Origin of the sequence: Microbacterium sp. SSM24 (assembly GCF_025989145.1) — a bacterium.
Classification (GTDB): Bacteria; Actinomycetota; Actinomycetes; order Actinomycetales; family Microbacteriaceae; genus Microbacterium.
On the sequence record NZ_JAPDNQ010000001.1, the window covers coordinates 504,615 to 735,300 of the forward strand.

Consider the following 230,686-nt stretch of genomic DNA (forward strand, 5'->3'; position numbering starts at 1 on the left):
CCGAGGTGGCGCTCGCGTCGCTCCCCCGCGTGTGGGACGGATTCCTGCTCAACCTGCGGGTGCTCGCCATGGCGTCGGTGCTCGTGCTGGTGTTCGGGCTCCTTCTGGCGACGCTGCGCACCCTGCGCGGACCGGTCTGGCTGCCGCTGCGTGCGCTGGCCGCCGGCTACACCGATCTGTTCCGCGGCATCCCGCTCATCATCGTGCTCTACCTCGTCGGCTTCGGGATCCCGGGGCTCGACTTCATCCCCGTGCGACTGCCGACGGAGTTCTGGGGGACTGTCGCCATCACGCTGACCTATTCGGCGTACGTGTCGGAGGTGTTCCGCGCGGGCATCGAGGCGGTGCACCCGTCGCAGCGCCACGCCGCTCGGTCGCTCGGCCTGAGCCACGGGCAGACGATGCGGTTCGTCGTCGTGCCGCAGGCCGTGCGCAAGGTCACTCCCGCGCTCATGAACGACTTCGTCGCGATGCAGAAGGATGTCGGGCTCATCTCGATCATCGGCGCCGTCGATGCCGTCCGCGCCGCGCAGATCGAAACCGCCGCGTACTTCAACTTCACGCCCTACGTCGTCGCCGCGGTGCTGTTCGTGCTCCTCGCGATTCCGACCATCCGCCTCACGGACTGGTACACCGCGCGGGTGCGTTCGCGGGAGCAGATCGGGGGCATCGTATGACCGCCGTGCTGCAGGTCGAGGACGTCTGGAAGTCCTTCGGCGACCACGACGTGCTCCAGGGAATCGACCTCGAGGTGGAACCCGGCGAGGTCGTCGCCCTCATCGGCGCGAGCGGGTCGGGCAAGTCCACGCTGCTGCGCACGATCAATCTGCTCGAGCCGATCGACGACGGACGCATCCGCCTCGCAGGGACCGACATCAGCGATCCGCGGGTGGACGTCGACGCGGTGCGTGCCCGGATCGGCGTCGTCTTCCAGCAGTACAACCTGTTCCCGCACCTCACGGTGAGGGACAACATCACCCTCGCGCTGCGCCACGTGCACCGGTATCCGAAGGCGAAGGCGGATGCCGCGGCATCCGCTCTGCTGGAGCGCGTGGGACTCGCCGAGAAGGCGGGCGACCACCCCGACCGCCTGTCCGGGGGCCAGCAGCAGCGGGTCGCGATCGCGCGCGCCCTCGCGACCACGCCCGACCTGCTGCTCCTCGACGAGATCACCTCGGCTCTCGATCCGGAGCTCGTCGCCGATGTGCTCGACCTGGTGCGTTCGCTCGCCGACGACGGCATGACGATCGTCATGGCCACCCACGAGATGGCGTTCGCGCGCGACGTCGCGGACCGCGTCGTGTTCCTCGATGCGGGGCGCATCCTCGAGTCGGGGACGCCGGCCGAGGTGTTCGGCGCGCCGCAGGAGGATCGCACGCGCGAGTTCCTCGCCCGATTCACCGCGTAGGGCCCGGCGGCGAATCTGCGCATCTGTGCGGGAACGCGCCTCGACCCCGCCGTAAGCGCGAGAATGGCGTCATGAAGCAGACCGCCGTGTACCAGCCGGGTGTGTGCAACATCGGGCCCGCCGAGATCCGCCGACGCCGCGCGTCGGGCTGGCTGGGGCTCGCGATCGCCGTCATGTACCTCGCTCTCGCGTTCGTGCTCGGCTGGGCCGCCCCGTGGCGGCTGCTCGTCGCCGTGCCGGTGTTCCTCTCGGCGCAGGGGTTCCTTCAGGCGGCGTTCCACTTCTGCGTCGGGTTCGCCTCGCGCGGTCTCTACAACTTCGGCGCGCTCGGCTCGGAGGAGTCGGTGCAGGATGCCGAGTTCCGCCGGAAGGACCTGCGCACGGCGCTGCTGATCACGGTGCTCGCCTTCGCGATCGCGGCCGTTGTGGCGGTGGGTGCTCTCCTCGTGCCGATCGGCTGACCGCCCTCAGGCCGTGACCTCGCCCGCGGCGTCGAACTCGCGCCGCAGGTACTGCGGCGCCTGCGTGCGCCAGGCCTCAGTCACGAGCTCGGCGAGATGGTCGGCGTCGACCCCGGCCATGCGGAACGCGACCTTCGGCTCGCTCCAGGCAGTGGTCGCCGGCAGGAAGACGTCGGGCTGCATCTCGCGGAGCGCGAGCGCGTCGACCTTGTCGGCGATCCTCACCGCGACGACGAGTTCGCGAGCCACGATCGCGCGCACGTCTTCGGGGATGCTCGGCCACGGGTGGCACTCCCACGCGTAGAGCTTGTTGCGGACGAACCATGCGGCGCCCCCGGTGGTCGCGCGCTCCTCGCTGCCGGGCAGACCACCGGCGATGCGCCGGACGTCGTCGAGGGTGGCCACCCCGCGAGCGTATGCCTCACCCCCGACATCCCACCGGATCAGACGCGTTCGCGCGCGTCGGCTGCGACTCAGCAGTGCCCGGTGTACATGTACACCTTCGCTCCCCAGTTGTCGACCTTGTGCCAGCGCCCGGTCGTCTGGCCAACCCGGTCGGTCTTCGTCTTGATGTCCCAGAAGATGCCCCCGTACGTGATGACGCACCGGCCCGACGGCACCCAGACGGCATCCCAGTCCCAGCCGACGGGCGTTCTGCCGCCCGGCGACACGCTCGCCTTCTTCGCGCCGGCCTGGACGGTCGTCGTGTTGACGTAGTCGGTCGACGCGGTGAACGTCCAGCTCCCGTAGTTGCGCATGTAGCCGCAGCTGGGGGGATTGCCGTTGCACGGTTCGGCGGCGGCGTTGGCCGGCACGGCCGCCCCCAGGACCGAGACGGCCGCGAGCGCGAGGCCCGCAGCCACCATTGCGACCCGGCGCCTGCGTGATGGTCGTGCCGTGGCCGCGGCAGGGCCCGTCGTCAGTGGTTCGCGGTCGATCGAGGCGACATCGTTCATGTGCACGAGGCTAGGGGGCACCCGCGCCCCTGTGGTTACGATTCCGTTAACCTGCACTCGCGGTCTGCGCTCCGGCCGACGCATCCCGACCGGGTCAGACGCGTTCGCGCACCACCTTGGCCGTCGCGGCGGGGTCGGGTCGGTGCATGACCGACTCGGGAACGATCACGAGCTCGGCGTTCGGCATGGCCTCGGCCAGTCGGTCGGCGGCCGTCACCAGGATCGGGAAGGTCTGCTCGCCGCGCAGGATCGTGACCGGCGTCACGGCGCGCATCTCGGGCGTCGGCGTCGACACCTTCGCCGTCAGCGTCGCGTCGTACACCGTCGACTGCGCGAGCGGCACGAGGGAGGCGAACAGCTCGCTCTGCCGAATCTGCTCGACCATCGCGGGCGGCAGCTCGACCGCCTCGAGCTGGAAGGTCACGACCGCCTCGTCGCGTCGGTCGTCGTCGACCAGCTGCTGCAGGCGCTCGGCCAGCCGCGGGTCGGGCTCGTCGACGCCGAAGCGGAACGGCGGCTCGGAGAGGAAGAGCGCGCGCAGCGGGACTCCCCGCGACGCGGCGTACAGCGCGAGGATCGCGCCCGACGAGTGGCCGAGCGCCATCGCCTCGCCGCCGACCGCGTCGACCACAGCCGCGAGATCGTTCGCCTCATCGTCGGGGGTCGAGCCGCGCCGGTCGCCGCTCGCACCGCGCGCACGCCGGTCGAGCGTGACGGCCGTGAACCCGGCGCCCGCCAGCGCTTCGGCGAGCGCGCGCGCGTCGGCGGCCACCGAGAACGCGCCGCCGACGATCACGATCGTCGGCCCGTCGCCGAGGCGCTCGAATGCGATCGTCGTTCCGTCGGCCGAGGTCGTCGTGTCCATACCGAGAGTGAACCACTTCCGTCCGACATCCCGCCGCCCCTGACCTCTTCCCTCGAGTCGCCAAGACACGCCGGCACGTGGTCCGCCGCGCCGGAGTGTCTTGGCGACTCGGGTGAGTAAACAGGTTGACTTCGAGAGAGTCAACTGGTTTACTCAGGACATGTCCGACCGGCTGACCTTCACGCTCCACGAACTCCTCGCGGAGATCGACGCGTTCGCCGACACCGCCCTGCAGCAGGGCTACGGGGTGACCTACAACCACTTCCAGTTCCTCGCCGTCCTCTACGACGCCGAACCGGCCGACATGACGACACTCGCCCACTGCCTCGGCGTCACGAAAGCCGCCGTCAGCAAGCGCGTGCCCGCACTCGTGGCCGACGGCTGGATCACGGCGACCTCGCAGCCGGGCGCAGGACGCAGCATCCTGCTCTCACTCACCCCCAAGAGCACCGCGCTCGTACACGATGCCGGCGCCGTGCTCGACGAAGCCTTCGCCGAGATGCTCACACACCCCGCACTCGCCGACGATCCGATCGACGCGCCCCGCCTCAACGCGCAGCTCGTCGCCCTCACCGCATTCATCCGGGGGCAGCCCCGCCCCACCCATCAGGAGAACCGCGCATGAACGCTCCCCGCATCCTCGTCATCATCGGCACCCCGCTGCCCGGCAGCCTCAACCACGCACTCGCCGATGCGTACGCCGACGCCGCACGAACCGGCGGCGCCGACGTGCGCGTCGTCGACCTCGCGACCGACGCCGTGCCGCAGCATCCGTCCGTTCGCGATCAGCTGCGACTGCCGCGCACCGACGACGACCTCGCCCTCGACCCCGCAGTCGCCGAATACGTCGCCGACGTCGACTGGGCCGACCACATCGCGATCTTCTTCCCGCAGTGGTGGGGCTCCTCACCTGCGGCGCTCAAGACCTGGATCGACCGGGTCTTCGTGTCCGGCTTCGCCTACCGCTACCGCCCGACGGGTCGGCTGTGGGACAAGCTGCTCACCGGCCGCACCGCGCGCATCGTCATGACGATGGACTCCCCCACGAGCTGGAACGCGTGGGCGTATCGCGACGCTGCGATCCGATCGCTGCGCAACGCGACCCTGGAGTTCTGCGGCGTCCGTGTGAACGGCGTGACCCGGCTCTCGGCGGTGCGGCACCGCGCGGACGCCGACCGCGAGCGCTGGATCGGCGGCATGGCATCGTTCGGCGCGACGGACGCCGGTTCAGTCTCGGTGCGCCCGCGGGAGGCGGCCGTCCCCGCCTGACCGGCCGATGTCCTCGAGTCGCCGAGACACGCCGGCGCGACGCTCCTCGGCCCGGCGTGTCTTGGCGACTCGTCGGAGACTCGTCGGGAACCCGTCGGCGACTCTCGCCGCTACCCGCGCTCCGCAGCCTCGACGACGTTGGTCATCAGCAGCGCGACGGTCATCGGGCCGACTCCGCCGGGGTTGGGCGAGACCCAGCCGGCGACCTCGGCGACGTCCGGAGCGACATCCCCGTGCACCTTCGACTTGCCGGTCTCGGGGTCGACCTCGCGGGTGACGCCGACGTCGAGCACCGCCGCACCCGGCTTCACGTCCTCGGCGCGCACGACGTGCTTCACGCCTGCCGCCGCGACGATGACGTCGGCCTGACGCAGGTGGTGCGCGAGGTCGGCGGTGCCGGTGTGGGTGAGCGTCACGGTCGCGTTGTACTCCCGGCGGGTCAGCAGCAGGCCGATCGAGCGCCCGATCGTCACGCCGCGACCGACCACGACCACGTCCTTGCCGTTCAGGTCGTAGCCGTTGCGCGTCAGCAGCTCGATCACGCCGCGGGGCGTGCACGGCAGCGGCGACGTGATCGGCGTGTTCACGTTGAGCACGAGGCGTCCGAGGTTCGTCGGATGCAGGCCGTCGGCGTCCTTGGCGGGATCGATGCGTTCGAGGATCGCGTCGGTGTCGATGTGCTTCGGCAGCGGCAGCTGCACGATGTAGCCGTGGCAGGCGGGGTCGGCGTTGAGCTCGTCGATCAGCGCCTCGACGTCGGCCTGCGTGGCGTCGGCCGGCAGCTCGCGCTGGATCGAGTTCATGCCGATCGACTCGGACTCGCGGTGCTTCATCCCGACGTACAGCTGCGATGCCGGGTCAGCGCCCACGAGGACGGTCGCGATGCCGGGCGTGATGCCGCGCTCCTTGAGCGCGGCGACCCGCACGGCGAGCTCCGCCTTGATGTCGGCCGCTGCGGCCTTGCCGTCCAGTCGGACCGCGACCATTACTGCTGCAGGCCCGGGTAGAGCGGGAAGGCGGCGGTCAGTGCGGCGACCCTCGTGCGCAGTGCCTCGACGTCGGCTCCGGGGAGCAGGGCGAGCGCGATGACGTCGGCGACCTCGGTGAACTCGGCGTCGCCGAAACCGCGGGTGGCCAGTGCCGGGGTGCCGATGCGCAGCCCCGAGGTCACCATCGGCGGCCGCGGGTCGTTGGGAACCGCGTTGCGGTTGACCGTGATGTGGATCTCGTGGAGGAGGTCCTCGGCCTGCTTGCCGTCGATCTCGGCGTTGCGCAGGTCGACGAGCACGAGGTGCACGTCGGTGCCTCCGGAGCGGACCGTGATGCCGGCATCCGCCACGTCCTGCTGCTGAAGGCGCTCGGCGATGATGTGGGCGCCGCTGAGGACGCGCTCCTGGCGCTCCTTGAACTCGGGGGTTCCGGCGAGCTTGAACGCGGTCGCCTTCGCGGCGATCACGTGCATGAGCGGTCCGCCCTGCTGGCCGGGGAACACGGCGGAGTTGATTTTCTTGGCGATGTCGGCGTCGTTGGTGAGGATGAAGCCCGACCGCGGGCCGCCGATGGTCTTGTGCACGGTCGACGACACGACGTGCGCGTGGGGCACAGGGTTCGGGTGCAGGCCAGCCGCCACGAGTCCGGCGAAGTGCGCCATGTCGACCCAGAGGAGCGCTCCGACCTCGTCCGCGATCGCGCGGAACGCGGCGAAGTCGAGCTGACGCGGGTAGGCCGACCAGCCGGCGATGATGACCTTGGGCTGGTGCTCGATCGCGAGACGGCGCACCTCGTCCATGTCGATCGTCGAGGTCTCGGGGTCGACGCCGTACGCGACGATGTTGTAGAGACGGCCCGAGAAGTTGATCTTCATCCCGTGCGTGAGGTGGCCGCCCTGGTCGAGCGACAGGCCCAGCAGCGTGTCGCCGGGGCGTGCGATCGCGTGCAGCACGGCGGCGTTCGCGGTGGCTCCGGAGTGGGGCTGCACGTTGGCGAACTCGGCGCCGAACAGTTCCTTGGCACGGGCGATCGCGAGTTCCTCGGCGACGTCGACCTCTTCGCAGCCGCCGTAGTAGCGGCGACCCGGGTAGCCCTCGGCGTACTTGTTGGTGAGCACAGAGCCCTGCGACTGCAGCACCGAGACCGGCACGAAGTTCTCGGAGGCGATCATCTCGAGATAGCCGCGCTGGCGGTCGAGCTCGCGCTCGAGCACCTGGGCGATCTCGGGGTCGACCTCGGCGAGCGGGGCGTTGAAGTACTGATCGGTCATGACGATCTCCTTGACGACGGCTTTCGGGGTACGCGGCACGGGGTGCCGGGAAACACATCGGCCCAGGCGTGCGGTCGAATGCCGTTGTCGGTCGCTCCCCGGTGGTGTCCCACCTCAACGCCAGTCGCGACACCCCGAGCATATCGGATGCCGCGCCCTCGACCGAGTCGCCAAGACACGCCGTGACACTGCACCGGGGAACGGCGTGTCTTGGCGACTCGATGAAATCTGGCATCGCTGGTGCGCGGGCGGTAAAGTGGGGCAACGCCTATTTGTTAGGACTCTTTACATGAATCGTCGCCGAGGACGGATCGTCGTCGCGTCGGTCCTCGCGGCCGTCGTGCTGGTGGGCTGCGCCCCCGCCGCCCAGAATGGAGCCACTGTGACTCTCGCCGTCGTCCCCGCCCCCGCCTCCCTCGTCCCGGCCGAGGCCGCGCCCTTCCGCCTGTCCGCGACGACGCGCGTGACGGGAGAAGCGGATGCCGCAGCCGCTCTCTCGGCGCTGGTCGAGGCACGTGCGGGCATCGCGCTCGCCGCCGACGGCGACGGTCCGGCGATCGAGCTGCGCATCGAGCGGGGCGGAGCGGCCGAGTCGTACCGGATCGCGGCGGACGAGGCATCCGTCGTCATCACCGGCGCCGACCCGGCGGGCCTGTTCTACGGCGTGCAGACCCTGAGCCAGCTGGTGCAGCCCTCCGGCGACGACTGGATCGTTCCTGCGGTCGCTATCGACGACGCTCCGCGCTTCGCCTACCGGGGCGTCATGCTCGATGTCGCGCGGCACTTCCACTCGGTCGAGACGGTCAAGGGCTACATCGACCGTGCCGCCGGACTCAAGCTGAACGCGCTCCACCTCCATCTCAGCGACGACCAGGGCTGGCGCATCCAGCTCGCGTCGCGGCCGGAGCTCACCGAGCTCGCCTCGTCCACCGCCGTCGGCGGCGACGAGGGCGGCTTCTACACGAAGGACGACTACCGCGAGATCGTCGAGCACGCGGCATCCCGTCACATGATCGTCGTGCCCGAGATCGACATGCCCGGCCACACCCACGCCGTCTCGCTCGCCTACCCCGAGCTCGTCGAAGAGCCCGTGCTCAGCGAGCACATCCTCGAGGTCGCGCGAGACTACGGCGGCGAGCTGCCCGTGAACGGCACGCCGTACGACGGCATGGCGGTCGGGTTCTCATCGCTGAAGATCCACGACGAGGCGACCTACGACTTCGTCGCCGACGTCTTCGGCGAGCTGGCAGGCATGACCCCGGGGCCGTACCTGCACCTCGGCGGAGACGAAGCGCTCGGAACTCCCGACGAGGACTTCGACCTCTTCGTCTCGCGCGCGAGCAGCATCATCGCCGATCTCGGCAAGACGCCGATCGCGTGGCACGAGGCGGGCGGCGCCGCCGATCTGGACGACGCGACCATCGGTCAGTACTGGGGCTATGTCCAGCCGACCGACGGCATGGACGAGAAGGCGCGCGGCTTCGTGCGCAACGGCGCGCAGCTCATCCTGTCACCGGCCGACGCGATCTACCTCGACATGAAGTACCCGACCGGTCCCGAACTCGGGCTCACCTGGGCGAACGGCCCGACGAGCGTGCAGCGGGCCTACGACTGGGAGCCCTCGGCGATCATCGACGGCGTCGACGACTCCGACATCCTCGGCGTCGAGGCGCCGATGTGGGCGGAGACCATCCGCACCGCGGCCGACATCGACACGATGGCCTTCCCGCGCATCGCCGCGGCCGCCGAGGCGGCGTGGTCGCCGGCGACGGGCGAGAGCGACCTGCGCACGTGGGAGTCGTTCCGCGTCCGCGTGGGAGCGCTCGGCCCGCTCTGGACGAGCCTCGGCATCGGCTTCCACCCGTCGGGCGAGATCCCCTGGGTCACCGAGTGAGCACACTCGTCCACTCCGTCCGCCTGATCGACGACGGCCGCGTCACCGAAGACGCCTGGATCCTCTTCGACCGGGGACGCGTGGCTGCCCGCGGCTCAGGATCCTCGCGACCCGGCGCCGACGAACTCGTCGACGGCGCGGGGGGATGCCTCGTCCCCGGCTTCGTCGACATCCACGGCCACGGCGGAGCCGGCGCCTCGTACGACGACGGACCCGAGGCGATCCGGTCGGCCCGCGCCCTCCATCGCGCGCACGGCACGACGCGGGCCGTCGTCTCCCTCGTGACCGCGTCGCTGGACGACCTCGCCGCCCGCGCGGCGATGGTCGCAGAGCTCGCCGAGCAGGACGACACGATCCTCGGCTCGCATCTCGAGGGGCCGTTCCTCGATCCCGGCCACAAGGGCGCCCACACCGAAGCACTGCTGCGTGCGCCGGATGCGGCATCCGTCTCCCGCCTGATCGAGGCGGGACGGGGCACGATCCGCCAGATCACGCTGGCACCCGAGCTGCCGGGCGCGCTCGAGGCGATCGCGCGCCTCACCGGCGACGGCGTCGTCGTCGCGATCGGCCACACCGACGCCGATGCGGACACCGCACGGCGCGCGTTCGACGCGGGGGCGAGCGTGCTCACGCACGCGTTCAACGCCATGCGCGGCATCCACCATCGCGCACCCGGTCCGGTCGTGGCCGCACTGCGCGATCCTCGCGTGACCCTCGAGCTGATCGCCGACGGCGTGCACGTCGACCTCGACCTGATCGCGACGGCGTTCGCCGCTGCGGGCGACCGCATCGCGCTGGTGACCGACGCGATGGCCGCCGCCGGGTCGGCCGACGGTCGCTACGAGCTGGGCGGCCTCGCGGTCGCGGTCACGGACGGCGTCGCCCGCCTCGTCGACGGCGGATCGATCGCCGGCTCCACCCTCACGCAGGATGAGGCGCTACGTCGCGTCGTCGCGGCGGGCGTCGCCCTCCCGACCGCGGTGGCGGCGCTGACGACCGTGCCCGCGCGCGCGGTGGGACGCCCCGATCTCGGACGACTCGATGCCGGGGCGATCGCCGACGCCGTGCTCCTCGACGACGCACTGAACGTCGCGCGCGTCTGGATCGCGGGCTCGAGCATCTGACGCCCCTGCGCCGCGCTCCGTCCGCAGTCACCTTCGGCGCGCGTCCGCTCCCGCCACCGGCGTGTCGTGACTGCGGACCGTCGGGCGGGGGCGAGGCGGAGCGGGGCGGGGGGGTGGGGGGCGCATAAACTGGGGGCATGTCTGATACCGACAGTCCTGCGGCGCCGGCCGGCACCGCGCCCGGCACCCGCGCTCCGCTGTCGGCCATCGACATCATGGCCTTTCTGTGCGAGCTGTTCGCGATCGCCTCGCTCGCCATCTGGGGCTTCGCCTCGTGGCCGTTCCCGTGGAACATCGTCGCCGGGATCGGCGCCCCGCTGCTCGCCATCCTCGTGTGGGCGCTCTTCGTCTCGCCCCGCGCCGTCTTCACGGTGCACCCGTTCGTGCGCGGGATCGTCGAGCTGCTCGTGTACGCGGCGGCCACCATCGCGTGGTGGAGTCTCGGTCAGGCCTGGACGGGTCTCGTTTTCGGCGTGGTGGCCGTCACGACCGGCGTGATCGCCGGACGGCGCCGCCTGGCGTGAGCGAGGCAGCAGGAGTCGTCCAGCGCCTGAGCGACGCGCTCGGCGAGCGCGTCGATCTCTCTCCCGAGTCGCTGCACGCCGCCCGAGCCGACAAGTCGGGGCACGCGGCATCCGGTACCCCACTCGCCGTCGTCCGCGCCCGGTCGGTCGAAGACGTGCAGGCCACGCTGCGGATCGCGAGCGAGACCGGCACGCCTGTCGTCACACGCGGCGCCGGCACCGGGCTCGCGGGCGGCGCGAACGCGGGCGACGGCGAGATCGCGCTGTCGGTGCGGGCGATGGACCGCATCATCGAGGTGCGACCCGACGACCTCCTCGCCGTCGTCGAACCGGGCATCCTCAATGCCGACCTGAACGCGGCGCTCGCGGAGTACGGCCTGTGGTGGGCACCCGATCCCGCGAGCCGGGCGATCTCGACCGTCGGCGGCAACATCGCCACGGGCGCGGGCGGTCTCCTCTGCGCGAAGTACGGCGTCGTGCGCGACGCGGTGCTCGGCGTCGATCTGGTGCTGGCCGACGGGCGTCTGCTGCGACTCGGCCATCGCACCGTGAAGGGTGTCACGGGCCTCGACCTCACGTCCCTGGTCATCGGCTCCGAAGGCACGCTCGGGGTGATCGTGGGCGCGACCCTGAAGCTGCGGCGACTCGTCCCGGGCGAGGTGTGCACGATCGCGGCGACCTTCCCCGACGTGCGGTCTGCCGCGGAGGCATCCGCTGCCGTCACCGCTTCCGGTGCGCAGCCCGCGATCATGGAGCTGATGGATGCCGCGTCCCTCGCGACCGTCCACGCGCTGCTGTCGCTCGAGGCGCCGACGCCGGGCGCGGCGCAGCTGACGATCCAGACCGATGGGCCGGCGGCTGCCGCAGAGGCCGACGCCGTCGCCGCCATCCTGCGCGCGGCGGGCGGGGTCGTGGCGATCTCGCACGACCGCGAGGAGGGCGAGCGGCTGCTCGCGATCCGCCGGTCGATGCATCCCGCGATGGAGACCCTCGGGACCACGCTCATCGAGGACGTGTCGGTGCCGCGCAGCGCGCTGCCCGCGATGTTCGACGAGATCGCACGCGTCGAGCGCGAGCACGGCGTGGTGATCCCGACGGTCGCGCACGCCGGCGACGGCAACCTGCACCCGAACTTCATCTTCGACGCGGAGCCCGACGAGTTCGGCGTCGTCGAGGCGCCCGCGCACATCTGGGCGGCCGCCGACGATCTGTTCCGTGCCGCGCTGCGCCTGGGCGGCACGCTCACGGGCGAGCACGGCGTCGGCGTGCTGAAGCGACGCTGGCTGGTCGACGAGCTGGGCGAGGACCAGTGGGAGCTGCAGCGGCAGATCACGCGGGCCTTCGATCCGCAGGGCATCCTCAACCCGGGCAAGGTCTTCGGCGCCTGACCCCGGCTCTCGTCCGTTTGTGCGGGCGAATGTACGCCTGACTGGGGCGTGTTGCGCGCATTCGCCCGCACAAACGGAACGGATCGTGACGCGGTCAGGTCAGAGACCCTGCCAGGCGGGCTTGTTCGCGAAGGCGTAGCGGTAGTAGGCGGCGTGGGCGAGGGCGGATGCCGCGGCCTCGTCGACGATCACCGTGGCGTGCGGATGGAGCTGGATGGCCGAGCCCGGGAGCGATGCCGTCACCGGCCCCTCGACCGCACCCGCGACCGCCTGGGCCTTGCCCTCGCCGAACGCGAGAAGAACGAGGTGTCGCGCGCGCATGATCGTGCCGAGCCCCTGCGTGATGCAGTGGCGCGGCACGTCCTCGATCGAGTCGAAGAACCGGGCATTGTCTTCGCGGGTCTGCTCCGTCAGCGTCTTCACGCGGGTGAGGGACGCGAACGACGAGCCGGGCTCGTTGAAGCCGATATGCCCGTCCGTGCCGATGCCGAGGATCTGGAGGTCGACGCCGCCGGACCCCTGGATCGCTCGTTCGTATGCGTCGCCCGCGTGCTCGATCCCGTCGAGGGAGCCGTCGGGCACACGGATGAGCGCGGGGTCCAGGCCCAGGGGCTCGACGACCTCTCGCGCGATCACCGAGCGGTAGCTCTCGGGGTGCGCGGGGTCGAGCCCCACGTACTCATCGAGCGCGAAGCCGCGCACGCGGCCGACATCCACCCCGTCCAGGCGCGACCGCAGCGCCTCGTACACGGGCAGCGGGGTCGAGCCGGTCGCAAGTCCGAGCACGGTCGCGGGGTTCGAGCGGACGAGCCGCACGATCTCGTCGGCGACGATCGCGCCGCCGGTCGCGGCATCCGCGACGATCACGATCTCAGCCATGTGCGAATGCCCCTTCCGTGTCGCGCGCTGCTCCGACGAGCGCCGCTCCGAGCGCGGCGGCAGGCGATCCCGCGGGAAGCAGCTCGACGCGCTGCTCGAGGTGGAGCGAGCGCATGAACGGGGATGCCTCGGCACTGGCCGCCAGCTCGGCTCGGACATCCGCCATGATCCGATCGCCGAGCGCGGTGATCCCGCCGCCGAACACGACCGCATCGACGTCGGCGGTCAGCACCAGCACGCGCACCGCGGCGGCGACGCCGCGGGCCAGACCGGCCCTCAGCTCCCGCGCCTCGGCGTCACCGGCGTCGGCCGCGTCGAACACGTCCCGGATGGGAAGCGCGCCCGCGCGGCCCCAGCGCTCGGCGATCGCACCGCCGCCCGCGAAGGCCTCGATGCAGCCGTGCTGACCGCACCGGCACAGCGGGCCGGTGGGATCGACGGAGATGTGTCCCACTTCGCCGGCCGTGCCGCGGGCGCCGCGCCAGAGGCTGCCCTCGCTCACGATGCCGGCCGCGATGCCGGTGCCGAGGTTGAGGTACGCCATCGAGCCCGAGCCGCCGTGCAGCGCGAAGGCGCCGAGTGCTGCGGCCTTGACGTCGTTCTCGACACCGACCGGCACGCCGAGCGCTGGCTGGGTGGCGGCCACGAGGTCGAGCTCGTCGACGCCGAGGTTCACGGCGTGCACGACGCGGCCCGTGCCGGGCTCGATCTGACCGGGGATGCCGACGCCGACCGAGCGGATCGCCGAGGCGTCGACGCCCGGCTGTGAACCCAGCTCACGCACCGCATCGATCACCGTCGCGGTGACGGCATCCGCTCCCCAGCCGGTCGCGAGGCGCACGCGACCGACGATCGTTCCGGCGGCGTCCACCGCGACCGCATCGGTCTTGGTCCCGCCGACGTCGAGCCCGACCTTCATCGCCCCGTCTCCCCGCGGGAGAGGGTGTGCGGTGACGTGCGCATCAGCCCTTGACCGCCCCAGACACGAGCCCGCCGGTCATCTTGCCCTGCACGATGAGGAAGAAGATGACGACCGGGATCGCGATCATCGTCGAGCCGGCCATGACGGCACCCCAGTTGACCGCGCCGCCGACCGAGGAGGACTGGAAGGCGTTCAGCCACGGCATGAGGGTGAGGTTGTAGCCGCGCAGGAAGAGCAGGGCCATCGTGAACTCGTTCCATGCCTGGATGAAGGCGAAGATGCCGGTGGCGACGAGGCCGGGGGCGAGGAGCGGGAAGGTGACCTTCCAGAACGCCTGCGACTTGGTGCACCCGTCGATCATGGCGGCTTCCTCCAGGTCGGCGGGGACGCCGGCCACGAATCCTCGCAGCGTCCAGATCGTGAACGGCACGACCATCGCGACGTAGACGATCCCGAGCCCGAGGAGCGTGTTCATGAGACGCCAGTCGTCGATCATGCCGTAGATCGTGAACATCATCGCCTCGCCGGGGATCATCTGCACGATGAGCACCGCGACGATGAAGGACCAGCGACCCTTGAACTTGAAGCGGGCCACCGCGATCGACGCGAGGAAGGCGAACAGCAGAGTCACGATGAGCACGCCCGCGGTGAGGGTCAGCGTCGACCCGAGCGCGTGGACGAAGTCCGTCTGCCCGGGAGCCGCTTCGCGGTTCCAGGCGGAGTTGTAGTTGCTGAACGTGAAGTCGAACGGGAAGAGGCTCGGGTTGCGGCTGATGATCTTCGAGTTCGGCGTGAACGACAGGTTGACCATGTAGTACACGGGGAACACCGACGCCACGAAGACGATGAGGGCGGCGATGTTGAGGAACGTCCGCGCCACGACCCGCCTCGGCGAGGGACGGCGCGCGTCGATGGAACCGCGCTTGGGCTTCTTCGCGTTCCCGACCTCGCCGAGGACCTCGTCGACCCCGACGATGCCGAGCTGGGTGCCGGTGCTGACCTGAGTGCTCACAGTTCCTCCTCCTTGAGGGTGGTGCGCACGTATCCCCACGAGAGGACGAGCAGCAGGATGACCATGACGACACCGATGGCGGCCGTGAAGGCGACCTCACCGGGTCCCTGGCGGAACAGGAAGGTGCCGATCACGTTGGTCTCTCGCGCGATGCCACCGCGACTCTGCAACGCGTAGACCTGAGTGAAGATGCGCAGGTTCCAGATGATCTGGAGCACCAGGACCACGGTGAGGACGCTGCGGATGTAGGGGAACACGATGCCCCAGAAGCGCTTCCAGCCGGTCGCTCCGTCGAGCGACGAGGCCTCGAGCACCTCGGCGGGCACCTGGCCGAGGGCGGCGTACGAGGTGAACGCCACGAACGGCACACCCTGCCACACGACGATGATCGTGAGCACGAAGAAGAACGAGAACGGGTTGAGCAGCCACGAGTGGTTGGTCCAGTTCTCGGTGCCCGTGATCGTGTTGAGCGCCCAGTTGACCAGCCCGTACTGGGTGTCGAAGATCCAGCCCCACACGACGGTCGCCGTCAGCGGGGGCATCGCCCACGCCAGGAGCAGCCCGATCGACACGACGATGCGCCACGCCCGGCCGAGCCGGGTCATCAGGATGGCGATCATGATGCCGAGGAACATGATGAGTGCGGTCATCACGACCATGAGCGCGAGGCTGCGGATGAGCACGACCGGGAAGTCGGACTGGGTGAACAGATCGAGGTAGTTCTCGAAGCCGACGAAGTCCGGCATCGTGCCCTGCACCTTGTTCTTCACGGTGTAGTCGGTGAACGACTGGATGACCATGAGCACGGCGGGGTAGGCGACCATGACGCCGAGGATGATGAGGGAGGGCGCGAGCAGCACCCACGCGCTGCGCGCGTCGCGGCGGGCGCGAGCCTTCTCCCGTGAGACGGGTGGGCGGATGTCGCGCCGGGGCTTCTCGGCGGGGCGAGTCGCGGTGGCGGTGTCGCTCATGTCGTCTCCTCTCTGGTTTGCGGCCGGGCACGACGGTGCGTCCGGCGATCTGGGATGTGTGCGGGGAGGACCGCTCTCCGGGTCAGGCGCAGGCGTGTGTCCTGAGTCTGGCCGAGGGCTCGGTCCGGATGAAGGGGTCCCGGTCCCGGTCGGAACCGGGACCCCTCACCTCCGGGGGGACTTACTTGTTGAGGATGTCCTCGATCTGCTGGTCGAGCTCGTCGGCCACGGTCTGGACGTCCTCACCCTGAGCGATGCGCACGAGCGCGTCGGGGATGATCTGAGCCGCCTCGACCTCGCCCCAGTTCGGGCTGGCCGGGGTGAACTTCGAGTTCGCCAGCGCCTCGGCCTGAGCCTTGGCCGAGTCGGTGTCGGGCAGAGCCGACGCGGCCGACTTGATGCCGGGGACCAGACCCTGAGCGGCCAGGAGCTCCTGGTAGCCCGACGAGAGCATGATCTCGAGCGCGGCCTTGGCCTTGCCCGGTGCGTCGCTCTTGTAGGCGACGGCGACGTTCGAGCCACCGGCGAAGATCGGGGCGGTCTCGCCCTCTTCGAGGCCGGGGAGGGCGAACGCGCCGAGGTCCTTGGCGTAGGTGTCGGGGCATCCGTTGGAGACCTCTTCACCGGCGGCCTCGTCACCCCACGGCCATGCGCCGGTCAGGTTGCCCTCGGCCCACGCCGGAGTCGACAGGAAGCCGACCTCGCCCGCGCAGAACGCGATGTTTCCGAGGCGCTCGTTGCCGTCGACAGGGGCGACGGTGGCGTTCTCGTAGACGTCCTGCAGCATCTCGAGACCCTTGACGCTCTCGGCGCTGCCGAACTGCGCGTCCCACGTGTCGCCGTCCTGCACGGCGATCTCGCCGCCGTTGGCCCACACGTAGGGAAGGGCGTTGTACCAGTCGCGGCCCGGTGCGTAGATGCCCGAGACGGTCGCGGTGGTCAGGTCCGTGCCCAGCGCGACGTAGTCCTCGAGGGTCGTCGGGAGCGTGTCGCCCACGATCTGCGGCGTGTAGAACACGACGCGGCCACCGGCGTAGTACGGCGCGGCCCACAGCGAGCCGTCGTACGTGCCGGCCTCGACGAGACCGGGAAGCAGGTCATCGCCGCCGAGCTGCTCCTGGATGTCGGAGATGTCGAGGAACAGGCCCTTGTCGGCGAAGCCGATGGCCTGCGTGTTGCCCACCTCGACGACGTCCGGTGCGTCGTTCGACGACAGCGCTGCCTCGTAGGTGTCGGAGACATCCGCCCAGGTCTTCTCCTCGATGGTGAGGGTCCAGCCGTCGTTCTCCTCCTCGAAGGTCTCCTTGAGGTAGTCGCGGGCCGTCTGCGGCGTGTCGGCGCCGACCAGCCACACGGTCAGGTCGCCGGTCGCGGGCTCGCTGGGGGCTGCTTCGCCGCCGCCTGCACATCCGGCCAGAACGACAGCCGAAGCGCCGACGAGCGCGAGGGCTCCGAGCTTCTTGTTCATGGTGTCTTCCTTTGGTTTCTCTTGGTGGTTTGGGTGGGCCGGGTGACCCATCCGGGGGGAATGGGGTGCGTTGTCACGACACCCCGAGTTGTCCCGACAGGACCATGACGGCGGCGCCGCGCAGGACGATGTCCTGGCCTTGCTCCGTCATCCGCACGCGCACGCTGTCGTGGAACTGCGCCAGCGTCCGAGCGCGGAGGGTCTCGACGGTCGCTTCCGCGAGAGGTCCGTCGAGAAGTTCGGTGGGGCCGGAGAGCACGATCTCCGACAGGTCGAGGGCTCCCACGACGGGGGCCAGGGCGATTCCCAGCCGCTCCCCCGCATCGCGCAGGATGCCGTCACGGTCGGACGGGGCGGATGCTTCGCTCAGCCGCTGCGACAGCGACGGCACGGAGAGCCAGGCCTCGAGGCATCCGACCTTTCCGCAGACGCAGACCGGGCCGCCGTCGGTGCCGACGGTGACGTGTCCGATCTCGCCCGCGGCGAAGCGGCTGCCGCGCATCGGCTGCCCGGCGGCGAGGAGGCCGGAGCCGACACCGCGACCGACCTTCACGAGGAGGACGTCATCGCCCGCGCCGCCGAAGGTGTACTCGGCGAGCACGGCGGCGTTGGCGTCGTTGGCGACGAGCACGGGAAGGCCGAGTGCGCTCTGCAGCGCTCCCTCGAGGTCGAACCCGGCCCAGCCGAAGTTGGGGGCGGTGAGGATGACACCGCGGTCGTCGACGACGCCGGGCGTGCCGACGCCGATTCCGAGGACGGGGGCGTGGGAGTCCGCGACGAGCACGCGGGCGAGCTCGACGACCGTGGCCACGACGTCGTCGGCCGCAGGGAGCTCCACTTCGCGGCGTGCGACGATGTCGCCGTCGAGGGTGAGCACCGCACCGATGAAGGATTCGCTGCCGGACAGATCGATGCCGACGATGCGGTGGCCGGCGCGATCGAGGTCGACGAGCATCGCGGGCTTGCCCGGGCCGGATGCCTCGCGCACGCCGATCTCGGCGACGAAGCCGTCGGCGATGAGCTCGGCGACGAGGTCGCTGATCGTGACGCGGGTGAGTCCGGTCTCGCGGGAGAGATCGGCGCGGCTCATCGCGCCCTGGTGGAACAGCGTCTGCAGCACGAGCGAGCGGTTGTGACCGCGCGCATGCTCGGGCAGCACCTTGGCGCCCTGGCGCAGCGTGCGCCCGGGACCGAAGCCACGGCCGGGGCCGGTTCCTGAAGGGTGCGGCGACTCGAGGGTGGAAGAGCCGCGCTGCACTTCCGATGCAGACATGTTTGTTAGTAGACCTTACGAACAAACACGACGCAACCTTTCCGAGGTATTTGAACGGCGTATTTACAAAACCGTTACATTCCGTGACGTCGTAGTGATCCAGGCCCTCCCCGCCGCGGTTCAGGATGCGTTCGCCTACAGTGGGACGATGCGCACGACTGACCTCTCCCGCCGTTTCGCAGCCATCGTCATCGCCGTCGGAGCCCTCGCGGGCCTGACCGCCTGCACCGGCGCGCCCGCCCCGTCGAACTCGTCGGCGTCCACCGACGGCGGTTCCGGCGACGGCGGTTCCGGCGACGGTCAGACGACCGAAGAGGCCTGTCAGCTCGTCAGCGACACGATCACTTCCGCCACCGACGAGTTCGAGCAGGCGACCGATGAGGACGCGACCGTGGCAGCGGAGGCGTTCCACGCCGCCGCCCAGAGCATCGCCGATGCGAGCAGCCAGGTGACCAACGAAGAGGTGGCGGCGCTCCTCCCCTCCCTGCAGGAGCTCTTCGAGAACGTCGCCGACCTCCTGCCCGCCATCATCGAGGGCGACACGTCGAAGTCGGAGGAGTTCGCCCAGGTGGGCACCGACCTCCAGACGACCATGCAGGAGTTCCAGGAGCTCTGCGCCCCCGCCGAGTGACAGCGCTCCCTGTGAGTCGACCGGCGGAATGAGGCCGCTGCCGAGCTTCGCCGCGGCGTCCTTTACCATTGGTGAAGAGTTGCTCACAACCGGGGGGTGAAACAGTGACCGATCTCGTGACCGACGAGCGCGTCGACGACGCGCAGCCGAACGCGGGCGGCCCCGACTCCCCCACCTACGCGTGGGCCGCTGCCGAGCCCCGCCCCCGCAAGAGCCGCAAGGCACTGTGGATCGGTCTCGGTGCCGGTGCGGCAGTGGTCGCGCTGGCAGCATCCTCCCTCATCCTCATCGCCCCGGGCACCGCGGTCGCCGGCGTGGGGGTGGGCCTCCTCACGCCGGGCGCCGCGATCGACGCCGTGCAGCAGCGCCTCGCGAGCACGACGATCGTTCTCACCGGCGACGGCGGCGACACCGTCGTCACGGGCGCAGACCTCGGCGCCTCCGTCGACGCCGAGGGCATGATCGAGGCCGCGTACGCCGACCACCCGCTGTGGAACGTGACCTCATGGTTCCCGGAGTCCGCAGTCGCCGAGGTCTCGATCGACGAAGAGGCAGCCACCTCCGCGCTTCGAGCGGGCGCCCCGCAGCTCTACACCGACCCCGTCGACGCGACCCTCGTCTTCGACGAGGAGTCCGGCGCATATGTCGCCGAGGCCGCCGAAGAGGGTGCGGGCATCGACGTCGAGGCCGTGCGTGCAGCCCTGCAGGAAGCGTTCGAGTCGGGGCGGACACGGGTCGAGCTGACGCCTTCGATCGCGCCCGTGCAGGCGACGACCCCGACCTACGTCGCCGAGTCCACCGCCGACCAGCTCAACACCATCCTGAAGACCGCGGGCTTCTACGTCGGCGACGAGCGCGTCGTGCCCGTCTCTGCTGCCGTCGCCCGGTCATGGCTCACGGTGAGCCCCGCCGGCGACGGGACGTTCGAGATCAGCGCCGACGAAGCGGCCATCGAGAAGCTCCTTCCCGGCCTCGCCGCGAAGGTCGACCGCGCACCGGTCAACGCCCGCGTCGTGACCGACTCGGACGGCGAGGTGCTCCAGGAGCTCGCCCCCGGCGTGACCGGCCGTGTGCTCGGCGACACCAGCGACGTCGCGAGCGAGTACGCAGCCCAGCTCGCGACGGGCAGCGCGCGCTACGAGCTTCCGGTCGAGGTCACCGAGTTCGACACGGCGGCGCTGGCTCGCCGCGTCGAGGTCGATCTCGGCACGCAGACGCTCTACATGTTCGAGAACGAGAAGGTCGTGCGCTCGTTCCCGATCTCGTCGGGCCTGTCCACGACACCGACGACGCAGGGGCACTTCCGGGTGTTCGCCTTCGTGCGGATCCAGGACATGGGCTGCTTCCCCGGCGCGGAGTACTGCACGGCCGACATCCCGTGGGTGGCCTACTTCAACGGCGACCAGGCGTTCCACGGGGCGTACTGGCACAACAACTTCGGCAACCCGATGAGCCACGGCTGCGTGAACATGCCGATCAGCACCGCGAAGGCCCTGTACGACTGGCTCGCCGTCGGCACCGAAGTGTGGATCCACGCCTGACCTGATCGGCCCGACCGTCACTCGGCCGGCGTGTCTTGGCGACTCTGCGGCGGGGGTCGGATGCCGCTTCCCGCGCGCACGGCGAAGCCCCCGGCCAGGGCGGCCGAGGGCTTCGTTCCGGTCGGGTCTCAGCCGATCGAGTCGATGATCCCGTTGAGGGTCGCCGACGGACGCATCACGGCCTCGACGAGCTGCGCGTCGGGACGGTAATAGCCGCCGATCTCGGCGGGCGAACCCTGGACGGCGTTGAGCTCGGCGACGATCTTGTCCTCGTCGGCGACCAGCGCCGCGGCGATCGGCGCGAACGCGGCGGCCAGTTCGGGGTCGGCCTGCTGCTCGGCGAGCTCCTGCGCCCAGTAGAGGGCGAGGTAGAAGTGGCTGCCGCGGTTGTCGATCGTGCCGAGCGCCCGGCCGGGCGACTTGTCGTTCTCGAGGAACGTGCCGGTCGCGGCATCCAGCGTGTCGGCGAGCACCTGCGCGCGGACGTTGCCGGTCGTGGTGGCGAGGTGCTCGAGCGAGGCCGCGAGGGCGAAGAACTCGCCGAGCGAGTCCCACCGCAGGTAGTTCTCCTCGAGGAGCTGCTGCACGTGCTTGGGCGCCGAGCCTCCCGCGCCGGTCTCGAACAGACCGCCGCCCGCGAGCAGGGGAACGATCGAGAGCATCTTGGCGCTCGTGCCCACCTCGAGGATCGGGAACAGGTCGGTGAGGTAGTCCCGCAGCACGTTGCCCGTGACCGAGATCGTGTCCTCGCCCTTGCGCAGCCGATCGAGCGAGTACTGCGTGGCAGCGGCGGGCGCGAGGATCTCGATCGTGAGCCCGTCGGTGTCGAGCTCGCCCAGATAGGTCTTCACCTTCGCGATGAGCGCGGCGTCGTGCGAACGGCTCTCGTCGAGCCAGAACACCGCCGGGGATCCGGTCGCGCGGGCTCGGCCCACGGCGAGCTTCACCCAGTCGCGGACCGCGATGTCCTTCGTCTGCGTCGCGCGCCAGATGTCGCCCGGCTGCACCGCGTGCTCGAGGAGCACGTCGCCCGCCTGGTCGAGCACCTGGACGGTGCCGGCGGCGGCGATCTCGAAGGTCTTGTCGTGGCTGCCGTACTCCTCGGCTGCCTGCGCCATCAGCCCGACGTTCGGCACCGTGCCGATGGTCGCGGGGTCGAGCGGGCCGTGCGCGATGACGTCGTCGATCACGGTCTGGTAGACGCTCGCGTACGACGAGTCCGGGATCACCGCGAGCGTGTCGTCCTCGCCGCCGTCGACGCCCCACAGCTTGCCGCCGTTGCGGATCAGCGCGGGCATCGATGCGTCGACGATCACGTCGGACGGCACGTGCAGGTTGGTGATGCCCTTGTCGGAGTTGACGTAGGACAGGCGCGGTCCGCGCTCGAGGTCGGCCGTGATCGCCGCGGCGATCTCGTCGCCGCCCTCGACCGACGGCAGGCCGGCGAGGATCGCGCCGAGACCGTCGTTCGGGGTGAGACCCGCCTCGGAGATCTTGTCGCCGTAGCGGTCGAAGACGTCGGCGAAGTAGGCCTTCACGACGTGGCCGAAGATGATCGGGTCGCTGACCTTCATCATCGTCGCCTTGAGGTGCACCGAGTAGAGCAGGTCGCCGGCCGCGGCATCCTTCAGCGTCTGCGCGAGGAAGGCGTCCAGCGCCGCCGCCGACAGGAAGGTCGCGTCGACGATCTCGCCGGGCAGCACCTTGACGCCCGACTTCAGCGGGGTGACGGTGCCGTCGGCGGCGACGTGCTGGATGGTGAGCACGTCGTCACTGCCGATGACGGTGGTCTTCTCGTTCGACTTGAAGTCGTCGTGGCCCAGCGTGGCGACACGCGTCGTGGATCCCTCGGCGAACGGCTTGTTGCGGTGCGGGTGCTTGCGCGCGTAGTTCTTGACCGAGAGCGGAGCACGGCGGTCGCTGTTGCCCTCGCGGAGCACCGGGTTCACTGCGGACCCCTTGATGCGGTCGTAGCGCGCCCGCACGTCCTTCTCTTCGAGCGACTGCGGCTCATCGGGGTAGTCGGGGATGTCGTAGCCAGCGGCCTGCAGCTCGGCGATCGCGGCCTTGAGCTGCGGGATCGAGGCCGAGATGTTCGGCAGCTTGATGATGTTCGCCTCGGGGAGCGTCGCGAGTCCGCCGAGCTCGGCGAGCGCGTCGCCCACCTGCTGCTCCGGCGTGAGCTGCTGCGGGAACGCGGCCAGGACGCGCCCCGCGAGCGAGATGTCACGCGTCTCGATGTCGACGCCGGCGAGGCCGGTGACGGCCTTCACGATCGGCAGGAACGACGCCGTAGCGAGCGCCGGTGCCTCGTCGGTGTAGGTGTAGATGATGGTCGAGTCGGTCACCGGTTTCGTCCTTCTTTCGGGGATGTCTCCAGCGTATCGCAAGGGCAAAACTATCTTGACATCGAGATATCTCGCCGAGTGAATTCCACGTAACGGAGGACACGCGAGAGTGCCGGATGCCGACATCCGGGCTAGCCTGTGGTTATGGGTGAACTGCGCCTCGTCGAACTCTCCGCCGCGACCATCGTGGCGGTCAACAACCTTTCGCTGAAGCCGGGTCAGGAACAGTTCCTGGCACCTGTCAGCTATGGCATCGCGGCGACCGTGGTGAACCCGCAGACCACCTGGCAGCGCGTCGTGCTCGACGGGGACGAGGTCGTCGCCTTCGTCAGCGCCAACTTCGACGACGAGGCACCGGTCGAGCACTTCCAGTCGGTGCTGTGGCGCATCAACGTCGATGCCGGCGACCAGGGCCGCGGTGTCGGCCGGTTCGCGGTGGAGCAGCTGATCGAAGAGGCCCGAAACCGCGGGTTCGACCGCGTGGACGTCATCTACGAAGCAGGCGAGGGCGGTCCCGAGGCGTTCTTCCAGCGGGTGGGCTTCACCCCCGTCGGAGAGACCGAGTACGGTGAAATCATCGCGGAGATCAGACTCTGACGGAACCATCGCGCTCGATCGAACGCGAACGCGAGGGGCCCGACCATGCTCCTGAGACCGGCGGCGGGGTCTCGAGCAACCCCTCCCCCTTCGAGACCCCGTCGCCTTCGGTCGTCGTCACCGTCGGACGTCGCGGCGTCGCGGCGCCACTAGGGTGAACGGCGTGGCCGGCATCCCCTCTTCGCGCGTGATCGCCATCGATGCGGGGCAGACCGGCATCAAGGTGCGCGTGACCGGCGGTGACCGCACGCGCGACGAGGTCCTGCCCGGCATCCTCACCCACGAACCGCTGCTCCCTCAGCTCGCGGCGCTCGTGCGCGCCGTGCTCGACCGCACCGACGCCCCCGAGCTCACGGTGACCGCGGGGGTTTCCGGACTGACGGGAAACGAGGCGGATGCCGCGTCCCTCCTGGCCCGCATCGGTGATGCTCGCGTGCGCGACGTCCGTCTCGCGCACGACTCCACGACCTCGTTCCTCGGCGCGCTCGGGCTCGGCGCCGGCGCGGTCGTCGCGTCCGGCACCGGCGTCGTCACGCTCGCCGTCGGGACGTCGCAGGTCGCGCGGGTGGACGGATGGGGCCACATCATGGGAGACGCGGGGAGCGGTTACTGGATCGGCCGCGAAGCACTCGATGCTGCGATGCGCGCCTACGACGGACGCGGACCCCGCACCGCACTGCGCGAGGTCGCCGAGGCGCGGTGGCCGGACCTGAGCAGCGCGTACATCGATCTCCAGGCCTCGGCAGATCGGGTGTCGACGGTGGCGTCCTTCGCCGCGGACGTGGCGCGTCTGGCGGATGCCGGCGACCCCGTCTCGCTGGCCATCAGCAGTCGCGCGGGTGTCGAACTGGCGCTCAGCGTCGAGACGGCTCTGCGCCGCGTCGGAGCGACCGCGGCGGACGTGTGCGCGATCGGCGGCGTGCTTCGCTCTGCGGCCGTGCGCGAGTCGTTCACCCACCGCGTGTCCGCACGACTCCCCCACGCACGGATCGTCGAGCCGCGCGGTGCCGGCATCGACGGCGCCGTCGCCCTCGCGGAGCTCCCGCCGCAGCATCCGCTCGCCGCCGACGTCTCGATCGCGCAGGCGTAGCGCGAACACGCCGGGAACGACGGATGCCCCGTCCCGCGCGCGTGTGCGCGGGACGGGGCATCCGGAGCTCAGACGAGCGACTCGCGCCAGGCCGCGTGCAGCTTTGCGAAGCGCCCGTCGCCGCCGATGAGCACGTCGGGGGCGTCGTCCTCGATGATGCGGCCGTGCTCCATGACGAGCACCCGGTCGGCGATCGCGACCGTCGACAGGCGGTGCGCGATGATGATCGCCGTGCGGTCGGCCAGCAGCGTCTGCAGGGCGTCCTGGATCTGGCGCTCCGACGGGATGTCGAGCGAGGCCGTCGCCTCGTCGAGGATCAGCACCGCCGGGTCGGCGAGGAAGGCGCGCGCGAACGAGATCAGCTGGCGCTGACCCGCCGAGACGCGACCGCCGCGCTTGTTGACGTCGGTGGCGTAGCCGTCGGGGAGGCGCTCGATGAAGGCATCCGCCCCCACCGCCCGTGCCGCCGCGCGGATCTCGTCCATCGTCGCGTCGGGCTTGCCGAGTGCGATGTTGTCGGCGACCGTTCCGCTGAACAGGTAGGCCTCCTGCGTGACCATGACGATCGCGCGACGGAGGTCCTTCGGGTGCAGCGAGCGCAGATCCACGCCGTCGAGCGTGACGCGACCGGCGGTCGGGTCGTAGAACCGCGACACCAGCTTCGCGAGCGTCGACTTGCCGGCGCCCGTCGTGCCGACGAGCGCGACCGTCTGTCCGGCAGGGATGTCGAGCGAGAAGTCCGGCAGGATGACGCGGTCCTTCGAGTAGCCGAAGAGCACGTCGTCGAACGTCACGTGACCGCGCGCGTTCCACAGGTCGACGGGCTTCACCGGATCGGGAACCGTGGGCTCCTCCTCCAGCACGCCCGACACCTTCTCGAGCGCCGCCGTCGCGGACTGGTACGAGTTCAGGAAGAACGCGACCTCCTGCAGCGGCGAGAAGAAGTTGCGCACATAGAGCACCGCGGCGATGAGGGTACCGATAAGGATCGAGCCGTCGATGACACGGATGCCGCCCCACAGCAGCACGAGCGCCACGGTGATCGACGCCACGACCATGAGCCCCGGCTCGAACGTGCCGAACAGCTGGATCGAGCGCATGTTCACGTCGCGGTAGTCGCTGGCGAGCTCGCCGAACTCGTCGTCGTTGCGCTTCTCCTTGCGGAACGCCTTCACCGCCCGGATGCCGGTCATGGTCTCGACGAACTTGACGATGACCTTCGCGCTGACGACGCGCGACTCGCGGTACACGACCTGCGAGCGCGTATAGAACCAGCGCATCAGGAGGAACAGCGGGATGCCCATCACGGCGAGGATCACGCCGGACTGCCAGTCGATCAGCAGCAGCGCGATGAGCGTGAACCCGCCGTAGAGGATGCCGGACACGAGCTCGTTGAGACCGCCGTCGAGCAGCTCGCGGATCGAGTCGAGGTCACTGGTCTGACGCGAGATGATCCGGCCCGACGTGTACGACTCGTGGAACTCCAGGCTCAGGCGCTGCGTGTGCAGGAAGATGCGCTTGCGCAGATCGAGCATGATCGCCTGCGTCAGGCGCGCGGCGACGACGACGTACCACCCGATGAGGGCGGCGCCGGCGAACCCCGTGACGAGGTACACCACGACGACGCCGATCGTCGGCAGCCAGTTCATCTCGTCGACGGCAGCCGGCAGCGCGTTGTCGATGCCGAATGCGATCAGCGCCGGGCCGAGCACCCGGAACGCCGTCGAGACGACCAGCACGATCCCGGCGAGCCACAGCTGGGCGCGCACGGGCGTGACGAGCGAGCCGAGGAGGCGCAGTGAGCGCTTGCGGATCGCCTTGCTCTCGTCGCGCGTGTAGTCGGAGCGGTCTTCGCCGCTCGTGCCGGTGACGGTCGTGGTGCTCACAGGTTCACCTCCCAGTCCTGGTCCTTCTGTCTGGCGCGCAGTCGCGCCTCTTCGACCTCGAGACTCGAGATCACGTGCCGGTAGTGCTCGCTCTCGCGCAGCAGGTCGGAGTGCGTGCCGACCGCCGTGATGCGGCCCGCCTCGAGGAGCGCGACGCGGTCGGCGAGCGTCACCGTCGATGGGCGGTGGGCGACGACGAGCGCCGTCGTCTCGTGCAGCACCTCGCGCAGCGCGTCCTCGACGAGCGCCTCGGTGTCGACGTCGAGCGCCGACAGCGGGTCGTCGAGCACCAGCACCGCCGGGCGCGCTGCGACGGCGCGCGCGAGCGCGAGCCGCTGCCGCTGGCCACCCGAGAGCGACAGGCCCTCTTCGCCGATGATCGTGTCGACGCCATCGGGGAGGTCGTCGACGAACCCCGCCTGTGCGACCTGCAGCGCCTCGCGCATGATCGCCTCCGCCTCAGGGCTTCCGGGCGCGAGGTCCTCGCGACCGAGCAGGACGTTGTCGCGCACGGACTGCGAGAAGAGCGTCGCGTCCTCGAACGCCATGCCGACGTGACGGCGCAGCTCGTCGAGGGTGAGCTCGCGCACATCGACGCCGTCGACCGTCACGCGTCCGTCCGTCACGTCGTAGAGGCGGGCCGGGAGCGTGGTGAGCGTGGTCTTGCCCGAGCCGGTGAGACCGACGAGCGCCATCGTCTCGCCCGGGCGCAGCGTCAGGTCGATGCCGTCGAGCAGGTCGCGCTCGTGGGCTGCGGCATCCTGGTACCGGAAGTGAACGCCCTCGAAGACGAGCGCGCCGCGCGGGCGATCGATCGTGCGGGGGCTCTCGGGGTCGACGATGGTGTTCTCTTCGTCGAACACCTCGAAGATGCGGTCGGTCGCCGTGCGGGCGTCGAGCATGAACGAGAACAGGAAGCCGATCGACTCCATCGGCCAGCGCAGGACGGTCGCCATCGCGAAGAACGCGACGAGCTCGGCGGTCTGCAGCTGCCCGATCGACGTCAGGTAGATGCCGGCGCCGAGGCACAGCGCGAACGCGATGTCGGGCAGCAGGACGAGCCAGAACCAGATCCAGCCGATCGCGCGGGCCTTGCTGAGCTCGGTCTCGCGCAGCGTCTCGGCCTGCCGGGTGAACTTCTGCAGCGCGTGCTTGCCGCGACCGAAGGCCTTGAGCACGCGGATGCCGTGCACGCTCTCCTCGACCGAGGTGGCGAGGTCGCCGGCCTGGTCCTGGCTCTGACGCGCGAGCGATCCGTAGGTCTTCTCGAAGCGGTAGCCGGCGTACCACAGCGGCGCGGAGGTCACGAGGAAGATCGTGCCGAGCAGCCAGTGCCAGCGGAACAGCAGGGCCGTGCCGACGATGATCGTGATCACGTTCACGACCAGCAGCACGACGCCGAACGCCATCCAGCGGCGCAGCATGCTGATGTCCTGCATCATGCGGCTGAGCAGCTGACCCGACTGCCACTTGTCGTGGAACGAGACGGGCAGGCGCTGCAGACGCGAATAGAACGACTGGCGGATGTCGTACTCGACCTTGGTGGCGGGTCCGAGCACGAACCAGCGGCGCAGCCAGACCATGAAGGCTTCGGCGAGACCGAGCGCGAGGATCGCCACCGATCCCCACACGATCTGGGTGATGTCCTGCGAGGCGATCGGGCCCGCGACGATCGCCTCGAGGACGAGCGGGATCGACAGCGCGAGCAGGCTCGCCCCGAGCGCGCTGGCGGCGCCCAGGGTCAGGCGCGGCAGGACGGGCTTGGCGAAGGGCAGCAGGCGTGCGAGCGCCTTCGCGGTGGAGACCTCCGGGCGCGGCGGAGGCGAGGACTGCGGTGGAGCGGCGGTGATGGTCATGATCCTTGTGGGGATGGTGGAGCGGACGACCCGGATCGGGTCAGAGGATGGCGCGAGGCGCGACGGAGCCCCCGGTGAGGGGAACGCTCCGCGAGGCGGCGGTATGCCGATTCCGGCCGAAGCCGGGACGTGACGAGGGAGCGACTACCCCTGAATGCGAAGACGCTCCGGCCCGGCGATGCGGAGGACGAAGACGGTCTTCGCGGCGATGGCGGCCTGGTACATGGCATCCTCCTGGGTGAGAGCGAATGGGACCGTCGACGCCGGAACGACGCGACAGCCCTCCAGCCTATACCTGAGTGTTCGCTGACAGCAACGAGATCTTTCCGTTCCCGCGGAAGTTCCCCGCAGTCCCGTCAGACCAGGGCCGGGACCCCCGCCTCGCGCTCGAGCAGCGCCCGCTTCACCTCGAGTCCCCACGCGAAGCCGCCGAGGCCGCCTCCGGTGCGCAGCACGCGGTGGCACGGCACGAACAGCGCCGGGGCGTTGCGCGCGCAGATCGAGGCCGCTGCGCGCACCGCCGAGGGCGAGCCCAGCTCGACGGCGAACTCGGCGTACGTCAGCGGATGCCCCGCCTCGATGCGGCGCAGGGCCTCCCACCCGGTGCGCTGCATGTCCGTGCCCTGCTGGGAGACAGCGACGGCGTCGATGGCCGAGAGGTCGCCGCCGTAGTAGGCGAGAGCCGCGGCCGCGGCATCCGTTCGACCCTCGCGAACCGCGGACGGGCGGTCCGCGGGGCGCAGCCGGCCGAGGATGCGATCGGCATCGGGCGTCCACCCCGAAGCGAGCACGCGCTGGGCGTCGTCCACGAGGATCGTGAAGGGGCCGTCGGGGGTGTCGATGGTCTGAATGGTCGCGGTGGTCATGCGATCGCCTCTTTCTCGGGGACGGATGCCGCAGCCCGCCGCGCGCGCGGAGGCTTCGGCGGAACGGCCCGCCACAGGTGGGCGGTGAAGTAGCTGCGCCACGGGGCCGTCCGCGCCGCCCAGTCGGTGAGGGCACGGGGCTCGGACGGGATGCCCGACGCCGCGGCGCCGGAGCGCACGGCGACGTCGCCGGGCAGGAACACGTCGGGGTCGCCGAGGACCCGCATGCGCACGTAGTCGGCCGTCCACGGTCCGATGCCCGGCATCGCCAGCAGCGCCTCGCGCTGTTCGCCGCCGTCGTCACCGGGAGTGAGTGTGAGCGACCCGTCGGCGAGCGCCGCGGCAGCCCCGACGATCGAGCGGATGCGGGCCGCCGGACCGCGCAGCACCTCGGCGCCGCGATCGGCGATCGCCGCCATCGACGGGAAGAGACGCGTCGTGCCTTCGAAGCCGTCGACCTGCTCCCCGAGCTCGGCGGTGAGTGCCGACAGTGCCGTGCGCGCCGCCACCACGGTGATCTGCTGGCCGACCATCGCGCGCACGAGCATCTCGTGCGGGTCTGCCGCCCCGGGCACTCGCATGCCGGGCACCGCGGCGACGAGTGGTGCGAGCTCGGGCTGCCGCGAGAGCGCGTCGTCGATCGCGAGAGGGTCGGCGTCGAGGTCGAACAGGCGACGAGCCCGCGTCACCAGCGTGGAGAGGTCGCGCAGGTGCGCCAACCGCGCCCGCAGTCGCACCCGGCCGGAATCGTCGAGCCGGAGTTCGAACCAGGCCGGGCCACCCTCCAGCCGCAGCGTCCGCGCGAAAGAGGTCGGCGTGGCGACCTCCGCGCCGTCGACCGCTCGTGCAGCCATCCAGGCGAACAGACCGCCCGCATCGAGGGGGCCGCGGTGCGGAAGCACCAGGTCGATCGCCCCGAGGGCGTGGATGTCGGGGCTGGGGAACGAGGCCCCGCCGCCGACGCGTCGGCGTGACCGAAGCTCGAGAGGAGTCATGCCGAAGACCTCGCGCACGGTGTCGTTGAACTGGCGCACGCTCGCGAATCCGGCCGAGAACGCGACGTCGGCCGCCGGCAGGTCGGTGCCGACGAGGAGCATGCGGGCGGTCTGGGCGCGGTGGGCGCGGCTGAGGGCGAGCGGCCCGGCGCCGAGCTCGGCACTCAGGAGCCGCGTCAGGTGCCGCGGCGAGTACCCCAGGCGCCGCGCGAGGCCCGGAACGCCCTCGCGCTCCACCACGCCGTCGGCGATGAGCCGCATGGCGCGGCCCGCCGTGTCGCCTCGCAGGTTCCACTGCGGCGAGCCGGGCGCTGCCTCGGGCAGGCAGCGCTTGCACGCGCGGTACCCCGCCTCGTGTGCCGCGGCGCTGGTCGGGTAGAACGTGACGTTCGACGGCTTCGGCGTGCGAGCAGGACAGCTCGGGCGGCAGTAGATGCCCGTCGAGCTCACCGCCGTGACGAACTGGCCGTCGAAACGCGTGTCGCGCGAATCGATCGCGCGATACCGCTCCTCGAAGGTCATCGTCAGGCTCATGCCCCTAGCCTGACACGCTCCCCCGACATCCACTCGCGGAAATCGGACACGGCGGTTGCGGCATCCGCCATCTCGCGCCGAGTCGCCAAGACACGCCGGAAGTCACATCGTGGCGCCGGCGTGTTTTGGCGACTGGATCGCTGTCGAGGCGACGAGGTCAGTGGAAGAAGTGGCGCTCGCCCGTGAAGAACATGGTCACGTTCGCGGCCTGCGCGGCGGCGATGACCTCGTCGTCGCGCACCGATCCGCCGGGCTGGATGATCGCGCGGATTCCCGCATCGATCAGCACCTGCGCACCGTCGGCGAACGGGAAGAACGCATCGGATGCCGCCACCGACCCGGCGGCGCGGTCCCCGGCCCGCTCCACGGCCAGGCGGCACGAGTCGACGCGGTTGACCTGACCCATGCCGATGCCGACGGTCGCCGAGCCCTTCGCGAGGACGATCGCGTTCGACTTGACCGCGCGGCACGCCTTCCACGCGAAGATCAGGTTGGTCATGTCGTCGTCGGCCGGGCGCTCGCCCGACACGAGCTGCCAGTCCTTCGCGACCGAATCGATGTCGTCGGGGAACCGGTCGGCGTCCTGCAGCAGCAGCCCGCCCGACACGAGACGGACGTCCATGCGCTCCTGGCGCCAGTCGGCGGGAAGCTGGAGCAGGCGCAGGTTCTTCTTCGCCTTGAAGACCTCGAGGGCCTCCGGCTCGAACGAGGGCGCGACGATGACCTCGGTGAAGATGTCCTTGAGATTCTCGGCCATCTTGAGGGTCACGGTACCGTTCGTGGCGATCACTCCGCCGTACGCCGAGACCGGGTCGCACTCGTGCGCGCGCAGGTGCGCGCTCGCGATCGGGTCGAGCGCGTTGGGCGCTGTCACCGCGATGCCGCAAGGATTCGCGTGCTTGATGATCGCCACGGCGGGCTTGACCATGTCGAACGCGGCGCGCAGCGCGGCGTCGGCGTCGACGTAGTTGTTGTACGACATCTCCTTGCCCTGCAGCTGAGTCGCCTGCGCGATGCCGTGGCCGCCGACGCGGGAGTAGATCGCCGCGCGCTGATGCGCGTTCTCGCCGTAGCGCAGGGTGGTGAGGCGCTCGGCCTTGATGGTGAGGTGCTGCGGAAGGTCGGCGCCGCCGAGGGTCTCCTCGGCGAACCACGTCGCGACCGCGCGATCGTACTCGCACGTGTGCGCGAATGCCCGGGCGGCGAGGTCGCGGCGCTGCTGCAGCGTGGTGCCGCCGGTGCCGATCGCGTCGATGATGGCCGGGTACGACTCGGGCGACACGACGATCGCGACGTTCGCGAAGTTCTTGGCCGACGCCCGCACCATCGCCGGACCGCCGATGTCGATCTGCTCGACGACCTCGTCGCCCTGCGCGCCGGAGCGCACGGTCTCGACGAACGGATACAGGTTCACGACGACGAGCTCGAACGGCTCGATGCCGAGCTCGGTCAACTGCTGAAGGTGGTCCTCGAGGCGCAGATCCGCGAGGAGGCCGGCGTGCACTCCGGGGTGCAGCGTCTTGACGCGGCCGCCCAGCGACTCGGGGAAGCCCGTCACCGACGCCACGTCGGTCACGTCGTGTCCGGCATCGCGGATCGTCGCCGCCGTGGAGCCGGTCGAGACGATCTCCACGCCGGCGCCCGAGAGCGCCTCGGCGAGCTTCAGCAGATCGGTCTTGTCGCTCACGGAGACCAGCGCACGCCGTACGGGAACGACGTCTCGGTGGGTGTAGAGGGCGGGGTCGTGGGTCGGGCCGGCCATGGAGGCTCTCCTCGGGGGTGGGGTCAGGAAGCTGTGGCGGCCGCCGAGACCGCAGCCAGGTCGAGGTCTCCGGTCGCGATGCGGCGGACGACGTCGATGAGCAGGCGGCGCTCGACGGGCTTGATGCGGTCGTGGAGGGCGTGCTCGTCGTCGCCGGGGAGCACGGGCACGCGCTCCTGGGCGAGGATCGGCCCCGAGTCGACCCCGTTGTCGACGATGATGACGCTGGCCCCGGTCCGGGGGACTCCCGCCGCGAGTGCATCGCGCACCCCGTGGGCTCCCGGGAACTCCGGCAGGTAGGCGGGGTGGGTGTTGATGATGCGCGGCGACCACTCGTCGACGAGCGGCGCGGGCAGCAGGCGCATGAGACCGCTCAGCACGACGAGGTCGGGCTGCCACACCGCGAGCTGTGCAGCGAGCTCGTCGCCCCACTCCTCGCGCGAGTCGAACTGCGCCCACGGCACCATGAAGGACGGGATGCCGTACTCCTCCGCGTGCGAGAAGCCCTCGGCCTCGCGATCGGCGCCGACGACGACGATCTCGGCGGGATACGCGGGATCGGCGGCCGCGTCGAGCAGAGCGCGCAGATTGGACCCCGTGCCCGAGATGAGGACGGCGACCGTGAGCACGCGGCTATTCTACCGGCGCGCCGGGTCCGGATTTCCGCGGTCCCAGGTCGAGCGTCTCAGCGGCGTCGGAGGCGGGGTGATCGAAGAACGGCGAGACCGGCGAAACGGCGGGTGCTGCGTCGCCCTGCTCATCGGATGCCGCGCCCGCCGCATCCGTCGTCTTTCGGCCCCCTCGCGGTGCGAGGAGCAGGATCGCCGCCCCGACGAGCACCTCGAGGCCCACCGCCAGCGCGACCGGGCCGGGCTGGGGCCCCAGGTGGGAGAGCCGCCCCGGACCGAGCGATCCGGACGCGACCGCCGACAGGAGCGCGGCCGCCGCGCCCGAGAGCACTGCGATACCGGCGGCGATGACGAGGCGCGGACCGAACGCGTCGTGCGACACCGACGCTGCGGGGGGCGGCGAGGGCGCGACCGATGCGAGCAGGCCGGTGAGCGCCGCTGTGCGCTCGTCGTCGACGACGACCTCCGGTGCGCGCGCGTCGGACGCCGCCTCACCCGCGAGCCGCGAACGGGCGATCCATCCGGCGAACGCCCCCAGACCGACCGGCACCAGCGCGAGCAGCAGCAGCCACGGCGACGTGGTCTCGGGAAGGACACCGAAGATCGGGATGCCGGGCACGACCCCCACCTGCGTGCCCGACGGCGACACGATCCCGCCGTCGCCCACGGCGAAGCCCGGGCCGGCCGTGAAGGCCAGGCCCCACACCACGAGTGTCGGGAGGTACAGCAGCTGGGCGAGCGTGATCACGGTCGCGCCGAGAGCGTCGACGTTGCCCGCCTGGAAGAGCGCGATGATCTCACCGCCGCGCAGCACGATCGCCACCGCCGCGACGAGCGCGCCCGCGCCGACGAGCCCGACGACCACGACCGCGGTGCCGAGACCGACCAGACCGGGAGCCGCACCCCAGTGCGGGTCCGCCTCGACGCGGTCCCGCAGATCGGCGATGCGGCCGGACCCGGCCTCGCGCCACTCGGTCACGACCGCCCCCGCGAGGCAGGGCAGCGCGAAGACGAGCGTCGGCACGAGGATCGCCTGCCAGAGTTCGGCGTCGGCCACGAGATTCTGCGCCGTGAAGCCGACGAGCGTCGCCAGCGCGCCGAACACCACCGTGCCCGCGAGGACGCCGGTCGCCCAGGCATCCGCCTTCGAGGCGCGCACGCCCGAGCGCGCCGCGAAGATCGCCGTGAACGAGGCGAACGCGAGGGGGGCGAGCGAGAGCGTGAAGGATGCCGCCGCCGAGTCGATCCCCGTCGCGGCGAGGTAGTCGGCGGGGAGCGTGATCAGCAGCGGCACGAGGTTGCCGAACTGCCAGATCGTGGCCGAGGTCGGCCACAGGGCCCCCCAGTCCGCGGTCCCGCCCAGTCCGAACACCCAGACGAGGGTGAGCGGGGCGAGGGTCGCCGCTATGCCGACGGCCACCGCTATGGCGGCGTCGACGGCTGCGAGGAGGGCGACGATGAGGCGATGCATCCGCTCACGACCCTACCTACGGCCGCGGCACCGGCCCGCCCGCGACCCGGCCGGTCGCGGCATCCGGATTCCTGGCGTGGCGCGTGCCCCGCGGGCGCTAACCTCGGTCGCGGAGGTCATTCATGAGCACAGCCCCGTCGCCCGCAGCCGACACCGCCGAGACGCCCGAACCGCGCAACGGCTTCGACAGATTCTTCGACATCACCAGGCGAGGCTCGACCGTCGGCACGGAGGTCCGCGGCGGCGTGGTCACCTTCGTGACGATGGCCTACATCGTCATCCTGAACCCGATCATCCTCTCCAGCGGCGTCGACGTCGACGGGAACAGTCTCGGCTTCACGCAGGTCGCCGCCGTGACGGCGCTCACCGCGGGCGTCATGACCGTGCTGTTCGGCCTGGTGACGCGCCTGCCGTTCGCGTTCGCCGCCGGCCTCGGGATCAACTCGTTCCTCGCCGTCGCCGTCGTCGGTCAGGTGACGTGGCCCGAGGCGATGGGCCTCGTGGTGATCAACGGTCTCATCATCGTGCTGCTCGCCGCGACCGGCCTGCGGCGCATGATCTTCGACGCGGTGCCGATCCAGCTGAAGCTGGCGATCACGGTGGGCATCGGCCTCTTCATCGCCTTCATCGGCTTCGTGGACGCCGGGTTCGTCACCGCGACCGGCGCGTCGTCGCCTCCCGTCGGCCTGGGCGTCGACGGATCGGTCGCCACCGTGCCGACGCTCATCTTCGTCTTCACCCTGCTGCTGACCGGCATCCTCGTCGCGCGCAAGGTCAAGGGCGGCATCCTCATCGGACTCGTGACGGGCACCGTCGTCGCCGTCGTCGTCGAGGCGATCTGGAACATCGGGCCCAAGTTCGACGGCGACCAGGTCAACCCGGGCGGGTGGGGTCTGTCGGTCCCCGAGCTTCCGGCGTCGCTCGTCAGCGTTCCCGACCTGTCGCTCATCGGGCAGGTGTCGTTCGGATCCTTCGAGCGCATCGGGGTGCTCGCGGCGCTCATGCTGGTCTTCACGCTCGTCTTCACGAACTTCTTCGACGCGATGGGCACCATGACGGGCCTCTCCAAAGAAGCGGGACTGGCGAACGAGAAGGGCGACTTCCCCCGAATCAAGTCGGCGCTGATCGTCGAGGGCGTCGGCGCGGTCGCCGGCGGATATGCGTCCGCGTCGTCCAACACCGTGTTCATCGAGTCCGGCGCCGGCATCGGCGAAGGAGCGCGCACCGGCTTCGCGAACGTCGTGACCGGCGTGCTGTTCCTCGTGGCCATGTTCTTCACGCCGCTGGTGTCGATCGTGCCCAGTGAGGTGGCGGCATCCGCTCTGGTCATCGTCGGCGCGCTCATGATGGCGCAGATCCGGTTCATCGACTTCAGCGAGTTCTCGGTGCTGCTGCCGGTGTTCCTCGCGATCACCGTCATGCCCCTCACCTACTCGATCGCCAACGGCATCGGCGCGGGCTTCATCTCCTGGGTGGTCGTGCGGTCGCTGTCGGGCAAGGCCAAGCAGATCAGTCCGCTGCTGTGGATCGTCGCCGCCGGCTTCGTGCTCTACTTCGCCCGCGGACCTCTCGAGAGCCTGCTCGCCGGCTGACGCTCCTGAAAGAAGCGGATGCCTCGGCCGAGGCATCCGCTTCTTTCTCAGTCCTCGATCGGCTCGAGGAGGAAGATCGCGATCTCGCGGTCTGTCTTCAGCTGGTAGTTATCGTAGTCCGGCCACACCTCGACAGCACGCGCCCACCATCGGGTGCGCTCTTCGCCCTCGAGCTGACGTGCGACGTAGTCACGCTTGTCGGAGCCGTCCTGCAATTCGACGTGCGCGTTCTTGCGGAGGTTCCAGTACCAGTTCGGCGGATCGGGGTGGCCGCCCTTCGACGCGACCGCGAGGTAGCGGCCGTCATGCTCGACGCGCATGAGGGCGGTCTTGCGCAGGCCGCCGCTCTTCGCGCCGACCGAGGTCAGAACGATGATCGGCACCCCGCGGAGGGTGTTGGCTTTCTGGCCGTCCGAGGCCTCGAACGTCTCGGCCTGCTTGCGGGCCCAGTCGGACGTGGACGGCTTGTACTCTCCGGTCAGCGGCATTCCCACAGGCTAACCCGGCGGGAGCGGCGGCCGGGCGGTCTTCGAAACTCCGCGGAACCGAGCGGCGGCCGCACGCAGAAGGCCCCGCCGAAGCGGGGCCCTCCGAATGCGATGCGGCTTACAGTCCGGCGATGATGCCGCGCATGAGCTCGGCGGTCTCGCTGGGGGTCTTGCCGACCTTGACGCCTGCGGCCTCGAGGGCTTCCTTCTTGGCCTGGGCGGTGCCGGCGGAGCCGGACACGATCGCACCGGCGTGGCCCATGGTCTTGCCCTCGGGCGCGGTGAAGCCGGCGACGTAGCCGACGACCGGCTTCGTGACGTTGGCCTTGATGAAGTCGGCAGCACGCTCCTCGGCGTCGCCGCCGATCTCGCCGATCATCACGATCGCCTTGGTCTCGGGGTCGGCCTCGAACGCGGCGAGGGCGTCGATGTGGGTGGTGCCGATGACCGGGTCGCCGCCGATGCCGATCGCGGTGGAGAAGCCGATCTCACGGAGCTCGTACATCATCTGGTAGGTCAGGGTGCCCGACTTCGACACGAGGCCGATCGGGCCCTTGCCGGTGATGTTGGCGGGCGTGATGCCGACGAGCGATTCGCCGGGCGTGATGATGCCGGGGCAGTTCGGTCCGATGATGCGAGTGGTGTTGCCCTTGGACTGCGCATACGCCCACGCCTCGGCGGTGTCGCCGACGGGCACGCCCTCGGTGATCACGACGAGCAGCGGGATCTCGGCGTCGATGGCCTCGACCATCGCGCTCTTGGTGAACGCCGGCGGCACGAACGCGATCGACACGTCGGCGCCGGTTGCGGCGATGGCCTCGTCGACGGTCGCGAAGACGGGCAGCTCGACGGGGTTGCCGTCCTTGTCGGTGTGCAGCACGGTGGTGCCGGCCTTGCGGGCGTTGACGCCGCCGACGACCTGGGTGCCGGCCTTGAGCATGAGTGCGGTGTGCTTGGTGCCTTCGCCGCCGGTGATGCCCTGGACGATGACCTTGGAGTCCTTGTTCAGAAAGATCGACATATCCGTGTTCCTTATGCGTTCGCGAGCTCGGCGGCCTTGTCGGCGCCCTCGTCCATGGTCTCGGCGAGCGTCACCAGCGGGTGGTTGGCGTCGCGGAGGATCGCGCGTCCCTCGTCGACCTTGTTGCCGTCGAGGCGCACGACGAGCGGCTTCGACGCGCTCGAGCCCAGCTCGGCGAGTGCGCCGACGATGCCCTTGGCCACCGCGTCGCACGCGGTGATGCCGCCGAACACGTTGACGAACACGCTCTTGACCTGCGGGTCTCCGAGGATGACGTCCAGCCCGGCGGCCATGACCTCGGCCGAGGCGCCGCCGCCGATGTCGAGGAAGTTCGCCGGCTTCACGCCGCCGTGGTTCTCACCGGCGTACGCGACGACGTCGAGCGTCGACATCACCAGGCCCGCGCCGTTGCCGATGACACCGACCTCGCCGTCGAGCTTGACGTAGTTGAGGTCGTTCTCCTTGGCCTTCGCCTCCAGCGGGTCGGCGGCGTCCTTGTCTTCGAGGAGCGCGTGACCGGCGTGGCGGAAGTCGGCGTTCTCGTCGAGCGAGACCTTGCCGTCCAGCGCGATGATCTCGCCGTCCTCGGTGAGCACGAGCGGGTTCACCTCGACGAGCGTGGCGTCCTCGCTCTTGTAGACGTTGTAGAGCTTGACGAAGACGTCGCTGACCTTGTCGACGAGCTCGGGCGCGAAGCCGGCGGCCTCGGCGATCTCGACGGCCTTCTGCTTGTCGATGCCCGCCAGCGGGTCGACGGCGACGCGGGCGAGCGCCTCGGGGCGCTCGACGGCGAGCTCCTCGATCTCCATGCCGCCCTCGACGGAGCACAGCGACAGGTAGGCGCGGTTCGCGCGGTCGAGCAGCACCGAGAAGTAGTACTCCTTGTCGATGCGCGCGCCCTGCGCGACCATGACGCGCTTGACGACGTGGCCCTTGATGTCGAGACCGAAGATGGCCTTCGACAGCTCATACGCCTCGTCGGGGGTCTTGGCGACCTTCACGCCGCCGGCCTTGCCGCGACCGCCGGCCTTGACCTGCGCCTTGACGACGACCACTCCGCCGATCTTCTCGGCCGCGGCCCGCACCTCCTCCGGCGTGTCCGCGACGATGCCGGCGAGAACCGGCACCTCGTACTTCTCGAAAAGGTCACGTGCCTGGTACTCGTACAGATCCACAGTGCATTCCTTCGCAGGTGGCGAATGGGGGTGGGATGACGCGAAAGCGTCTCGACGTCGAGATATCGACCAGTCCCCCAGCCTACTACCGCTCGCGAGGCGCTCCGACCGCTGCGTCGCGCCCTCCCTCACGACGGGAACGCCGCATGACGCGCCGCTCCCGTGCGCGGCGCAGCGCGGACTAGGCTCTCCCCCGAGATGTCCGAGACCGCCGCCGTTCCCAGCCCCGCCCCGCAGGCCGCGGTGGTCGCCGCCGCGCTCGAGCTGTTCGCCCGCCAGGGATTCGACCAGACCTCGGTCGAGCAGATCGCGCAGGCCGCCGGCGTCTCGCGTTCCACGTTCTTCCGCCAGTTCGGCGGCAAGGACGACGTCGTCTTCGCCGATCACGAGCTGCTGCTCGACCGCATCCGCGCGTTCCTCGCCGGAGGCCACGCCGACCCGTGGCACGCCGTGTGCGAGGCATCCGTTCTCGTGTACTCGCACTTCGCCGCCGATCCCGATCTCGCGCGACGGCGCTACACCGTCGTGCGCCAGGTCCCCGCGCTGCGCGAGCGGGAGATCGTGACGGTGTTCCGCTACGAGCGGCTGTTCGACGAGTACCTGCGCGCGTCGCTGCCCGGACTCGACCCGATCGACGCCGTCGGGTTCTCTGCGCTCGTGACGGCGATCCACAACCATGTGCTGCGCCAGCTGCTGCGCGGACCGAAGCGCGTGCCCGTCTCGGTCCTGCGTCGAGCGCTCGACGACGCGCTGCGGCGGTTCGGCGTGCAGCCTTCCGACGAGGCACGGGATGCCGCCGCCGACGACGTCGTGGTGGCGGTGTTCCCGCGCTCGATGCCGACCGCCGAGGTCGCCCGCCGGCTGCGCGAGCGCCTCGACGAGTAGCCGCTTCCGCGCCGGAGAATCACCCCCCGCGTGGTCGGGCGCCAGAGTAGTGTCTGGCTCATGACCACCGTGGACACGTCGCCGACCGCGCCCTCGAAAGACCCCCTCTGGTACACGCTGGACGCCGACGATGTCGTCGCCGAGCTCGGAACCGACCGCGAGCGCGGGCTCACACAGGCCGAAGCCGCGAAGCGGCTCGCCGACCACGGCCCGAATGCGATCGCGGCCGAGAAGCCGCCGTCGCTCTGGCAGGTCTCGCTCAGCCAGCTCGCGGACCCCATGAACGTCATGCTCGTGATCGTCGCGATCATCAGCCTCCTGATCGGCCAGGTCAGCGTCGGCATCGTCGTCGGCGCGCTCGTCGTCCTGAACGTGTTCCTCGGCGCCAGCCAGGAGATGAAGGCCAAGGCGTCGGTCGATGCCCTGTCGAAGATGCAGATCCCCCAGGCGCGGGTCTTCCGCGACGGGAGCCTCGTGCAGATCGCCGCGACGGATGTCGTTCCCGGCGACATCGTGGCTCTCGAGGCCGGAGACATCGTCCCCGCCGACGGGCGGATCCTGCGATCGGCCACGCTCGAGACTCAGGAGGCCGCGCTCACCGGCGAGAGCGCACCGATCGCGAAAGACCCTGCGACCATCGCCGACCCCGACACGACACTCGGCGACCGGGCGAACATGGCGTTCCAGAACACGCAGGTGACGAGAGGCACCGCGACCGTCGTCGTCACCGGCACCGGGATGACCACCCAGATGGGTCAGATCGCCTCGATGCTCTCGTCCGTGAAGCAGGCGAAGTCGCCGCTGCAGAAGGAGCTCGACTCCCTCACCGGCGTGCTCGGCTGGATCGCCTGGGGCGCGGTCGCCGTCATCGTCATCTTCGGCCTGGTGCGCGAACAGCCGCTCGCCTCGGTCGTCCTGCTCGGCATCTCGATGGCGATCTCCGCCATCCCGACCGGCATGCCGTCGTTCGTGCAGGCGATGCTGTCCTTCGGCTCGCGGCAGCTCGCCGAGCACAAGGCCGTCGTGAAGAACCTCACCGACGTCGAGACGCTGGGTGCGACGAGCGCCATCAACTCCGACAAGACCGGCACGCTCACGATGAACGAGATGACGGTCGAGTCGCTCTACTTCGGCGGCGACTGGTTCAGCGTCGGCGGCAGCGGCTACGAGAAGAGCGGCGACATCCTCCAGGTCGCCGGGCAGCCCGTTCCCGACTTCACGCAGCTCGCCCTCGGACTGACCCTCTGCAGCGACGCCACCGTGTCAGACGACGGTGTCGTGATCGGCGACCCGACGGAGGCCGCGCTCGTGGTGCTCGCCGCCAAGATGGGCGCCGACGCCGAGCTCACCCGAGCGAAGTTCCCTCGGGCGGCCGAAGTGCCGTTCGACTCGGCGTACAAGTTCATGGCGACCTTCCACGAGGTGCCGCAGGACGGCGCGACGCGCCTCGTCGCCCTCGTCAAAGGCGGGCCGGATGTCGTCCTCGACCGTTGCGCCACGGTTCTGACCGCTGACGGCCCGGCGCCGATCGCCGGGCAGCTGCAGACCGTGCTCGATGCGAACCGCACGCTCTCCGAGCAGGGTCTGCGTGTGCTGGCGTTCGCCGTCCGCCGCTTCGAGCCCGGCACGCCCGTGCCCGCAGACCCGATGGCCGAGGTGAAGGATCTCACGTTCGTCGGGCTCGTCGGCATCATCGACCCGCTCCGTCCGTCCTCGAAAGAGGCCGTGCGCATCGCCCACGAGGCGGGCATCGAGGTGCGCATGATCACCGGCGACCACGCGATCACGGCCGCCGCGATCGGCGCGAAGCTCGGCCTGGGCCCGGGCGCGGCGAGCGGCGCCGACATCCAGGCGATGACCGACGACGAGCTGAAGGCCGCTCTGCCGAACCTGCACGTGTTCGGCCGGGTGACGCCCGAGGACAAGCTGCGGCTCGCGCGACTGATGCAGGAGACCGGAGACGTCGTCGCCATGACCGGCGACGCCGTCAACGACGCCGCCGCCCTCAAGCAGGCCGACATCGGCGTCGCAATGGGTTCGGGCAGCGAGGTGACGAAGCAGGCCGGCAAGATGATCCTCGTCGACGACAACTTCGGCACCCTGGTCACCGCCGTCCGACTCGGCCGAGGGATCTACGAGAAGATCGTCAGCTACGTCCGGTACCAGATGTCGCAGCTGTTCTCGCTCGTGCTGCTCTTCCTGGTGGCGAGCATCTTCGACATCAACAGCGGCGTGCCGCTCACGCCGATCATGATCCTGTTCCTCAACTTCTTCATCTCGGTCTTCCCGGTCATCGTGATCCTCCTCGATCCGGTGCCCGACGGCATCATGCTCAAGCCGCCGCGCGACCCGAAGAAGACGATCGCCAACGGCGGGGCGATCACTCTGTGGTTCGTGTACGGCGGCGTGCTCTTCCTCATGACGCTCATCCCGCTGCTGATGTTCACCGACCAGGCGAGCCCGTCCAAGCCGAACGTGCCGGTCACGATGACCTTCGTCGTCGCTGCTTTCGGCGCCGTTCTGGGGGGCCTCGCCATGCGCCGCGACCCCGAGTCCGGTCTGACCGCCCCGATCCTCACCGCCGTCAAGTGGCTGGCGATCCCCGTGGCGATCACCGTCGCCGCGGTCGAGATCGGGTTCCTCCAGCGACTCGTCGGCACGGTGTCCCTGAGCGGAAGCGAATGGCTGATCTGCATCGGACTCGCCCTCGTCGTGCCGCTGTTCGTCGAGGTCGAGAAGTGGATCCGTCGCCGCCGCATCGCGCGTCGCGCGGCCGGCGTGAAGGCTTGAGACGCCGATGACGCAGGGGCGGATGCGCGGCATGGCCGCCGCGGCGGGGCTCGCGCTCGCGGCAGTGCTCCTCAGCGGCTGCGACGGGTCGTTCCCGCTGCCGACGGCGCTTCCGACGCCCACCGTGGAGCTTCCGACCGCGCTCCCGACCTCGACGCCGACGGTGACGCTTCCCACCCGGCCGACGCGCACCCCGCGGCCTACGCCGACGGTGGAGCCCACGGTCGAGCCGACGCCGGAGCCCACCGTCGAGCCGACGCCGGAGCCGACCGTGGAGCCGACGCCCGAGCCGACCGTCGAGCCGACGCCGACCACACCGGCCACGCCGACTCCGACGACCGAGCCGACACCGACGCCCACGCCGACGCCGAGCGCGACCGAGAGCCCCACGCCCACACCGACCGAGACCCCGGAGGCCGTGCCCGACCAGGACGCGGCCGCGTCGACGGCGGCGTGGGTGATCCCCCTCGCGCTCCTCGCGATAGGCATCGGCATCGGCGTGTACTTCCTCGTTCGTCGGCGCCGGCCCAGCGCGAAGCCACCGACGGAGCCCCCCGCCGGCTGACCGAGATCAGGAGATCTCCCCAGGACAGGAAGATCTCACCGGATTCGTCCTGCCTGCAGGATTTCTCCTGCTCTCCGCCCACCACGACCGCACAGTGAGGTTCGACGAAGTGACCGCTCCGCCCCCCGGCTGGTACCGCGACCCCGCTCAGCCTGCGACACTGCGGTACTGGGACGGCGGCGCCTGGACGGCGCATCGGCAGACCGCCGTGTCTCTCGCAGGCGGGCCGGCGGGTGCGCCGCCCGAGACCTCATGGAACACCGTGTGGATCTGGCTGGTCGTCCTGATGATCGCGCTTCCCCTTCTCTCGCTCGTCACCCCTGCGGTCTCGGGCTGGGACGACCTCTTCGGCGCGAGGCCTGCGCAAGCGCAGTTCGTCACGGACCTGGGTGAACTCGCCGCTCGGGTGCTCGGGTACGTCATGTACGGGCTGGCCGTGTTCTTCGCCTACCGGGACCACCGTGCGCTTCGCGAGCGCGGGGTGCCCGACCCGTTCCCCTGGGTGTGGGCGTTCCTCACACCGGTGTATCCGATCGGCCGGTCGGTGGTGGTGGTGCGCCGCATCGGGCGCGGCTGGGCACCTCTGTGGGCGACGGTCGCCGCGCTCTCGCTCCTGCTCGTCTACGCGGGGATGATCGCGGTCGTGCTGCTCACTGCGATGGCAGACCTGCGTCTCGGGTCGTGAGCGACCTCGCCTCGGTCGGGCTGATCCGTGCGGGGTTGACACTGAGTCCTGCAGACAGCGGGATTGAGTTCCACTAGACTTCAGGCGTCTCACCCCATGAAGTCAGGAGTCCGCCGTGAGCGATTTCACCCCGCGGCCCGGCCACGCCGTCGACGGCTACGACGTCACCACCCGTCTCGGCACCGACTACTACCAGGTGTTCGCCGACATCTCCGACGAGGACCTCGCCGTCTGGGAGCGCGCGCAAGCGTACGTCGACGAGGTCGGCACGCGTATGCAGGACGCGTGGGATGCCGCGGCCTATCCCCTCGACATCGCGATGCGCCTGGGCGAGCTCGATCTCTTCAACGACGGCATCGTCCATCCCGACCTCACCCGGTTCTCCCCCCTCGCGGCCGGTCTGGTGAACATGGAGGTCTCGCGTGGTGACGGATCCCTCGGCACCGTCATCGCCGTCCAGGGCGGACTCGCCCTGCGCACGCTCGCGCTGTTCGGCAGCCCCGAGCAGCAGGCGCGCTGGCTGAAGCCCGTCGCCCGCGGCGAGGTCCCGGCGTCGTTCGCCCTCACGGAGCCCGACCACGGCAGCGACTCCGTCTCGCTCGAGACGACCGCCCGCCGAGACGGCGAGGAGTGGGTGCTCGACGGGGCCAAGAAGTGGATCGGCAACGGCGCGTCCGGCGGCATCACGTTCGTGTGGGCGCGGGTCGTGAGTCCCGGCGACGAGACCGACGGAGCGGTGCGGTGCTTCCTCGTCGAGCAGGACACCGCCGGGTACACCGGCACCGTGATCGCCGGAAAGGCGTCGCTGCGCGGCATCCACCAGGCCCACATCGCCCTCGACGCGGTCCGGGTGCCGCTGGACGCCGTGCTGCCGGGCGCCAAGAGCTTCAAGGATGCCTCGACCGTGCTCTATTCGACGCGCTCGGGGGTCGCGTGGTCGGCGCTCGGTCACGCCACCGCCTGCTACGAGGCGGCCCTCGCCTATTCGCAGCAGCGCGTGCAGTTCGGCAAGCCGCTCGCGAAGTTCCAGATGGTCCAGGAGCGCCTCGCGCAGATGCTCGAGGAGCTCACCGCGATGCAGCTGTACTGCCGGCACCTGGCCGACCTCGAGGCATCCGGCGGACTGCGCCCGACGCAGGCGTCCCTCGCGAAGTACCACAACACTCGGGCAGCACGGCGGATCGCGGCGATCGCACGCGACCTGCTCGGGGGCAACGGCATCCTGCTCGAGAACGGCGTGATGCAGCACATGGCCGACATCGAGGCGATCCACACCTACGAAGGCACCGAGAGCGTCCAGGCGCTGCTCATCGGACGGGACATCACCGGCATGAGCGCGTTCGCGTAGCATCCCGGCGGAGGCCCGGCAAGCGGCCGGTTCCCACGCGGGGGCGCGGTTAGCCTCGAGAGCATGGGCCTGTTCCGCAGCACTCCCCCGCCGGTCCGTGTCGACTCCGCCGACGTCGAGCTGAAAGCGACGAGACCGCCGTGGAGCCTGTGGGCCGACGGCTTCGGCATGCTCGCGATCCGAGGGCTGCAGATCATCGTGGTCGTGGCGGTCGCCGCCGGCGTGATCATCGCGATCCAGTCGCTCACTCTCGTCACGATCCCGCTCGTGATCGCGCTCATCCTCGCGTGCGCCTTCGCCCCCGTCATGCGATGGCTGCGACGGCGAGGCGTTCCGTCGGTGGTCGCGACGCTCGCGACCATGCTGGCGATCGTCGTGATCCTGGGTCTGCTCGGCTGGTTGGTCGTGTGGGCGGTGCGCGGTGAGTGGGATGAGCTCGCCGCCCAGGCGCAAGACGGGTTCCAGCACTTCCTGGCGTGGCTCGAGACGCTGCCCTTCGAGTTCCTGTCGCCCGCACAGCTCGAGGAATGGGTCGCGACGCTCACCGACTTCGTCACCAGCGCGCAGTTCGGCTCGGGAGCCCTCGCCGGCGTGGGCGCCGTCGCGAACTTCGTCACCGGACTCGTGCTGATGGTCACGATCCTGTTCTTCTTCCTCAAGGACGGCCCGCAGATGTGGGAGTTCCTCCTGCGGCCGTTCCGCGGCACGCACTACCTTCGCGCCCGCCGCATCGGCGACAAGACGGTGGGCGTGCTCGGCTCGTACGTGCGCGGAACCGCGACTGTGGCCCTCGTCGACGCGATCGGCATCCTCATCGGCCTGCTGATCCTGCAGGTGCCGCTGGCCCTCCCGCTCTCGGTGCTGGTGTTCCTGCTCGCGTTCATCCCGATCGTCGGCGCGACGCTCGCCGGGATCCTGGCGGCGCTCGTCGCCCTCGTCTCCAATGGGCTCGTGAACGCCCTGTTCGTCGTCGGCGTGGTCGTGCTCGTGAATCAGCTCGAGGGCAACTTCCTCCAGCCGGTGCTGATGGGCCGCTCGATGAAGCTGCACGCCTTCGTGATCCTCATCGCCCTGACCGTCGGCACGGTGCTCGGCGGCATCGTGGGTGCCGTGCTCGCGGTGCCGATCGCCGCCGCCGCGTGGGGCGTCATCCAGGTCTGGGACGGACCGGACCTCCCCGCGCGATGGGCCCGGCCGAAGCATCCGATCGAGTCCTGACCGCGCGAGTGCTCGAGTGGTCTGCACGGAGGCGGGACACGCGTCGGGGGTGGCGGGCAGGATAGGGGGATGCCGTACGAGATCCCCGCGCCGATGCTGGCCAAGTCCGTTCCCGCCGTGCCGGATCCGGCGAAGACGCCCGGCGGGCTGAGCTTCGAGCCGAAGTGGGACGGCTTCCGCGCCCTCATCTCGTGGGACGGCGAGAACGTCGAGATCGGCAGTCGCGGGGCGAAGCCGCTGACCCGGTACTTCCCCGAACTGGTCGAGGCGTTCGCCCGTCTCCTCCCGGAGCCGTGCCTCATCGACGGCGAGATCGTCGTACCGAAGGGCGAGCCCGGCGCGCAGCGGCTCGACTGGGAGTCGCTCACGCAGCGCATCCACCCCGCAGCATCCCGCGTGAACATGCTCGCCGAGACGACGCCGGCCATGCTCATCGCCTTCGACCTTCTCGCTCGAGGCGAGCGCGACCTGCAGTCCGAGCCGTTCGAGGTGCGTCGCGCCGAGCTCGTCGACCTGCTCGGCGACGTCCCGCATCCGGTGCACGTGACGCGCACGACCGACGATCCCGCGCTGGCCGAGCGGTGGCTCGCCGAGTTCGAGGGCGCCGGACTCGACGGCGTCATCGCGAAGCCGCTCGCCCAGCCGTACGCGCCGAACAAGCGCACCATGTTCAAGATCAAGCACGCCCGCACGGCCGACGTGGTCGCGATGGGCTATCGCATCCACAAGTCCGGCGCAGGCGTGGGTTCACTGCTCGTGGGTCTGTACTCCGACGACGGTGTGCTCTATCCCGTGGGAGGGGTCGCCGCGTGGAGCAACGCGCGCCGCCTCGAGCTGATCGACGAACTCGCGCCGCTCGTCGAGCGCGACGACTCCGGCGCCGCGGTGAAGAGCGAGGGCGAGAAGTCGCGCTTCTCCGCCCCCGACCGCGACTCGTCGTTCGTGCACCTGCGGCCCGAGCGCGTGCTCGAGGTGCGGTACGACCAGCTCGAGGGCTGGCGGTTCCGGCACACCGTGCAGTTCGAGCGGTGGCGGCCGGATCGGGATGCCGCATCCTGCACGTACGACCAGCTCGAGACCATCTCGGCTTATGACCTGGGCGACGTGCTCGACTGAATCGCGGGGATCAACCCCCGCTCAGTCCGGCTTCGGCCAGTTCTCGGGGTTGATACGGCTCGGCTGCACGCGGGGCGGCTCGCCGGGCATCTTCGGGAAGTCCGGCGGGAACGGCAGCTCGCCGAGCCCTGCATCGAGATCGCGCTGCCACCACTCCAGCAGGGTGTCGATGCGGCCGGGCTTCGCCTGGAGGTCGGCCCACGGATCGCCGACGTCGGCGAGCCGCTGCGGCACCGAGCGCACGGTGAAGGCGGCGGGATCGGCACCGGCGAGCTCGTCCCAGGACAGCGGCGTCGACACCGTCGCGCCCGGCAGCGCCCGCGGACTGTAGGCGCCCGCCATCGTGCGGTCGCGGTTGGCCTGGTTGAAGTCGATGAAGATGCGTTCGCCGCGCTCCTCTTTCCACCAGTTCATCGTGACCTTGTCGGGCAGGCGCCGCTCGAACTCGCGACCCGCGGCGATGACCGCATGGCGGACGTCGAGGAACTCCCACTCCGGCTCGATCGGGCAGAACACGTGGATGCCGCGGTTGCCGCTCGTCTTGACGAACGCCGTGAGCCCCGCCTCGGCAAGCACGTCGCGCAGCGCGGGAGCCACGGCCGCGGCATCCGCGAAATCCGTTCCCGGCTGCGGGTCGAGGTCGATGCGGAGCTCGACCGGGTTGTCGGTGTTCGCCGCAAGCGACGCCCACGGGTGGAACACGATGGTGTTCATCTGGACCGCCCACACCGCGGTCGCGATCTCGGTCACGATGAGCTGCGGATGCCGTCGCCCGCTGTTGTACGTGACGGTCTGCGCCTCGACGAACGACGGAGCGCCCTTCGGCGGATTCTTCGAGTAGAACCGCTCGCCGTCGACCCCCTCGGGGAATCGCTCGAGCGACACGGGCCGATCGCCGTTCGCGCCCAGGAAGGGCGACCCGACGGTGATGACGTACTCGGCCAGCTCGTGCTTCGTGATGCCGAGCTCGGGCCACAGCACACGGTTCGGGCTGGACAGCCCTACTTCGCGGTCACCATCGGGGCCGGGGACGGTCAGGGTGATGCGCTCGGACGCCATGCCTCGACCCTAGGCGGCTGGCCCGACATCCCGCATCCCCTCCCCAGGTGCACCCTCGGCGCGCTTCGCCTGTACGAAATCGACGTTCGCCGCCGTCGGGAAGGTCGATTTCGTACAGACGAACGGCGGGTCGCGACGTCAGGAAGCAGCCGCGGACGCGGAGAGCGGTCAGGCTGACGCGAAGACCGGTGCCAGCTCGTCGCGCGAGAGGCGGATCCACGGGCCGGCGGGATCGACGATCACGCCCGACAGTTCGGGGTCGCCGTCGAGTGCGCGCGCGAGCTGCGGGCCGGTGAGCGGCGCCGCCTGGTCGCCACGGCCCATCACCGCGACCTCTACCGGATGCGAGTACACCTCGAGGTAGCGCGAGCCGTCCTCGGCGCGGCCCTCGGCGAGGCCGGGGCGTCCGTCGGCGACCTTGCCGACCGCGACCCACAGCGGCACGCGGGTCAGCGCCTCGGCGACCGCCGCGCCCGTCTCGGGTGTGCGCTCGGCGGCGAGGAGGGTCTTGACGGTGAGCTCCTCGTCGACCTTCTCCATGATCTTCTCGAGGAGGGGCCGCGGGAGCACCGCCCGCGCCGGAGCGGACGACTGGTCGATGATGAGACCCTCGTACGGCCCTGCGAGAACGTGCCGCAGCACGGCGAGAACCGGCTGTCCCATCGCCGACGTGTCGACGTCGCCGTCGGCGCGCACGCTCGCCTGCAGCGCGGATCCGCTGGAATACGCGAGTGCGAACTGGCGATCCTCGACCTTGATCACCGCGAGCGGGAGCTCCCGGCCCTCAGCGAGCAGGGAGCGGGCATCGCCCTTGACCCGGAGGAACAGGTGACCCTGCAGCAGCTGCCTCGCCACGTCCAGAAGGGCCTGCGGAGCGGTGCCGTCGCCGAGGCGGGCCAGCGCCTCGCGCACGAGCACGTTGTCGCGAAGCCCCGCGACCGTCTCGGAGTTCGTCGGCGCTTCCTTGGTCGCCGCCCGCCCTGTGCGGCGCGGCTGCAGCTTCGGCGTGGATGAGGCGGTGGGGGCCGACGATCCGAGACCGCCGTAGGCCGAGACCGAGATGGAGACGCTCGGTGCCCCCGCTTCAGAACCCGCCGGCTCGTCGGCCGGTTCAGCGGCGTCGGCGCTCTCCTCGGTCACGGCGTCGGGCGCAGCATCCGCAGCATCCGAGTCGGGAGCGTCCTTGGGCCGGCGCGAGAAGAGAGCCATGCGACGAGCCTAACCCGGTGACGCGGGCACCGAAGCAGGCCCGAACAGCACCCTGCCGGGCCCTGCGCGGAGCGTCACCAGTCGAGCGCCGCCATGACCTCGTTCTCGAGGTAGGGGGTCAGAGTGCGCACCCAGGTCGCCGTCACGTGGCGCGGGTCGCGATAGACGAGGACGTTCCCGATCACGGGTGAGCAGGTGTCGGCGGTGCAGTAGAAGTCCGTGAGGTCGATCTCGTGCGCGTTGGGCACGCGGGCGGCCGCGTCGGCCTGGCCGTCGAAGTGCGCGAGCGCCTCGGAACGCGCAATGGCGCACGCGTCGGCCGCCTCCAACCGGTGCTGCGCGACGCAGTTCATCGTGTCCTTCGTCATCGCGGGGTTGTCCCGGATCGCGATGATCGGCACATCGGGAAGCTGCGACCATGCATCGACGAGCCCGTCGACGGTCGCTGATTCGAGCGTCTCACCCGATCCAGGGACGACCACGTTGTCACCGGACGAGTGCGTGACGATGATCGCGTCCGGAGGGTCGGCCTGGATGGACGCCATGACCGCGGCCCGCCACTTCAGACAGCCTGCCCGGTGGGAGTCGGAGTTCGCCACCTGCTCGGCGCTGGTCAGGTAGCAGCCCGGTATGCCGGCGACATCCATGCGCCAGCCCTGGGACTCCGCCATCGCGCGATACGCCCCGATGAGGGTGTTGCTGTGCGAGTCACCCACAGCGATCACGCGCTTCGTCCACCCCTTCGGGGCGGCGACGGTGCAGATCTTCGCGCCGTCCGCGTCGAGTCCCCAGCACTCGGGCAGGTTGTCGTCATCATCCTTCGCCGAGGCAGGATCGGGTACGAGCAAGTCCCCCAGCTCCCGGTCGCCGCAGACGTCGAGGGCGGGGTCCATCGCCTGCGCGCCGAGGCAGTCGGGCGGATCCGACTTCACCGATTCGATGGTCTGCGCGCGCGCGTCGGCTCGCGCATCGAACACCGCGATCCCCACCGCCGAGAAAGCCACGACGACAGCCATCCCCGCCGCGCACCACGCCGCGACCGTTCGCGGTCGGCGGGACCCTCCGAGCAGGCGCGGCGAGAAGCGGACCGGCTCCTCGATGAATCGGGTCGACAGCCACGCGAGCACGAGAGTCAGCGCGAGGATGACGGCCTTGTCGAGCGTCGACAGCGGCCGGCCGGTGACGTACGGCGTCAGCGCCACGAGCGGCCAGTGCCACAGGTACACGGCGTAGGAGAGGTAGCCGAGCATGGCGACCGGCCACCATCGGCCGATCCTGCTCACCGCGGAACGCTCCCCCGCCCACAGCACGAGAATCGTCCCGATGACGGGAACAGCGGCCGCGGAGCCGGGGAAAGGAGTCTCGGCGCTGAACGCGAAGCAGGCGAATGCAATGAGTGCGAGCCCGGCGAACGAGAACACGTTGGACAGGCCGCGGGGAGGGCGCAGTGTCACGAAGGCGAGCAGCGCGCCGGCACCGAACTCCCACGCACGCGTGAGCGTCGAGAAGTACGACACGGACGGCGTCGTGAGGGTGAGCCAGACCGAGTACGCGAAGGAGGCCAGCACGGCCGCGCCGAGAACGGCGGCGAGGACCGGAACCGCTCTCGGGGTGCGTCGGCCGGCGAGCAGCACGACAGTCATCAGGAGCAGCGGCAGGGCGATGTAGAACTGCTCTTCGACCGAAAGCGTCCAGAAGTGCTGGGTCGGCGACGCCGCGTTCTCGAGCGCGAGGTAGTCGACGGAGTTCGAGGCCAGGAGCCAGTTCTCCACGTAGAGGGTCGAAGCGATGACCTCGCTCAGGAACTGCTTCCACCACGCTTCCGGCACGATGAGCACGACCGCGATCGCTGTCGCGAAGAGGACCGTGAGGGATGCCGGCAGCAGGCGCTTCGCGCGCCGCGCCCAGAACCGGGCGACGCGGATCGTTCCGGTGCGCGTGAACTCTCGCAGCAGGTGGGAGGTGATCAGGAACCCGCTGATGACGAAGAAGACATCGACGCCCACGTAGCCACCGGTGAACCGGTTGGGCCACAGATGGTAGAGCAGCACCGATCCGACCGCGATCGCCCGCAGCGCCTGGATGTCGGGCCTGAGGTCCGATCCGGGCTGAGGGCGGGCCGAAGCCGAGGGCACAGCGGCTGCGGCGGCGGCGAGAGTCGCAGTCACTGAGTCATTGTACGGCGAGGGCGGGCCCGTTCCCTGGAAGGCCGCCCGACGCGGAGGGCGACCCCGGTCGGGTCGAGATGCGGGCCGACGCCCGCAGCCGGCCCGACCCCTACTGCAGCGACTTGCGGTATCCCCATGCGACCGCCGCCGCCTCGGAGGCGAAGCACTCCTCGGGATCCGTTATGGCGTAGTACCGACCGCCCGGGACGTGGTAGATCCAATCGGTCGTGTGCCGTGTCGTCTGATTGCCCTTGATGGGGTAACCGGACGGGCAGTTGTCTCTCGTCGCCGGCGCGGCCTTCCCCGACCTCACCGCTGCAGTGGCAGCGCTGTCTCGGGAGATCCGCTGATAGCCGCTGTTCGAACCGACGACCTTCACCGTGATCCTCTTGCCCGCATACGCCCGCGACGGGGTGAACGTCGACCTGGTGGCGCCGGCGATGGCCGAGCCGTTCGCCGACCACTGGTAGGTGAACGTCGTGGCCGGCGTCCAGGTCCCGGTGCGTGCGGTGAGCGTCGAGCCCACCATCACCGTCCCTCCGACCGACGGAGCGGGAGCCACCGCGACCTTGAGGGAGGACGCCGACGTGCGGAATCCAGAGCCGTAGCCCGGCTTGCTGCCCGTGACCTTGACCGAGATCTGCCTGTCGCGCTGGGCGGACCCGAGCACGAGCGTCGCCTTCGTGGCACCCGAGATGGCGAGCCCGTCGGCGTACCACTGGTAGCGGAAGATCGCGCCGGGGGTCCATCCGTTCGGCTTGGCGGTCACCGTGCCGCCCACCATGAGCGTTCCCACGATCGTCGGCGTCGCGGGCGCGATGACCCGCACCGAGGAGGCGGATGCCACGGCGACGGACGTGAAGCCGCTCTGCCTCCCCGTGACCTTGACCATCATCTGCTTGTCGCGCTGTGCGGAGCCGAGGGCGAAGGTGGGCGACGTCGCGCCGGGGATCGCCGTGCCGTTCGCGTACCACTGGTAGGTGAACGTGGTTCCCGCGCTCCAGGTGTTCGGCTTCGCGGTGAGCACCGAGCCGACCGACAGCGCGCCGCCGATCGACGGGGTGCTGAATCGGGTGACCTTGAGCGTCGATGCCGAGAGATTCGTCACGGTCGCGTAGCCCGATTTCGCGCCGGTGACACGAACGGTGATCGCCCGTGAGTCATGCGCCGTCGTCAGCAGGAGGGTCGACTTCGTCGCGCCGGGAAGGGCCGTGCCGTCGGCGTACCACTGGTAGCGGAACGTGGTCGACACGGTCCACGTACCCGGCACCGCCGTCAGCGTCGAGCCCACCTGCGCGCTGCCCGAGATCTTGGGCGACGCGGCCGTGGCCACCTTCCCCGTGAGGGCCGAGGTCTTCGTCGCGGAGGTGTAGCCCGCGAGCGCGCCCGTCACGCGGACCGAGATCTGCTTGTCCTTCTGCGCGGTCGTGAGCGTCAGCGTCGGCGAGGTCGCTCCCCTCACGACGGCTCCGCCCGCGAGCCACTGGTACCCGAACCCGGTTCCGTCCGTCCAGACGCCGGTCACGGCGGTCAGCACCGATCCGACCGCGACAGAGCCCGAGATCGTCGGGGTCGCGGTCGTCAGGGCCCCGGCGGCGACTGGCGCGGTTGCCGTCGATTCGCGCTCCGCGGCGACGTGCCCGCTCTTCGTGCCCAGGACCACGACCGTCAGCGCTGCACCGAGCTGCGCGGCCGTGGGCGTGAAGGTCTCCGCGGTGGCATCCGGAATGACCTCTCCGTCGGCCTTCCACTGATACGCCAGGTCCGCCCCGTCGGTCCAGCTTCCCGGCTGCGCCGTGAGGGTGGAACCGACCTTCGCCGTGCCGGCGATCTTCGGCGTCGACCCGACGACCTCGGGCAGCGGCGTGGAGCGCAGGACGGCGGAGATGCCGTCGTGCGCCTCGCCGCGCGCGAGGTCGATGACGGTGGCGCTCTCGAGGTCGGGGGCGTCCTCCCAGAACCGCGTGATCGACTCGCCGCCGACGATGCCGGTGAACGACACGACGTAGCGGCCGGCAGCCATCCCCGCCATCTCCCATGCACCCTCGGCGTTCGTCATGGCGAAGTCTCCCGACATGCCGTCGGACGCCCTGACGTCGACCCGAACCCCACCGAGCGGCTGTCCGGCGCCGTCTGTGACGACCCCGGAGAGGCTCGCCGTGAACGTCTCCAGGTGCGAGCCGTCGGACTCGTCCAGCACGATGTCGATGCCGTCGGTCGATGTGCCGGCCGCGACCTCGACGGGCGTCGCCGACTCGCGGCCGGAGGCGTTGTTCCACCACTCGGTCAGTCGGCCCGAATCCGTGTCGGCACTGAAGGAGAGCGTGTAGGTCCCAGGCGTCAGATTGCCGAACCCGAAGATGCCGTTCGAGAGCGTGCTGGTCGTCTGCACGACGCCGCCCTCGGCGTCGTACAGGACGACGTTGGCGTCGGCGATCGCCGTCTCGGCGCCGTCGAAGACCGAGCCGGTGATGACCCCGCCCGAGGCCAACTGCGCGTCGATGCCGGACGACTCGGCTTCGGCGACGACGGTGACGATGCTCGCCGTCTCGCGCGACGCGGCATCGTCCCACCACTCGCCGATGAGGTCGGGCGCCTGGCCGGGCCAGAACTGCACGGTGTAGTCGCCGGGCGGCAGGGAGGTGATCGCGAACGTGCCGTCGCTGCCCGACGTCGTTCCGAACGAGGTCCACGCCTCGAGGCCCGGGACGTCCTCCACGTGCGCCGAAACACTCGCATTCGCGACCGGCTGCCCGATGTCGTCCAACACCACTCCGGTGATGCGGCCGGCGCGCTGCACCTGCTCATCGACGCCGGCGACGACCTCTCCCCGCTCGAGCTCGAGCGGGGTCGCCGCCTCCAGCGAGGGCGCGTCCACCCAGTACTCGGGGACGATCTCGACGCCCTCGCCCGAGCCGAAGGCGACCGCGAACGTGCCGTAGGGCAGCGATCCGACGGTGTACGAGCCGTCAGCGGCGGTCGTGGCCGACGCCTGCCAGTTCCAGGATCCGGCTGCGACGTCGAATCGGTACACCTGCACGTCTCCGCCTTCGACCGCGGCGCCCGTCTCGTCCGTCACCGTTCCGCTGATCGAGCCGGCGGCGTCGAGAGCCGCGTGCACCTGCTTCGTCTCGCCCTCGACGACGGAGACGACGGATGCTCCGGTGGCACTGGGCTGGTCGTCCCACCACTCACCGACGAGACCCTCCTGGTTCGACTCGAAGCGCACGGTGTAGTCGCTCGCGCGGAGCTCGGCGATCTCGAAGGCTCCCGCCTCATCCGTCCACGTTCCGGTCGAATCGCCCGCGCCGTCGACGGGGCTCAGCGAGACCCACGCATCCACCAGCGGCTGCCCATGATCGTCGACGACGGTGCCCGCGATCGAGCCCCCCGTCGTGTCGGCCGCGGCTGAAGGGCCGACGGCGAGGGCGCCGCCGAGCACGAGCGCGCCCGTGGTGAGGGCGGCGAGAAGGCGCGCGGGGGCGCGGTTCCAGACAGGGGACATCCAGACTCCACAGTGTGTCGGCGGGTGGTCGGCTCAGATCGCCGCCGACGCTCCTCAGAGCGTGGCAGAACGGAGAGGCGTGTCCGGTGTGCTGGGCAAAGCTTTGGCGATAACTCAGCCGCGCTAGAGCTTCTCGATCGGCGCGATCTTGATGAGCAGCTTCTTGGGCCCGGCCGTGTCGAACCGCACGTGCGCGACGCGCTTCGCGCCCTCCCCGGTGACCGCGTCGACGCGCCCCTCACCGAAGTCGTCGTGGCGGATGCGGTCACCCGGCGCGAGCTCCATATCGCCGTTGTCGCGCACCTTGGCGGGGATCTTGTTCGCGAACCGCTCGAGGTTGGCCGAGGGCTCCCGTCGCGGGAGCGGGACGAGGTCGTCGCCGTAGCGGTTGCCGGATGAGCCGTAACCCGACCCGCTCTGACGGCGGGCGTTGAGCGCCCGCGACTGGGTGCCGCCGCGGGAGTTGACGTCTCCGGGCGACTGGCGCCACGTGAGCAGCTCCGCCGGGATCTCCTGCAGGAAGCGACTCGGCATCGCGACCGTCACCTCGCCGAACTGGGCGCGCGTCATGGCGAGCGACAGGTAGAGGCGCTTGCGGGCTCGGGTGATGCCGACGTAGAACAGACGGCGCTCCTCCTGCGGACCGCCGGGCTCGTTCGCCGAGATGCGGTGCGGGATGAGGTCCTCCTCGACGCCCGTGACGAACACGGCGTCGTACTCGAGACCCTTCGCGGTGTGCATGGTCATGAGCGACACCGAGCCCGACGCATCCTCGAGGTCATCGGCATCCGACACGAGCGACACCTCGGTGAGGAAGTCGAGCAGCGTGCCCTCGGGGTTGTTGCGGGCGAACTCGCGCGCCACGGCGACGAGCTCGTCGAGGTTCTCGATGCGCGCTTCGTCCTGCGCGTCCTTGCTCGCGCGCAGCGCGTCGTAATACCCGCTCTTGTTCAGCAGCAGCTGGACGCCCTCGGCGACCGCCGTCGGCGGGGCGAGCTCACCCGAGGCCGGAAGCATGAGAGCGGATGCCTCGGCCAGCACTGCGTCGAGGTGCGCGATCGCCGACTGGATCTTGGGTCCGACGCCGAGGGCGGACGAGTTCGCGAGGGCGTCGCGGAACGTGATGCCCTCCTCCTGCGCATAGCGGGAGATCGTCTCGATGGTCACGTCGCCGATTCCGCGCCTCGGGCGGTTGATGATGCGGCGCATCGCCATCTCGTCGGCGGGATTGGCGACAGCGACCAGGTAGGCCAGGGCGTCCTTGATCTCGGCGCGCTCGTAGAACTTCGTGCCGCCCATGATCTTGTACGGAAGCGCCGAGCGGATGAAGATCTCCTCCAGCGCCCGCGACTGCGAGTTGGTGCGGTAGAAGACGGCCACTTCGGAGTAGTTCGCGCCGGCCCGGTGCAGCGCCTCGATCTCGTCCGCGACGAACTGCGCCTCGTCGTGCTGCGAGTAGCCGGTGAATCCGACGATCTGCTCGCCCGCTCCGACATCCGTCCACAGCTTCTTGTCTTTGCGGTCGAAGTTGTTGCTGATGACCGCGTTGGCCGCCGACAGGATGTTCTGCGTCGACCGGTAGTTCTGCTCGAGCAGGACGACCTTGGCGCCGGGATAGTCGCGCTCGAACTCGCTGATGTTGCGGATGTCGGCGCCGCGGAAGGCGTAGATCGACTGGTCGGAGTCGCCGACGACGGTGAGCGAGGCCCCCGCCTTGTCGGGATCGTCGGCCGGGTCGGGATCGAAGATCATCATGCCGCCCGCGGAATACGGCTCGGCATCGGACCCGATCGGCCGCGTCAGCTCGTGGATCAGCGCGTACTGGGCGTGGTTGGTGTCCTGGTACTCGTCGACCAGGATGTGCCGGAACCGGCGGCGGTAGACGTCGGCCACTTTCGGGAACGCGCGGAACAGGAACACCGTCTGCCCGATGAGGTCGTCGAAGTCGAACGCGTTCGCCCGCTGCAGTTCGCGCTGGTACGCGGCGAACAGCTCGACGAAGACGCGCTCAGCCGGATCGGACATGTTCGCCGAGCGGGCGTAGGACTCGGCATCCGACAGCTCGTTCTTCAGCTTGGAGATGCGGCTCTGCGTGGCCGCCGGGGTGAGCCCGTAGGCGTCGGCCTCGTGCTCCTTCACCAGCCGCTTGATGAGCGCGCGCGAATCGCCGGAGTCGTAGATCGTGAACGACTTGGTGAAGCCGAACTGCTCGGCCTCGCGCCGCAGGATGCGCACGCAGGCGGAGTGGAACGTCGAGATCCACATGCCGCGCGCCGAGTCGCCGATCAGATTCTCGACGCGCTCGCGCATCTCGCCCGCGGCCTTGTTGGTGAACGTGATCGCGAGGATCTGGCTGGGCCACGCCTCGCGGCCTCGCAGCAGCGACGCGATGCGGCGGGTGAGAACGCTCGTCTTGCCCGAACCGGCGCCGGCGACGATCAGCAGGGCCTGCCCCCGGAACGTCACGGCCTCGCGCTGCTGCGGGTTGAGCCCCGCGAGGAGGTCTTCGTCGGGGCGCGCGCCGGGCTGCTGAGGGCCGTGGTTCGCGCCGACGATGACAGGGACGGATGCCGCGCGCTGCGCGGCCGCGGAGGCGTCGGTCATAGCCCTCTGATTCTAGGCGCGCGGCCCGACACGGGAGCCCAGACCCCGAGTCGCGCTTCAGGGGCCGACCGGATCCCAGTCGCGCCCGAACCAGCGCTTCACACGGGAGGAGCCGAACTCCTTCTTGTCGGCGGCGAGGGTGGGCGAGGGCCCCTGAAGCGTGCCGTTCGGGCGCCCGCCGAAGAACTCGACCTCGACCACACCGACCTCGTCACCGCCGAACTCGATGTAGCAGATCCCCTTGCCGTCGTACCGGTCGTCTCCCCGCCCGCCCCGCAGACGCGCGGCGATGCGTCGCGCAGCGGTCGCCCCCTGCCGCTCGGCGAAGACCCCGGCGCGGGGTGTGCCCACGGCGGCGCAGTCGCCGATGGCGTAGACGTCGGGCCAGGGCGTCTCGAGCGTGAGCGGATCGACGGGAACCCAGCCGTCGACCGTGAGACCCGATGCCTCCACGACGGCCGGCACGCGATGCACGGGCACGCCGAGGTAGAGGTCGAACGGCAGGTCCGTCCCGTCGCTCAGCTTCGCCACCTTCCGATCGGCGTCGAGCGAGCGCACCGATGTCTCGGGATACCACGCGATCCCCCGCTCGGCGAAGGCATCGAGCAGCGCCGCGGACGCATCGGGCGAGGGCGGAATCGGGCGGGGGAACGGCATGACGAGCGCGATCGTCGAAGAATCCCGGATGCCGCGATCCCGCAGCATCTCGTCGAGCAGCAGTGCGGTCTCGCTCGGTGCGGGCGGGCATTTGAACGGACCGGCGGTGATCCCGATCACGACGTCACCGCCGGGGAAGGCGGCGAGCACGTCGCGCGCGGCGAAGGCCCCGGCCTCGCTGTAGAATTCGTGGCCGACCTCGGCCAGGCCGTGCGTGCGCGACACCTCGTAGTCCGCGCCGAGGGCGATCACCAGAACGTCGGCCTCGAACGGTCCCGCAGTGGTCTCGACGCGCTTCGCAGTGGCGTCGACCGCGGTGACGTCGGCGTGAACGAACCTCACTCCGGGCGCCGCGAGATCGACGTACGAGTGACGCACGTGGGCGGCATCCGTTCGCCCGAACATCACGTCGAGCTTCGAGAAGCCGAACACGAACCCCTCGGTGCGATCGATGAGCGTGATGTCGAGCCCGCCGCGGAACTCCGCGGCGAGAGTCGCCGTGAGTTCGAGGCCGCCGAAGCCGGCCCCGAGCACGAGGACGCGAGCAGTCATACGGCACTCCCCTGTGTCGCCTTTCCCCAGTGCGGGTCACTCTACTCGGTGCCCCCACTCGCCAGAACACGCCGCTGCCGCGCGCGATCGTCAGCGTGTTTTGGCGACTCGATCACCGCCCGCACAGCGGGTTCGCGGCATCCGCACGGCATGATCGATTCATGCGCACCATCCTCAACATCATCTGGCTCGTGCTGTCGGGCTTCTGGATGTTCCTCGGCTACCTGCTGGCGGGCGTGATCCTGTGCATCCTGATCCTCACGATCCCGTGGGGCATCGCCTCGTTCCGCATCGGCGTCTTCGCGCTGTGGCCGTTCGGGCGCACCATCGTCGAGAAGCCGCGTTCGGGCGTCGGCTCGTTCCTCGGCAACGTGGTGTGGGTGATCCTCGCGGGCTGGTGGCTCGCGATCGGCCACATCCTCACCGGCGTCGCGATGTGCATCACGATCATCGGCATCCCGCTCGGCATCGCGAGCTTCAAGCTCGTCCCGGTCTCGCTCATGCCGCTCGGCAAGGACATCGTCCGCACCGACGAGGCCCACGCGCTCGTCCGGCACTGACCCGCCCGCCGCGGCATCCGCCGACCCGCACCCTGCGGCGCATAACTCCTGCAGGTTCAGCGCGGCGCGCGGGTTACGCGGCGCAATCACGCGGGCGACGCGTCCGGCCCGACGAAGAATGCAGGAGTTATGCGCCGCGGTCCCGGCTCAGGCGCCCGGCTCAGGCGCCCGGCGCAGGCGCGCGCTCGGCCTACGCGCGCGTCCTGGCTCAGGCGGGAACGGATGCCGCGGCCCGGCGCCGCCACGGGAGCGCGAGCAGCAGACCCGCGACGAAGAGGACGACTCCGACGGCGGCCGCGATCCACGGCGTCTCGGGCGGGATCTCGAGGTAGGTCGTGATGCCGAGGATGCGGGCGAGGCCCCACGGCAGCAGACCCATCTGGTCGTTCCACAGGCTGAGCGCGGTCTCGAGGCCGATCGCACCGATGACCGCGGCCGGGATGGCGAGCGCGGCGCCGATGGCCGCGAGCACGTAGCCGGTGGCCCGGCGTGCGCCGACCTGCGCCGACAGCGCCCAGCCGCCGGCGACGAACACCCACACGAAGAGAGCGAAGGCGACGGCGATGTAGAGCGTGCGGAACACCGGCTCGGTCCAGAAGGCGAACCAGTACCCGCCGGGACCCGAGAACGAGAGGGCGACGAGCGTCACGATGCAGCGGAGCACGACGACCCCGCCGACGGCCGCGATCACCGGCCAGGGCGAACGCCGACGGACGAAGAGCCGCACCACGAGCGCGAAGATCGCCCAGCCCGCGAACACGACGGCGAGGTGCGCCCACGACAGGAACGAGGTCTGCACCGCGCGCGTGGCCACCAGCAGCGCCGCCGGAACGATCAGCAGCAGCCACCGGTCGAGATCGAGCATGCCGAGCGTCGACTCCCGCGCCCGCCACGGGCGGACCGACGCGATCCACGACGCCCGCGCGGCGGCCGCACCGGGGCGACGAACCAATCGGGTGCGGGCGGCGAGCATGCCGATCACGACCCACGCGGCGGCGAGCAGCAGCAGCACCCGCGCGATCCAGGCCATCGCCAGGTCGCGCTCCGCGCGCTCCACGCCCAGCTGCGCCGCCGTGAGGTTGAACGCCGGGTAGTCGATGTTCCCCTCGTAGGTCTCCAGGTGAGCGGCGGCGAGTGCCTCGTACTCGACGCGATCGGCATCCCACCGGGCGTGCGCCTCGGGCGAGAGGGTGTCGTGCCACTGCCCCTGGTGGAGGATCATCGCGCGGTACGCGCCGAGCAGCCGCAGCACGTCGAGTTCGTAGTCGAGCGTTCCCACGAACGCGTCGCGCATCGCGGGGTCGCGCCAGGTGGCGGCATCCGTCCCCGCCACCGCGTCGCGCATGGCTTCCACCGTCTCGACGGCCTCGCGACCGCCGGCGATGACGGACTCGATGTCGCCGTCGGTCGCGTCGCGCGAGATGGCGTAGAGCACGTCGAGGACGGCGGAGTCCCCGGTGAGGATGTCCCACTCGAAGATCCACATCATGGGCGGCGGCTCGAGTCCGATCGCGAAGACGCGCTGATCGGCGAACGCCTCGATGTACATGCCCTGCTCGATCGCGTCGCGCGACAGGTCCATGGCCTGGACGATCGCCGACACCGTCTCGGGGTCGTCCGAGAACCACTGGCGCGCCCATCCGGCCGTGACGTCGGCGACGTCGGTCTCGGGATCGCGGGCGAGCGCCGCGGCGACGACCGTGTCGAGCTCGTACAGCTGCCAGAACCCGGCCTTGAGGTACAGCGTCATCGGACCGGCGCGCCACGGCCCGCCGTCCTGCGTCCACACCCACACGCCCTCGATGTTCGGGTTCGCGGCGAGCAGCGTCTGCAGCGCGTACTGGTATTCGCGGCCGAGGTCGTTGGGGAACGATCCGAAGTTCTCGAACTCGCGACGGCTCTGGAACTCGACGATGCGGCGCTGCTGCCCCTGCTCGAGCGTGTCGTTGAGGGGCAGCCAGCTGTAGAAGTCGCCGAGCGTGTACTTCGTCGAGACGATCAGGGCGGGCGAGTCGATGCCGCCGAGCACCTCCTCGTAGGACTCCGGGTTGGTGTGCATGTCGCCGACGGCGCCCACGCCCACGCTCCACGTGCGGAAGATGACCTCGCGATCGGTCGCCTCGGCCTGCGCACTCAGGGTGGTGAGCATCGCGCGCACGGCGGCGGGGGTGCGCACCGCGAGCTGCGAGTAGTAGTCCCAGCCCTCCACGTCGTACACCTGTCCGGCTTCGCCGATGCGGATCAGGATGCCGTCCAGCGCGGGTTCTGCGGCGTACAGCTCGTCGAGCCCGGCGGCGTACACCTCCCACAGCTCGGGGTTCTCGGTGTCGAGAGATCCGAACGTGTCGACGAGGTAGTCCTCGAGCGGCGTGGTGAGGGTGAGCATGTCGGTGCGCAGGAAGACGTCCATGCCGAGATCGTCGGCGTGCTGCCAGAACGGTCCGAAGGCATCGCGCAGCGCGAGAGCCTGCGCGCGGTGCTCGTCCTCGGACGCGTACACCTCGCCTTCGACGACGTCCTCGAAGGCGACGAACTCGACGAAGCCGGGGAACGCCACCGCGTTGTAGCCGTTGGCGAGGGAATGCCGTACGAACTCGTCGAAGTCGGAGAAGGCCTCGGCGAGCGCCGCCTCGTCGATGTAGGGAGCCTCGGGGAGGAGCACCTGCGCGAACGCCTCGGAGGCGTGCGAGTAGTTGGTGCCCGGCTCCCACGCCGCAGGGTCGGGCTCGACGCCGACGGCGCCCATGTCGACCATGCGGAAGGGCAGGCGGGAGGTGATCTCCTCGCCGAGGTTCTCCGCCACCGGCTGCGCCGTGCGCACCTGGTTCGCGAGGTCGTAGATGCCGCGCACGGCGCCGCTCTCGCTCGCGGCCTCGATGCGCAGTCCGGTCGGCGTGCCGGTGAGCAGGTAGGTGTCGTCGGCGTCGTCCCCCTCGCCCGCGACGACTGTGAGCGACGTCTCGCCCTCGCGCTCCGCCGCGTCGGCGGTGGCCTCGAGCAGACTGTCGATCGCGGCGTCGTAGCGCACGCCCTCCGGGGCATCGACCGTGGTCCAGCGCGGTGCCGGAGCGGGTGCGCCGAGGTCGGGTGCTGTCGGAGCGGCGGGCTCCATCTGCGTCGCGGGCTCGGTGCGGATGCCGAGCGCATCGCCCACCACGACGCCGAGTCCGAGGCCGAGAGCGACCAGCACGACCGAAGTGACGACAGCGAGAACGCCTCGCCGTGTCGCCATCGTCATTGCACTAAGTTACCGCCCCGCGACCAGTGCTTCTGACCGATCTCCGCCTGGCGGATCGATGGTTCCGGGATGCCTCGATCAGCCTCCGCCGAGCGTGCCGCGGACGAGCCCGGCACTCGCGAGTGCGTCGGCCGCGAGCCTGCGCTTCAGCTCGATCGACTGTCCGATCTCCTGGGCGAGCAGCGGGCGCGAGCGGACCAGTTCGTCGACGGTTGCGAGGGGAACGACGAGCACCGTGAGCACGTCGGCCGCGATCGCCGTCGTGAGGGTCCTCTCCCGGGTGAGCGCGGTCTGCCCGACGTAGTCGCCCGGCTCCGCGGTGGCGAACTCGATCCGGCCGCCGTCGACCTCGACCGCGAGTCGCACGCGGCCCTCGACGATGAAGCGGATGTCGTGCGGCATCACGCCCTCCGGCTGGACGATCTCGCCCAGACCGTACCGCTCGAGGCGCGACGTCGAGATGACGAGCTCGCGCTCCGTGTCGCCCAGGTGGAGCGTGGGGCCGACGACCTCGATCGCCTGATCGAGCCTCCCCGGCTCGGCGATGGGATCGGACGCGTCGCCGTCGAGGGCGAGGCCACGGCGCCGCGCCGCGTACCAGAGCCAGGCGAGGTAGAGGCTGAGCGCCTGCGGCGCGTGCTCGGGCCCGCTGATCGGAAGGCTCACCGCGTACTTGCCCGATCCCGCGTACTCGGCGCTCGCACGTTCGTCCCGCACCCGCATCGGGAGCGAGTCCGCCACCTCGACCAGCAGGGCGATCACCTCGTGCGGCGGGTCGTCGGTCGTGAACGCCACCGACGTGGTCACGTGATGCGGTCCGGCAGGCTGGCTCAGATTCGTGAAGGACGCCCCCGACAGGGTCGAGTTCGGGATGATCTGGATGCCCGACCCGGTGTCGATGTGCACGGCTCGCCAGTTCACCTCGATCACGCGGCCCTGCACGCCCGCGGCATCCAGCCAGTCGCCGATCTTGAAGGGCTGCTCGAACAGGAGGAGGAGCCCCGAGATCACGCCGCCGACGGCGTTCTGCAGGGCGAGGCCGATCACGATCGACGTCACCCCGAGCGCAGCGATCAGTCCCGCGACATCCGCCTCCCACACCCATTGGAACAGCAGCGCGAGTCCGACGACCACGAGGATGAGCCGCGCGAGCTCGACGAAGATCGAGGGGATGCGCTCCTGCCAGCTGCCCGCCTTCGCGTTGGCGAAGAGTGCGACGTTGAAGGCGGACAGCACGAGGAGGATCAGGAGGAACCCCAGCACGGTCGCGACCACCCGCGCCCATACCTGGTCGGCATCCGACTGGAAGGCGAAGACCAGGAGGGCGAACAGCGCGGCCACGGGAACGATCCAGTTGCGCAGCAGCCGCACCGGACCGGCGGCGGGATTGCCGCGCCGAGTGAGCGCGCCGAGGATCTCGGTGAGGATCACCAGCGCGACCGGAACGGCGATCGCGATCGCGATCGCCCAGCCGAGCCAGCCGTCCTGGAACGGATCCATGACTACTCGATCCTCCACACGTCCTGCGGGGTGCCACGCAACTCGACGGTTCCCGCCGCCGTGAACGTCACGCTGTCCTGCAGTCGGTCGCGCACCGCCTGGCTCACGTAGATGCCGGGCTGCCCGGTCACGCTGCGCACGCGGTAGGCCAGGCTGACGGCATCGCCCCACAGGTCGTAGGCGAGGCTCGTCCGCGCGACCAGGCCGCTCGTGACCGTGCCGGTGTCGACGCCGGCGCGGATGTCGAGCTCGGTGCCGTTCTGCGAGTTGAACCGCTCCACGACCACGCGCATCTCGCGCGCGAAGTCGACCGCGCGGCGCACGTTGTCCACGCGCGGAACGATCAGGCCCGAGCTCGCGAGGTAGCCGCCGCGCAGCGTCCTCACCTTCTCGACACCGGCCTTCTGTGCGGCCTCGTCGAAGCCTCGCATGAGCGCGTTGAGCTGCGACGTCTCGCTCTCGCCGGAGAGCTCCTCGGAGTACTCCTCGAAGCCGACGAGCTCGGCGAAGACCACCGAGACGTTGTCGTGCTCCTCCGAGATCGTCTCCTCGCCCTCCCGGTAGCGCTTGGCCACCGTTTCGGGCATGAGCGTGAGCATGAGCTTCTGGTTCTCTACCTGCTGCGCGTCGATGAGGTCCTGCTTGATCCGCAGGCTCGACGCCATGTCGTTGAAGGCCGCCCCGAGGTCGCCGATCTCGTCGCGCGAGCCGATCGGCACCTGCACGGCGAGGTCTCCCCCCGCGACGCGTCGCACCGCGTCGACGAGCTTGCGGATCGGGCGCGTGAACACCTGCGCGAGCAGAAGCGAGAGCACGCTGACCGCGAGCACGATCCCCAGGAGCGACAGGACGAGCGTGCGGGTGAAGTCCGCGACGGGAGCGAAGGCCTCGGCGGTGGTGATCCGCGCGACCGCGACCCAGTTGAGGCCCTCGACCTCGACCGGAGTGTAGGCGGCGATGCTCTCGTCCCCGAGGTACGAGGTCGAGATGCCCGATCCGGTGCGACCCTTCAGCGCCTCGATCACGGGTGTCGTATTGATGGGCTGGAGGAGCACCGTGCCGCCCACGGCCACCACTCGCTCGGCGACGGCCGGCGGGGTGCCCGCCGAGACGGCCTTCTCGGCGTACTGGTCCGGGTGCTCGACGAGCTCGCGCGAGATGCTGCGCATCAGCTGGTCTTGACCGACGACGTAGACCTCGCCGGTATCGCCGAGGCCCTGCTCCTTCCACTGCTGGTCGCCGGTCATCGCATCGTTGATCGTGTCGAGCGGGATCTGTGCCGCGAGCACACCGGTGATGGTCGAGTCGTTGCCGATCGGCGACACCACCCACATCGTGGGGACGTTCAGCGACGGGATCCAGCGTTCGAAGTCGGTGGTCTCCACGACGTTGACACTGTTCGTCGCGACGACCGTACGGTAGGCGTCGGCCAGCAGCGAATCCTTGTACGGCCCGTCGAGCACATTGCTGCCGAGGTCCACGCCCTTGTAGGCCGAATAGACCACGTCGCCGTCGAGGTTGAGCATCAGCAGGTCTTCGTAGCCGACCTGCGAGACCAGCCGAGTGAGGTAGTCCCCGTATTGCGCCGCGGCGGCGGAGTACGGAGTGCCGTCGCCCCCGTCGTTCGTCGCGAGAGCCTCCTCGAAGTCCGCGAACTGCGCCGTGTAGTGATACTGCGCCCACTTGCCGGCGTTCGACTCGGGGATGAATGCGGTGGAGCTGTACGCATCCCCCGTTCTCGCCTCGAGCTCGGGGTTGAAGGTGTCGGCGTAGTACGCCTCGAGCTCGGCCTCCTGGGCAGGCGTGAGCTCCCGGTTCTGGAGGTCGTCCCACCCCGCGTTGAGCAGCCTGGAGGCCGTCTGCGCACTGAGGTTCCGCGAATCGAGGGCGACGCCCTTCTGCACGCCTTCGAGCGTGTGCTCCAGCTCGTGCACCCGCAGCTCGCGGATCGTGGTCAACTGGTCGATCGCGGACGCCTGCAGCGACTCGCGCCCGTTGATGTACCCGATGACGCCCACGATCACCGATGAGATGAGGCTCACCGAGAGCAGCATGATGAGAAGCTTCGACTGGATGCTCAGGCCCGCGCGCCGACGTCTGCGGTCGGCTTTCGGAGCGGACTTCGCGGCTTCCCGCTCGATCTCGTGCTCTCGCAGGCGCTCGGCCTCGGTGATGGGCGTGTGCTGTGGCGCACTGTCCGTCGTCGCGCTCACGCGTTAAGACCCCCCGGTCGACTTGCTCGTCACTCTAGCCACTCCCGAAACACTCGGGCAAGGAACGATCCGAGCACGCGCTTCGCCTCAGTCCGCCCCGCTCCTGTCCGACGGTCAGCTGCTCTTGCGCATCGCCCGGATGCCGGCCCACAGGCCGAGCGCCGCGAGCACGAGGGCGGCGATCCAGCCCCACAGCACCTCGATCGCGCCGAGGTCGCCCGCGAACAGGGCACGCTCGGCCTGCACGACCCAGTTGACCGGGTTCACGGCCGCGACCGCGCGCATCCAGGCGGGTCCGTCGTCGAGCGGCAGGAGCATCCCCGACAGGATCAGGAGCGGGAAGATCAGCGTCTGCTGCACGCCCCAGAACAGCCACTCGCGGTCCTTGGTCTTGAGCGCCAGCGTGTAGGACAGCGAGCCCAGCCCGACGCCGAACACGGCCAGCAGCGCGAGTCCGATCACGAGACCCGGCACGTTGATCGTGAAGCCGAAGGGCCACGCGATCAGCACGATGAGGAGGGCCTGCACGACGATCGGCGCGATCTCCTTCAGCGCGCGGCCGACCAGGAGCGACGATCGCGCGAGCGGCGCGACGAGCGTGCGCTCGTGGGAGCCCGTCATCATCTCGTACTGCAGGTTCGAGCCGGTCGCGCCGGTGCCGAACAGCACGATCATCACGAGCACGCCGGGCACGAACCACTGCAGCGTCTCCCCCACCGGCGCGCCGGACGAGCCGATCAGCAGCGGTGCGAACAGCCCGAGGAAGACGAGCGGCTGCACGAGGCTGAAGATCAGCGTGAACGGGTCGCGGACGACCGGCTTGAGCTCGCGCGTGAGCACGTTCCAGGTGTCGCGTGCCGGGTTGGCGCGCACGACCGTATCAGGCCGCGCATCGGTCTGTTCGATGGTCATCGCTGTGCTCCCGTCTTCGCCGCCTCGGCGGTGGGTGAATCGGATGCCGCGGGCGCGGCCGCCGGATCGAGTGGGCGCGCAGCGCCCTTATCGAGATCATCCGTCTCGTTCGTCGACTCTTCGTCCGACCCCTCGCCCGCCTCGCGGAGGGTGCGGCCGGTGAGCGCGAGGAAGACGTCGTCGAGGGTCGGCGGGACGCCGGTCGCACGGGTTACCTGGATCCCGGCCGCGTCGAGCGCCCGCACCGCGGCCGGCAGCAGGGCGTCGCCGTCGGGGGCCGTGAGACTGACGTCGACGTCGCCCTCGCGCCGCACCTCGCGATCGGTGAGGCCCTGCACGACGGAGACGGCGGCCGCGGCATCCGCCGGCGAAGCGAAACCGAGCGTGAGCAGGTCTCCGGCGAGATCGGCCTTGAGCCGAGAGGCCGTGTCGTCGGCGATGACCCGCCCCTTGTCCATGACCATGACGCGCTCCGCGTAGCGGTCGGCTTCTTCGAGGTAGTGCGTCGTGAGGAACACCGTCGTGCCGTAGGTGGCGCGCAGATCGAGGATGTGCTGCCACAGGTTCGCGCGGCTCTGCGGATCGAGTCCGGTCGAGGGTTCGTCGAGGAAGATGAGCGGCGGCGCGTGCATGAGCCCGAGCGCGACGTCGAGCCGCCGCTTCTGGCCGCCCGACAGCTGCTGCACCGAACGGGTCGCGAAGCCCGACAGGTCGAGCGACTCGATGAGCTCGTCGGCCCGCGAGCGCGATGCCGCCTTGGACATGCCGTAGAACGCGCCCTGGCTCAGCAGCTCGTCGCGGGCGCGCTGCGAGAAGCTGCCGCTCGTGAGCTGACCGACGTAGCCGATGCGCGCGCGCACGTCTGAGGGCTGCCGCAGGATGTCGAAGCCGACCACGCGGGCCGTGCCCGAGGTCGGCGGGATGAGGGTGGTGAGCATGCGCAGGCTGGTCGATTTGCCTGCGCCGTTGGGTCCCAGGAACGCGACGAGCTCGCCGCGCTGCACCTGGAACGTGAGGTCGGTGACCGCCTCGACGGTCTTCTTCTTGACGGAGAAACGCTTGGTCAGTCCCTGCGCCTCGATGATCGGTTCATTCGCCATGCAGCAAGGCTAGAAACGATTGCGGACAGATTCGGTCCGCGATCTGTGGGAATCTTCTCGCATGTCCGATACGACCACGCGAGCGCTGTCGCTGCTCAATCTGCTGCAGACCCACCGCCACTGGCCGGGGTCCGAGCTCGCCGACCGCCTCGGCGTGACCGAGCGCACGGTACGGCGCGACGTGGAGCGGCTGCGCGAGCTCGGCTACCGCATCGAGTCCATCTCGGGTTCGGCGGGCGGCTACCGCCTCGAAGCCGGCAGCGCCGTGCCTCCCCTGCTGCTCACCGACGAGGAGGCGGTGGCGATGGCGATCGGGCTGCGGGTCGCGGCATCCCAGCGTCTCGTCTCCGGCCCCGAGACCACCATCACGGCCCTCGCGAAGCTCGAGCAGGTGCTGCCGGCGCCCCTGCGGCGGCGCGTCAACGCGCTCGCCGAGACCGTGCAGCCGGCGGGTCTCAACGCGGGGGCGGCAGTGTCGAGCGACGTGCTCGGCGAGCTCGCCCTGGCCTGTCGCGACCACGAGCGCGTCCGGTTCACGTACACCGCGGCATCCGGCGATGTCACCGTGCGGCGCGTCGAGCCGCACTCCCTCGCCCCCGCCGATCGCCACTGGTACCTGCTGTGCTGGGACGTCGAGAAAGAGGATTGGCGCACCTTCCGGGTCGACCGGCTCACCGGCGTCGAGCACACGCGCGTGCTGTTCGAGCCGCGACCGCTGACCGCCGAGGAGGTCGAGGAGTTCATCTTCGTCGCACGATCGTGGGTGCGGCAGGCGGTCGAAGCGGATGCCGTGATGGACCTCCCTCTCGATGCGATGCGCGAGCTCTTCGGGCAGTGGGGGCAGGGCGCGTCGGACGAGGGCGACGGACGCACCCGGTGGCCGGTCGGCGGCGCGGACTTCCGCGAGACCATGTACGGGCTGACGTGGATCCCGGCCGGAGTCGAATACACCACCGACCTCGCGGCGCCCGCGCGCGACGAACTGCGCGAAGTGCTGGAGCGGATGCTGCGAGCGCTCGACGCTCCCCCGCCCGAGGTTCCGCCCGAGCGTGCCGCCGAGAGGGCGCGCGTCCCGCGGTAGGTCGCGCGCGGCATCCGTCCTCGCCGACGCGCGGCACTCGTCCTCGCCGACGCGCGGCATCCGTCTCGCCGACGCGCGGCACTTTCCTGCATGCGCTGCACATCGCGTTGCAGCGTTCGCCGGAAACTGCAGCGCTCGCGTCGATCGCACGGACGGTCTCTCGACCTCTGACACCGCGCGGCGATACCGTCGTCCCATGAGCGAAGACGCCCGCGACACCCTGGCCCGCGTCGAGCGCGAGGAGGCCGAGCTGGTGCTCCCGCGCTTCGATGTGACGGATGCCTGGACCCTCGGATCCCGGATGCGCGACGCCGCGGCATCCGCTCGCCTGCCGATCGTGATCGGCATCACCCTCGGTGAGGCGCGCGTCTTCCACGCCGCGCTGCCGGGATCGAGCGCCGACAACGACGCCTGGCTCGACCGCAAGACCCGCGTGGCGCGCCGGTACGGGCGGTCGTCGTACGGTGTCGGCCTGTCGTTCCGCGCCGTCGGCAAGGACTTCGATACCGATGCGCGACTCGATCCGATGCACTACGCCGCGCACGGCGGGGTGTTCCCCCTCACTGTTGCCGGGGTCGGCGTCGTCGGCACGGTCGGGGTCTCGGGGCTGCCGCAGGCCGATGACCACGCTTTCGTCGTCGAGCGTCTGCGGGCGTACCTCGACGGGCTCGATTGAGCGCCCTCCGTCACGTCGAGACTCACAGCGAAACCTCGGTTAACCGTCGTTTGCATCGGCGCGGATCGGGGCTAGTTTTGCCTCATCGCGGCGATCCGGGCGGTCCCGGGCACCGGCTCATACCGGAAGCGTTGCGGGTTCGACTCCCGCCGTCGCGTCCACTTCAGACAGCGCGCCGATCGACCGGCGCCCGACCAGCACCGAGAACGCTAGAGATCCCGAATCCTCCGAGCCGCCGCCTCGTGGATCCTCTCGGAGCGTTCGCGCGCCTCACGCGCGGCGCGCTCACGGGTCGCCCGCTGCGAGCTCATGGCCGCCCAGGCGAGCCCTGCGAGCGAGGCGAGACCGACGATCGCGACGATCTCCATCACCGACGCTCCCGTTCGCTCGTCTGGAGCAGTTCGTAGGCCGCCACCATGGAGGCGAGCTGGCTGAGCAGCCGGGCGGGCGGCGTCGCCGCCCGCCCGTGCTCGATCGACCACTCCTGCAGCACCGCGAGGACGCGCGAGAGAAGGTCCGCGAGTTCGGCAGCGTCCACGTGCGCGGACTGGCCGGCGGCCGTCGGCCGGGCGACAGCCACAGTGCGGTGGTCGCGTGCTGACGACATCCCGCTCGTCCCCTCGTCGTGCATACGCACGCTAGGCCAGCTCTCGTGCGAGCCGGGCCAGGTTCTCTTCGAGCAGCCTGTTCGCCTGGGCGGCGATGCGGAGCGCCGACTCGTGCTTGCCCGGCTGGCCCGCGTACTGATCTGCCCTGTCATAGAGGTCGAAGACGTGGTTCATGTTCGCAAGCGCCTGCGTCATGAGATGGCCGCTGACTTCATACCGTCGTGCCGCGGCGACCTCGTCGCGCAGCCGCTGCCGTGCCGCAGCGGAGGCGATGCCATGCATGCGGATGGCATTGATCACCACGGAAGTGGCGCGGCCCACTGCCGAGACGGCCTCGGCTGCGGAAGAGATGGTCACGAGTTCGTTGGGCATCATTCACCTCCCGGTTTGACGCCGAGACCATTGGCGATCCCGGCTGCGTTGAGACGGATCGAGCCGCGTTCTGGTTCTCATCGGCTCTTGGTTGAACGCTAGGACCCGAGGAGTATAGGAATAAGAACGGATTCAGATTCTCTGGGGCGAAAAATGGTGAAAAAACAATACTCCCGGGATGCTGCGTGGGAATCCTTCGCGAAGCGTCTCGACGAGGCCATGACTGCGACCGCCGTCGGCAGCACGGAACTCGCCGTCCGGGTATTCGGCGACGCCAGCGAGATGCCGGTCGTCTCACGCTGGCGGCATGGCCGGCAGCGTCCGCACCTGAGCCAGCTGCCCAAGATCGCCGATGCCCTCGGCCTCAGCCCCCTCGACCTCCCCGCGGCGATGGGAATCGTCGATCTTCCGGTGGACGATCCCACGTCTCTTGCCCGTCGCGTGGTCGACCTGGAGTCCCGACTCATCCGCGACGTGGCAACATCGTTCGTCGCCACGTCCGATGCGCTCACTGCGAAGCTGTGGCGCGCGGTCGTCGCTTCGGCACAGTGGACGATGTCGGTCTACCCCGCTTACGAGGGCCACACCGGGTACGAGGTGCTCGCCGCGACCCGACTGTCGTTCACGCGCATCGACGGCGCGGAAGCGTCGATCAGGGACGTCGAGCGCGACCTCGGCGAGGAACTCCGAGCGGTTGGTGCGGCGCCCAGCAGCGCGCCGGTGCACCCGGATGTCGAAGGCGCAGTGCGCTACTCGATCAGGGAGCACACGAGACCGCGCTCCCCTCACCCCGCGGCCGTCTCACATCATGCATCGTCGATCTTCGTCCTCGCCACGACGGTGCGATCCTGGGTGTCCGACCTCGCTGCACATCTGGCGCTGCCGCTCGGCTACGGGCTCACCTCACCGCTGGACCTCGCCGCCGCCGCGGCGGGGAAGTCGATCTCGCGCACTCGACCGGAGGAGCGGGATCAGCACGCGAGTGCGCTCCTCCTCGAGCTTCCATCGTTGTACGTCGCGTACCACTACGAGGCCATTCCTACAGACAGCACGCGAACCCTCGCGGCGGTGCGCCGCGCGCTGACACGCGGCCAGCGGATCGTCTGGCTCGACGAGTCTGACGCCATGCTCCGATTCGCGGCGAGACATCGAACGGGGCCGCACGTCATGCCGTTCCAGGAGGACCTCCGCCGCATCACGGAGTTCCGCGATGCGATGCGGACGATCCTCGGGGACCACGGGGGCGACTCCGCGGTGAGCGTGCCCGTGGATCTTCCGTCCGGGTTCACCCCGACCTCCTCGCGTGACGCGATCCGCGCCGCAGCCGCCCGCCAGGTCGTCGACTTCGCCGCGAACGTACTCGCGGAGATGTTGCGCCGCGGATGGGTCAGCGATCAGCAGTTCGTGGAGCAGGGGGCACCGGCGTTGCGGCGCCTCCGGGCACGCGAGGAGGACCCGTCGGCCGAGCGCTCGCTCCGCTGAAGCATCCCGTCGACATGTTTGTCGCTGGTGACCGGCCGCACAGGCACGCCCGCCCGCCGGGGCAGCTGAGGGAGAACAAGCCTGGCCCACACGAGTCGCTCATGATTCCGGCTATTGCACACGCTTTCTGAACATGTTCAGAAATGTACTACTCTCAACGCATGGACGATTCGAGACGACCCATCGCGGTCCTCGCGGGCGCAAGCGGATTCATCGGCACTGCCCTCGTCGATGCCCTCATTGCGGACGGCTACGAGATCCGCCGAATCGGGCGCGGCGAACGCGTGGACTGGACGGACCCGGATGCTCTTCGCGACGCCGTCGAGGGGTCCGATCTCGTCGTCAACCTCGCGGGCAGATCCGTGAACTGCCGCTACACCGACCGGAACCGTGACGAGATCCTCGGCTCGCGCGTCCGCACGACCGCCGCGCTTCGTGAAGCGATCATGCAAGCGGAGCACCCGCCCCGTGTCTGGCTCAACGCTTCCACCGCGACGATCTACCGCCACTCGATGGACGGTCCGAACACCGAGACCGACGGCGAGATCGGATCGGGATTCTCGGCAGATGTCGCGACTTCGTGGGAACGAGAGCTGTTCACCGGCGACCTTCCCGGGACGCGACGTGTCGCCCTGCGGATGGCGATCGTGATCGGCGATGGACCGGCGACCCGTATGCTGCTGAACCTCGCGCGTGCCGGTCTCGCCGGCACTCAGTTCGACGGATGGTGCCCGCCGCACCGTCGCTACCGGGGCATCGGCGACCATCCGACGGGCCCCGACCGCGCACCGTGGCATCGCACGCACGGCCGCCAGCGCTTCAGCTGGGTGCACATCGATGACGTCGTGAAGGCCGTCCGCTTCATCCGCGACGACGACCGGCTGCACGGTCCGATCAACATCGCGTCGCAGCATCCGTCCGACAATCGCACCCTCATGCGCACGCTGCGCGGCGTCGTCAACGCGCGCGTCGGACTGCCGACGCTGAGGTGGATGCTGGAGCTCGGCATGTGGGCGATCCGCTCGGAGTCCGAGCTCATCCTGAAGAGCCGGTGGGTAGTGCCAGAGGCGCTCACCGACGCCGGCTTTGTCTTCGAGCACGAGGACCTCGCAGCCGCCCTCGCCGACGCACAGGATCGTCGACGGAAGACGACGCTGCCCGCGAGGAGCGTGACGAGTGTCGCCTGAGCATGTCGAGACGAAGGGTGAGCGCACCCGGGAGCGCATCCGCACCGCGGCGCTCCGCTCATTCCGCGAGAACGGATACGACGCCACGACGATCCGGAAGATCGCCGGCGAACTCGGAATGTCGGTGGGCGCGACCAACTATCACTTCCCTTCGAAGAACCAGCTGATCCAGGAGCTGTACCTCGACGTGCAGGAGGCGCACCGCGTTGCGGCGGAACCGCTCCTGGACGATCAGTCGCGGCTGATCGACCGGCTTCGGATCGTGTACTCCACCGGTCTTGACCAGCTCACCCCGTACCACTCGCACGCCGGCGAGTTCCTCGCGGCGGCCGTGTCGCCGCGCTCGCCCATCAACCCCCTGTCGACCGACTCCGCCGAGGCACTTGCGATCGTCGAGGGACTGTTCACCCGGGCGGTGGACGATGCGGCGGCGAGTGGGTTGCCCGACGACATCCGCTCACTGCTCCCCCGCGCGCTGGTGCTCACCCACCTCCTCCTCGCGCTGTTCTGGGTCTACGACTCCTCCGAAGGACAGCAGCGCACGCGCCGGTTGCTCGATCGAGGGCTGAAGCTGCTCGCAACCGTGCTCCCGATGGCTCGACTGCCCATTCTCCGTGGCGCGCTCAAGGACACTCTCGCGCTCGTCAACGAGGTACGCGCATGACCTCCACCGGCACCTCGGCCGCGCACGATCTCCTCTATGACCAGGAGGGCGTCCGAGGCCTCTTCGATCGGATGTCCGGGTCGTACGACCGGATGAATCTCGTCATGTCCCTGGGCTTCTCCGCCCTCTGGCGGCGACAGCTGGTTTCGCTCGTCGCGGGAGCGCCTGTCCCCCGCACAGTCCTGGACATGATGAGCGGCAGAGGCGAGACGTGGACCGAGGTGTTCCGTCGCTTCCCCGACGCACACCTCACCGCGATCGACTTCGCCGAGCGAATGGTCGCGCAGTCCGCCCTCCGCAACTCTCAGTCCTTCGACGAGCGCGTCCTCATCCTCGGCGAGGACGCCCTCTCGAGCTCCGTTCCGGATGGATCGATCGACGTGATCGTCAGCGCCTTCGGCTTGAAGACCTTCGACGTCCGGCAATCGGAGCGTCTTGCGGAAGAGGTGGCACGGATCCTGCGGCCGGGTGGAGCGTTCGCGTTCATCGACGTCACGGAGCCGCCGCACCTGCTGCTCCGCTTCGTCTACGCGACATATCTGCGATGCATCGTGCCGATCGCGGGGATGCTGCTTCTCTCCGACCCCACCGAGTACCGGATGCTCCATCGCTATCTCGCCGCGTACGGAGACGGTTCGTCGTCAGTGAACGCCTTCGCCCGTCAGCCTCAACTGCAGATCGACGTCCGCCGCCACTTCTTCGGCTGCGCCACGAGCATCTCCGGACGCAGACGGTGAATGCCGACCTACGTCGCGCGGGTTCTCACCTCGCCACGGCAGTGTGTAACACTGTGTGTGAGGTGGTACACATGGCTACGAATCTGGCGATCGATCCCGAACTGCTCGACCACGCCTTCGAGGTGAGCGGCGAGAAGACGAAGAAGGCTGCCGTGACTCTGGCCCTGGAGGAGTTCATCGCACGGCGCGAGCAGGCGAAGATCCTCGAGCTCGTCGGAGAGCTCGAATGGGACGACTCGTTCGACTACAAGGCGGAGCGCTCGCGCGGATGAGCCTCCTCGTCGACACGAGCGTGTGGTCGCTCGCTCTCCGACGTGATCGGCCGCAGGGCTCCCCCGTCGTCGACGAGCTGCGTCGTGCGCTCGGCGGCAAGGACATCGTGGTCACGACGGGACTCATCCTGCAGGAGCTGCTGCAAGGCTTCGTTCCTGATCGGGCCGGCGCGCAGATCGTCGAACGATTCGCAAGCATGCCGCTCGTAGAACCCGACCGGCACGACTACATCGCTGCGGCCGACCTCAGGAATGCCTGCCGCAAAGGCGGCGTCCAACTCGGCACAGTCGACGCCCTGATCGCCCAGCTCGCCATCCGTCACGACCACACACTGCTCACCGCCGACCGCGACTTCGAGCACGCCGCGCCGCACACGGGCCTCCGCATCTGGCGGCCGTGACGCGGCGCTGGACTCAGTCCCCCGCGCGATACCGCGTACGTCCCGCGACGATCGTCTCGACGACCTTCGCCTCCAGCAGCGAGGAGCTGCCGTCGCGGAACGGGTCGCGGTCCAGGACGATGACGTCCGCGGCGTAGCCGGGAGCGATCCGCCCGCGCCAGTCGCCGTCGCCCACCGAGGCGGCGGCGTCACGGGTCGCGTGGCCGATCGCGCGCTCGAGCGGCAGCGCGTACTGCGGGTGGACCGCCGGCACAGCCGGATCCAGGGCGGACGCCCTCGTCGAGGCGACATACATGTTCGCCAGCGCCTCGTAGGGCGCGGTCGGCGCGTCCGTCGAGAACGCCAGCAGGGTGCCGGCATCCTCGTACTCCGGCCACGGGAAGGCCCGCTCGACGCGCTCGTCGCCGAGCATCTCGGCCCAGTTCGCGAAGATCGCGGGGTCGGAGTGCACCGGCTGCATCGAGGCGGTCACGCCCAGACGCGCCATGCGCTCGGCGGTCCCGGGCGCCGCGTACTCGAGGTGCTCGATGCGGTGCCGCCGCGGCCGGTCGCCGTTCGCGGCAATCGCGGCCTCGATCGCGTCGAGCGCGAGATCGACGGCGAAGTCGCCGATCGCGTGCAGCGCGACCTGGAGCCCGGCCGCGTCGGCGGCCGTCACGACGGGAATCAGCTGCTCGAGCGACCAGATCGGGTCGGCGTTGGTGCCGTTCGCATACGGATGCCGCATCGCGGCCGTGCAGGCGTCGATGACGCCGTCGAGCACGAGCTTGATCCCCACGACACGCAGCCACGGGGACGACGGGCCATCGGCCAGCTCGGCCGCTCGCCCCACCTGAGCGACGTTGGCCGCCTCGTCCCCCTCGTTCCCCACGAACCAGTGCGCCGCGATCCGGAGCGGGAGCTCACCGCCGTTGCGCTCGTGCTCACGGCGGAGGGCGTCGAGGCCGACCTCGTCGAGCATCATGTCGACGACGCCGGTGACGCCCGCCGCCAGGTAGTCGTCGATGGCGCGCTGCGCATCGCGATCGCGGTCCTCGTCCGTGGCGATCGTCTCGCGGTGCGTCCACACGTGCTTCGTCGCCGCGGTCTCGAGCAGGAGACCGCTCGGACTCCCGTCGGCGTCGCGCACGATCTCCCCGCCGTGCGGGTCGGGGGTGTCACGGGTCACGCCGATCTGCGCGAGGGCCGCCGAGTTGAGCCAGCTGGAGTGGTAGTCGTTCGCGTCGAGGTAGACGGGGATGTCGGACACCGCCTCGTCGATCATCGATGCGGTGGGCCGGCCACCCGGAATGGCGTCGAAGAGCCACCCGCGTCCGATCAGCACGGTGGCGTCGGGCGCCGCCGCCCGGGCCGAGCGGAGCGCGTCCTGGATCTCCTCGAGGGTGCGCGCATGGGTGAGCGGAACCTGCCCCAGCGCCGCGCCCATCATCAGGAGATGCGTGTGCGCGTCCACGAATCCGGGGAGAACCAGCCGGCCTTCGAGATCGATGGTGTCGTCGGCCGCGGGGGCGTCGGCGTCCGATCCGACCCAGCTGATCGACTCCCCGTCGATCACGAACGCCTCTGCCCACGCATCCCGGGGCTCGGAGTCCGCGGTGAAGATGCGCCCGTTCCTGTAGAGCACGCTCATCGGTGCGATTCCTTTCCGAGACGGGTGCTGCGCAGGCCGACGTAGATCGCCGCGCTGACGGCCATGCCGGCGGGCACCGAGAGATCGATGTATCCCGTCGCCTGCGCGATCGGTCCCGCCCAGACCTCCGTGGCCAAGCACATCGCGGCGACCAGGCCTCCGGCGAGGAGGGCCGTCAACCCCGGGATCGACCACCCGCCGGTGTACCAGTACGGTCCCCCGCGGCGATCGTCGAACAGGGCGGGACCGTCGTAGGCGAATCTGCGCCGCAGGACATCGACGACGAAGACGGCCATCGCCGGACCCGACACGACGACGAGGAACTGCATCATCAGGTTCACGGCATCCAGGAACGTCGACGACATGACGAGGTAGATGGTGAGCGCGGTGCCCACGAGGCCGACGATCACGGTGGCGGGGATCCGCTTCAGCCGGAATCCGATGGCCTGGAGCGACATGCTCGACGTGTACGCGGTCATCGCATTGAGCGCGATGGTGTTGAGCACGACGCCGATGACGAGGATCGGACCGAGCCAGGTCGGGAGCATGTCGAAGATGACGGCGTCGATGCCGGCAGCGAACCCGTCGGCGCCGACTCCCGTCGCCAGCAGGGCTCCGATCACGGTGAAGACGAAGTACGGGATCGAACCGCCGAGCGATGTCGCCGCGACGATGTGCGAGGGCTTGGTGGACCGCGGGAGGTACCGCGCGATGTCAGGGCTGTTGATGTACGACAGCGGCCCGGAGGCGAGGATCGTGAAGCCGATGGAGATCGCCGACCACAGCGCGATCCCGCTCAGCGGCGCCGGCGACGCGTACTGCCAGTTCACGGACGGCAGGATGAACGCCGACACGAGCACGAAGATCACCGCGAGGGCGAGCGCGAGGATCGGGTAGACCTTAAGGATCAGTCCGTGGCCGAAGACCGCGACGTAGATGGTGATCGCCGACACCACGACCGTGACCGCGATCGGGACCCAGACGGGGTCATCGAGCCCCATGCGACCGAGCAGGTCGGCGCCCATGAACGACGAGGCGAGCCAGGTCAGCGACAGGAAGACCGCGCCGATGAACCATCCGACGAACGCGACGAACACCTTGTTGCCGAGCACCCCGTACATCGCACGCGTGACGACCGAGCCCGACGTGCCCGATGCCGGACCACTGACGGCGATGAGGCCCGGGAAGATCCACAGCGCGCATGCGGCGACGATGACGAGGAGGGCCTGCCACAGTTCCAGACCCAGCAGGATGAGGGTGGCGCCCATGGTGAAGTTCAGGATGCTGAAGTTCGGCGCCGCCCAGATGAAGAACAGGTCGCGGGCGCGACCGTGGCGCTCCGAGTCGGCGACGAGCTCGATTCCTCGCGTCTCGGGGTGCGATGCGCTGTCCGACAGGTCTTCTCTTCGCTGCGTGAGGGACATGGGTTCTCCTTCGAACCGGAGGTCTGGGTTATTGGTCACTTGCCCAATGGACTATTGGTCAGCAATTCAATAGCATCGATCGCATGCCGTCAACCCCGCCAGCGAAACGTTCGAGGAAACGCCCCGAGGAGCGGCGCGAAGAGATCGTCGATGCCGCCGCGGCCATCGCCCTCGAGCTCGGCATGGAACGGATCACGCTCCGCGCGGTCGCGGACCGCCTCGGTGTGCGCCCGGGCCTGATCACCCATTACTTCCCCGCCGCCGAGGATCTTGTCGTCGAGGCGTTCTGCCGCGCGGCGCTGACAGAGCGCGAGCGGTTCTTCCCCGAAGACGAGGGAACCCCGTTGCGCAGGATGAGCCACTTCGTCGCTCACGTGCAGCAGGGCCTGTCCTCCTCGCTCGCGAGGCTGTGGCTCAACGCCCTGCACCTCGCTCGCTTCAGCCCGGCCCTCGACGATGCCGTCGAGGAGCAGGATGCTCTCGACCGCGCTCGCCTCGCGTCGATCATCGCCGAGGGCGTCGCCGCCGGCGACTTCGCGGACGTCGACCCCGATGCGGCCAGCATCCGCATCTTCGCGGCCGTGGACGGGCGAGGGTCGTACGTGAACCGCTCGACCGACCTGTCCCACCCCGCCTACCGGGACTTCGTCGCGGATGTCGTGGAGTGGACGCTCGGGCTTCCCGCCGGCGCCCTGGAAGGCGCCGCGTGACGGCATCCGGACCGGCCCCCCATGGACTCGTTCTAGGATCGAACCTCACGCGAGCCGCCGCGGTCGCAGGAGAGAGAGCTGGTCGATGAGCACGACCCTGACCGTCACGTCGACCTCCTGGATCACCCCCATCGTGCGGCGGATCGCACTGCGCACCGATGACCTCTCGGCCTTCGCCGACAGCGTGTTCACCGACCGCTACGTGAAGCTCGCGTTCCCCAAGCCCGGCGTGGAGTACCCGCAGCCCCTCGACGTGAAGGCGCTGCGCGGCAGCATCCCGCCCGAGGACCTGCCCGACGTCCGCACCTACACGGCGCTGTTCCCGGATGTCGCCGCGGGAACCCTCGCGATCGACTTCGTGGTGCACGGCGACGAGGGCATCGCCGGCCCCTGGGCGGCGCGCGCCGAGATCGGTGACACGCTCGTGCTGGACGGTCCCGGCGGCGCCTATCGGCCCGATCCGACCGCGGACTGGCACCTCATCGCCGGGGACGAGTCCGCTCTGCCCGCGATCATCGCCGCGCTGGAGGCGCTCGATCCCGACGCCACGGCGCGCGTGGTGCTGCAGGTGCAGAAGCCCGGGTACGAGCCCTCGCTGACGCTGCCGCGCGACGCGCGCGTCAGCTACGTATACCGCGAGGGCGGCGATCGGGACGGTGCGCTTCTCCCGGCCATCCGCGACCTCGACTGGCCCGCCGGACGCGTGCACGCGTTCGTGCACGGCGAGGCCCACGCGGTCATGCACGAGGTGCGCCCCTACCTCCTCGAGGAGCGCGGTCTGCCCCGCGCCGACGTGTCGATCTCGGGGTACTGGCGCGAGGGGCGTGACGAGTCGGGATTCCGCGAATGGAAGTCCCAGCTCTCCCGCGCCGAGGCCGCCGCGTCCTGACGCGCCGGGAAGAGCCGGCTTTCCCCGGGCCGCGACGAGAGCATCGCCGCGACCCGAGGAACCAACGGCCTGCCTAGGGCTCGACGATCTCCCGGCGACGCGCGCGGCGCACGAGGAGGAGTCCGAGGAGGAGCAGGAGCACCGCGGAAGCCGGCAGCAGGCCGAGCGCCGTTCCGGTCGCCGCGAGGAGTGACCGGTCGACGGTGCCCGTCGCCGTGGACGAGGGGCTCTCCGGGTCGGCCTCGGACGAGACCGTCGCGGTGTTCTGGAGCGATCCCGAGGCATCCGCCGCCACGTTCACCGTGAGGACGAGCACCGTGCTCTCCCCCACCTCGAGCGGACCCACCGTGCAGGTCACCTCGCGACCGGCCACGTCGCACGTGGTCGCGACTCCGTCGACCGTCGCGCTGCGGTAGGTGAGGCCGGCGGGCAGGTCGTCGGTGACCGTGATCGGACCGGGATCGGCTGTCGGACCCTCGTTCGTGACCGTGATCGTGTAGGCCCCGGTGAAGCCGGCGTACAGCGTCGAGGTCAGATCCTTCGTGATCGACAGGCTGCTCAGCGCGGGGACCGTGGACGTGACCGTCGACGTGTTGTCGGCGAGCGTCTCCGGGTCCTCGGGCGTGGCCGCCGTGACGGTCGCCGTGTTCGACACCGCGGGGTAGGCCGCCGGGAGCACGGTGACGGTGATCGTGATCACCGGTGCGGTGCCGCCCGACACGAGCTGCGGCAGAAGGCACGTGACATCCGTCGGCGCGCCCTCGGCCGGGATCGAGGCGCACGTCCAGTCGCCCGCATCGATCGCGTCGACGGTGAGCTGCGCGGGCACGGCGTCCTCGATGACGATGCCACGAGCATCCGACGGCCCGCCGTTCGTCACGGTCAGCGTGTAGCTGAACTGCTCGCCCACATGCGGTTCGCCGACCGCCTGCTTCACGATCGCGAGATCGGCGAGCTCGCTCACCGTGCCCGACACCGACGACGAGTTGTTCTCGAGGTCGGGATCGGGGGTGTCCGCGCTCACGACGGCGGTGTTCTCGAGGTCGCCCTCCAGCTGCGACTCCGCGTCGACCGTCACATCGAGCACGACGGTCTGTCCCGCCGGAATCGGCTCGGCGAGTTCGCACACGACGGTGGTCGGCTCGATCTCGTCGGGCTCGCAGCTCCAGGTGAAGCCATCCGTCGAGGCGGCGATCCCGGCGTAGCTCAGGCCTGCGGGCAGCGTGTCGGTGAGGACGACGCCGCGCGCGTCGGACGGCCCGAGGTTGACGATGCTGAGGCGGTACTCGCCTGTGCCGCCCGCGGTGATGGTGCGGGCGATCGTCTTCGTCAGCGCGAGGTCGGCGCTCTCGCCGACCTCGTCGGTCACCGAGGCCTCCGACGGACCGTCGCCGTCGTTCTGCGTGAGACCCGGAGTGACCGCCGCGGTGTTCGTGATCGAGCCCTGTACCGACGACGAGACCACGCCCGTCACGGTGATCACGGGCGCGGCGCCGACCAGCAGCGTCGTGTCGCGCGTGCACTCGACCTGCTCGCGGCCGTCGTCCGTGAGGTCGATCGGCGCGCAGTCCCATCCCTCGCCGGAGGCGGAGGCCCCCGTGACGCCGGCCGGGAGCGTGTCGACGACCGTGATCGGCGCTTCGGGCGACGCGTCGGAGTCGGACGGCCCGAGGTTCCGCACCGTCAGCGTCCAGACGATCGCGCCACCGGCCACCACCGGAGCAGTGACGGTCTCCTTCTCGATCGACAGGTCCGCGACCTCGATCACCGTGATCGTGTCGGTGTCGGTGTCGGGCCACGTGTTGTCGTCGGTCTGCGGGGTGAGCCCCGGGAAGACCGTCGCCGTGTTGGTGAGCGCGCCGGACGCGCTCTCGTCGATGTCGACGGAGAGCGTCAGCTCGAGCGTCTCCCCCGCCGGCAGCGTCGTCGTGCGCGCGCACTCGACCACCTGCGGGTCGGCGTCGGGGTCGACGATCGCACAGACGGTGTCGGCACCGCCGGACACCGGCGCGTCTGCGAGGGTCACGCCCTCGGGCAGGGTGTCGCGCACGACGATCGGATCGTCGCTCGTGGCGACGGAGTCCGACGGGCCGTGGTTCGTCACCGCGATCGTCCACTCGAAGGGAAGACCGGCGGTGGCGCTCGCACTCGGGTCGTGCGACTTGACCAGCTCCAGGTCGGCGTGCGTGACGACGGTGACGGATGCCTCGTCCTCGGCGCCGTCCGGTGAGGACGGCGACGACGCCACCGCGGTGTTGGTGAGCGTGCCGGCGCTCTCGCCCGCGCCGATCGTCGCCGACACCGCGAGCGGCGGAGCTGTCGCTCCCGCCGCCAGCGTCACGACATCGCCGTCGTCGGTGAGCTCGCACGTGAGCACCTGGCCGTCGATGTCACAGTCCCACGTGCCCGGTCCACCAGACGTGCTCGCGCCCAGGTAGGTCATGCCCGCGGGCAGCGTGTCGACGATCGTGACCGGGTCCGCGGCATCCGACGGCCCGTCGTTGACGAGGCTCAGCGTGAACGACGCCACGTCTCCGGCGTCGACCACGTCTTCGACGGCCTCCTTCACGAGGGTCAGCGCCGTGACGGCGCTCACCTCGACGGAGTCCTCGCCCTCGGCGGTCGCGGGCTCATCCGTCGCGGCATCGATGGTCGTCGAGTGCGCGACAGCGGTGTTCGGGATGATGGTTCCGTCGGGCACCGACGAGGCCACGGTGGTGACGACTTCGATGACGACCGAGTCACCGGCGGCCAGGATGCCGATCGTGCAGACCACCTGGGTCGTACCGGAGCAGTCGACGCCGTCGGCCTCCGAGGCGGCGCTCACGAGCGTGAGGCGGTCGTCGATGTCGTCGGTCAGCGTGACCGCCTGCGCGTCGGACGGCCCGTTGTTGGTGACCGTGACCGTCCAGGTGGCGTTCTCCCCGGCGACGACCGTCGGCGCGGCGTCCTTCGTGACGGCGAGCGCCGCGTGCTGCACCACCGGCAGGACAGCGGTGTCGGTGTTGTTCGTCAGGTCGGGGTCGGGCGTCGGCGAGGTGACGGTCGCGCTGTTCGTGAGCGCCGCGTCGGTGACGTCGGCGTCGACGAGGACGGGCAGCTCGATGGTCCACGGGTCCTCCGCGACATCCAGTCCGTCTGCCTTGTCGCACTGCACCCGCACGCGTCCCGACACCTCGGTCACCTCGCACCCTGCCGGGGGCGTGCCGACCAGGGTCATCCCGGTCGGAAGCAGGTCGGTCACGGTGATCGACCCGACGGCGTCGGACGGTCCGAGGTTGGCCACCGACAGCGTGTAGGTCGCCGCGGTGTCGCCGCCCGCGACGATCGAGGCCGCATCGACGGACTTGGTGATGGCGAGGTCGGACGAGGCGGTGGATCCCGTCGTGACCGACGCGGTGTCCTGGTTCGCCCGCCAGGTGGATGACACCGCGGCGGTGTTGGTGAGCTCGCCGATCACGCCCGCGCCGACCGTCGCGACGAAGTCGAACTGCGACGACGCGCCGGCGGCGAGGTTGCCCGACAGCGTGAACAGGATGTCGCCGCCCTGCGCCGTCGCGGTCCAGCTGGATCCGCCGGCGACGATGGACGAGAACGTGAGGCCCGCCGGAAGGTCGTCGAGCACGGTCACGCCGCGCGCGTCCGACGGTCCGGCGTTGGTCACGGCGATGCGGTACGTGAGGGTCTGGCCGGGCACCACCACGGGCGGCTGCGGCGCGATGATGCTCTTCGACACCGACAGCGCCTCCACGATGTCGACCGTGGTCGACGCGGTCGACGAGTTGTTGCCGGCGACCGGATCGGTGGTGACCGGGGTGACCCGTGCCGTGTTGGCGATCGTGGAGCCGGGTGCGGCGGACGAGACGATCGTGCCGTCCAGGCTGACCGAGATGCCGTCGCCGACCGCGAGGTCGAACGGCACCTCGCAGGTGAGGACCCCGGCCGCGATCTCGCAGTCGACGTCGTCCGTGACGGTGCCCACCTCGACGCCGGTGACGCCGGCGGGAAGGGTGTCCGTGAGGACGATCGGCGATCCGGCCGATCCGCGCGATACCGACGGTCCGCGATTGACGAGCGAGATCGTCCAGCCGAGCGCCGTTCCGGCGGTGGCGGTCGTGCGCGTCGGCGTCTTCGTGACGGCGAGATCGGCCCGCGCCCTCACCGTCGCCGTCGCCGAGGCGCTGTTGTTGTCGGGGTTGCGGTCCTCGGTGCGCGCCGAGACCGTCGCCGTGTTCGGGATCTGCGTGCCGTCGAGGACGGATGCCGCGACCGCAGCGGTCACCGTGAGCGTCCAGGAGGCACCCGACGCGAGCGTGTCGGCGGCGTTGGTGCGCGTGCACGAGATCGAGCCGTCGGACGGCGCCGAGCACGACCAGCCCGCTCCCGCGGCGCCGATGACGGTGACGCCCGCCGGAGCGGTCACGGCGTCGACGACGGTGACGCCGGCGGCGGCATCCGGTCCGGCGTTCGTGACCGTGAGCGTGTACGTGCCGGAGCCGCCCGCGATGAAGTCGTTGTTCGCCGTCTTGGTGATGCGCAGGTCCGCCGACGCGATCCGCGCGGTCGCCGAGCCCGAGGCGCCGATGTAGCTGCCGGAGCCGCCGTTGTAGGACGTTCCACCGGTGGCGTCGGTGACGTCTGCGGCGACGGCGGTGTTGGTGTGCGGCACACTCAATCCGACCTGGACGGAAGGACCGGCGACGGCGCGGTAGGTCACGACGATGCGCTCGTTCGTGAGCAGGTCGACGGTGGTGCCGCCGACATCGCTCCAGCGGAGCGTCTGGCCGGTGATCGTCGGGTCGACGGCGACAGCGCTCCCGGTGCGCACCGTGACGGCGGCCGAGTCAGCCACGTACGTCCAGCCCGCGGGGAGAGTGTCGACGGCGTCGAGCGACGCGGCCGTGCCCCCTCCGGAGTTCGTGAGCTCGAGACGGAACGACACCTCCTGCCCGATGTACACCGGGTTGGCGGGGGTGACCTGGGTCTTCGCGGTGGCGATGAGCGGGAACTGCGGCGTGACGGCGGCCGTGGCGGCGGTGCCCGGCCCGTACGTCTTGCCGTCGGAAGCCAGCGACGTCCACGACTGCGGGCGCACCGAGTTGGTGAGCGCCGTGCCGGTGAGGCTCGACGAGGGCGCGAGGCGCGCGGGATACGTGCGGGTCACGGTGTTCGCCGCACCGGGCGCGAGGGTGGCGACCGTCCAGGTGAGCGTGCGCGCGGTGGAGCTCCACACGCCGCCGCTCGCGGTGCTGTCGCCGTCTGCGACCGGGTCGCCGGCGGCGTCGAGCGGGACCACGCCCGCGGGCACGGTGTCGACGATCGCGACGTTGAAGGCCGGGACGTTCCGGACGTCGGCGGTCGCGGCCGCGGTCACGGTGTAGGTGAACACCTCGCCCTGTGCGGGCTGCGCGTTGCTCACGGCCTTCGTGACGGTGACCTGCGGTTCACGGACCTGGGTCGACGCGCTGCCGCTGACGTTGGTGCTCCACGTCGCGTTGGTCGCGGTCGGCGGGGTCTGCTCGGCGTAGTTCCAGCGGAACTGCGCCGTATTGTTCAGGTTCGCACCCTGCACCGACGTGGTGTTCGCCGGGAGGCGCGTCGTGAGCGCGAGGGTGACGGTGCGCGAGGCGGTCGCCGGCGCGATGCTGCCGAGGTACACGCCGAAGTTGCTCGCCGGGCTCGCGGTCAGAAGCGTGCCCGTCAGGCAGTCGTCACGCCATGTCGCGTCGCCGCCACCGCAGGAGAGGGACCACGACGTCACCGCCGCCGCGTTGCCGAATGCGGCGGGGATCACATCCACGAAGGCCGCGTTGAACAGCTGCACGTTCGCGGGCACGGTCGCGGTGACCGTCCAGGTGATGCTCTGCCCTGGGACGACGGTCGCGCTGGAGGCCGTCTTCACGAGCGAAGCGCGGTTGACCGTGATCGTCCGCGACGCCGCGGTCGAGTACGAGCGCTCACCGGTGACCGCGCCCGGCATCGAGGACCCGGTGAGAGTGGCGTTGTTCGTGTACTGCTGGCCCGAGGCGGCACCCGAGGGGACCGTCACCGGGTACTGGATGGACTGCGGCGTGCCCGCCAGCAGCGGCGCCGAGAGCGTCCACGTCAGTCGCTGAGTGCCGACCGCGCAGCCGTTCGATCCGTTGCCGGCGACGGGGCCGGCGATGGCGCCCGGGAGCGTGCCGACCGCGAGCGCGGCGGGCACGCAGTCGACGACGACGCCGTCGAACAGCGGCGACCGCCCGGCCGCGTTGGTCGCCGTGAGCGTGTAGTTGACGGCCGAGCCGCCCGCGACGTTGGTCGCCGACGACGTCTTGGCCAGCGTCACGGACGGCTCGACGACGGAGACGGATGCCGAGGCGGTGCCCCGCTGGACGAGGCTGCCGTTCACCGTCGGGGCGCTGCGGAAGGTGGCCGTGTTGGGGATCGGCGCGGCGTTCACGTTGCCGGCGACGTCGGCGACGCGCGTGGGCAGCGTCACGGTGAAGACCGCGGCGGTCGCGGACGCGTTCGTCCAGGTGGTCGGGAAGCGGAGGGTGCCGTCGTCGCAGAGACGGAACTCCGCGGCATCCGCTGTGCATCCAGCACCGACGGTGATGCCGCCGGGCGCGGTGGTCAGGGTCGGGTCGCCGGTCTGCACGAGGCGCCCGCCGGTGGGCAGCCCGTCGTCGAGGATGCCCGAGAACACGCTGGTGCGGGCGGGGATGGTGACCGTGTAGGTGTAGTCGACCGACTCGCCGATCGTCGCCTGCGTCAGTGCGCTGTTGCCGGGGCCGTTGACACCGGTGGCCGCGACCTGCTTGGCCACTGTCGCGTCGGCGAGGGTGACCGTCGCGGTGTCGCTGGCCTCGGGAGCGTTGGGCGTGATGCCGGGGTTCGCGCCGAGGTCGTTCTCGGGGTAGAACGTGACGTCGCCCGCGGAGTCCGGCGTGCCGTCGGTGGTCGGAGCCGTGTAGAGCGTGACGGCGGCCTCGTTCGTGTGCGACGAGGAGATCGACAGCGGGGTCGGAACGGTCAGGCTGTACGTGACGGTGACCGTCTCGCCGGCGGTCAGCAGGCCATCGGCGCCGAGCGCCGCTCCGCTGAGGTTCCACACGACGACGTCGCGTCCGCTCGCCGGCCCCGTCGTCGAGGTAGCACAGGACGTGGATGCCGGGGTGCTGGTGGTGATGTCGGCGCACTCGAAGCCCACGGGCAGCGCATCCCAGACGGTCGCGCTGCTGAGCGGGTAGTCGTTGCCGTCGGCCGCGGAGCCCTGGTGGGTGACGCCGACGGTGAAGGTGAGGGACTGCCCCTCCTGCACGGCCGCGCTGCCGGCGCCGTTCACGCGCTTGGCGAGCGCCAGCGGCACGGTGGGCGCGAGCGTGAGGTCCACCTCGTCGCGAGCGGCGAGCACCTGGTTGTTGCTGCTCATGTAGCGGAGCTTGGCGAGGTTGCCGGTCACGTCGATGTCGGCGCCCGCATCCGGAACCGCGGTGACCCGGGCCAGGATGTCGATCACGGCGACTCCGCCGCCGGGCACGTAGCGCGAGCCGTCGGGATTGGGCGTGCCCAGCAGCCAGCGCGCACCGCCGGTGACGCGTTCGGCATCGGCGGTGTTCCCCGGACCCTCCGCCCACGCGACGAACTCGGTTCCCGGCGGGAGGAAGTCGGTCAGGATCGGGTTGCGGGTGGACGCACCGTCGGTGAAGTCGATGCGGATACGGAAGCACGCGAGGTCGCCGAGCTGCAGACGCGGGCCGTCGCTCGCGACGTACTCGCCCGCAGGAGCCGTGGCGCACGTCACGCCGGCCCCGCTCGCACCGGCGATCGCCTCGCGGTCGGGGTTGGTCCACACCGTCTTCGACAGCGAGAGGTCCGAGGTGACGAGCGAGGCCGACGAATCGTTCGTCGACTCGACGGCGCCGGTGTCGACCGTGTTGCCGGCGGCGGGGCTCGTGGTGCCCTCCACGTCCACCTGGTTGGTGACGGCGTCGCCGGTCGAGGTGCGGGAGCCGTCCTGGTAGGCCTCGCGCATGTAGGCGCTGTAGACGATCGCGGTGGCGGCATCCTCGGCCAGTGTGTCGCCGGGCACGGCGAAGGTCACGACGAACGTGCCGTCCGCGTTGGCGACGACATCGGTCATCGTCCCTCCGACGACGGTGTCGGCAGTGCTTCCGGGCGCCGGGCACTCCGCGGGCCACGCCCCCGTCGTAGGGACCCCGGCAGGGACGACCGGGCACAGGCCGTCGGCGAGCGTGTCGGTGATGACGACGTCGGAGGTGGTGACGTACTGGCTGGTGCGCAGCGCGAGGGTGAACCGCGTCGTGGCGCCCGCGGTGAACTGGCCGGTGGCGATCGTCTTCACGACGCCGACGTCGAGCAGCCGGACCGTCGCTTCGGCCGTCGCCGAGATCTGCGTCGATCCCCCCTCGACGACCGATCCGCCGTAGGTGCCGGACACTTCGGCCGTGTTCTCGATGCTCGTGCCGGCCGGACCGGGACGGGTGGGCCCGCCGTCGGCGGTGCCGTCGGGCGCGGTGATCTCCTGCAGTCCGACGAAGGCCTGGTACATGAGCTCGACGGTCGTGTCGGCGGGGATGTCGCCGAGATCCCACGTGAGGCGGGTGAACGTCTCGCCGTCGATCTCGACGATCTCCGTCGTGCACGCGACGTCGCCCAGACCGCAGTCGGTCACCTGGAACTGCGCCGGCACCAGGTCGGTGACGATCGCCCCCGCCGTGCCCGCCTCGTCGGCGGTGGTGACGGTGAGCCGGTAGCGCGTCGCGTTCGCGGGTCCGCGGTACACCTCGGCCTCGGCGTCGAGGTTGCGCTTGGTCAGCCGGATGGCGCTGATCGAGAGGGTCTGCGTGTCGTCGCCGCCGTGGGTGGCGCGCGTGACCACGGGCGGCGTTCCGTCGGTCGGGATCGTCACGACGGGCACGATGCGCTCGTTCGTGTTCGCGTAGACGCCCACGTCGACGGTGAAGCTCGCCCCGACCGGATAGAGATCGTTGTCGGCGACCACGTCGAAGGAGAGGTCGAGGTCGGCGCCCGCGGGCAGATCGGCGACGTTCGCCCACTGCAGCAGCTGGGCGGTGACCGTGGGCTCCGCCGGATCCGGGACGTAGGTGCGGATGAGCGGCTCACCGACGGCGTTCGGCGGCCCCGGACGGGCGGAGCCGGGCACGTATGTGACGCCGACGGGCAGGATCGCGACCGCGGTCGCGTTGTAGAGATCCACGCCGGCGACGTTGGATGCGGTGATGCCGATCTCGCCGACGCCCGAGGCGAGCACACTGGATGCCTCGGCCGACACGTCGACGCCGGTGAAGCCTCCCCCGTCGGACGCGACGGGGGGCGCGGCGGCTGCCGACAAGGGCAGCGCGACGGCCATCCCGACGGCGAGCACGGCCACCGTGGCGGCGGCGGTCAGCCGGCGGAACCGGCCGACACGGGTGTTGCGGGCTTCGGGGGCGTGCTGCGTCATCTGCGTCCTGTTTCCGTGCCGAGCTTGCGGGGGCCGCTGAGGACGACCGGCGCAGCTCGCGCACGCGCGAACAGCGTCGGTCTTCCGTCAGCAGGCGCGGGCGAGCGCAGCCAAAGGTGTCCACTGCCGTGCGGCTGAGGCGCGCACGACATCCGTCACTCGGAGAGCACCGATCGGGCCTAACTTCGGGTTGCCCGATCCGCATCCCCCCGAACGCGGAGCACTTCCAGGAAGTGCACAGTGATCCCCACGCTAGTGAATCGTCGGGCGCGCCGACAAATGAAACGCTGTGCAGTCCCTCAGTTTTTGCACAGGTCCGCGCCGGAGACAGCGTCGCACCTCGGTGGTACCGTCGCGACGTGCCCCTCGAGCCCGCCCCACCCGCCGACGACACCCGCCTCGGGATCACGCTCAGCGGCGGTGGCGCATTCGGCGCGGCGCACGTCGGAGTCCTGCAGGTGCTCGAGGAACACAGCATCCGTCCTCACATCGTCACGGGCACGAGCTCGGGCGCCCTCGTGGGCGCCGCCTACGCGGCCGGCCTCGACGGCGGCGCGCTCGAGGAGATCGCGCTTCGGTTCCGGTGGAGCCGCATCGCGGCCTGGAGCTTCCAGCCCCGGTGGGGACTCCTCGATACGCGCGTCGTCACCGACGCCATCCACCGGCTGCTCGGCGACGACCCCCGCATCGAGGACCTGCCCCGGCGATTCGGCGCGGTCGCGACCGATCTGCGCACGCGCCAGGCCGTCACGATCGACCACGGTCCCCTGAGTGCCGCCCTGCGGGCCTCGATCGCCGTGCCGGGCCTGCTGCCGCCGGTCCGCCTCGGCGGGCGACTGCTCGCCGACGGCGGGATGGTCGACAACGTTCCGCACTCGGCCGCGCGCACGCTCGGCGCCGACAGGGTGATCGTCGTGCACCTGCACGCGAAGTGGGAGAACGTGCGCATGATGCGCACGACCACCAAGATCTCCCAGCTGATCGCCGACCCGTCGACGCTGCTGGTGCAGCCCGAGATGGAGCGGATGGCGCAGTGGAGCATGCGGGATGTCCCGCGTCTGATCGCCGAGGGCCGTCGCGCGGCCACCGCCGCGCTGGCCACGGCCGACGTCCTCAAAGCCTCCACGAAAGGTGACCGATGAAACTCCTCCTCACGTCCGGCGGCATCACCAACGACTCGATCCGCGAGGAACTCGTCGGCCTCCTCGGCAAGCCCATCGAGGAGTCCGATGCGCTCTTCATCCCCACAGCGCAGTGGGGGCAGCCCGCGTGCTCGCCGCAGTCGGTGTGGCGGTCGACGGCCGCGCGCTGGCCCGGCGAGCAGGCTTTCGTCGGTCTCGACTGGAAGTCCGTCGGCGTGCTCGAGCTGACCGCGCTGGCGAGTATCGGCGAGGAGCGCTGGGTGCCCTGGGTGAAGGATGCCGACGTGCTCCTGGTCGACGGGGGCGAGGCCGTCTACCTCGCGCACTGGATGCGCGAGTCCGGTCTCGCGGCCCTGCTCCCCGAGCTCGCCGAGACCGTGTGGGTCGGCGTGAGCGCGGGGAGCATGGTGATGACGCCGCGCATCGGTCCGGAGTTCGTCGACCGCGATCCCGACGGCACCGACGAGACGCTCGGCGTGGTCGACTTCTCGATCTTCCCCCACCTCGACTACCCCGGCTGGACGTCGAACACGACTGAGGCCGCGCACCGCTGGGCGGCGAAGATCGGGCACCCGGCCTACGCGATCGACGAGCAGACGGCGATCTCCGTCGTCGACGGCGAGGTCCGCGTGATCTCCGAGGGCGCGTGGGAGCACTTCCCCGACCTGGGCGGGGCATCCGACGGTGCTTGAGCGCACGGCCATGCGCTTCACCTCCGAACGACTCCTCGACGACGACCTCGTCGAGCGCCGCTTCGAGCTCGGCGACATCCCGGGCATCCTGTGGACGCCGGTGGCGGCATCCGCTCTCCCGCTCGTGCTGATGGGCCACCCCGGCGGGCTCGACGGAATGTACCCGCGGCTCCTCGCGCGTGCCCGCGCCTCGGCGGATCACGGCTTCGCCTCCGTCACGATCGAACTTCCCGGGGGCGGTGGGAGAGAGCGGATGCCGCAGATCGACGAGGCCCGCGCGGATCTCCGTCGCGCGCTCGCGGCGGGCGGGGCGCCGACGCCCGACGTCATCGACCGCCTCGTGCTGCCTCTGGTCGAGCGGGCCGTGCCCGAATGGCAGGCGACCCTCGATGCGGTGCTCGCGCTCCCCGAGGTCGACGGACCGGTCGGCTACTCAGGAGGCCCGATCGCCGTCGGCATCCGGCTCGCCGCTGTCGAGCCGCGCATCGCCGCCGCAGGACTCTTCGCCGGCAGCTTCGTGCCCGCCTCGATGTTCGCCGAGGCGCGGGCCGTCACGATCCCCGTGCACGTCCTGCTGCAGTGGGACGACGAGGGCAACGACCGGGCGATGGCTCTGGACCTCTTCGATGCGCTCGGGTCGGAGGAGAAGACGCTGCAGGCGAACATGGGCGGTCACCGCGGCGTTCCCGCTCACGCGGGCGAGGACGCGAGCCGCTTCTTCGGCAGGCACCTGACGCGAGAGGCGTGACGCCGGCGGCGGGGCGCCGCCCGCCCGCCTGCGCGGCCGGAAAAGGGTGAAGCGGTCCGGGAATCAGGGGGTGGTCCGGACCGCTTCCCCTACCAGATCCGTCGCGCTGAAGAGTCGGGCGAGCGGGGGGCCGGCAGGTGTGAGGCCCTGGGGAAGCCTCGAGCAACACCGTATATGCGACAGAATGCACAACCCGTGCACGACACGAGCAGCGTTTTTCGGCGTGGCGGGAACCCGCCACGCCGATCCCGCCGCGGAAATCCGTGGGCCGAGGGTCAGCCGGGGACGACCGCATCACCCGCGCGCACCACGGCATCCGCGGGCGCGCCGTCGAGGTCGGGCACGAGCCACACCCCGAACCAGGTCTTGCCGTCCCACCGTCGGTGCTTCGCGAGCGTGCGGATCGGCTCCTTGCCACGCGCGAGCGTGTCGGGATCGATCGTCGTCATGACGCAGCGGTCGCACACGCCGCTCACCCGGAACCGCACCGCGCCGAGCGTCACGAACGGCCAGGAGTCCTCGGCGAACGGTGCGTCGGAGTCGCCGTCGATGATGAGGTTCGGGCGGAAGCGCAGGATGTCGAGCTCCGGCGCCGCGTCGTCGGTCCAGCGGTTCAGCTGGGCCATCGACGACTCGCTCACCAGCAGCAGCGGCCCGACGTCGGCGAGCGACACGCGATCCCCCGGCAGCCCGCCGTGGTCGGGGTTGACGCTGCGGACCCGGGGGTCGGGCTGCCACACCAGGCGCGCCGGTCGGCCGATGCGCGCGCTCACCCAGTCGTCGGCGTCGCGTCCGGCAGGCAGGGCCGAGCCCTGGCGGGAGAACCCGACCGCGACGGGCGCGGCATCCGTGGGCTCGGGCACGCGCAGCGCACCGCCGTCGCGGTCGCTCAGCATCAGCGCCCGGTCCTCGCCCATGACCGCGGTGAGACCCAGCAGGCCGTTCGCCTCCCGAGCCGTGATCGGCTCGCCGCCGGGATCGACGACAGCCCACCGGCGGTCACCGTCCAGTCCCCACGGCAGCACCCTGGCGGAGGGCACGTCGGTCCCCGCGAACGACTTCACCGGATGGATGCGAACCCTGGTCACCTGCACCCGAGAACGCTATCGCCCCGCCGCGCTCAGGCGATCCGCGTTCCCGGTGGCAGTCGGCGCGCCGGGGTGCTCGTGCGGGACCAGGCCCACCAGAGCAGGCCCGCCGCAAGCAGGATCTGCAGACCCAGACCGACGAACCAGCTCGGGGTGGACTGCGCGATGATCTCCTCGGGAGTGGGCTGCTGGTCCTCCATCGACTGGGGACTGCACTCGTCCCACGTCACTTCGTCGGCGGGCGGCTCCTGGGCTGCCCGGATGCCGAGCTTGATCTGCCCGAAGAGGTCGACGGGGTACCCGTTCGCGTCGAAGGTCGTGGGCGTCGCATCGGCGAGGATCACGAACGGGTTCGCGGCGAGGATCCACCACACGCGATCGAACCGCGGCACCTCGTTCGTGTAGGTGGACCACTCACCGCACTCCGGCGACGGATCCTGCACGCACGGGTAGTCGTCGCTCGGACTCTCGCCGGGCATGCACGGGAACTCGCCGTCCTCCTCGTAGGACTCCCAGTCGATCGATCGGTTGTTGTACGTCTGCTCGGTGCGCATCGTGGCGCCGACGAGCGCGAAGGCGATGGGGGTGCCGATGACGAGGGCCGCGACCACGAGGTACGTCGTCGCGACCGAGAACAGCGGCCGCGCGATGACGCCGCTGAGGGCGACGCCGATCGCGGCGATGATGCCGACCTCGACGATGAGCACGAGCAGCGAGACCGTGATGGTCGCGGCATCCGCTCCCCCGGACAGGGTCGCGATCACCAGGAACGGGATCGACACCGCCACGAACGCGAGGCCGGTGATCCACGCCGCGAGGAACTTGCCCACGATGATGTCGGCCGTCGTCGCGAGTGTGACCTGCACCGGCGCGAGGGTCGCGGCGTCTCTGTCGCCGTTGATCGAGTTGCCGCTGAGGGTCGGCGAGACCAGCACGACGAGCAGCAGCGTGATGTAGACGATCGTCGAGTAGATCGCGGAGCCCTGCTCCCGATCCGACCAGCTGAAGGCCATGAACGACAGCGCGGTCACGATGACGAGCAGCAGCGCGAAGACGCCGAGCAGGATGTACCAGGCGACGCTGCGGGTGCGCTGCGTCAGTTCGAGGCGGACGATCGTTCCCAGGCGCTGTGCGTTCACGACGTGGCCTCCTCGTCGGCATCGGGGTGGGCTGCAGACGCCTCCGGGAGCGTCGTGGGAGGCAGCGCACCGGGTGGCGCCCCCTCGGGCGTCGCCGGCGGCATGCCCTTGCCGAGGTCGAGGAACGTGTGCTCGAGGCTGCCCTGGGCCGCCGCGAACTCCGCGACCGCGAGACCTGCGCCGATCAGCGAGCGCAGCGCGTCGGCGGCCGCCTCGTCGGACTCGAAGTCGACGATGACGTCGCGGCGATCGACGCGTGCGGCCGCACCGAGCGCCTGCCCGACGCGGGTGGCGGAATCGGATGCCTCCGCCCCGGCGATCCGCACGCGCCAGGGCCGCGCGCGCCGCGCCGCCGCCTCCACGCGGCGGGTGTCGACCGTCTCGCCCTCGAGAAGGAACACCGCGTCGTCCACGACTTCTTCGAGCTCGCTGAGGATGTGGCTGGAGACGAGCACCGTGCGTCCTTCGGCCGCGAAGCGGCGCAGGAGCACGCGGAGATCAATGCGGGCCTGCGGGTCCAGGCCGGAGGCGGGCTCGTCGAGCAGCAGTATGCGGGGCTCGTGGACGAGCGCGCGCGCGAGGCCGAGTCGCTGCTTCTGCCCACGGGAGAGGACCTTCGCCGCCGCATCGGCCAGACCGGTCAGTCCCACCTCGGCGAGGAGAGCCTCGGCGCGCGCGGCGGCGACGGGCTTCGGCATCCCGTACAGCTGGCCGGTCACGACGAGCGTCTCGCGGGAGGTGAGCGAGCCCCAGGCGCCGAGGGCGTCGGGCATCCACCCGATCAGCGCACGGGCGGCGTGCGGGTCGGTCACGGGGTCGACGCCCTCGATGCGGATCGTTCCGGCGTCGGGGGCCAGGAGGGACGCGAGCATGAGCAGGAGGGTGGTCTTGCCCGAGCCGTTCGGCCCGACGAGGCCGGTCACGCGGCCGGCGTGCGCCTGCAGCGTCACGTTGCGGACCGCGTGGATCTCTCCGAACGAGCGACGGACTCCTTGCACCACGATGCCGGGGGAAGTCATGGGACTCACCATCTCATACCGTCTTCGCGGGAGCGTCAGGAACCGAAGAACGCCACGCCGAGGTCAGGGTGGTCGACGAAGACGCCGTCGATTCCGGCATCCCGGATCACCGTCCACTCGGCCTCCCAGTCGCCGAACGCGGCTGCCCCGCCCCTCCCGCGGAACTGCCCGATGAGGAAGTTGTTCTCGGGCCGGCACGTCCACGTGAACACGCGGAGTCCGCGCTCGTGCGCGTCGGCGACCACCGTCGAGCTGCCGAGGCGACCGAGCTTGTCGGGCGCGAGGATCATGCGCTTGTCCACGCTGATCCCGTCGACGCGCCCCACGAGCCCGTCGAGCCCCTTCGGGGCCGCGGTCTGCCGGTACGTCAGCGCCGCCGTCCCCTGCTGCGACAGCAGGTCGAAGGGACGCCCCGCGGCCTCGAGCAGATAGATGTAGGACGCGCGGATGCCGCGCTCCTGCAGCCGGTGCAGCACGGTGGACTCGAAGGCCTCGATCGTGAGCGGCAGCTCGCCGTCCGCCCACCCCGCTGCGCGCAGCTCGGCGTCGACGAGCTCGGCGATGTCCCACCCGAGGGAGGCGAAGTAGGTGGCGTGCTTGATCTCGAGCACGACGCCGATCTCACGCCCCTGCGCGAGCGACGCGCCCCGCACGAGGTCGAGCACGTCCCGCAGGCGCAGCACCGGCTGCAGATCGTCGAACGTCGCGCTCGACGGGCGCAGCGCGGGCAGCCGCTCGCGGCATCCGAGGGTCGACAGCTCGTCCCAGGTGAAGTCCTCGGTGAACCAGCCGGTCAGCTCGGCGCCGTCGACGGTCTTCGTCGTGCGACGGTCCCGGTACTCCGGGCGATCGGCGATGTCGGTGGTGCCCGAGATCTCGTTCTCGTGCCGGACGACGAGCACGCCGTCCGACGAAACGACGATGTCGGGCTCCACGCCGTCGACGCCGAGCTCGAGGGCGAGGTCGTAGGACGACCGGGAATGCTCCGGGCGATACCCCGGGGCGCCGCGATGACCGATCACGAGCGGGGTCCGGCGCGGCATCGCTCCAGGCTACCCGGCGCATCCGGACCGGCGGGGCCGCGGCATCCGCTCATGGCCGTCTCACAGCGGCCGGCCTCCACCCCCGGTGCGGCGTCGGATATCGTTGATCAACAGCACCGTGCTGTGCAACCCGTGACTTGGAGTGTGAGAGCAGTGGCCCTCGACAACCCCGCGTTCAACAACCCCGCCTTCCAGGACTCGAAGGCCGCCAAGACCTACCCCGGCCGTCCCGGGCTGCAGCCGCCCGCTGCGCAGACGCAGACCGCCTCGGCGCAGCACGCCGGAGTGGATGCCGCTGCCCAGGCTCAGCTCGAGGGCATGTACGCCGCCCCGTCCGCCGGTGCGGTCGAGACCGACCGCATGACGGTCGAAGACACCGTGTGGAAGACCGCCGGACTCTTCGCCGTCCTGCTCGTGACCGCCGTCGCCGGCTGGGTCTGGACCATGGCCCCCGTGGCCGAGACCGGCGCTCCCACGATCATGCCGTGGATCATCGGCATGCTCGGCGGGTTCGTGCTGTCGCTCGTCGTGATCTTCACGTCGCGCAAGAAGATCCGTCCCGCGCTGATCTTCGGCTACGCCGCGTTCGAGGGACTCTTCGTCGGCGGAATCTCGGCATTCTTCGAGATTCAGTGGGAGGGCATCGTCCTGCAGGCGACGCTCGGCACCCTGTCGGTCGTCGGCGTCACGCTCGCGCTGTTCGCGAGCGGCAAGATCCGCGCCTCGAAGAAGGCCACCAAGGTCTTCATGATCGCGATGGTCGGCTACCTGGTCTTCTCGCTGCTGAACCTCGTCCTCATGTGGACGGGCATCAGCTCGGACCCGTGGGGCCTGTTCGGCACGTCGATCGGCATCGGCGGCTTCAGCATCCCGCTGGGCGTCATCATCGGCGTCCTCGTCGTCATCATGGCGGCGTACTCGCTCGTCCTCGACTTCGACTCGATCCAGCAGGGTGTGCGCAACGGCGCTCCCCGTCAGTACGGCTGGCTCGGCGGCTTCGGCATCATGGTGACCGTCGTCTGGCTCTACATCGAGATCCTGCGCATCATCGCGATCGTCCGCGGCTCGAACTAGTCGCCGCACCTTCCAGAACGGCCGCCCGGTTCTCCGGGCGGCCGTTCTGCTCTGAGCGGAACGGGAGGCAGGGCGCGGCATCCGCGTTCTATCGTGACCGCATGGCCGAGATCATCCCGCTGCCGACGAAGCCCGCGCCGCGCTCGCCACGCGAGCCCGAACCGCTGTGGCGCGACGCGCTGGGCGACCAGCTCCGCCGCCTGCGTCACGATCGCGGCGAGCGCCTGGCCGACACCGCCGAGCGGGCGGGCGTGTCGCCGCAGTACCTGTCCGAGATCGAGCGCGGACTCAAGGAGCCCTCGAGCGAGATGATCGCCGCCGTCGCCGGCGCGCTCGAGATCACCCTCGTCGAGCTGACCGCCGCGGTCGCCGGCGAGCTGCGCGGCGCCGCCGCCCCTACCGCCGCCCCCGCCCCCGCCCGCGGCACCGTCGCCCTCGCCGCCTGACCCTCTCTCGTTCCGTTTGTGCGGGCGAATGTACGCCTGGCATCCGCATCGAGCGCACATTCGCCCTCACAAACGGACTGGGTGCTGGCCCTGGCCGGCGTCGGCGGCCGGCGCTAGCGTGGGGCGGGTGAGCCCAGCGCGCAAGGAAGTCTTCCTCGACGTCGAGGGGCACGAGGTGCGGGTGTCCAGTCCCGACAAGATCGTGTTCCCGGTGCCCGGCATCACGAAGCTCGAGATCGTGCAGTACTACCTCGCGGTCGCCGACGGCGCCCTGCGCGGGGCGGGCGGTCGGCCGATGGTGCTCAAGCGCTTCGTGAAGGGGATCGACCAGGAGGCGTTCTTCCAGAAGCGGGTGCCCGAGAACCATCCCGAGTTCGTCGACACCGCGACGCTCCAGTACGCGCGGGGCACGTCGGCCGAAGAGGCGGTGATCCGGGATGCCGCGGGCCTGGCGTGGGTCGTGAACCTCGGATGCCTCGACCTCAACCCGCATCCGGTGCGCGCCGAGGATCTCGACCACCCCGACGAGCTGCGCATCGACCTCGATCCGATGCCCGGCGTGGACTGGTCGCAGATCGTCGACGTGGCGATGGTGGCTCGCGAGGTGCTCGACGACGTCGGCCTCGTCGGCTGGCCGAAGACGAGCGGATCCCGCGGCCTTCACATCCTCGTCCGCATCGCGCCCGACTGGGACTACAAGCAACTGCGGCTCGCGGCCGAGACGCTCGCCCGCGAGGTCGAGAATCGCGCGCCCGGACTCGCGACCGCCCGCTGGTGGAAGGAGGAGCGCGGCGAGAGCGTCTTCGTCGACTTCAACCAGAACGCGAAGGACCGCACGGTCGCCTCGGCCTATTCGATCCGTCCGCTTCCGGACGCACGCGTCTCGACGCCGATGGAGTGGGACGAGGTCGGCATCCGCCGCCCCGAGGAGTTCACCGTCGCGACGGTGCTCGAGCGCTTCACCGCGATCGGCGACCCGCACCGTGGCATCGACGAGGCGGTCGGCAGCCTCGACGCGCTGCTCGCGCTGGCGAAGGAGCTCGGCCCGGCCGAGAAGCCGCCGCGCGCGGGAGACGGCGACGGCAGGCGGCAGTCCACGATGCCGCTCATCGAGATCGCTCGCACCAAGACCAAGCCCGAGGCGCTCGATGCGCTCGAGGAGTGGCGGGCGCGGCATCCGTCCGTCGTGCCGCTCCTGCATCCGGCCGACGTCCTCGTCGACGGCATGCGCGGATCGAGCTCGCTCTGGTACCGCGTGCGCGTCAACCTTCAGCACGTGCCCGAGAGCGAGCGGCCCGAGCAGGAGGCGCTGATCGCCGACTACGACCCGTGGGCCGGCAAGGTGTGGCCAGGGCGGCCCGCCGGCTAGTTCGTCGCGGAGGAATCTCATGAGACTCGGTCCCCATCTTCACCTCATCGGCAACGACATCGTCGCCGCCTACCTCGTGGTGACCCCCGAGGGGATCACCGTGATCGACGCCGGCCTCCCCGGGCACTGGCATGACCTGACGGCCGAGCTCGAGGGGATCGGCCGCACCCCGGCCGACGTCAAGGGACTCGTGCTCACCCACGGCGACAGCGATCACATCGGGTTCGCCGAGCGGCTGCGCCGTGAGCACGGCGTGCCCGTGTACGTGCACGCCGCCGACGCGGACCGGGCGCGGGGCGGCGACAAGCCGAACACGCCGATGGGTCCGATGCGCCTCGGCCCCACGTTCGGGTTCTTCGCCTACGCCCTCCGCAAGCGCGGGTGGCGTACGGAGCACCTCACCGAGGTGGTCGAGATCGGCGACGGCGACGTGCTCGACCTGCCGGGCGCCCCGCGCGTGATCGGGCTCCCCGGCCACTCGCCGGGAAGCATCGCCCCGCACGTCCCGATCGCCGATGCCCTGTTCGTCGGCGACGCGCTCACCACGCGGCACGTGCTCACCGGCCGCCTCGGCCTGCAGCCGGCGCCGTTCACCGACGAGCCCGACCGCGCACTCATCTCGCTCGACCGCCTCGCCGGACTCGGCGCGAGCTGGGTGCTGCCCGGGCACGGTGCGCCGTGGCAGGGCTCCGCGGACGAGGTCGCCGCGGCCGTCCGGGCCGCGCGCGGCTGATCCGCGGCCGGGGCGCGCGCCGGGTCCGCTCAGCTCCTCTCGAGCACGCGATCCGCGAGACCGTACGCGACCGCGTCGACGGCCGTGAACACCCGATCCCGATCCGTGTCGGATCGCAGCTGCGCGGCATCCTTCCCCGTGTGCCGCGCGAGGATCGCCTCCACATCCCCGCGCACCCGGACCAGTTCATCGGCCTGCAGGATCAGGTCGGGGATCGCTCCCCGGCCCTGCCCTGCCGGCTGATGCAGCACGACCCGCGCATGAGGCAGCACGGCGCGCTTGCCGGCGGCGCCCGCCGCGAGCATCACGGCCCCGACGCCGATCGCCTGCCCGACGACGGTGGTCGCGACATCCGGACGCACGTGCTGCATGGTGTCGTACACGGCGAGCATCGCGGCCGGGTCGCCGCCTTCGCAGTTGATGTAGAGCTGGATGTCGCGCTCGGGACTGTCGGCGTCGAGGTGCAGCAGCTGGGCGATCAGCGCGTTCGCCACTCCCGCGTCGATGCCGGTGCCGAGGTAGACGACGCGCTCCGAGAGCAGGTGCGAGTAGACGTCCATGACGCGGTCGCCGCGCGGATGCTGCGCCACGACGTTCGGGATCGTGTACGAGCTCATGCCGCCACCTCCGCGGGTCCGAGTCCGAGGCCCGCGGGACGCCGGCGGCGCGGCACGACCTGGGCGAAGTGATCGACGATGCCGTCGATGAAGCCGTAGTCCAGCGCCTGGGCGGCGGTGTACCAGCGGTCGTGCAGGGAGTCCTCGAAGATGCGATCGAGGTCCTGCCCGGTGTCCTGCGCGATGAGGCCGAGGACGGTGTCGCGCATGTGGCGCAGGTCGTCGGCCTGCACTTCGACGTCGACCGTCGACCCGCCGATGCCCGACGAGCCCTGGTGCATGAGGATGCGCGCGTGCGGCAGCGCCCGACGCTTCCCCGGTGTGCCGGCCGACAGCAGGAACTGCCCTGCGCTGCACGCGAGCCCGAGTGCGAGGGTCGCGACGTCGTTCGGGATCAGCCGCATGATGTCGCGGATCGCGAGCATGGACGGGACCGAGCCTCCGGGCGAGTGGATCCACAGGGCGATGTCGGATGCCTCGTCCTCGGCCGCGAGCGCGAGCAGCTGCGTCGCGATGAGGGTGCCGTTGTCGTCGTCGAGCGGACCGTCGAGCACGAGCACGCGCTGGTGGAACAGCTCGCGTCGCGCCTCGGCCCCGAACTGCGGGATCTTGCCTTCTTCAGCCATGGCCCCAGCCTGCGCGCGACGGCGGTGCGCGGCATCCGATTCCGCCGTCGGCGGCTCCGCCAACGGCGGATCTGCCTTCCCGGCGGCGGGGTCAGGCCCGGCGGGACGGCGCGGCGAGCACGTCCTCGACGGCCTGGGCGAGGGCCTCCGTGACCCGATCGGGGTCGACACGTCGCGCCATCTGCGCCGCCTCGCGCGAGAGGCGCGCGTGCTCCTCGGGATCGGCGATCACCCGCACGATCGCGGCCGCCAGCGCCGCTTCGTCGCCGTTCGGCACGAGGACCCCACCGCCGTTCGCGAGATGGTCGCGCGGGCCGTAGGGCACGTCGTAGGCGATCACGGGCGTGCCGCGGACCATCGCCTCGACGATCGCGAGCGCCTGCCCCTCGAACGCCGAGGTCGTGAGAAAAGCGGATGCCGCGTCCAGCACCCGCACGGGCTCGCCGGTGATCCCGCGGAGGACGACGTGCGCGGTGAGGCCCTCGTCCTCGATCAGGCGCTGGAGCGCGTCGCGCTCGGCGCCGCCGCCGTAGATGTCGAGCGTCGCGTGCGGGACCGCCGCGAGCACGGCGCGGAACGCCCGGATCGCGTGGTCGACGCGCTTGCCCGGCGCGAGCCGGTTGAGCATGACCACCCGCCCCGGCACGCGGTCGGCGCCCGGCACGACGGTGGAGGCGGCCGGCACCCCGGCCGGGATCACGAGGTGCACACCCTCGTCGCCGAACCGCTCGATGACATCGGACCGCTGCGCCTCGCTCAGCCACAGGACGGCGTCGAATCGCTCGGCGAGAGTGAACCAGCGGGTCCACAGCGGATTGAGCGGGGCATCCGGGGTGTGCGGCGGCTCGAGATGGATCGTGTGGATCGAGTGGATCAGGCGCACACCGGGGTCACCCCACCCGGCGATGAGCTCGCCGAGCTGGCGCGATTCGCAGATCACGACGACCGGCTTGTCGCCGTCGTCGGCGCGCAGCCCCGCGACGACCGCGGCGAGCCACGCGCGGTACAGGGCGCCGAAGCCCGCGACGACGCCCGCCACATGCCCGTCATGCCCGTAGACCGCGACCGGCGCGGTCGTGATGTGCCAGTCGGGATCACCGTGGATCACCGGCAGCCCCACGACCGGTCGGCCCTCGGCGTCGGCGATGCGGCGGTACTCGAGAGCCGGATCGGGGTCGCCGGGCTCAGCGGCCTCGAGCAGCCAGCCGGCTGCCCCGCCGGAGCGGGCGGATGCCTCGTCGAAGAGATTCCGCATGCGGTCGGTGCCCGTGATCAGGTCGCGCTCGTCGAACGCCCGGCGATGGCGGGCGTGGTCGGCGGGCGTACCGGGATCGAACGTGAGGATGAGCGGTCCCCGGCCGCCGCCGACACCCGCCGCCGCCATCTGGCGCGCGCGCGACAGGATCGCCATCGCGTAGCCGCCGTCGTGGTCGGGAATGAGCCGACTCGACAGGATCAGGTACTCGGCATCCGGGAATGTCGTCACGCCTCCATCCTCCCTCATCGCCTGCCGACGATCAGCGGGTCGCGCGCCGTCGCAACAATGTCGCACCTTCTCAAACTCGTATGTGAGTTCATGCGCACACCGCCTCATGAGAGTTCGCGTTCACACAGCCGCCTGGACGAGCCCAGCACCCGCCGACCAGTCGTGTGAACGCGGAGTCACATAAGGCACTGTGAGCGTGCCTGAAAGCACATGTGGCACTGTGAGCCCGAAGTCACACGACGCAGTGTGAACCCGAAGTCACATAAGGCACGGTGAGCCTGCCTGAAGCACACAAGGCACTGTGAGCCTGAAGTCACATGAGGCACTGTGAACCTGAAGTCACATACGGCACCGTGAACCTGCCTGAAGCACACGACGCAGTGTGAGCCCCAAGTCACATACGGCACCGTGAACCTGCCTGAAGCACACGACGCAGTGTGAGCCCCAAGTCACATAAGGCACGGTGAGCGTGAAAGCACATGCGCGATTCGCAGACACACATCGAACCGAGACCTGCAGGGCATCCTCACCACGACCGCCGCAGAAACGACGGATGCCCCGAGCTGTCAGGCTCGAGGCATCCGCTTCCGGTCATTCCCACTCGATGGTGCCCGGCGGCTTCGAGGTGACATCGAGCACGACGCGGTTCACCTCGCGCACCTCGTTGGTGATGCGGTTCGAGATGCGGGCGAGCACGTCGTACGGGAGTCGGGTCCAGTCGGCGGTCATCGCGTCCTCGGACGACACCGGGCGCAGCACGATCGGGTGTCCGTAGGTGCGGCCGTCGCCCTGCACGCCCACCGAGCGCACATCCGCCAGCAGCACCACCGGGCACTGCCAGATCTCGCCGTCGAGGCCGGCCTTCGTCAGCTCCTCGCGGGCGATCGCGTCGGCGTCACGCAGAATCTCGAGGCGGTCAGCGGTGACCTCACCGACGATCCGGATGCCGAGGCCGGGGCCCGGAAACGGCTGGCGGCCGACGATCGCCTCTGGGAGGCCCAACTCGCGGCCGATCGCGCGGACTTCGTCCTTGAACAGGGTGCGCAGCGGTTCGACGAGCTCGAACTGCAGGTCTTCGGGAAGCCCGCCGACGTTGTGGTGCGACTTGATGTTCGCGGTGCCGGCGCCGCCGCCGGACTCGACCACGTCGGGGTACAGCGTGCCCTGCACGAGGAAGCGGATCGGCTCGCCGTCGGCGGCCGCCTCGGCGATGAGCTCACGCTCGGCGGCCTCGAACGTGCGGATGAACTCGCGGCCGATGATCTTGCGCTTCTCCTCCGGGTCGGAGACCCCGGCGAGCGCCGTGAGGAACTGCTCGCGCGCGTCGATCGTCACCAGCCGCACGCCGGTCGAGGCGACGTAGTCGTTCTCGACCTGCTCGCGTTCGCCCTGACGCAGGAGCCCGTGATCGACGAACACGGCGACGAGCTGGTCGCCGACGGCCTTGTGCACGAGCGCCGTCGAGACGGCGGAGTCGACGCCGCCCGAGAGCGCCGACAGCACGCGCCCGGTGCCGACCTGCTCGCGGATGCGCTCCACCTGCTCGGCGATGACGTTGCCGCTGTTCCAATCGGCGGGGAGTCCCGCGGCCTTGTGCAGGAAGTTCTCGATGACCTGCTGGCCGTGGTCGGAGTGCTTCACCTCGGGGTGCCACTGCACGCCGTAGAAGCGCTTCTCGTCGCTCCCGAACGCCGCGACCGGCGTCGCCGTCGTCGAGGCGAGCACCTCGAAGCCCTCGGGGGCGCGCGAGACCTGGTCGCCGTGGCTCATCCACACGTTCTGGTCGGCGGGCTGGCCGCCCAGCAGCACACCGCCGTCGCCCGTGACCGCGGCATCCGTGGCGCCGTACTCGCGCAGGCCGGTGTTGGCCACTTCGCCGCCGAGCGCCTGAGCCATGACCTGGAAGCCGTAGCAGATGCCGAGTGTCGGCACACCGAGATCGAACACGCCGGTGTCGAGTGCCGGCGCACCTTCCTCGTACACCGACGAGGGCCCGCCCGACAGGATGATGCCCACCGGGTTCTTCGCCGCGATGTCGGCCGCCGACGCGGTGTGGGGCACGATCTCGCTGTAGACGCCCGCCTCACGCACACGCCGCGCGATCAGCTGCGCGTACTGCGCACCGAAGTCGACGACGAGGACGGGACGCTGGGAGGTTTCGGTCTGCTCGGTCAACGCTGGTTCTCCGTGGGGATCGCGTGGGTGAGGGTCGAATGGCCGGCCTGCGAGTGCAGCTCGGCCTCTTCGCGGGTCTTCAGGTACGAGGTGACCTCGCGGCCGACCTTCGCCTCCATGAAGAACGACAGAAGCGGCACGATGCCGCCCAGCGCCAACGTGATGAACCGGCCGAACGGCCAGCGCATCAGGCTCCAGACGCGGAAGCACGAGAAGAGGTACACGACGTAGAACCAGCCGTGCGCCACCAGGATGAACAGCGAGAGGTTGATCCCGTCGCCTGTCGAGATCATCTCGCAGTCGTTCGTCATCGGCGCGAACAGCGACCACCACTCGCAGCCGGGACCGGCGATCACCGGCGCAAACCACAGGAAGCCGCCGGATCCGCCGAGGAACAGCTCGACGTGGATCGGCGTGTACTTCAGGATCATCTCGGCCACCAGCAGCAGGAGTCCGATACCGGTGATGATCGCGCAGATCTGGTAGAACTTCAGCGCTCCGCGGATGGCCGGGAAGGAGGCGAGCTTCGGGGCGCGGGGCATGGATCCAGTCTACCCGCGGGATTCCGGCGTGATTTCCGGAGCGGATGCCGCGCCCGCGGCCTCGTCCGGGCGATCGGGCTCCTTCGGCTCGACGTCGTCGAGGAGGTCCTCGACCTCCTTCTCCCACGCGTCACGGGCCAGCCGGTACCAGAGGTAGAAGGCGAAGCCTGCGAAGATCGCCCATTCGGCCGCGTAGAAGATGTTCAGCCAGTTGACCGCCGAGCCCTCGTCGGGAGCGGGCGAGGAGATGTCGTCCAGCGGCGACGGGGCCTCGGCCGAGGCGATGTACGGCCGGTAGACGTTGAGCCCCTCGACGTCGTCCCACTGGCCGAGCAGCGCGGCCGGAGACATGCGGGTGAGCGTCTGCGGATCCTCGCGGCGCGGCGGCGGCACCGGCCCTTCGTCCGAGATGAGCCGGCCCTCCACGGTGACCGGTGTCCGCACCGCAGCAGACGCGGTGCGGTCGAGTTCCTCGGCGGCGGTCCGCGCCTGGTCGAGTGTGGGCGCCCAGCCGAGCGCGACGGCGACCGAAGTCGGCTCGTCGGTTCCCGCGATCCGCAGCTGCCCGGTCACCCAGTACCCCTCGACGTCGTCGTTGTACCGCGACGAGACGATGAGGAAGTCGCCGGGCATCCAGAAGCCCTCGACGGTGACGCGCTGCCCCACGACCGGCTCGGGGATGAGCTCCCCCGGTGCCGCGACATCCGCCAGGGGACGGATCTCCTCGGTCGCCCCGGGCGGCAGCGGATCCGTGTCGACGGCGCGGCTCAGCTGCCACTGCCCGAGCCACGCGAACACGCCCGCCACGAGCAGGCAGAGCAGCAGCATCCCGATCCACTGCGGACGCAGCATGACCTCGCGCAGCGTCGGCGGGAACACCGCGGGAATGTCGGCGGCAGGGGTCGCGCCGGGTGCGTCATCCGCCGGCGCGTTCGCCTCCGACGCCGGCTGCGGCTCGGGCCCGGTCATCCCGCGCTGTAAGGCGCGACCACGACCTCGACGCGCTGGAACTCCTTGAGGTCGGAGTACCCGGTGGTGGCCATCGACTTGCGCAGGGCGCCGATGAGGTTCGCCGTGCCGTCCGCGACCGGCGCGGGGCCGTACAGGATCTCCTCGAGCGAGGCGACCTGGTCGACCTTCACGCGGCGCCCGCGCGGCAGCTTGGGGTGGTGGGCTTCGGGGCCCCAGTGGAACCCCTGCCCAGGAGCATCCGTCGCCCGCGCCAGCGCGACGCCGAGCATGACGGCGTCGGCGCCCATCGCGAGCGCTTTGACGATGTCGCCCGAGGTGCCCACACCGCCGTCGGCGATGACGTGCACGTAGCGGCCGCCCGACTCGTCGAGGTAGTCGCGCCGCGCCCCGGCGACGTCGGCAACGGCCGTCGCCATCGGCGCGTGCAGTCCGAGCGTGGCGCGGGTAGTGGATGCCGCGCCCCCGCCGAAACCGACGAGCACGCCGGCCGCCCCGGTGCGCATGAGGTGCAGCGCGGCCGTGTAGGTCGCCGCGCCGCCCACGATCACCGGCACGTCGAGGTCGTAGATGAACTTCTTGAGGTTCAGCGGCTGGTCGACGGACGAGACATGCTCGGCCGACACGGTGGTGCCGCGGATCACGAACAGGTCGACGCCGGCGGCGACGACGGTCTCGTACAGCTCCTGCGTGCGCTGCGGAGTGAGCGCGCCGGCGACGGTGACGCCGGCGGCGCGGATCTCGGCCAGGCGATCGCGCACGAGTTCGGGCTTGATCGGCTCGGTGTAGAGCTCCTGCATGCGACGGGTCGCGGCGGCTTTCTCGAGGCCGGCGATCTCGGCGAGCAGCGGCGCCGGGTCGTCGTAGCGCGTCCACAGGCCCTCGAGGTCCAGCACGCCGAGTCCGCCGAGCTGTCCGAGCATGATCGCCGTCTGCGGGCTCACGACGGAGTCCATGGGGGCGCCGAGCACGGGGATGTCGAAGCTGAACGCGTCGATCGTCCAGGTGGTCGAGACGTCCTCCGGGTTGCGGGTGCGCCGCGAGGGCACGACCGCGATGTCGTCGAACGTGTACGCGCGGCGTGCGCGCTTGGCGCGGCCGAGTTCGATGTCCATGCTCACGCCCCCAGCCTACCCGCCGGGTCTCGTCCCGCCCGAAGCACCCTCGTCAGCGCTCCCGCGCGACGCGCGCCTCGTCCCACACCGGGGCATCGGCCTCGTACACACGACCGTCGCCGCCGAAGACGAGATACCGGTCGAACGACTTCGCGAGCCAGCGATCGTGCGTCACGGCGAGGACGGTGCCCTCGAACCTCGAGAGGGCGTCCTGCAGCGCCTCGGCCGAGACCAGGTCGAGGTTGTCGGTCGGTTCGTCGAGGAGCAGCAGCGTCGCACCCGAAAGCTCGAGGAGCAGGATCTGGAAGCGCGCCTGCTGGCCGCCGGAGAGGCTGTCGAACGCCTGCTCGGCCTGGCCCACGAGGCCGTAGCGATCGAGCGCCGAGCTCGCAGCATCCCTCGGCAGCCCGGCGCGCGCATCCTCGCCCCGATGGAGGATGTCGAGCAGCGTCCTGCCGGCGAACTCCGGATGCCGGTGCGTCTGCGCGAACCACCCCGGCACGACGCGTGCGCCGAGGATCGCCCGCCCGGCGTGAGCGACCGGGTCCAGTCCGGCGCCCGTCGTGGTGACGTGGCCGAGCCGGGCGTCGGGGTCGGTGCCGCCGCGCGCGAGCAGGCGCAGGAAGTGGGACTTGCCCGAGCCGTTCGAGCCGAGCACGGCGACCCGGTCGCCGAACCACACCTCGAGGTCGAAGGGCTTCATGAGTCCGGTGAGCTCGAGCTGCTCGGCGACGACCGCGCGCTTGCCGGTGCGCGCGCCCCGCAGCCGCAGCGCGAGGTCCTGCTCGGGCGGGCGCTCCTGCGGCGGCCCGACCTCCTCGAACTTGCGCAACCGCGTCTGGGCGGCACGATACCGCGACGTGAAGGAGTCGTTGGCGGTGGCCTTGACCTTCAGGGTCGCGACGAGCGCCTTCAGCTTCGCGTGCTGCTCGTCCCACCGCCGGCGCAGTTCGTCGAGGCGCAGCATCCGCTCGTCGCGGGCCCGATGGTAGGAGCGGAATCCGCCGCCGTGCACCCACGCGGTGCTGCCCGCGCCACCGGCCTCGAGCGTGACGATGCGGTCGGCGGCGCGCGCGAGCAGCTCGCGGTCGTGCGAGACGAGCAGGACGGTCTTCGAGGTCTCGCGCAGTCGCTCCTCGAGCCAGCGCTTGCCGGGAACGTCGAGGTAGTTGTCGGGTTCGTCGAGCAGCAGCACCTGATCGGGTCCGCGCAGCAGCGCCTCGAGCGCGAGCCGCTTCTGCTCGCCCCCGGACAGCGTCGTGAGCTCGCGGAACCGCGCGCGCGCGAACGGGATGCCGAGCGCGGCGATCGTGCACGTGTCCCACACCGTCTCGTACTCGTACCCGCCGGCTTCGGCGTAGTCGGCGAGCGCGCCGGCGTACCGCATCTGCGTGTCGAGGTCGTCGTGCTCGATGATCGCGGCCTCGGAGTCCTCGAGCTCGCGTGCGGCGCGGCGCACCCGATCGGGCGCGACCGAGATGAGGAGGTCGTGCACGGTCTGTCCGGCGGTGCCGTGGCCGACGAACTGGTCCATCACGCCGAGTCCGCCGTCGATCGACACGACACCGGAGAGCGGCGCGGTCTCGCCCCGGACGATCCGCAGCAGCGTGGTCTTGCCGGCGCCGTTCTGGCCGATGAGCGCGGTCGTCGACCCCTCGCCGACGCGGAACGACACCTCGTCGAGCAGAGGCCGGCCGTCGGGCAGCGCGTACGAGACGGCGGCGATGTCGATGTAGCCCACGGTCTTTCCCTGTCTGCTCCGCACGGCAAAGGCGCCGGAAGGGAGCCGACCAGACTACCTCAGCGCCGGGGACGGATGCTGCGGCTCAGGCGGCCGGCGCGGCGTACCGGCCGGACCTGATCGCGCGTTCGCGCGCCTTCGCGGCCTCGACCTCGCGGTTCTTCGGCGGCGCGACGGCCACGAGGTCGTCGAGCAGGTGCTGCGTGATGTGGGAGATCTCGTGCACCGCGCGGTCGAAGGCCTCCTGGTTCGCCTTCGACGGCTTGGTCGTCCCCGCGATCTTGCGCACGTACTGGAGCGCTGCGGCGTGGACCTCGTCGGAGGATGCGGCGGGCTCGAAGTTGTGGAGCATGTGGATGTTCCGGCACATGACCCCGACCCTACGCCGGGGCCCCCGTCGCAGGGAACGCCCCCGGGCTCACCAGCGTTCGGTGCCGCGCGGCAGAACCTCGAGGACGTGGGGCAACTCGGTCGGGAAGCAGGAACGGAAGAGCTCGGTGATCTGCGGATCCGATCCGTAGTCGTCGACGATGCGCAGGCCGATCATCGTGCTGATCAGCATCCCCTCGGCCATGAACGCGCGCGCCTCGTCGGCCTCGAGACCCATCTCGTCGCGGAAGAAGCGCCACACGGTCGCGAAGCCCTTGCGGGCGGCCGGCCCGATCATCGGGTGGCTGCCGAGCAGGTAGGCGTGCGCGAGGGTCTGATGCAGACCGCGCACCGCGAGGAGGTCAACGTACGCCTGACCGATCCGCTTGGCGGCGGCCTTCTCATCCGTGATGCCGGGCTCGCGCGGGGCATCGGTGTCGGCGAGGGCGGCGCGGAATCCCGCGATCATGCGCGCGAGCGCGTCTTCGATCGTCGCGAGGAACAGGTTCTCCTTCGACCCGAAGAGCCGCACGACGTAGGGCTGGCTCACGCCGGCGGCGCGGGCGACCTCGTCGGTCGTGGCGCCCTCGTACCCCCTAGCGCCGAAGACGGCGAGCGCGGCGACGAGGATCTGGCGACGCCGCTCGTCCGACGTCAGTCGCTTGCCCGCCTCCGCGTCCGCAGAGACGGCCTTCTCGTCCACGCTCGCTGAGGCCATGTCATGAGGTTATCAGCGAATGACTTGACTTTGTAATCATTCGATTACTACCGTGGCTTCCGCAAGTAATCATCCAATTACTACCGGAGACTCCGATGACAACCGACACCTCCCTCTCGCCGGCCACGACCGGCCGCAGGGCCCGGCCCTTCGCTCTCATCGTGGCCGCGGCATCCCTCCCGATGTTCATGGCCACGCTCGACAACCTCGTGATGACCAACGCCCTCCCGGTTCTCCATGCCCAGATGGGCGCCTCGGTCGAGGAACTGCAGTGGTTCGTCAACGCCTACACCCTCGCCTTCGCCGGTGCGATCCTGATCGCGTCGGCCCTCGGCGACCGCTTCGGCCGCCGGACCGTCTTCGCGATCGGCATCGCCGTGTTCGGCATCGGGTCGGTCCTCGCCGCGCTCAGCACCGACCCCGGGCAGCTCATCGCCGCGCGCGCCTTCCAGGGCCTCGGCGCCGCCGGCGTCATGCCCCTGTCGCTCGCACTGCTCAGCGGGGCGGTGTCACCCGCCCGGCGTCCGCTCGCGATCGGCATCTGGGGCGGCATCTCGGGCCTGGGGGTGGCCGTCGGCCCGCTCGTCGGCGGCGCGATCATGGAGGGCTGGGACTGGCAGGCCATCTTCTGGATCAACGTCCCCGTCGCGATCATCGCGATCCCGCTCGCGCTGATCGTCCTGCGCAACGATTTCGGCGCCCGCGCCCGCATCGACGTCCCCGGCGCCATCCTGGCGGCCGGAGGTGTGCTCGCCCTCGTCCACGCCATCGTTCGGGGCAACGACGACGGCTGGGATTCGTTCGGCGTGATCGCCGAGCTGATCCTCGGCGCCCTGCTCGTGGTCGCGTTCGTGCTGTGGCAGACCCGCACGTCGGCTCCCCTCGTGCCGCTGCGCCTTTTCCGCGACCGCTCGTTCTCGGTCACGAACGTGATCGGCTTCGCCTTCAGCTTCGGCACGTTCGGGTCCGTGTTCATCCTGATCCAGTACCTCCAGGTGGTGCAGGGCTCGACGCCATTCGAGGCCGCCGTGCAGACGACGCCGTGGACCCTCGCGCCGATGTTCGTGGCACCGATCGCGGGCCTGATCGCGCCCCGGGTCGGCACGCGTGCGCTCATGGTCACCGGACTCGCCCTGCAGGCTGCCGCGCTCGGCTGGATCGCCGCGATCATGGCGCCCGACACTCCGTACGCGAGCCTGATCGCACCCTTCCTGATGGCGGGGATCGGCATGGCGCTCGTCTTCGCCCCGTCGGCGACGGCGCTGCTGGCCACCCTCGGGCTCATCGACCACGCCAAGGCATCGGGCGTGAACTCGACCGTCCGCGAACTGGGCGTGGCGCTGGGCACGGCGGTCATGACGGCGATCTTCGTCGGAGCGGGCGGCGCCCTCACCGCCGACCTCTACGTCGAGGCCGCACGACCCGCGGTGTTCACGGGTGCGGCAGTGCTGCTGGCGGCGACGTTCGTGGCTCTGCTCCTGCCCGCCGGCAGGTCGGCGAAGGAGACGGATGCCGCCTCCCCCGCCGGAGCCGAAGCGCCCGCCGAGTTGCAGCCGATCGCCTGAGACCCACTCGCCAAGACACGCCGTCTCCCGCGCTCAGGGGACGGCGTGTCTTGGTGACTCGACGGTGATCACGGGCGCGCTCGGCCGGTGGTGGGGGCGTGTTCAGTCCGATTTGCCGTGCAGCACGCGCGTGAAGACGCCGTCCAGCACGAACAGCAGGAACGCGGCCGAGCCGATGAACGGGGCGAGCACCACCACGACGCCGGCGATGATGAGGGCGCTCAGCGATGATCGGCCGTAGGCCGCGGCATCCGCCGCCGTCAGGTCGGGAAGCATCACGTCGCGCCTGCTCACCGCCCACTGCCACTGGAGCCAGCTGAACAGGATCGCGAGGAAGAAGGTGACCGGCATCGCGAGCCGCGCGGCGAGGAACGCGGAGTACTCGGTCGTGAGGTTCGTGGCGAACGGCACGAGGACGACGAAGAGCAGCCGGCCGTTGTTCAGCCAGACCATCGTCGTGTCCACGCGGGCGACGTGCTCGAACTGCTGCACGTGCACCATCCACAGCAGACACAGCAGCACGAAGCTGAGTGCGAAGTTGAGGAAGAGGTACCCCATATCGCCCAGTGCGGACCACATCTGGGTGTCGGTGGACACGTCGCCGAGGTCGTGGGTCGTCAGGTCGAGCACGAGCAGCGTCGCCGCGATGGCGAACACGCCGTCGGTGAAGGCCTCGAGGCGTGTGGTTCGCAGAGTCGCGGCCGGATGCCGCCGCTGCCGGATCATGAGCACAGCGTAACCACCCGCCGTCGCGGGCCGCACGACTGGGAGGATGGGCGCATGAGCGGCAGGGAATCGCGATCGGCGTTCGTGGTCGTCGGCGGCGGGGCGATGGGCCTGGCGGCGACGTGGCAGCTCGCGCGGGCGGGGCACGAGGTGACGCTGCTCGAGCGCTTCGAACGCGGACACCCGCTGGGCGCCTCGCATGGCGCGACCCGCAACTTCAACAATGCGTACGGCGAGGACCACTACCTCGACCTGCTGCAGGCGGCGCGCGCGGGATGGGACGACCTCGCCCGCGCGACCGGCGAACCGCTGCTCCGACTGCACGGCCTCGTGACGCACGGGGACGACGCGACGGTGGGCCACGTGCACGCGGCGCTGACCGAGCGCGGCGAGCGCGCGGACGTGATGAGCGCGGCCGAGGCGCGCACGCGCTGGACGGGCATGCGGTTCGACGGCGACGTGCTCTTCACCCCCGAGGCCGGGGTGGTGAGAGCGGATGCCGCGCTCGAGGCCCTCGAACGCGCGGCGCGCGCGGCCGGCGCCGACATCCGGTTCGGTCACGCGGTGCTCGGGATCGAGGAGACCGGCGAGGGAGTCCGCATCGCCGTCGACGCCGGCGGCGAGCGCTACGACCTGGGAGCGGACACCGTCGTCGTCGCGGCCGGGGCGTGGACGACCGCGCTCGTCGGAGGCGCGCTGCCCCTGCCGCGGCTCACCGTCACCGAGGAGAGCCCCGCGCATTTCCGGCCACGGAGCGACCTCGACGTGTGGCCGTCGTTCAACCACCTCGTGAGCGGCGACGCGCCCGGGCATGCCCCGAACCCGGGGCACGTGTACGGGATGCCGACACCGGGCGAGGGCGTCAAGGTCGGCCTGCACCATGTCGGCGCGGTCGTCGACCCCGACCGCCGCACGCTCCGCCCGGTGCCGGAGCTCGCCGCACGCCTGCACGACTACGTCGCCGAGTGGTTCCCCGGCCTCGATCCCGATTCCGCCGCACCGATCAGCTGCACCTACACGTCGACGGAGTCCGAGGACTTCGTCCTCGATCGGCGCGGGCGGATCGTCGTCGGCGCCGGCTTCTCCGGCCACGGGTTCAAGTTCACCCCCGCGGTCGGCGCCGTGCTCGCCGCGCTCGCGACCGACGACGCCGCGCACGCAGCGGCGCCGTTCCGGCTGCTCGGGTGACGAGCGCGCGGATGCTCACGCCGGGACGGATGCCGCGGCATCCGCTCGCTCGTCAGCGCTTGTAGTTCGGCGCCTCGACCACGATCTGCACGTCGTGCGGGTGGGACTCCTTGAGCCCGGCCGCCGTGATGCGCACGAACTTGCCCTTGGCCTTGAGCTCCTCGATCGTGCGCGCACCGACGTAGAACATCGACTGCCGGAGGCCGCCGACGAGCTGGTAGGCCACTGCCGACACGGGACCGCGGTAGGCCACCTGACCCTCGATGCCCTCGGGGATCAGCTTGTCGTCGCTGGGCACGTCGGCCTGGAAGTAGCGGTCCTTCGAGTAGGAGGTCTTCTTGCCACGGGTCTGCAGCGCACCGAGCGAACCCATGCCGCGGTACTGCTTGAACTGCTTGCCGCCCTGGAAGACGATCTCGCCCGGCGACTCGTCGGTGCCCGCGAGGAGGGAGCCGAGCATGACGGTGTCGGCGCCGGCGACGAGCGCCTTCGCGATGTCGCCCGAGTACTGGAGGCCGCCGTCGGCGATGACCGGGACTCCGGCCTCGCGCGCCGCGAGATACGCCTCGTAGACCGCGGTCACCTGAGGAACGCCGACACCGGCGACGACACGGGTGGTGCAGATCGAGCCCGGGCCCACGCCGACCTTGACGGCATCCACACCGGCATCGATGAGAGCCTGCGCGCCCTCGCGCGTGGCGACGTTGCCGCCGATCACGTCGATGTGCGCGAACGTCGCGTCGGCCTTCAGGCGGCGCACGATGTCGATCACGCCGGCCGACTGGCCGTTCGCGGTGTCGACCACGAGCACGTCGACACCGGCGTCGCGCAGCGCCTCGGCGCGCTGCCACGCGTCGCCGAAGAAGCCGATGGCGGCGCCGACACGGAGACGGCCCTGCTCGTCCTTCGTGGCGAGCGGGTACTTCTCGCTCTTGTCGAAGTCCTTGATCGTGATGAGTCCGGCGAGCTTGCCGTCGTCGTCGATGAGCGGAAGCTTCTCGACGCGGTGCTGCGCGAACAGCGAGATGACCTCGCCGGCGCTGATGCCGACGCGGCCGGTCACCAGGCCGTCGGTCGTCATCACGTCGCGCACCTTGGTGCTCTGGCGCTCGAAGCCCGACACGAAGCGCATGTCGCGGTTGGTGACGATGCCGACGAGGCGGCCGTCGTCGTCGATGACGGGCAGACCCGAGATGCGGTAGGTGGCACAGAGGTCGTCGACCTCTTCGATCGTCGCGTCGGGCGTCGTCGTGATCGGATCGGTGATCATGCCCGACTCGCTGCGCTTGACGCGGTCGACCATCGACGCCTGCTCCTCGATGGACAGATTTCGGTGGATGATTCCCAGCCCGCCCTCGCGCGCCACGGCGATCGCCATGCGCGACTCGGTGACGGTGTCCATCGCGCTGGACACCAGCGGAGTCGCGACCGTGATGCGGCGTGTGACGCGCGAGGAGGTATCGGCCTCACTCGGGATCACATCCGTGTGGCCGGGCAGCAGCAGCACGTCGTCGTACGTCAGTCCGACGAAACCGAAGGGGTCGTTGTGCTCCATGTGTTCTCCTGCGCTCGCGGCGCGCTTCTCGGGGTGGACGACGACGGCCGGTGCGCGGGAACGCTCCGTACTCGATTCTAAGCGCCGCGCGGCCCGGTTTGTTCCCGCGGCGGGAAGGCTGCCGGAGGGCCCGGCGAGACCGCCGCGACTTCCTTCGTCACATTCCGATTCGATTGCCGTGCCTGGGGATAAGTAGTCGAAACACCGCGGACACATTACAGTCGTACCGTCGTTCATCACGGCCGATGCGACCCGACTGACATCGGTGCGTGTGGTGCCGCCGACTGGAGGTTCTGTGGGTCCTACGACTGTGATCGCGAGGAGATACGCCCGATGGGCGGTCGTCCTCGTCGGAGTGCTGATGGCTGCAGCGATGGTGCTGATGGCCTCGCCGACCGGTGCACATGCGGCTGCGACCGCACCGGACACCCCAGGGGGTGATCAAGAACAGACCGAGTTCTACTTCGGTGGTCTCATCCAGAACGAGGGAGAGCCCGTTCCGGACGTCGTCATCATGGTCGAAGGCAACGGCTTCGAAGCCGAGACGGTGACGGACGCCGACGGCAAGTGGCGTCTGTACGTGCCCGAGAAGGAGGAGTACGTCCTCATCGTCGACGAGTCCACGCTGCCCGATGGAGTCATCGTCGACCCGGCGCAGCTGCCCGAGGGCATCCAGCCCAAGCAGGGCACGACAGCCTCGTTCGACGTGGCCTTCGGCGCGACTGGGACGAAGATCGTGAACCTCTTCCTCGGCGAGGGTGAGCGCGTGACGACGTCGTTCTGGGACCAGTTCGCCGAACGCCTCATCAGCGGCATCAACTTCGGCCTGCTGCTGGCGCTCGCCGCGGTCGGCGTCTCGCTGATCTTCGGCACGACCGGCCTCACCAACTTCGCGCACGCGGAGATGCTGACCTTCGGCGCGATCGTCGCGCTGGTGTTCGGCGTGAACTTCGCACTGCCGATGTGGATCGTGATCCCGATCGTCGTCGTGTTCGGCGCGGCGTTCGGGTGGACGCTCGACGCGGGACTGTGGAAACCGCTGCGTCGACGCGGCCTCGGTCTCGTCCAGCTCATGATCGTGAGCATCGGCCTGTCGCTGGCGATCCGGTACACGTACCAGTTCTTCATCGGCGGGGCCACGTACCAGCTGCCCGGCGCCGGAGCATCCCGTGACATCGTCATCGGACCGATCGCGGTCTCGTGGATCGACCTCGTGTCGATGGGGATCTCGATCGTGCTGCTTCTCGCCGTCGCCTACTGGCTGCTGCGCACCCGCATCGGCAAGGCGACGCGCGCCATCTCCGACAATCCGGGCCTTGCTGCGGCATCCGGCATCAACGTCGACCGCGTGATCCGCATCGTGTGGATCCTCTCGGCGGCGCTCGCCGCGGTGGCCGGCGTGCTGTGGGCCTACTTCCGCCCCGGGGTGAAGTGGGACATGGGCGTACAGGTCCTGCTGCTGATCTTCGCCGCGGTCACCCTCGGTGGCCTCGGCACGGCGTTCGGAGCCCTCATCGGCTCGCTGATCGTCGGCATCCTGGTCGAGCTCTCGACCCTGCTGGGCATCCCGCCGGACATGAAGTACGTCGGCGCGCTCGCGGTGCTCATCATCATCCTCCTGGTGAGGCCACAAGGCCTGCTGGGTCGCAAAGAGAGGCTGGGCTAGGCCATGGATTGGGGACAGATTCTCAACAACACGGCTTACTGGCTGTTCAGTCCCGAGACGATCGCGTACGCCCTCGCGGCGACCGGTCTCGCGGTGCACTTCGGCTACGCGGGCCTGCTCAACTTCGGTATGGCCGGCTTCATGGCGCTCGGCGCCTATGGCTACGCGATCTCGATCCTCACGTTCGGGTGGCCGTGGTGGGTGGGCATCATCGTCGGATGCCTCGCCGCGGTGGTCTTCGCGATCATCCTCGGTATCCCGACACTGCGCCTTCGCGCCGACTATCTCGCCATCGTGACCATCGCGGCGGCCGAGATCATCCGCCTGGCGCTGACGACGCAGCTCTTCGACGAGTGGACGAACTCGGCCGACGGACTGGGCGGGTACCACGCCGGATTCCGAGCCGCCAATCCGTTCCCCGAGGGGACCTATGGATTCGGCCCGTGGACGTGGACGGCCGATCAGCTGTGGGTGCGCGTATTCGGCATCATCCTGCTGGCGATCGCCGTCTACCTCGTGTGGGCACTGATGCGCAGCCCGTGGGGCCGTGTGCTCAAGGGCATCCGTGAAGACGAGGATGCCGTGCGCTCGCTCGGCAAGAACGTCTTCGCCTACAAGATGCAGGCGCTGATCATCGGTGGTGTCTTCGGTGCGCTGGGCGGCGTGGTCTTCGCGCTCCCGTCGGCCGTGGTGCCCGCGACCTACACGACCTCGCTCACGTTCTTCATCTGGACGATTCTGCTGCTCGGCGGTGCGGCGACCGTGTTCGGTCCCGTCGTCGGCTCGGTGATCTTCTGGGTGATCATGGGCTTCCTCGGGAACGTGCTCCCGGCGCTGGCGAACTCGGGCATCCTGCCCATCTCGTCGGTGCAGGCGGGCACGCTCCGCTTCATCCTCGTGGGTGTCGCGCTCATGCTGATCGTGATCTTCCGCCCGCAGGGCATCTTCGGCAACAAGAGGGAGCTGACCTTTGTCAAGTAACAGCACTCCCGAGTCCGCGGCCGGCGGCGTCACGCCGCCGGCGGCCGGCTCGACGCCCACCGGCGCGGTCACGACCGCGACCGGCAGCATCCGTCGCCCCAAGACGACCGGACTCGCGAAGGGCGATTCCGTACCCGGTGTCGCCAAGAACGACCCGATCATGGTGATCGACAACGTCACCCGGCGCTTCGGCGGTCTCACGGCCGTCGACGTGGAGCACCTCGAGATCCCCCGCGGTGCGATCACGGCCCTCATCGGCCCCAACGGCGCGGGGAAGACGACCCTGTTCAACCTGCTGTGCGGCTTCGACAAGCCGAACTCGGGCACGTGGTCGTTCGACGGGAAGAACCTCTCGGGGATCCCGTCGTTCAAGGTCGCCCGCATGGGCCAGGTCCGCACGTTCCAGCTCACCAAGGCGCTCTCGCTCCTCACCGTGCTCGAGAACATGAAGCTCGGCGCGACGGCGCAGAAGGGCGAGCGCCTCTGGTCGAGCATCATCCCGGCCGTGTGGCGCAAGCAGGACGACGCGAACGAAGAGAAGGCCATGGACCTCCTCGCGCGGTTCAAGCTCGACGCGAAGGCCGACGACTATGCCGCTTCGCTCTCGGGTGGGCAGCGCAAGCTGCTCGAGATGGCCCGCGCTCTCATGAGCGACCCGACGCTCGTCATGCTCGACGAGCCCATGGCCGGTGTGAACCCGGCACTGACCGAGTCGCTCCTCGACCACATCCTCGATCTGAAGGACCTCGGCATGACCGTGCTCTTCGTCGAGCACGACATGCACATGGTCCGCCACATCGCGGACTGGGTCGTCGTGATGGCCGAGGGCCGCGTCGTCGCGGAGGGTCCGCCCGAGACGGTGATGCAGGACAAGGCCGTGATCGACGCCTACCTCGGCAGCCACCAGGACGTCGACCTCGGCGTGGTGACCGGCCGCGTGGCGGGCGAGCTCGACACCGCCGCCGTCGAACTGCTGGAGGAGATCAAAGAGGCCGAAGAGGCTGCGATCGCCGAAGCCGAGGAGGAGAACAAGTGACCGACGCTTCGAACGCCGCGGCCGTTCCGGCGGACGCGGGTGCGCCTTCGGGCAGCGCCCGCACGCCCGGTTCCGCCGTTCCCGCCGCCGACGCCGCGCGCGTGGAGGGGATGAGGACCGACGAGGTCGTCGTCGAGGTCAACGACCTCTACGCCGGTTACCTTCCGGGCATCAACATCATCAACGGCGCCAACCTCGTCGCGCACAAGGGTGAGCTGATCGGCATCATCGGGCCCAACGGCGCGGGCAAGTCGACGCTGCTGAAGTCGATCTTCGGCATGGTCAAGGTGCGCTCCGGCGAGATCAACGTCAACGGCGACAGCGTCATCGGGCTCAAGTCCGACAGGCTCGTCAGCAAGGGCGTCGGGTTCGTTCCGCAGACGAACAACGTGTTCCCCTCGCTCACCATCGAGGAGAACCTGCAGATGGGCCTGTACCAGGCTCCCAAGCAGTACGCCGAGCGCCTCGACTTCGTGACGAGCATCTTCGCCGAGCTGGGCAAGCGCCTCAAGCAGCGCGCGGGCTCGCTCTCGGGCGGCGAGCGCCAGATGGTGGCGATGTCGCGGGCGCTCATGATGGACCCGGCCGTGCTGCTCCTCGACGAGCCGTCGGCGGGCCTGTCGCCCGTGCGTCAGGACGACGCGTTCATCCGCGTCTCCGACATCAACAAGGCGGGCGTCACGACGATCATGGTCGAGCAGAACGCCCGTCGCTGCCTGCAGATCTGCGACCGCGGCTACGTCCTCGATCAGGGCCGCGACGCCTACCACGGCACCGGCCGCGACCTGCTCAACGATCCGAAGGTCATCGGCCTCTACCTGGGCACCCTCGGCGCCGAGGGCTGACCCGCACCGGCACGACGAAGGGGGCGGATGCTGCGGCATCCGCCCCCTTCCGTCGTGCACCGGCTTTCGCCCAGCGCGAACCCCCAGCCGCCGTGGGGCCTGATGGCGCACACTGAAGCCATGTGGAGCTTCGTGAGGGCAGTCAAGGACCGCGAGCATCGGCTGGCGCCGATGACCTGGATCGCGGGGGCCGCGGCGATCGTCTACGCCGTGGCACCGATCGACCTGATCCCGGAGCTGTTCTTCGGCCCACTCGGACTCGCCGACGACGTCGGCGTCTGGGGGATCGCCGCCGTCCTCATCGCGCGCGAGCACGCGCGCTGGCGCAGCGGGCTCACCGCGAAGTAGCCGACCGCGAACGCACACGGAAAGGGCCCCGGATCGCTCCGGGGCCCTTCCTTGCGAATCGGATCAGCCGATGCGCGTGTTCAGGTTGTCGGGTCCGTACTGGAAGACACCGATGGTGGCCTCCGTCGGGTCGCCGTTCTCGTCGAACGTGACCGGGCCCGAGTGGCCGTCGTAGTCAGCGACGCCGCCACCGAGGATGATCTCGGCGCAGGCCGCGTAGGTGTCGCACTTCTCACCGTCGCCCGAGCCGCCGGAGACTTCCTGCAGCTTGCCGGCCACGTCGGCCGCGTCGGTCGAGTTGGCCGCGAGCGAAGCGAGCGCGAGCAGGATGACCGCGTCGTAGGACTCGTTGGCGTACGAGAAGTCGGTCAGCTCGGGGTTGCCCTCGCCGGTCCACCACTCGTTGAGCTCGTCCTGGAAGCCGGCGTCGGCCTCGAGCGGGCCGGCGGGCGTGGTGCCCTTCGCGCCTTCCATGCTCGAACCGGCGGGCCACTTCTCGTCAGCACCGAAGTTCTTCAGGTTGCCGTCGACGAGGTACAGCTGGTCGGCGGGGTAGCCCGCGGCCAGCAGCGCCGGACCGATCGTGTAGATCTCGTCGAACGTGATGAGCACGATGGCGTCGGGGTTCGAAGCCATCAGCGCGCTGATCTGCGCGTCGAACGAGGTGTCGCCCGTGTTGTAGGACTGCTCCTCGACGATCGTGCCGCCCGCGCCGGTGAAGGTCTCCTGGAAGACCTCGTTCAGGCCGGTGCCGTACGAGTCGTTGAGGTACAGGACCGCGACGTTCTCGTGTCCGTCTTCGGCGACCAGGTTGCCGAGGACCTCACCCTGGAGGGTGTCGGACGGAGCGGTGCGCCAGTACAGGCCGTCGTCGTCCCACGACGTGAAGTCGAGCGAAGTGTTGGCCGGCGAGAAGACGATGATGCCCGCCGCGACGGCGTCGTCGAGGAACAGCTTCGTCACACCCGACGACGCGGCGCCGATGGCAGCCGTGACACCCTCGGAGATGAGGGTCTGGATGGTCGTCGCGTACGCCTTGTTGTCGGTGTCACCCGAGTCGCCCCACACGATGTCGTCGATCGTGAGGCCCGTGTCGGCTGCCGAGTCGTTGACGTGCTGCGCGGCGAGGCCGACACCGGCCTCCTCGGGCGGTCCGAGGAACGACAGGTTTCCGGTCTGCGGCAGGATCGTGCCGATCTTGAGGGTGAGGTCGCGCTCCTCGGTGGGAGGGGCGCTGGTCTCGCCGCCCGATCCCCCGCCGGCGCAGCCGGCGAGGACGAGGGCGCTGGCGCCGGCGAGCGCAACGACGCCTGCGAAGGCGGACTTGCGCGAGCGGGTGAAGACGCTCATGTTGCTCCTTGCTGTGATGAAAAGACGGGTGCGGCGTCGGGAGCCGACCCAGTGTCCCTAACCTAACCATGCGGAGCGCCGCGCAATGTTGCCTTTCGTTAACGATGTGTAACGCGTTGAGCTCGGTTTTCGCAGGCCCCGAACGGGTGCTCCTGCGCACCTCGGACGGGGAATACCCCAGCCGGGTATAGGGTTGATCATTGCGTACCCCTCGGGGGTATCCCTCGACTCTCCAATGAAAGGCACGACGATGACGCAGACGACCGAATACAAGGTGACGGGCATGAGCTGCGGACACTGCGAGGCCTCCGTCCGCGGCGAGGTCTCCAAGATCTCCGGGGTCGACGCGATCACGGTCGATGCGAAGACCGGCTCGCTCATCGTGGGTTCGACGCAGCCGCTCTCCGATGCCGACGTGCTCGCCGCCGTCGACGAGGCCGGCTACGAGGCGGTCCGCGTCTGATGGACGCCGCAGCGCTGCCGGGCGGTCGCATCGAACTCGAGATCGGCGGCATGACGTGCGCGTCGTGCGCGGTGCGGATCGAGAAGCGGCTCAACCGGATCGACGGGGTCGAGGCATCCGTCAACTACGCCACCGAGAAGGCCACGATCACCGCATCCGCGGACGTCGACCCGGGCGACCTGATCGCCGAGGTCGAGAAGACGGGATACACGGCGGCGCTCCCCCAGCCTCCGGAGCCGGCGCGCGACGCGCACGATCACGGATCGAGCGACAGCGAGCTCACCGGGCTGCGTCAGCGCCTCATCGGCTCGATCGTGCTGTCCGTGCCGGTGATCCTGCTCGCGATGATCCCGGCGCTGCAGTTCACCTACTGGCAGTGGGCATCGCTGGCTCTCGCCGCGCCCGTGGTCGTGTGGGGGGCGTGGCCGTTCCACCGCGCCGCATGGATCAATCTGCGGCACGGCGCCGCGACCATGGACACGCTCATCTCGCTGGGCGTCTCGGCCGCGTTCCTCTGGTCGCTCTACGCGCTCTTCTTCGGCCACGCCGGCATGCCCGGCATGACCCACGCCTTCGAGTGGTCCGTGCAGCCGAGCGACGGCGCCGGCGACATCTACCTCGAGGTCGCTGCGGGCGTCACGATGTTCGTGCTCGCCGGGCGCTACTTCGAGGTGCGGTCCAAGCGTCGTGCGGGCGCCGCGCTGCGCGCGCTCCTCGAGATCGGGGCGAAGGATGCCGCGGTCCTGCGCCCGGGCGCGGACGGCCAGGACGTCGAGACCCGCGTGGCGATCGCCGACCTGCGCGCCGGCGACAGGTTCGTCGTGCGGCCGGGTGAGAAGATCGCGACCGACGGGGTCGTCGTGTCGGGCACCTCGGCGGTGGACGCGTCGATGGTCACGGGCGAGTCCGTGCCGGTCGAGGTCGGACCCGACGACGCGGTGATCGGTGCGACCGTCAATGCGGGCGGACGGCTCGTCGTGCGCGCCACGCGCGTGGGCGACGCCACGCAGCTCGCGCAGATGGCTCGGCTCGTCGAGCAGGCGCAGTCCGGCAAGGCCGATGTGCAGCGCCTCGCGGACCGCATCTCGGGGATCTTCGTGCCGATCGTGCTGCTGATCTCGCTGGGCACGCTGGTCGCATGGCTCGCCCTCGGCTTCGACCCCGCGATGGCGTTCACGGCCGCCGTCGCCGTGCTGATCATCGCGTGCCCCTGCGCGCTGGGTCTTGCCACCCCGACGGCGCTGCTGGTCGGCACCGGCCGCGGCGCGCAGCTCGGCATCCTCATCAAGGGTCCCGAGGTGCTCGAGTCCACGCGCACCGTCGACACGGTCGTTCTGGACAAGACCGGGACGGTCACGACCGGGCGCATGGAGCTCGTCGAGACGAGGGTCGCCCCCGGTACCGATCGTGCGGAGCTGCTGCGTCTCGCGGGCGCCCTGGAGCACGCGTCGGAGCATCCGATCGCCCAGGCCGTCGCGCGCGGCGCCGCGCGCGAGGTGGGAACGCTTCCCGTGCCCGAGTCCTTCGAGAACCTGCCCGGACGCGGCGTATCGGGCGTGGTCGACGGTCATGCCGTCATCGTGGGGCGCGCGTCACTCCTGGCCGATTGGGCTCTGCACCTTCCGACCGACCTGGCGGCTGTGAAGCGTGACGCCGAACGCGCGGGCAGCACGGCGGTCCTCGTCGCGTGGGACGGAGAGGTGCGCGGCGTGCTCGTCGTGGCCGATCAGGTCAAGCCGACGAGTGCCGAGGCGATCGCGCAGCTGCGCGGCCTCGGGCTGCGCACGATCCTGCTCACCGGTGACGCGGAGGCCGTCGCGCGCACCGTCGCCGACGCGGTGGGAATCGACGAGGTCGTCGCCGAGGTGCTCCCGCAGGACAAGGTGGCCGTGGTCGCCCGCCTGCAGAGCGAGGGGCGCGTCGTGGCGATGGTCGGCGACGGTGTCAACGACGCAGCGGCTCTTGCGCAGGCCGATCTCGGCCTCGCGATGGGTACGGGAACGGATGCCGCGATCGAGGCATCCGACATCACCCTGGTCCGCGGCGACCTCCGCAGCGCTGCCGACGCGATCCGGCTGTCTCGGGCGACGCTCGGCACGATCAAGGTGAACCTCTTCTGGGCCTTCGCCTACAACGTGGCCGCGATCCCGCTCGCCGCTCTGGGTCTGCTCAATCCGATGATCGCGGGGGCGGCGATGGCGCTGTCGAGTGTCTTCGTGGTGGGAAACAGCCTGCGCCTGCGGTCCTTCCGCGGCCGCTCCGGCGCCGGCGCGCCGTCCGGCCCCGCACATCGGCCCGCGCCCGTTGCACACAATGAACATGTTTCACGATGAGGACACGGCAATGAGCGAATCGACCATGACCGCGATGACCGACACGGAGCCCTCGGCAGAGCACAGCCACCACGGCTACATCACCGACAAGGACAAGTACCTCAACCGCCTCAAGCGGATCGAGGGGCAGGCACGCGGCATCCACAAGATGGTCGAGGACGAGAAGTACTGCATCGACATCCTCACCCAGATCAGCGCGCTCACCAGTGCACTCGAGGCCGTGGCCGTGGGGCTCCTCGACGATCACCTTCGCCACTGCGTGGTGGATGCGGCGCGCCTGGGCGGACCCGAGGCCGACGCGAAGATCAGCGAGGCGACGCGGGCGATCGCACGCCTCGTGCGCTGACGCGACCGCTCCGCCGCCGCCCCGCGCGAGCCGCTTCCCTCCGCCCCCCCGGCAGATCCCCAACGCAGGAGATCTCCGGAGCACAGGAGGGTTCACCGAGGAACATCCTGCTTTCGGGAGATCTCCTGCTTTCGGGAGATCTCCTGGGCGGACGATGCCTGCCCTGGGGGCCATGCCGGCCCCGGATGCCACGGACGCCGGCCCGCGGACGCCGGCCTGTGCCTCAGGCCGCGGCGCGCACGCGGCGCGCGTGGACGACGGAGTCGACGGTCAGGATGATGAGCGCCACCCACACCAGGCCGAATCCGATCCATCGCTCCAGCGGCATCGGCTCCTGCAGCAGCCACACGCCGATGATGAACTGCAGGACCGGTGCGACGAACTGCAGCAGACCGATCACGGTCAGCGACGTGCGGCGCGCGCCGGCGGCGAAGAAGAGGAGCGGGATCGCGGTGACCACGCCGACGAGACTCAGCAGCACGGTGTGCAGGGTCCCCTCGGCGCCGAAGACGATCCCCGTCGTCGCGTTCACGACGATGAGGATCACGGTGGCGACCGGGACCAGCCACATCGACTCGAGCGTCAGGCCGCTCACGGCGTCGACGGAGGGGCCGACGCGCTTCTTGACCAGGCCGTAGAGGCTGAAGGTCGCCGCGAGGGTGAGGGCGATCCACGGGACCGAACCGTAGCCGACGATGATGACGAGCACCGCGAGCGCAGCGATCCCGATCGCGACCCACTGCGTGACGCGCAGGCGCTCGTGCAGCACGAGGACCGCGAGGAGCACCGTCGCGATCGGGTTGATGAAGTACCCCAGGCTCGTCTCGATCACGTGACCGGTCAGAGCGCCCAGGATGAAGACCTGCCAGTTGATGTAGATGAGCCCGCCGGCGAGGGCGGTGAGGCCGAGCAGCCGCGGCTGGCGGAAGATCGCGCCGATGCGCGACCACGACCGCGTGACGGCGATCAGCAGGACGCAGAAGACCAGCGAGAGCAGGATCCGCCACGCGACGAGCTCGAACGGCCCGATCGGCATCAGCAGGAGGAAGTACAGCGGGAGAAAGCCCCACAGCAGGTAGGCCGTGAAGGCGTAGATGCCGCCGAGCGTGTGCTCGCGAGCCGAATCCTTGCCTTCGGCCGGAGCCCCCGGAACGATGCCGATGCCGGCGGTGGCGGTCGCGCATGCTCCGAGTTCGGTCAGATCCTCGCTCTGCTCGGACGCGGACGACGCTTCAGGACTCACCGCTCCAGCCTAGGACCGCTCGCAGGACGCCGGCACGGCGCGACCACCGCGAACTGCCGTCGAACGTGCGATCCCTGCCACATCGAACGCGGAGAGGGCCGGATGCCGAAGCATCCGACCCTCTCGGAACGCGGTGTGCGCGAGAATCAGCGAACGACGACCGCCAGGACGTCGCGAGCCGACAGCACGAGGAACTCGTCTGCGCCGAACTTCACCTCGGTGCCGCCGTACTTGCTGTAGAGCACGCGGTCGCCGACGGAGACGTCGAGCGGAACACGGTTGCCGTTGTCGTCGATGCGACCGGGGCCGACCGCCACGACCTCGCCCTCCTGGGGCTTCTCCTTGGCGGTGTCGGGGATGACCAGGCCACTCGCGGTGGTCTGCTCGGCCTCGACCTGCTTGATGACGATGCGGTCCTCGAGCGGCTTGATGGAAACCGACACGGTCTACCTCTTCTTTCCTTGAGACTGAAGACTCGTTAGCACTCTGGTGTGGAGAGTGCTGATCACAAGTCTAGGGATGCGCTGGCACTCACGCAACGTGAGTGCCAGCCGCGTGACGTCGTGTGGCGGACGTAGGCTGGGCCGGTGGAGATGGCCGAGCTGACCGCACTGCTGACGCCCGAGGGCCTGCGGCTGCTCGATGCGCTCCCGGCGATCGATTCGGCCGCCGATGTCGCGCGCACCGTCTCACGGCTGCGCAAGGACGGCCACTCCCCCGATCTCGTTTCGGCGGTCGTCACGCAGTCGCGGCTGCGCGCGCGTGCCGAGACGAAGTTCGGTCCCTTCGCGCAGCGGATGCTGTTCACCCGGGCGGGTCTGGAGCAGGCGACCCGTCTGGCGATCGCCGCCCGTCACGCGGGTCGGTTCCGCGACGCGGGGCTCAGCCGGGTCGCCGACCTCGGATGCGGGATCGGCGGCGACGCTCTCGGCCTCGCGGGACTGGGCATCGCCGTGACCGCCGTCGACGCCGACGAGGTGACCGCGGCGATCGCGGCGTACAACCTCGCACCGTTCGGCGCCGCGGCCGACGTGCGGCACGGCACGGCCGAGACGGCTGATCTGACGGACGTCGACGGCGTATGGCTCGATCCCGCTCGCCGCACCGCCGGGCACACCGAGACGACTCGTACACGACCCGAGGACTGGTCGCCCTCGCTCGACTGGACGTTCGAGCTCGGGCGCCGCCTGCCCGCCGGGATCAAGCTCGGGCCCGGCCTGGACCGCGAACTCATCCCCGACGAGTTCGAGGCGCAGTGGGTGAGCGCCGACGGCTCGACCGTCGAGCTGGTGCTGTGGTCGGGACCGCTCGCACGGGAGGGTGCGCGGCGGGCGGCACTCGTGATCCGCGGTGACGAGGCGCACGAGCTCACGGCCCCCGCCGATTCGGCGGATGAACCGGTCCGAGAACTCGGCGCGTACCTCCACGAGCCCGACGGAGCGGTGATCCGCGCTCGGCTGATCGGCGACGTGGCCCGCTCGCTCGACGCCGGCATGCTCGACGAGCACATCGCCTACCTCACCTCGGATGCAGCGCTCACGAGCCCGTTCGTGTCGTCGTTCCGTGTGCGCGAGGCGATGCCGGCGAAGGTGCCCGCGATCAACGCGGCGCTGCGCCGTCATGGGATCGGGCGCCTCGAGATCAAGAAGCGCGGGGTCGACGTCGATCCGGCGCAGTTCCGTCGCAAGCTCCAGCTGCGCGGAGACGCCGAGGCGACGCTCCTGCTCGCGCGCGTCGGCTCGGGCAGGATCGCGGTGCTCGCCGACCGGGTCAGCCGCCGGCCGTGATGCGCCCGGCTGCGTAGAGGAGCCACCCGGCGCTGTACAGAATCGAGACGACGCCGATCACGAGCGCCCACACGGCGATCGCCCGGCTCTCGAGCGGCCGACGCAGCGCGAGGATGGCGGAGACGACTCCGACCAGGCCGATCGGGAAGCCCCAGCCGACGAACATCGACACGATCAGCCCGCCGATCGAGAACACGAGCGCCCACGCGGCGAGTCCGCGCTGCGGCGGCTCGGGCTCGGGCAGCGCCCACTGCGCCACGACCGGAGGCGCATCCTCTTCGGTGCCGGGCTCGGCGGGCGCGGACTGCTTCGTCACGGCCACGGGTGCGGTCGGCAGGCGCAGGTATCCGCCGCGGTGGGCGCCGGGGAGTACGGATGCCTCGTCCGCGACGCTGACGTCGGCCGAGGGCGGCTCGACGGCGGGGCGGGAGGGATCGTGCGCGGGAGGCTTGGTCACCGGAGGCTCCGGCGTCGCCTCGGCTCCCTCGTCGGCGGGGACAGGCATCCGCTCGCCCCCGCTCATGCGACGTCCTCGGCGACCTGGATCTCGGTGACGGGGAGCGTCGAGTCGGCGCCGAATCGCAGGGTCGACGGCGGACGCCCCGACATGATGAGCTCGGCGGCGAGCGCCGCGATCATCGCGCCGTTGTCGGTGCAGAGCGAGAGGGGCGGGATGCGCACGGTCACGCCCTCCGCGGCAGCACGCTCGAGAGCGACCTCGCGCAGCCGTCTGTTCGCGATGACGCCACCGCCGAGGAGCAGACGCGGCACACCGAAATCACGGCACGCCGCGAGGGCCTTGGTGACGAGAACATCGACGACCGCCTCGCGGAACCCCGCGGCGACGTCCGCGACGGGCACCGGCTCGCCCGCAGCCTCGCGCTGCTCGACCCACCGGGCGACGGCCGTCTTCAGCCCCGAGAACGAGAAGTCGTAGCGGTGGGCCGCCATGTCGCTGGCGCGAGAGAGCCCACGGGGGAACCGGATCGCGTCCGGATCGCCGGATGCCGCGGCCCGGTCGATCTCGGGACCGCCGGGGTACGGCAGTCCGAGCAGACGCGCCACCTTGTCGAAGGCCTCGCCGGCCGCGTCGTCCATCGTCTCGCCCAGCAGCTCGACGTCGCTCGTGAGGTCGCGGACGAGGAGGAGGGAGGTGTGCCCGCCCGACACCAGGAGCGCGACGGTCGGGTACTCCAGCGCCCCCGCCGCAGGCGCCGCCGCCGGATCGAGCGCTCGCGCAGCGGGTGAATCGAGATCGAGGATGTCGGCCGCGATGTGCCCGACGAGGTGGTTGACGGCGTAGAGGGGCTTCTCGAGCGACACGGCCAGTGCCTTCGCCGCGCCCACTCCGACCATCAGCGCACCCGCGAGTCCGGGACCGGAGGTCACGGCGACCGCGTCGAGGTCGGCCAGCGCGACGTCGGCCTCGGCGAGTGCTGCGAGGATCGCGGGCTCCAGGGCCTCGAGGTGGGCGCGGGCGGCGACCTCGGGCACGACGCCGCCGTACCGGGCGTGCTCATCCATCGAGCTCGCGATCGTGTTCGACAGCAGGGTCCGGCCGCGCACGATGCCGATGCCGGTCTCGTCGCAGCTCGTCTCGATCCCGAGGATCAGCGGCTCGGCGCGGTTCATGTGCACACCCCGGCGTCCTCGGCCGACGGCGTCTGCGCGACGGACCACGCACGCGCGTCGAGTTTCATCACGACGGCGTCGACATCGTCGGGCTGGTAGTACCTCGGACGCCGCCCGACTTCGAGGAATCCCTCGGAGGCGTACAGCGCCTGCGCGACGGGGTTGTCGGCGCGCACCTCGAGGAAGACCTCGTGCACGCCGCGGCGCACCGCCTCGGCGACCAATGCGCGCAGGAGCGCGCGGCCCCGGCCGCGACCGCGGGAGGCTTCCGCGATCGCGATGGTCTGCACGTCGGCGTCCTTCGCGCCCCGGACCGCCCGGAGTCCCGCATACCCCGTGACGCGGCCGGCGACCTCGTCCACGACGTACCAGCCATGGGGCGACATCAGCTCTTCGCGCATCATCGCATCCGACCAGGCGTCGGTGGGAAACGACGCCCGCTCGAGCGTCATGATGGCCGCGAGGTCCTCGGGCACGGCATCGCGCAGCGTCATGTGCCGACCTTCTTCGGTCCGGCGGGGAGCGTCACGTCGGGCGAGCGCAGGTAGAGCGCGTCGGCGGGACCGATCTCGCGCCCGGCGGCGAGCGCCCGCGTCGCGCACACCGCGAGCAGGGAGGCCTGGATGCGGTCGGCGTCGCGCCGGAGCGCGCCCGACGCTGCGAGACGCTCATCGAGCTCGTCGCGCGGAACCAGTGCCGGCTCGACCGTGCGACGCGGCAGTCCGTCGTCGTCGATCCCCCGGTAGACCGTGTACGCGAATTCGCGACGTCGCGCGTCGGTCACGACCGCGAACGTCTCGGCCTCGGATTCCTCGAAGCCGCCCGTGAGCGTGTCGTGGAGCAGCAGTTCGAGCGCGACGGCATCGTGGCTCGCGACGGGCACGACCGGGATGCCGCGACCCAGCGCGAACGTCCGTGCGGCGGCGATGCCCACCCGGAGGCCCGTGAAAGGACCGGGGCCCATGCCCGCCGCGACATGCGCGATGTCGGCGGGGCGGACGGATGCTTCGCTCAACGCCTGTGCGATGAGGATCCCGATCACCTCGGCGTGACCGCGCGGGTCTGCGCTCTCGACCTGTGAGCGGACGACGCCGTCCGGCTCGACGACCGCGACCGTCGATCCGAGCGACGTGTCGATGCCGAGGATCACCTCTCCAGGGTAGTCGGCACCGCCGCGACGACGCCTCCGCTACGGCCGACGCGAGATCGTGACGATGCGGGGAGTGTCGGCGTCGAGCTCTTCGGTCGCGCGCGAGTACGTGCCGCACGCGGTGTCGACGCCGCGACCATGCCACTCCCGGTCGAGCTCGATCTCCCACCAGTGCTCGCGCAGGCCGTCGACCATGCCCCGTCCCCACTCGACGATGACGGCGGAGGCGTCGAAGTCGATGTCGAGGTCGTCGAGCTCCGCGGGCGATCCGAGCCGGTAGGCGTCGACGTGCACGAGGGGGGTGCCGCCGACGAGCGACGGATGGGTCCGGGCGATCACGAAGGTCGGGCTCTGCACCGGGCCGCGCACGCCCAGGCCGGCGGCGACGCCGCGCGTGAGCGTCGTCTTGCCGGCACCGAGCGGCCCCGTGAGCACGACCAGGTCGCCGGGGCGCAGCATCCGTCCGAGCTGCTCGCCGAGCGCCTCCATGTCGGCCGGCGACGCGATCTCGCGCGTGCCGACGAGCGCGTCGAGCGCATCCGGTCCCCCGCTCACGCGGTCACCTGACGGCGGGGCACGCGCGGACCGACCCGCGTGACGATCTCGTAGTTGATGGTGCCGGCGGCGGCCGCCCAGTCGTCGGCGGCCGGCGCACCCAGGGTCGGATCGCCGAACAGCACGACCTCATCACCGACCGATACCGGCGCGTCGCCGACGTCGACGACGAACTGATCCATCGCGATGCGTCCGGCGACAGCGAGGCGGCGACCGCCGATCGCGACGGGGCCCGCACCCGATGCCTGGCGCGGAACCCCGTCGGCGTACCCGATGGGCACGAGCGCGAGCGTGGTGTCGCGCGGCGCGCGGTAGTCGTAGCCGTACGACACGCCCTGACCGGCGGGCACCCGGCGGACCGCGGCCACCGCCGCGCGCAGCGTCATCGCCGGGCGGAGGCCGAGATCTGCCGACGAACGTCCGTCGTAGGGAGAGAGCCCGTACATGCCGATCCCGATGCGGACGCAGCCGAGCCGCGTCTCGGGGAGCGCGATCGCGGCGTTCGTCGCCGCCAGGTGACGCAGCCGCGGAGCGACACCGAGCGAGGCGGCCAGCGCGACCCCCTCTTCGAAAGCGCGCAGGGCCGTCAGGTCGTCCTCGGCGGACGCATTGGACAGGTGGCTGAACAGCGCCACGACGCGCAGCTTGCCGATGCGCTCGAGCCGCGCCGCCTCCGCGAACACGACGCGCTGGTCCGACGGAGCGATGCCGTTGCGCGACAGTCCCGTCTCGAGTTTGAGGTGCACCCCGACCGGGCGGTCGGCGGAGGCCGCGGCCGCGGCCTGCATCAGCTGCTCGAAGCTCGAGATGCCGAGCTCGACGCCGAGCGAGGCGGCCTCGGCGAACGACGCGCCCGGCGCGTGCAGCCACGCGACGACCGGCGCGTCGATTCCCGCCCGGCGCAGCGCGATCGCCTCGGCGATGTCGGACACCCCGAGCCGCGTCGCGCCGCCCTTCAGCGCCGCCACGGCTGACCGGACCCCCCCGTGCCCATAGCCGTCGGCCTTCACCACCGCGATGATCTCGGACTCGGTGAGACGGCGCAGGTGCCGGACGTTGTCCTCGATCGCGCCGACGTCGACGATCGCCTCGCGCAGCACCCCGGCCGGGAGCCGGCTCACCGCTCGCCCCTGGATTCGGCGATCACGTACGCGGTCGCGAAGCCGGCGTCGTGCGACATCGACAGGTGCAGCGTCGTGATCCCTCGCTCGGCGACCACGGCCGCGGTGCTCCCGGTGAGAGTGAACCACGGACGACCGGATGCCTCGGGCGTGATCTCGATCTCCGTCCAGTGAACGCCGTCCGAGCCGCCCAATGCCTTGATGAGCGCCTCCTTGGCTGCGTATCGCGCGGCGAGCGACCGGGGCTTCAGCTCACGCTCGGCCGCCGAGAACAGTCGCTCGGCGAGCCGCGGAGTCCGCTCCAGCGTGCGCTCGAAGCGGGAGATGTCGACCAGGTCGACGCCGATCCCGACGATCACGAAAGCCTCCCGTCACGCCGCGGTCGCGGCATCCGTCAGCCTATCCGTGGGTCTACTCGACGGTGACCGACTTGGCGAGGTTGCGCGGCTGGTCGACGTCGAGGCCCTTCGCGGTGGCGAGTCCCATCGCGAAGATGTGCAACGGCACGACAGCCAGGAGCGGCTCGAACAGCGGCCCGGCGAGCGGGATGCGCAGCACTTCGTCCGCCTTGGGCAGGACCGCCACGTCACCCTCTTCGGCGATCGCGATGACGCGCGCGCCGCGGGCACGGATCTCCTCGATGCTCGAAACGACCTTCTTGTGCATCTCGCTCGACTTGCGCGGCGACGGCACGATGACGAAGACGGGCTGACCGGGCTCGATGAGGGCGATGGGGCCGTGCTTGAGCTCCCCCGCAGCGAAGCCCTCGGCGTGGATGTACGCGAGCTCCTTGAGCTTGAGCGCACCCTCGAGCGCGATCGGGTAGCCGACGTGGCGACCGAGGAAGAGCACCGAGCGAGTGTCGGCCATCCAGTGCGCGAACTGCTCGATACGCGGCTGCTCGCGCTCGAGGATCCGCGTGATCTTGGCAGGGATCGCCTCGAGCTCGGCGACGTGCTCCGCCGCTTCGGCGGCGGGGACGGTGCCGCGGATGCGCGCGATGTGGAGTCCCAGGAGGTAGAGCGCGGTGACCTGGGCGACGAACGCCTTGGTCGATGCGACGGCGACTTCGGGTCCGGCGTGCGTGTAGACGATCGCGTCGGACTCGCGCGGGATGGTCGCGCCCTGGGTGTTGCAGACCGACAGCGTGCGCGCACCGCGCTCGCGGGCGTACTTGACCGCCATGAGGGTGTCCATGGTCTCGCCGGACTGGCTGATCGAGACCACGAGCGTGTCGGGGCCGATCACGGGGTCGCGGTAGCGGAACTCGTGCGCGAGCTCGACGTCGACCGGCACGCGGGCCCACTGCTCGATCGCGTACTTGCCGACCTGACCGGCGTAGGCGGCGGTGCCGCACGCGATCACGATGATGCGCGAGATGTCGGCGAACAGCTCATCCAGGCCGTCGAGCTCGGGGATGACGACCTCGCCGTCGCGCAGGCGTCCGCGCAGCGTGTTGGCGACGGCCTCGGGCTCCTCGGAGACTTCCTTGGCCATGAAGGACGACCAGCCGCCCTTGTCGGCGGCCGAGGCATCCCACGTCACCTCGAAGGGCTCCACCTCGACGGGGTTGCCCGCGAAGTCGGTGACCTCCACCCCGTCGGGGGTGATGGCGACGATCTGGTCCTGGCCGATCGCGAGGGCGTTGCGGGTGTGCTCGACGAAGGCCGCCACGTCGGAGCCGAGGAAGTTCTCGCCCTCGCCCAGGCCGATCACGAGCGGCGAGTTGCGGCGGGCGCCGACGACGAGACCCGGCTGCTCCTCGTGCATCGCGAGCAGCGTGAAGGCACCCTCGAGGCGCGAGGCGACGTTGCGGAACGCGGCCACCAGATCGCCGTCGGCCGCGCGGTACTCGCGACCGAGCAGGACGGCGGCCACCTCGGTGTCGGTCTGGCTGCGGAACGAGTACCCCTGGCCCAGCAGCTCGTCCTTGAGCTCCGAGAAGTTCTCGATGATGCCGTTGTGGATGACGGCGAGCTTGTCGTCGTCGGCGAGGTGGGGGTGCGCGTTCTCGTCGGTCGGCCCGCCGTGCGTCGCCCAGCGGGTGTGCCCGATGCCGGTGGTCCCGTCTGCGAGCGGCACGGACTTCAGGTCATCGCGAAGGATGCCGAGCTTGCCCGCGCGCTTGCGCATCCCGAGGTCTCCGTCGGCATCGATCACCGCGATCCCGGCCGAGTCGTATCCCCGGTACTCGAGGCGCGCGAGACCCGCGAGGAGGATCGCCTGCGACGGGCGCGGTCCGACATATCCGACGATTCCACACATGCCCTCAATGGTAGGCGGGGACTTATGCGAGGAGTCTGAACGAAAGGAGAGGGCGGGTCGGGCCGCCGGATGCCGCGCCGCGCGTCAGAGCTTGCGCAGCAGCACTCGCTCGACGGTATGCCCGGCCGACTTCTGCAGCACGAGGCTCGCACGGTGACGGGTGGGCAGCACGTTCTCGACGAGGTTGGGGAGGTTGATGTCGTTCCAGTAGCCCATTGCCCGCTCGACCGCCTCGTCGTCGCTCAGCTGCGCGAACACGTTGAAGAACGAGTTCGGATTGCTGAAGGCGGCCCGCCGCAGCGCGAGGAAGCGTTCGACGTACCACTGCGCGATGTGTTCGGCATCGGCATCCACGAAGATCGAGAAGTCGAACAGCTCGCTGATGGCGACGTCATTGGGCGACGGCGGCGGCTGGAGCACATTGAGCCCCTCGACGATGACGATGTCGGGGCGGCGCACCGTGACCACGGCATCGGGAACGATGTCGTAGCGCATGTGCGAGTAGAACGGCGCGCGCACCTCGGGCGCCCCGCTCTTCACCTCGGTCAGGAACGACACCAGCGCTCGCCGGTCGTAGGACTCGGGGAACCCCTTGCGCTCCATGAGTCCGCGGCGCTCGAGCTCCGCATTCGGATAGAGGAAGCCGTCGGTCGTCACCAGTTCGACGCGAGGCGTGCCGGGCCAGCGGCTCGTGAGCTCGCGGAGCAGGCGCGCGATCGTGGACTTTCCGACGGCGACCGATCCGGCCACGCCGATGATGAACGGCGTCGTCGTGTCGGTCTCGCCGAGGAAGTCCGCCGTCTCCGCCCCGAGGCGCTTCGTCGACTGCGCGTAGAGCGAGAGCAGCCGCGACAGCGGCACGTACACCTGCGCGACCTCGGCCATGTCGAGCCTGTCGCCGAGGCCGCGGATCTGCACGATCTCGGTCTCGGACAGCGGCTGCGTCCGCCCCGAAGCGAGGGTGGCCCAGTCATGGCGGGAGATCTCGCGGTAGAGCGAGTTCGCGGGGGCGACGGTGGTCGCTTCATCAGCGGACATCGGAGCAATCGTAGCGGCAGGATCGGATGCCGCGCCCGCCGTGTCGCCGACGGATGCGGGTCCCGCCCCCGAGGGGACGGGACCCGCATCCTGCGTTCGTGCCGTGTCAGCCGGCCACGCGGACGCCGTGGTCGGCGTGCAGACCGCCGCCACCGCCCGCCCATGTGCCTTCAGGACCCGCCGGCGTCGGCAGCTTCAGCCCGCCGGGCACCTTGGCACCCTTCACGCCGTTGACCGACTCCGTCGAGTAGCTGTAGACGAGCACCGCCAGCGCGATGGCGTCGCCGTTGACCTCGAGGGCCTTCGTGCTGAGGTTCGCCAGGTCGTCGCACGCCTGGTGGTAGCACGGGTCGAGCCACTCGCCCGCCGTGCCGCCCCAGATCGCCGCCTGCTCGGGCGTCTTCTCCTCCTCGGCGCCGGTGAACAGTCCGCCCGACGGGATGCCGTTCAGGATGAACGCCTCGTAGTCGCTGCGACCACTGAACTCGGCGTCGTCGTAGGGCTGGCCGACCTTGGTGAAGTAGCTCTCGAAGAGGTCCTCGATCTGCACCGATCCCTCGGGCACGACCACCGGCGCCGGGAACGTCGACTCGTCGCCGTCGTACACCATGAAGATGTAGTTCGGCGAGGCGATCATGTCGAAGTTCAGGTAGAGCGCGATGCGGTCCTTCTCGCGCTGGCTCAGTCCGTCGACATAGGCCGCCGACCCGACGAGGCCGACCTCCTCGGCGCCCCACCATGCGAGGCGCACGGTGTTCTGCGGCTTGACCTTCGACATGTTCTGCGCCAGTTCGAGAAGCGCCGCCGATCCGGAGCCGTTGTCGTTGATTCCGGGGCCCTCCGGCACGGAGTCGAGGTGGGCGCCCGCCATCACGACGTTGTTCCGGTTGCGGCCGGGCAGCTCGGCGATGACGTTCTTCTGCGGGTGGTTCTCGACGAACATCGAGACCGTCGCGGTCGAGCCGGGCAGTGCCAGGTCGACGCCGCCGTCGAACGAGGTGTTGACGACCGGGATGTCGAGCGCCGTCGGGTTCGCCCCGATGAGCGTGACGTTCGTGATCACGCCCGAGCGCTCCGGCGTGTTGCCCTGGTTCATGATGACCACGGCTTCGGCGCCGGCGTTCTGGGCGTTGCGCGCCTTGACGCCGAACTCGCAGACGCCTCGCTGGATGAGCGCGATGTCGGCGGAGCCCGAGAAGTCGAGTCCGGCGAAGTCGGCGGCTTCGCAGCCGCTGCTGCTGGTGGCGGGGTCGGCGATCGCAAGGTCCACCGGGATCACCGCACCGGTGACCTCGCCCTCGGCCGATCCTTCGGAGAAGAAGCCGGCCGGCTGCGCCTCGTTCAGAGGTGTGAGCTGCTGAATCGTGGGAATGGGGACGAGATAGTCGAACTCGTCGATCGAGACCTTCCAGCCCGCCTTCTTGAGCGTGTGGACGACGTAGTCGACGCTCTTCGCGTATCCGGGGGTGTCCGCTGCCCGGTTGCCTCCGTTGCGGTCCGCGATCTTCTGGAGCGCCTGGAGGTGCTGCATCGTGCCCTTCGCACTGACGCACTCCAGCAGCTTCGAGACGGTGTTGTTCGTCCTCTTCTCGCACGAGACGCCACCGTGTCCTCCTCCACCTCCCGTCGCGTTCGCCGCCGCCACGGGGGCGAGCGACAGGGCCAGCGCCGTGACGGCGGCGGCGATGAGCGCGACGGGCCGTCGCGCGCTGTTGCGGGATCGATTCATGCTCTCTCCTTCACAAGGGCGTTCGGAGTCGAACGCCGTGCACGCAGACGTGCCCCCAGAACGTCGGCGTGCAGGGGTGGATGCCGGATCAGCACCTGGCGCCGAGGCTAGACGCGCGTTTCCGCCCGGGAAAGGGGTCCCCGGCAGTTCTCATCGGGCGCTCATCATCGACGCTGCGAAATGCGCAGACGGGAGGCATCCGCGGTTCGATACTGTCGAGCCGTGCGCCTGGGAGTCCTCGACATCGGTTCGAACACCGTCCACCTGCTGATGGCCGACGTCAGGCCGGGCGGTCGGCCTCTCGCCGCGACCAGTCAGCGCACGGTGCTCCGGCTCATGCGCTACCTCGGACCAGATGGCGAGATCAGCGCGGCGGGTGTGAAGGCGCTCGTCGACGCGGTATCCGAGGCACGCGGGGTCGCGGCATCCGAGAACGTCGACGAACTGCTCGCCACCGCGACGTCCGCGGTTCGCGAGGCCGCGAACGGACCCGAGGTCATCGCGCTCATCGAGGAGGCGCTCGGCCAGCCGCTCCAGGTGCTCGGCGGTGAGACCGAGGCGCGGTACACCTTCCTCGCGGTGCGCCGCTGGTTCGGATGGGCCGCGGGGCAGGTGCTGCTGTTCGACATCGGGGGCGGCTCTCTCGAGATCGCGGCCGGAGCGGACGAACTGCCCGAGGCCGCGGCATCCGTCCCTCTCGGTGCGGGGCGGATGACGGTGCAGTTCCTCCCCGACGATCCGCCCGGCGACGACGCGGTCGAGCGGCTGCGCGCGCATGCCCGCGCGACGCTCGCGCCCGTCGCAGCCGACTTCGGCGCACTCGCGCGTCCCGACCACGTGGTCGGCTCGTCGAAGGCGATCCGGTCTCTGGCCAAGCTCGTCGGCTACCCGGTGCCGGGCTGGTCGGGCATCGAGCGGATGCTGCTCCCCCGCGCGTCGCTCGGCTCGTGGATCCCGCGCCTGGCGCGGATACCGGCCAGCGCACGACAGGAGCTGCCCGGCATCACCCCGGACCGCACGTTCCAGATCGTCGCGGGCGCGGTCGTGCTGCACGAGGCCATGCGCGCACTCGACGTCGACGAGCTCGAGGTGTCGCCGTGGGCACTGCGCGAGGGCGTGCTCCTGCGCTACATCGAGTCGCTCTCGTGGAACAGCTCGACGCCCGCCTGACCCGCTACAGGGCGAGGCGCTCGCGCACGACCTCGGCGAGAGCCTCGGCGTGACGCCGGGCGTCCTCGGCGGACGCCGCCTCGACCATGACGCGCACGAGCGCCTCGGTTCCGGACGGACGCAGCAGCACGCGGCCGGAGTCGCCGAGCTCGGCGACCGAAGCGGCGACGGCATCCGACACGCCCTCGTCGGAGTTCGCGCGCGAGCGGTCGACGTCCTTCACGTTGATGAGCACCTGGGGATATACGGTCATGATCGACGCGAGCTCGGCGAGCGTCTTGCCCTGGCGGGCCATCTCGCCCACGATGTGCAGGCCTGTGAGGAGTCCGTCTCCGGTGGTGGCGAAGTCGCTCATGATGACGTGGCCGGACTGCTCGCCGCCGAGGGAGAACCCGCCCTCGTTCATGCGCTCGAGCACGTAGCGGTCGCCGACGGCGGTCTGCTCGACGCGGATGCCGTTCTCAGCCATCGCCCGGTGGAGTCCGAGGTTGCTCATGACGGTGGCGACCAGCGTGTCGTTCGCGAGGCGTCCGCGGTCCTTCATCGCCACCGCGAGGATGGCCATGATCTTGTCGCCGTCGACGATCGCGCCGTCGGCATCGACCGCCAGGCAGCGGTCGGCATCGCCGTCGTGCGCGATCCCCACGTCGGCGCCGTGGGCGAGGACGGCCTCGGCGAGCTTGTCGAGATGCGTCGAGCCGACGCCGTCGTTGATGTTGAGGCCGTCGGGATCCGCCCCGATGACGGTGACCCGGGCGCCCGCGTCGCGGAACGTCTCCGGTGAGACTCCGGATGCCGCGCCGTTCGCACAGTCGAGGACGACGTGGAGGCCGTCGAGGCGGTGAGGAAGCGAACCCAGCAGGTGGACGACGTAGCGGTCCTCCGCGTCGGCGAACCGACGGATGCGTCCGACCTCGGCACCGGTGGGCTGCAGCTTGGGACCGGTCATCGCGTGCTCGATGCGCTCCTCGACGACGTCGGGGAGCTTCACTCCGCCGCGCGCGAAGATCTTGATGCCGTTGTCAGGCGCCGGGTTGTGCGAAGCCGAGACCATCACGCCGAAGTCGGCGTCCATGTCGGCGATGAGGAACGCGGCCGCGGGAGTCGGCAGCACGCCGGCGTCGAGCACATCGACGCCCGACGAGGCGAGCCCCGCCTCGACCGCGGCGGACAGGAACTCACCCGAGATGCGCGGGTCGCGCGCGACGACCGCGGTCAGTCGCTTGCCGGCGGCGCGACGCGCCTCGGCGGAACGGCCCTGGCCCAGGACGACAGCCGTCGCCTGGGCCAGGGACAATGCGAGATCGGCGGTGAGGGGGCCGTTGGCCAGCCCCCTCACCCCATCCGTGCCAAAGATCGGCATACGGAGGGAGAGCCGATCAGCGCTTCGAGTACTGCGGCGCCTTGCGGGCCTTCTTGAGACCGGCCTTCTTGCGCTCGATGACGCGGGCGTCGCGCGAGAGGAAGCCGGCCTTCTTGAGGGCCGGGCGGTTGTTCTCGACGTCGATCTCGTTGAGCGCACGGGCGATGCCGAGGCGCAGCGCACCGGCCTGGCCGGAGGGGCCGCCGCCCTGGATGCGGACGATCACGTCGTACGCGCCCGTCAGACCGAGCACCGTGAAGGGGTCGGTGATGAGCTGCTGGTGGAGCTTGTTCGGGAAGTAGTCCTCGAACGAGCGGCCGTTGACGGTGATGGTGCCGGAGCCGGGGATCACGCGCACGCGGGCGATGGCCTGCTTGCGACGGCCGACCGCTGCGCCCGAGACCGAGAGCACGGGGCGCTCGGCCACGACGACGTTCTCGTCGGCCGGGGTCTCGGTCGAGTAGTTGGTGGATTCTTCGATGTTCGCCACGAGTATGTCCTTAGTCTGTACGGCGCTTACTGGGCGACCTGGTCGAGGGTGTACGTCTTGGGAAGCTGGGCACCGTGGGGGTGCTCGGCACCGCGGTAGACCTTCAGCTTGCGCAGCTGCGCCGCACCGAGGCTGTTCTTGGGGAGCATGCCGCGGATGGCCTTCTCGACCGCGCGCTCCGGGTTCTTGGTGAGGAGCTCGTCGTACGTGACCGACGACAGACCGCCCGGGTAGCCCGAGTGGCGGTACGCCTTCTTCTTCTGGAGCTTCTGACCCGTGAGGGCCACCTTCTCGGCGTTGACGATGATGACGAAGTCACCGGTGTCGATGTGGTTCGCGAAGGTCGGCTTGTGCTTGCCGCGAAGCAGGGCGGCGGCGTGCGAGGCGAGGCGGCCGAGGACGACGTCGGTTGCGTCGATGACCAGCCACTCGCGCTGGGTTTCGCCAGCCTTGGGGGTGTAAGTGCGCGTCACAATAGTGCTGCTTTCTTGATTCGAACGGAGAGGTTCGTGAATCCCGCTCCGGGGTGGTTCTGCGACCGAAGGCCGCCGAACACGCCAGTGGAGGGCTCACGTTCGTGGTGCCGGGTCAGCTGAGCCGCACACCAAAGAGGAAGTCTACGGCATCAGGAAGTCCCGGCCAAACCCGACGCCGACGGCGACCGCGTCGGCAGTCCTCGCTATCCTCGTCGACATGCCGCCCGCCGCGCCGTCCACCTCGGTCCAGCGCACCTACCGCTATCTGCGCGTGGCCATCGCCGGCACCGTCGTGGTCATCTTCGTCTCGGTCGGGCTGGCCGCGGCATCCGTCGGCTGGCTCACCTCGGTGAGCGACTACTTCTACACCCCCGCGCGAAACGCATTCGTCGGCGCTCTCGTCGCCGCCGCGCTCGCCCTGGTCGCGCTCTCGGGCCGTGGCACCGAGCGCGCCCTGCTCGACGCCGCTGCGCTCTTCGCACCGCTCATCGCCCTCGTTCCCACGACACTCGCGCCGGGCAGCGTCCCCGGCGTCGTCGTGCCGTGCGCGAACCGATGCTTCCCGCCGGAGTTCGAAGCGGATGCCGCCAACGGCGTCGCGACGTATCTCGTCGTCGGCCTGCTCACAGTCCTCGTCGGCGTTCTGCTCGCCGCCCTCCGACAGGTCTCGCTCGGTGCCGTCGGATTCAGCCTGGTCAGCAGCACCGGGGTGCTCGTCGTCATCGGCGCGCTGTGGCTGTTCGCACGCGATTCCTTTCTCGCCCAGGGGCACTTCGTCGCGACGATCGCCTTCTTCGGGCTGTTCGCGACCGTGGCGATCATCAACGCGTTCCCGCGGCGCGGCACCCCGCCCTCGCGCGTCTTCCGCGTGCTGTACGTCGCGATCGCGCTCGGGCTGGTGGCGGTGCTCGTCGTGTACGTGGCGCTGGTGCCCGAGGCGGACGCGGCAGGGCTTCCGGTCGTGCTGCTGGCCGAGGCTGCGGCGCTGACGCTGTTCTTCGCCTTCTGGATCGTGCAGGGCGTCGAGAAATGGAACGAGGCGGACCCGGGCATCCTGGAACCGCGGGATGCTTCCGGCACCTGAGCCGCCGTCGGAGGCTCGCCGTCAGCCGGCGTGGCGTCAGGATGCCTCGGCGCGGGGCACCTGATCCGTGCGGCCCACCCCTGCCACGGGTCGCGCCGTGACGAGGATCGGGAGGTGGTCGCTGAGGCCCTGGGGCAGCGTGCGGACGCGGTCGATCTCGAACCCGACGGAGGTCGCGAAGTCGTAGTGCCCACGGAAGAAGCGGTAGCGGGTGTAGGTGCGCGAGTCGCTGAGGTTGAGCTCGTATCCCTGCTCGCGCACCTTCTGGCCGAGATGCTCCTTGAACACGGGGTAGTTGTAGTCGCCGACCATCAGCGCCGGGATCCCCTCCCCGAGGCTCTGCAGTTCGTCGAGAGCGGTGCGGATCTGGTGACGGCGCAGCGAGTTCAGCGCGGTGAGCGGAGCAGCGTGGAAGGAGGCCACGATCAGCTCCCGTCCCTCATCGATGTCGTGCAGGCGCACGCCGAGAAGGCGCTCCTCGGCCGGCTTGAGCACGCGGTCGTGCAGCGACTTCTTCAGGGCGAGCGCCCGAACGTCCACGGCGCGATAGGTGTTCTCGCGGTAGTACACCGCGAGACCGAGGCGATTGCGCTGCGTCGCGTCCGCGAGCCGCAGGCCCTCGATCTCCTCGGGGAGGTCGCTCGTGTCCGCCTCCTGAAGACACAGCACGTCGGCGGCGTGGCCCGCGACGAGTTGGGCGAGCTCGCCCGCCGCGCGATGCTTGCGCAGGTTGTACGAGATGACCTTCATGACGAGCACAGCCTAGGCCCGCAATCTGACCAGCGGTTGGCCATCACGTGGATCCTCCGCGCACTCACAGAGTCCGGTTCACGCACTGAGCCAGTGCTGAGCGAATCCTCGCGTAGGACCCGACATCGGTACAGGGGCGCACGGTACCATCGGAGCACCTCGCCATCGCGCGCGGAACGTCGCACTGGGGTCGACGCCCGCCGCAGGTGAAAACGCAGCACGAGAGAGACGCCGGATCAATGAGCACCCCAGTAGACGAGCTGAAGACAGCGGTCATCATCGAGGACGACGCCGAGATCCGCCACATCCTGTCTGAAGTGCTCGAGTCGGCCGGGTTCTCCACCGTCTCCGTGGGCAACGGCATCGACGGGGTCCGCGCTGTCCTGACCTACCAGCCGCTGCTCGCGACGGTCGACGTCAACATGCCCGGCATCGACGGATTCGAGGCCGCTCGCCGCATCCGCGCGGCGCAGTCCGACACGTACATCATCATGCTCACCGGACTCAACGACGAGGCCGACGTCGTGGCGGGCCTCGGCGCCGGCGCCGACGACTACCTGCTCAAGCCCTTCCGGCCGCGCGAGCTTCGGGCGCGGGTCGAAGCGCTCCTGCGTCGTACGTCCGCACCGTCACACGCCCACGCGGGCGCGTCGTTCCCCTCCCAGCGACCTGCGGTCGCCCCGGCGCCGGTCGCCGCCGCCGAGGACGCTCACGTCTCGCTGCCTGCGGCGGCATCCGCGACGGCCACGACCGATGACGCAACCGCCGCAGACGGCTGGATGGCGCATCGCGATCTGCTCCTTCACGCGGAGAACCGCCTGGTGACTCTCGGCGGGGAGGACCTCGATCTCACCCGCACCGAGTTCGACCTGCTCGCGACGCTCCTCGAGTCGAAGCGGCGCGTGCGCAGCAAGGCCGACCTCACGCTGGTGCTGCGCGGCGAGTCGTACGTCACGAGCTACTTCGTGGGCGACGCGGACAAGCGCGCGGTCGAGGCGCACATGACGAACCTCCGTCGCAAGCTCGGCGACAGCCCGACGAACCCGGTGTACATCGAGACCGTGCGCGGCGTGGGGTACCGCCTGACATCGGAGCTGGCCTGAACGCCACGATGATGAACGGATGCCCCACCGCGTCGGCGAGGCATCCCCGTCCTGAACGCGTCGAGTCCGCGTCAGACCTTGCGTCCGTGCGGGCGGCCGACGACCGAGATGCGCCGCCACCGCGACAGTGCGGCGATCGAGAGCGCACCGGCGACCAGCGCGATGGACGTCACCCGCACGAAGCGGGCGAACGGGGTGATCCCCGTGCGACGGTCGGCGCCGATCTGCAGCGACAGCAGGGAGTCCTCGACGTCGGAGTCCTTGACCCACGGGGTGGATCGGTGGTTGCGCGCCATGATGTCGCGCAGAGCCTGCGTCGAGAAGATCGAGAATCGGCCGCCCGTGATCGAGCGGTCGATCGAGTAGATCGCCGAGATGCCGCCGATGCGGGTGTCCGAGACGGCTTCGAACTCGAGTCGCTCGACCGCCTTCGCTCCGGCGACCGCGTCGGCGTCGACACCCAGCAGGTAGTCGCACCCCTCCACCAGCATGTAGCCGTAGTTGAGCGCGTCGACCTTCTTCTGGGAGTTCCTGCCGATGTCGTGGACGAAGACCTCGGTGAACTGCTCGCCCAGCTCGGTGACGAGTTCGTGCCGACCGGCGTACTTCGAGGCGATCTCGACGGTGGCGTCGGAGGTGTTCCGCACGACGACGTGGATGACGTCGGGAACACGCGTCTGCGACAGCAGCGATTCGATCACCTCGGCGATCGACGACTGCTCGTTGGACGCCGGGATCACACAGCCGATCGTCGAACGATGCAGCGGCGCAGCAGCCAGGTCGGTCACTGTCGTCCCTTTCGTTCGATGCGGCCAGCGGGAGGCGCCGTCCGGGTGCCTCTCACCAGCTTGAGCGAACCACCGCAACGGGATCGGCGCTCTCCCCTCGGCTTGCCTCAACGTTCCCGCAAGATTTCCGCAACGACGGCTCGCGCCGAGGTCCCGGGAAGGAGCGGTCATGGCCCCTAAAATTCCTGACATGGCTCCCGGCGAGCGTTCGTCAGCGGCGTTCACCACGCCGGGAACGCGCACGCGCTCGATCTGGCTGACGCAGCTCGTGCTCGCCGCGAGCCTGGTCATGATGTGCGTGCTCGTGCTCGCCCTGCAGCCCGATCTGTTCGCACTGTGGACGTTCGCGGTCGGGATGCTGACCCTCATCGTGCTCACCCTCGCGACGCTCGCGCTCCCTTGGTCCCGCCTGCCGCGGACCGCCGTGCTGGCCGTGCCCTTTCTCGACGCTCTTGCGATCGGCCTGCTGGCCGCCAGCAACACGCAGCTGCGGTTCGGGTTCCTGTGGGTGTTCCCGGTCATGTGGGTCGCGCTGCACTTCCGCGTCGTCTACCTCGGCGCCATGCTCGCGCTCATCGGGGGGATCCTGCTGCTCCACTCGGCGACGGAGCCCTCGAGCGCGTCGGCGCTGCGCGTCTTCACGGTCCTGCTCTCCCTGACCTTCCTCGGTATCACGGCGCACCTCGCGATGCGTCAGACCCATGCCCTGCGCCGTCTCCTCAGCCGCCAGGCCGGAAGACTCACCGTCGCGCTCGAGCGCACCTCGGCACAGGAGCGCCGCACGAACGAGATCCTCAACGGCGTCGACACCGGCGTGGCGCGCCTGTCGCCGTCGGGTGAGGTCCTCGCCGTCAACGACGCCTACGCGCGCCTCTACGGGCTCGACCCGCTCGACCCGAGCCTGCCCGCACGCTCGGTCGAGTACACCGAGCTGCGCGGCATGCCGGTTCCCCCCTCCGGACGGCCGTTCGCCCGCGCGGCACGCGGCGAGCTGTTCGCCGACGCGCGCGTGTGGCTGTTCACTCCCTCGGGGGAATGGCGCGTGCTGTCGGTCACCGCGAAGCCCCTCGCGGCATCCGACGGCGAGGATGCCAGCATCCTGCTCGTCGTCCACGACGTCACCGCCATCACGCACGCCCAGCGGGAACGCGAACGGCTGTCCGCGATGGCCTCGCACGAGCTGAAGCATCCGCTGACGGTCATGATCGGCAACGCCGAGCTCGCGCTCGAGACGGAGAACCTGACCCCGAAGATGCGTCAGCGCCTCGAGGCGATCGTGGGGGCGAGCGAGCGGATGCTGGAGATGACGAACACCATGCTCCAGACCTCGCGCACGGCCTTCTCGGCGCGCGAAGCCTACGACGACCTCGACCTGCGACAGATCGTGGCGGACTCGGTCGACTCGTTCCGCGCCACGGCGAACGCCCACGAAGTCGACATCGCGCTCGATCTCGACGAGCGACTGCCGGTGACCGCCGACGGATTCCGGGTGCGACAGGTCATCGACAATCTCGTGAGCAACGCGATCAAGTACACCGCGCGCGAGGGCCGCGTGCGCATCGTCGGCGAACTCGACGGCAGAGACGTCTCGCTCGTGGTCTCCGACACCGGGATCGGCATCGCCGCGAGCGATCTGCCCAACATCCTCACGCCCTACTTCCGCACCGCGAAGGCCAAGGAGACCGCGAGCGGCACGGGACTCGGTCTCGGCATCACGCGCGAGATCATCGCCGCGCACGGCGGCACGCTCGCGATCGACAGCGAACCGGGCGTGGGCACGACGGTGTCGGTGCGCCTGCCGCGCAGTGTGGACACCGTCGCCGCCACCGGGATGGGGACCCGCGCATGAACGACCTCGCGGGCCTCGCCGGATTGAGTCTCGGCATCGCGCAGGCGGCGATCACGACGCTCGCCACGATGCTCACGATCGGCATCGGGTTTCTGAGCAAGCCCAGCACGGCGACGCTGTACTGGTCGTACGCCTTCGCTCTGGCGATGGTGGCGACGTTCGGCGTCGTTGCAGGCGACCTCAACGACGCCGAGACACTGCGCCGCGCATCGCTCGGACTGCTGCTGGGCGCCCCCGCACTGCTCTGGTCGGGCTTCCGCGCCTCTTGGGGACGTCGCGCCTACCCGTGGGCAGGACCTGCGCTCGGCATCGTGGCGGGTGCGGTGTTCGTGGCGGCCGTCGACCTCGCCACGTTCACGGTCGCCTATCGCACGGCGTTCTTCGCGGCATCCCTGTTCGCGGGGCTGTTCTTCATCGACTGGGTGCGAGTGCCGGCGCGGCGTCACGACAAGGTCGTGCTGCCGATGGCGATCCTTTCGGGGGCGTTCTTCGTCGTCGCGCTCGGCACTTTCGTCGCGGGACTCGCCTACCCACCGACGGGCGGGGACGACTTCGTGCTGCTGCGCGCCGTCTCGTCCGTCGGGATGCTCCTCTACGTGGGCAGCGTTCTGGTGGCGGTGATCGGCGTCGCGACGCGCGACACTGTTTTCGCGCGCACGCCCGCGTCCACCTCGGACTGGCAGCGCTTCGAGCGCACGGCGATCGATCGGCTGCTGCGCGCGCAGCGCACCTCGGAGTCGTGGTCCGTGGTGTACCTCCAGCTCGACGATGCCGCCGACATCCGTCAGACGGCAGGTTCGCCGGCCTTCGCGTCGATCTCGGCGCGGCTCGAGGAAGCAGCCCGCGCCGTCTTCCCCTCCGAGACGGACGTGGGCAGCCCCTCACCGGGTGCGACGGTGCTTCTCGTACCGCGCGCGGATGCGGTCGTGCGCGACTGTCTGCGCGACGTGCTCAAACGGGTCCCGCAGCTCGACGTCGACGGACGGCTCGCGATCCGGCCGACGGCCAGCGCAGGGTGGGCACCGGCATCCGTCCTCGGCTACGACCTCGACGCCCTCGTCTACACGGCACGCGAGGCGGCGGGCGTCGCGGCGCAGAAGGGCGGCGACCGGTGGGAGCGGGTCAGCGCGGCTCTCGTCGAGGGCCTGCTCAGCCGGGCAGAGCAGCTGTAGCGCGACGAACCCGCTCGGGAGGATCCGTGCCGGATGCCGCGTCCCCGGCCGTCACGGCAGAGCGCGACGGGCTCGAGTCTGCTCGGCGCGCTGGTCGAGCAGGTCATCGGCCGGGTAGCCGACCTCGGTGAGCGTCAGCCCGCGCGCGGCGAGGACCTTGACCTCCGGGACGCGCTCCCGGGCGTCCCGGATCTCGACGATGTCCTCGAGGTCGAGGCGGCCCTCCCCGACCGCGACGCACGCGCCGACGAGGGCGCGCACCATGCTGTGGCAGAACGCGTCCGCCTTGACGTTCGCGACCAGGACGCCGTGGGCGTCGCGGTGCCAGTCGAACTCCAGGAGGGTGCGGATCGTGGTGGCCTCCTCGCGCGGCTTGCAGTAGGCCGCGAAGTCGTGGAGTCCGATGAGGGAGCGGGCCGCGGCATCCATCGTCGCGGCATCGAGCCGCGCACGCACCGACGTGGTGCGGTGGCGCTCGAGCGGATCGTAGCCGGCGACCGAGTCGGCGATGCGGTACTCGTAGCGACGCCAGACGGCGGAGAAGCGGGCGTCGAACCCGGGTGCCGCCGCGGCCGATCGCGTGACGACGACGTCGGAGTAGGCACCCACGACGCCGGTGAGGCGGGCGGCGAGCGCCGCGACGGGGTCCGCTGCCTCTCCGGCCGTTCCCCGCGAGCGGCCTGCCAGGAGGCGTGCGCGCTGCGCGTCGTCGAGATCGACGTGGGCGACCTGACCGGTCGCGTGCACGCCGGCATCGGTCCGGCCCGCCACGACGAGACGCGTCTCACCGCCGAGCACGCGGCCGATGGCGGCTTCCAGCGTCTCCTGCACGGTGCGCAGTCCCGGCTGCCGTGCCCAGCCGCGGAAGTGAGTGCCGTCGTAGGCGATGTCGAGGCGGATGCGCACCTGCCCAGCCTAGTTCTGCCGCCTCACGCGAACGCGTCAGCCGAGGACGCTGGGCACGTGCAGAATCTGACCGCCTGCCGCCTGCAGGGCCATGCGCGCGAGCCTCGTGCGGTTCTCGCTCTCGCGCACGATCTCGCGCGCGACGACGGGGTGCACCCGCACGATGTCGTCGAGCACCGCGACGGGGAGCACGACCACATCGACCTCGCCGAGGGCCACCGCCCGCGAGATCGTCTGCGTGCGCGAGAGCGCGGTGAGACCGATGGCGTCGTCGCGCCCCAGCACGGCCACCTGGACGAAGCCGTCCTCGTCGGTGGGGATGCCGAGCATGACACTGCCGGCGAGGATGAAGCGCGTCTCGGTCGGCACCGCACCGGGCCGCAGGATCGATTCCCCCGCGCAGTAGCGCTCGAGGCGCGCGTGCGCTGCCAGCGCATCGGCCTCCCCCGCCTTGAGGCTCAGCGTGGGCGCGATCTGGCGGAGTGCGTCCTGGAGCCGCGCAGGCGTGCGCCAGTCGTCGGTCAGGTCGCCGTCGAGGTGCAGCTCCGCGCGACGCGCGGCGTACCAGACCCGCGTCGCGAACGTGTCGAGGACCGCGTCACGGTCGCCGGGGTTGCGCAGCGGGACCGCGACGGAGTACTTCCCTCCGGAGAGGGTCGCGGCTGCGGGCTCACGGTCCGGTGCGATGAGCGGGATGTCGCGGGCGACGGCGACGAGCAGCTCCCGAACCCGTCCGGGCGGGTCGTCGCTGCCGAACTCGACCTCGAGCACCGCCGCGTGCGGGTCGGGACTGCGGGAGAGGTTCACGAACGAGCCGTCGGCGAGCTCGGATGTCGGCATCACGATGATGCCGTTCCCGGTGTCGAGATGGACGGCTCGCCAGTTCACCTCGACGATCTGCCCGCGGGCTCCGCCGGTCTCGATCCAGTCGCCGAGCTCGAACGGCGCCTCGAACACGAGGAACAGCCCCGACACGATCGAGCCGACCGCGTTCTGCAGGGCCAGGCCGACGACGATCGAGGTGATGCCGAGCGCGGCGAAGACGCCGGCGACGTCGGCATCCCACACCCACCAGAAGACCGCCGCGATGCCGAGCACGATGAAGACGAAGCGGATGAGGTCGCTGAAGATCGTGGGGAACCGGTCTCGCCACGAGCCCTTCTCGGCGCGGTGGAAGACGAGGTGGTTCACGGCGTTGATCGTCACGACGATCACCAGCAGTCCGAAGATCGTCCAGATCACTCTCGGCCAGGTGCCCTCGCCCTGCCACGCGCCGGGCTGGCTGATGAGCACGAGGATCCCGGCGACGGGGACGAGGTAGTTGCGCACGAGCAGGACGATCGGCGCGGCACGGCTCCCCCGCCGTGCCAGCGCGTTGTGGAACTCCGTCAGGCCGATGAGCGCGAGGGGCAGTCCCACCGAGACGATGACGGCGGGCCAGAACCACGGCTGCGAGACGATGTCGGCCACGGATGCCTCACCCCTCCACGACGATCGCGGGGGCCTCGACCCTCCACACGCGCTGCGTGCCGCTCTGCGTCTCGACGTCGCCCGCGGGGAGCACCGCGATGGAGTCGGGCAGGCGATCGGCGACCCGCTGCGTGACGTAGATGCCCGGCTCGTCGGAGTCGCCCTGTACGCGGAACGCCAGGTTCACGGCACCCCCCCACATGTCGTACACGACGCGCGCGCGACCGATGAGCCCGCTGGTGACCTTGCCGGAGTCGAGCCCGGCGCGCAGGTCCAGCTTCACGCCCTGCTGGGTCGAGTAGCGCTCGAGGATGACGTCGAGCTCGAGAGCGAACTCGACGGCGCGGCGCGCGTTGTCCACGCGCGGCGTGGCGAGACCGCAGCTGGCCAGGTAGCTCTGACGCGTCGTGCGCACGCGCTCGACGCCGTGCCGCTCGGCCGCCTCGTCGAAGGAGCGGATCAGGTCGTTGAGACGTGCGATCGCCTCTTCCGACGACATCGCGAGGGCGAGCTCCTCGAATCCGACGATGTCGGCGAACACGACGGTGACGTCGTCGCTGTCCTGGGTGATCGCGTCGTCGCCGTGCTTGTAGCGGTTGGCCATGCCCTCCGGCATGAACGACAGGATGAGCTGCTCCTGCGCCTTCTCCTGCTGGTCGATGAGGTGGGACTTGACCTCGAGGCTGCGGCTCATGTCGTTGAAGGCGTTCGCCACATCGGCGAGCTCGTCGCTCGATCCGGCATCCACCTGCACGCCCTCGTCGCCGGCGGCGATCCGCTGGGCGGCCGACTTCAGCCGTCGCAGCGGCCGGACGAAGATCTGCGCGAGCACCAGCGAGAGCAAGCACACGAAGATGATCATCCCCGCCGTGGACAGGATGAGGTTGCGCGTGAAGTCCTCGACCGGCACGAGGGCCTCGGCCGAGGTTTCCTGCGCGACGATCGCCCAGTTCAGTCCGTCGACGCTCAGCGGCGCATAGGCGACGAGGCTGTCGCGGCCGAGGTAGTCGCGTTCGAGCAGCGTGCCGTCGTCGCCCGAGAGCGCTCGCGTCACCGCCTCGCTCGAGATGCTCTGCTGCATCAGGGTGTCGCCGTTCTGCACGCTGAGCGCCGCCGCGGCCGGCGGGAGGCCCGCGGCGACCGCCGCCGTCTCGTACTCGGCGGGGTCGTCGACGAGCTGGCGTGAGATCGACCGCATGAGCAGGTCGCGGCCCACCAGGTAGGTCTCGCCCGTGGCGCCGAGCCCGTTCATGTTCCACTCGCCGCCGACGGTCATCACCTCGTTGATGCGATCGATCGGCAGCTCGATCGCGAGGGCGCCGATGACCTCGCCGTCGTCGGCGATCGGCGTGACCGCCCATCCGGCGGGGTTGCCCAAGCTCGGGCTGTACGGCGCGAAGTCCGCGATGACGACGCCGTCCACGATGTTGCGGTCCATCGCCTCCCGGTACGCCACGGCCAGGTTCGACAGCCGATAGGGCCCCTCGAACAGATTCGTCCCGAGGTCGACGCCCTTGAACGCCGAATAGACGACGTTGCCCTCGGTGTCGATCATGAGCACGTCTTCGAAGTCCTGCAGCTCGGTCATCGCGCGGTAGTACGGATGGAACCGCGCGTGCGCGGCCGACCACGCGCTCCCGTCCCCTGCGTCACTGGTGAGGATCGCGTCCTCCCAGCTCTCGAACGGGATGACGTAGTTGTCCTGCAGGTAGGTCTGGGCGGCATCCCGCGGGGCGAACGCGGAGCCGTCGACCGTCTCGCCGGTCGCCTCCGACAGGTCGGCGGCGAAGGTGTCACGGTAGTACGAGTCCACGCGATCGGATGCCGCGGCATCCTTCTGCCCCTGCTGGAGGTCCGCGAACCCCTCGGCGAACGCCCTCGCCGCCTGCTTGCTGGTGTCGTTCATGGCGCTCAGCCGCACGGCGTTCTCGATCGACGTGAACAGCTGCGTCACCTCGCGGCTGCGGTTCTCGCGGATCTCGACGAGCTTCTCGTAGGCGATGGCGCGCAGCGCCTCGGTGCCGTTGACGTAGCCGATGACCCCGACGACGATGCTCGAGAGCACGCTCACCGAGAGCAGCATGATGAGCAGGATCGAGTAGATCGACAGCCCGGCGCGTCGACGAGGGCGCGGTGTGCCCACCCACTGGGTGGGTGCCGCCGTCGGCATGACCTGCTCGGACACGTCGTCTCCTTCGTGCGCCTCTCCCGGGCGCAGGAAGCTTCCCCAAACCTCGGCGTGCCGAGGTTGCGCCAAGACTAGCGCCCGGGCTCGCTCACGGGGTAGAGCGCGTTCCGGCAGCCGGTGATACGGCCTGCGGCATACGTGCGCACGCGTCGTAGAATGGCTGCTCCCCCACACACTGAAACTCATGACGTCGACCGCGCGCTCCCTTCCCTCGTCCCGCTACGCCGGGCTCGACGGCCTGCGCGCGATCGCGGTGGCGCTGGTGGTCGTGTACCACCTCTTCCCGCCGGCGCTCCTGCCGGGCGGCTTCGTGGGCGTGGACGTGTTCTTCGTCATCAGCGGGTTCCTCATCACGTCCCTGCTGCTCCGCGAGCACGACGCCACCGGGCGCATCCGGCTCGGCGCCTTCTGGATCCGGCGCCTCCGCCGGCTGGTGCCCGCGCTCGTCCTCGTGGTGGCGGTCTGCTCGACCCTCGCCTGGCTGGTCGGCGGAGACGTGCTGATGCGGCTCGGCGCCCAGGTCATGGGGGCCGCGACGTTCAGCTACAACTGGCTCTCGATCGCCGCTGACACCGGCTACTTCGGCGGCGCGACCCCCGAGCTCTTCCGCAACTTCTGGTCGCTGTCGGTCGAGGAGCAGTTCTACGTCGTCTGGCCCCTCGTCCTGCCGCTGTTCCTGCTGCTGCCGCGAGGCGCGGCACGCGCTGCCGCCGCGCTCGCTCTCGCCGCCGCGTCCGCCGTGTGGATGGGGTCGGTCGTCTCCGGCGGCGGCGATCTCACGCGCGCGTACTTCGGCACCGACACGCACTCGTTCGGAATCCTGCTCGGAGTCTCGCTGGCATTCCTCCTCGTCCCGGTCCTCACCCGACCGTCCCGCGAGGAGAGTCCGGCCGCTCACCCCAGCGTCACCCTCCCACCCGGCTGGACCCTCGTACTCCCGGCATCCGCTCAGCCGGCCGTTCGCGCGCCGTGGATCGATCGCGCCGCCACGCGCACGATCATCGGATGCCTCGGCATCGCCGCCCTCATCGGCATCGCCGTCGTCGCCGCCACCGCGCCGACGAGCAGTGCGGTGACCTTCCCCGGCACCCTCTTGGCCGCGAGCATCTGCACCGCGATCGCGATCGCGGCGGGGGTCTGGCCGCGGTCCTGGTTCGGTCCCGCGCTCGACGTGCAGCCGCTGCGGTGGATCGGCGACCGCTCCTACGGCATCTACCTGTGGCACTGGCCGCTGCTCGTGCTCGCGATGGCGATCGTCCCCGGCGCCGAGGTTCCCGTGTGGATGGGACTGGGCGTGCTGGCGCTCACCGTCGTCGCCGCCGAACTGTCGTACCGCTTCGTCGAGACGCCTGTGCGCCGTCGGGGATTCCGCGCGTGCCTGCGCGGCCTGGCGGGTCAGGCGATCGGAGGACCGCGCGGACGGATGCGCCTGGGTGCCGTCGCCACGGTGGCCGTGGTCGTGCTCGGAGGCACGTCCGCAGCGATCGCCGCGGCACCGGTCGCGTCGACCGGCGAAGCAGTCGTCGAGGCCGGACAGGCCGCTCTCGACCAGGCGACCGCCAGCCCCGCGCCGTCGTCGACGCCGACCCCTTCGACGACGGCCGCGCCCGAACCTGCTCCCGTGGCGACGACGCAGCCGAACGGACCGCTGACGATGAAGCCCTCGCCCACACCCAGCCCGACGGCGGTGACCGGCAATCAGATCACGGCGGTGGGCGACTCCGTGATGCTCGCCTCCGCACCTGCGCTGCTCGAGAAGCTGCCGGGGATCCAGGTCGATGCGGCGGTGTCGCGCTCCGCGTGGGCAGGTCCGGGAATCCTCGAGCAGCTGAAGGCCTCGGGCGCGCTGCGACCCTATGTCGTGATCGCGCTCGGCACCAACGGACCCGTCGATCCCGGGTCGCTCGAGCGCATGGCCGAGATCGCGGGGCCGGACCGGCACGTGGTCCTCGTGAACGCCTTCGCGCCGCGCGACTGGATCCCCGGCGTCAACCACGACCTCGCCGAGTTCGCCAAGCGCCATCCGCGTGTCGTCGTCGCCGACTGGTCGGCGGCGATCAGCACCCGCACCGACCTGCTGGCGGGCGACTCGATCCACCCGGGGGCCACGGGCGGGAAGGTGTTCGCCGAGACGATCGCCCGCACCATCGACAACGTCGAGCGCGAGCGGGCGCGCCGCCAGTACCAGGACGAGCTGCGCCTGTACGACCGCCTCTCGGACCGCCCGCTGCCGGTCGCCGAGTAGCGGATCGCGCTCCCCCGCGGCATCCGGTCGCCTGCGCGCGCGGGCCGGCGCACGGCGCGCCGCGCTCCCCCGCCCGCAGGGGATCCGCTCGTGCCGCGTCCCGCCCGGCCCGCCGGCGCATAACTCCTGCACTTCGCATGCGATTCGCGCAGCGCGACGCGACTTTCGGCGGTCCGGCGCCGGCCGGCCCGGCAAGGTGCAGGAGTTATGCGCCGAACTAGGCAGGCCCCGGCTTCCCCGACCGTCCGCTTACCTCAGCAGACCGGAGCGCGCGACATCCGCCAGCAGGGCCTCGACTGCCTCTGGGTGGAAGATGATGTCCTCGGCGAGCAGCCGAATCGTCGCGAAGCCGCGGCGCGCGGCTCCCTGGTCGCGCCGGATGTCCCTGCGGCGCTGACTCCAATCACTGTGATGGGCTCTGCTGTCGCACTCGATGATGAGCTTTCCAGCGATGAGGAAGTCGACCCGGCCCACTCCGCTGAGCTCGACCTGGACCTCGAAAGGGATGCCGAGCCGGCGCAGCATGAGCCGAACGAAGCTCTCGGTCCCCGACTCCGCACGACCGTCGACAAGTCGTAGCAGCACACCGTACTTGGCAGGAAGCGCGCGGAACAGCGTGCGCATCTCCGATTCGGACATCAGTCCGAGGTGGAGCACGCTGTCCAGGGTCGCGATCACCTCCCGTGGGGGTCGGCATGTCACCAGCGTGCGGATCGCGTCCTCGAGGCCAACGGCTTCACGGGTCGCGGGTGCGGTGAGATCTCCCCAGTGCACGCGAGCCACTGCTCCATGCACGTCTCTGCGCCAGCGCTCCCGTCGAGGTCCGGGACCGCGCAGGCGAGACATCTCTCGCCCCACATGGACATGCGCCCGCGCATCGTCGATCGTGAAGGCGCCGGCAGCGGCCAACGCTGAGACGCACGTCATCCGGCCGCCGATGCGGACCGCGATATCGGCCGCCGGACTCGCGGTGCGAACGTAGTGGTCCCTCCTCAACCGGGTAAGCGCCCCGGAACGCACAGCGCGCGTGATGCCCTTCGGCGTGAATCCGGCCTCGAGCAGCTCAGCGCGAGTGACCACGCGCTCGCCGTCACCGGTGAAGTTCGACACGTCCGAACGCTCGCATCGCGGCCGAGGGCGAAATGATCGTCAGCCCTCGACGGTGCACAACCGCTCACGCGCGACGCTTGTGGAGAAGGCGACACCGCCATGGTGCACCGTCGATCCGGCGCATAACTCCTGCACCTTGCGTCGTACCCCGCACACGCGTGCCGGGATCACGCGGATCGGATGCCGCGCGCACACGAATGTGCAGGAGTTATGCGCCGCGGTGACCGGCGCCCCGCGACCGGCGCCCCGCGCACGGCGCCCCGCGCACGGCGCGCCGCGCTTCCCCTGCCCGCAGACGCAGCGAGACCCGCGGGCCCGAAGGCCCGCGGGTCTCGCGGTGCAAGGTGGTCGCCGGAGCGACCTGCCGGGCGCGGGGCCCGGACGCCGATTACTCGGACTTCTCCTCGGCGGGGGCCTCGACGGCCTCCTCGGCGGCGGCCTCGGCGGCAGCGCCCTCCTCCTGCGACTCGGCGCCGGCCTCGGCGGCCTCGTCGACGGCGGGGGTCTCCTCGGCGGCATCCTCGACCGGAGCCTCCTCGGCGACCGGAGCAGCCTCGGCGGCCGGAGCAGCCTTCGCAGCCGACTTCTTGGCCGACTTCGCCTTCGGGGTCACGGGCTCGAGGACGAGCTCGATGACAGCCATGGGGGCGTTGTCGCCCTTGCGGTTGCCGACCTTGGTGATGCGCGTGTAGCCGCCCTCGCGGTCGGCCACCAGCGGCGCGATCTCGGTGAACAGGACGTGCACGACTTCCTTGTCACCGATGACCGACAGCACCCGGCGACGGGCGTGCAGGTCTCCGCGCTTGGCGAAGGTGATCAGGCGCTCGGCGAGCGGACGAAGGCGCTTGGCCTTGGTCTCGGTCGTCTTGATCGACTTGTGCGTGAAGAGAGCCGCGGCGAGATTCGCAAGCAGCAGGCGCTCGTGTGCGGGGCCGCCTCCGAGGCGGGGACCCTTAGTGGGCTTAGGCATTCTTGATTACTCCAGTGTGAAAGTCGATCGCGGGATCAGACGGTCTCGTCGTCGTATCCGCCGTAGAAGTGCGCACCGTCGAACCCGGGGACCGAGTCCTTCAGCGACAGGCCGAGCGAGACGAGCTTGTCGCGCACCTCGTCGACCGACTTCTGACCGAAGTTGCGGATGTTCATGAGCTGCGTCTCGGAAAGGGCGACGAGCTCCGACACCGTGTTGATGCCCTCGCGCTTGAGGCAGTTGTACGAGCGGACCGACAGATCGAGGTCCTCGATCGGCATCGACAGCTCGTTCGACAGGACCGTCTCGACCGGCGCGGGGCCGATCTCGATGCCCTCGGCCTCGACGTTGAGCTCGCGGGCCAGGCCGAAGAGCTCGGTCAGCGTGCGACCGGCCGAAGCCACCGCGTCGCGCGGAGCGATCGAGGACTTGGTCTCGACATCCAGCACGAGCTTGTCGAAGTCGGTGCGCTCCCCGGCACGCGTCGCGTCGACGCGGTACGAGACCTTGAGGACCGGCGAGTAGATCGAGTCGATCGGGATCTGACCGGCCTCGGCGTACTCGTTGCGGTTCTGGGTGGCCGACACGTAGCCGCGGCCGCGCTCGATGGTGAGCTCGAGCTCGAACTTGGCGGTGTCGTTGAGCGTCGCGATGACGAGCTCGGGGTTGTGCACCTCGACACCGGCGGGAGCCGAGATGTCGGCGGCGGTGACCTCACCGGAGCCGGTCTTGCGCAGGTAGGCCGTGATGGGCTCGTCGCGCTCGCTGGAGACGACCAGCTGCTTGATGTTCAGGATGATCTCGGTGACATCCTCCTTGACACCGGGAATGGTGCTGAACTCGTGGAGGACGCCGTCGATGCGGATCGACGTCACGGCTGCGCCGGGGATCGACGACAGGAGGCTGCGACGCAGCGCGTTGCCGATCGTGTAGCCGAAGCCAGGCTCCAGCGGCTCGATGACGAAGCGGCTGCGGAACTCCCCGACCTTCTCCTCGGTCAGAGTGGGACGCTGTGCGATGAGCACTATGTGTTCCTTTCGATCACGTGCCCGCTATTTGACACGTGCGGTGGGTGAGGTGTTGAGTTTTTCTCAGGGCAGCCGCTGATCGAACTGCGGATGCCGGAAGCGTGCGGTAGCCGGGGCACCGTGAGGGTGCCCCGGCTCCGGGAAGTCAGACGCGGCGGCGCTTGGGCGGACGGCAGCCGTTGTGTGCCTGCGGCGTCACGTCCTGGATCGAACCGACCTCGAGGCCGGCGGCCTGCAGCGAGCGGATCGCGGTCTCGCGGCCCGAGCCCGGGCCCTTGACGAAGACGTCGACCTTCTTGACGCCGTGCTCCTGCGCCTGGCGGGCAGCCGACTCTGCGGCCATGCCTGCGGCGTAGGGGGTCGACTTGCGCGAGCCCTTGAAGCCCACACCACCCGACGACGCCCAGCTGATGACGGCGCCCGACGGGTCGGTGATCGAGACGATCGTGTTGTTGAACGTCGACTTGATGTGGGCCTGGCCCAGCGCGATGTTCTTCTTCTCCTTGCGGCGCGGCTTGCGCGCGGCAGTCTTGGCCTGTGCCATGTTGCGTTCTCCCTAAATCCTGGGGGCCGCGCCTTAGCGCGCCTTCTTCTTGCCGGCGACGGTGCGCTTGGGGCCCTTGCGGGTACGCGCGTTCGTCTTGGTGCGCTGACCGCGCACGGGGAGGCCGCGGCGGTGGCGCAGGCCCTCGTAGGAACCGATCTCGACCTTGCGGCGGATGTCGGCGGCGACCTCGCGGCGCAGGTCACCCTCCACCTTGAAGTTGCCTTCGATGTAGTCGCGGAGGGCGATGAGCTGGTCGTCGCTGAGGTCCTTGACGCGGATGTTCTCGTCGATCTCCGTCGCGGTGAGGATCTCGTTCGAGCGGGTACGGCCGACACCGTAGATGTAGGTGAGGGCGATCACCACGCGCTTGTCGCGCGGGATGTCAACGCCGGCAAGACGTGCCATGCGGTTTCTCCTAGGAGTGAGTGGAGGTGTGGAGCAGGATCGGTGCCCGGGCCTCCGCCCGAGGTGTCCCCCGCGAACGGGTTCTGATCCTGCCTGTGTCGTGTTCAGTTGTGGGATTCGGATGGGTTTCGATACGCGTCGCCTTCGGCGGCGCTACTCAACCTTGACCTGGATCGCATCAACGCGGGCTTCGCTCGCATTGATCCGACCCACGTCAGCCCTGGCGCTGCTTGTGGCGCGGGTTGGACTTGCAGATCACCATGACGCGGCCGTGGCGGCGGATGACCTTGCAGTGGTCGCAGATGGGCTTGACGGAGGGGTTGACCTTCATGATTTCTTCTCTTCGCTGTCTTCGCCGGGCGCACGTCGCTCGCTGAGCGTGCCGACGTGCGGGGCGTTACTTCTCGACCGGTCTAGCGGTAGCGGTAGACGATGCGTCCGCGGGTGAGGTCGTACGGGCTGAGCTCGACGACCACGCGGTCCTCGGGGATGATGCGGATGTAGTTCTGCCGCATCTTTCCCGAGATCGTGGCGAGCACCTTGTGTCCGTTGGTCAGCTCAACGCGGAACATCGCGTTGGGCAGGGCCTCGGACACGACGCCCTCGATCTCGATGACACCGTCTTTCTTCGCCATACGCTCGCTATCACTGCTTCTGCAGACCGGTCGGTCTGCGTTGGATGGGGATTGTGGTGCTCGGACACGCCGATGAAGGCGCAACGCACCAAAGATCAAGCATAGGTGATATCGGATGCCTCGGCAAACCGACTCAGGCGCTGCACAGGCTCAGGGGCGTCGGCGGCGCACCACCGTCAGCGTCACCGCGATCGCGCCGCCGATGAGCAGCGCGGCGCCGACGCCGATCGCCCACCACGAGACGGTTCCGCCCGTCGCGGGAAGGTCGGGAGAGTCGGGAGACACTGCGCCCCCACCGCCGTCCGTCCCGGCGACGAACTCATTGACCACCTCGATGGTCAGCGGCGTCTGCGCCGACTCCGCCGTGATCACGATCGACGACGGGAGGATGGTCACCGCCTGCCAGCTGCCGTCGGCCGGGTCGGCGGGCGTGGTCTCGTCGACCGTGCACGTCGCGCCCACCGGTGCGACGAAGGGATCGCTGACCTCATCCGCCGTCAGCTGCCACGTTCCCTCGGCGACGACCGTGCCGGCCGGAAGCTCGCACCGCCACGTGCCCGCGAACTCCACCGCCGGCGCACCCGCGCCCTCGACCGTCTTGGTCACGCGGAACGCCCCGTACAGTCGCTCGATCGCGTTGGTGACGGTCACCGCGATCGGAGTGGTGGCCGACCCCGCCGTGATCTGCACGGGAGCCCCCGTGATCACGGGGAGCGACCACGAGCCGCCCGGCGGATCCGTCGGTTCCGCCTCGGCCACGGTGCACCACGCACCGACCGGCGCCTCGATGGGCGCGGAGGTCTCGCCCGCAGCGAGGGTCCACGTGCCCGAGGCGAGGACGTCCGGGCCGCCCTGGGTGGCGGTGCACTCCCAGGTCCCGGAGAACCCGTCGGCGAACGCCACGTCGTCCGGATTCTCCACGACCTTCTCGATCGTGAAGGCGCCCACGGCGAGCGCGTTCGTGACGACGAAGGCGAACTGCGTCTCGTCTCCCGGCGCGGGCACGACGAAGTCGACCGGCGTCGCGACATCCTCGCCGTTGAGCGTCCACGTCGGGTCCTGCCACGCGGCCAGGCTCGTCGGGTCGAAGCTCCGGCCCGGCGCCAGCAGCCGGGCGCGATAGTTGAGGCCGACAGTCTCGGTGATCACGCACGGCGCCCCGACCGGCAGCCCCTCTACCGTGGTCGTGTCGCCGGGCTCCACCTCCCACTCCACGATGAGCTGGCCGCCGTCCTCGAGCGAGCACTCCACCACTCCGGGAAATGTCGTGCCGGGGGGAAGCAGGCCGGCGACCTCGGGCGGGAGCACCTTCGTCACGGTGATCGATCCGACCTCGGCGGGCGCGATGATCGGGATGCACTCGAACGGCTGATCCACCCACGGGTAGTTGTGGTGCTCGTTTCCCACGCCGTCCATCAGGATGGTGCCGTTCGTGTACAGCCGGCCGTTGGTGCTCGCCGTGACCCGCAGCGTCGGCTGCGCGGCATCCGGATTCGCGTTCGGCACGAGGATCGAGCCGAGCACCTGCGACGATCCGGCGACGTGCACCGACGTGGCGTCGGCGAAGTTCCACATGGTGCGCGCCGCGAGCACGCCGAACAGCGACGACGCGGGATCGTCGGCCCGGACCCCGTCCTCGGCGAAGTAGTTGGGCGCCCACGTCACGGGTCCGCCGGCGACGTTGACGATCACCGCGGCACCGTCGGGGACGTTCACGAATCCGATCCCCGGGTTCGCGGCGAGGGTCGCGGCGCTCACGTCGAACACCTGGGTCGCGGAGGTCCCGTCGCCCGTGAAGGTCAGGAGGGCGCCGATCGTCACGGTCCCGGTGGGGGCGAGGGCGGCGAAGTCCGCGGACTCGTCTGAGATCTCGGCCCCCCACGTCGACCACGGCGCGATCGCGGCCGGGCCCATGCCCTGCGTGAGCGTGCCGTTGTTGAGCTCGTAGTTGGCGCCCGTCGTCTCGTAGTCCGGGATCGACATGCCGCCGATGTGCACGTCGCCGCCGAGGAGCTGGCCCCCGTCGAAGGCGTTGGCGCCCACGTCGAGCACGGTCGTCGCCCCGACGCTGACGTCCCCGCCCGCCGCGAGCATCGTCGATCCGGGCAGCGGCACCACCGCGGAGCCGACGCCGACCCAGCCGACGTTGAACCGACCGCCCGCGCTCTTGTCGAACGAGGCGTCACCGACGACGACGACGAGGCCCTCCGCCTCGGCCGCGGCCTGGCGCACCTGGAAGTCGCTGCCGGCATAGATCGCGACGTTCTGGTCGGTCCACACCGGGTTGTCGTTGCCGGGCCCCGGGATCGTGCCATCCGGGCACTCCCCGATCGCCGCCGCAGCGCGATCCGGCGCAGGTCCGATGGCGACCAGCGCAGCTCCCGCCACCAGGCCGAGCGCGACGAGGAGCGCGGCATCACGCCGCCGACGTGCAACCCACCGGGATCCCATGAGTCTCCTGCCCGCTGAGCCGAAGCATATCGCGGGGCGGGGCCTGCGCCCAGGGCCGATCCCGCACCCAGAGCCGCGATCCGGCGCTCAGGCCGGCGCTCAGACTCAGTCGAACAGCGTGGCCAGTTCGCCCTGCGGGGGCAGCTGCGAGTTCGAGATGACCTCGCCGTTGACCGTCACCGTCGGAGTGCCGACGCCGCCCGCGCCGGGCTGCACGGGGGTGTCCTTGGTCATCGCCGTCACGTAGTCGGCGTAGATCCCGTCGTTCACGCACGAATCGATGCCCGTGACGCCGGCGACCTCCGCGATCTGCAGGATCTCCTCGTCGGTGAGTCCCGACGTGCCCTCCTGCGGCTGGTTCGCGAACATCGCGTTCATGAACGGAAGCGCAGCATCGGCGTCGGCCACGGCGACGCAGTACATGGCGTTGGCCGCGCGCGTCGAGTACTCGGTGCCTTGCGATCGGTTGTCGAGGATCGAGATCGGGTGGATCGCGAGAGTGATGGTGCCGTCGTCGACGAGCCCTTCGATCTCCTCGCCGTACACCTGCTCGAACTGGTTGCACACGGGGCACATGAAGTCGATGTAGGTGCCCAGATCGTTCTCGCCGTCCCCCACCAGGATCGCGCCGGTGTCGGCGTCGATGTTCGAGGCGGACGGCGTCTGACCCGGCTCAGGGTTGACTGCCTGGTTGTTGAGGCTCACGACGAAGATCGCGACCGCGATGAGCACGACCACGACGCCGGCGCTCACCCAGATGGCGAACCAGTTGATCTTGCGAGGACCCTCAGCCATGACGCACTCCTATGCGATCTCGGTCGGCGTCACGCCGAAGGGTGCGAGACCCGCCGCGCCGCCGTCGGGCGCGGTAAGCACCCAGATTCCACCATCGTGCACCGCGACGCTATGTTCCCAATGGGAGCCGGCGGTGCCGTCGAGCGTCGAGACGGTCCAGCCGTCGTTCTCGACGAAGGTCGCCTGGTCGCCGATCACCACCATCGGCTCGATCGCGAGGACGAGCCCCGGACGCACCTCGGGTCCAGGATCGGACACGCGATAGTTGAAGACCGAGGGCGACTCATGCATCTTGCGCCCGATGCCGTGTCCGACGTACTCGCGCAGGATGCCGTAACCCGGCGCGGGTGCGTTCGCCTCGATGTGCTCCTGGACGGCCGCACCGATCTCGCCGAGGTGGCGGGCGGAGGCGAGCTTCGCGATGCCGGCCCACAGCGAGCCCTCGGTCACGTCGGACAGCCGCTGCCGCTCCGCGACCACATCGGGACGGTCGGGGTCATCGAGTACGACGGTGAACGCCGAGTCGCCGTTCCAGCCCTGGTACTCGGCGCCCGCATCGATCGACAGGATGTCACCGGCGACGAGAGGCCGCGAACTCGGGATGCCGTGCACCACCTGCTCGTTGACCGACGCGCAGATGGTGTGGCGGTAGCCGCGGACCATCTGGAAGTTCGACTTCGCGCCGCGTGCGGTGAGGACAGCGGATGCCGCGGCATCCAGCTCCTCGGTCGTCACGCCCGGAGCGATGAGATCTCTGATCGCGTCGAGCGCCGCGGCGGTGATGAGCCCCGGCTCCACCATCGCCCGCAGCTGAGCGGGCGACTTGTAGATCGAACGGCGCAGCGACACGGCTCAGGCCGCAGCAGGGCGGATGAGCCCGCGCGCCTCGAGCGCCGCCACGATGCGGGCGGTGATCTCGTCGAGCGTGCCGACGCCGTCGATCTCGTCGACGACGCCGCGAGCGTGGTAGACGCCGAGGATCGGCGCCGTCTCGCGCTCGTAGATCGCGAGACGGTTGGCGATGACCTCTTCGGTGTCGTCGGTGCGGCCCTGCTCCCGTGCGCGCAGCGACAGCCGCGCGATGCTCTCGTCGCGGGGAACGCTCAGCTCGATGACCGCGTCGAGGGTCTCGCCACGACCCTCGAGGAACTCGTCGAGGTGGGCCACCTGGCTCACGTTGCGCGGGTATCCGTCGAGCAGGAACCCGCCCTCGGCGTCCGCCTGCGAGAGGCGATCGCGGACGACCGCGCTGGTCAGCTCGTCGGATACCAGGTCGCCGGCCTCGATGACCGACTTGACCTGAAGACCGAGGTCGGAGCCATCGGCGACGGCGGCGCGGAAGACGTCGCCGGTCGAGACGGCCGGGATGCCGAACGCCTGCGCGATGCGGACGCCCTGCGTGCCCTTGCCCGAACCCTGCGGGCCGACGATCAGCAGTCGCGTCGCCGCGCCGTCGTGAGTCTGCCCGAGGGTCATCGAAGGAGCCCCTCGTAGTGCCGCTGCTGCAGCTGCGCGTCGATCTGCTTCACGGTCTCGAGACCCACACCCACGATGATGAGGATGGAGGCACCGCCGAACGGGAAGTTCTGGTTCGCGCCGACCGTCGCCAGGGCGATGAGCGGAAGCAGGGCGATGCAGCCGAGGTACAGCGAGCCGGGCAGCGTGATGCGTGTGAGCACGTAGTCGAGGTACTCGGCCGTGGGACGACCGGCACGGATGCCGGGGATGAAGCCGCCGTACTTCTTCATGTTGTCGGCGACCTCGACCGGGTTGAACGTGATCGCGACGTAGAAGTACGTGAAGCCGACGATGAGGAGGAAGTACACGACCATGTAGATCGGGTGGTCGCCGTTGGTGAAGTACTGCTGGATCCACGAGACCCACGGCGGGATCTCGTTCTCGGCGTTCGGCTGCATGTTGAACTGCGCGATGAGCGCGGGGATGTACAGCAGCGAGGACGCGAAGATGACGGGCACGACGCCGGCCATGTTGACCTTGATCGGGATGTACGTGTTCGTGCCGCCGTAGGTGCGACGACCGACCATCCGCTTGGCGTACTGCACCGGGATGCGTCGCTGCGATTGCTCGACGAACACCACCAGCGCGACCACAACGATTCCGACGGCGAGCACGAGGAGGAACACCTCGAAGCCGCGCGACTGCCAGATGGCCCACATCGACGCGGGGAAGGCCGCCGCGATCGAGGTGAAGATGAGGAGGGACATGCCGTTGCCGATGCCGCGCTCGGTGACGAGCTCGGCGAACCACATGATGAGGCCGGTGCCGGCAGTCATCGTGATGATCATGAGGAGCTGCGCCCACCACGCGTCGTTGGTGAGAAGCTGCTCGCACTCCGGGATGCCCGTCGCGCCGAAGAGCTGACCGCTGCGGGCCACCGTCACGAGGGTGGTCGACTGCAGCAGTGCCAGCGCGATCGTGAGGTAGCGGGTGTACTGCGTCAGCCGCGCCTGGCCCGCCTGACCCTCCTTGTAGAGGGTCTCGAAGTGCGGGATGACCACGCGCAGCAGCTGCACGATGATCGTCGCGGTGATGTACGGCATGACGCCCAGCGCGAAGATCGACAGCTGCAGCAGCGCGCCGCCCGAGAACAGGTTGACGAGCGAGAGCAGGCCCTGGGTTCCCGCCGACTGTCGCAGACATTCCTGCACGTTCGGGAAGTCGACGAACGGCGCGGGGATGTGCGCGCCGAAGCGGTACAGGGCGATGATCGCCAGGGTGAATGCGATCTTCCGCCGCAGATCGGGAGTGCGGAAGACCCGCGCGATGGCGCTGAACAAGAGGATGCCTCCAGTAGGGATGCCGGCCCGCACAGCGACGTGCCGACGTCCAGGGTAACCCAGTGGGGGCCGGAGCAAGCTCCGGCCCCCACTGTGCGTGCTACTTGACGGTGCCGCCCGCGGCGACGATCTTCTGCTCGGCGGAACCCGAGACCTTGTCGACCGACACGTTGAGCTTCACCGAGATGTCGCCGGTGCCGAGCACCTTGACCTTCTCGTTCTTGCGGACCGCGCCCTTGGCGACGAGGTCGCCGATGGTGACATCGCCACCGGACGGGTACAGCTCCGCCAGCTTGTCCAGGTTCACGACCTGGTACTCGACGCGGAACGGGTTCTTGAACCCGCGCAGCTTCGGGGTGCGCATGTGCAGCGGCATCTGACCGCCCTCGAAGCCGACCTTGACCTGGTAGCGGGCCTTCTGGCCCTTGGTGCCACGGCCTGCGGTCTTACCCTTCGAGCCCTCACCGCGACCCACGCGGGTCTTGGCGGTGCGGGCGCCGGGAACCGGACGCAGGTGGTGCACCTTGAGGACGCCGGGACGCGATGCCGGAGCATCGGCCTTCGGAGCAGCCTTCTTCGCGGGAGCCTTCTTGGCGGCGGGGGCCTTCTCGGCCTTGTCCGCAGCGTCGGCCTTGGCGGCCTTCGGTGCGGCAGCCTTGGCAGGCGCCTTCTTCTCGGCGGCCGGCTTCGCAGCGGCAGCCTTGGGAGCAGCAGCCTTGTCGGCTGCCTTCTTGGGCGCGGCCGCCTTCTTAGCCGGGGCCTTCTTCGGGGCCTCGGCCGCGACGGCCTCGTTCTTCTCGGCCTTCTCAGCCATCAGTCGATCTCCTCAACCTTCACGAGGTGGGCGACGGTCTTGACGTAGCCGCGCGTCTGCGCGTCGTCGGGACGGACGACCGAGTCGCCGATCCGCTTGAGACCCAGCGAACGCAGCGTGTCCCGCTGGTTCTGCTTCTCACTCACCTTGGACTTGACCTGGGTAACCTTCAGGCGCGCGGCCATCAGACACCTGCCTTCGCAGCAGCCGCGGCCTCGGCCTCGGCACGGACGAGACGGGCGGGGGCGACCTGATCGAAGTCGAGGCCACGACGCGCGGCGACCGCACGAGGCTCCTCGAGCTGCTTCAGCGCCGCGACCGTCGCGTGGACGATGTTGATCGTGTTCGAGGAACCGAGCGACTTCGACAGCACGTCGTGGATGCCGGCGCACTCGAGCACGGCACGCACCGGGCCACCGGCGATGACACCGGTACCGGCAGCGGCCGGACGAAGGAGCACGACACCAGCGGCGGCCTCACCCTGCACCGGGTGCGGGATGGTCGAGCCGACACGGGGGACGCGGAAGAAGTTGCGCTTGGCCTCTTCGACACCCTTCGAGATCGCCAGGGGGACCTCGCGGGCCTTGCCGTATCCGACGCCCACGACGCCGTTGCCGTCACCGACGACCACGAGCGCGGTGAAGCTGAACCGGCGACCACCCTTGACGACCTTCGACACACGGTTGATCGTGACGACGCGCTCCAGGAACTGGCTCTTGTCGGCATCGCGCGAACCGCGGTCACGCTGGTTGGCGTTGCGCTCGCGTCCGCCGCGACGCGGCTCGCGCTCACGCTCGGCGGGCGCCTCAGTCGTGGCGGCGGCAGCAGCCTGCTCGGTCACTTCGGTCTCCACGTTGTTGTTGGTTGTTTCGCTCACAGGTTCAGACCTCCTTCGCGAGCGCCGTCGGCGATCGCCGCGACACGGCCCGCGTAGCGGTTGCCACCGCGGTCGAACACGACGTCCGAGACGCCGGCGGCCTTCGCACGCTCAGCGACGAGCTCGCCGACCTTGCGGGCCTTGGCGGTCTTGTCACCGTCGAACGCACGCAGGTCGGTCTCGAGGGTCGAGGCCGAGGCCACGGTGCGGCCCTTGCTGTCGTCCACGACCTGCACGAAGACGTGGCGGGCCGAACGGGTGACGACGAGGCGCGGACGCTGCTCGGTGCCGACGACCTTCTTGCGAAGGCGGGCGTGACGACGCGCGCGCGCGTCGGTCTTCGACTTCACAGCCATGGTTACTTACCAGCCTTTCCGGCCTTGCGCCGCACGACCTCGCCGGCGTAGCGCACACCCTTGCCCTTGTAGGGCTCGGGCTTGCGGATCTTGCGGATGTTGGCAGCCGCCTCGCCGACGGCCTGCTTGTCGATGCCGCTCACGGTGAGCTTGTTGTTACCCTCGACCGTGAAGGTGATGCCCGCGGGCGGGTCGACCAGAACGGGGTGCGAGAAGCCGAGGGCGAACTCGACCGAGCTGCCCTTCTGCGCCACGCGGTAACCCGTGCCGACGACCTCGAGGCCCTTGGTGTAGCCCTGGGTGACACCGATGATGTTGTTGTTGATGAGGGTGCGGGTCAGGCCGTGGAGCGAGCGCGAGGAGCGCTCGTCGTCGGGACGGGTCACGACGACCTGGCCCTCTTCGACCTTGACCTCGATGGGGCGCGCCACGGTGAGCGAGAGCTCACCCTTGGGGCCCTTGACCGCGACATCCTGACCGTCGACCGCAATGGTCACGCCGGCGGGGATGTCGATCGGGAGACGTCCGATACGCGACATGTCAGATCACCACACGTAGGCGAGGACTTCCCCACCCACGCCCTTCTGCTCGGCCTGACGGTCGGTGAGAAGACCGGAGGAGGTGGAGAGGATGGCGACACCGAGCCCGCCGAGGACGCGGGGGATCTCGGTCGACTTCGCGTAGACGCGGAGGCCGGGCTTCGAGACGCGCTTGATGCCGGCGATCGACCGCTCGCGGTTCGGGCCGTACTTCAGCGTCAGGGTCAGCGTCTGGCCGACGCGGGCGTCCGAGACCTCCCAGGAGGAGATGTAGCCCTCCTGCTTGAGGATGTCGGCGATGTGGGTCTTGAGCTTGGAGCTCGGCAGCGACACAGAGTCGTGGTGCGCCGAGTTCGCGTTGCGCAGACGGGTCAGCATGTCTGCGACCGGGTCTGTCATTGTCATTTCAGATTTCCTTTGTTCATGAGGTTTCGACTGCCGTTACACGACAGACGACCTTCTATGAGTTCCCCGGGAGCCGGGTGGCTCCCAGGGAGATCTCGGCTCAGGCCTGAGCGTCCTCGGTGCGGAAGGGGAAGCCCAGGTGGCGCAGCAGCGCACGGCCTTCGGCATCCGTCTTCGCCGTCGTCACGACGGTGATGTCGAAGCCGCGGACACGGTCGATCTTGTCCTGGTTGATCTCGTGGAACACGGACTGCTCCTGGAGACCGAACGTGTAGTTGCCGTGGCCGTCGAACTGCGTGGCCGACAGGCCGCGGAAGTCGCGGATGCGGGGCAGAGCGAGGTTGACCAGGCGGTCCACGAACTCCCACGCGCGGTCACCGCGGAGGGTGACGTGCGCGCCGATGGCCTGACCCTCGCGCAGCTTGAACTGCGCGATGGACTTGCGGGCCTTCGTGACGACCGGCTTCTGGCCGGTGATCTTGGTGAGGTCGTCGACCGCACCATCGATCACCTTGCTGTCGCGAGCTGCCTCGCCGACACCGGTGTTCACTACGACCTTGACGAGACCGGGGATCTGCATGACGTTCGGGTAGCCGAACTCGTCCTGCAGAAGCTGCTTGATCTCGTTGTTGTACTTCTGCTTCAGGCGGGGCTGGATCTTGCCAGCCTCCACGGCAGCGGCGGTGCTCATATTCAGAGGTCCTTGCCTGACTTCTTCGCGTAACGCACGCGGACGGTGCGCTTCACGCCGTCCTTCGTCTGCTCCTCGACACGGTGACCGACACGGGTCGGCTTCTTGGTCGAGGGGTCGACGACAGCGACGTTGGAGATGTGGATCGGGGCTTCCATCGTCTCGATGCCGCCCGTCTTGGTGCCGCGCTGGCTCTGGCCGACGCGGTTGTGCTTGGTGACGAAGTTCACGCCCTCGACGATGACGCGGTTCTGCTCGACGAGGACCTCGAGGACCTTGCCCTGCTTACCGCGGTCGCCGCCGTTGGCCTGCTTCTTGCCAGTGAGGACCTGAACCAGGTCCCCCTTCTTGATCTTGGCCATGTGGTCAGATCACCTCCGGTGCGAGCGAGACGATCTTCATGAACTTCTTGTCACGGAGTTCACGACCGACGGGTCCGAAGATGCGGGTGCCACGGGGCTCCCCGTCGCTCTTCAGGATCACGGCGGCGTTCTCGTCGAACTTGATGTACGAACCGTCGGGACGACGGGTCTGCTTCTTGGTGCGGACGACGACGGCCTTGACCACGTCGCCCTTCTTGACGTTGCCGCCCGGGATCGCATCCTTGACCGTTGCCACGATGATGTCGCCCAGACCGGCGTACCGGCGGTGCGAGCCACCGAGCACGCGGATCGTGAGCAGCTCCTTGGCGCCGGTGTTGTCGGCGACCTTCAGACGGGATTCCTGCTGAATCACTTGTTACTCCTTGGGTTCCAAGCAAGCCGAGGGCTTACTTGGCCTTCTCGAGGATCTCGACCAGGCGCCAGCGCTTGGTGGCGCTCAGCGGACGGGTCTCGTTGATGAGGACGAGGTCGCCGATGCCGGCGGTGTTGCCCTCGTCGTGGGCCTTGACCTTCGACGTGCGACGGATGACCTTGCCGTAGAGGGGGTGCTTCACGCGGTCCTCGACCTCGACGACGATCGTCTTGTCCATCTTGTCGCTCACGACGTAGCCGCGGCGCGACTTGCGGTAGCCACGGGCGTTCTCGTCGCGCACGTCGTGCGCGGCGGACTCGTGACCGCTGACCTGGTCCTTGACCTCGGCCTTGGGGGCCGCAGCCTTGGCGGCCGTGGCCTTGGGAGCCGCAGCCTTCTTGGCGGGAGCCTTCTTCTCAGTGGTCTCAGCCATTACTCGGCCTCTTCCTTCACGGCCTCGTCAGCGGCATCCGCCTTCTTGGCCTTCGTCTTCTTCGCCTTCGTCGCGGTCTCCAGCGGCGCGGGGGTGGCACGGATGCCGAGCTCGCGCTCACGGATCACGGTGTAGAGCCGCGCGATGTCGCGCTTGACCGCACGGATGCGGCCGTGGCTCTCGAGCTGGCCGGTGGCCGACTGGAAGCGCAGGTTGAACAGCTCTTCCTTGGCCTTGCGCAGCTCCTCGACCAGGCGCTGGTCTTCGAACGTGTCGAGCTCGCTCGGGGCGAGCGTCTTGGTGCCGATCGCCATTACGCGTCGCCCTCCTCGCGCTTGATGATGCGTGCCTTGAGAGGCAGCTTGTGAATGGCACGGGTCAGGGCCTCGCGAGCGAGCTCCTCGTTGACACCGGCGACCTCGAAGAGGACGCGACCCGGCTTGACGTTTGCGACCCACCACTCGGGGGAACCCTTACCGGAACCCATGCGGGTCTCGGCCGGCTTCTTCGTGAGCGGACGGTCGGGGTAGATGTTGATCCACACCTTTCCGCCACGCTTGATGTGACGGGTCATCGCGATACGAGCGGACTCGATCTGACGGTTCGTCACGTAAGCGGGCGTGAGGGCCTGGATGCCGAACTCACCGAACGACACCTTGGTGCCACCGGTGGCCTGGCCCGAGCGGCCCGGGTGGTGCTGCTTGCGGTACTTGACCTTGCGGGGGATAAGCATTACGCCGATGCTCCTTCTGCGACGGGGGCCTCGTTGCGAGGGCCACGACGACCACGGTCGCCGCCACGGTCGTCACGACCGCGCGACTGCTTCGGCGCGTTCGCCTGCTCGCGCGCCAGTTCCTTGTTGGTGAGGTCGCCCTTGTAGATCCAGACCTTCACGCCGATGCGGCCGAAGGTGGTCTTCGCCTCGTAGAAGCCGTAGTCGATGTTCGCGCGCAGCGTGTGCAGCGGCACACGACCCTCGCGGTAGAACTCCGAGCGGCTCATCTCGGCGCCGCCGAGGCGGCCGGAGACCTGGATGCGGACGCCCTTGGCGCCGGCGCGCTGCGCGCCCTGCAGGCCCTTGCGCATCGCGCGGCGGAATGCCACGCGAGCGCTGAGCTGCTCGGCGATGCCCTGCGCGACGAGCTGAGCATCGGCCTCGGGGTTCTTGACCTCGAGGATGTTCAGCTGGATCTGCTTGCCGGTGAGCTTCTCGAGGTCGGCGCGGATGCGCTCGGCCTCGGCGCCACGACGACCGATCACGATGCCCGGGCGGGCGGTGTGGATGTCGACGCGGACGCGGTCACGGGTGCGCTCGATCTCGATGTTGCTGACGCCCGCGCGGTCGAGCGAGGTCGTCAGCAGACGACGGATCTTGATGTCCTCGGCCACGTAGTCGGCGTAGCGCTGTCCGGGCTTCGTCGAGTCCGAGAACCAACGCGACACGTGGTCCGTGGTGATGCCGAGGCGGAAGCCGTACGGGTTGACCTTCTGGCCCATTACTTGCTCGCCTTCTTCGTCTTGGCAGCCGGTGCCGCCTCAGCGACCTCGGGCGTAGAGAGCACGACCGTGATGTGGCTCGTGCGCTTCTTGATCTGGAACGCGCGACCCTGAGCGCGGGGCTGGAAACGCTTGAGCGTCGTGCCCTCGTCGACGTACGCGTTGGCCACGTACAGGTCCTGCTCGTCCAGGTACTCGCCGTCCTTATCGGCCTTCACGCGAGCGTTCGCGATCGCCGAGGCGACGAGCTTGTAGATCGGCTCGCTCGCACCCTGCGGCGCGAACTTGAGGATGGCCAGGGCCTCCTCAGCCTGCTTGCCCTTGATGAGGGCGACGACACGACGAGCCTTCTGAGGGGTCACGCGGATGTGTCGCACACGTGCGATGGACTCCACCATTTCTCTCTCCTCTTTCGTCGCCGCTTAGCGGCGACGGCCCTTCTTGTCGTCCTTCACGTGGCCGCGGAAGGTGCGGGTGGGCGCGAACTCGCCCAGCTTGTGGCCGACCATGGTCTCGGACACGAACACGGGGATGTGCTTGCGTCCGTCGTGCACGGCGATCGTGTGCCCGAGCATTGCGGGGACGATCATCGAGCGACGCGACCAGGTCTTGATGACGTTCTTGGTACCGGCTTCGTTCTGGACGACGACCTTGCGGAGCAGGTGCTCGTCGACGAAGGGGCCCTTCTTGAGACTGCGTGGCATCTTCCTCTACTCCTACTTGCGCTTCTTGCCGGCGTTGCGACGGCGAACGATGTACTTGTCGCTTTCCTTGTTCGCGTGACGGGTGCGGCCCTCGGCCTTGCCCCACGGCGAAACAGGGTGACGACCACCGGAGGTCTTGCCCTCGCCACCACCGTGCGGGTGGTCGACGGGGTTCATCGCGACACCACGGACGGTCGGGCGGACGCCGAGCCAGCGCTTGCGGCCGGCCTTGCCCCAGTTGATGTTCGACTGCTCGGCGTTGCCGACCTCGCCGATCGTCGCGCGGCAGCGCGCATCGACGTTGCGGATCTCGCCCGAGGGCAGACGCAGCTGGGCGTAGGGGCCGTCCTTCGCGACGAGACGAACCGACACACCGGCCGAACGCGCGATCTTCGCGCCGCCGCCGGGGCGGAGCTCGATCGCGTGGATCACGGTACCGGTGGGGATGTTCTTCAGCGGCAGGTTGTTGCCCGGCTTGATGTCAGCCGAGGCGCCCGACTCGATGATGTCGCCCTGCTGCAGCTTGTTCGGGGCGAGGATGTAGCGCTTCTCGCCGTCGAAGTAGTGCAGGAGCGCGATGCGCGCGGTGCGGTTGGGGTCGTACTCGATGTGAGCGACCTTGGCGTTGACGCCGTCCTTGTCATTGCGACGGAAGTCGATGACGCGGTACTGGCGCTTGTGGCCACCGCCGATGTGGCGGGTGGTGATGCGGCCCTGGTTGTTGCGTCCACCGGTCTTGCTCAGCGGGCGGAGGAGCGACTTCTCCGGCGTCGATCGGGTGATCTCGGCGAAGTCGGCCACCGACGAGCCGCGGCGACCCGGGGTCGTGGGCTTGTACTTGCGAATAGCCATATCTCTAGTCCTCTATCCCGACCGTCAGCCGACTGCCGTGAAGATGTCGATGGTGCCCGACTTCAGGGTCACGATGGCGCGCTTGGTGTCCTTGCGCTTCCCCGTGCCGAAGCGGGTGCGGCGGGCCTTGCCGACGCGGTTGATCGTGTTGACCGCAGCCACCTTGACGCCGAAGATCTTCTCGATGGCGAGCTTGATCTCGGTCTTCGTGGCACGCGGGTCCACGAGGAACGTGTACTTGCCCTCGTCGATGAGCCCGTAGCTCTTCTCGGAGACGACCGGCTTCAGGATGATGTCGCGCGGGTCCTTGTTCACGGCGGTCATGCCGAGACCTCCTCGGTGGAGCCGGCCTTCGACGCGACGAACGCGTCGTAGGCGGCCTTGGTGAAGACGATGTCGTCCGAGACGAGCACGTCGTATGCGTTGAGCTGGTCGGAGAACAGCACGTGGACGTACGCGAGGTTGCGCACGCTCAGGATGCTGAGCTCGTCGTCACGCGTGATGACGACCAGCACGTTCTTGGTCGGGGCGAGCGCCGCGAGGACCGCAGCGGCGGCCTTCGTCGAAGGAGCACCCTCGATGCCGAACGAGTCGACGATGTGCAGGCGGTCGCCGCGAGCGCGATCGCTGAGCGCGCCCAGGAGGGCTGCGGCGATCATCTTCTTGGGCGTGCGCTGCGCGTAGTCGCGCGGCTTCGGGCCGTGGACGATGCCACCACCGGTCATGTGCGGCGCGCGGATCGAACCCTGACGGGCGTTACCGGTGCCCTTCTGCTTGAAGGGCTTGCGGCCGGCGCCCGAGACCTCACCGCGACGCTTGGTCGAGTGGGTGCCCTGGCGAGCCGCGGCGCGCTGCGCCACGACGACCTGGTGGATCAGGGGGATGTTCGTCTTGACGTCGAACAGAGCGGCGGGCAGCTCAACCGAGCCGGCCTTCTTGCCGTCTGCCTTCACGACGTCGAGCGCGAGAGTCGAGTCAGCCATGTCTTCAGGCACCCTTCACTGCGTTGCGGACGTAGACGATGCGGCCGCGCGCGCCGGGGACGGCGCCCTTGACGAGCAGCAGACCCTTCTCAGCGTCGACGGCGTGCACCTTGAGGTTGAGGACGGTCACGCGCTCGCCACCCATACGGCCGGCCATGCGCATGCCCTTGAAGACGCGGCTCGGGGTCGACGAGGCGCCGATCGAACCGGGCTTGCGGTGGTTGCGGTGCGAACCGTGCGAAGCGGAGACGCCCTTGAAGTTGTGGCGCTTCATGACGCCCGCGAAGCCCTTGCCCTTGCTCGTGCCGACGACGTCGACGAGCTGGCCGGCTTCGAAGGTGCCGTCCACCGTGAGCTCCTGACCGAGTGAGTAGTCAGCGGCATCCGCGGTGCGGACCTCGGTGAGGTGACGACGCGGCGTCACACCGGCGGCCTCGAAGTGGGCCGTCTGCGGCTTGTTCACCTTGCGGGGGTCGATCTGACCGTAGGCGATCTGAACGGCCTTGTAGCCGTCCTTCTCAGGGGTGCGAACCTGGGTGACCACGTTCGGCGCGACCTCGATGACGGTGACGGGAACGAGCTTGCCGTTCTCGTCCCACACCTGGGTCATGCCGAGCTTGGTTCCGAGGAGGCCCTTGGAAATCTTGTTGTTGATGTCAGCCACGTCGAACCTCAGAGCTTGATCTCGATGTTGACGTCGGCAGGCAGGTCGAGACGCATCAGCGAGTCGACGGCCTTGGGCGTCGGGTCGATGATGTCGATCAGACGCTTGTGGGTGCGCATCTCGAAGTGCTCGCGGCTGTCCTTGTACTTGTGGGGCGACCGGATGACGCACACGACGTTCTTCTCGGTCGGCAGGGGCACGGGGCCCACCACGGTAGCGCCGGCACGGGTCACGGTGTCGACGATCTTGCGCGCGGAGCTGTCGAGCCCGGCGTGATCGTACGACTTCAGGCGAATGCGGATCTTCTGTCCCGCCATTGTCTGCTCACTCTCTTTCTCGCGTCTTACCGTTCCGGGTTTCCCGGAGGCATTGGACGCACGGTGGCGCTCGCGCGCCATGGCACTTCTGCACTGCTCTGCAGTGCGTTGCTGCACCGCTGTTCTGATGTCAATCCGGATTCCGCGCCGAAGCGCCGCTCCCGGCATCCGCTCCCCGCCCGCACGCGAGAGACACGCTCTCGTGATGGAGGGGGTTTGAGATGTGGTGGTTCTTTGCTGCCCGCGGCCTAGGACCCTGCGCTTTCGCGCCGCCTATGCACTGCCCTGGCAGTGATCCTGTGCACGCCGAAAGACGCGCCGGAATGTGGAACCTCACTAGTCTACGTGTCGCCCGGGCGTGTCGCAAACTCGGGCGTGTCGTGAGGTGGGTATCCTCGGCTGCTTCCCAGGGGGACGGATGCCGCGCACGAAGAAGCGGCCCGGGTGGACACCCGGGCCGCTTCGCTGTCGAGAGGACGGACTACTCGTTGCCGACCGACTTGTCGATGCTGTCGCGCACGCCGTCGACGTGCTGGTCGATCCCGTCGGGCGCGACCTTCTTGACGAAGTCGGCCGCGGCGTCGAGGACGTTGTCGCTCACGTCCTCGGCCTGGTCGGACTTGATCGCATCGTCGATCTTGTCCTTGTTCTGCTCGAGGAAGTCCTTGCCCTGACTGACCAGGTCGTCGATACCCATCGCATTTCTCCTTCGCGCCCCCCGTGGGCGTACCCGGCCATTCTGTCGGGCTGCCCTCGACGGCGGAAGAGGGCATCGATAACGGATTCTTCAACCCGCGTCCCGCGCGAACGACGAAGGGGCCGGGCCCGAAGGCCCGACCCCTTGTCGGTGACGGATGCCGCAGCATCCGTCATGCAGATCTGTCGAAGATTACTTCAGGATCTTCGTGACCGTGCCGGCGCCGACGGTGCGGCCACCCTCACGGATGGCGTAGCCGAGGCCCTCCTCCATGGCGATCGGCTGGATCAGCTCGACCGTCATGTCGGTGGTGTCGCCGGGCATGACCATCTCGGTGCCCTCGGGCAGCGTGATGACGCCGGTGACGTCGGTGGTGCGGAAGTAGAACTGCGGGCGGTAGTTCGTGAAGAACGGGTTGTGGCGTCCGCCCTCCTCCTTGGACAGGATGTACGCCGTGCCCTCGAAGTTGGTGTGCGGGGTGACCGAACCGGGCTTCACGACGACCTGGCCGCGCTCCACGTCGTCACGCTTGGTGCCGCGGAGGAGCAGACCACAGTTCTCGCCGGCCCATGCCTCGTCGAGCTGCTTGTGGAACATCTCGATACCGGTGACGATCGTCTTCTGCGTCGGGCGCAGACCCACGATCTCGACCTCGGAGTTGATGCCGAGGGTGCCGCGCTCGGCGCGACCCGTGACGACCGTGCCACGACCAGTGATGGTGAAGACGTCCTCGATGGGCATGAGGAACGGCTTGTCCTTGTCACGCACCGGGTCGGGGATCGAAGCGTCGACGGCCTCCATGAGCTCGACGATCTTCTCGGTCCACTCGGAGTCGCCCTCGAGAGCCTTGAGGCCCGAGACGCGGACGACCGGAGCGTTGTCACCGTCGAAGTCCTGCGACGACAGCAGCTCGCGGACCTCGAGCTCGACGAGCTCAAGGATCTCCTCGTCGTCGACCATGTCGCTCTTGTTCAGCGCGACGAGCAGGTAGGGCACGCCGACCTGCTTGGCGAGCAGGACGTGCTCGCGGGTCTGAGCCATCGGGCCGTCGGTGGCGGCGACCACGAGGATCGCGCCGTCCATCTGAGCCGCACCGGTGATCATGTTCTTGATGTAGTCGGCGTGACCGGGGGCGTCGACGTGAGCGTAGTGACGCTTGGGCGTCTCGTACTCGACGTGCGAGATGTTGATCGTGATGCCGCGCTGGCGCTCCTCGGGAGCGGAGTCGATCGACGCGAAGTCGCGCTGCACGTTGGTGGCCGACGGGTACTTGTCGGCGAGCACCTTCGAGATCGCTGCGGTGAGCGTGGTCTTGCCGTGGTCGACGTGACCGATCGTTCCGATGTTCACGTGCGGCTTGGTGCGCTCGAACTTGGCCTTAGCCACTGGGTCCTCCTCAGGACGTTCGTGTAGAAGCGCCGGGCGCTGGTTTGCGACCGAGTCTCTACGGGGATATCTCCAGCTTAGTGGAGACGGTTCTGGTGATTCTGTGTGAAGTTGTGCCGGGGCCCCGCGTCACCGAGGGGCCCCGGAAAGGGCTACTCGCCCTTGGTCTTCTGGACGATCTCGTCCATGACGTTGCGCGGGACCTCGGCGTAGCTGTCGAACTCCATGGAGTAGACGGCGCGGCCGGAGGTCTTGGAGCGCAGGTCGCCGATGTAGCCGAACATCTCGGACAGCGGAACGTTCGCACGAACCACCTTGACGCCGGCGGCGTCCTCCATCGACTGGATCTGGCCACGACGCGAGTTCAGGTCGCCGATGACGTCACCCATGTACTCCTCGGGCGTACGCACCTCGACGGCCATGATCGGCTCGAGGATGACCGGGTTCGCGCGGCGGATGGCCTCCTTGAAGCCCATCGAACCGGCGATCTTGAACGCCATCTCGGACGAGTCGACGTCGTGCGAAGCGCCGTCGAGCAGGATCGCCTTGACGCCCACCATGGGGTAGCCGGCGAGCACGCCGACGTTCATGGCGTCCTGGAAGCCCTGGTCGGTGGGGCCGATGTACTCGCGCGGGATGCGGCCACCGGTGACCTTGTTCTCGAACTCGTACGTCTTGTCGGCCGTGACCTCGAGAGGCTCGATCGTGAACTGGATCTTGGCGAACTGACCCGAGCCACCGGTCTGCTTCTTGTGCGTGTAGTCGTGCTTCTCGACCGACTTGCGGATCGTCTCGCGGTAGGCCACCTGGGGCTTTCCGACGTTCGCCTCGACCTTGAACTCGCGCTTCATGCGGTCGACCAGGATGTCGAGGTGCAGCTCGCCCATGCCCTTGATGACGGTCTGACCGGTCTCGGAGTTCTGCTCGACGCGGAACGTCGGGTCCTCCTCGGCGAGCTTCTGGATCGCGAGACCCAGCTTCTCCTGGTCGGCCTTCGTCTTGGGCTCGATCGCGACCTCGATGACCGGCTCCGGGAACGTCATCGACTCGAGGACGACCTGGTTCGCGCTGTCGGACAGCGTGTCACCGGTGGTGGTGTCCTTGAGGCCGATGACGGCGTAGATGTGACCGGCGGTGACCGAGTCGACCGGCATCTCCTTGTTGGCGTGCATCTGGAAGATCTTCCCGATGCGCTCCTTCTTGCCCTTGGTCGCGTTGACGACCTGGGCGCCGGAGTCGAGGTGACCCGAGTAGACGCGGATGTAGGTGAGGCGGCCGAAGAACGGGTGCGTCACGATCTTGAACGCGAGCGCCGCGAACGGCTCCTCGCGGTCGGCGTGGCGCTCGATGATGATCTCTTCGTTCTTCGGGTCCTTCGCCTCGATGGCGGGGACGTCGAGGGGCGAAGGCAGGTAGTCCACGACCGCGTCGAGCATCGGCTGCACGCCGCGGTTCTTGAACGCCGAACCGCAGAGCACCGGGTAGAGCTCCGAGTTGATCGTGAGCTTGCGGATCGCACCCTTGATCTCGGCGACCGTGAGGGGCTCACCGCCGAAGTGCTTCTCGAGGAGCTCCTCGTCGGACTCGGCGACCGTCTCGAGGAGGATCTCGCGGTACTCCGCGGCCTTCTCGGCGAGGTCGGCCGGGATCTCCTGGATCTCGTACTTGGCGCCCATGGTCACGTCGCCCTTGGCGTCGCCGGGCCAGACCAGTGCGCGCATCTCGACGAGGTCGACGACGCCCACGAAGTCGTTCTCGGCGCCGATGGGCAACTGGATCACGAGCGGCTTCGCCTTGAGGCGGTTCACGATGGTGTCGACGGTGAAGTAGAAGTCGGCGCCCAGCTTGTCCATCTTGTTGACGAAGCAGATGCGGGGGACGTCGTACTTGTCGGCCTGACGCCACACGGTCTCGGACTGGGGCTCGACGCCCTCCTTGCCGTCGAAGACGGCGACTGCGCCGTCGAGGACGCGGAGCGAGCGCTCCACCTCGACGGTGAAGTCCACGTGACCGGGGGTGTCGATGATGTTGATCTGGTTCTTGTCCCAGAAGCACGTCACGGCGGCGGACGTGATCGTGATGCCACGCTCCTGCTCCTGCTCCATCCAGTCGGTGGTCGCAGCGCCGTCGTGCGTCTCACCGATCTTGTGGTTGACGCCCGTGTAGAACAGGATGCGCTCGGTCGTCGTCGTCTTGCCGGCATCGATGTGCGCCATGATGCCGATGTTGCGGACCTTGTTGAGGTCGGTGAGCACTTCTTGTGCCACGGGGTGTCTTCCTTACGTGTGGTTCGGGATGTCGCGGTGGCGCCGGCCGGAGGGTTCGCCTCCGGCCGGCCGCCGGTGCGCTGTTACCAGCGGTAGTGAGCGAAGGCGCGGTTCGACTCGGCCATCTTGTGGGTGTCTTCGCGGCGCTTGACCGCGGCACCCAGGCCGTTCGAGGCATCCAGGATCTCGTTCTGGAGGCGCTCGGTCATCGTCTTCTCACGACGGCCCTTGGCGTAGCTGACGAGCCAGCGGAGGGCGAGCGTGTTGGCGCGGTGAGGCTTGACCTCGACCGGCACCTGGTAGGTCGAGCCACCGACGCGGCGGCTCTTGACCTCGAGAGTCGGGCGGACGTTGTCGAGCGCCTTCTTCAGCGTGGCGACGGCGTCCTGACCGTTCTTCGCCTCCACGCCCTTGAGGGCGGTGTAGACGATCGACTCGGCGAGCGACTTCTTGCCGTCGACGAGGATCTTGTTGACGAGCTGGCTGACGATCGGAGCGCCGTAGACCGGGTCGTTGACGACGGGGCGCTTCGGAGCGGGTCCCTTGCGAGGCATCTAACTCAACCCTTCTTCGCGCCGTAGCGGCTGCGAGCCTGCTTACGGTTCTTGACGGCCTGCGTGTCGAGCGCGCCGCGGACGATCTTGTAGCGGACACCGGGGAGGTCCTTCACACGACCACCGCGGACGAGCACGAGCGAGTGCTCCTGCAGGTTGTGGCCCTCGCCGGGGATGTAGGCGGTGACCTCGGTGCCGTTGCGGAGCTTGACACGGGCGACCTTGCGCATCGCCGAGTTGGGCTTCTTGGGCGTGGTGGTGTACACGCGGGTGCAGACACCCGCCTGCTGAGGGTTCGCCTTGAGCGCCGGCGCCTTGGTCTTCGAGACCTTGGGCGAGCGACCCTTGCGAACCAACTGCTGAATGGTTGGCACGTTCTCTCCTATGTAGTGCTGCACGGTGACAGCGTTCGTGTCTCCCCCGCAGCATCCGGATCTTGCGATTCGTGACGCAGCGGGCTCACATTCATCCACCGGCGCGGCATGATGATGCCGAGCGTTCGTTGGTGGATATGCCGTGGGGGTGGCCTGTTCGCAGGCCCTTTCCCTGAGATGCGGCGCTTCACGACCGTCCGCGTGCCGGGGCACAGCGGATGGCGCGCGTGGGCGCACACCCGAACAATGATACGCGGGATGCCGGGGGCCGGTCAAACGCGCACGGAATCGACGACGAAAGCGGATGCCGCGGCTCGGGGCCGCGGCATCCGCTCTGTCGTCTGAAGGTCAGTTGCCGGCGAGTGCCTGGTCGGTGTCCTTGATCGCCTGCTGCATCTTGCGCAGCGATTCGCCCATGTCGGAGATGCCCTCGATGGCCTTCTCCAGACCGGTGGTCAGCTCGGTGTAGCCCTCACCGAACTTGCCCGACGCGTGCTGCGTCTTGAAGTCGTCGCCGAGCAGGCGATCCACGTCGCTCTTGAGACGGCGCAGGATGTCGCCGATCTCCTCGCGGCCGTTCTCGAGCTTGCCCGACATCGCTTCCATCTCACCGTATGAAGCCTTGAAATCCGCCATCGTCCATCTCCTTCTCGGAATACCGGAGCACCCCGGCTGCCTCCACGGTAAGCGCAACCCCGTTCCCGTGCACATGGGGAGGATTCCCCATGCGCACGATCACCCGGCGTCGTCGACCAGCGGGAGCTGGACGGTGATGAGCTGCCCGTTCTCGACGAAGATGCCACGACCGGCGGGATACTCGTGGCGCTGCACCTTCGGGAACGGAACCTTGAAGAGCGAGTCGCCGTCATAGGTCTCGGGGCGCAGCGCGATGCCGTGACGGCCGGCCTTGAGCTCGCCGACCAGGCCGTAGCCGCTGCTCAGCTGGGAGACATCGCCGTCGGCCACCAGGAAGTGATCGCTGCGGTTGATCGCCTGGAAGAGCTCCTTGAGCGGCCGCTCGGCATCGGTGTCCCCGAACTCGGCGAGGTTCTCCACGACGATCGCGATGCGGCGCGTGATGGACTCGTCCGCCACGATCTCCTTCAGCTCCTTCGCCAGTGCGCGGACCTCCTCGATCGTCGACTCCGCACGTCGCCACGAGCGGAATCCGCGCAGGGCGGCGCGGCGGCCGCCGATGTGGAACAGCTCCACCTCCGGGTCGAAGCGCTCGAGCGACGCCACGATGCCGCGCAGGGCGGTCGTCTTGCCCGATTGGGGCGGCCCCGCGACGACGAAGGTGCCGACCGGCTCGAAGCCCGCGGGCCCGAGCGTGTCGTCGCCGATGCCGAGCGTCGGGAGCTCCCCGACGCGGGCGGGCAGCTCGGCGATGCCCAGCTCGGTCGGGAGCGATCCGATGTTCTTCGCCTCGACGGCGCCGGCCTCGCGCAGGGTCGCGGCGAACGCCGCAGTCGCGGCGTTCTGCTCGGCGACGTTCGTCGTGCCGCCGATCACCGCGACCTGGGTCTCCAGCCCGTCGACGATCGCGCGCCCCGGCACGCTCCGCTCGTTGAGCACGTCCTTCGCGACGCCGAGGATCGAATAGGCGCCCTCGTCCGACATCCGCAGCACGATGCGCTTGGTGACGTTCGCGCTCACCGCCGTCGGCACGGCGCCGTAGCGGTCGGCCGTGGCCACGACGTGCACGCCGAGGGGACGTCCCTCGCCGAGGAGGCGCATGAAGATGCCGTAGAACGCGGCCCGTGTCGAGGAGGTCTCCCAGTCCTGCTTGAAGACGCCGAAGCCGTCGAGGAGCACGATGATGCGCGGCTCGGCGTCGTCTCCGGTCAGCTCCCGGTACTCGGTGATCGTCGACGCGTTCGCGTCGGAGTAGCGCTTCGCACGGTCGTCGATCACGCCGCGCAGCGTGCGGAAGAGGCGTTGCACGCGCTCGACGTCGTCGCCCGAGACGACCGATCCGACGTGGGGCATGTTCTCGAGCGAGCGCAGGGCGCCGGTGCCGAAGTCGATGCCGTACACGGCGACGCGGCCGAGATCGGGCCGGGCGCCCGCGGCGATGCCGATCGTGCGCAGCGCCGCGCTCTTGCCCGCGCCGCTCGTGCCGTACACCAGCATGTGCCCGTCGGTGTCGGGGTGGAAGAACACCGCCTCCTGCAACTGGCGCTGAGGGATGTCGGCCAGGCCGATCGGGATGCGCTGGTCGCCCTCGAGCGGCAGGTCTCGCAGATCGATCGTCGTCGCGAGGTCGTCGAGCCACGGACGACGCGGAGCCGGGATCCCGGCGTCCGTGGCCGCGCGCCCGAGGTTGGCGACGAGTCGCTTCTGGTCGTTGGGACCGAGGTCCTCGTCGTGCGCCTCGGAGTCGTTGTCACCCTCCGCCTCCCACAGGGTGACCGAGCCGAACCGCAGTTCGGCGACGCGCACCTGGGCGCGGTCGGGCTCCTCCGCGGTCCAGCCGCCGGCGTAGCCGGACTGGAACGGGACCAGTCGCCCGGGCCCGGTCTTCGCGATGCCGCGCCCCGGCAGCGACGGGTCGAAGGTCGATGCCACGACGTCGCCGACGACGTCGTTGGAGTCCGCGGCATCCGCCATGCGCAGCGCCACGCGGAGGTTCGTGTTCGCGCGCAGATTGTCCTTGATGACGCCGGCGGGGCGCTGCGTCGCCATGATGAGGTGGATGCCGAGCGACCGGCCGCGCTGGGCGATGTCGACCACCCCGTCCACGAACTCGGGCACCTCGGTCGCGAGTGCGGCGAACTCGTCGATCACGAGCACGAGCGCCGGCGGGGTCTCGGGGTCCTGACGCTTCTCGAGCTCGAGGAGATCCTTGGCCTTCTTGCGGTTGAACAGATGCTCGCGGTGGTGCAGCTCGGCGCGCAGACTGGTCAGCGCCCGGCGCACGAGGTGGGGACTCAGGTCGGTCACCAGACCCACCGTGTGCGGAAGCTCGACGCAGTCCGCGAACGCCGATCCGCCCTTGTAGTCGACGAAGAGGAACGTGACGCGGTCGGGGCTGTACTCGGCCGCCATCCCCAGGACCCAGGCCTGGAGGAACTCCGACTTGCCCGATCCGGTGGTGCCGCCGACGAGGGCGTGGGGTCCCTGCGTGCGCAGATCGAGCGACATCGCGTCGGGGCTGCCCTGTCCGACGTAGGCCTTGAGGGTGCCCGCGCGCTTGAGCCGCGGGCGGGGACCGCGCGATCGGTCGATGATCGAGTTGTTCTGCCGCCAGCGCTCGATCGCGGCCTGCGGCTCTGCGGCCATGTCGGTGCCGATGAGGCGGAGGAGCGACACACTGGCGGGGAGATCGGACGAGTCCGCGGCGACCGAACTCGAGTCGACGACGGGCGCCAGTCGCTTGGCGAAGATCTCCGCGTATTCGCGCGAGACGCCCTCGATCGCCACGCTCTGCGCGCGATCGCCGGCGCGCACCCAGCCGACCATGGCGTCGTCGAGGCCGCCGGTGACGTCGATGAACGTGCGGCACGACGCCGGGAGTGACTCGACGGTCGGAGCGACGAACACCGTGTAGACACCGGCATCCGGTCCTCGCTCGATCACCTGCGTGAGGCGGGGACGGTCCACCGGCGCGTCGTGGGTCACGAACAGCACCAGCGAGACGTCGTCCGCCTGCGAGTCGCTGCCCCGCTGCTGCCCGACGTGCTTGCCGAGCGACATCGAGACCTCCTGCTCCGACAGGGGTCCGCGCCGGGTCGCCGAACCCGACAGCCGCTCGAGGATCGCCTCCTCGAGGCCGTTGAGCAGCGCGGTGCCCGCGGACTGGCTGTCGGCGAGCGCCATCTCCGCGAACGGGGAGCGCGGGCTCGTGGTGTGCGGCAGCCACTTCATCCACTCCATGTCGCCGGTCCATCCCGGATCGACGATGGCGGCGGTGACGACCTCGTTCGGCGCGTGCAGGCCGAACAGCTGCACGCCGAGTCCGCGGATCACGTCGGCGGCGTACTCGCGCGGGCCGGCGATCCCGATCGCCCCGGCCGAGGGAAGGAGCTCGATGACGGGCACGTCATCGATGCGCGAGAAGCGGTCCTGCAGATGCCGCACCTGCTGCGAGTACTGCGCGATGCCGCGCTGGTCGTTCGCCTCCTGCACGCTGTTGCGGCTCGTCCCCGCGCCGACGCCGAGCCGAAGGCCGAGGAAGTTCCAGTGCTCCGGCCGCCGGGTCCACAGCATGGGTCCGAGCGACATCGCGTTCTCGTACACGGTGGCTGTCGCGGGCGCTTCGGCGCGTCGACGCTCGCGCTCGACGAGCACCTCGGCGTCGAGCTGATCCTCGAGCTCTTCGAGCTGCGTCTCGAACGTCTCGATCTCGAGCTGCAGCTTCTTTCCCTGCTGCGTGCGCTGACCGATGAAGTTGCCCAGCATCATCAACGGCGCCATCGCGACGATGAGCAGCGACGCGGGGCGCTGCGTCATCACGAACATCGCGAAGCCGAGCAGCACCGGCGCCATGATCATCGGCCACGGGAAGATGCGGGGGTCGGCTTCGTTGGGGATGATCGGATGCCGGAACTCCCGACCCGCGTAGCGATCCTCCACACGGGGCGAACGATTGAACATGAGCGCGCCACCGCGCTCGAGCACGAGCGAGTCGTCCGTCACGACGCGAGGCACGAGCGAGAACGAGACCTCGGTCGCGCCGATCGTGATCTTCTGACCCGGGATGACGCGCACGCGCTGCACGAGCCCGCCGTCGACGACGAGGCCGTTGGCCGAGTTGAGGTCGACGAGTTCGATGCCCTGGTCGACCTCCACGCGCGCGTGGCGCTTCGAGACGAGCGGGTCGTCGAGCAGCACCTGAGCCGGTGCGACGCGTCCGATCACGGTGCTGCCCGCGGGCAGGGAGACGGTGCGTCCGGCCTCGGGGCCGCTGTGGATGCGCATCACGGCAGCCGTGACCGCGCCGTCGCCGCTGGTCGCCGCGGGCACGATCGAGGCGTCGAAGCCCGAGCCGATCGGCGCGTCGGCGATCGACGCGGACGGGTCGAGCTGCACCGGCCGTCCGGCCGGCGATGCCACGAGGAGCGTCGGAACGGCGCTCGCGTTGACGCCGCCGGCCGCCGCGAGCGCGTCGCCTTCGGCGAGCGCGCGGGCGACGTCCTGCACGGTCGCCGTGGAGTCGGCGGTCACCAGCACATCGACCGTCGAGCCGACGCCTCGCCGCAGACCCAGCTTCAGCTTCACGAATCAGCACCTCTCGCCACGAGCTCGAACGTTCTGCCGCCGACCTGCACCGTCCACCCGGCGGGGACGCGCATGCGCTCCCCCGCGGGCACATCGACCACGTCGCCGCCGGGCGACAGCAGCTGCGTGCCGTTGCGCGACCCGCGATCGCCGACCCAGACCCCTTCGGCGTCCTGGCCGAAGGATGCGTGGGTCTTCGACATCAGCCGCTGGGGATCCTCGAGCCTGACGAGCGCGTCCGGCGACTCGCCGGCCGATCCCTCGGGGTCGCGGCCGATGAGTCCGAGAACCGGCACGCGCACGACGGAGCCGTCGTCGAAGCGCACCATCGCCTGGGCCCGGCGCAAGCCGGTCGCGGGCCCCGCGGCCGAGGACTGCACGATCTCGGCGGGCGGGGGCGAGGAAGTGGCAGCCGCACCGTGGGCGGCAGCGGGAGCGCTCGGGGTGCCGGTCGTCACAGGGGCGAAGGCGGCCGACGCGGCGTCGAATGCCGTGGCGGACGGTGCGAACGGGGAGCCGTCGCGGGAAGCGGTCGCTCCGGGCTCGACGGCCGCGGGCGCGGCATCCGCTCCGGGCACGCCGTCGATCACCCCGAGGTCCTCGGCGGCCCGCGCGAGCGCCCACTGCGCGCCGGTCCCGCCGGGACCCACGACGCCGGCGCGGGAGCGCGCGTCAGGAATGCGGAGCGCGACCGACTCCGGGGCACCGCTGGCCATCGACGGAAGATCCTCGCCGTCGTCGGCGCGGTCGCGCAGGGCGCGACGCGCGTGGCGCAGCGCCTTGGCGTCGAAGGGGTCGAGGCCCGCGCGTGCATCGATCAGCCAGCATCCGCCGACGCGATCGAGGATGCTGCGCCCCCGGCGCTCCGAATCCCACAGCCCCGAGGCGAACAGCAGTGCGGGGCCGACGACGACCAGCAGGATCGTGCTCGCCCACAGCACCAGCGCGCGCAGGACGACGCGCCAGAACCCGGGGCGCCCGAGGTCGGAGGCCGACACCGAGCGCAGTCGCAGCGCCGCCTTGCCCGCCGTCACGCCGCGCCGACCATGCGTGATCAGCTGCACCAGACCGAAGAGGCTGGGCAGGACGACACCGGCGATGACGAGGATCACCGCCAGAAGAGAGCGGTCACCCGTCGCGATCATGACGACGCCCATCACCGCGGGCACGGCCAGGAGCAGCCAGATCGCGACGTCGATCGCGAACGCGAGCGAGCGGTAGCCGGTGCCCGCGGGCACGAGTCCGAGCCGGGCCGCGGACACGGGATCAGCGTCCTGCGGGTGGTAGTCGTTCATCTCTTCCTCAGGTCGCCGGAGCCGTCAGGTCAGCAGGAGCACGAGCGCCGTGGTCGCCGCGATCGCACCCGCCACCGCGCACAGCACCACGATCAGCACGCGGCGACGCGCCCGGGCGCGGGCAGCACGCTCCACACTCTCACGATCGAGCGCTTCAGCCGGCACATCGGCGACCGGCGGGCGCGGCGCAGCCGTCGCTCGCGGCACCCGCGCCGGGGCGTCGGCACGCGGTCGCATCGGCGCGCGCAGGGCCTCGGCATCCGGAACACGGGCCTCGCGCCCGAGCGTCGCCTCCTCAGGATCGGGAGCGGTCTCGCGCGACTGCGCGCGCTTCGGCGCGCGCAGGATCGTGTCCTCCTCCTCGGGGACAGTGTCGGCCGGAGGCGTGCGGCGCGAGACGACGGTGTCGTCGGCCGGCGGTGCGGAGAGCTCGGATGCCGCGCCGCGGGTCGACGGTGCGGTGTCGTCGGAGACATCGGGATCGAAGACCTGTCGCCGGACCGAGGCCGCCGTGGCTTCGTCGGGCTCGGCCTCGGGACGACGCCGCACCGACAGGGCAGTCGCCTCGTCGACCTCGGGCTCGGGCTCGGCCGCGGGACGACGCCGCACCGACAGGGCCGTCGCCTCGTCGACCTCGGGCTCGGGCTCGGCCGAGGGACGACGCCGCACCGACAGGGCCGTGGCCTCGTCGACGGGATCGGCGATCGGGCGCTTGCGGGTGGAGACCACCGTCTCCTCGTCCACCGGATGCTCGACGGGGCGCCGGCGATACGAGATCACCGTCTCGTCGGTCGCGAGCTCGTCGGACGCGCCGTGGCCGGTCGCGTCCGGCTCCTGCCCGTCGGCGCCGGGAACGGAGCCCCGGTCAGGGACGTCGGCAGCCGTCATCGGCTCGCATCGTCCGGCACGAGCCGGAGTTCGGCGTCACCGAGCAGAAGGCGGTCCTCCGTGCGGTGAGGCACCCCCGGGGTGATCTCGCGCTCGGAGCCGTCCGACGAGACCAGCACGGTGCCGTTGGTGGAGTGCAGATCGGTCACCGACCACATCTCGCCCTCGAGATCCAGCCGCAGGTGCGTCTTGGAGACGGTGCCGTCGTGGACCTCGATGAGCTGAGCGTTCGGGTACGCCTCGTTCGGCGACGGGCGACGACCCACGACGACGACCTCGGCGACGAGCGCCACCGACGATCCGGTCGGAAGCACGACCGACCAGTGCGTCGTGCGCCGGTTCGCTGCCCGTGTCTGATCGACGGCGCCGTCGGGAACATGGGGATGGACGTGCTGAGCCGACACCGAGGAGCGCGCCGCCTGCGGGCCGCCCGCGACCGGTGCCCCGAGGACCGCGGACACCTCACCGGAGGCCTCGGGGAAGGCGTCGGGCTCAGGCAGCGGCGAGCGCGCGGGCGACCACGGCTCGCGACGGGTCGCCGAGCGCGTGGCAGGCACGCGCGTCACGGCGGGCATGCCCGTGGCATCCGGCAGGTCGTCGTCATACGAGACGGCGGAGATCGGCGACGGCGCTCCCGCGACCGCCGCGGTGACCTCGCTGGTCAACTCGCCGACAGCCCCGAGGTCGAACCCGCCCCAGCCCTGATTGGCGCGCGCACGGGATGCCGGAGCCGGCGACGCGGGCTCGGCGAGAACGTCCTCGTTCGAGGGAAGAGGGGGCACCGGCGGCGCGGTCGGCGCAGCCGCGGGAGCAGCGGAGGGCAGCAGCGGAACGAACGAGATCGGCTCGTCGGGGGACTCGACGCGCGACGGTGCGGTCGGCGGCAGCGGCGGCGCGGGTGGCACCTCGTCGTCGGCAGGGGTCGCACTCGACGGGGCCCAGCCGTTCACCGTAGCGGCGGCAGGTGCGGGCATCGGCGGCGGGCCCGGCTCGGACGGCGCGAACGCGGCGCGGCCGTCGCCGGCGTCGCTCGTGGAACGCCGGACCCCGGCATCCTGCTCCGCACCGATCCAGCGCGCGGACCCGAATCCGAGCACCGTGGCCCACACCGGGAACAGCAGCGCGGCCAGCACCGTCATTCCGACGCCCAGGCCGAACGAGACGTTGACGCGGTAGCACGCGATGACCACGACCACCCACAGCGCGACCTGACCGGCGATCGGCACGAGCGCGAGGAGCACGAACCACCCGGAGAACCCGCCGAGCCTCAGCAGCACGACGATGTTGAGCACCGGGACCCAGGCCTTCCAGCCCTCTTCTCCCGACTTGCGGAACACGGCCGAGAGTGCGAGCGCCGTCCAGACGTAGAGCGCAGCGAACGCGGCAACGCTGAGCAGGATCGGCACGACCGCGGCCGAGGGATCGACGGTCATGGCGGCATCGACGGCATTCATGGCATCGGACGCGCGGGCTGCGGGGCCCGGCGCCTCCCCCTTTCGGCGAAGCGAGGTCCGGAGCCCGGGGTGGGCGCCAGATGTCGGACGAACGATCTCAACGATACGGCGGCGACGAGTCTGCGCCAGAATCCGCGCTCACGTGCGAGGAAGCGTCGCTGCTCCTCCACTGATCGCCAGTACTCCTCCGCATCGCCCGTCGTCTCGTCTCCGCTAGAGAATACGGCGCGATCGGCGATGACGGCGAGATCCCGCCCCGCCTGCGTGCCGAACACCTCGGCGAGCTCGCTGCGGGTGTGGGTCCGCGGCGCTTCGCGTCCGGCATCGACGGCGGCGTCGACGAACTCCTCCCAGCCTCCCGAGATCTGCACCGCCGGTGATCCGGTGCGACGGCGGGTGCGGCGGCGGGACGCCTTGGCCCCGATCACGATGAGGAACGGACCGAGCGCCAGACCCAGGATCAGCAGCACGACGCCGGTCGTGCGCAGCACCGGCCACAGCCATGCGAGGTCGAGCCCGGCATCGTCTGCCGCGGGATCGTTCGATCCCGTGTCCTCCTGGAGGGAGTCCGGCGGGACCACTTCCTCGACGGAGTCCGGGCGGACCTCGGTGACGACCTCCGGATCGCGCTGCTCGGTGACATCCAGACTCGGCGAGTCCGCGAACTGCGGTGTGACGTCGATCGGGATCCACTCGCCCCCGGCGGTATGCACCTCGGTCCAGGCCGTGAGGTCCTGCGCACGGCACACGCCCTCGTCGCACACCGCCAGCCCCGGACCCGCGTCCACCAGGCGCGCACCGAGCACGACCCGCGCCGGGAATCCGAGCTCTCGCGCCATCAGGGCGACGGCGACCGCGAACTGCTCGTCGTCGCCGACGGCCGCGACGTAGTTCCCGGAGGACTCGGCCCGCGGATCCGTCTCGCGCTCCAGCAGCCGCGCGAACATCGCATCGACGCGTGCCAGGGAGTGCCCGGAGGCACTCGGCTGGAACAGGTAGTCGGGCAGCGACTCGGTCCACACCGGCGCCGCCTCCCCGCGCGCGAGTCCGTGACTCAGATAGCCCCGCTCTCGCAGGAGCGAGACCAGGCCCGCGAGGGCCGCGCCGCCCGAGCCGGAGACGTGCGCGTCCATCCACGCCCGCATGCTGTCGGGTGCCGCAACAGCGGCGTCGACGCCTCCCGGAGGAACCGCATCGGCCAGATCGGGCGCCGCCGGCTCGACACCGCGAAGGGTGTAGCTGTCGCCTGCGATGAGGCCGCCGCCGGCCGTCTCCACACCCGCGGCGGCGGCCGCGTTGTAGTAGAACCGATCGGCGAGACTCGCGGCGCGGGATCCGGAGAATTCGACCGACGAGAGGCGGCCCGCCGTCGGCATCCAGATCCCCTCGAGTCCCCCGATCATCACCCGAGCCGTCAGAGGCGTCCCCTCGCCCGCGTCGAGGCTCGACGGCACCCGCACGAAGCGTCCGGCCTCGACGGCGCCCTCGCCGCCTGAGCGGAAGACCTCCCCGTCGTAGGCGTCGAGCGTTGCGAGGCGCACACGTTCGGGCAGGTCCGACGTGGAGTTCACCGTGAACAGGATGTCGTCCGCGCGCTCGTCGGCGAACAGAGACCGGTACTCGGCCAGCGGACTCACCGCCGCCGAGAGGTCGACCTCGGGGCCGATCGCGCTGCGGAGCACCTCGCGTTCCGCCCCGCGCGCGGCGAAGGGCACCACGCCGACCGCGACGATGAGGGCTCCCGCCACCATCGACGCGCCGAGAACGGTGCGTCGGCGGTCGGCCCGGGTGGGACGCCGTGAGACGCGGACACCGCTCGAGACGGCGGCGCGCTGGAGTGCGTGCACGCGCTCGTCGTGCGTGCGCCACGCGAGCCACAGCAGGCAGGCGAGGAGCGTCGCCACGCCGAGAGCGGTCTCGACGGGGGCGTACAGGGTGAGCGGGCCGATCACGAGCGGCGCGCTCGTCGAGGTGCGCCCGAAGAAGAGACCGAAGGACGTCATCGCGAGCGCGACCGGGATGGCGGCGTACGCCCAGCGGTCGGAGCGCCACGACAGCAGCAGGAGGACGCAGGTCCCGACGAGGAACACGACGAGCGCCGGAACGAGCAGGTTGCGGTAGGCCCCCACCGGCAGCTCGACGGTGACGAGGTCCTTCCAGGCCAGCACCACTCCGGAGGTCAGCTCGCCGACACCCCGCACGAGGTCGGCCGGCCCCCCGAGCCGCGACGGCACGGCGAGCGGTACGCCGAGCACGAGGAAGGCGGCCGCGAGCACGGCCGCGACGAGCCAGCCGCTCCAGCGGAAGCGGTAGGCCGCACTGGCGATCATCGCGGCCACGAGCGCGCTCACTCCGACGAGGAGCGCCACGTGCCACGAGCGGTAGATCGGCCACGCGGCGATGGCGGCGATCACCACGACGGCGGTCGTGAAGACCGCGCCGACGACCACGCTCGGCACCACTCGGGGCGCGCGGTCCACGACGGGCGCGGCATCCGTCGAGGCACTCATGAGGTCGCCCCCCTCAGCAGCAGACCCGAGAGGTCCTCGAGCGTGCCGACGGTGAGGACCGTGATGCCCGACAACGTCTGCATACGCGGGTGCGCGCGCTCGTCGCACAGCACGGCGACCACGGCCGTGTCGGCGGGGAAGGCCAGCGCCGCCTGCTGCAGGCGCGTGAGCGTCACCCGGGACCCGACGACGACGAACGCGATCGACAGACGGTCGCCGGACTCGGCGGTGAGTCGGCACACCTCGGAGACCGGCATCGTGTTCTCGAGCAGCTCGACGCCGCTGAAGCCGTCGAGCATCGGGCGCGGCGCGTCCGCGGGGATGCGGCGGATCGAGCGCAGTCGACCGCGCACGACGCGCGGGATCTCCGACCCCACCACGATCTCGACGTCGCGCGCGTCGCGGACCGCGCGCAGTCCGAGCGAGGCGGCGCAGCCGACGGCCAGTTCGAACTCGTCGGCGTCGGCGTACTCCTGCTCGGCGGCCGCGAGCACGACGGCCATCCGGGACCGCCGCGACTCCTCGTACTGCCGGACCATGAGCCGCCCGGTCTTCGCCGTCGACCTCCAGTGGATCTGCCGGCGCGAGTCGCCCGGCGCATACTCGCGGATCGCGTGGAACGACATGTCGGCGTCGACGAGCCGCCGCGTGGGGCTCCCCTCGAGGTCGCGGATGAAGCCGGCGCTCGTCGAGGGCAGCGACGTCGTGCGGGGGTGGACGTAGACCTCGTGCACGTCGTCGAACGCGTGCTCGCGGCGCAGCATCCCGATGGGATCGCTGCGGACCGTCGTCGCGGGGCCGACCGTGATGATCCCGCGGCGCAGACCGGGGATGTCCAGCGGCTGCGACACCGAATGCCCCGGGCGCAGCAGCGGCACCCCGAACTCGACCAGCCCGGCCCCCACCGGGATGTCCAGGCGCCCCGGCAGCGCGATGCGGTGCCCGTCGTTGCGCACGACGATGTCGCCCTCGATCCCGTCGCCGGCCACGACGCGCTCGTGCACGAGCGAGAGGCTCACGTCGTACGACCGCGCGCCGAAGAGGAAGGGAACGGATGCTGCGGCCAGCACGAGCGCCGCGGCACCGGCCACCATCCACTCGACCCAGCCGAAGACGATGCCCACACCGAGCCCGATCGTCGCGGCGACGATGACGAGCACGCCGGCCGGCCGCACGGTGCGCGCCGACCACGTGGCGGCCGCTGACGCACCCTTCGAGATCGCGCCCCACACGCCGGTCCACCACACGACGGCGCGCACGAGCGCGCGCCCGCGGCCGGGTGCCGCCACCGCGGTCTCGGTGACGTGCGTGCGGCCGTCGGCCCCGGTCGAGGCGGACGCGCGGGTGAGGCGGGACTCGGTCAGGCTCATACGGCCTCGCGGCGGCTGGGCGGGGCGACGTCGAGGAGCACCTGGCCGATGACGGCCTCCTGGGTGACGCCGTCGAACTCGGCTTCGGGGTGGAGGATCAGGCGGTGCGAGAGCACGGGGACGGCGAGCGCCTTGACGTCGTCGGGCGTGGCGTAGGTGCGCCCCTGCGACACCGCACGCGTGCGGGCGGCGCGCGTGAGGGCGAGGGCGCCGCGGATGCTGACGCCCAGCCGCACCTCGTCGGCGGACCGTGTGCTGTCGACGAGACGCGCGATGTAGTCGAGCACGAGCGCGTCGACGTACACCAGCCGGGCGAGGTCGGCCATGCCGACGAGCGACTGCGGGGAGAGGACCGGGTCGAGCGCAGCGGTCGCGACCGCTGCGCCGTCGAGGATGCGGACCGTCGCCGCGTGGTCGGGATATCCCAGCGACGCGCGCATCATGAATCGGTCGAGCTGGGCTTCGGGCAGGCGGTACGTGCCGGCCTGCTCGACGGGGTTCTGCGTCGCGAGCACGAGGAACGGCACACCGACCTGCCGCGAGACGCCGTCGATCGTGACGCGTCCCTCCTCCATGACCTCGAGGAGCGCCGACTGCGTCTTCGGGCTGGCGCGGTTGATCTCGTCGGCGAGCACGATGTTCGCGAAGATCGGGCCGGCGTGGAACTCGAAGACGCCCTCCTTCTGGTCGTACACGCTGATGCCGGTGATGTCGCCGGGGAGCAGATCGGGCGTGAACTGGATGCGCGTGTTCGTCCCCTGCACGGACTGGGCGACCGCGCGGGCGAGCGAGGTCTTGCCGGTGCCCGGCACGTCTTCGAGCAGCACGTGGCCGTCGCTGAGCATCGCGGTGAGCACGAGTTCGACGACGTGGCGCTTGCCCAGCACCGCGCGCTCGACGTTGTCGGCGATCTCCCCGAACGTCTGCGCGAACCAGGTCGCCTGCTCCTGCGTGATCGTCATGATGTCCTCTGCTGTCGGGCCGTGGGGGCTCAGGGGTTGGGGAGTGCGGGCGTGTTGGGGTCGCACACGGCGGAGAAGGTGGAGGATGCCGCGGCCAGCCCCCAGCCTCGGGAATCCCAGTTCACCGACACCGCGATGCCGTCGACGCGCACCGCGCCGAGCGGGACCGCCCAGGTGTCGGGCGTGCGCGGGAGCACGTTGTCGTTCTGGTCGTAGAACACCAGGCCCCCGTTGCCGAAGGCGAAAGCCGCAGCGGCGTCGGTGGAACTGCCGGCCGGTGCCAGGTCCGAACCGCCCACACAGCTCGCCACGCTCCACGTGGCCTGCACGGGGTAGGGCGCACTGCCGGCGCGCGCACTGACAGCGGCCCACGGCGTGGCCGTTCCCCAGAGCTCATGCACGTAGCGCACCTCGATGTTGGGATTCTGCCCCACGACCGACGTCGGCCAGCCGCGGAACTCCACGCGGTTGCGGTTCGGCAGGCGCTCGCTCGACTGCGGCGCATCGCGGATCACCCAGTCCGCGCGCTGTCCGTCGACGTTGGGGTCGGGCGCGACGGCGAACGTCCATCCGGTCGGCGCGCGACCGGATTGCACGGCGCGCACCTTCTCGGTCACGGTCGACGAGCCGAAGGCCTCGTCCTGCGACCACGACTCCGCGCACAGACGGAAGGTGTACTCGTTGCCGTCCTGAAGGCCGGGGAAGGTGGCCGTGTCGCCGCCGACCGTGGGCGTGCAGCGGTCGCCTTCCTGCACGATCCCGAAGCGGATGGTCGACCCGTCGCCATTTCGCAGCGCGGTCGCGCGGGCGGTGACGGTGGCTGTGCCGTTGCCGTTGGACTCCGAGCTCAGCGACAGCCGCGGGTCGAGCGGCGCACCGATGCCGTTGCCGCTGACCGTCACCGCGGCGCCGGACTCGCTCCCGCCGAGACCGGGCGGCAGGGCGAAACGCGAGAACGGCGTGACGGTGATGGGCGTGGCGGAGTTGGTGCCGACGCGGTACGACAGCACGTCGAGGCGCGTCTGGTTGCGGGAGAGCGGAATGCGCACGCGCTCACCGGTCGCGCTGTTGATCTCGACGCTGCCGGTCTCCGACGGCACCAGGCCCTCGATGGCGAGCGCCACCAGACCACCCTCGCCGGCGGTGACGACGGGGCGCACGGTCACGGCGGAGGGAGAGGGAGGCGTGTCGTATGCCCACGCCGCCGTCCGCACGCCGGTGCGGGACTCGCCCACCCCGTTCACGGCGAAGGCCTCGTAGGTGCGCTCTTCGCCGTTGGGCGCCTCGATCGCCGGGCAGGTCCCGTCCGCCGTGCACTGCGCCACGGTCTGACCGTTCCAGCGGACGACGAAGCCGGACAGCGCCGGGTACGCCTGTCGCGCCTCACCCGGGTCCACCCGCAGCGTCAGGCTCCCGTCCGCGTACGCGGACTGCGACACACTCGCCGGCGCCTTCGGGTAGCCGAGCAGATCCAGGAGCACCCGGCCATCGCGTTCGGCGTTCGTCACTCGCGACTGGGCGTCCCGCACCGAGAAGCTCGCGGTGCACGTCGCCCCCGGCGCTTCCGCAGACCACGACGCGAGCACCGATGTGGGAGAGACGACCCGGAACTCCACTCCGACGCACGCGCCCGTCGGCCGCACGTCGACCACCTCGAGGGGCGTGCGCGGCAGCGGGTTGACCTCGCCACCGGCGCCGATGACCGCGATCGTGCACGACGAGCCCGAAGCCTGCGAGCACTGCTGCACGGCGGAGCCGCCCTGGGGAAGGGTCGACGGCGCCGCGCCGACACGCAGGATGAGGCGCACCGACGCCACCAGCGGATGACTGGTGACGGTGACGATGGCCGCCTCCTCATTCCCGGGAACGGCGCGGTCGGCGCCGGTGACGGTCACCGTCGAGCCATCGAGCGACACGTCGAAGGCGGAGCCCGAGTAGTCCAGCTTGTACACGATGCCGGCCCAGTCCTCGCGCAGCTGCCACGTCGTCAGGTTCCGAAGGTCGAAGGTCGCCGTCTCGCCGGGGCCGACCGTCATCGATCCGGGACGCAGCACCGGCTGCGGATCGAGGGGGGTCACGGTGATCGGCACAGACAGGTAGGTCCAGTCGTCCTGGCCCTCGAGCCGGACCGGCACCTGGCAGGAGTCCACCCACGGGGCACCCGCCCCGGAGTCGTACCGCACGGTCGTCCCCGATTCGAGGCGGCACTCCGCCTCTTCCCGGGCGCCCGACGCGCGCAGGTCGCGACCCACCTCGATACGGCTCCCCCGCGGCTTGCCGACGAGGTCGGTCATGTCGAACGAGACCGATTCGAGCTCGGTCACCTCGGGTGTGGAGACGCCGGCACGCAGCGCGAGCGCGAGGTCGTCGTCGCCGGGTACCCGCAGGAACGCGTACGTCGTGACCTCGCCGGAGGATCCCTCGCCCGTCACCGCGAACGGGATGACGCGGGTCTTCGCGGGGAGCGGACCGCTCAGCTCCCAGCCGTCCGCGGAGACCTCGTCGGCGTCTCCCCAGAGCGAGAGCGAGAGACCGGAGACGTCGCCGCCCGACCAGGTCGCCTTCCCTTCGAGCACGTCGACGCCGTCCGGGAAGTCCTCACGCGTCTCGGCGGTGAGACTCGTGTCGGCGACGACCGGATAGTCCGGGACGCTCTCGCGCACCACCTCGACAACGATGAGGCCGCGACCGGTGTTGCCGGAGCTCGACTCGATGTCGTACAGGAACGACATCGTGGTCGGCTCCGTGCCCGCCGCGATCACCACGGTGCTGTCGTCTCGCTCCTCGATCCGTGCGGCGAGGCGCGCGAACTCGGGATTGTCGCTCCCGTCCATGAGCGTCTCGGGAAGATCCGGTCGCACGTCGGTGATCTCGAGGCTGCCCAGCGTCGGATCGACGTCGTTCGCGAGCGGGCTCACGCGGATCCTGCTGTCGCCGCCCGCCTGCACCTGCACGTAGTCGGTGAAGGTGATCGGGCTGGGGTTCGCCTCGCTGTCGAGCACGCCGATGCGCACGGTCGCCTCGCCGGTCTTGCCGAAGGCGTCGACGACCCGGTAGCGGAACGACACCTGGCCGCTGTCCCCCGGCACGCTCGAGTAGACGATGGACGACCCGTCGGCCGAGATCGCCGCGCCGCCGCGCTCGGGCTGAGACACGATGCGGTCCAGCGTCACGACATCCCCGTCGGGGTCCATGCCGAAGCCGTCGAACGCGATGACGGCCGACTGGCCGCTCAGTGCGCGGCCCTCGAGCGTGTCGGGGACCGGTGCGCGGTTGGTGTCGTCCGCCAGCACCCGGATGCGGACGGTCGCCGTGTCGGCGAGCGCCGGCGCGCCGGTCGTGAACACGGAGTAGTTCACCCCGTACTCGCCCGGCTTGCTCGGGGCCAGGTAGCGCAGCAGGTCGCCCGAGGCGAAGGCCAGCGCTTTATCGGTCGTCGAGACCACCGTCGCCGGGTTCAGCGTCGGACGGCCGCCCGCCGGGGAGATGTCGTTCTCGAGCACGGGGATGTCGATCTGCGCACCGGCGCGCACGACGACGGTGTCGTCGACCGCGATCGGCGCGAGCTCGGGCGCCGGCGGGAGCAGGTAGACCGTCGCCTCCCCCTCGACGCTCGAGCCGCGATCCTCCGTGCCGTCGCTCACGATGTAGCGCACGGTGCCCAGGCGCCCGGCCGCCCCGGTGGCGGTGCTGCCGGAGACGCGCAGGTTGTTCTGCCCGACACCGTCCACGGACAGGGTCGCACCGTCGTCGGCGGTGGCGACGACGTCGCTCAGCAGCAGCACGCGGCGCGTGGGATTGGACACCGCCGCGAACACGTCGAGTGTCGCGTCCTCCTGCGGATGGACGAACGCCACGACCGGCGACGTCGCCAGATCGGCGGGTGCGTCCGCGGGGAGCAGCGTGATGCGGGCCGTGCCGGTCGCGTCCGTCGTGCCGTCCGTCACGGTGAAATCGACCTGGAACGTCCCCGCCGACTTGGCGGAGAAGTCGAACGACGTCGTGCCGTCGACCACGGTGGCCGTCGCGGCGGCGTCGTCGAGAACACGCACCGAATCGAGCGCGAGCCGCCCGGCCGTGCCGGTGACGTGGGGTGCGACGTCGATCGTGAGCGAGGCATCCGCTCTGTCCACCACGGCGAACGACTGCGCGTGCAGCTGGGGCTCGGGCGACACCCGAACCAGCAGCGACTTCTCGGCGGTCATGCCCTCGGTGTCCGAGACCGTCACGACGAGCTCGACGAGCTCCTCGCCGCCCGAGCCGTCGTCGTCGTGCTGGTAGACCACGTCTCCCGAGGGTGTGGCGGCCACGCTCCCGCCGCCGGTCGTGTCGACGACGGACAGCAGCAGAAGGGGGTCGCCCTCCGGGTCGACCCAGCCGGGCAGCACCGGCACGGTGACCGTGCCCCCGCGGGCCACCTCCGGCTCGGGCCATTCGACGAGGCAGCGCTCGACGCCGCACCACTGCGGGGCCGAGTCGACGGATGCCGCCACCGCCGTGAGCGTGACGGTGGTCGGCTTCGACAGCAGCCCCGCCTCGGAGGTCCCGTCGGTCACGGCGTACGAGAACGTCGCCGAACCCGTCGCGCCGGGCGTGGTCCGGATGGCCAGTCGCTGCCCGTCGTCCGTGATCGAGACGGCGCCGAAGCCAGGATCGAGTCCGGTCACCGACGCCGGATCGATGCTCAGCACGTTCTCGTTCGGGTCGTGGTCGTTCATGAGCACGGGCAGCGAGGTCAGACTGCCGGCCCGCACCCCGAAGGCATCGGGTTCGGCGATCGGCGGCTTGGGATCGAGGACGACCGGCAGCTGCTCTTCGCTGGGGACGGCATCCGGATCGACGCGATCGTCGAGCGACCAGTCCTGACTCGAGGGGATGAGGGTCCCGTCGGGGACCGACCACGCCCACCCCGACCGGGTCTCGTTGAGGATGACGGACCCGCCGCCGCTGACGAAGGTGGGACGTCGCTGGTCGGGCAGCGTCTTGGCCCCGTAACCGAGCACGACGGGCTCGGCATCCGATCTCCACAGCACGCCGCCCGCGTCCCCCTGGGCGAGCCAGGCCGCGTACACCGTGCCGTCGTGCACGATCGGTCGGGCCGGGGTTCCGAACACGGTGCCGGTGCCGCCGGTCTCGATGTCGAAGTCGGAGCCGTCCGCCGGCACCCGGATGAGGGCCGTCTCGTCGGCCAGGTACATGTCGGTGCCGGCGGCGTCGGGCTCGCCCACGACCACGGCGCCGGTCGTCGGCGCCTGCGCGGGCGACTCCGCTCCCCGCAGCCACACGTCACCGTCCTCCGCGTCCACCACGGCCCACACGTCGCCGGCGGACGTGATCTCGGGTGCGGCGAGACCTTCCGCGGTCAGAGGATCGCGGCCCTGCACCTCGCCCGAGCCGACGTCGAAGCGAAGGACCGATCCGTCCTGGCGCGAGTAGGCGAACAGGATGCCGCGCTCGTCCACCGCGATCGCATCGGCCGTGTACTGCGGGGCGTTCTCGTCGTCGGAGGGGAACGGGTCGAGCTGCGTGGGCTCCCCCGTCGACAGGAGTCCAGCGAACACGGCCCCCACCTCGGTCCGGTACGCGACGAAGTCGCCGGCGGTCGCGATGTCGGTGGTGCCGGCCGGCGTGGATTCCGAGGCGCGCAGCGCCTCCTCGTCCAGATCGGTGGGCAGGGCCTCGTCGATCCGCGTGACCTTCGAGTAGCTGTCGCTGAACACGTACGCGGCGTCACCGGTCTGCACGACCTGATCGGGGTTGCTGATGGCGCGCACCGTGTCGAGCTCGTCCACCGCCGCGTTCACGCGCGCGTAGCGGCTGCCCTCGCCGGTCTGCAGCGCCCACACGGCGGTGTCGACCTCGGGGGTCTCCTGCGCATCGAGCCCCGGCCAGACGACGCTCGCCACGACGACCACGGCGATGGCCGCACCGGCCGCGACGAGCCCGGAGGCCGTGCGACGCCGCATCACAGCACTCCCGTCGCGAAGAGCGTGACGAACACGGCGCCGACGGCGACGACGGCGCATGCGACCGCGCCGACGATCCACGGCACGGGGCTCCGGCGTCCCGGCGCGGGCGACGCGAAGTCGGTCTCCTCGTCGCGCGCGAGCTCGGAGACCCCGGTCGACGCACGGCGCTTGCGGGTGAGGTCGCGCTCGAGCTGCGACCGCGTCGGACCGCGCAGCGCCGAGTCGCCGAAGTCCACGGGAGCGGATGCCGGTGACCACTCCTCGTCGGGAATCTCCAGCGGCGTCGGCGACAGCCCGAGCTCGGTCTGCACCTCGCGCAGCGCGTCGGCGAACGCCCGGGCCGACTCCTGGCGGCGCCCGGGATCACGGTTCATCGCCGTCGCGAGCACCGCCTGCAGGGACGCGGGCACGTCGGCGCGGGTGATCTCCGTGTAGCTCGCTCGCGCGATGCGCCGGCGCAGCATGTCCTTCGTGTTCTGGCCGCGCTCGCGCCGCTCGAAGGGGCTGTGGCCCGCGAGCAGCGAGTACACCGTGGCCCCGAGGCTCCACACCTCGCTCGCGATCGACCCGGCGGTCTGCTCGGCGACGACCTCGGGAGCGCTCCACGGGATCGACATCGCCATGACCTCGTCGGTGCTCCGCTGGATGAGGGAGGACGAGATGCCGAAGTCGGCGAGCACGGGCGTGCCGAAGGTGGTGATGAGGATGTTGCTGGGCTTGACGTCGCGATGCACGAGTCCGGCCCGGTGCGCGGACTCCAGCGCACCGGCCATGCGCACGCCGATCGCGAGGACCTCGCCGACCGGGATGCGCTCGATGCGGTACCGCTGCGCGAGTGAGCCGGGGCAGAACTCCATGACGATGTACGGCCGGCCGTCCGCGGAGATCCCGGCCTGATAGACGGTCACGATCGACGGATGCGCCGACAGGTGGGCGAGCACGTCGGCCTCGGCGTTGAACATGCGCCTCAGGTCGGGATCGCGCACGTCGCTCGGCATGACCTTCACCGCGACGTTGCGGCGCGGCATGTCCTGTTCGTAAAGGAAGACGTCGGCGAATCCCCCCGATCCGAGGGGCCGGATGTAGGCGAGGCCCGGAAGGATGGGCGGCGCGGACGGAAGCCTGGTCGCCACGACACCTCCCCCGAGTCCGTTCCGCCGGGACTCCGGCGTGCCGACAGCACAGCAAACCCGGCCATGCTAACAAAATCACACATCACGAGCCTGGGCATGGACCCCGAGCTGACGCAGGAAAAGCCTTTGTTTTCCTCAGCCGCCCGGGGACGGATCGTGCGGGTCGAACGGAGCGTCGAGGGAGCGGGTGAGCTCCTCGAGCATCGCTTCGATCTGCGGTTCGACGTATTCGGTGATGGCGGCCTGGATGCGCAGACGATGGTGCAGCAGGATCGTGCACACCTCGCGGCCGACCATGTTCGCGTAGTCGTCGGCGAGGCCGACCTCCTGCCGCAGTGCCGCCTTGGCCTCGTCGCTCAGTGGCGGGAGATCGGGCAGGTCGGCATCGGCCTCGTCGGCGAGCCCCGAGATCGTGAAGAGGAACGGGGCGCCGGGCACCGGATCGGGATCGAGCGGAAGGCCCTCGTACTCCGGCTCGAGATTCTCGGCCGGCCGATACGTGCGCGTGCGATTCCGGGCGGCCTGCTGGTCGAGTTCCGCCTGCAGCATGGGCAGGTTCATCGACGTGTACTCGGCGACCGCACGGTCGACGATGGTCTTCATGCGCGTCGACAGGCCGTGCTGCACGCCGTGCGGGACGTCGGCCCCGAGTCCGGCCGCCGACAGCACCGGCGAGCCGAAGCAGCGGCGGCACGGCGCCACGCGTCCGCGGTGGGTGGCCGGCTCCCATCGGGGCAGCCACGCCAGCCAGGCGTCCACCGCCTGGCTGACCTGCGTCTCGAGAGAGCGCTCCACAGCGTCAACGGTAGTACCGGGAAGCCCTCATCGACGGGATTCCGCAGATCACACCCCGAGAACGGAGGATGCCGCGGCGAGCATCACTCGTCGAACTCGTCCTCCCACGGCCACCGCGGCCGGCTCGCGCGGGTGCGCACGAGGGCGATCCCGCTCCACGAGCACACGAAAGCGGCTGCCGCGACGACGAGCCCGAACCACGTCGTCGCGATGCGGCCGGCGATGGCGCCGGCCACCGCGACATCCGCGCCCGTGACGACGGCACCGAACCAGAGTCCTCCGACATAGCCCAGGTAGGTCGCAGCCGTCGTCCACGCCGATCCCCAGTACGACGCCGGCGACCGGCGCACGGAGGTCCACAGGCCCGCGGCGAACGCCAGCGTCGCCACGGTCGTGGCGACGATTCCGGGGGTCTGCCCGAGCCCGGGCGTCGCGACCACATCCTCGCCGATGGCGAGGCTCGTCATCCCCAGGCCGAAGATCAGCAGCGCGACGAACGCGGCCGTCGCGAACACGAGCGCGGTCACGGGGCGGACCGGTCCGCCTTCGGACTGCGCGGGGCCGGACATCTACTGACGGACGAGCTGCGGCCCCGCCTCGAGCGTGCGCTCGTACTCGCGCTGCGCCTCGACGTTGAGCTCGGTGACCCGCTTGGCGCGCGCGGCAGCCCATGCGCCGAACCAGACGGTGAGCTCACGGCCGATGATGAAGGCCGCGATGGCGCCCGGCGCGAGTACGTGGTCCGCCATCAGCGTGGCGCCCTCCGAGGCGGTGATGTTCCAGAACTGCTCCTGGAAGAGCACGCCGAGCAGGTATCCGCCCCACGATGCGAAACCGACGAGGAGGCCGAAGATGACCCACGAGCCCCAGCGTCCGCGGTTGATGATGGCGCCGAGCAGCCAGAACGCGATGAAGAAGACGACGACCGGCACCCACAGCACCCAGGAGGTGACGGTCGTGAGCGCGACGTCGGCGACGTTCGCACCGGTCAGCTCACCCGAGAGCGCCGCCAGACCCAGCCACACGGCGATGTAGAGCACCGCGAACGAGAGCGCGGCCACGAGGCCGATCGCTCCCGCGGCGGCCCGATTGCCGCGGGGCCGGGGAGCTTCCGGCGCCTGCACGAAGATCGGCTGCGGTGCGACGGGCGATGCCGCGACCACCGCCGGCTCGGCGACCGGCTCGCTCGGCGTGACGGCGGGCGCGACCGCGACGGTCTCGGCCGTCGGCTCGTAGGCGGCGACGGCGGGCGCGTCGTAGACAGCGGTGTCGGATGCCGCAGCCGGCGCCGACTGGTAGTCCAGCGCGGAGGCCTCGGGCGAATCCCACGGGTCGGCCTCGACGGGAGCCGGCGCGGTGTCGGCGACGGGCGCGTCGGTGGCGGGCGCGTCGGCATTGTCGCTGCGCGCGGCCTCGGCCTCGGCGAGTCCCTCGTGTGCGCGACCGACGACGTCGTCGACGGGTGTCGGGTCGTCGACCGGCTCGCCGTAGGAAGACTTGGGGTCACTCATCGCAGGCACTCCTCACGCGAGGGTTACGACCTCGCAGTGCGAGGGTAGCCCGCGCGTCGCGATGCGCCGTGGAGGCGTGCCGGTCATTCGACGTGATCAGCCGAACACGGATCGCTCGAGACGGGCGCCGTAGTCGTCCGGATGCCACGAGCGCTCGGTCGTCGCGAGCCACAGCCCCTCGCGGAGCACGTGCGTCTCGACGATCTCGCCGGCTGTCCGCGTGCAGCGGACGATGCCGTCGCCCGCGGTGCACGCGAATCCCTGGCCGCGGAGCGCGGCCTCCCCGAGCCCTGATGCGTCCGCCGCGATCGCCGAGAGGGTCGAGACCACGGCACGTCCCTCACGATCGCTCCACGCGCACGACACGCGCACCTGCGGCGCGAGCACCTCGCCGAGGGCCGGAACCTCGGTGGGTGGGGCATCGAAGGTCTGGTCGAGGATCGTGCGGCCCTGCCAGGTCATCTCGTTCCAGAGACTGTTGGAGTACAGGGCGCGGCAGTCAAGCGGGTCGCCGGCCAGCGCACGGCGCGCCGCGGTGTCGCCGGCGGACGGCGCCGGCTGCGGGTTCGTCGCGTTTCGCAGCATCTCACCCGTCCACGCGACCGTCACGGGAACCATCGGCAGCGACATCCAGACCAGTGCGGCGACGATCCCGACGCAGATGAGGCCCACGGGCGCGGCGATCCACGAATTGCGCCCACTCACGCGTGCCATGGCCCCCACCACCTTCCTCATCCACGGTACGTCGGGACGAGCGGAAGCCACCGCACGGCGCGCACGAACCACGAAGGGCCCTGGGGTGGTGACTCGAGTTCTCTGTGTTCTCCCTCGGGCACGTCATGAATGTACGAGGGAGCGACAACCTCGGGCCGATGTTCGTTCGCCAGCGCCGCACTGCGCGCGTCTCTCCTGACGACAACATGACTACCTCGGCGGGTGAGTCGGGCAAGAAGCTGCCGCCCCGCTTAACCTGTGCGTGTACCGTCGCCATCCTTCGGCTTGCTGCACGTCGGCTTCCACAGAGGCGCCACGCCAAAGAACCGACTCGTCGCAATCACAATCACCGGCGTGACCAGCCCAACGAAGATCGCCTTCTGCAACCAGTCGATCGGCGCGATCAGCCCCATCACGATGAGGATTGCTGCGGTGAGTCCAGCGCTGGAGGAAAGAAAGGCACAAACCTTCTGTCTCACTGCGCTCTCCGCCCGCCAGCCGCACGACAGCCCGGAATGCTCGCGCTACCGGGGTGCAGCGTCTCCGGACTCATCCCCTGCAGCCCGGCCACGTGACGGACCGCGCTCATCATCGTCGCGTGCGACGCAGCCACTGGTCGCGGCGAACTCGTAGCTGAGCTGATGCCCGGGAATGTTCGCGGTGACCAGCCGACCCGCCGCGTCATATCCGTACGTGGACGGGCACTCTTATGTCTCGGCGATGGGGGGAGGTGTGGGGTCGCCCAAAGCACGGGCCTGCAGGAATGCGGCGTTGCTCTCGTCGATGCGGTCCTGGCGAAGGAGCAAGAGGCCTAAGTTGTAGGCCGCGTGCGCGTCGCCGGTCTCGACTCCTTCACGGTATGCGTCCTCTGCAGCAGCCAGATCTCCGGCGGCCTCTTCTTCGAGTATTCCCAGCTGAATTGCCGCACCATAGGCGCCGGCCCTTACCAATTGTCGCAACAGAGACTGCGCGGTGCCGACATCTCCGTTCACCCGTAGCGCCTTCCCGTACGCAACACCGAATTCGTGGTGCGAAGAGAAGGCAGTCGCCAACAACTTCAAGGCATACGCCGGCTCGTCCGTTTCAAGTAGAGACTCGCCGAGAATACCGCTGAGCCAGGCACGGTGGTCACCGGTAAAGTCGTCGGGTCTTATCCATTGGACAGCCAGCTCGGGCAACCCGAACCACGCGAGAGCCTCCCCAACGGCGGCGGCCGCATCTGGGGACCCAGCAGTTGCCGCCACCGAGAATATGGTCAGGGCTTCGAGTTCCTGTCCGTCTAGCCCCCAGACCGCCACACCGAGGTTGTAGAGCGCTTGGTCCCTGGTAGCGGCCTGCAGCACTGTGTCGATCTGATCCACACTCAATACATACGGCGCCTCGTCGAGGCCGACGCCACTCCGACTGTCGCTGCGACGAAGTAGCTCAATCGCGTCGTCGTAGTCGCCACGCGCCATCGCGTCTGCGAACGACCGAGATGTCATCGGGGCGCTCCCCGTCTACCAGGCAAACCTGGTTGGCGAAATCGCGATCATGTTGCCTCTCCGATTCTGGTTGGGCTTGAAGTTGGGCTTTTCACGCCCGCCATGGGACTGGGCATCCTCATGCTTCTGCGGTGGCTTGCCGTTCTTTGTGGACCCGTGACCAGCTCTATCGCCATTTCGAGATGGTTGCTTCTTGCGATGAGCCATCATCATGATGTTCGCGCTTATCACGGTGGCGGCCCTGGAAGGGAACATTGCCACATCCGAAATGGCGCGGCCAACATCCCCCATCCACTGCTGCACGCCGGGATCTGAAAGCACGATCACGCTTACTACCACGCCGCCCCCGACGATCAAGAACAACGGGCTCGTGATTACGGCGATCGCTGCTCCAATCACCACCGGCACCGCTTCGCCACTCAGGTCCGACTCATTCACCGGGTCGGGTGGCCAAACGTAGTCGTTCTGAACGCCGCCTTCGATGGGGTCGACTTGGAGGAATCGGCCGAGCGCGGCGACGTAGAGTCGGGCGCCCATCTCGATCACCGTGGTCGACCCGACCGTCGAGGCTTGCTTGAGCGCACCCTGGTGCCAGCCGGTGTTGCCGGTGAGGGTGCCGGTGTCGTCGGCGATGGTGGTGCCGATCGCGAGCGTGGCCGGGTCGAGAGGTTGCCCGAACGGGTCCCACATCATCAGCCCGGCACTGGTGGTGGTACCGGTGCGGGTCAGCAGGGTGTGGCCCTGCAGGTTCGGGAACGACCACGTCGGGCTGGCACCTGTCGTGATGGTTGTGGACACCCCACCGGGCAGCGCGACGGTGCGGGTGAGGGTGGACCCGGTGACCTGCCCCCACGCGGCATCCGCCGACCCGGCATACAGGTACGTCGTCGTCACCGCCGACCCGGTCACCGGGGTCGTGGTGGACTGGATGATCCGCCCCGCCACGTCCCGCACATACGCGACCGTGGCACCGCCCGCATAGGTCGTGCCCACATGCCGGTTCGCGGCGTCGTAGGTGAACGTCATGTCGGCGAGGCGCACCGTGTTCCCGCGGGCGTCGTAGACGATGTCCGCGGGCGCGAGCCCGGCTGTGACCGCGTTGGCCCCGACAACGGGGTTCGTGACCGACGAGGACAGCAGCCGGTCGGCGTGGTCGTAGCAGTACGACGTGGACGACTCCACCACCCCCGCACCAGGCGCCGTGTACCTGTCGATCAGCAGCGTCCGGTTCCCCGACTTGCCCGCGTGCCCATTCACGCACCCCACCGCGGCACCGAACCCGTAGCTCAGCTCGTGCCCGGGAATGTTCGCGGTGACGAGCCGGCCCGCCGCGTCATACCCGTACGTCGAGGTCCCAGTCGTGGTCCCTCGGGTGGTGGTGTGCTGCACGATGCGACCGGACTGCGACCGCGCCACCGTATCGGTGACCGTCTCACCCCCGACGGTCCAGGTGTGCCCGATCGTGCGGCCCGCAGCGTCCCGCGCCACCGCCGACAACGCGTCCCCCGTCGCATAGGTCACCGACTGCAGCTCTTCGTACGCGTCGTCGTAGGAGACGGTGGCCAGCGCGGGACCATCATCTTCGGTGACGGACTCGACCTTGCCGTCGAGGTCGTAACTGAAGCCGAGCTCTGTTGCGGGCATCCCGTGCCGGTTCGTGGCGACCTTCTCCACTCGCCCGGTCTGCGGGTGGTAGGTGGTGACCGTCACCGTGCCCGGCTCGGCGCCGGAGATGCTGGTGACCGCGGTGCCGCCGGTCGCTGTCGCCGGAGCAACAGCCCGGCCGCGCGACTCTCGCCGGGAGGATTACGAAGGTGCCCACACAGCGGCGCCGAGCCAGCAGTGCCCACGTACGTCACGAGCTGAGTCCCCAGCGGCCACAGATCGCTGACTCGACCAGATTAAAGTTGCCCACCGCCCGGACTGAGAGCCGTAACGCTCGGTGAGCCCCTCAACGCGCGGCGCTCGCTTCTGCCCGGAGGTGTGCCCACGCGAGTTCGGCGCCGGTGAGAGCGTGGCTCTGAATGCAAGCAATGGTGCCGCCGACACGACGTCTACCAGGCTGGACCACAGCGGGGTAGACGGGAAGCAACGACGATCGGCAGGGCGCAAGGGTAGCCACGCCAGAGCTGACCGTTCGGGGGCGAGCGTGTCGTGAAGGCATGGCGGATCAACCGGATCACAGTAGCCTCAGACCAGCGAGCTCGCGAGTGGCCTGCCACCCGACGTCAGCCACGCGGGTTACCGAGAGTATTGCGCCGACGCGTGCAGGTATGAGTCGCATCAACCCCGGGATTCTGCGACTTCAGCCTGGTTGCAATCCCAGCGCGGTTCGCATTTCGCGTGCGATTCGAAGCGCTCGATTCCGCGTGTTAAATGTTGCGGGGAACCATCGCAGGCGACCGTCGAGCGTCTTAAACTCCAACATTGCAACGCGCCCCGCGAAAGGAATCCACCCAACCGCGAAGCCGAGCAATCCGGTGTAATTGACAAGCGCTACATCGACGACGTCGCCTTCCTGCAAACGATAGTCCCTGAACCACGACCGGATCCGGACCTGTCCAGGGCACAAGTCAACACCCATAAACCAAGGTCGAATCATCATGAACCCAAATAGAACTACTAAAGGAAGCCCCAGCCACAAGTTCGACGCGCCCCAGGCACCGACGGCACTCGCGAGCAAGAACAGCGCACCGAGCGTTCCACCGCCGACGCGAGCGCCAGTCGCGGACCCCGTCAGGCGTTTCACCGTCTACACCAGCCTGAATCGGAAGCTCGTGAAGCTGAATCTGATGCGATGCGCCAGTGGTTGAACGGGGGCTGCGGCCGCCGATGACGTGACGTGACCAGCAGCGTTGGAGGACCACCTTATCGCGCGGTCCACATCTCTCCTGATCGAACGAATCGTCTGGCGGGATGGTTTCGCTGCTGCGACTCCCACATGCGCCGTCCTCGTCGCGATGGCGCCCGCCGCCAAGGTTCTCATTCCCCGCGCCAGCGCACCGGCACCGACAGCGCCGGCAGCGGCAGTACCGAGCGCCAGCATCGCCTCACCCGCCCTCCCCTGAACAGCATAAGCAAGAGTTTCGACAAGCCCGCAAGCGGCACCGACCACGCCAGGAACAAAACCGCACGCCGTAAGCAACGTCTGCCCGACCACGGAGTCAGTGAGAGCACGCCCCCAGTCATCCCACCACGCGCGTCCGCTGAGGTCACTCTTCCCGATGGGGTCGGGTGGCCAGACGTAGTCGTTGTCGACACCGCCTTCGATGGGGTCGACTTGGAGGAATCGGCCGAGTGCGGCGATGTAGAGTCGGGCGCCCATCTCGATCACCGTGGTCGTCCCGACCGTCGAGGCTTGCTTGAGCGCACCCTGGTGCCAGCCGGTGTTGCCGGTGAGGGTGCCGGTGTCGTCGGCAGTGGTGGTGCCGATCGCGAGCGTGGCCGGGTCGAGGGGTTGCCCGAACGGGTCCCACATCAGCAGCCCGGCACTGGTGGTGGTGCCGGTGCGGGTCAGCAGGGTGTGGCCCTGCAGGTTCGGGAACGACCACGTCGACTCGCTCCCGGTGGTGATGGTTGTGGACACCCCACCGGGCAGCGCGACGGTGCGGGTGAGGGTGGACCCGGTGACCTGCCCCCACGCGGCATCCGCCGACCCGGCATACAGGTATGTCGTCGTCACCGCCGACCCGGTCACCGGGGTCGTGGTGGACTGGATGATCCGCCCCGCCACATCCCGCACATACGCCACCGTGGCACCATCCGCATACGACGTGCCGACATGCCGGTTCGCGGCGTCGTAGGAGATGTAGAGTCCCGCGCGGTCCTGCTCGCGCCTACTGCGGGTCGCAGGGCCAAACGAGTTTGAACTGGCCTGGTCGCGCGAGCCCCGTCGCATGTATCTGTTCGACGAGCTCAGACGTGTAGTACGCGACTCCTCTCGGGGCTTCGGCAAGTCGAAATGCCCGGGCACCACTCAGCGCCTCAGGTACGAAACTGGGACGCCGAACTGCCATGACTCGCCCATCGGAGAACCGCCTGATCTCCGATCGATCGGCGTTCAGTGCGCCCTCCAGGAGATAGGCGCTGAAAACCGCGAGTTCGTCCTCACCGGCAGCGAGCGGGCGGATGAGCCCAGAAGGATCGAGGAGCGGCCCAATGACGTCGATCGCTTCAGCTCGCAGGACAAGGACCTGGCCAGTCCATGCAGGGAGATTCGTGTACCCCCACGGCCGGTGCCGTTCGTCTGCCCGGGCGATCTCGACGGGCGGAGGCACCCAGTTCGAGCCGTCATCGGTGATCGCCAACTCTATCGCTTGCTCTAGCGACTCCCACCTCTCACTGACCACCATCTGGGTGCGCTCAATCGCAACCGACTCGAAGACGTCTTGACACTCGCTCACGGATATCCCCCGGAGAGCAAGTCTGCCCTTATGCGACTAAGAATCTCCATCGCTTCCGTGCGAGACGTAGCAGCAGCGAGTGCGTTGTTCACGCCGGCGTAGTACGCGTTCGTGTGCAGAGTGGAGTGCACAGCCGCGCCGTCTGGGTTCAAGGACTTGACACTCCGCGGAAGGAAGACACCGTTGGTGATGTTGAGCCGCTGCAGGGTCGCTCGAGCCGCCTGCGCGGCCATCGCCCTACCCGCAACGATGTGGTGCGCGGCGGACTGTGCCGTCCTGACGATCCCCGACTTCATCTTCCGCCTTCGACGTTTCCAACGAGTCTCAAGCATCGGGAACAAGCGCATTGAGCGCGTCGGCAATGCGGACGCTGCGCCGACGGCCGCACATGGTCGCTGGAAGCGAGCGCCCACCCCTACCGCGCATCGCAACATCGATCTGATACGCGCCGACGCCGAAAAGCTCGGCCGGGACGAATCCACTCCACCAGCCTTGATACGGCAGGTCGGTGAAGGCGACCACATTCTCGAACCGAAAGCGGTATGTCCGCAGGTAGGAGCGCACGACGAACTCCTCCATGGTCCAACTGGCGCGCACACGGAGGGCGAGGGCGAACAGACAGACCCATACCGCGATGATCGCACCCCACCACCACTGATAACCCACGGCGAGCGTCACCACAACGATCACCGCAAGCCAGCCCAGACTGACCACCCGCGGCCAGTTCCCGATGCTCCTGAGATCAGCTTTCAACTGGTCCGGCGTTGGATCACTAGACAGCACGGAACTTCCCTCCTCCCCTGCCCGGGGAGGGTCTTCCCGAGGACGGCAGCAACGATACCCCGAATCGAGATGCGCCATCGCTAACGATGTTCTCGACTCCCGCGACCTGCCACTTCGTGCGGCGCACATAAGCCTGCTGGGTGGCGCGCACCGCCCGACCATACGCGGCGCGCGTAGGCAGGGTTCGAGCCAACGCCGCGGCCTTGGCCGTCGCCTTGATCCCCAGTTTGATCGCCGCCCCGCCCAGGCCCCCGAGCGCCGCGCCTCCAATCGTCAGGAGACCCTCGGCTACCTTGCCCTGAGCAAAATACGCGATGGCAGTTGCGGCTCCACAGGCTTGTCCGAGAATGGGGATGAATCCGCACGCAACCATCAGGGTTTCACCAACCGGATTGTCGGTGAAGAAGTCCCAGAACATCCCGGTGAGGTCGTGTTTGTTGATGGGGTCGTTGGGCCAGACGTAGTCATTCTCCCCGCCGCCTTCGATGGGGTCGACTTGGAGGAACCTGCCGAGTGCGGCGACGTAGAGTCGGGCGCCCATCTCGATCACCGTCGTCGACCCGACCGTGCCGGCTTGCTTGAGCGCACCTTGGTGCCAGCCGGTGTTGCCGGTGAGGGTGCCGGTGTCATCGGCAGCGGTGGTGCCGATCGCGAGCGTGACCGGGTCAAGGGGTTGCCCGAACGGGTCCCACATCATCAGCCCGGCGCTGGTGGTGGTACCGGTGCGGGTCAGCAGGGTGTGTCCCTGCAGGTTCGGGAACGACCACGTCGACTCGCTCCCGGTGGTGATGGTTGTGGACACCCCACCGGGCAGCGCGACGGTGCGGGTGAGGGTGGACCCGGTGACCTGCCCCCACGCAGCATCCGCCGACCCGGCATACAGGTACGTCGTCGTCACCGCCGACCCGGTCACCGGGGTCGTGGTGGACTGGATGATCCTCCCCGCCACATCCCGCACATACGCCACCGTGGCACCATCCGCATAGGCAGTGCCGACATGCCGGTTCGCGGCGTCGTAGGTGAACGTCATGTCGGCGAGGTGCACCGTGTTTCCGCGGGCGTCGTAGGCGACGAGCGGATTCCCGCGGCACAGCGCGCACGAACCACGAAGGGCCCCGGGATGATCCCGGGGCCCTTCGTGTGTGTTGCGGTCAGCGACTAGTTGTAGTTGCCGCTGAAGTCGCCGTCAGAGGAGAAGCTGTCGAAGTCGACGTAGCTCAGGTCGGCGTCCGAGTAGGCGCCGTCCGAGGCGAAGATGCGGTTGGGGTACCGCTCGCTCTTTGCCTCCTCCGTCGCCTCGACCGAGACGTTGCGGTACTTCGCAAGCCCGGTTCCGGCGGGGATGAGCTTTCCGATGATGACGTTCTCCTTGAGGCCGACGAGCGGGTCGCTCTTGCCCTCCATCGCCGCCTGGGTGAGGACGCGCGTCGTCTCCTGGAACGACGCGGCCGACAGCCACGACTCCGTCGCGAGCGACGCCTTCGTGATACCCATCAGCTCCGGACGACCCGACGCGGGGCGCTTGCCCTGGGCGACGGCCTCGCGGTTGATGTTCTGGTAGCGCTTGAAGTCCACCAGCTCACCCGGGAGCAGGGTCGTGTCGGCGTGATCGACGACGGTGACCTTGCGCAGCATCTGACGGACGATGACCTCGATGTGCTTGTCGTGGATCGGCACACCCTGCGAGCGGTACACGCCCTGGACGCCGTTCACGAGGTACTTCTGCACCTCGCGGGCACCCATGACACGCATGACCTCCTTGGGGTCGAGCGTGCCCACCAGGATCGGCTGACCGACCGTGACGTGCTGGCCGTCCTCGACCAGCAGCGTCGCGCGCTTGAGCACGGGGTAGACGTGCGGCTCGTCACCGTTGTCGGGCGTGAGGATGACCTTCTTGGCCTTGTCGGTCTCGTCGATCGTGATGCGTCCGTCGGACTCGGAGATCGGGGACGCACCCTTGGGGGTACGAGCCTCGAAGAGCTCCTGCACACGGGGAAGACCCTGCGTGATGTCGTCGGCCGACGCGGAACCACCGGTGTGGAAGGTACGCATCGTCAGCTGGGTTCCGGGCTCACCGATCGACTGCGCCGCGATGATGCCGACGGCCTCGCCGATGTCGACGATCTTGCCGGTCGCGAGCGAACGGCCGTAGCACTTCGCGCAGACACCGACCGCCGAGTCGCAGGTGAGGACCGAGCGCACCTTGATGCTCTCGACGCCCGCCTCGACCAGCTTGTTGATGAGCACGTCGCCCACGTCGTCGCCGGCAGCCGCGAGGACCTCGCCCTTCGCGTTGACCGCATCAGCGGCCAGCGTGCGGGCGAACACCGAGTTCTCGACGTTCGGGTCCTTCACGAGCGCGCCATCGGCGCCTGCGGTCGCGATCGGGAGCTCGAGGCCCTTGGTCGTCGCGCAGTCCTCCTCGCGGATGATGACATCCTGCGAGACGTCGACGAGGCGTCGCGTGAGGTAGCCCGAGTCGGCGGTACGGAGGGCCGTGTCGGCCAGACCCTTGCGGGCACCGTGCGTCGCGATGAAGTACTCCGCCACCGACAGTCCCTCGCGGTACGAGGAGATGATCGGACGGGGGATGATCTCACCCTTGGGGTTGTTCACGAGGCCTCGCATACCCGCGATGTTGCGGATCTGCAGCCAGTTACCACGAGCACCCGACGACACCATGCGGTTGATGGTGTTGTCCTCCGGGAAGTTGTCGCGCATCGCCTTCTGGACGGCGTCGGTCGCCTCGGTCCAGATCTTGATGAGCTCCTGACGACGCTCGGAGTCGGTCGTGAGACCCTTCTCGAACTGCGCCTGGACCTTCGCGGCCTGCTTCTCGAAGCCGCCCACGATCTCGGCCTTGTTCGGCGGGGTGAGGATGTCGCTCAGCGCCACCGTGACACCCGAGCGGGTGGCCCAGTAGAAGCCGGCGTCCTTGATGCGGTCGAGCGAAGCCGCGACCTCCACCTTCGGGTACTCCTCGGCGAGCTTGTTGACGATCTGCGACAGCTTGCCCTTGTCGGCCTGCTCGCGAACGAACGGGTAGCCCTTGGGGAGGGTGTCGTTGAAGATCGCCTGGCCGAGCGAGGCATCCACCAGTCCGTGGCGCTCGTAGCCCTCGGGGGCTTCGCCCTCGAGGAACGTGAGACCGGGAACGCGGATGCGAACCTTGGCCTGCAGGTCGAGGGTGCCCTCGTCCTTCGCCAGGATCGCCTCGCCGACCGAGCCGAACACGCGACCCTCGCCGGCTGCGCCCGCGATGACCGTGGTCAGGTGGTGCAGGCCGATGATCATGTCCTGCGAGGGCAGGGTCACCGGACGGCCGTCCGACGGCTTGAGGATGTTGTTCGAGGCGAGCATCAGGATGCGGGCCTCGGCCTGAGCCTCGACCGACAGCGGCAGGTGCACGGCCATCTGGTCACCGTCGAAGTCCGCGTTGAAGGCGGCGCAGACGAGCGGGTGAAGCTGGATGGCCTTGCCCTCGACGAGCTGCGGCTCGAACGCCTGGATGCCCAGACGGTGCAGCGTGGGCGCACGGTTGAGCAGCACGGGACGCTCGCGGATGATCTCCTCGAGCACGTCCCAGACCTCGGGACGCGTGCGCTCGACGGCGCGCTTGGCGGCCTTGATGTTCTGCGAGTGACCGAGGTCGATCAGGCGCTTGATCACGAACGGCTTGAACAGCTCGAGGGCCATCTGCTTGGGCAGACCGCACTGGTGGAGCTTGAGCTGGGGTCCGACGATGATGACCGAACGGCCCGAGTAGTCCACGCGCTTGCCGAGCAGGTTCTGACGGAACCGGCCCTGCTTGCCCTTGAGCATGTCGGACAGCGACTTGAGCGCACGGTTGCCCGTGCCCGTGACGGGACGACCACGGCGGCCGTTGTCGAACAGTGCGTCGACGGCCTCCTGCAGCATCCGCTTCTCGTTGTTGACGATGATCTCGGGGGCACCGAGGTCGATCAGACGGCGGAGGCGGTTGTTGCGGTTGATCACGCGGCGGTACAGGTCGTTGAGGTCGGAGGTCGCGAAGCGGCCGCCGTCCAGCTGCACCATCGGGCGCAGCTCCGGCGGGATCACCGGAACGACGTCGAGCACCATCGAGGCCGGGCTCATGCCGGTCTGCAGGAACGAGTTGACGACCTTCAGGCGCTTGATCGCACGGATCTTGCGCTGGCCCTTGCCCTCGGAGATCTGCAGGTGCAGGCTCTCGGACTCGGCTGCGAGGTCGAACGCCTCGAGGCGACGCTTGATCGACTCGGCGCCCATGTGGGCCTCGAAGTACTGACCGAAGCGGTCCTGGAGCTCGTGGAAGATCTCGTCTTCGCCCTTGAGCTGGCCCACCTCGAGGGTGCGGAAGTCCTCCCACACCTTCTCGAGACGGATGACCTGGTCGTCCGCGGACTTGCGGATCTGGGCCATCTCCTTCTCGGCGGCGTCCTTGACCTTCTTCTTCTGGTCGGCCTTGGCGCCCTCCTCCTCGAGCGCAGCGAGCTCCTCCTCCAGCTTCTGGAGGCGGGCGGCGACGCGCGAGTCGCGACGGTCGGCCAGCGTCTTCAGCTCGAGACGGATGTTGCTCTCCTGCGTCGCGAGATCGCGGTGACGCGCCTCCTCGTCGACGGAGATCACCATGTACGCGGCGAAGTAGATGACCTTCTCGAGGTCCTTCGGCGCCATGTCGAGCAGGTATCCGAGGCGGGAGGGAACACCCTTGAAGTACCAGATGTGGGTCACGGGAGCAGCGAGCTCGATGTGGCCCATGCGCTCACGACGCACCGAGGACTTGGTGACCTCGACGCCGCAGCGCTCGCAGACGATGCCCTTGAAGCGGACCCGCTTGTACTTTCCGCAGGCGCACTCCCAGTCTCGGGAGGGTCCGAAGATCTGCTCGCCGAAGAGGCCGTCCTTCTCCGGCTTCAGCGTGCGGTAGTTGATCGTCTCGGGCTTCTTGACCTCACCGAAGGACCAACGACGGATGTCGTCGGCGGTGGCCAGGCCGATGCGAAGCTGTTCGAAAGTTGTTGATTCGAGCACTTGTTCTCAGTTCTCTCGTAAATCGGTGATTGAGTAGGCGCGCAGCGCCGTATCGAAATCGGCCGGGTCAGATCTCGTCGATCGACGAGGACTCGAAGCGGCTGGAGATGTTGATGCCGAGCTCTTCCGCAGCGCGGAAGGCGTCATCATCGGTGTCACGGAGGTTGACCGGCGTGCCGTCGGCCGAGAGGACCTCGACGTTCAGGCAGAGCGACTGCATCTCCTTCATGAGCACCTTGAACGACTCGGGGATGCCGGGCTCCTGGATGTTCTCGCCCTTGACGATCGCCTCGTACACCTTGACGCGGCCGAGGATGTCGTCGGACTTGATCGTGAGGAGCTCCTGGAGCGCGTATGCGGCGCCGTAGGCCTCGAGGGCCCACACCTCCATCTCACCGAACCGCTGACCGCCGAACTGCGCCTTACCACCGAGCGGCTGCTGGGTGATCATCGAGTACGGGCCCGTCGAGCGCGCGTGGATCTTGTCGTCCACGAGGTGGTGCAGCTTCAGGATGTACATGTAGCCGACCGAGATCGGAGCCGGGAACGGCTCGCCGGAGCGGCCGTCGAACAGCTGCGTCTTGCCCGTCGAGTCGATGAGGCGGTTGCCGTCGCGGTTCGGGGTCGTCGAGTCGAGCAGACCCGCGATCTCGGCCTCGAACGCACCGTCGAACACCGGGGTGGCGACCTTGGTGCCGGCCGGAGCCTCGAACGCCTGCTTCGGCAGCTGGGCGGCCCACTCGGGCGTGCCCTCGACCTTCCAGCCCTGCTTCGCGATCCACCCGAGGTGGAGCTCGAGCACCTGGCCGAAGTTCATTCGACCGGGGATGCCGAGCGGGTTCAGGACGACCTGGACCGGCGTGCCGTCCGCGAGGAACGGCATGTCCTCGACGGGGAGGATCTTCGCGATGACGCCCTTGTTGCCGTGACGACCGGCGAGCTTGTCGCCCTCGGTGATCTTGCGCTTCTGGGCGATGTAGACCACGACGCGGCGGTTGACGCCCGAGCCGAGCTCGTCGTCGCCGTCCTCGGCGTTGAACTCCTTGACGGCGATGATCGTGCCCTGCTCGCCGTGAGGAACCTTCAGCGATGTGTCGCGAACCTCGCGGCTCTTCTCGTTGAAGATCGCGCGGAGCAGGCGCTCCTCGGCCGAGAGCTCGGTCTCGCCCTTGGGCGTGACCTTGCCGACGAGGATGTCGCCGGGGCGCACCTCGGCACCGATGCGGATGATGCCGCGCTCGTCGAGGTCCTTCAGCAGGTCGGGGCTCACGTTCGGAAGGTCGCGCGTGATCTCCTCCTTGCCGAGCTTCGTGTCACGGGCGTCCACCTCGTACTCCTCGATGTGGATCGAGGAGAGGGTGTCGTCCTTCACGAGGTCCTGGCTGAGGATGATGGCGTCCTCGAAGTTGTGACCCTCCCACGTCATGAACGCGACGAGGAGGTTCTTTCCGAGCGCGAGCTCGCCCTTCTCGGTCGCGGGGCCGTCGGCGATGACCTCGCCGGCCTCGACGCGCTCGCCCGCAGAGACCACGACGCGCTGGTTGTACGACGTGCCCTGGTTCGAGCGGTCGAACTTGCGCAGGAAGTAGTCCTGCGTGCCGCCCTCGTCGAGCTGCACGGTGACCACGTCGGCCGAGACCTCGAGGACGACACCGGCCTTGTCGGCCGTGATGACGTCACCCGCGTCGATGGCTGCGAAGCCCTCCATGCCGGTACCGACGACGGGCGACTCGGAGCGGAGGAGCGGCACGGCCTGGCGCTGCATGTTCGCACCCATGAGGGCGCGGTTGGCGTCGTCGTGCTCGAGGAACGGGATGAGCGAGGTCGCCACCGACACCATCTGGCGCGGCGAGACGTCCATGTAGCCGATCTCGTCGGCGGGGAAGAGGTCGACCTCGCCGCCCTTCTTGCGCGCGAGGACGCGGTCCTCGGTGAAGTGACCGTCGGCCTTGAGCGGCGCGTTGGCCTGGGCGACGATGAAGTCGTCCTCCTCCGACGCGGTCAGGTAGTCGATCTGCTCCGTGACCTTGCCCTTGACGACCTTGCGGTACGGCGTCTCGATGAAGCCGAACGCGTTGATGCGTGCGAACGACGCGAGCGAGCCGATGAGGCCGATGTTCGGGCCTTCCGGGGTCTCGATCGGGCACATGCGGCCGTAGTGCGACGGGTGGACGTCGCGGACCTCGACGCCGGCGCGCTCACGCGACAGACCGCCGGGGCCCAGGGCCGAGAGGCGGCGCTTGTGGGTCAGACCCGCGAGCGGGTTGTTCTGGTCCATGAACTGCGACAGCTGCGACGTGCCGAAGAACTCCTTGATCGCGGCCACGACGGGGCGCACGTTGATCAGGGTCTGCGGCGTGATCGCCTCGATGTCCTGCGTGGTCATGCGCTCGCGGACGACGCGCTCCATGCGCGACAGACCGGTGCGGACCTGGTTCTGGATGAGCTCGCCGACCGCGCGGATGCGACGGTTGCCGAAGTTGTCGATGTCGTCGATGTCGAGACGGATCTCGGCGGGCTTGCCCGCGCGGATGCCGTCGAACGTGACATCGCCGCGGTGCAGGCGGACGAGGTACTTGATCGTCGCGACGATGTCGTCGACCGTCAGCACCGAGTCCGACAGCGGCTTGTCGAGGCCGAGCTTCTGGTTGATCTTGTAGCGACCCACCTTGGCCAGGTCGTACCGCTTCGAGTTGAAGTAGAAGTTGTCCAGCAGCGCGCGGGCGGCCTCGGCGGCGACCTGCTCGCCCGGACGGAGCTTGCGGTAGATGTCGCGGAGCGCGTCCTCCTTGGTGAGGATCGTGTCCTTCGACAGGGTCTCTTCGATCGAGTCGAAGCCGGCGAACTCGGCGAGGATGTCCTCGCTGGTGAGGCCGAGCGCCTTGAGGAAGACGGTGACCGACTGCTTGCGCTTGCGGTCGATGCGCACGCCGACCTGGTCGCGCTTGTCGATCTCGAACTCGAGCCAGGCTCCGCGGCTCGGGATGACGCGCGCCGACACGATGTCCTTATCGGACGTCTTGTCGGGGGTCTTGTCGAAGTAGACGCCGGGCGAACGGACGAGCTGCGACACGACGACGCGCTCGGTGCCGTTGATGATGAACGTGCCCTTGTCGGTCTGGAGCGGGAAGTCGCCCATGAAGACCGTCTGCGTCTTGATCTCACCGGTCTGGTGGTTCATGAACTCGGCCTCGACGTAGAGCGGGGCGGCGTAGGTCTTGCCGCGCTCCTTGCACTCCTCGATGGAGTACTTCTCGGGCTCGAGGTACGGGTTCGTGAACGAGAGCTGCATGGTCTCGCTCAGGTCCTCGATGGGACTGATCTCCTCGAAGATCTCCTCGAGACCGCTGATCTCGGGAACATCCGAGCGACCGGCGTCCTTGGCCTCGGCGACGCGTGCCTTCCACGCGTCGTTGCCGACCAGCCAGTCGAACGACTCGGTCTGAAGCGCCAGCAGGTCGGGGACCGTCAGCGTGTCGGAGATCTTGGCGAACGAGAGGCGGGATGCTCCGCGGCCGTTCTTGGTGGTGGTGGTGGTGGCGTTGCGCGCAGCAGCCAAGGGAATTACCTCCGTGGGCCCGTGTGAGGGGCACGTTTCCTTGTCGTCAGGGTGGAGTGCTCAGTCGTCGTCCCCGATTGCCCGCGCGCCACGCCTCGCCGATGAAGGGAGGGGGCGCAGGCACAGCCGACCACCATATGAGGGCAGGGGGAATCCAAGAGCGCAAGGACCTACTATACCCACGATGGCGCGCCGTGTCCAGCGGGATCCTTGACGACTTTCGGATGCTGCGGTATAACCACGCGCATCGCTGGACGAGCGTCGCGTCCGCCCTCCACAATGAGCCCATGACGCCGGGGAGCGCAGGGGGCGAGAGCGCCATCCGCACGCCCGATCAGCGGCTCCGAGTGTTCGTCAGCTCGACGCTGCGCGAGCTCGAAGCGGAGCGCCGCGCCGCGCGCGGTGCGGTCGAGGCGCTGCGACTGGCGCCGGTGATGTTCGAACTCGGGGCGCGCCCGCACCCGCCGCGGGACCTCTATCGCTCGTACCTCGCCCAGAGCGATGTCTTCGTCGGCATCTACGGCGAGAGCTACGGGTGGGTCGCGCCGGGCGAGGAGATCTCGGGTCTCGAGGACGAATACCGCCTCGCGCCGCCGGAGATGCCGAAGCTGATCTACCTGCGCGAGCCCGCCGCCCGCGATGAGCGCCTGCAGACGCTGGTGCGCCGGATCCAGGACGACGACACCGCGTCGTACAAGTCGTTCGCGAACCCGGCGGAGCTGGCCGAGCTCGTCGAAGCGGATCTCGCGGTGCTCCTCGCGGAGCGGTTCGACGCGTCGCGCACCGTCGAAGCCCCTCCCCGCGCCGAGACGCCGATGCCCGTCCCCTACAGCCGCATCATCGGACGTGAGCGCGAGGTCGCCGAGGTGGTGGAGCTGCTCGCCTCGGGCGAGCATCGCGTCGTGACGCTGCTCGGACCGGGCGGAATCGGCAAGAGCCGGCTCTCGCTCGAAGTCGCCGAGGCAGCAGGACCGCTCTACCCGGGCGGCACCGTCTTCGTGGGACTCGAGAACGTGTTCGAGCCCCGACTGTTGCTGCCGACCATCGCCTACGCGCTCGGCATCCGCGACGGTGGCGACCTTCCCGTGGAGGAGCGCCTCGCCCTCGCCCTCGCATCGCGGCGGGTCCTTCTCGTGCTCGACAACTTCGAACAGCTGGTGGATGCCGCGGCCGAGCTCGTCCGCCTCTACACCCTCGCCCCGGACGCGTCGTTCCTGGTGACGAGCCGGGCCGTCCTGCGCGTGCGCGGGGAGCGGGTCTACGACGTGCCGCCGCTTCCGACCGCCGATGCGGACGCCCCCGATTCGGTGTCGCGCGCCGCGGCGTCGCCGGCGGTGGAGCTGTTCGTCGAACGCGCGCGGGCCGTGAAGCCGGACTTCACCCTGACCGCCGCGAACACGCCGCCGGTCGTCGCCCTGTGCCAGGAACTGGACGGGCTGCCGCTGGCCATCGAGCTCGCCGCGGCGCGCATGCGGCTGCTCACGCCCGACGCGGTGCTGTCGCGACTGCACGGATCGATGTCCGTGCTGGGGGATGCCGCGCGCGACCTCCCTCCGCGGCAGCGCACGCTGCGCTCGACGATCGAATGGTCGGCGGGTCTCCTCGCCGAGGACGAACGCGCGATGCTGCGCGACCTCGGCGTGTTCTCGGCCGGCTTCACGCTCGACGCGATCGAGGCGGTGGCACCCGGACGGCTGTGGGAGCACCGGCCGGTCGACGCCCTCGAAGCGCTCGTGGACAACTCCCTCGTCTTCCAGTCCGAGACCGATGGCGAGGCCGTGTTCACGATGCTGGTGATCGTGCGGGAGTACGCCGTCGAGCGGCTGCGCGAGGCGGGCGACGAGCAGCTGCTGCGCGACGCGCACGCGGCCTACTTCCTCGATCTGTCCGTGCGCGTCGCGCCGCTCCTCGGCGGGGTCGACCAGCGGGGTGCGACGCGCCGGCTCGACCTCGAGCGGGGGAATCTGCGCACCGCGGTGCGTCACCTCACCGCCTCGGCGAACGCCGACGACGCGACGGGGATCGCCTGGCGCCTCTACATCTACTGGTGGCTGCGCGGCTACTTCTACGAGGTGCGCGTGTGGATGGAGGAGCTCCTCGCCGCGGTTCCGCGCATGTCCCCGCGCGCCAGAGCCGTCGCGCGGTTCTACTTCCTGTGGTCGGAGATGTGGCGCACCGACCAGCGCGACGGCATCGTCGCCGGACTCCTCGAGTCGGCAGCGCTGTTCCGCGAGAGCGGCGACGTGTTCGGGCAGACGATGGCCGAGGCGACCGCCGGGCTCGCGCGCATCACGATGGGCGATCCCGACATCCTCGCGACATCCGCCGATCTCGAACGCTGCGCCCGGCTGTTCCACCAGCGGGGCGACCGCTGGGCGGAGACCCTGACGCTGATCGCGCTCGGGCGACTGGACTGGGCGCTCGACGACGCCGAAGGCGCGGCGGCGCGGTTCGCCGAAGCGGCCGCCGCCGCGCGCGACGGCGGCGGCATCTTCGGACTGTCCGTCGCGACCCACCACCTCGCGCGGGTACGTCTGCTGGCGGGCGAGCCGGATGCCGCGGCCTTCGGCTTCACGGAGGCGATGCGGATGTCGATGGAGCTCGACCACGACGAGGGCATCGCGTACGCCATCGAGGGGCTGTCGGCGATCGCCTCGCTGCGCGGCGACGTCGAATCGGCGGCCGTGCTGGCCGGCGCCGCCGAGAACACCCGCGAGCGGCTCACGATGTTCGACGCCCCGCAGTTCGTGTTCCACCTGCGCTACCTGGCGGCGTCCGGCGGAGCCGACGACGCCGTCGCCACGGCGCTCGCGCGGGGCCGCTCGCTCTCGGCGCCCGAGGCGGCCGCGTATGCGCTCGCGCACGTGCCGGCGGTGCCGCGGGCGCCGGCCGCACCCGTCGTCGCGGCCCGGCTGCCGAACGAGTGATGGCGGGAGCGGCCTCCTCGGGTCCATGATGTCCACATGACTGGGGTGCAGCACCCCGCGATCCGCACCCCCGATCAGCGGATCCGGGTGTTCGTCAGCTCGACCCTGCGCGAGCTCGCCGACGAGCGTCGCGCCGTCAAGAGCGCCATCGAGCGGATGCGACTCGCCCCGGTCATGTTCGAACTCGGCGCCCGCCCCCACCCGCCCCGCGAGCTCTACCGCTCCTACCTCGCCCAAAGCGACGTGTTCATCGGCATCTACGGCTCCTCCTACGGCTGGGTCGCCCCCGACGAACAGATCTCCGGCCTCGAAGACGAGTACAACCTCGCCCCGAGCACCATGCCCAAACTCATCTACATCAAGAACACCGACCACCGCGACGACCGCCTCAACGACCTCATCGCCCGCATCCAGACCGACGACACCGCCGCCTACCTCCACTTCCACTCCCCCGACGACCTCGAAGACCAGATCGCCGGCGACCTCGCCATGCTCCTCGCCGAACGCTTCGATCAGTCCAGACGGCCCGGCGACACCTCTGCGGCGGAGTCCGACTCCCTCGTCGCCCGCGTGCCCGTGCCGTACACCGAGACGATCGGCCGCGCGGGCGAGCTGGCCGAGCTCCGCGCGCTCCTGGGCTCGCAGGATCACCGCGTGGTGAGCCTCATCGGGCCCGGCGGCATCGGCAAATCGCGCCTGGCGATCGAAGCCGCGCACGCGAATGCCGATCTCTTTCCCGACGGCACCTACTTCGTGCCGCTGGAGGGCGTGCTCGAACCCGGCCTGCTCCTCCCGACGATCGCGTACATCCTCGGCGTGCGCGACACCGGCGGCGGCACGCTCGAGGAGCGCATCGCCTACGCGCTCGGAGAGCGCCGCGTGCTGATCGTGCTCGACAACTTCGAGCAGATCGTCGACGAGGCGCCTGTCCTCGTCAAGCTCTACACGCTCGCCCCGCGGGCGACGTTCCTCGTCACCAGCCGCAGCATCCTGCGCATCCGCGGCGAGCAGGTGTTCGACGTGGACACGCTCGCCGCACCCGACGACGGCGTCCCCGCGACGCTCGATCGCGCGCTGTCCTCCCCCGCCTGCCTCCTCTTCGCCGACCGGGCGCAGGCGGCGAAACCGGAGTTCGTCCTCACCGCCGACAACGCCGCCGACGTCATCCACATCTGCCGTCGCCTCGACGGGCTGCCGCTGGCGATCGAGCTCGCCGCGGCCAAGCTCCGCCTGCTCACCGCGCGCGATGTCGCGCAGCGCCTCGACCAGAGCCTGCCGCTGCTGTCGACATCCGCCCGCGACCTGCCGGAGCGGCATCGGACGATGCGCGCCACGATCGACTGGAGCGTCAGCCTGCTGACGGACGAGCAGCGCGACATGCTCGACGCGCTCGGAGTGTTCGCGGCGCGCTTCTCGCTCGAAGCGGTCGAGGCGGTCGGCGTCGGGCGGGCATGGGGCGAGAGCGCGATCGAGACGCTCGCCGCACTGATCGACGCGTCGCTGGTAAAGCAGATCGACACCGCCGGACGCTCGGCCTTCTCGCTGCTCGCGATCGTGCGCGAGTACGCGCTCCAGCGCCTCGAGGAACGCGGTGAGGCCGAGGAGCTGCGCATCGCGCACGCGCGCTTCTACTACGGGCTGGTGCAGCAGGTCGCACCCGGCCTGCGCGGTCCCGGTCAGGCGGGCGCCGTGGTCGAGCTCGGCCTCGAGATCCCCAACCTGCGGGCCGCGGCCCGCCATCTGGTGCACGCCGGGCTCTTCGACGAGGCGGCCGACTTCGCCTGGCTCCTCCTGCCCTACTGGTGGATCTCCAGCCTCTTCGCCGAGGTGCGGCTGTGGATGCTCGAAGTCCTCGCCGACGGTCGACCGCTCGCCGACCGCACGCGGGCCATCGCGATCTTCTACTCGGTGTGGGGCGAGATGTGGCAGCGCCCGAGCGACCAGGTCGTCGCGGACCTGGGCGAGTGCGTGCGGCTGTTCACTGCGAGCGGCGACGAGGATGCTGCGGCCATGGCGCTCGCCGCACGCGGCACCACGCGCCTGCAGTTCCCGAATCCCGACGGCGTGGCCGCCGCGACGGAGCTCACCCAGGCGGTCGCGAAGCTCCGCGAGCTCGGCGACGGATGGGGCGAGGCGCTCGCCGAGATCGGCCTGGGCTTCATCTCGGTCGGCATGGGATCCATCCCCGATGCGCGCACCCACTTCGACCGCTCCGCCGAGATCGCCGACGCCGAGCAGGACATCTTCACGCGCGCGGTCGCGGGGAACAATCGCGCCCGCATCTTCTTCGTGCTCGGCGACGTCGAAGCCGCCGAGCGGGAGTACTGGCTCACGCTCGACATGTCGGCGCGACTCCGGTTCGTCGAGGGAGCCGCGTACGGCCTCGAGGGGATGTGCGCGATCGCGGCCGTCCGTGGTGACGCCCGGCGCGCGGGCATCTTCGCGGGAGTGACCCACGTGCTCCGTCAGACGACGGGCATGTTCGACGTCGAGGGGTTCTCGGTGCACGTCGCGCCGCTCGCTGCCCTGCGCGAGGCCGATCCCGAGGGCGTCGCGGCGGGGGAGCGCGAGGGTGCCGAGATGAGCGCCGCGGAGGCGATCCGGCTCGCCCTCCCCCGGGTCGAGGCACCCGCGAGAGAGGCCCTCCTCCGATGGTGAGCGCGTCGCAGCATCCGATCATCCGCACCCCCGATCAGCGGATCCGGGTGTTCGTCAGCTCGACCCTGCGCGAACTCGCCGACGAGCGTCGCGCCGTCAAGAGCGCCATCGAGCGGATGCGACTCGCCCCGGTCATGTTCGAACTCGGCGCCCGCCCCCACCCGCCCCGCGAGCTCTACCGCTCCTACCTCGCCCAAAGCGACGTGTTCATCGGCATCTACGGCTCCTCCTACGGCTGGGTCGCCCCCGACGAACAGATCTCCGGCCTCGAAGACGAGTACAACCTCGCCCCGAGCACCATGCCCAAACTCATCTACATCAAGAACACCGACCACCGCGACGACCGCCTCAACGACCTCATCGCCCGCATCCAGACCGACGACACCGCCGCCTACCTCCACTTCCACTCCCCCGACGACCTCGAAGACCAGATCGCCGGCGACCTCGCCATGCTCCTCGCCGAACGCTTCGACGAATCGCGGATCGTCGAGGATCCCGACCCCGAGACCTCGGCGTCCGCACTGGTCGCGCGCGTCCCGGTGCCCTACACGACGACGATCGGGCGCGAGGGCGACATCGCCCGCGTGCGGGACCTGCTCGCACGCGGCACGGACCGGGTCGTCAGCCTCGTCGGCCCGGGGGGCATCGGCAAGAGCCGGCTCGCCATCGAGACGGCGCTCGCGACCGAGGACCTCTTCGCCGACGGCACGTACTTCGTGCTGCTCGAGGGCGTGCTCGAACCCAGCCTGCTCCTTCCGACGATCGCCTACACCCTCGGCATCCGCGACAACGGGGAGGCCGAGCTCGAGGAGCGGATCTCGCACGCCCTGGCGGACCGCAAAGTGCTCGTGGTGCTCGACAACTTCGAGCAGATCGTGGATGCCGCGCCCGTCCTGGTGCGCCTGTACACCGTCGCGCCGACGGCGACCTTCCTCGTCACCAGCCGCATCGTGCTGCGCATCCGCGGAGAGCGGGTGTTCGAGGTGCCGACGCTCTCGACCCCGCCGGGCGACGCTCCCGCGAGCCTGGATCGCTCGACCCGATCCGCGGCCGTCGCTCTGTTCGTCGACCGCGCGCAGGCCATCAAGCCCGGATTCGACGTGACCGAGGAGAACGCCGCGGACCTCGCCGCGATCTGCCGGCGCCTGGAGGGCCTGCCGCTGGCGATCGAGCTGGCAGCGGCGAAGGTGCGCATCCTGACGCCCGCGGGGATCGCGGACCGTCTCGAGCAGAGCCTGCCGCTGCTCACGGCGGCGGTGCGCGACCTGCCCGAACGCCACCGGACGATGCGCGCCACCATCGACTGGAGTGTGAGCCTGCTGCCCGACTGGCAGCGCGAGCTGCTCGAGGACCTCGGCGTCTTCGCCACCCGCTTCACACTCGACGCCGTGGAGGCGATCGGCGTGGGACGGTCCTGGGAGGGGCAGGAGATCGACGGACTCGCCGCGCTCGTGGACGGTTCGCTGGTGAAGCAGACCGAGATCGGGGGACGCTCGGTCTTCTCCCTCCTGGCCATCGTGCGCGAGTACGCCCTCGGGCGCCTCAAGGCCAAGGGCGAAGCGGATCGCGTGCGGGCGGCGCACGCCGACTACTACTTCGAACTCGTCCGGAGGATCGCCCCGGGCCTCGGCGGGGAGGACCAGGCCGACGCGGTGCTGCAGTTGGGACTCGAGCTGCCGAACCTGCGCGCGGCCGTGCGGCACCTCGTCTACACCGACCGGCTCGACGACGCCGGCGACTTCGCGTGGAGCCTGCTCATCTACTGGTGGATCTCGGGCTTCTTCGCCGAGGTGCGCGTGTGGATGCTGGAACTCCTCGAGAAGCAGCACGACCGTCCGATCACTCAGCACACCCGTGCCGTCGCCTGGTTCCTCGCGCTGTGGGGCGAGATGTGGCAGCGCCCGAGCCAACAGGTCGTCGCGGGCCTCGGTGAGTGCGTCCGGCTGTTCACCGAGAGCGGCGACGAGGATGCCGCGGCCATGGCGCTCGCCGCGCGCGCGACCGCGCGCGTGCAGCTGCGCGACCCGAACGCGGGGAAAGCCGCGAAGGAGCTGCGCAAGGCCGTCGCGAAGCTGCGCGAGCTCGGCAACGGCTGGGCCGAGGCGATCACGGAGGTGTCGCTCGGACGCCTCGCGTGGGTCCGCGGCGACACCGACGAGGCTCTCGCCCACTTCGACCGCGCGAAGGAGATCGCCTCGGCGCGCGGCGACCTCTTCACGACCTCCGTCGCCGGCAACCTGTGGTCGCGGCTGAGCTTCCAGCTCGGGCGGCTCGACGAAGCCGAGGAGGAGTTCGTGCGCACCCTGCTGCTGTCGGTGCGCCTGCACTACGAGGAGGGCGTCGCCTACGGACTCGAGGGCGTGTGCGGCGTCGCCGCTGCGCGCGGCGACGCGTGGCGGGCGGCGGCGCTCGCCGTCGCGGCGGGCGTCATCCGGCGCCGCATCGGCATCTTCGACGCCGAGGCCTTCACCGTGCACACGCCGTACCTCGACATCCTGCGCGGAAAGGACGCCGAGAGCGTCGCCGGGGGCGAGGCGGCCGGCGCCGAGATGCGCGTGGCCGAGGCCGTGCTCCTCGCGCTGCCTCCCTCGCACCACGCCGAGGTCGAGGAGGCCCTGCGGCACTGGTGACGCGTCATTCGGAGGCGCGGGCGTGGCGGAACCGGATGCGGGTGCCCGGCCGCGCCTGCGCGACGAGGTCGAGCGAAGCATCCGTGACCACCGCGATCACGGGATAGCCGCCGGTGACGGGCCCGTCGGCGAGGAGCACCGTGGGCCGCCCGCTCGGCGGGACCTGGAGCGCCCCGGGCACCATGCCCTCGCTCGGCAGCTCGTCGGTGCGCGCGCGCTCCAGCTGCGGCCCGTCGAGCCGCGCACCGACGCGATCCGCCTGATTCGAGACGGTCCACACCGCGTCGAAGAGCGTCGCGCGCGCGTCGGCCGTGAACCAGTCGGCGCGCGGGCCGGGCGCGAGCTCGATCGTCACCTCGTCGTCGTGCGGCGCTCCCCACTGCGCGGGCGGGGCGACGGGGATGGGGACGGATGCCTCGTCCCTCACGCCGACCGCTTCGCCGGGCCGCAGCGCGGCCGGGCCGAGACCCGCGAGCAGGTCGGCAGAGCGGGAGCCGAGCGCGGCGCGACCGTCGAGACCGCCGCGCACCGCGAGGTAGGCCCGCGCGCCGTGCGCGAACCAGTCGAGGTGCAGCTCCGTCCCGGCGGGCCAGGCGTGCGCCTCGTACGGATCGACGTCGCGGCCGTCGAGACGGATCGGCCCCCACGCGCCCGTCACGGCGAACCACAGGTCGCGGGTGGCCACGGCACGGAGGCCGCCCATCGTGACCTCGACACCGGCCGCGGACTCGGCGTTGCCGACGAGCCGGTTGGCGGTGCGCAGCGCGGCGCGGTCGAGCGCGCCGGATGCCGCCACGCCGAGCGCCGCTGCGCCGGGTCTTCCGAGATCCTGCACGGTGGCCAGGAGCCCGGGCTCGACGACGGTGAAGCCCGCACCGGCGGCACGCCCGCCGGGCGTCGCGAGAGCAGGAGATCGCGGCTGTGCAGGAGGATTCGGGCCGGAATCTCCTGCCTGCGGGATTTCTCCTGCCTGTGGGATTTCTCCAGGCTGAGGGACGACCTCGACGCCGGGACCGACGGCGACCTGCCGGAACCGCACGCGCGCGCCCGGTGCGAGGAGCGCGGGGGACGCGGCATCCGGATCGAACAGCGCCGCACCGGTCGTCCCGATCAGCCGCCAGCCTCCGGGAGTCTCACGCGGGTAGGCGCCGGAGTACGGGCCGGCGAGACCCACCGCTCCGGCCGGCACGCGCGTGCGCGGGGACTCGAGCCGCGGGACGTCGAACGGCCAGTCGTCGCTCACGAGGTAGCCGAAGCCGGGCGCGAACCCGGTGAAGGCCACCCGCCATTCGCTGCCGGCATGGCGGCGGACGAGCGCGTCGGCCGAGACGCCCAGCAGCGCTGCGGTTTCGGCGAGGTCGGCGCCGTCGTACGCGATCTCGAGCTCGACCAGCGGACCCTCCCCGGTCGTGCCGCCGGTGGCGGCGTCGGCTGCCGCGACGGCCCAGGATCGTGCCGCCGCCGGGAGCACGCGCCGGGGATCGAACCGCACGAGCACCGTGCGCGCGGCGGGCACGAGATCGATCACACCGTCGGGTCGCGACGCCTCGAGCGCAGCGTGGACGGCGACGACCTCGGCGAGCGAGCCGGTCTCGAGGAGGAACGCGCGCTCGCCCATCGGCAGGACGCGGGCGCTCACCACGGCGCCCGCACCGCGATCGCGTCGGCGTCGAGCGCGGAGCGCACGGCCCGCGCCATCTCGACCGCCGCCGGACTGTCGCCGTGGAGGCACAGCGAGGCCGCGTCGACGACGACGAGCGTTCCGTCGACCGCGGCGACGACGCCCTCTCGCACGAGGCGCACGGCCCGCGCGGCGACCTCGGCGGGATCGCGGAGGAGTGCGCCGGGCGCGGTCCGGGGCACGAGGCCGCCGGCGGGCGTGTACCCGCGGTCGAGGAACGCCTCGCGCACGAACGGGAGCCCGACGGATGCCGCGGCCGCCGTGATCTCGCCGTCGAGGCCGAGCACCGGCAGCGGGCGGCCGAGCAGCTCGGACTGGTCCGCCACCGCGCGGGCGACCGCGTCGGCCAGCCC

The 230,686-nt window shown here is 69.8% G+C and carries 198 protein-coding genes and 1 riboswitch (2 of these 199 only partly in view); of the genes, 59 read left to right on the forward strand and 139 right to left on the reverse strand.

The genetic code is table 11. The annotated features are described in order from the left end of the window. The 3 genes from OL358_RS02450 to OL358_RS02460 all read left to right on the forward strand — a co-directional run. Positions 1–677: the 3' portion of an amino acid ABC transporter permease gene (locus OL358_RS02450; RefSeq protein ID WP_264708351.1), read on the forward strand. Its footprint begins 202 nt before the window's first position; the window shows 677 of its 879 coding nt (coding positions 203–879); its start codon lies beyond the left edge, outside the window; it ends in the stop codon at positions 675–677. Further along, positions 674–1,408, forward strand: coding sequence for an amino acid ABC transporter ATP-binding protein (locus OL358_RS02455; protein WP_319805421.1), 735 nt, complete (start codon positions 674–676; stop codon positions 1,406–1,408). Before OL358_RS02450 ends, OL358_RS02455 begins: the two co-directional genes overlap by 4 nt. A gap of 71 nt (positions 1,409–1,479) precedes the next feature. Next, entirely contained in the window at positions 1,480–1,869 is a 390-nt protein-coding gene (locus OL358_RS02460) for a hypothetical protein (protein ID WP_264708352.1), read from the forward strand. A 6-nt stretch (positions 1,870–1,875) separates the two neighbouring features. Here OL358_RS02460 and OL358_RS02465 read toward each other — a convergent pair whose 3' ends face one another. The 3 genes from OL358_RS02465 to OL358_RS02475 form a co-directional block, all read right to left on the reverse strand. Beyond that, the gene (locus OL358_RS02465; protein WP_264708353.1) at positions 1,876–2,274 is read right to left on the reverse strand and encodes an MmcQ/YjbR family DNA-binding protein; all 399 of its coding nucleotides are present in this window, start codon (positions 2,272–2,274) and stop codon (positions 1,876–1,878) included. Positions 2,275–2,342: 68 nt separating this feature from the next. Next, positions 2,343–2,825: a hypothetical protein gene (locus tag OL358_RS02470; RefSeq protein ID WP_264708354.1), complete on the reverse strand. Its 483-nt coding sequence runs from the start codon at positions 2,823–2,825 to the stop codon at positions 2,343–2,345. Between the two features lie 94 nt (positions 2,826–2,919). Beyond that, positions 2,920–3,690 (reverse strand): alpha/beta fold hydrolase, encoded by a 771-nt coding sequence (locus OL358_RS02475; protein ID WP_264708355.1) that lies wholly within the window; start codon positions 3,688–3,690, stop codon positions 2,920–2,922. Positions 3,691–3,850: 160 nt separating this feature from the next. Here OL358_RS02475 and OL358_RS02480 point away from each other — a divergent pair, with 160 nt between their 5' ends. Together OL358_RS02480 and OL358_RS02485 are read left to right on the forward strand one after the other, a co-directional pair. Next, positions 3,851–4,315 (forward strand): MarR family winged helix-turn-helix transcriptional regulator, encoded by a 465-nt coding sequence (locus OL358_RS02480; protein ID WP_264708356.1) that lies wholly within the window; start codon positions 3,851–3,853, stop codon positions 4,313–4,315. Next, positions 4,312–4,959: an NAD(P)H-dependent oxidoreductase gene (locus OL358_RS02485; protein WP_264708357.1), complete on the forward strand. Its 648-nt coding sequence runs from the start codon at positions 4,312–4,314 to the stop codon at positions 4,957–4,959. The genes OL358_RS02480 and OL358_RS02485 overlap by 4 nt, the downstream gene beginning before the upstream one ends. A gap of 110 nt (positions 4,960–5,069) precedes the next feature. Here the strand turns inward: OL358_RS02485 and OL358_RS02490 are convergent, their stop codons facing one another. Both OL358_RS02490 and glyA read right to left on the reverse strand, forming a co-directional pair. Next, positions 5,070–5,945, reverse strand: a complete 876-nt coding sequence (locus OL358_RS02490) for a bifunctional methylenetetrahydrofolate dehydrogenase/methenyltetrahydrofolate cyclohydrolase (RefSeq protein WP_264708358.1) — start codon at positions 5,943–5,945, stop codon at positions 5,070–5,072. Next, on the reverse strand, positions 5,945–7,219 hold the full coding sequence (glyA, locus tag OL358_RS02495; protein WP_264708359.1) for a serine hydroxymethyltransferase: 1,275 nt from the start codon (positions 7,217–7,219) through the stop codon (positions 5,945–5,947). Before glyA ends, OL358_RS02490 begins: the two co-directional genes overlap by 1 nt. Positions 7,220–7,272: 53 nt before the next feature. Beyond that, positions 7,273–7,357, reverse strand: a riboswitch (ZMP/ZTP riboswitch). A gap of 151 nt (positions 7,358–7,508) precedes the next feature. On the opposite strand from glyA, the gene OL358_RS02500 reads away from it, so the two are divergent. The 4 genes from OL358_RS02500 to OL358_RS02515 all read left to right on the forward strand — a co-directional run bounded on the left by OL358_RS02500 (position 7,509) and on the right by OL358_RS02515 (position 12,149). Further along, positions 7,509–9,113: a beta-N-acetylhexosaminidase gene (locus OL358_RS02500; protein ID WP_264708360.1), complete on the forward strand. Its 1,605-nt coding sequence runs from the start codon at positions 7,509–7,511 to the stop codon at positions 9,111–9,113. Beyond that, on the forward strand, positions 9,110–10,237 hold the full coding sequence (nagA, locus tag OL358_RS02505; protein ID WP_264708361.1) for an N-acetylglucosamine-6-phosphate deacetylase: 1,128 nt from the start codon (positions 9,110–9,112) through the stop codon (positions 10,235–10,237). Before OL358_RS02500 ends, nagA begins: the two co-directional genes overlap by 4 nt. A gap of 137 nt (positions 10,238–10,374) precedes the next feature. Beyond that, positions 10,375–10,761: a YrdB family protein gene (locus OL358_RS02510; RefSeq protein ID WP_264708362.1), complete on the forward strand. Its 387-nt coding sequence runs from the start codon at positions 10,375–10,377 to the stop codon at positions 10,759–10,761. Next, positions 10,758–12,149, forward strand: a complete 1,392-nt coding sequence (locus tag OL358_RS02515; RefSeq protein WP_264708363.1) for an FAD-binding oxidoreductase — start codon at positions 10,758–10,760, stop codon at positions 12,147–12,149. The genes OL358_RS02510 and OL358_RS02515 overlap by 4 nt, the downstream gene beginning before the upstream one ends. Before the next feature lie 99 nt (positions 12,150–12,248). On the opposite strand, the gene OL358_RS02520 is transcribed toward OL358_RS02515, so the two are convergent. The 6 genes from OL358_RS02520 to OL358_RS02545 form a co-directional block, all read right to left on the reverse strand. Then, complete coding sequence (locus tag OL358_RS02520; protein ID WP_264708364.1) at positions 12,249–13,028, reverse strand: glucosamine-6-phosphate deaminase; 780 nt, start codon at positions 13,026–13,028, stop codon at positions 12,249–12,251. Beyond that, positions 13,021–13,947 carry an ROK family protein gene (locus OL358_RS02525; protein ID WP_264708365.1) on the reverse strand — a complete coding sequence of 309 codons (927 nt, stop codon included), beginning with the start codon at positions 13,945–13,947 and terminating at the stop codon, positions 13,021–13,023. The genes OL358_RS02520 and OL358_RS02525 overlap by 8 nt, the downstream gene beginning before the upstream one ends. 43 nt (positions 13,948–13,990) lie before the next feature. Continuing rightward, positions 13,991–14,962, reverse strand: coding sequence for a carbohydrate ABC transporter permease (locus tag OL358_RS02530; protein ID WP_264708366.1), 972 nt, complete (start codon positions 14,960–14,962; stop codon positions 13,991–13,993). Next, complete coding sequence (locus OL358_RS02535; protein WP_264708367.1) at positions 14,959–15,933, reverse strand: carbohydrate ABC transporter permease; 975 nt, start codon at positions 15,931–15,933, stop codon at positions 14,959–14,961. The genes OL358_RS02530 and OL358_RS02535 overlap by 4 nt, the downstream gene beginning before the upstream one ends. 181 nt (positions 15,934–16,114) lie before the next feature. Beyond that, positions 16,115–17,401 (reverse strand): extracellular solute-binding protein, encoded by a 1,287-nt coding sequence (locus OL358_RS02540; RefSeq protein ID WP_264708368.1) that lies wholly within the window; start codon positions 17,399–17,401, stop codon positions 16,115–16,117. 73 nt (positions 17,402–17,474) lie between these two features. Continuing rightward, positions 17,475–18,674, reverse strand: coding sequence for an ROK family transcriptional regulator (locus OL358_RS02545; protein WP_264708369.1), 1,200 nt, complete (start codon positions 18,672–18,674; stop codon positions 17,475–17,477). Between the two features lie 148 nt (positions 18,675–18,822). Here OL358_RS02545 and OL358_RS02550 point away from each other — a divergent pair, with 148 nt between their 5' ends. Both OL358_RS02550 and OL358_RS02555 read left to right on the forward strand, forming a co-directional pair. Continuing rightward, entirely contained in the window at positions 18,823–19,305 is a 483-nt protein-coding gene (locus tag OL358_RS02550) for a hypothetical protein (protein ID WP_264708370.1), read from the forward strand. Positions 19,306–19,409: 104 nt separating this feature from the next. Then, a complete protein-coding gene (locus tag OL358_RS02555) occupies positions 19,410–20,846 on the forward strand; it encodes a L,D-transpeptidase family protein (RefSeq protein WP_264708371.1) in 1,437 nt (478 codons plus the stop codon). Positions 20,847–20,974: 128 nt separating this feature from the next. Here the strand turns inward: OL358_RS02555 and OL358_RS02560 are convergent, their stop codons facing one another. Beyond that, positions 20,975–23,194: an NADP-dependent isocitrate dehydrogenase gene (locus OL358_RS02560; RefSeq protein ID WP_264708372.1), complete on the reverse strand. Its 2,220-nt coding sequence runs from the start codon at positions 23,192–23,194 to the stop codon at positions 20,975–20,977. A 144-nt stretch (positions 23,195–23,338) separates the two neighbouring features. Between OL358_RS02560 and OL358_RS02565 the strand changes: the two genes are divergently transcribed. After that, positions 23,339–23,791: a GNAT family N-acetyltransferase gene (locus OL358_RS02565; RefSeq protein WP_264708373.1), complete on the forward strand. Its 453-nt coding sequence runs from the start codon at positions 23,339–23,341 to the stop codon at positions 23,789–23,791. 163 nt (positions 23,792–23,954) lie between these two features. Next, complete coding sequence (locus OL358_RS02570; RefSeq protein ID WP_264708374.1) at positions 23,955–24,881, forward strand: N-acetylglucosamine kinase; 927 nt, start codon at positions 23,955–23,957, stop codon at positions 24,879–24,881. Between the two features lie 68 nt (positions 24,882–24,949). Here the strand turns inward: OL358_RS02570 and OL358_RS02575 are convergent, their stop codons facing one another. The 7 genes from OL358_RS02575 to OL358_RS02605 form a co-directional block, all read right to left on the reverse strand. After that, positions 24,950–26,767: an ABC transporter ATP-binding protein gene (locus OL358_RS02575; RefSeq protein ID WP_264708375.1), complete on the reverse strand. Its 1,818-nt coding sequence runs from the start codon at positions 26,765–26,767 to the stop codon at positions 24,950–24,952. Continuing rightward, complete coding sequence (locus tag OL358_RS02580; RefSeq protein ID WP_264708376.1) at positions 26,764–28,623, reverse strand: ABC transporter ATP-binding protein; 1,860 nt, start codon at positions 28,621–28,623, stop codon at positions 26,764–26,766. Before OL358_RS02580 ends, OL358_RS02575 begins: the two co-directional genes overlap by 4 nt. 356 nt (positions 28,624–28,979) lie before the next feature. Then, positions 28,980–29,489 carry a methylated-DNA--[protein]-cysteine S-methyltransferase gene (locus OL358_RS02585; protein ID WP_264708377.1) on the reverse strand — a complete coding sequence of 170 codons (510 nt, stop codon included), beginning with the start codon at positions 29,487–29,489 and terminating at the stop codon, positions 28,980–28,982. Then, complete coding sequence (locus tag OL358_RS02590; protein ID WP_264708378.1) at positions 29,486–31,018, reverse strand: AlkA N-terminal domain-containing protein; 1,533 nt, start codon at positions 31,016–31,018, stop codon at positions 29,486–29,488. Before OL358_RS02590 ends, OL358_RS02585 begins: the two co-directional genes overlap by 4 nt. Before the next feature lie 157 nt (positions 31,019–31,175). Next, positions 31,176–32,780 (reverse strand): bifunctional phosphoribosylaminoimidazolecarboxamide formyltransferase/IMP cyclohydrolase, encoded by a 1,605-nt coding sequence (gene purH / locus OL358_RS02595; protein WP_264708379.1) that lies wholly within the window; start codon positions 32,778–32,780, stop codon positions 31,176–31,178. A 23-nt stretch (positions 32,781–32,803) separates the two neighbouring features. Continuing rightward, positions 32,804–33,409, reverse strand: coding sequence for a phosphoribosylglycinamide formyltransferase (gene purN, locus OL358_RS02600; RefSeq protein WP_264708380.1), 606 nt, complete (start codon positions 33,407–33,409; stop codon positions 32,804–32,806). A 4-nt stretch (positions 33,410–33,413) separates the two neighbouring features. Then, entirely contained in the window at positions 33,414–34,880 is a 1,467-nt protein-coding gene (locus OL358_RS02605) for a DUF6350 family protein (protein WP_264708381.1), read from the reverse strand. Positions 34,881–35,002: 122 nt separating this feature from the next. Between OL358_RS02605 and OL358_RS02610 the strand changes: the two genes are divergently transcribed. Continuing rightward, entirely contained in the window at positions 35,003–36,472 is a 1,470-nt protein-coding gene (locus OL358_RS02610) for an NCS2 family permease (protein WP_264708382.1), read from the forward strand. Positions 36,473–36,519: 47 nt separating this feature from the next. Here OL358_RS02610 and OL358_RS02615 read toward each other — a convergent pair whose 3' ends face one another. From OL358_RS02615 to sucC, 3 genes are all read right to left on the reverse strand, one after another. Next, complete coding sequence (locus OL358_RS02615; RefSeq protein WP_264708383.1) at positions 36,520–36,960, reverse strand: nitroreductase family deazaflavin-dependent oxidoreductase; 441 nt, start codon at positions 36,958–36,960, stop codon at positions 36,520–36,522. Between the two features lie 118 nt (positions 36,961–37,078). Then, positions 37,079–37,981, reverse strand: coding sequence for a succinate--CoA ligase subunit alpha (gene sucD, locus OL358_RS02620; protein WP_264708384.1), 903 nt, complete (start codon positions 37,979–37,981; stop codon positions 37,079–37,081). 11 nt (positions 37,982–37,992) lie between these two features. Continuing rightward, on the reverse strand, positions 37,993–39,156 hold the full coding sequence (gene sucC, locus OL358_RS02625; protein ID WP_264708386.1) for an ADP-forming succinate--CoA ligase subunit beta: 1,164 nt from the start codon (positions 39,154–39,156) through the stop codon (positions 37,993–37,995). A gap of 198 nt (positions 39,157–39,354) precedes the next feature. Here sucC and OL358_RS02630 point away from each other — a divergent pair, with 198 nt between their 5' ends. The 7 genes from OL358_RS02630 (at position 39,355) to OL358_RS02660 (ending at position 47,763) form a co-directional block, all read left to right on the forward strand. Then, positions 39,355–40,041 carry a TetR/AcrR family transcriptional regulator gene (locus OL358_RS02630; RefSeq protein ID WP_264708387.1) on the forward strand — a complete coding sequence of 229 codons (687 nt, stop codon included), beginning with the start codon at positions 39,355–39,357 and terminating at the stop codon, positions 40,039–40,041. A 60-nt stretch (positions 40,042–40,101) separates the two neighbouring features. After that, a complete protein-coding gene (locus OL358_RS02635) occupies positions 40,102–42,831 on the forward strand; it encodes a cation-translocating P-type ATPase (RefSeq protein ID WP_264708388.1) in 2,730 nt (909 codons plus the stop codon). 7 nt (positions 42,832–42,838) lie between these two features. Further along, positions 42,839–43,396 carry a hypothetical protein gene (locus OL358_RS02640; protein ID WP_264708389.1) on the forward strand — a complete coding sequence of 186 codons (558 nt, stop codon included), beginning with the start codon at positions 42,839–42,841 and terminating at the stop codon, positions 43,394–43,396. A 109-nt stretch (positions 43,397–43,505) separates the two neighbouring features. Beyond that, positions 43,506–44,081: a DUF2510 domain-containing protein gene (locus tag OL358_RS02645; protein WP_264708390.1), complete on the forward strand. Its 576-nt coding sequence runs from the start codon at positions 43,506–43,508 to the stop codon at positions 44,079–44,081. Positions 44,082–44,196: 115 nt separating this feature from the next. Continuing rightward, positions 44,197–45,429, forward strand: a complete 1,233-nt coding sequence (locus tag OL358_RS02650; protein ID WP_264708391.1) for an acyl-CoA dehydrogenase family protein — start codon at positions 44,197–44,199, stop codon at positions 45,427–45,429. A gap of 63 nt (positions 45,430–45,492) precedes the next feature. Continuing rightward, on the forward strand, positions 45,493–46,647 hold the full coding sequence (locus OL358_RS02655) for an AI-2E family transporter (RefSeq protein ID WP_264708392.1): 1,155 nt from the start codon (positions 45,493–45,495) through the stop codon (positions 46,645–46,647). A 69-nt stretch (positions 46,648–46,716) separates the two neighbouring features. Further along, positions 46,717–47,763 carry an ATP-dependent DNA ligase gene (locus tag OL358_RS02660; protein ID WP_264708393.1) on the forward strand — a complete coding sequence of 349 codons (1,047 nt, stop codon included), beginning with the start codon at positions 46,717–46,719 and terminating at the stop codon, positions 47,761–47,763. 21 nt (positions 47,764–47,784) lie between these two features. Here OL358_RS02660 and ligD (OL358_RS02665) read toward each other — a convergent pair whose 3' ends face one another. The 6 genes from ligD (OL358_RS02665) to OL358_RS02690 form a co-directional block, all read right to left on the reverse strand. Further along, entirely contained in the window at positions 47,785–48,822 is a 1,038-nt protein-coding gene (ligD, locus tag OL358_RS02665) for a non-homologous end-joining DNA ligase (protein ID WP_264708394.1), read from the reverse strand. Between the two features lie 168 nt (positions 48,823–48,990). Continuing rightward, a complete protein-coding gene (locus tag OL358_RS02670; protein ID WP_264708396.1) occupies positions 48,991–50,031 on the reverse strand; it encodes an SseB family protein in 1,041 nt (346 codons plus the stop codon). A 74-nt stretch (positions 50,032–50,105) separates the two neighbouring features. Then, a complete protein-coding gene (locus OL358_RS02675) occupies positions 50,106–52,199 on the reverse strand; it encodes an acyltransferase family protein (RefSeq protein ID WP_264708397.1) in 2,094 nt (697 codons plus the stop codon). A 109-nt stretch (positions 52,200–52,308) separates the two neighbouring features. Then, positions 52,309–55,704, reverse strand: coding sequence for a carboxypeptidase regulatory-like domain-containing protein (locus OL358_RS02680; protein WP_264708398.1), 3,396 nt, complete (start codon positions 55,702–55,704; stop codon positions 52,309–52,311). A 123-nt stretch (positions 55,705–55,827) separates the two neighbouring features. After that, positions 55,828–58,308 (reverse strand): ATP-dependent helicase, encoded by a 2,481-nt coding sequence (locus OL358_RS02685; RefSeq protein ID WP_264708399.1) that lies wholly within the window; start codon positions 58,306–58,308, stop codon positions 55,828–55,830. A 57-nt stretch (positions 58,309–58,365) separates the two neighbouring features. Beyond that, positions 58,366–59,517: an NAD(P)/FAD-dependent oxidoreductase gene (locus OL358_RS02690; RefSeq protein ID WP_264708400.1), complete on the reverse strand. Its 1,152-nt coding sequence runs from the start codon at positions 59,515–59,517 to the stop codon at positions 58,366–58,368. A 161-nt stretch (positions 59,518–59,678) separates the two neighbouring features. On the opposite strand from OL358_RS02690, the gene OL358_RS02695 reads away from it, so the two are divergent. Beyond that, positions 59,679–60,077: a YccF domain-containing protein gene (locus OL358_RS02695; protein ID WP_264708401.1), complete on the forward strand. Its 399-nt coding sequence runs from the start codon at positions 59,679–59,681 to the stop codon at positions 60,075–60,077. Positions 60,078–60,285: 208 nt separating this feature from the next. Here the strand turns inward: OL358_RS02695 and OL358_RS02700 are convergent, their stop codons facing one another. The 5 genes from OL358_RS02700 to OL358_RS02720 all read right to left on the reverse strand — a co-directional run bounded on the left by OL358_RS02700 (position 60,286) and on the right by OL358_RS02720 (position 69,040). Further along, positions 60,286–63,315: a hypothetical protein gene (locus tag OL358_RS02700; protein WP_264708402.1), complete on the reverse strand. Its 3,030-nt coding sequence runs from the start codon at positions 63,313–63,315 to the stop codon at positions 60,286–60,288. 78 nt (positions 63,316–63,393) lie between these two features. Further along, complete coding sequence (locus OL358_RS02705; protein WP_264708403.1) at positions 63,394–64,815, reverse strand: mechanosensitive ion channel domain-containing protein; 1,422 nt, start codon at positions 64,813–64,815, stop codon at positions 63,394–63,396. Between the two features lie 2 nt (positions 64,816–64,817). Beyond that, positions 64,818–67,028 carry an adenylate/guanylate cyclase domain-containing protein gene (locus OL358_RS02710; protein WP_264708404.1) on the reverse strand — a complete coding sequence of 737 codons (2,211 nt, stop codon included), beginning with the start codon at positions 67,026–67,028 and terminating at the stop codon, positions 64,818–64,820. A 114-nt stretch (positions 67,029–67,142) separates the two neighbouring features. Further along, complete coding sequence (locus OL358_RS02715; protein WP_264708405.1) at positions 67,143–67,940, reverse strand: ABC transporter permease; 798 nt, start codon at positions 67,938–67,940, stop codon at positions 67,143–67,145. Further along, positions 67,937–69,040, reverse strand: coding sequence for an ATP-binding cassette domain-containing protein (locus tag OL358_RS02720; RefSeq protein WP_264708406.1), 1,104 nt, complete (start codon positions 69,038–69,040; stop codon positions 67,937–67,939). The genes OL358_RS02715 and OL358_RS02720 overlap by 4 nt, the downstream gene beginning before the upstream one ends. Before the next feature lie 61 nt (positions 69,041–69,101). Here OL358_RS02720 and OL358_RS02725 point away from each other — a divergent pair, with 61 nt between their 5' ends. Together OL358_RS02725 and OL358_RS02730 are read left to right on the forward strand one after the other, a co-directional pair. Continuing rightward, positions 69,102–70,121, forward strand: coding sequence for a helix-turn-helix transcriptional regulator (locus OL358_RS02725; RefSeq protein ID WP_264708407.1), 1,020 nt, complete (start codon positions 69,102–69,104; stop codon positions 70,119–70,121). 196 nt (positions 70,122–70,317) lie between these two features. Next, positions 70,318–70,797, forward strand: coding sequence for a heme-degrading domain-containing protein (locus OL358_RS02730; RefSeq protein ID WP_264708408.1), 480 nt, complete (start codon positions 70,318–70,320; stop codon positions 70,795–70,797). Positions 70,798–71,006: 209 nt separating this feature from the next. Here OL358_RS02730 and OL358_RS02735 read toward each other — a convergent pair whose 3' ends face one another. From OL358_RS02735 to OL358_RS02745, 3 genes are read right to left on the reverse strand one after another with little or no spacing between them, the layout of a single operon-like run. Next, positions 71,007–71,165 (reverse strand): hypothetical protein, encoded by a 159-nt coding sequence (locus OL358_RS02735; RefSeq protein WP_264708409.1) that lies wholly within the window; start codon positions 71,163–71,165, stop codon positions 71,007–71,009. Continuing rightward, complete coding sequence (locus tag OL358_RS02740) at positions 71,165–71,404, reverse strand: hypothetical protein (protein WP_264708410.1); 240 nt, start codon at positions 71,402–71,404, stop codon at positions 71,165–71,167. The genes OL358_RS02735 and OL358_RS02740 overlap by 1 nt, the downstream gene beginning before the upstream one ends. 31 nt (positions 71,405–71,435) lie before the next feature. Next, complete coding sequence (locus OL358_RS02745; RefSeq protein ID WP_264708411.1) at positions 71,436–71,777, reverse strand: hypothetical protein; 342 nt, start codon at positions 71,775–71,777, stop codon at positions 71,436–71,438. A 219-nt stretch (positions 71,778–71,996) separates the two neighbouring features. Here OL358_RS02745 and OL358_RS02750 point away from each other — a divergent pair, with 219 nt between their 5' ends. From OL358_RS02750 to OL358_RS02775, 6 genes are all read left to right on the forward strand, one after another. Continuing rightward, a complete protein-coding gene (locus tag OL358_RS02750) occupies positions 71,997–73,259 on the forward strand; it encodes a hypothetical protein (RefSeq protein WP_264708412.1) in 1,263 nt (420 codons plus the stop codon). Between the two features lie 161 nt (positions 73,260–73,420). Next, positions 73,421–74,446: an epimerase gene (locus tag OL358_RS02755; RefSeq protein WP_264708413.1), complete on the forward strand. Its 1,026-nt coding sequence runs from the start codon at positions 73,421–73,423 to the stop codon at positions 74,444–74,446. Continuing rightward, positions 74,436–75,110, forward strand: a complete 675-nt coding sequence (locus OL358_RS02760) for a TetR/AcrR family transcriptional regulator (RefSeq protein WP_264708414.1) — start codon at positions 74,436–74,438, stop codon at positions 75,108–75,110. Before OL358_RS02755 ends, OL358_RS02760 begins: the two co-directional genes overlap by 11 nt. Further along, positions 75,107–75,847, forward strand: a complete 741-nt coding sequence (locus tag OL358_RS02765) for a class I SAM-dependent methyltransferase (protein ID WP_264708415.1) — start codon at positions 75,107–75,109, stop codon at positions 75,845–75,847. The genes OL358_RS02760 and OL358_RS02765 overlap by 4 nt, the downstream gene beginning before the upstream one ends. A gap of 71 nt (positions 75,848–75,918) precedes the next feature. Continuing rightward, complete coding sequence (locus tag OL358_RS02770; protein WP_264708416.1) at positions 75,919–76,119, forward strand: type II toxin-antitoxin system VapB family antitoxin; 201 nt, start codon at positions 75,919–75,921, stop codon at positions 76,117–76,119. Continuing rightward, on the forward strand, positions 76,116–76,520 hold the full coding sequence (locus OL358_RS02775) for a PIN domain-containing protein (protein ID WP_264708417.1): 405 nt from the start codon (positions 76,116–76,118) through the stop codon (positions 76,518–76,520). Before OL358_RS02770 ends, OL358_RS02775 begins: the two co-directional genes overlap by 4 nt. Positions 76,521–76,533: 13 nt before the next feature. Here OL358_RS02775 and OL358_RS02780 read toward each other — a convergent pair whose 3' ends face one another. Together OL358_RS02780 and OL358_RS02785 are read right to left on the reverse strand one after the other, a co-directional pair. Beyond that, entirely contained in the window at positions 76,534–78,150 is a 1,617-nt protein-coding gene (locus tag OL358_RS02780; protein ID WP_264708418.1) for an amidohydrolase, read from the reverse strand. Next, positions 78,147–79,574: a purine-cytosine permease family protein gene (locus tag OL358_RS02785; protein WP_264708419.1), complete on the reverse strand. Its 1,428-nt coding sequence runs from the start codon at positions 79,572–79,574 to the stop codon at positions 78,147–78,149. The genes OL358_RS02780 and OL358_RS02785 overlap by 4 nt, the downstream gene beginning before the upstream one ends. Before the next feature lie 83 nt (positions 79,575–79,657). Here OL358_RS02785 and OL358_RS02790 point away from each other — a divergent pair, with 83 nt between their 5' ends. Continuing rightward, the gene (locus OL358_RS02790) at positions 79,658–80,284 is read left to right on the forward strand and encodes a TetR/AcrR family transcriptional regulator (RefSeq protein ID WP_264708420.1); all 627 of its coding nucleotides are present in this window, start codon (positions 79,658–79,660) and stop codon (positions 80,282–80,284) included. A gap of 85 nt (positions 80,285–80,369) precedes the next feature. Beyond that, a complete protein-coding gene (locus OL358_RS02795; protein ID WP_264708421.1) occupies positions 80,370–81,173 on the forward strand; it encodes a siderophore-interacting protein in 804 nt (267 codons plus the stop codon). Between the two features lie 73 nt (positions 81,174–81,246). Here OL358_RS02795 and OL358_RS02800 read toward each other — a convergent pair whose 3' ends face one another. After that, complete coding sequence (locus tag OL358_RS02800) at positions 81,247–90,642, reverse strand: DUF11 domain-containing protein (protein ID WP_264708422.1); 9,396 nt, start codon at positions 90,640–90,642, stop codon at positions 81,247–81,249. Between the two features lie 359 nt (positions 90,643–91,001). On the opposite strand from OL358_RS02800, the gene OL358_RS02805 reads away from it, so the two are divergent. The 3 genes from OL358_RS02805 to OL358_RS02815 are packed head-to-tail and all read left to right on the forward strand — an operon-like array spanning position 91,002 to position 93,224. After that, positions 91,002–91,784 carry a patatin-like phospholipase family protein gene (locus OL358_RS02805; RefSeq protein WP_264708423.1) on the forward strand — a complete coding sequence of 261 codons (783 nt, stop codon included), beginning with the start codon at positions 91,002–91,004 and terminating at the stop codon, positions 91,782–91,784. Continuing rightward, positions 91,781–92,476, forward strand: coding sequence for a Type 1 glutamine amidotransferase-like domain-containing protein (locus OL358_RS02810; RefSeq protein ID WP_264708424.1), 696 nt, complete (start codon positions 91,781–91,783; stop codon positions 92,474–92,476). The genes OL358_RS02805 and OL358_RS02810 overlap by 4 nt, the downstream gene beginning before the upstream one ends. Further along, positions 92,469–93,224 carry an alpha/beta hydrolase gene (locus OL358_RS02815; protein ID WP_319805422.1) on the forward strand — a complete coding sequence of 252 codons (756 nt, stop codon included), beginning with the start codon at positions 92,469–92,471 and terminating at the stop codon, positions 93,222–93,224. The genes OL358_RS02810 and OL358_RS02815 overlap by 8 nt, the downstream gene beginning before the upstream one ends. Positions 93,225–93,499: 275 nt before the next feature. Here the strand turns inward: OL358_RS02815 and OL358_RS02820 are convergent, their stop codons facing one another. From OL358_RS02820 to OL358_RS02835, 4 genes are read right to left on the reverse strand one after another with little or no spacing between them, the layout of a single operon-like run. Beyond that, on the reverse strand, positions 93,500–94,318 hold the full coding sequence (locus tag OL358_RS02820; protein ID WP_264708425.1) for an MOSC domain-containing protein: 819 nt from the start codon (positions 94,316–94,318) through the stop codon (positions 93,500–93,502). 26 nt (positions 94,319–94,344) lie between these two features. Then, positions 94,345–95,451 carry an ABC transporter permease gene (locus OL358_RS02825; protein ID WP_264708426.1) on the reverse strand — a complete coding sequence of 369 codons (1,107 nt, stop codon included), beginning with the start codon at positions 95,449–95,451 and terminating at the stop codon, positions 94,345–94,347. Further along, complete coding sequence (locus OL358_RS02830) at positions 95,448–96,470, reverse strand: ABC transporter ATP-binding protein (RefSeq protein ID WP_264708427.1); 1,023 nt, start codon at positions 96,468–96,470, stop codon at positions 95,448–95,450. The genes OL358_RS02825 and OL358_RS02830 overlap by 4 nt, the downstream gene beginning before the upstream one ends. A 35-nt stretch (positions 96,471–96,505) precedes the next feature. Next, positions 96,506–97,513: a glycerophosphodiester phosphodiesterase family protein gene (locus tag OL358_RS02835; protein ID WP_264708428.1), complete on the reverse strand. Its 1,008-nt coding sequence runs from the start codon at positions 97,511–97,513 to the stop codon at positions 96,506–96,508. 153 nt (positions 97,514–97,666) lie between these two features. Between OL358_RS02835 and OL358_RS02840 the strand changes: the two genes are divergently transcribed. From OL358_RS02840 to OL358_RS02855, 4 genes are all read left to right on the forward strand, one after another. After that, complete coding sequence (locus tag OL358_RS02840; protein ID WP_264710220.1) at positions 97,667–98,587, forward strand: Bax inhibitor-1/YccA family protein; 921 nt, start codon at positions 97,667–97,669, stop codon at positions 98,585–98,587. 101 nt (positions 98,588–98,688) lie between these two features. Then, a complete protein-coding gene (locus OL358_RS02845; RefSeq protein WP_264708429.1) occupies positions 98,689–99,033 on the forward strand; it encodes a helix-turn-helix domain-containing protein in 345 nt (114 codons plus the stop codon). 127 nt (positions 99,034–99,160) lie between these two features. Then, entirely contained in the window at positions 99,161–100,402 is a 1,242-nt protein-coding gene (gene ligD, locus OL358_RS02850; RefSeq protein ID WP_264708430.1) for a non-homologous end-joining DNA ligase, read from the forward strand. A 19-nt stretch (positions 100,403–100,421) separates the two neighbouring features. Further along, positions 100,422–101,135, forward strand: coding sequence for an MBL fold metallo-hydrolase (locus tag OL358_RS02855; protein ID WP_264708431.1), 714 nt, complete (start codon positions 100,422–100,424; stop codon positions 101,133–101,135). A 29-nt stretch (positions 101,136–101,164) separates the two neighbouring features. Here OL358_RS02855 and OL358_RS02860 read toward each other — a convergent pair whose 3' ends face one another. The 10 genes from OL358_RS02860 to OL358_RS02905 all read right to left on the reverse strand — a co-directional run bounded on the left by OL358_RS02860 (position 101,165) and on the right by OL358_RS02905 (position 111,493). After that, positions 101,165–101,752 (reverse strand): ClpP family protease, encoded by a 588-nt coding sequence (locus OL358_RS02860; protein ID WP_264708432.1) that lies wholly within the window; start codon positions 101,750–101,752, stop codon positions 101,165–101,167. After that, positions 101,749–102,378, reverse strand: a complete 630-nt coding sequence (locus OL358_RS02865; RefSeq protein ID WP_264708433.1) for a ClpP family protease — start codon at positions 102,376–102,378, stop codon at positions 101,749–101,751. Before OL358_RS02865 ends, OL358_RS02860 begins: the two co-directional genes overlap by 4 nt. A 91-nt stretch (positions 102,379–102,469) precedes the next feature. Continuing rightward, positions 102,470–103,864: a glycosyltransferase gene (locus OL358_RS02870; RefSeq protein ID WP_264708434.1), complete on the reverse strand. Its 1,395-nt coding sequence runs from the start codon at positions 103,862–103,864 to the stop codon at positions 102,470–102,472. Positions 103,865–104,455: 591 nt separating this feature from the next. Beyond that, a complete protein-coding gene (gene guaA / locus OL358_RS02875) occupies positions 104,456–106,039 on the reverse strand; it encodes a glutamine-hydrolyzing GMP synthase (RefSeq protein ID WP_264708435.1) in 1,584 nt (527 codons plus the stop codon). After that, complete coding sequence (locus OL358_RS02880; protein ID WP_264708436.1) at positions 106,036–106,581, reverse strand: DUF3817 domain-containing protein; 546 nt, start codon at positions 106,579–106,581, stop codon at positions 106,036–106,038. Before OL358_RS02880 ends, guaA begins: the two co-directional genes overlap by 4 nt. A gap of 9 nt (positions 106,582–106,590) precedes the next feature. Further along, positions 106,591–107,433, reverse strand: coding sequence for an SURF1 family protein (locus OL358_RS02885; RefSeq protein ID WP_264710221.1), 843 nt, complete (start codon positions 107,431–107,433; stop codon positions 106,591–106,593). 113 nt (positions 107,434–107,546) lie between these two features. Further along, positions 107,547–108,665: a GuaB3 family IMP dehydrogenase-related protein gene (locus OL358_RS02890; protein ID WP_264710222.1), complete on the reverse strand. Its 1,119-nt coding sequence runs from the start codon at positions 108,663–108,665 to the stop codon at positions 107,547–107,549. A gap of 52 nt (positions 108,666–108,717) precedes the next feature. After that, positions 108,718–110,406, reverse strand: coding sequence for an ABC-F family ATP-binding cassette domain-containing protein (locus OL358_RS02895; RefSeq protein ID WP_264708437.1), 1,689 nt, complete (start codon positions 110,404–110,406; stop codon positions 108,718–108,720). Between the two features lie 85 nt (positions 110,407–110,491). Then, complete coding sequence (locus OL358_RS02900) at positions 110,492–110,776, reverse strand: DUF2277 domain-containing protein (RefSeq protein WP_264708438.1); 285 nt, start codon at positions 110,774–110,776, stop codon at positions 110,492–110,494. Positions 110,777–110,824: 48 nt separating this feature from the next. Further along, entirely contained in the window at positions 110,825–111,493 is a 669-nt protein-coding gene (locus tag OL358_RS02905) for a TetR/AcrR family transcriptional regulator (RefSeq protein WP_264708439.1), read from the reverse strand. Between the two features lie 95 nt (positions 111,494–111,588). Here OL358_RS02905 and OL358_RS02910 point away from each other — a divergent pair, with 95 nt between their 5' ends. Next, complete coding sequence (locus tag OL358_RS02910) at positions 111,589–113,058, forward strand: DHA2 family efflux MFS transporter permease subunit (protein WP_264708440.1); 1,470 nt, start codon at positions 111,589–111,591, stop codon at positions 113,056–113,058. 102 nt (positions 113,059–113,160) lie between these two features. Here the strand turns inward: OL358_RS02910 and OL358_RS02915 are convergent, their stop codons facing one another. Continuing rightward, complete coding sequence (locus OL358_RS02915; RefSeq protein ID WP_264708441.1) at positions 113,161–113,784, reverse strand: TMEM175 family protein; 624 nt, start codon at positions 113,782–113,784, stop codon at positions 113,161–113,163. A 54-nt stretch (positions 113,785–113,838) separates the two neighbouring features. Here OL358_RS02915 and OL358_RS02920 point away from each other — a divergent pair, with 54 nt between their 5' ends. Then, on the forward strand, positions 113,839–114,972 hold the full coding sequence (locus tag OL358_RS02920; protein ID WP_264708442.1) for an FAD-dependent oxidoreductase: 1,134 nt from the start codon (positions 113,839–113,841) through the stop codon (positions 114,970–114,972). Between the two features lie 52 nt (positions 114,973–115,024). On the opposite strand, the gene guaB is transcribed toward OL358_RS02920, so the two are convergent. Then, positions 115,025–116,527, reverse strand: a complete 1,503-nt coding sequence (gene guaB, locus OL358_RS02925; RefSeq protein ID WP_264708443.1) for an IMP dehydrogenase — start codon at positions 116,525–116,527, stop codon at positions 115,025–115,027. Positions 116,528–116,888: 361 nt separating this feature from the next. On the opposite strand from guaB, the gene OL358_RS02930 reads away from it, so the two are divergent. The 5 genes from OL358_RS02930 (at position 116,889) to OL358_RS02950 (ending at position 121,403) form a co-directional block, all read left to right on the forward strand. Beyond that, positions 116,889–118,193: a branched-chain amino acid ABC transporter permease gene (locus tag OL358_RS02930; protein WP_264708444.1), complete on the forward strand. Its 1,305-nt coding sequence runs from the start codon at positions 116,889–116,891 to the stop codon at positions 118,191–118,193. A 3-nt stretch (positions 118,194–118,196) separates the two neighbouring features. Then, complete coding sequence (locus OL358_RS02935) at positions 118,197–119,174, forward strand: branched-chain amino acid ABC transporter permease (protein ID WP_264708445.1); 978 nt, start codon at positions 118,197–118,199, stop codon at positions 119,172–119,174. A gap of 160 nt (positions 119,175–119,334) precedes the next feature. Next, positions 119,335–120,210 (forward strand): ABC transporter ATP-binding protein, encoded by an 876-nt coding sequence (locus OL358_RS02940; protein WP_264710223.1) that lies wholly within the window; start codon positions 119,335–119,337, stop codon positions 120,208–120,210. A 110-nt stretch (positions 120,211–120,320) separates the two neighbouring features. Beyond that, the gene (locus OL358_RS02945) at positions 120,321–121,055 is read left to right on the forward strand and encodes an ABC transporter ATP-binding protein (protein WP_264710224.1); all 735 of its coding nucleotides are present in this window, start codon (positions 120,321–120,323) and stop codon (positions 121,053–121,055) included. 120 nt (positions 121,056–121,175) lie between these two features. Then, positions 121,176–121,403, forward strand: coding sequence for a DUF1232 domain-containing protein (locus OL358_RS02950; RefSeq protein ID WP_264708446.1), 228 nt, complete (start codon positions 121,176–121,178; stop codon positions 121,401–121,403). A gap of 63 nt (positions 121,404–121,466) precedes the next feature. On the opposite strand, the gene OL358_RS02955 is transcribed toward OL358_RS02950, so the two are convergent. Then, positions 121,467–122,753 carry an ABC transporter substrate-binding protein gene (locus OL358_RS02955; RefSeq protein WP_264708447.1) on the reverse strand — a complete coding sequence of 429 codons (1,287 nt, stop codon included), beginning with the start codon at positions 122,751–122,753 and terminating at the stop codon, positions 121,467–121,469. A gap of 250 nt (positions 122,754–123,003) precedes the next feature. On the opposite strand from OL358_RS02955, the gene OL358_RS02960 reads away from it, so the two are divergent. Genes OL358_RS02960 through OL358_RS02970 form a run of 3 tightly spaced genes read left to right on the forward strand, consistent with a single transcriptional unit; the run spans position 123,004 to position 125,895 of the window. Further along, positions 123,004–123,216, forward strand: coding sequence for a heavy-metal-associated domain-containing protein (locus OL358_RS02960; RefSeq protein WP_264708448.1), 213 nt, complete (start codon positions 123,004–123,006; stop codon positions 123,214–123,216). Beyond that, the gene (locus OL358_RS02965) at positions 123,216–125,549 is read left to right on the forward strand and encodes a heavy metal translocating P-type ATPase (RefSeq protein WP_264708449.1); all 2,334 of its coding nucleotides are present in this window, start codon (positions 123,216–123,218) and stop codon (positions 125,547–125,549) included. The genes OL358_RS02960 and OL358_RS02965 overlap by 1 nt, the downstream gene beginning before the upstream one ends. Before the next feature lie 10 nt (positions 125,550–125,559). After that, positions 125,560–125,895 carry a metal-sensitive transcriptional regulator gene (locus OL358_RS02970; RefSeq protein ID WP_319805423.1) on the forward strand — a complete coding sequence of 112 codons (336 nt, stop codon included), beginning with the start codon at positions 125,560–125,562 and terminating at the stop codon, positions 125,893–125,895. Between the two features lie 223 nt (positions 125,896–126,118). On the opposite strand, the gene rarD is transcribed toward OL358_RS02970, so the two are convergent. Continuing rightward, entirely contained in the window at positions 126,119–127,051 is a 933-nt protein-coding gene (rarD, locus tag OL358_RS02975) for an EamA family transporter RarD (RefSeq protein WP_413631487.1), read from the reverse strand. Between the two features lie 233 nt (positions 127,052–127,284). Next, on the reverse strand, positions 127,285–127,581 hold the full coding sequence (groES, locus tag OL358_RS02980) for a co-chaperone GroES (RefSeq protein WP_264708450.1): 297 nt from the start codon (positions 127,579–127,581) through the stop codon (positions 127,285–127,287). 144 nt (positions 127,582–127,725) lie between these two features. On the opposite strand from groES, the gene OL358_RS02985 reads away from it, so the two are divergent. After that, complete coding sequence (locus OL358_RS02985) at positions 127,726–128,925, forward strand: class I SAM-dependent methyltransferase (RefSeq protein ID WP_264708451.1); 1,200 nt, start codon at positions 127,726–127,728, stop codon at positions 128,923–128,925. On the opposite strand, the gene OL358_RS02990 is transcribed toward OL358_RS02985, so the two are convergent. The 10 genes from OL358_RS02990 to OL358_RS03035 all read right to left on the reverse strand — a co-directional run bounded on the left by OL358_RS02990 (position 128,909) and on the right by OL358_RS03035 (position 138,415). Continuing rightward, positions 128,909–129,448, reverse strand: coding sequence for a hypothetical protein (locus tag OL358_RS02990; RefSeq protein ID WP_264708452.1), 540 nt, complete (start codon positions 129,446–129,448; stop codon positions 128,909–128,911). The two genes, OL358_RS02985 and OL358_RS02990, sit on opposite strands and share 17 nt — an antisense overlap. Then, the gene (gene tsaD, locus OL358_RS02995) at positions 129,445–130,557 is read right to left on the reverse strand and encodes a tRNA (adenosine(37)-N6)-threonylcarbamoyltransferase complex transferase subunit TsaD (protein WP_264708453.1); all 1,113 of its coding nucleotides are present in this window, start codon (positions 130,555–130,557) and stop codon (positions 129,445–129,447) included. The genes OL358_RS02990 and tsaD overlap by 4 nt, the downstream gene beginning before the upstream one ends. Beyond that, a complete protein-coding gene (gene rimI / locus OL358_RS03000; protein ID WP_264708454.1) occupies positions 130,554–131,051 on the reverse strand; it encodes a ribosomal protein S18-alanine N-acetyltransferase in 498 nt (165 codons plus the stop codon). Before rimI ends, tsaD begins: the two co-directional genes overlap by 4 nt. Further along, positions 131,048–131,707, reverse strand: a complete 660-nt coding sequence (gene tsaB / locus OL358_RS03005) for a tRNA (adenosine(37)-N6)-threonylcarbamoyltransferase complex dimerization subunit type 1 TsaB (RefSeq protein WP_264708455.1) — start codon at positions 131,705–131,707, stop codon at positions 131,048–131,050. Before tsaB ends, rimI begins: the two co-directional genes overlap by 4 nt. A gap of 39 nt (positions 131,708–131,746) precedes the next feature. Then, entirely contained in the window at positions 131,747–132,196 is a 450-nt protein-coding gene (tsaE, locus tag OL358_RS03010) for a tRNA (adenosine(37)-N6)-threonylcarbamoyltransferase complex ATPase subunit type 1 TsaE (RefSeq protein WP_413631488.1), read from the reverse strand. A 62-nt stretch (positions 132,197–132,258) separates the two neighbouring features. Then, complete coding sequence (alr, locus tag OL358_RS03015) at positions 132,259–133,383, reverse strand: alanine racemase (protein WP_264708457.1); 1,125 nt, start codon at positions 133,381–133,383, stop codon at positions 132,259–132,261. Further along, entirely contained in the window at positions 133,380–133,742 is a 363-nt protein-coding gene (locus tag OL358_RS03020) for a holo-ACP synthase (protein WP_264708458.1), read from the reverse strand. Before OL358_RS03020 ends, alr begins: the two co-directional genes overlap by 4 nt. A gap of 52 nt (positions 133,743–133,794) precedes the next feature. Beyond that, on the reverse strand, positions 133,795–135,648 hold the full coding sequence (gene glmS, locus OL358_RS03025) for a glutamine--fructose-6-phosphate transaminase (isomerizing) (RefSeq protein WP_264708459.1): 1,854 nt from the start codon (positions 135,646–135,648) through the stop codon (positions 133,795–133,797). 84 nt (positions 135,649–135,732) lie between these two features. Continuing rightward, positions 135,733–136,686 carry a type I pantothenate kinase gene (gene coaA / locus OL358_RS03030; RefSeq protein WP_264708460.1) on the reverse strand — a complete coding sequence of 318 codons (954 nt, stop codon included), beginning with the start codon at positions 136,684–136,686 and terminating at the stop codon, positions 135,733–135,735. 106 nt (positions 136,687–136,792) lie between these two features. After that, entirely contained in the window at positions 136,793–138,415 is a 1,623-nt protein-coding gene (locus OL358_RS03035) for a M28 family metallopeptidase (protein ID WP_264708461.1), read from the reverse strand. A gap of 222 nt (positions 138,416–138,637) precedes the next feature. On the opposite strand from OL358_RS03035, the gene OL358_RS03040 reads away from it, so the two are divergent. Then, on the forward strand, positions 138,638–139,585 hold the full coding sequence (locus OL358_RS03040; protein WP_264708462.1) for a Ppx/GppA phosphatase family protein: 948 nt from the start codon (positions 138,638–138,640) through the stop codon (positions 139,583–139,585). Between the two features lie 4 nt (positions 139,586–139,589). Here the strand turns inward: OL358_RS03040 and glmM are convergent, their stop codons facing one another. Genes glmM through rplM form a run of 3 tightly spaced genes read right to left on the reverse strand, consistent with a single transcriptional unit; the run spans position 139,590 to position 141,911 of the window. Beyond that, on the reverse strand, positions 139,590–140,948 hold the full coding sequence (glmM, locus tag OL358_RS03045; protein ID WP_264708463.1) for a phosphoglucosamine mutase: 1,359 nt from the start codon (positions 140,946–140,948) through the stop codon (positions 139,590–139,592). 16 nt (positions 140,949–140,964) lie between these two features. Further along, a complete protein-coding gene (rpsI, locus tag OL358_RS03050; RefSeq protein ID WP_319805424.1) occupies positions 140,965–141,438 on the reverse strand; it encodes a 30S ribosomal protein S9 in 474 nt (157 codons plus the stop codon). 26 nt (positions 141,439–141,464) lie between these two features. After that, positions 141,465–141,911 carry a 50S ribosomal protein L13 gene (rplM, locus tag OL358_RS03055; RefSeq protein WP_264708464.1) on the reverse strand — a complete coding sequence of 149 codons (447 nt, stop codon included), beginning with the start codon at positions 141,909–141,911 and terminating at the stop codon, positions 141,465–141,467. A gap of 220 nt (positions 141,912–142,131) precedes the next feature. On the opposite strand from rplM, the gene OL358_RS03060 reads away from it, so the two are divergent. Further along, complete coding sequence (locus OL358_RS03060) at positions 142,132–142,998, forward strand: hypothetical protein (RefSeq protein ID WP_264708465.1); 867 nt, start codon at positions 142,132–142,134, stop codon at positions 142,996–142,998. A 36-nt stretch (positions 142,999–143,034) separates the two neighbouring features. On the opposite strand, the gene OL358_RS03065 is transcribed toward OL358_RS03060, so the two are convergent. Next, positions 143,035–143,748, reverse strand: coding sequence for an endonuclease/exonuclease/phosphatase family protein (locus OL358_RS03065; protein WP_264708466.1), 714 nt, complete (start codon positions 143,746–143,748; stop codon positions 143,035–143,037). Positions 143,749–143,987: 239 nt separating this feature from the next. Between OL358_RS03065 and OL358_RS03070 the strand changes: the two genes are divergently transcribed. Then, positions 143,988–144,851, forward strand: a complete 864-nt coding sequence (locus OL358_RS03070; protein ID WP_264708467.1) for a response regulator transcription factor — start codon at positions 143,988–143,990, stop codon at positions 144,849–144,851. Between the two features lie 71 nt (positions 144,852–144,922). On the opposite strand, the gene OL358_RS03075 is transcribed toward OL358_RS03070, so the two are convergent. Further along, a complete protein-coding gene (locus OL358_RS03075) occupies positions 144,923–145,639 on the reverse strand; it encodes a glycosyltransferase (RefSeq protein WP_264708468.1) in 717 nt (238 codons plus the stop codon). A gap of 190 nt (positions 145,640–145,829) precedes the next feature. Between OL358_RS03075 and OL358_RS03080 the strand changes: the two genes are divergently transcribed. Then, a complete protein-coding gene (locus tag OL358_RS03080; RefSeq protein ID WP_264708469.1) occupies positions 145,830–147,488 on the forward strand; it encodes a sensor histidine kinase in 1,659 nt (552 codons plus the stop codon). After that, entirely contained in the window at positions 147,485–148,660 is a 1,176-nt protein-coding gene (locus OL358_RS03085; RefSeq protein WP_264708470.1) for a hypothetical protein, read from the forward strand. The genes OL358_RS03080 and OL358_RS03085 overlap by 4 nt, the downstream gene beginning before the upstream one ends. Before the next feature lie 51 nt (positions 148,661–148,711). Here OL358_RS03085 and truA read toward each other — a convergent pair whose 3' ends face one another. The 3 genes from truA to OL358_RS03100 are packed head-to-tail and all read right to left on the reverse strand — an operon-like array spanning position 148,712 to position 153,221. Further along, positions 148,712–149,566: a tRNA pseudouridine(38-40) synthase TruA gene (gene truA, locus OL358_RS03090; RefSeq protein WP_264708471.1), complete on the reverse strand. Its 855-nt coding sequence runs from the start codon at positions 149,564–149,566 to the stop codon at positions 148,712–148,714. A gap of 36 nt (positions 149,567–149,602) precedes the next feature. Further along, a complete protein-coding gene (locus OL358_RS03095) occupies positions 149,603–151,036 on the reverse strand; it encodes a mechanosensitive ion channel domain-containing protein (RefSeq protein WP_264708472.1) in 1,434 nt (477 codons plus the stop codon). Positions 151,037–151,043: 7 nt separating this feature from the next. Next, positions 151,044–153,221 carry an adenylate/guanylate cyclase domain-containing protein gene (locus tag OL358_RS03100; protein WP_264708473.1) on the reverse strand — a complete coding sequence of 726 codons (2,178 nt, stop codon included), beginning with the start codon at positions 153,219–153,221 and terminating at the stop codon, positions 151,044–151,046. 187 nt (positions 153,222–153,408) lie between these two features. Here OL358_RS03100 and OL358_RS03105 point away from each other — a divergent pair, with 187 nt between their 5' ends. Next, the gene (locus OL358_RS03105; protein WP_264708474.1) at positions 153,409–155,469 is read left to right on the forward strand and encodes an acyltransferase family protein; all 2,061 of its coding nucleotides are present in this window, start codon (positions 153,409–153,411) and stop codon (positions 155,467–155,469) included. Positions 155,470–155,718: 249 nt separating this feature from the next. Here the strand turns inward: OL358_RS03105 and OL358_RS03110 are convergent, their stop codons facing one another. The 61 genes from OL358_RS03110 to rpoB form a co-directional block, all read right to left on the reverse strand. Continuing rightward, complete coding sequence (locus OL358_RS03110) at positions 155,719–156,243, reverse strand: DUF559 domain-containing protein (protein WP_264708475.1); 525 nt, start codon at positions 156,241–156,243, stop codon at positions 155,719–155,721. Between the two features lie 724 nt (positions 156,244–156,967). Continuing rightward, positions 156,968–157,549 carry a 50S ribosomal protein L17 gene (gene rplQ, locus OL358_RS03115; protein WP_264708476.1) on the reverse strand — a complete coding sequence of 194 codons (582 nt, stop codon included), beginning with the start codon at positions 157,547–157,549 and terminating at the stop codon, positions 156,968–156,970. Positions 157,550–157,584: 35 nt separating this feature from the next. Then, complete coding sequence (locus OL358_RS03120; protein ID WP_264708477.1) at positions 157,585–158,574, reverse strand: DNA-directed RNA polymerase subunit alpha; 990 nt, start codon at positions 158,572–158,574, stop codon at positions 157,585–157,587. Between the two features lie 148 nt (positions 158,575–158,722). Then, positions 158,723–159,121: a 30S ribosomal protein S11 gene (rpsK, locus tag OL358_RS03125; RefSeq protein ID WP_056117708.1), complete on the reverse strand. Its 399-nt coding sequence runs from the start codon at positions 159,119–159,121 to the stop codon at positions 158,723–158,725. A gap of 33 nt (positions 159,122–159,154) precedes the next feature. Beyond that, entirely contained in the window at positions 159,155–159,529 is a 375-nt protein-coding gene (gene rpsM / locus OL358_RS03130; RefSeq protein ID WP_264708479.1) for a 30S ribosomal protein S13, read from the reverse strand. Positions 159,530–159,743: 214 nt separating this feature from the next. Next, positions 159,744–159,860, reverse strand: coding sequence for a 50S ribosomal protein L36 (rpmJ, locus tag OL358_RS03135; RefSeq protein WP_005050492.1), 117 nt, complete (start codon positions 159,858–159,860; stop codon positions 159,744–159,746). Positions 159,861–159,942: 82 nt separating this feature from the next. Then, positions 159,943–160,164, reverse strand: coding sequence for a translation initiation factor IF-1 (infA, locus tag OL358_RS03140; RefSeq protein WP_005050493.1), 222 nt, complete (start codon positions 160,162–160,164; stop codon positions 159,943–159,945). Positions 160,165–160,314: 150 nt separating this feature from the next. Further along, entirely contained in the window at positions 160,315–162,615 is a 2,301-nt protein-coding gene (locus OL358_RS03145; RefSeq protein WP_264708480.1) for a choice-of-anchor A family protein, read from the reverse strand. 105 nt (positions 162,616–162,720) lie between these two features. Beyond that, positions 162,721–163,410: a DsbA family protein gene (locus OL358_RS03150; RefSeq protein ID WP_264708481.1), complete on the reverse strand. Its 690-nt coding sequence runs from the start codon at positions 163,408–163,410 to the stop codon at positions 162,721–162,723. Between the two features lie 9 nt (positions 163,411–163,419). Beyond that, positions 163,420–164,259, reverse strand: coding sequence for a type I methionyl aminopeptidase (gene map / locus OL358_RS03155; RefSeq protein WP_264708482.1), 840 nt, complete (start codon positions 164,257–164,259; stop codon positions 163,420–163,422). A gap of 3 nt (positions 164,260–164,262) precedes the next feature. Next, positions 164,263–164,886, reverse strand: coding sequence for an adenylate kinase (locus OL358_RS03160; RefSeq protein ID WP_264708483.1), 624 nt, complete (start codon positions 164,884–164,886; stop codon positions 164,263–164,265). After that, positions 164,883–166,208, reverse strand: a complete 1,326-nt coding sequence (gene secY / locus OL358_RS03165; RefSeq protein ID WP_264708484.1) for a preprotein translocase subunit SecY — start codon at positions 166,206–166,208, stop codon at positions 164,883–164,885. Before secY ends, OL358_RS03160 begins: the two co-directional genes overlap by 4 nt. A 100-nt stretch (positions 166,209–166,308) precedes the next feature. After that, a complete protein-coding gene (gene rplO, locus OL358_RS03170) occupies positions 166,309–167,022 on the reverse strand; it encodes a 50S ribosomal protein L15 (protein ID WP_264708485.1) in 714 nt (237 codons plus the stop codon). After that, complete coding sequence (gene rpmD, locus OL358_RS03175; protein ID WP_023954062.1) at positions 167,022–167,207, reverse strand: 50S ribosomal protein L30; 186 nt, start codon at positions 167,205–167,207, stop codon at positions 167,022–167,024. Before rpmD ends, rplO begins: the two co-directional genes overlap by 1 nt. Next, positions 167,207–167,899: a 30S ribosomal protein S5 gene (gene rpsE, locus OL358_RS03180; protein WP_082569092.1), complete on the reverse strand. Its 693-nt coding sequence runs from the start codon at positions 167,897–167,899 to the stop codon at positions 167,207–167,209. The genes rpmD and rpsE overlap by 1 nt, the downstream gene beginning before the upstream one ends. After that, positions 167,896–168,255: a 50S ribosomal protein L18 gene (gene rplR / locus OL358_RS03185; protein ID WP_056117695.1), complete on the reverse strand. Its 360-nt coding sequence runs from the start codon at positions 168,253–168,255 to the stop codon at positions 167,896–167,898. Before rplR ends, rpsE begins: the two co-directional genes overlap by 4 nt. Before the next feature lie 2 nt (positions 168,256–168,257). Next, complete coding sequence (rplF, locus tag OL358_RS03190) at positions 168,258–168,794, reverse strand: 50S ribosomal protein L6 (protein ID WP_056117693.1); 537 nt, start codon at positions 168,792–168,794, stop codon at positions 168,258–168,260. Between the two features lie 6 nt (positions 168,795–168,800). Further along, positions 168,801–169,199: a 30S ribosomal protein S8 gene (gene rpsH / locus OL358_RS03195; protein WP_045275471.1), complete on the reverse strand. Its 399-nt coding sequence runs from the start codon at positions 169,197–169,199 to the stop codon at positions 168,801–168,803. A 100-nt stretch (positions 169,200–169,299) separates the two neighbouring features. Beyond that, on the reverse strand, positions 169,300–169,890 hold the full coding sequence (rplE, locus tag OL358_RS03200) for a 50S ribosomal protein L5 (protein ID WP_264708487.1): 591 nt from the start codon (positions 169,888–169,890) through the stop codon (positions 169,300–169,302). A 2-nt stretch (positions 169,891–169,892) separates the two neighbouring features. Continuing rightward, on the reverse strand, positions 169,893–170,252 hold the full coding sequence (gene rplX / locus OL358_RS03205; RefSeq protein ID WP_056117690.1) for a 50S ribosomal protein L24: 360 nt from the start codon (positions 170,250–170,252) through the stop codon (positions 169,893–169,895). A 4-nt stretch (positions 170,253–170,256) separates the two neighbouring features. Next, positions 170,257–170,625, reverse strand: coding sequence for a 50S ribosomal protein L14 (gene rplN, locus OL358_RS03210; protein WP_056117688.1), 369 nt, complete (start codon positions 170,623–170,625; stop codon positions 170,257–170,259). Between the two features lie 34 nt (positions 170,626–170,659). Next, positions 170,660–170,926 carry a 30S ribosomal protein S17 gene (gene rpsQ, locus OL358_RS03215; RefSeq protein WP_056118992.1) on the reverse strand — a complete coding sequence of 89 codons (267 nt, stop codon included), beginning with the start codon at positions 170,924–170,926 and terminating at the stop codon, positions 170,660–170,662. A gap of 131 nt (positions 170,927–171,057) precedes the next feature. After that, positions 171,058–171,372, reverse strand: coding sequence for a 50S ribosomal protein L29 (gene rpmC, locus OL358_RS03220; protein ID WP_045275475.1), 315 nt, complete (start codon positions 171,370–171,372; stop codon positions 171,058–171,060). Continuing rightward, a complete protein-coding gene (rplP, locus tag OL358_RS03225; RefSeq protein WP_018171451.1) occupies positions 171,372–171,791 on the reverse strand; it encodes a 50S ribosomal protein L16 in 420 nt (139 codons plus the stop codon). Before rplP ends, rpmC begins: the two co-directional genes overlap by 1 nt. Next, positions 171,791–172,555, reverse strand: a complete 765-nt coding sequence (gene rpsC / locus OL358_RS03230; RefSeq protein WP_264708488.1) for a 30S ribosomal protein S3 — start codon at positions 172,553–172,555, stop codon at positions 171,791–171,793. Before rpsC ends, rplP begins: the two co-directional genes overlap by 1 nt. Then, positions 172,555–172,953: a 50S ribosomal protein L22 gene (gene rplV, locus OL358_RS03235; RefSeq protein WP_056117684.1), complete on the reverse strand. Its 399-nt coding sequence runs from the start codon at positions 172,951–172,953 to the stop codon at positions 172,555–172,557. The genes rpsC and rplV overlap by 1 nt, the downstream gene beginning before the upstream one ends. Before the next feature lie 24 nt (positions 172,954–172,977). Further along, positions 172,978–173,259, reverse strand: coding sequence for a 30S ribosomal protein S19 (rpsS, locus tag OL358_RS03240; RefSeq protein ID WP_056117683.1), 282 nt, complete (start codon positions 173,257–173,259; stop codon positions 172,978–172,980). Between the two features lie 12 nt (positions 173,260–173,271). Then, positions 173,272–174,111, reverse strand: a complete 840-nt coding sequence (gene rplB / locus OL358_RS03245) for a 50S ribosomal protein L2 (RefSeq protein ID WP_264708489.1) — start codon at positions 174,109–174,111, stop codon at positions 173,272–173,274. A 24-nt stretch (positions 174,112–174,135) separates the two neighbouring features. After that, entirely contained in the window at positions 174,136–174,435 is a 300-nt protein-coding gene (gene rplW, locus OL358_RS03250) for a 50S ribosomal protein L23 (RefSeq protein WP_056117679.1), read from the reverse strand. Beyond that, the gene (gene rplD / locus OL358_RS03255; RefSeq protein ID WP_264708490.1) at positions 174,432–175,094 is read right to left on the reverse strand and encodes a 50S ribosomal protein L4; all 663 of its coding nucleotides are present in this window, start codon (positions 175,092–175,094) and stop codon (positions 174,432–174,434) included. The genes rplW and rplD overlap by 4 nt, the downstream gene beginning before the upstream one ends. Before the next feature lie 4 nt (positions 175,095–175,098). Next, positions 175,099–175,749 (reverse strand): 50S ribosomal protein L3, encoded by a 651-nt coding sequence (rplC, locus tag OL358_RS03260; protein ID WP_413631490.1) that lies wholly within the window; start codon positions 175,747–175,749, stop codon positions 175,099–175,101. Positions 175,750–175,766: 17 nt separating this feature from the next. Beyond that, positions 175,767–176,075: a 30S ribosomal protein S10 gene (rpsJ, locus tag OL358_RS03265; protein ID WP_013584016.1), complete on the reverse strand. Its 309-nt coding sequence runs from the start codon at positions 176,073–176,075 to the stop codon at positions 175,767–175,769. Between the two features lie 481 nt (positions 176,076–176,556). Continuing rightward, positions 176,557–176,772: an Rv0909 family putative TA system antitoxin gene (locus OL358_RS03270; RefSeq protein WP_264708493.1), complete on the reverse strand. Its 216-nt coding sequence runs from the start codon at positions 176,770–176,772 to the stop codon at positions 176,557–176,559. Between the two features lie 192 nt (positions 176,773–176,964). Next, positions 176,965–178,158, reverse strand: coding sequence for an elongation factor Tu (tuf, locus tag OL358_RS03275; protein WP_264708494.1), 1,194 nt, complete (start codon positions 178,156–178,158; stop codon positions 176,965–176,967). A 152-nt stretch (positions 178,159–178,310) separates the two neighbouring features. After that, a complete protein-coding gene (fusA, locus tag OL358_RS03280) occupies positions 178,311–180,425 on the reverse strand; it encodes an elongation factor G (protein ID WP_264708495.1) in 2,115 nt (704 codons plus the stop codon). An 83-nt stretch (positions 180,426–180,508) separates the two neighbouring features. Further along, the gene (gene rpsG / locus OL358_RS03285; RefSeq protein ID WP_056117669.1) at positions 180,509–180,979 is read right to left on the reverse strand and encodes a 30S ribosomal protein S7; all 471 of its coding nucleotides are present in this window, start codon (positions 180,977–180,979) and stop codon (positions 180,509–180,511) included. Between the two features lie 5 nt (positions 180,980–180,984). After that, the gene (gene rpsL, locus OL358_RS03290) at positions 180,985–181,353 is read right to left on the reverse strand and encodes a 30S ribosomal protein S12 (protein ID WP_018171438.1); all 369 of its coding nucleotides are present in this window, start codon (positions 181,351–181,353) and stop codon (positions 180,985–180,987) included. A gap of 348 nt (positions 181,354–181,701) precedes the next feature. Continuing rightward, entirely contained in the window at positions 181,702–181,989 is a 288-nt protein-coding gene (locus OL358_RS03295; protein WP_264708497.1) for a WXG100 family type VII secretion target, read from the reverse strand. Positions 181,990–182,088: 99 nt separating this feature from the next. Further along, positions 182,089–186,573 (reverse strand): FtsK/SpoIIIE domain-containing protein, encoded by a 4,485-nt coding sequence (locus OL358_RS03300; RefSeq protein ID WP_264708498.1) that lies wholly within the window; start codon positions 186,571–186,573, stop codon positions 182,089–182,091. Beyond that, positions 186,570–187,868 (reverse strand): RDD family protein, encoded by a 1,299-nt coding sequence (locus OL358_RS03305; RefSeq protein WP_264708499.1) that lies wholly within the window; start codon positions 187,866–187,868, stop codon positions 186,570–186,572. The genes OL358_RS03300 and OL358_RS03305 overlap by 4 nt, the downstream gene beginning before the upstream one ends. Positions 187,869–187,892: 24 nt before the next feature. After that, entirely contained in the window at positions 187,893–188,756 is an 864-nt protein-coding gene (locus OL358_RS03310; RefSeq protein ID WP_264708500.1) for a hypothetical protein, read from the reverse strand. Beyond that, positions 188,753–190,189: a DUF5684 domain-containing protein gene (locus OL358_RS03315; RefSeq protein ID WP_264708501.1), complete on the reverse strand. Its 1,437-nt coding sequence runs from the start codon at positions 190,187–190,189 to the stop codon at positions 188,753–188,755. The genes OL358_RS03310 and OL358_RS03315 overlap by 4 nt, the downstream gene beginning before the upstream one ends. A gap of 17 nt (positions 190,190–190,206) precedes the next feature. Further along, on the reverse strand, positions 190,207–192,720 hold the full coding sequence (locus OL358_RS03320) for a transglutaminase-like domain-containing protein (RefSeq protein WP_264708502.1): 2,514 nt from the start codon (positions 192,718–192,720) through the stop codon (positions 190,207–190,209). After that, positions 192,717–194,090, reverse strand: a complete 1,374-nt coding sequence (locus tag OL358_RS03325) for a DUF58 domain-containing protein (RefSeq protein ID WP_264708503.1) — start codon at positions 194,088–194,090, stop codon at positions 192,717–192,719. Before OL358_RS03325 ends, OL358_RS03320 begins: the two co-directional genes overlap by 4 nt. Continuing rightward, entirely contained in the window at positions 194,087–195,052 is a 966-nt protein-coding gene (locus OL358_RS03330; RefSeq protein ID WP_264708504.1) for an AAA family ATPase, read from the reverse strand. Before OL358_RS03330 ends, OL358_RS03325 begins: the two co-directional genes overlap by 4 nt. Positions 195,053–195,081: 29 nt before the next feature. After that, the gene (locus OL358_RS03335) at positions 195,082–201,018 is read right to left on the reverse strand and encodes an Ig-like domain-containing protein (protein WP_264708505.1); all 5,937 of its coding nucleotides are present in this window, start codon (positions 201,016–201,018) and stop codon (positions 195,082–195,084) included. Next, positions 201,018–202,154: a serine/threonine-protein kinase gene (locus OL358_RS03340; protein ID WP_264708506.1), complete on the reverse strand. Its 1,137-nt coding sequence runs from the start codon at positions 202,152–202,154 to the stop codon at positions 201,018–201,020. Before OL358_RS03340 ends, OL358_RS03335 begins: the two co-directional genes overlap by 1 nt. 135 nt (positions 202,155–202,289) lie before the next feature. Then, entirely contained in the window at positions 202,290–202,949 is a 660-nt protein-coding gene (locus OL358_RS03345) for a spermidine/putrescine ABC transporter substrate-binding protein (RefSeq protein ID WP_264708507.1), read from the reverse strand. 83 nt (positions 202,950–203,032) lie between these two features. After that, complete coding sequence (locus OL358_RS03350; RefSeq protein ID WP_264708508.1) at positions 203,033–203,518, reverse strand: hypothetical protein; 486 nt, start codon at positions 203,516–203,518, stop codon at positions 203,033–203,035. Next, complete coding sequence (locus OL358_RS03355) at positions 203,519–204,460, reverse strand: ABC transporter (protein WP_264708509.1); 942 nt, start codon at positions 204,458–204,460, stop codon at positions 203,519–203,521. A gap of 96 nt (positions 204,461–204,556) precedes the next feature. Next, entirely contained in the window at positions 204,557–205,174 is a 618-nt protein-coding gene (locus OL358_RS03360; protein WP_264708510.1) for a hypothetical protein, read from the reverse strand. Positions 205,175–205,425: 251 nt separating this feature from the next. After that, complete coding sequence (locus OL358_RS03365) at positions 205,426–205,653, reverse strand: hypothetical protein (RefSeq protein ID WP_264708511.1); 228 nt, start codon at positions 205,651–205,653, stop codon at positions 205,426–205,428. 228 nt (positions 205,654–205,881) lie between these two features. Beyond that, positions 205,882–206,658, reverse strand: coding sequence for a tetratricopeptide repeat protein (locus OL358_RS03370; protein ID WP_264708512.1), 777 nt, complete (start codon positions 206,656–206,658; stop codon positions 205,882–205,884). Between the two features lie 15 nt (positions 206,659–206,673). Next, positions 206,674–208,368, reverse strand: coding sequence for a hypothetical protein (locus OL358_RS03375; RefSeq protein ID WP_264708513.1), 1,695 nt, complete (start codon positions 208,366–208,368; stop codon positions 206,674–206,676). 1,042 nt (positions 208,369–209,410) lie between these two features. After that, positions 209,411–210,409 (reverse strand): hypothetical protein, encoded by a 999-nt coding sequence (locus tag OL358_RS03380; RefSeq protein WP_264708514.1) that lies wholly within the window; start codon positions 210,407–210,409, stop codon positions 209,411–209,413. An 85-nt stretch (positions 210,410–210,494) separates the two neighbouring features. After that, entirely contained in the window at positions 210,495–211,061 is a 567-nt protein-coding gene (locus OL358_RS03385; protein WP_264708515.1) for a hypothetical protein, read from the reverse strand. Beyond that, the gene (locus OL358_RS15840; RefSeq protein WP_413631492.1) at positions 211,058–211,495 is read right to left on the reverse strand and encodes an AHH domain-containing protein; all 438 of its coding nucleotides are present in this window, start codon (positions 211,493–211,495) and stop codon (positions 211,058–211,060) included. The genes OL358_RS03385 and OL358_RS15840 overlap by 4 nt, the downstream gene beginning before the upstream one ends. Next, complete coding sequence (locus tag OL358_RS03390; protein WP_264708516.1) at positions 211,386–211,844, reverse strand: hypothetical protein; 459 nt, start codon at positions 211,842–211,844, stop codon at positions 211,386–211,388. Before OL358_RS03390 ends, OL358_RS15840 begins: the two co-directional genes overlap by 110 nt. Beyond that, positions 211,834–212,889 carry an RHS repeat-associated core domain-containing protein gene (locus OL358_RS03395; RefSeq protein ID WP_264708517.1) on the reverse strand — a complete coding sequence of 352 codons (1,056 nt, stop codon included), beginning with the start codon at positions 212,887–212,889 and terminating at the stop codon, positions 211,834–211,836. The genes OL358_RS03390 and OL358_RS03395 overlap by 11 nt, the downstream gene beginning before the upstream one ends. Positions 212,890–213,002: 113 nt before the next feature. After that, a complete protein-coding gene (gene rpoC / locus OL358_RS03400; RefSeq protein WP_264708518.1) occupies positions 213,003–216,878 on the reverse strand; it encodes a DNA-directed RNA polymerase subunit beta' in 3,876 nt (1,291 codons plus the stop codon). 67 nt (positions 216,879–216,945) lie between these two features. Next, positions 216,946–220,437: a DNA-directed RNA polymerase subunit beta gene (gene rpoB, locus OL358_RS03405; protein ID WP_264708519.1), complete on the reverse strand. Its 3,492-nt coding sequence runs from the start codon at positions 220,435–220,437 to the stop codon at positions 216,946–216,948. Between the two features lie 287 nt (positions 220,438–220,724). Here rpoB and OL358_RS03410 point away from each other — a divergent pair, with 287 nt between their 5' ends. The 3 genes from OL358_RS03410 to OL358_RS03420 are packed head-to-tail and all read left to right on the forward strand — an operon-like array spanning position 220,725 to position 228,652. Continuing rightward, complete coding sequence (locus OL358_RS03410) at positions 220,725–223,364, forward strand: ATP-binding protein (RefSeq protein ID WP_264708520.1); 2,640 nt, start codon at positions 220,725–220,727, stop codon at positions 223,362–223,364. Positions 223,365–223,400: 36 nt separating this feature from the next. Further along, positions 223,401–226,022 (forward strand): DUF4062 domain-containing protein, encoded by a 2,622-nt coding sequence (locus tag OL358_RS03415; protein WP_264708521.1) that lies wholly within the window; start codon positions 223,401–223,403, stop codon positions 226,020–226,022. Further along, a complete protein-coding gene (locus tag OL358_RS03420; RefSeq protein ID WP_264708522.1) occupies positions 226,019–228,652 on the forward strand; it encodes a DUF4062 domain-containing protein in 2,634 nt (877 codons plus the stop codon). The genes OL358_RS03415 and OL358_RS03420 overlap by 4 nt, the downstream gene beginning before the upstream one ends. Before the next feature lie 4 nt (positions 228,653–228,656). Here the strand turns inward: OL358_RS03420 and OL358_RS03425 are convergent, their stop codons facing one another. Together OL358_RS03425 and OL358_RS03430 are read right to left on the reverse strand one after the other, a co-directional pair. After that, entirely contained in the window at positions 228,657–230,291 is a 1,635-nt protein-coding gene (locus tag OL358_RS03425; RefSeq protein WP_264708523.1) for a 5-oxoprolinase/urea amidolyase family protein, read from the reverse strand. Next, positions 230,288–230,686 carry the 3' portion of a 5-oxoprolinase subunit PxpA gene (locus OL358_RS03430; protein ID WP_264708525.1) on the reverse strand. It continues 357 nt past the right edge of the window, so 399 of the gene's 756 nt are visible here — the last part of the coding sequence; its start codon lies beyond the right edge, outside the window; its stop codon occupies positions 230,288–230,290. The genes OL358_RS03425 and OL358_RS03430 overlap by 4 nt, the downstream gene beginning before the upstream one ends.

Bases quoted from the DNA above. Each gene is read 5' to 3' on its own strand.
- OL358_RS02455 (WP_319805421.1), top strand. From the start codon at position 674: ATGACCGCCGTGCTGCAGGTCGAGGACGTCTGGAAGTCCTTCGGCGAC.
- OL358_RS02460 (WP_264708352.1), top strand. From the start codon at position 1,480: ATGAAGCAGACCGCCGTGTACCAGCCGGGTGTGTGCAACATCGGGCCC.
- OL358_RS02470 (WP_264708354.1), bottom strand. From the start codon at position 2,825: ATGAACGATGTCGCCTCGATCGACCGCGAACCACTGACGACGGGCCCT.
- OL358_RS02475 (WP_264708355.1), bottom strand. From the start codon at position 3,690: ATGGACACGACGACCTCGGCCGACGGAACGACGATCGCATTCGAGCGC.
- OL358_RS02480 (WP_264708356.1), top strand. From the start codon at position 3,851: ATGTCCGACCGGCTGACCTTCACGCTCCACGAACTCCTCGCGGAGATC.
- OL358_RS02485 (WP_264708357.1), top strand. From the start codon at position 4,312: ATGAACGCTCCCCGCATCCTCGTCATCATCGGCACCCCGCTGCCCGGC.
- OL358_RS02490 (WP_264708358.1), bottom strand. From the start codon at position 5,945: ATGGTCGCGGTCCGACTGGACGGCAAGGCCGCAGCGGCCGACATCAAG.
- glyA (WP_264708359.1), bottom strand. From the start codon at position 7,219: ATGACCGATCAGTACTTCAACGCCCCGCTCGCCGAGGTCGACCCCGAG.
- OL358_RS02500 (WP_264708360.1), top strand. From the start codon at position 7,509: ATGAATCGTCGCCGAGGACGGATCGTCGTCGCGTCGGTCCTCGCGGCC.
- OL358_RS02510 (WP_264708362.1), top strand. From the start codon at position 10,375: ATGTCTGATACCGACAGTCCTGCGGCGCCGGCCGGCACCGCGCCCGGC.
- OL358_RS02520 (WP_264708364.1), bottom strand. From the start codon at position 13,028: ATGGCTGAGATCGTGATCGTCGCGGATGCCGCGACCGGCGGCGCGATC.
- OL358_RS02525 (WP_264708365.1), bottom strand. From the start codon at position 13,947: ATGAAGGTCGGGCTCGACGTCGGCGGGACCAAGACCGATGCGGTCGCG.
- OL358_RS02535 (WP_264708367.1), bottom strand. From the start codon at position 15,933: ATGAGCGACACCGCCACCGCGACTCGCCCCGCCGAGAAGCCCCGGCGC.
- OL358_RS02540 (WP_264708368.1), bottom strand. From the start codon at position 17,401: ATGAACAAGAAGCTCGGAGCCCTCGCGCTCGTCGGCGCTTCGGCTGTC.
- OL358_RS02545 (WP_264708369.1), bottom strand. From the start codon at position 18,674: ATGTCTGCATCGGAAGTGCAGCGCGGCTCTTCCACCCTCGAGTCGCCG.
- OL358_RS02550 (WP_264708370.1), top strand. From the start codon at position 18,823: ATGCGCACGACTGACCTCTCCCGCCGTTTCGCAGCCATCGTCATCGCC.
- OL358_RS02565 (WP_264708373.1), top strand. From the start codon at position 23,339: ATGGGTGAACTGCGCCTCGTCGAACTCTCCGCCGCGACCATCGTGGCG.
- OL358_RS02580 (WP_264708376.1), bottom strand. From the start codon at position 28,623: ATGACCATCACCGCCGCTCCACCGCAGTCCTCGCCTCCGCCGCGCCCG.
- OL358_RS02585 (WP_264708377.1), bottom strand. From the start codon at position 29,489: ATGACCACCGCGACCATTCAGACCATCGACACCCCCGACGGCCCCTTC.
- OL358_RS02590 (WP_264708378.1), bottom strand. From the start codon at position 31,018: ATGAGCCTGACGATGACCTTCGAGGAGCGGTATCGCGCGATCGATTCG.
- purH (WP_264708379.1), bottom strand. From the start codon at position 32,780: ATGGCCGGCCCGACCCACGACCCCGCCCTCTACACCCACCGAGACGTC.
- OL358_RS02605 (WP_264708381.1), bottom strand. From the start codon at position 34,880: ATGCATCGCCTCATCGTCGCCCTCCTCGCAGCCGTCGACGCCGCCATA.
- OL358_RS02610 (WP_264708382.1), top strand. From the start codon at position 35,003: ATGAGCACAGCCCCGTCGCCCGCAGCCGACACCGCCGAGACGCCCGAA.
- OL358_RS02615 (WP_264708383.1), bottom strand. From the start codon at position 36,960: ATGCCGCTGACCGGAGAGTACAAGCCGTCCACGTCCGACTGGGCCCGC.
- sucD (WP_264708384.1), bottom strand. From the start codon at position 37,981: ATGTCGATCTTTCTGAACAAGGACTCCAAGGTCATCGTCCAGGGCATC.
- OL358_RS02630 (WP_264708387.1), top strand. From the start codon at position 39,355: ATGTCCGAGACCGCCGCCGTTCCCAGCCCCGCCCCGCAGGCCGCGGTG.
- OL358_RS02635 (WP_264708388.1), top strand. From the start codon at position 40,102: ATGACCACCGTGGACACGTCGCCGACCGCGCCCTCGAAAGACCCCCTC.
- OL358_RS02640 (WP_264708389.1), top strand. From the start codon at position 42,839: ATGACGCAGGGGCGGATGCGCGGCATGGCCGCCGCGGCGGGGCTCGCG.
- OL358_RS02655 (WP_264708392.1), top strand. From the start codon at position 45,493: ATGGGCCTGTTCCGCAGCACTCCCCCGCCGGTCCGTGTCGACTCCGCC.
- OL358_RS02660 (WP_264708393.1), top strand. From the start codon at position 46,717: ATGCCGTACGAGATCCCCGCGCCGATGCTGGCCAAGTCCGTTCCCGCC.
- ligD (WP_264708394.1), bottom strand. From the start codon at position 48,822: ATGGCGTCCGAGCGCATCACCCTGACCGTCCCCGGCCCCGATGGTGAC.
- OL358_RS02670 (WP_264708396.1), bottom strand. From the start codon at position 50,031: ATGGCTCTCTTCTCGCGCCGGCCCAAGGACGCTCCCGACTCGGATGCT.
- OL358_RS02680 (WP_264708398.1), bottom strand. From the start codon at position 55,704: ATGTCCCCTGTCTGGAACCGCGCCCCCGCGCGCCTTCTCGCCGCCCTC.
- OL358_RS02685 (WP_264708399.1), bottom strand. From the start codon at position 58,308: ATGACCGACGCCTCCGCGGCCGCGCAGCGCGCGGCATCCGTCCCTGTC.
- OL358_RS02690 (WP_264708400.1), bottom strand. From the start codon at position 59,517: ATGACTGCTCGCGTCCTCGTGCTCGGGGCCGGCTTCGGCGGCCTCGAA.
- OL358_RS02695 (WP_264708401.1), top strand. From the start codon at position 59,679: ATGCGCACCATCCTCAACATCATCTGGCTCGTGCTGTCGGGCTTCTGG.
- OL358_RS02700 (WP_264708402.1), bottom strand. From the start codon at position 63,315: ATGACGATGGCGACACGGCGAGGCGTTCTCGCTGTCGTCACTTCGGTC.
- OL358_RS02705 (WP_264708403.1), bottom strand. From the start codon at position 64,815: ATGGATCCGTTCCAGGACGGCTGGCTCGGCTGGGCGATCGCGATCGCG.
- OL358_RS02715 (WP_264708405.1), bottom strand. From the start codon at position 67,940: ATGACCATCGAACAGACCGATGCGCGGCCTGATACGGTCGTGCGCGCC.
- OL358_RS02720 (WP_264708406.1), bottom strand. From the start codon at position 69,040: ATGGCGAATGAACCGATCATCGAGGCGCAGGGACTGACCAAGCGTTTC.
- OL358_RS02725 (WP_264708407.1), top strand. From the start codon at position 69,102: ATGTCCGATACGACCACGCGAGCGCTGTCGCTGCTCAATCTGCTGCAG.
- OL358_RS02730 (WP_264708408.1), top strand. From the start codon at position 70,318: ATGAGCGAAGACGCCCGCGACACCCTGGCCCGCGTCGAGCGCGAGGAG.
- OL358_RS02735 (WP_264708409.1), bottom strand. From the start codon at position 71,165: ATGGAGATCGTCGCGATCGTCGGTCTCGCCTCGCTCGCAGGGCTCGCC.
- OL358_RS02740 (WP_264708410.1), bottom strand. From the start codon at position 71,404: ATGTCGTCAGCACGCGACCACCGCACTGTGGCTGTCGCCCGGCCGACG.
- OL358_RS02745 (WP_264708411.1), bottom strand. From the start codon at position 71,777: ATGCCCAACGAACTCGTGACCATCTCTTCCGCAGCCGAGGCCGTCTCG.
- OL358_RS02750 (WP_264708412.1), top strand. From the start codon at position 71,997: ATGACTGCGACCGCCGTCGGCAGCACGGAACTCGCCGTCCGGGTATTC.
- OL358_RS02755 (WP_264708413.1), top strand. From the start codon at position 73,421: ATGGACGATTCGAGACGACCCATCGCGGTCCTCGCGGGCGCAAGCGGA.
- OL358_RS02765 (WP_264708415.1), top strand. From the start codon at position 75,107: ATGACCTCCACCGGCACCTCGGCCGCGCACGATCTCCTCTATGACCAG.
- OL358_RS02770 (WP_264708416.1), top strand. From the start codon at position 75,919: ATGGCTACGAATCTGGCGATCGATCCCGAACTGCTCGACCACGCCTTC.
- OL358_RS02775 (WP_264708417.1), top strand. From the start codon at position 76,116: ATGAGCCTCCTCGTCGACACGAGCGTGTGGTCGCTCGCTCTCCGACGT.
- OL358_RS02780 (WP_264708418.1), bottom strand. From the start codon at position 78,150: ATGAGCGTGCTCTACAGGAACGGGCGCATCTTCACCGCGGACTCCGAG.
- OL358_RS02785 (WP_264708419.1), bottom strand. From the start codon at position 79,574: ATGTCCCTCACGCAGCGAAGAGAAGACCTGTCGGACAGCGCATCGCAC.
- OL358_RS02790 (WP_264708420.1), top strand. From the start codon at position 79,658: ATGCCGTCAACCCCGCCAGCGAAACGTTCGAGGAAACGCCCCGAGGAG.
- OL358_RS02795 (WP_264708421.1), top strand. From the start codon at position 80,370: ATGAGCACGACCCTGACCGTCACGTCGACCTCCTGGATCACCCCCATC.
- OL358_RS02800 (WP_264708422.1), bottom strand. From the start codon at position 90,642: ATGACGCAGCACGCCCCCGAAGCCCGCAACACCCGTGTCGGCCGGTTC.
- OL358_RS02810 (WP_264708424.1), top strand. From the start codon at position 91,781: ATGAAACTCCTCCTCACGTCCGGCGGCATCACCAACGACTCGATCCGC.
- OL358_RS02830 (WP_264708427.1), bottom strand. From the start codon at position 96,470: ATGACTTCCCCCGGCATCGTGGTGCAAGGAGTCCGTCGCTCGTTCGGA.
- OL358_RS02835 (WP_264708428.1), bottom strand. From the start codon at position 97,513: ATGCCGCGCCGGACCCCGCTCGTGATCGGTCATCGCGGCGCCCCGGGG.
- OL358_RS02845 (WP_264708429.1), top strand. From the start codon at position 98,689: ATGGCCGAGATCATCCCGCTGCCGACGAAGCCCGCGCCGCGCTCGCCA.
- OL358_RS02855 (WP_264708431.1), top strand. From the start codon at position 100,422: ATGAGACTCGGTCCCCATCTTCACCTCATCGGCAACGACATCGTCGCC.
- OL358_RS02860 (WP_264708432.1), bottom strand. From the start codon at position 101,752: ATGAGCTCGTACACGATCCCGAACGTCGTGGCGCAGCATCCGCGCGGC.
- OL358_RS02865 (WP_264708433.1), bottom strand. From the start codon at position 102,378: ATGGCTGAAGAAGGCAAGATCCCGCAGTTCGGGGCCGAGGCGCGACGC.
- OL358_RS02880 (WP_264708436.1), bottom strand. From the start codon at position 106,581: ATGCCCCGCGCCCCGAAGCTCGCCTCCTTCCCGGCCATCCGCGGAGCG.
- OL358_RS02885 (WP_264710221.1), bottom strand. From the start codon at position 107,433: ATGCTGCGTCCGCAGTGGATCGGGATGCTGCTGCTCTGCCTGCTCGTG.
- OL358_RS02890 (WP_264710222.1), bottom strand. From the start codon at position 108,665: ATGGACATCGAACTCGGCCGCGCCAAGCGCGCACGCCGCGCGTACACG.
- OL358_RS02900 (WP_264708438.1), bottom strand. From the start codon at position 110,776: ATGTGCCGGAACATCCACATGCTCCACAACTTCGAGCCCGCCGCATCC.
- OL358_RS02905 (WP_264708439.1), bottom strand. From the start codon at position 111,493: ATGGCCTCAGCGAGCGTGGACGAGAAGGCCGTCTCTGCGGACGCGGAG.
- OL358_RS02910 (WP_264708440.1), top strand. From the start codon at position 111,589: ATGACAACCGACACCTCCCTCTCGCCGGCCACGACCGGCCGCAGGGCC.
- OL358_RS02915 (WP_264708441.1), bottom strand. From the start codon at position 113,784: ATGATCCGGCAGCGGCGGCATCCGGCCGCGACTCTGCGAACCACACGC.
- OL358_RS02920 (WP_264708442.1), top strand. From the start codon at position 113,839: ATGAGCGGCAGGGAATCGCGATCGGCGTTCGTGGTCGTCGGCGGCGGG.
- guaB (WP_264708443.1), bottom strand. From the start codon at position 116,527: ATGGAGCACAACGACCCCTTCGGTTTCGTCGGACTGACGTACGACGAC.
- OL358_RS02930 (WP_264708444.1), top strand. From the start codon at position 116,889: ATGGCTGCAGCGATGGTGCTGATGGCCTCGCCGACCGGTGCACATGCG.
- OL358_RS02935 (WP_264708445.1), top strand. From the start codon at position 118,197: ATGGATTGGGGACAGATTCTCAACAACACGGCTTACTGGCTGTTCAGT.
- OL358_RS02940 (WP_264710223.1), top strand. From the start codon at position 119,335: ATGGTGATCGACAACGTCACCCGGCGCTTCGGCGGTCTCACGGCCGTC.
- OL358_RS02945 (WP_264710224.1), top strand. From the start codon at position 120,321: ATGAGGACCGACGAGGTCGTCGTCGAGGTCAACGACCTCTACGCCGGT.
- OL358_RS02950 (WP_264708446.1), top strand. From the start codon at position 121,176: ATGTGGAGCTTCGTGAGGGCAGTCAAGGACCGCGAGCATCGGCTGGCG.
- OL358_RS02955 (WP_264708447.1), bottom strand. From the start codon at position 122,753: ATGAGCGTCTTCACCCGCTCGCGCAAGTCCGCCTTCGCAGGCGTCGTT.
- OL358_RS02960 (WP_264708448.1), top strand. From the start codon at position 123,004: ATGACGCAGACGACCGAATACAAGGTGACGGGCATGAGCTGCGGACAC.
- OL358_RS02965 (WP_264708449.1), top strand. From the start codon at position 123,216: ATGGACGCCGCAGCGCTGCCGGGCGGTCGCATCGAACTCGAGATCGGC.
- OL358_RS02970 (WP_319805423.1), top strand. From the start codon at position 125,560: ATGAGCGAATCGACCATGACCGCGATGACCGACACGGAGCCCTCGGCA.
- OL358_RS02990 (WP_264708452.1), bottom strand. From the start codon at position 129,448: ATGAGCGGGGGCGAGCGGATGCCTGTCCCCGCCGACGAGGGAGCCGAG.
- tsaD (WP_264708453.1), bottom strand. From the start codon at position 130,557: ATGAACCGCGCCGAGCCGCTGATCCTCGGGATCGAGACGAGCTGCGAC.
- rimI (WP_264708454.1), bottom strand. From the start codon at position 131,051: ATGACGCTGCGCGATGCCGTGCCCGAGGACCTCGCGGCCATCATGACG.
- tsaE (WP_413631488.1), bottom strand. From the start codon at position 132,196: ATGGAGGCGCTCGGCGAGCAGCTCGGACGGATGCTGCGCCCCGGCGAC.
- glmS (WP_264708459.1), bottom strand. From the start codon at position 135,648: ATGTGTGGAATCGTCGGATATGTCGGACCGCGCCCGTCGCAGGCGATC.
- coaA (WP_264708460.1), bottom strand. From the start codon at position 136,686: ATGTCCGCTGATGAAGCGACCACCGTCGCCCCCGCGAACTCGCTCTAC.
- OL358_RS03035 (WP_264708461.1), bottom strand. From the start codon at position 138,415: ATGAATCGATCCCGCAACAGCGCGCGACGGCCCGTCGCGCTCATCGCC.
- glmM (WP_264708463.1), bottom strand. From the start codon at position 140,948: ATGCCGATCTTTGGCACGGATGGGGTGAGGGGGCTGGCCAACGGCCCC.
- OL358_RS03060 (WP_264708465.1), top strand. From the start codon at position 142,132: ATGCCGCCCGCCGCGCCGTCCACCTCGGTCCAGCGCACCTACCGCTAT.
- OL358_RS03065 (WP_264708466.1), bottom strand. From the start codon at position 143,748: ATGAAGGTCATCTCGTACAACCTGCGCAAGCATCGCGCGGCGGGCGAG.
- OL358_RS03070 (WP_264708467.1), top strand. From the start codon at position 143,988: ATGAGCACCCCAGTAGACGAGCTGAAGACAGCGGTCATCATCGAGGAC.
- OL358_RS03080 (WP_264708469.1), top strand. From the start codon at position 145,830: ATGGCTCCCGGCGAGCGTTCGTCAGCGGCGTTCACCACGCCGGGAACG.
- OL358_RS03085 (WP_264708470.1), top strand. From the start codon at position 147,485: ATGAACGACCTCGCGGGCCTCGCCGGATTGAGTCTCGGCATCGCGCAG.
- OL358_RS03105 (WP_264708474.1), top strand. From the start codon at position 153,409: ATGACGTCGACCGCGCGCTCCCTTCCCTCGTCCCGCTACGCCGGGCTC.
- rplQ (WP_264708476.1), bottom strand. From the start codon at position 157,549: ATGCCTAAGCCCACTAAGGGTCCCCGCCTCGGAGGCGGCCCCGCACAC.
- rpsK (WP_056117708.1), bottom strand. From the start codon at position 159,121: ATGGCACAGGCCAAGACTGCCGCGCGCAAGCCGCGCCGCAAGGAGAAG.
- rpsM (WP_264708479.1), bottom strand. From the start codon at position 159,529: ATGGCACGTCTTGCCGGCGTTGACATCCCGCGCGACAAGCGCGTGGTG.
- rpmJ (WP_005050492.1), bottom strand. From the start codon at position 159,860: ATGAAGGTCAACCCCTCCGTCAAGCCCATCTGCGACCACTGCAAGGTC.
- infA (WP_005050493.1), bottom strand. From the start codon at position 160,164: ATGGCGAAGAAAGACGGTGTCATCGAGATCGAGGGCGTCGTGTCCGAG.
- OL358_RS03145 (WP_264708480.1), bottom strand. From the start codon at position 162,615: ATGGGATCCCGGTGGGTTGCACGTCGGCGGCGTGATGCCGCGCTCCTC.
- OL358_RS03150 (WP_264708481.1), bottom strand. From the start codon at position 163,410: ATGGCTGAGGGTCCTCGCAAGATCAACTGGTTCGCCATCTGGGTGAGC.
- OL358_RS03160 (WP_264708483.1), bottom strand. From the start codon at position 164,886: ATGACCCTCGGGCAGACTCACGACGGCGCGGCGACGCGACTGCTGATC.
- rplO (WP_264708485.1), bottom strand. From the start codon at position 167,022: ATGGCTGAGAAGGCCGAGAAGAACGAGGCCGTCGCGGCCGAGGCCCCG.
- rpmD (WP_023954062.1), bottom strand. From the start codon at position 167,207: ATGGCCGCGCGCCTGAAGGTTACCCAGGTCAAGTCCAAGGTGAGTGAG.
- rplR (WP_056117695.1), bottom strand. From the start codon at position 168,255: ATGGCTGTGAAGTCGAAGACCGACGCGCGCGCGCGTCGTCACGCCCGC.
- rplF (WP_056117693.1), bottom strand. From the start codon at position 168,794: ATGTCGCGTATCGGACGTCTCCCGATCGACATCCCCGCCGGCGTGACC.
- rpsH (WP_045275471.1), bottom strand. From the start codon at position 169,199: ATGACAATGACAGACCCGGTCGCAGACATGCTGACCCGTCTGCGCAAC.
- rplE (WP_264708487.1), bottom strand. From the start codon at position 169,890: ATGAGCACCGCCGCTGCCGTGGAGGCTGGCAAGATCCAGCCCCGCCTG.
- rplX (WP_056117690.1), bottom strand. From the start codon at position 170,252: ATGGCCAAGATCAAGAAGGGGGACCTGGTTCAGGTCCTCACTGGCAAG.
- rpmC (WP_045275475.1), bottom strand. From the start codon at position 171,372: ATGGCGATCGGCACCAAGACGCTCGCCCCGAGCGAGCTCGACACGTTC.
- rplP (WP_018171451.1), bottom strand. From the start codon at position 171,791: ATGCTTATCCCCCGCAAGGTCAAGTACCGCAAGCAGCACCACCCGGGC.
- rpsC (WP_264708488.1), bottom strand. From the start codon at position 172,555: ATGGGCCAGAAGGTCAACCCGTACGGCTTCCGCCTCGGCATCACCACG.
- rplV (WP_056117684.1), bottom strand. From the start codon at position 172,953: ATGGTGGAGTCCATCGCACGTGTGCGACACATCCGCGTGACCCCTCAG.
- rpsS (WP_056117683.1), bottom strand. From the start codon at position 173,259: ATGCCACGCAGTCTCAAGAAGGGCCCCTTCGTCGACGAGCACCTGCTC.
- rplB (WP_264708489.1), bottom strand. From the start codon at position 174,111: ATGGCTATTCGCAAGTACAAGCCCACGACCCCGGGTCGCCGCGGCTCG.
- rplW (WP_056117679.1), bottom strand. From the start codon at position 174,435: ATGACCGCCGTGAACAAGGACCCGCGCGACATCATCCTGAAGCCGGTC.
- rplD (WP_264708490.1), bottom strand. From the start codon at position 175,094: ATGGCTGACTCGACTCTCGCGCTCGACGTCGTGAAGGCAGACGGCAAG.
- rpsJ (WP_013584016.1), bottom strand. From the start codon at position 176,075: ATGGCGGGACAGAAGATCCGCATTCGCCTGAAGTCGTACGATCACGCC.
- OL358_RS03270 (WP_264708493.1), bottom strand. From the start codon at position 176,772: ATGGGTATCGACGACCTGGTCAGTCAGGGCAAGGACTTCCTCGAGCAG.
- rpsG (WP_056117669.1), bottom strand. From the start codon at position 180,979: ATGCCTCGCAAGGGACCCGCTCCGAAGCGCCCCGTCGTCAACGACCCG.
- OL358_RS03295 (WP_264708497.1), bottom strand. From the start codon at position 181,989: ATGGCGGATTTCAAGGCTTCATACGGTGAGATGGAAGCGATGTCGGGC.
- OL358_RS03305 (WP_264708499.1), bottom strand. From the start codon at position 187,868: ATGAACGACTACCACCCGCAGGACGCTGATCCCGTGTCCGCGGCCCGG.
- OL358_RS03310 (WP_264708500.1), bottom strand. From the start codon at position 188,756: ATGACGGCTGCCGACGTCCCTGACCGGGGCTCCGTTCCCGGCGCCGAC.
- OL358_RS03315 (WP_264708501.1), bottom strand. From the start codon at position 190,189: ATGACCGTCGATCCCTCGGCCGCGGTCGTGCCGATCCTGCTCAGCGTT.
- OL358_RS03320 (WP_264708502.1), bottom strand. From the start codon at position 192,720: ATGAGTGCCTCGACGGATGCCGCGCCCGTCGTGGACCGCGCGCCCCGA.
- OL358_RS03325 (WP_264708503.1), bottom strand. From the start codon at position 194,090: ATGAGCCTGACCGAGTCCCGCCTCACCCGCGCGTCCGCCTCGACCGGG.
- OL358_RS03330 (WP_264708504.1), bottom strand. From the start codon at position 195,052: ATGACGATCACGCAGGAGCAGGCGACCTGGTTCGCGCAGACGTTCGGG.
- OL358_RS03335 (WP_264708505.1), bottom strand. From the start codon at position 201,018: ATGCGGCGTCGCACGGCCTCCGGGCTCGTCGCGGCCGGTGCGGCCATC.
- OL358_RS03350 (WP_264708508.1), bottom strand. From the start codon at position 203,518: ATGTCCGGCCCCGCGCAGTCCGAAGGCGGACCGGTCCGCCCCGTGACC.
- OL358_RS03355 (WP_264708509.1), bottom strand. From the start codon at position 204,460: ATGAGTGACCCCAAGTCTTCCTACGGCGAGCCGGTCGACGACCCGACA.
- OL358_RS03360 (WP_264708510.1), bottom strand. From the start codon at position 205,174: ATGGCACGCGTGAGTGGGCGCAATTCGTGGATCGCCGCGCCCGTGGGC.
- OL358_RS03370 (WP_264708512.1), bottom strand. From the start codon at position 206,658: ATGACATCTCGGTCGTTCGCAGACGCGATGGCGCGTGGCGACTACGAC.
- OL358_RS15840 (WP_413631492.1), bottom strand. From the start codon at position 211,495: ATGTTGCGATGCGCGGTAGGGGTGGGCGCTCGCTTCCAGCGACCATGT.
- OL358_RS03410 (WP_264708520.1), top strand. From the start codon at position 220,725: ATGACGCCGGGGAGCGCAGGGGGCGAGAGCGCCATCCGCACGCCCGAT.
- OL358_RS03415 (WP_264708521.1), top strand. From the start codon at position 223,401: ATGACTGGGGTGCAGCACCCCGCGATCCGCACCCCCGATCAGCGGATC.